Source organism: Mycolicibacterium aichiense, assembly GCF_010726245.1.
In the GTDB taxonomy this organism is placed as follows: domain Bacteria; phylum Actinomycetota; class Actinomycetes; order Mycobacteriales; family Mycobacteriaceae; genus Mycobacterium; species Mycobacterium aichiense.
This window is the reverse complement of the sequence record NZ_AP022561.1, coordinates 1,025,056-1,255,741: the sequence shown is the minus strand read 5'-3', so window position 1 is coordinate 1,255,741 and position 230,686 is coordinate 1,025,056. Positions and strand designations below refer to the sequence as shown.

General features: G+C 67.2%; 213 protein-coding genes, 1 tRNA gene, 2 pseudogenes and 1 riboswitch (2 of these 217 running past the window's edge). Of the genes and pseudogenes, 98 read left to right on the top strand and 118 right to left on the bottom strand.

Annotation, left to right across the window (positions count from 1 at the left end):
* The 3 genes in view from G6N32_RS06095 to G6N32_RS06085 are tightly spaced (at most 1 nt apart) and all read right to left on the bottom strand, a layout consistent with a single transcriptional unit that may run on beyond the window.
* Window positions 1-209, bottom strand: the 5' portion of a protein-coding gene (locus G6N32_RS06095; protein ID WP_232077524.1) for a MaoC family dehydratase. Its footprint begins 289 nt before the window's first position; 209 of the gene's 498 nt are visible here — the first part of the coding sequence; it begins with the start codon at window positions 207-209; its stop codon lies beyond the left edge, outside the window.
* Window positions 206-1,312 carry an acyl-CoA dehydrogenase family protein gene (locus G6N32_RS06090; RefSeq protein ID WP_115316767.1) on the bottom strand — a complete coding sequence of 369 codons (1,107 nt, stop codon included), beginning with the start codon at window positions 1,310-1,312 and terminating at the stop codon, window positions 206-208. The genes G6N32_RS06095 and G6N32_RS06090 overlap by 4 nt, the downstream gene beginning before the upstream one ends.
* A 1-nt stretch (window position 1,313) precedes the next feature.
* The gene (locus G6N32_RS06085; protein WP_115316768.1) at window positions 1,314-2,492 is read right to left on the bottom strand and encodes an acyl-CoA dehydrogenase family protein; all 1,179 of its coding nucleotides are present in this window, start codon (window positions 2,490-2,492) and stop codon (window positions 1,314-1,316) included.
* Between the two features lie 93 nt (window positions 2,493-2,585).
* On the opposite strand from G6N32_RS06085, the gene G6N32_RS06080 reads away from it, so the two are divergent.
* Together G6N32_RS06080 and G6N32_RS06075 are read left to right on the top strand one after the other, a co-directional pair.
* Window positions 2,586-3,182, top strand: coding sequence for a carboxymuconolactone decarboxylase family protein (locus G6N32_RS06080; protein WP_410432549.1), 597 nt, complete (start codon window positions 2,586-2,588; stop codon window positions 3,180-3,182).
* Between the two features lie 117 nt (window positions 3,183-3,299).
* A complete protein-coding gene (locus tag G6N32_RS06075) occupies window positions 3,300-5,039 on the top strand; it encodes an APC family permease (protein ID WP_115316770.1) in 1,740 nt (579 codons plus the stop codon).
* On the opposite strand, the gene G6N32_RS06070 is transcribed toward G6N32_RS06075, so the two are convergent.
* The 7 genes from G6N32_RS06070 to G6N32_RS06040 form a co-directional block, all read right to left on the bottom strand.
* The gene (locus G6N32_RS06070) at window positions 5,036-5,716 is read right to left on the bottom strand and encodes a YoaK family protein (RefSeq protein WP_232077521.1); all 681 of its coding nucleotides are present in this window, start codon (window positions 5,714-5,716) and stop codon (window positions 5,036-5,038) included. The two genes, G6N32_RS06075 and G6N32_RS06070, sit on opposite strands and share 4 nt — an antisense overlap.
* A complete protein-coding gene (locus G6N32_RS06065; protein WP_232077519.1) occupies window positions 5,713-7,275 on the bottom strand; it encodes a gamma-glutamyltransferase family protein in 1,563 nt (520 codons plus the stop codon). The genes G6N32_RS06070 and G6N32_RS06065 overlap by 4 nt, the downstream gene beginning before the upstream one ends.
* Before the next feature lie 16 nt (window positions 7,276-7,291).
* On the bottom strand, window positions 7,292-8,059 hold the full coding sequence (locus G6N32_RS06060; RefSeq protein WP_410432551.1) for an amino acid ABC transporter ATP-binding protein: 768 nt from the start codon (window positions 8,057-8,059) through the stop codon (window positions 7,292-7,294).
* 17 nt (window positions 8,060-8,076) lie between these two features.
* Window positions 8,077-8,859 carry an amino acid ABC transporter permease gene (locus G6N32_RS06055; RefSeq protein ID WP_115316773.1) on the bottom strand — a complete coding sequence of 261 codons (783 nt, stop codon included), beginning with the start codon at window positions 8,857-8,859 and terminating at the stop codon, window positions 8,077-8,079.
* Window positions 8,860-8,874: 15 nt separating this feature from the next.
* Window positions 8,875-9,735, bottom strand: a complete 861-nt coding sequence (locus G6N32_RS06050; protein WP_115316774.1) for an ABC transporter substrate-binding protein — start codon at window positions 9,733-9,735, stop codon at window positions 8,875-8,877.
* A gap of 130 nt (window positions 9,736-9,865) precedes the next feature.
* Window positions 9,866-10,540, bottom strand: coding sequence for a TetR/AcrR family transcriptional regulator (locus G6N32_RS06045; protein WP_115316775.1), 675 nt, complete (start codon window positions 10,538-10,540; stop codon window positions 9,866-9,868).
* A 44-nt stretch (window positions 10,541-10,584) separates the two neighbouring features.
* Entirely contained in the window at window positions 10,585-12,087 is a 1,503-nt protein-coding gene (locus G6N32_RS06040; protein WP_115316776.1) for a gamma-aminobutyraldehyde dehydrogenase, read from the bottom strand.
* A gap of 167 nt (window positions 12,088-12,254) precedes the next feature.
* Here G6N32_RS06040 and G6N32_RS06035 point away from each other — a divergent pair, with 167 nt between their 5' ends.
* From G6N32_RS06035 to G6N32_RS06010, 6 genes are all read left to right on the top strand, one after another.
* Window positions 12,255-12,725 carry an Lrp/AsnC family transcriptional regulator gene (locus tag G6N32_RS06035; RefSeq protein ID WP_458574296.1) on the top strand — a complete coding sequence of 157 codons (471 nt, stop codon included), beginning with the start codon at window positions 12,255-12,257 and terminating at the stop codon, window positions 12,723-12,725.
* Window positions 12,722-14,101 (top strand): aspartate aminotransferase family protein, encoded by a 1,380-nt coding sequence (locus G6N32_RS06030; protein ID WP_083121588.1) that lies wholly within the window; start codon window positions 12,722-12,724, stop codon window positions 14,099-14,101. Before G6N32_RS06035 ends, G6N32_RS06030 begins: the two co-directional genes overlap by 4 nt.
* Window positions 14,098-15,090, top strand: coding sequence for an SMP-30/gluconolactonase/LRE family protein (locus G6N32_RS06025; protein WP_115316777.1), 993 nt, complete (start codon window positions 14,098-14,100; stop codon window positions 15,088-15,090). Before G6N32_RS06030 ends, G6N32_RS06025 begins: the two co-directional genes overlap by 4 nt.
* Window positions 15,091-15,157: 67 nt before the next feature.
* On the top strand, window positions 15,158-16,393 hold the full coding sequence (locus G6N32_RS06020) for a D-alanyl-D-alanine carboxypeptidase family protein (protein WP_163789152.1): 1,236 nt from the start codon (window positions 15,158-15,160) through the stop codon (window positions 16,391-16,393).
* A 493-nt stretch (window positions 16,394-16,886) separates the two neighbouring features.
* Window positions 16,887-17,387 carry a hypothetical protein gene (locus G6N32_RS06015; protein ID WP_115316778.1) on the top strand — a complete coding sequence of 167 codons (501 nt, stop codon included), beginning with the start codon at window positions 16,887-16,889 and terminating at the stop codon, window positions 17,385-17,387.
* Between the two features lie 240 nt (window positions 17,388-17,627).
* Window positions 17,628-17,951 carry a phage terminase small subunit gene (locus tag G6N32_RS06010; RefSeq protein ID WP_115316779.1) on the top strand — a complete coding sequence of 108 codons (324 nt, stop codon included), beginning with the start codon at window positions 17,628-17,630 and terminating at the stop codon, window positions 17,949-17,951.
* Window positions 17,952-18,027: 76 nt separating this feature from the next.
* Here the strand turns inward: G6N32_RS06010 and G6N32_RS06005 are convergent, their stop codons facing one another.
* The 6 genes from G6N32_RS06005 to trpS all read right to left on the bottom strand — a co-directional run bounded on the left by G6N32_RS06005 (window position 18,028) and on the right by trpS (window position 22,115).
* Window positions 18,028-18,594 (bottom strand): hypothetical protein, encoded by a 567-nt coding sequence (locus G6N32_RS06005; protein ID WP_147291945.1) that lies wholly within the window; start codon window positions 18,592-18,594, stop codon window positions 18,028-18,030.
* A 96-nt stretch (window positions 18,595-18,690) separates the two neighbouring features.
* Window positions 18,691-18,924, bottom strand: coding sequence for a hypothetical protein (locus tag G6N32_RS06000; RefSeq protein ID WP_115316780.1), 234 nt, complete (start codon window positions 18,922-18,924; stop codon window positions 18,691-18,693).
* 81 nt (window positions 18,925-19,005) lie between these two features.
* Window positions 19,006-19,215 carry a hypothetical protein gene (locus G6N32_RS05995; protein WP_115316781.1) on the bottom strand — a complete coding sequence of 70 codons (210 nt, stop codon included), beginning with the start codon at window positions 19,213-19,215 and terminating at the stop codon, window positions 19,006-19,008.
* 32 nt (window positions 19,216-19,247) lie between these two features.
* Entirely contained in the window at window positions 19,248-19,733 is a 486-nt protein-coding gene (locus G6N32_RS05990) for a hypothetical protein (RefSeq protein WP_147291946.1), read from the bottom strand.
* Window positions 19,734-20,047: 314 nt separating this feature from the next.
* Window positions 20,048-21,079: an inner membrane protein YhjD gene (gene yhjD / locus G6N32_RS05985; protein WP_115316783.1), complete on the bottom strand. Its 1,032-nt coding sequence runs from the start codon at window positions 21,077-21,079 to the stop codon at window positions 20,048-20,050.
* 19 nt (window positions 21,080-21,098) lie between these two features.
* Window positions 21,099-22,115, bottom strand: coding sequence for a tryptophan--tRNA ligase (gene trpS / locus G6N32_RS05980; RefSeq protein ID WP_115316784.1), 1,017 nt, complete (start codon window positions 22,113-22,115; stop codon window positions 21,099-21,101).
* Between the two features lie 62 nt (window positions 22,116-22,177).
* Here trpS and G6N32_RS05975 point away from each other — a divergent pair, with 62 nt between their 5' ends.
* Window positions 22,178-23,239 carry an alpha/beta hydrolase gene (locus G6N32_RS05975; RefSeq protein WP_308213153.1) on the top strand — a complete coding sequence of 354 codons (1,062 nt, stop codon included), beginning with the start codon at window positions 22,178-22,180 and terminating at the stop codon, window positions 23,237-23,239.
* A gap of 96 nt (window positions 23,240-23,335) precedes the next feature.
* Window positions 23,336-23,566: a hypothetical protein gene (locus tag G6N32_RS05970; RefSeq protein ID WP_115316786.1), complete on the top strand. Its 231-nt coding sequence runs from the start codon at window positions 23,336-23,338 to the stop codon at window positions 23,564-23,566.
* A 27-nt stretch (window positions 23,567-23,593) separates the two neighbouring features.
* Here G6N32_RS05970 and G6N32_RS05965 read toward each other — a convergent pair whose 3' ends face one another.
* Together G6N32_RS05965 and G6N32_RS05960 are read right to left on the bottom strand one after the other, a co-directional pair.
* Window positions 23,594-26,962 carry a right-handed parallel beta-helix repeat-containing protein gene (locus G6N32_RS05965; protein ID WP_163789150.1) on the bottom strand — a complete coding sequence of 1,123 codons (3,369 nt, stop codon included), beginning with the start codon at window positions 26,960-26,962 and terminating at the stop codon, window positions 23,594-23,596.
* Between the two features lie 395 nt (window positions 26,963-27,357).
* Complete coding sequence (locus tag G6N32_RS05960) at window positions 27,358-32,211, bottom strand: beta strand repeat-containing protein (protein WP_163789148.1); 4,854 nt, start codon at window positions 32,209-32,211, stop codon at window positions 27,358-27,360.
* Between the two features lie 650 nt (window positions 32,212-32,861).
* Between G6N32_RS05960 and G6N32_RS05955 the strand changes: the two genes are divergently transcribed.
* Complete coding sequence (locus tag G6N32_RS05955; protein ID WP_115316789.1) at window positions 32,862-33,083, top strand: hypothetical protein; 222 nt, start codon at window positions 32,862-32,864, stop codon at window positions 33,081-33,083.
* A gap of 62 nt (window positions 33,084-33,145) precedes the next feature.
* Here G6N32_RS05955 and G6N32_RS05950 read toward each other — a convergent pair whose 3' ends face one another.
* Window positions 33,146-33,949 carry an exodeoxyribonuclease III gene (locus tag G6N32_RS05950; RefSeq protein WP_115316790.1) on the bottom strand — a complete coding sequence of 268 codons (804 nt, stop codon included), beginning with the start codon at window positions 33,947-33,949 and terminating at the stop codon, window positions 33,146-33,148.
* A gap of 51 nt (window positions 33,950-34,000) precedes the next feature.
* Between G6N32_RS05950 and G6N32_RS05945 the strand changes: the two genes are divergently transcribed.
* Window positions 34,001-34,855, top strand: a complete 855-nt coding sequence (locus G6N32_RS05945; protein ID WP_115318797.1) for an epoxide hydrolase EphH — start codon at window positions 34,001-34,003, stop codon at window positions 34,853-34,855.
* On the opposite strand, the gene G6N32_RS05940 is transcribed toward G6N32_RS05945, so the two are convergent.
* Window positions 34,848-37,082 (bottom strand): NADP-dependent isocitrate dehydrogenase, encoded by a 2,235-nt coding sequence (locus tag G6N32_RS05940; protein WP_115316791.1) that lies wholly within the window; start codon window positions 37,080-37,082, stop codon window positions 34,848-34,850. The two genes, G6N32_RS05945 and G6N32_RS05940, sit on opposite strands and share 8 nt — an antisense overlap.
* Window positions 37,083-37,260: 178 nt before the next feature.
* A riboswitch (SAM riboswitch) is annotated at window positions 37,261-37,380 on the top strand.
* A 45-nt stretch (window positions 37,381-37,425) separates the two neighbouring features.
* Between G6N32_RS05940 and G6N32_RS05935 the strand changes: the two genes are divergently transcribed.
* Genes G6N32_RS05935 through G6N32_RS05915 form a run of 5 tightly spaced genes read left to right on the top strand, consistent with a single transcriptional unit; the run spans window position 37,426 to window position 43,053 of the window.
* Window positions 37,426-38,778 carry a bifunctional o-acetylhomoserine/o-acetylserine sulfhydrylase gene (locus G6N32_RS05935; RefSeq protein WP_115316792.1) on the top strand — a complete coding sequence of 451 codons (1,353 nt, stop codon included), beginning with the start codon at window positions 37,426-37,428 and terminating at the stop codon, window positions 38,776-38,778.
* 11 nt (window positions 38,779-38,789) lie between these two features.
* The gene (gene metX / locus G6N32_RS05930; RefSeq protein WP_115316793.1) at window positions 38,790-39,929 is read left to right on the top strand and encodes a homoserine O-acetyltransferase MetX; all 1,140 of its coding nucleotides are present in this window, start codon (window positions 38,790-38,792) and stop codon (window positions 39,927-39,929) included.
* Window positions 39,926-40,660, top strand: coding sequence for a class I SAM-dependent methyltransferase (locus G6N32_RS05925; RefSeq protein WP_115316794.1), 735 nt, complete (start codon window positions 39,926-39,928; stop codon window positions 40,658-40,660). The genes metX and G6N32_RS05925 overlap by 4 nt, the downstream gene beginning before the upstream one ends.
* Before the next feature lie 9 nt (window positions 40,661-40,669).
* Window positions 40,670-41,857, top strand: coding sequence for a sensor domain-containing diguanylate cyclase (locus G6N32_RS05920; protein ID WP_163789146.1), 1,188 nt, complete (start codon window positions 40,670-40,672; stop codon window positions 41,855-41,857).
* 11 nt (window positions 41,858-41,868) lie between these two features.
* Window positions 41,869-43,053, top strand: coding sequence for a sensor domain-containing diguanylate cyclase (locus G6N32_RS05915; RefSeq protein ID WP_115316796.1), 1,185 nt, complete (start codon window positions 41,869-41,871; stop codon window positions 43,051-43,053).
* A 4-nt stretch (window positions 43,054-43,057) separates the two neighbouring features.
* Here G6N32_RS05915 and G6N32_RS05910 read toward each other — a convergent pair whose 3' ends face one another.
* Genes G6N32_RS05910 through G6N32_RS05895 form a run of 4 tightly spaced genes read right to left on the bottom strand, consistent with a single transcriptional unit; the run spans window position 43,058 to window position 46,412 of the window.
* Entirely contained in the window at window positions 43,058-44,572 is a 1,515-nt protein-coding gene (locus G6N32_RS05910) for an FAD-dependent monooxygenase (protein WP_115316797.1), read from the bottom strand.
* A complete protein-coding gene (locus G6N32_RS05905; protein ID WP_115316798.1) occupies window positions 44,569-45,177 on the bottom strand; it encodes a TetR/AcrR family transcriptional regulator in 609 nt (202 codons plus the stop codon). Before G6N32_RS05905 ends, G6N32_RS05910 begins: the two co-directional genes overlap by 4 nt.
* Window positions 45,178-45,237: 60 nt before the next feature.
* Window positions 45,238-45,543: a DUF3017 domain-containing protein gene (locus G6N32_RS05900; protein WP_276047872.1), complete on the bottom strand. Its 306-nt coding sequence runs from the start codon at window positions 45,541-45,543 to the stop codon at window positions 45,238-45,240.
* A gap of 20 nt (window positions 45,544-45,563) precedes the next feature.
* Window positions 45,564-46,412: a bifunctional methylenetetrahydrofolate dehydrogenase/methenyltetrahydrofolate cyclohydrolase gene (locus tag G6N32_RS05895; protein WP_115318798.1), complete on the bottom strand. Its 849-nt coding sequence runs from the start codon at window positions 46,410-46,412 to the stop codon at window positions 45,564-45,566.
* A gap of 70 nt (window positions 46,413-46,482) precedes the next feature.
* Between G6N32_RS05895 and G6N32_RS05890 the strand changes: the two genes are divergently transcribed.
* From G6N32_RS05890 to G6N32_RS05880, 3 genes are all read left to right on the top strand, one after another.
* Window positions 46,483-47,682, top strand: a complete 1,200-nt coding sequence (locus G6N32_RS05890; RefSeq protein WP_115316800.1) for an NADH:flavin oxidoreductase — start codon at window positions 46,483-46,485, stop codon at window positions 47,680-47,682.
* A 37-nt stretch (window positions 47,683-47,719) separates the two neighbouring features.
* On the top strand, window positions 47,720-50,296 hold the full coding sequence (locus G6N32_RS05885) for an ATP-binding cassette domain-containing protein (protein WP_115316801.1): 2,577 nt from the start codon (window positions 47,720-47,722) through the stop codon (window positions 50,294-50,296).
* Between the two features lie 93 nt (window positions 50,297-50,389).
* Complete coding sequence (locus tag G6N32_RS05880; RefSeq protein ID WP_115316802.1) at window positions 50,390-50,845, top strand: MPT63 family protein; 456 nt, start codon at window positions 50,390-50,392, stop codon at window positions 50,843-50,845.
* Window positions 50,846-50,873: 28 nt separating this feature from the next.
* Here G6N32_RS05880 and G6N32_RS05875 read toward each other — a convergent pair whose 3' ends face one another.
* Genes G6N32_RS05875 through G6N32_RS05860 form a run of 4 tightly spaced genes read right to left on the bottom strand, consistent with a single transcriptional unit; the run spans window position 50,874 to window position 55,031 of the window.
* The gene (locus tag G6N32_RS05875) at window positions 50,874-51,323 is read right to left on the bottom strand and encodes a DUF5078 domain-containing protein (RefSeq protein WP_232077707.1); all 450 of its coding nucleotides are present in this window, start codon (window positions 51,321-51,323) and stop codon (window positions 50,874-50,876) included.
* Between the two features lie 32 nt (window positions 51,324-51,355).
* Window positions 51,356-51,712, bottom strand: coding sequence for a DUF732 domain-containing protein (locus G6N32_RS05870; protein ID WP_115316804.1), 357 nt, complete (start codon window positions 51,710-51,712; stop codon window positions 51,356-51,358).
* Complete coding sequence (locus G6N32_RS05865; RefSeq protein WP_115316805.1) at window positions 51,709-54,609, bottom strand: MMPL/RND family transporter; 2,901 nt, start codon at window positions 54,607-54,609, stop codon at window positions 51,709-51,711. The genes G6N32_RS05870 and G6N32_RS05865 overlap by 4 nt, the downstream gene beginning before the upstream one ends.
* Window positions 54,606-55,031, bottom strand: a complete 426-nt coding sequence (locus tag G6N32_RS05860; RefSeq protein WP_115316806.1) for an MmpS family transport accessory protein — start codon at window positions 55,029-55,031, stop codon at window positions 54,606-54,608. Before G6N32_RS05860 ends, G6N32_RS05865 begins: the two co-directional genes overlap by 4 nt.
* A gap of 194 nt (window positions 55,032-55,225) precedes the next feature.
* Here G6N32_RS05860 and G6N32_RS05855 point away from each other — a divergent pair, with 194 nt between their 5' ends.
* The gene (locus G6N32_RS05855; protein ID WP_410432639.1) at window positions 55,226-55,930 is read left to right on the top strand and encodes a TetR/AcrR family transcriptional regulator; all 705 of its coding nucleotides are present in this window, start codon (window positions 55,226-55,228) and stop codon (window positions 55,928-55,930) included.
* Here the strand turns inward: G6N32_RS05855 and G6N32_RS05850 are convergent.
* The 6 genes from G6N32_RS05850 to G6N32_RS05825 all read right to left on the bottom strand — a co-directional run bounded on the left by G6N32_RS05850 (window position 55,917) and on the right by G6N32_RS05825 (window position 61,192).
* A complete protein-coding gene (locus G6N32_RS05850) occupies window positions 55,917-56,477 on the bottom strand; it encodes a pentapeptide repeat-containing protein (RefSeq protein ID WP_115316808.1) in 561 nt (186 codons plus the stop codon). The two genes, G6N32_RS05855 and G6N32_RS05850, sit on opposite strands and share 14 nt — an antisense overlap.
* Window positions 56,477-57,052, bottom strand: coding sequence for a GTP-binding protein (locus tag G6N32_RS05845; RefSeq protein ID WP_115316809.1), 576 nt, complete (start codon window positions 57,050-57,052; stop codon window positions 56,477-56,479). Before G6N32_RS05845 ends, G6N32_RS05850 begins: the two co-directional genes overlap by 1 nt.
* Complete coding sequence (locus G6N32_RS05840; RefSeq protein WP_115316810.1) at window positions 57,033-57,389, bottom strand: DUF742 domain-containing protein; 357 nt, start codon at window positions 57,387-57,389, stop codon at window positions 57,033-57,035. Before G6N32_RS05840 ends, G6N32_RS05845 begins: the two co-directional genes overlap by 20 nt.
* Window positions 57,386-57,799, bottom strand: a complete 414-nt coding sequence (locus G6N32_RS05835; protein ID WP_115316811.1) for a roadblock/LC7 domain-containing protein — start codon at window positions 57,797-57,799, stop codon at window positions 57,386-57,388. The genes G6N32_RS05840 and G6N32_RS05835 overlap by 4 nt, the downstream gene beginning before the upstream one ends.
* Window positions 57,796-60,375, bottom strand: coding sequence for a sensor histidine kinase (locus G6N32_RS05830; RefSeq protein ID WP_115316812.1), 2,580 nt, complete (start codon window positions 60,373-60,375; stop codon window positions 57,796-57,798). The genes G6N32_RS05835 and G6N32_RS05830 overlap by 4 nt, the downstream gene beginning before the upstream one ends.
* A 211-nt stretch (window positions 60,376-60,586) precedes the next feature.
* Window positions 60,587-61,192, bottom strand: a complete 606-nt coding sequence (locus G6N32_RS05825; RefSeq protein ID WP_115316813.1) for a class I SAM-dependent methyltransferase — start codon at window positions 61,190-61,192, stop codon at window positions 60,587-60,589.
* A 120-nt stretch (window positions 61,193-61,312) separates the two neighbouring features.
* Between G6N32_RS05825 and G6N32_RS05820 the strand changes: the two genes are divergently transcribed.
* Together G6N32_RS05820 and G6N32_RS05815 are read left to right on the top strand one after the other, a co-directional pair.
* Window positions 61,313-61,765, top strand: coding sequence for a nitroreductase/quinone reductase family protein (locus G6N32_RS05820; RefSeq protein WP_115316814.1), 453 nt, complete (start codon window positions 61,313-61,315; stop codon window positions 61,763-61,765).
* A 7-nt stretch (window positions 61,766-61,772) separates the two neighbouring features.
* Window positions 61,773-62,237 carry a tRNA (cytidine(34)-2'-O)-methyltransferase gene (locus G6N32_RS05815; protein ID WP_115316815.1) on the top strand — a complete coding sequence of 155 codons (465 nt, stop codon included), beginning with the start codon at window positions 61,773-61,775 and terminating at the stop codon, window positions 62,235-62,237.
* A gap of 46 nt (window positions 62,238-62,283) precedes the next feature.
* Here G6N32_RS05815 and G6N32_RS05810 read toward each other — a convergent pair whose 3' ends face one another.
* Window positions 62,284-62,925, bottom strand: a complete 642-nt coding sequence (locus G6N32_RS05810) for a nitroreductase family protein (RefSeq protein WP_115316816.1) — start codon at window positions 62,923-62,925, stop codon at window positions 62,284-62,286.
* A gap of 23 nt (window positions 62,926-62,948) precedes the next feature.
* Between G6N32_RS05810 and G6N32_RS05805 the strand changes: the two genes are divergently transcribed.
* Both G6N32_RS05805 and G6N32_RS05800 read left to right on the top strand, forming a co-directional pair.
* Window positions 62,949-63,359: a TIGR03667 family PPOX class F420-dependent oxidoreductase gene (locus G6N32_RS05805; RefSeq protein ID WP_115316817.1), complete on the top strand. Its 411-nt coding sequence runs from the start codon at window positions 62,949-62,951 to the stop codon at window positions 63,357-63,359.
* A 103-nt stretch (window positions 63,360-63,462) separates the two neighbouring features.
* Window positions 63,463-64,416: pseudogene (locus G6N32_RS05800) on the top strand (13E12 repeat family protein); the annotation flags it as partial.
* A gap of 357 nt (window positions 64,417-64,773) precedes the next feature.
* On the opposite strand, the gene G6N32_RS05795 reads toward G6N32_RS05800, so the two are convergent.
* The gene (locus G6N32_RS05795) at window positions 64,774-68,067 is read right to left on the bottom strand and encodes an error-prone DNA polymerase (protein WP_115316818.1); all 3,294 of its coding nucleotides are present in this window, start codon (window positions 68,065-68,067) and stop codon (window positions 64,774-64,776) included.
* Window positions 68,068-68,155: 88 nt separating this feature from the next.
* Here G6N32_RS05795 and helR point away from each other — a divergent pair, with 88 nt between their 5' ends.
* The 5 genes from helR (at window position 68,156) to G6N32_RS05770 (ending at window position 73,843) form a co-directional block, all read left to right on the top strand.
* A complete protein-coding gene (helR, locus tag G6N32_RS05790) occupies window positions 68,156-70,351 on the top strand; it encodes an RNA polymerase recycling motor ATPase HelR (protein WP_163789144.1) in 2,196 nt (731 codons plus the stop codon).
* A 177-nt stretch (window positions 70,352-70,528) separates the two neighbouring features.
* Window positions 70,529-71,362, top strand: a complete 834-nt coding sequence (locus G6N32_RS05785) for a hypothetical protein (protein WP_115316819.1) — start codon at window positions 70,529-70,531, stop codon at window positions 71,360-71,362.
* A 186-nt stretch (window positions 71,363-71,548) separates the two neighbouring features.
* A complete protein-coding gene (locus G6N32_RS05780) occupies window positions 71,549-72,367 on the top strand; it encodes a hypothetical protein (RefSeq protein WP_115316820.1) in 819 nt (272 codons plus the stop codon).
* A gap of 70 nt (window positions 72,368-72,437) precedes the next feature.
* A complete protein-coding gene (locus tag G6N32_RS05775; protein WP_115316821.1) occupies window positions 72,438-73,130 on the top strand; it encodes a DUF899 domain-containing protein in 693 nt (230 codons plus the stop codon).
* Window positions 73,127-73,843: a VIT1/CCC1 transporter family protein gene (locus tag G6N32_RS05770; protein WP_115316822.1), complete on the top strand. Its 717-nt coding sequence runs from the start codon at window positions 73,127-73,129 to the stop codon at window positions 73,841-73,843. The genes G6N32_RS05775 and G6N32_RS05770 overlap by 4 nt, the downstream gene beginning before the upstream one ends.
* 26 nt (window positions 73,844-73,869) lie before the next feature.
* Here the strand turns inward: G6N32_RS05770 and G6N32_RS05765 are convergent, their stop codons facing one another.
* On the bottom strand, window positions 73,870-74,739 hold the full coding sequence (locus G6N32_RS05765; RefSeq protein WP_115316823.1) for a MaoC family dehydratase: 870 nt from the start codon (window positions 74,737-74,739) through the stop codon (window positions 73,870-73,872).
* Window positions 74,740-74,831: 92 nt separating this feature from the next.
* On the opposite strand from G6N32_RS05765, the gene G6N32_RS05760 reads away from it, so the two are divergent.
* The 5 genes from G6N32_RS05760 to G6N32_RS05740 are packed head-to-tail and all read left to right on the top strand — an operon-like array spanning window position 74,832 to window position 81,566.
* Window positions 74,832-75,539, top strand: coding sequence for a histidine phosphatase family protein (locus G6N32_RS05760; protein ID WP_115316824.1), 708 nt, complete (start codon window positions 74,832-74,834; stop codon window positions 75,537-75,539).
* Complete coding sequence (locus tag G6N32_RS05755) at window positions 75,539-75,946, top strand: acyl-CoA thioesterase (protein ID WP_115316825.1); 408 nt, start codon at window positions 75,539-75,541, stop codon at window positions 75,944-75,946. Before G6N32_RS05760 ends, G6N32_RS05755 begins: the two co-directional genes overlap by 1 nt.
* A 31-nt stretch (window positions 75,947-75,977) precedes the next feature.
* The gene (locus G6N32_RS05750) at window positions 75,978-77,795 is read left to right on the top strand and encodes an SDR family oxidoreductase (protein ID WP_115316826.1); all 1,818 of its coding nucleotides are present in this window, start codon (window positions 75,978-75,980) and stop codon (window positions 77,793-77,795) included.
* A 59-nt stretch (window positions 77,796-77,854) separates the two neighbouring features.
* Window positions 77,855-80,467 (top strand): LuxR C-terminal-related transcriptional regulator, encoded by a 2,613-nt coding sequence (locus G6N32_RS05745; protein ID WP_115316827.1) that lies wholly within the window; start codon window positions 77,855-77,857, stop codon window positions 80,465-80,467.
* A gap of 55 nt (window positions 80,468-80,522) precedes the next feature.
* Window positions 80,523-81,566: a nucleoside hydrolase gene (locus G6N32_RS05740; RefSeq protein WP_276047869.1), complete on the top strand. Its 1,044-nt coding sequence runs from the start codon at window positions 80,523-80,525 to the stop codon at window positions 81,564-81,566.
* Here G6N32_RS05740 and G6N32_RS05735 read toward each other — a convergent pair.
* Both G6N32_RS05735 and G6N32_RS05730 read right to left on the bottom strand, forming a co-directional pair.
* On the bottom strand, window positions 81,557-83,134 hold the full coding sequence (locus G6N32_RS05735) for a DNA polymerase Y family protein (RefSeq protein ID WP_115316828.1): 1,578 nt from the start codon (window positions 83,132-83,134) through the stop codon (window positions 81,557-81,559). The genes G6N32_RS05740 and G6N32_RS05735 overlap by 10 nt on opposite strands.
* A 1-nt stretch (window position 83,135) precedes the next feature.
* Window positions 83,136-83,822, bottom strand: a complete 687-nt coding sequence (locus tag G6N32_RS05730) for a DnaE2-dependent mutagenesis accessory factor ImuA' (protein WP_115316829.1) — start codon at window positions 83,820-83,822, stop codon at window positions 83,136-83,138.
* Between the two features lie 155 nt (window positions 83,823-83,977).
* Here G6N32_RS05730 and G6N32_RS05725 point away from each other — a divergent pair, with 155 nt between their 5' ends.
* A complete protein-coding gene (locus G6N32_RS05725; protein ID WP_276047861.1) occupies window positions 83,978-84,877 on the top strand; it encodes a fructose bisphosphate aldolase in 900 nt (299 codons plus the stop codon).
* Window positions 84,878-84,887: 10 nt separating this feature from the next.
* On the opposite strand, the gene G6N32_RS05720 is transcribed toward G6N32_RS05725, so the two are convergent.
* Window positions 84,888-85,754, bottom strand: a complete 867-nt coding sequence (locus G6N32_RS05720) for a PPE family protein (protein ID WP_147291947.1) — start codon at window positions 85,752-85,754, stop codon at window positions 84,888-84,890.
* 32 nt (window positions 85,755-85,786) lie between these two features.
* On the bottom strand, window positions 85,787-87,355 hold the full coding sequence (gene guaA / locus G6N32_RS05715; protein ID WP_115316831.1) for a glutamine-hydrolyzing GMP synthase: 1,569 nt from the start codon (window positions 87,353-87,355) through the stop codon (window positions 85,787-85,789).
* Between the two features lie 244 nt (window positions 87,356-87,599).
* On the opposite strand from guaA, the gene G6N32_RS05710 reads away from it, so the two are divergent.
* Window positions 87,600-88,400: a beta-phosphoglucomutase family hydrolase gene (locus G6N32_RS05710; protein WP_115316832.1), complete on the top strand. Its 801-nt coding sequence runs from the start codon at window positions 87,600-87,602 to the stop codon at window positions 88,398-88,400.
* Window positions 88,397-90,751, top strand: coding sequence for a glycoside hydrolase family 65 protein (locus tag G6N32_RS05705; RefSeq protein WP_115316833.1), 2,355 nt, complete (start codon window positions 88,397-88,399; stop codon window positions 90,749-90,751). The genes G6N32_RS05710 and G6N32_RS05705 overlap by 4 nt, the downstream gene beginning before the upstream one ends.
* 4 nt (window positions 90,752-90,755) lie before the next feature.
* Here G6N32_RS05705 and G6N32_RS05700 read toward each other — a convergent pair whose 3' ends face one another.
* The 3 genes from G6N32_RS05700 to guaB all read right to left on the bottom strand — a co-directional run bounded on the left by G6N32_RS05700 (window position 90,756) and on the right by guaB (window position 95,354).
* On the bottom strand, window positions 90,756-92,492 hold the full coding sequence (locus G6N32_RS05700) for a GMC family oxidoreductase (RefSeq protein WP_115316834.1): 1,737 nt from the start codon (window positions 92,490-92,492) through the stop codon (window positions 90,756-90,758).
* Between the two features lie 125 nt (window positions 92,493-92,617).
* Complete coding sequence (locus G6N32_RS05695; protein WP_115318802.1) at window positions 92,618-93,745, bottom strand: GuaB3 family IMP dehydrogenase-related protein; 1,128 nt, start codon at window positions 93,743-93,745, stop codon at window positions 92,618-92,620.
* Between the two features lie 19 nt (window positions 93,746-93,764).
* The gene (gene guaB, locus G6N32_RS05690) at window positions 93,765-95,354 is read right to left on the bottom strand and encodes an IMP dehydrogenase (RefSeq protein ID WP_272871143.1); all 1,590 of its coding nucleotides are present in this window, start codon (window positions 95,352-95,354) and stop codon (window positions 93,765-93,767) included.
* Between the two features lie 99 nt (window positions 95,355-95,453).
* Between guaB and G6N32_RS05685 the strand changes: the two genes are divergently transcribed.
* Complete coding sequence (locus tag G6N32_RS05685; RefSeq protein ID WP_036340680.1) at window positions 95,454-95,858, top strand: DUF5319 domain-containing protein; 405 nt, start codon at window positions 95,454-95,456, stop codon at window positions 95,856-95,858.
* 38 nt (window positions 95,859-95,896) lie between these two features.
* Here G6N32_RS05685 and G6N32_RS05680 read toward each other — a convergent pair whose 3' ends face one another.
* From G6N32_RS05680 to G6N32_RS05670, 3 genes are all read right to left on the bottom strand, one after another.
* Entirely contained in the window at window positions 95,897-97,195 is a 1,299-nt protein-coding gene (locus G6N32_RS05680; protein WP_115316835.1) for an anti-sigma-D factor RsdA, read from the bottom strand.
* On the bottom strand, window positions 97,188-97,766 hold the full coding sequence (locus tag G6N32_RS05675; protein ID WP_115316836.1) for a sigma-70 family RNA polymerase sigma factor: 579 nt from the start codon (window positions 97,764-97,766) through the stop codon (window positions 97,188-97,190). The genes G6N32_RS05680 and G6N32_RS05675 overlap by 8 nt, the downstream gene beginning before the upstream one ends.
* Before the next feature lie 87 nt (window positions 97,767-97,853).
* A complete protein-coding gene (locus G6N32_RS05670; protein ID WP_115316837.1) occupies window positions 97,854-98,663 on the bottom strand; it encodes a hypothetical protein in 810 nt (269 codons plus the stop codon).
* 378 nt (window positions 98,664-99,041) lie between these two features.
* On the opposite strand from G6N32_RS05670, the gene G6N32_RS05665 reads away from it, so the two are divergent.
* Window positions 99,042-99,332: a WhiB family transcriptional regulator gene (locus G6N32_RS05665; protein ID WP_115316838.1), complete on the top strand. Its 291-nt coding sequence runs from the start codon at window positions 99,042-99,044 to the stop codon at window positions 99,330-99,332.
* A gap of 53 nt (window positions 99,333-99,385) precedes the next feature.
* Here the strand turns inward: G6N32_RS05665 and G6N32_RS05660 are convergent, their stop codons facing one another.
* The 7 genes from G6N32_RS05660 to G6N32_RS05630 all read right to left on the bottom strand — a co-directional run bounded on the left by G6N32_RS05660 (window position 99,386) and on the right by G6N32_RS05630 (window position 105,402).
* Window positions 99,386-100,135 carry an SDR family oxidoreductase gene (locus tag G6N32_RS05660; RefSeq protein WP_115316839.1) on the bottom strand — a complete coding sequence of 250 codons (750 nt, stop codon included), beginning with the start codon at window positions 100,133-100,135 and terminating at the stop codon, window positions 99,386-99,388.
* Between the two features lie 61 nt (window positions 100,136-100,196).
* Window positions 100,197-101,861, bottom strand: a complete 1,665-nt coding sequence (locus G6N32_RS05655; RefSeq protein ID WP_237674103.1) for a CocE/NonD family hydrolase — start codon at window positions 101,859-101,861, stop codon at window positions 100,197-100,199.
* On the bottom strand, window positions 101,836-102,615 hold the full coding sequence (locus tag G6N32_RS05650) for a DUF4349 domain-containing protein (RefSeq protein WP_232077705.1): 780 nt from the start codon (window positions 102,613-102,615) through the stop codon (window positions 101,836-101,838). Before G6N32_RS05650 ends, G6N32_RS05655 begins: the two co-directional genes overlap by 26 nt.
* A 151-nt stretch (window positions 102,616-102,766) precedes the next feature.
* A complete protein-coding gene (locus tag G6N32_RS05645; protein ID WP_115316842.1) occupies window positions 102,767-103,438 on the bottom strand; it encodes a VldE C-terminal domain-containing protein in 672 nt (223 codons plus the stop codon).
* Window positions 103,439-103,485: 47 nt separating this feature from the next.
* On the bottom strand, window positions 103,486-104,520 hold the full coding sequence (locus G6N32_RS05640; protein WP_115316843.1) for a zinc-binding dehydrogenase: 1,035 nt from the start codon (window positions 104,518-104,520) through the stop codon (window positions 103,486-103,488).
* Window positions 104,521-104,554: 34 nt separating this feature from the next.
* The gene (locus tag G6N32_RS05635; protein ID WP_115318804.1) at window positions 104,555-105,133 is read right to left on the bottom strand and encodes an HD domain-containing protein; all 579 of its coding nucleotides are present in this window, start codon (window positions 105,131-105,133) and stop codon (window positions 104,555-104,557) included.
* Between the two features lie 62 nt (window positions 105,134-105,195).
* Window positions 105,196-105,402, bottom strand: a complete 207-nt coding sequence (locus G6N32_RS05630) for an excalibur calcium-binding domain-containing protein (protein ID WP_232077517.1) — start codon at window positions 105,400-105,402, stop codon at window positions 105,196-105,198.
* A gap of 155 nt (window positions 105,403-105,557) precedes the next feature.
* On the opposite strand from G6N32_RS05630, the gene G6N32_RS05625 reads away from it, so the two are divergent.
* Window positions 105,558-106,079, top strand: a complete 522-nt coding sequence (locus G6N32_RS05625) for a hypothetical protein (protein ID WP_115316844.1) — start codon at window positions 105,558-105,560, stop codon at window positions 106,077-106,079.
* 42 nt (window positions 106,080-106,121) lie between these two features.
* On the opposite strand, the gene G6N32_RS05620 is transcribed toward G6N32_RS05625, so the two are convergent.
* Window positions 106,122-106,373, bottom strand: a complete 252-nt coding sequence (locus G6N32_RS05620; RefSeq protein ID WP_115316845.1) for a hypothetical protein — start codon at window positions 106,371-106,373, stop codon at window positions 106,122-106,124.
* A gap of 139 nt (window positions 106,374-106,512) precedes the next feature.
* On the opposite strand from G6N32_RS05620, the gene G6N32_RS05615 reads away from it, so the two are divergent.
* Window positions 106,513-106,977: an OsmC family protein gene (locus G6N32_RS05615; RefSeq protein ID WP_115316846.1), complete on the top strand. Its 465-nt coding sequence runs from the start codon at window positions 106,513-106,515 to the stop codon at window positions 106,975-106,977.
* Here G6N32_RS05615 and G6N32_RS05610 read toward each other — a convergent pair.
* From G6N32_RS05610 to alr, 11 genes are all read right to left on the bottom strand, one after another.
* Window positions 106,974-107,336, bottom strand: a complete 363-nt coding sequence (locus tag G6N32_RS05610; RefSeq protein WP_163789138.1) for an Rv1352/Rv1906c domain-containing protein — start codon at window positions 107,334-107,336, stop codon at window positions 106,974-106,976. The two genes, G6N32_RS05615 and G6N32_RS05610, sit on opposite strands and share 4 nt — an antisense overlap.
* Before the next feature lie 39 nt (window positions 107,337-107,375).
* The gene (locus G6N32_RS05605) at window positions 107,376-108,920 is read right to left on the bottom strand and encodes an adenylate/guanylate cyclase domain-containing protein (protein WP_115316848.1); all 1,545 of its coding nucleotides are present in this window, start codon (window positions 108,918-108,920) and stop codon (window positions 107,376-107,378) included.
* A gap of 59 nt (window positions 108,921-108,979) precedes the next feature.
* Window positions 108,980-110,602, bottom strand: coding sequence for a chaperonin GroEL (groL, locus tag G6N32_RS05600; RefSeq protein ID WP_115316849.1), 1,623 nt, complete (start codon window positions 110,600-110,602; stop codon window positions 108,980-108,982).
* 85 nt (window positions 110,603-110,687) lie between these two features.
* Window positions 110,688-110,990, bottom strand: a complete 303-nt coding sequence (gene groES / locus G6N32_RS05595; RefSeq protein WP_036346100.1) for a co-chaperone GroES — start codon at window positions 110,988-110,990, stop codon at window positions 110,688-110,690.
* A gap of 210 nt (window positions 110,991-111,200) precedes the next feature.
* A complete protein-coding gene (locus G6N32_RS05590; RefSeq protein ID WP_115316850.1) occupies window positions 111,201-112,202 on the bottom strand; it encodes an alpha/beta fold hydrolase in 1,002 nt (333 codons plus the stop codon).
* A complete protein-coding gene (gene tsaD / locus G6N32_RS05585; RefSeq protein WP_115316851.1) occupies window positions 112,202-113,242 on the bottom strand; it encodes a tRNA (adenosine(37)-N6)-threonylcarbamoyltransferase complex transferase subunit TsaD in 1,041 nt (346 codons plus the stop codon). The genes G6N32_RS05590 and tsaD overlap by 1 nt, the downstream gene beginning before the upstream one ends.
* A complete protein-coding gene (rimI, locus tag G6N32_RS05580; protein ID WP_115316852.1) occupies window positions 113,239-113,694 on the bottom strand; it encodes a ribosomal protein S18-alanine N-acetyltransferase in 456 nt (151 codons plus the stop codon). The genes tsaD and rimI overlap by 4 nt, the downstream gene beginning before the upstream one ends.
* Entirely contained in the window at window positions 113,691-114,335 is a 645-nt protein-coding gene (gene tsaB / locus G6N32_RS05575) for a tRNA (adenosine(37)-N6)-threonylcarbamoyltransferase complex dimerization subunit type 1 TsaB (RefSeq protein WP_115318806.1), read from the bottom strand. Before tsaB ends, rimI begins: the two co-directional genes overlap by 4 nt.
* Window positions 114,332-114,805, bottom strand: coding sequence for a tRNA (adenosine(37)-N6)-threonylcarbamoyltransferase complex ATPase subunit type 1 TsaE (tsaE, locus tag G6N32_RS05570; protein ID WP_232077514.1), 474 nt, complete (start codon window positions 114,803-114,805; stop codon window positions 114,332-114,334). Before tsaE ends, tsaB begins: the two co-directional genes overlap by 4 nt.
* Window positions 114,798-115,997 (bottom strand): alpha/beta fold hydrolase, encoded by a 1,200-nt coding sequence (locus G6N32_RS05565; RefSeq protein ID WP_115316854.1) that lies wholly within the window; start codon window positions 115,995-115,997, stop codon window positions 114,798-114,800. The genes tsaE and G6N32_RS05565 overlap by 8 nt, the downstream gene beginning before the upstream one ends.
* A complete protein-coding gene (gene alr / locus G6N32_RS05560; RefSeq protein WP_115316855.1) occupies window positions 115,987-117,168 on the bottom strand; it encodes an alanine racemase in 1,182 nt (393 codons plus the stop codon). Before alr ends, G6N32_RS05565 begins: the two co-directional genes overlap by 11 nt.
* Window positions 117,169-117,268: 100 nt before the next feature.
* On the opposite strand from alr, the gene G6N32_RS05555 reads away from it, so the two are divergent.
* On the top strand, window positions 117,269-118,084 hold the full coding sequence (locus G6N32_RS05555) for a GntR family transcriptional regulator (protein ID WP_115316856.1): 816 nt from the start codon (window positions 117,269-117,271) through the stop codon (window positions 118,082-118,084).
* Here the strand turns inward: G6N32_RS05555 and G6N32_RS05550 are convergent.
* On the bottom strand, window positions 118,081-118,830 hold the full coding sequence (locus G6N32_RS05550; protein WP_232077512.1) for an HAD family hydrolase: 750 nt from the start codon (window positions 118,828-118,830) through the stop codon (window positions 118,081-118,083). The two genes, G6N32_RS05555 and G6N32_RS05550, sit on opposite strands and share 4 nt — an antisense overlap.
* A 55-nt stretch (window positions 118,831-118,885) precedes the next feature.
* Between G6N32_RS05550 and G6N32_RS05545 the strand changes: the two genes are divergently transcribed.
* Entirely contained in the window at window positions 118,886-119,806 is a 921-nt protein-coding gene (locus G6N32_RS05545; protein WP_115316857.1) for a choline/ethanolamine kinase family protein, read from the top strand.
* A gap of 16 nt (window positions 119,807-119,822) precedes the next feature.
* Window positions 119,823-122,279, top strand: coding sequence for a GcvT family protein (locus G6N32_RS05540; RefSeq protein ID WP_115316858.1), 2,457 nt, complete (start codon window positions 119,823-119,825; stop codon window positions 122,277-122,279).
* Here G6N32_RS05540 and G6N32_RS05535 read toward each other — a convergent pair.
* Complete coding sequence (locus G6N32_RS05535) at window positions 122,260-122,751, bottom strand: nitroreductase/quinone reductase family protein (protein WP_115316859.1); 492 nt, start codon at window positions 122,749-122,751, stop codon at window positions 122,260-122,262. The two genes, G6N32_RS05540 and G6N32_RS05535, sit on opposite strands and share 20 nt — an antisense overlap.
* Window positions 122,752-122,831: 80 nt before the next feature.
* On the opposite strand from G6N32_RS05535, the gene G6N32_RS05530 reads away from it, so the two are divergent.
* Entirely contained in the window at window positions 122,832-124,232 is a 1,401-nt protein-coding gene (locus G6N32_RS05530; RefSeq protein ID WP_115316860.1) for an FAD-dependent oxidoreductase, read from the top strand.
* Window positions 124,233-124,238: 6 nt separating this feature from the next.
* On the opposite strand, the gene gad is transcribed toward G6N32_RS05530, so the two are convergent.
* Together gad and G6N32_RS05520 are read right to left on the bottom strand one after the other, a co-directional pair.
* Entirely contained in the window at window positions 124,239-125,618 is a 1,380-nt protein-coding gene (gad, locus tag G6N32_RS05525) for a glutamate decarboxylase (protein ID WP_115316861.1), read from the bottom strand.
* A gap of 11 nt (window positions 125,619-125,629) precedes the next feature.
* Window positions 125,630-127,087: a bifunctional ADP-dependent NAD(P)H-hydrate dehydratase/NAD(P)H-hydrate epimerase gene (locus G6N32_RS05520; RefSeq protein ID WP_115316862.1), complete on the bottom strand. Its 1,458-nt coding sequence runs from the start codon at window positions 127,085-127,087 to the stop codon at window positions 125,630-125,632.
* Window positions 127,088-127,149: 62 nt separating this feature from the next.
* Between G6N32_RS05520 and G6N32_RS05515 the strand changes: the two genes are divergently transcribed.
* From G6N32_RS05515 to G6N32_RS05505, 3 genes are all read left to right on the top strand, one after another.
* Window positions 127,150-127,527 (top strand): nuclear transport factor 2 family protein, encoded by a 378-nt coding sequence (locus tag G6N32_RS05515; protein ID WP_115316863.1) that lies wholly within the window; start codon window positions 127,150-127,152, stop codon window positions 127,525-127,527.
* Window positions 127,528-127,545: 18 nt separating this feature from the next.
* On the top strand, window positions 127,546-128,214 hold the full coding sequence (locus G6N32_RS05510; protein WP_232077509.1) for a TetR/AcrR family transcriptional regulator: 669 nt from the start codon (window positions 127,546-127,548) through the stop codon (window positions 128,212-128,214).
* A 65-nt stretch (window positions 128,215-128,279) separates the two neighbouring features.
* Complete coding sequence (locus G6N32_RS05505; RefSeq protein ID WP_197935811.1) at window positions 128,280-128,948, top strand: peroxiredoxin-like family protein; 669 nt, start codon at window positions 128,280-128,282, stop codon at window positions 128,946-128,948.
* A 4-nt stretch (window positions 128,949-128,952) separates the two neighbouring features.
* Here G6N32_RS05505 and glmS read toward each other — a convergent pair whose 3' ends face one another.
* Window positions 128,953-130,821, bottom strand: coding sequence for a glutamine--fructose-6-phosphate transaminase (isomerizing) (gene glmS, locus G6N32_RS05500; protein WP_115316864.1), 1,869 nt, complete (start codon window positions 130,819-130,821; stop codon window positions 128,953-128,955).
* A gap of 54 nt (window positions 130,822-130,875) precedes the next feature.
* On the opposite strand from glmS, the gene G6N32_RS05495 reads away from it, so the two are divergent.
* Both G6N32_RS05495 and G6N32_RS05490 read left to right on the top strand, forming a co-directional pair.
* Window positions 130,876-131,727 (top strand): dienelactone hydrolase family protein, encoded by an 852-nt coding sequence (locus tag G6N32_RS05495; protein WP_115316865.1) that lies wholly within the window; start codon window positions 130,876-130,878, stop codon window positions 131,725-131,727.
* A 42-nt stretch (window positions 131,728-131,769) separates the two neighbouring features.
* Window positions 131,770-132,810 (top strand): LLM class F420-dependent oxidoreductase, encoded by a 1,041-nt coding sequence (locus G6N32_RS05490; protein ID WP_163789137.1) that lies wholly within the window; start codon window positions 131,770-131,772, stop codon window positions 132,808-132,810.
* An 18-nt stretch (window positions 132,811-132,828) separates the two neighbouring features.
* On the opposite strand, the gene G6N32_RS05485 is transcribed toward G6N32_RS05490, so the two are convergent.
* The 7 genes from G6N32_RS05485 to G6N32_RS05455 form a co-directional block, all read right to left on the bottom strand.
* Window positions 132,829-134,097: a hypothetical protein gene (locus tag G6N32_RS05485; protein ID WP_147291948.1), complete on the bottom strand. Its 1,269-nt coding sequence runs from the start codon at window positions 134,095-134,097 to the stop codon at window positions 132,829-132,831.
* Between the two features lie 41 nt (window positions 134,098-134,138).
* Window positions 134,139-134,429: a type VII secretion target gene (locus G6N32_RS05480; RefSeq protein ID WP_115316868.1), complete on the bottom strand. Its 291-nt coding sequence runs from the start codon at window positions 134,427-134,429 to the stop codon at window positions 134,139-134,141.
* A gap of 47 nt (window positions 134,430-134,476) precedes the next feature.
* Window positions 134,477-135,814, bottom strand: a complete 1,338-nt coding sequence (gene glmM, locus G6N32_RS05475; protein WP_115316869.1) for a phosphoglucosamine mutase — start codon at window positions 135,812-135,814, stop codon at window positions 134,477-134,479.
* A gap of 161 nt (window positions 135,815-135,975) precedes the next feature.
* Window positions 135,976-136,437 carry a hypothetical protein gene (locus G6N32_RS05470; RefSeq protein ID WP_115316870.1) on the bottom strand — a complete coding sequence of 154 codons (462 nt, stop codon included), beginning with the start codon at window positions 136,435-136,437 and terminating at the stop codon, window positions 135,976-135,978.
* 317 nt (window positions 136,438-136,754) lie between these two features.
* A complete protein-coding gene (gene rpsI / locus G6N32_RS05465; protein WP_115318810.1) occupies window positions 136,755-137,249 on the bottom strand; it encodes a 30S ribosomal protein S9 in 495 nt (164 codons plus the stop codon).
* Window positions 137,250-137,263: 14 nt separating this feature from the next.
* Complete coding sequence (gene rplM, locus G6N32_RS05460; RefSeq protein WP_036340754.1) at window positions 137,264-137,707, bottom strand: 50S ribosomal protein L13; 444 nt, start codon at window positions 137,705-137,707, stop codon at window positions 137,264-137,266.
* A 189-nt stretch (window positions 137,708-137,896) separates the two neighbouring features.
* Window positions 137,897-138,799: a PaaI family thioesterase gene (locus G6N32_RS05455; protein WP_115316872.1), complete on the bottom strand. Its 903-nt coding sequence runs from the start codon at window positions 138,797-138,799 to the stop codon at window positions 137,897-137,899.
* Between the two features lie 62 nt (window positions 138,800-138,861).
* On the opposite strand from G6N32_RS05455, the gene G6N32_RS05450 reads away from it, so the two are divergent.
* Complete coding sequence (locus G6N32_RS05450) at window positions 138,862-139,506, top strand: GNAT family N-acetyltransferase (RefSeq protein ID WP_115316873.1); 645 nt, start codon at window positions 138,862-138,864, stop codon at window positions 139,504-139,506.
* Here the strand turns inward: G6N32_RS05450 and adhP are convergent.
* The 7 genes from adhP to eccCb all read right to left on the bottom strand — a co-directional run bounded on the left by adhP (window position 139,497) and on the right by eccCb (window position 149,050).
* Window positions 139,497-140,558, bottom strand: a complete 1,062-nt coding sequence (gene adhP, locus G6N32_RS05445; protein ID WP_115316875.1) for an alcohol dehydrogenase AdhP — start codon at window positions 140,556-140,558, stop codon at window positions 139,497-139,499. The genes G6N32_RS05450 and adhP overlap by 10 nt on opposite strands.
* A gap of 45 nt (window positions 140,559-140,603) precedes the next feature.
* Window positions 140,604-142,127 carry an aldehyde dehydrogenase gene (gene adh / locus G6N32_RS05440; protein WP_115316877.1) on the bottom strand — a complete coding sequence of 508 codons (1,524 nt, stop codon included), beginning with the start codon at window positions 142,125-142,127 and terminating at the stop codon, window positions 140,604-140,606.
* 110 nt (window positions 142,128-142,237) lie between these two features.
* Window positions 142,238-143,533, bottom strand: a complete 1,296-nt coding sequence (locus G6N32_RS05435; RefSeq protein ID WP_115316879.1) for a GAF domain-containing protein — start codon at window positions 143,531-143,533, stop codon at window positions 142,238-142,240.
* A gap of 166 nt (window positions 143,534-143,699) precedes the next feature.
* A complete protein-coding gene (locus tag G6N32_RS05430) occupies window positions 143,700-143,993 on the bottom strand; it encodes a WXG100 family type VII secretion target (protein WP_115316881.1) in 294 nt (97 codons plus the stop codon).
* Between the two features lie 15 nt (window positions 143,994-144,008).
* A complete protein-coding gene (locus G6N32_RS05425; RefSeq protein WP_115316882.1) occupies window positions 144,009-144,317 on the bottom strand; it encodes a WXG100 family type VII secretion target in 309 nt (102 codons plus the stop codon).
* Between the two features lie 48 nt (window positions 144,318-144,365).
* Window positions 144,366-145,532 carry a type VII secretion-associated protein gene (locus tag G6N32_RS05420; protein ID WP_147291949.1) on the bottom strand — a complete coding sequence of 389 codons (1,167 nt, stop codon included), beginning with the start codon at window positions 145,530-145,532 and terminating at the stop codon, window positions 144,366-144,368.
* Entirely contained in the window at window positions 145,529-149,050 is a 3,522-nt protein-coding gene (eccCb, locus tag G6N32_RS05415; RefSeq protein WP_115318811.1) for a type VII secretion protein EccCb, read from the bottom strand. The genes G6N32_RS05420 and eccCb overlap by 4 nt, the downstream gene beginning before the upstream one ends.
* 92 nt (window positions 149,051-149,142) lie before the next feature.
* Here eccCb and eccD point away from each other — a divergent pair, with 92 nt between their 5' ends.
* Together eccD and mycP are read left to right on the top strand one after the other, a co-directional pair.
* Window positions 149,143-150,468 carry a type VII secretion integral membrane protein EccD gene (gene eccD, locus G6N32_RS05410; RefSeq protein ID WP_115316886.1) on the top strand — a complete coding sequence of 442 codons (1,326 nt, stop codon included), beginning with the start codon at window positions 149,143-149,145 and terminating at the stop codon, window positions 150,466-150,468.
* 44 nt (window positions 150,469-150,512) lie between these two features.
* Window positions 150,513-151,775 (top strand): type VII secretion-associated serine protease mycosin, encoded by a 1,263-nt coding sequence (gene mycP, locus G6N32_RS05405; protein WP_115318812.1) that lies wholly within the window; start codon window positions 150,513-150,515, stop codon window positions 151,773-151,775.
* Here mycP and eccB read toward each other — a convergent pair.
* Window positions 151,740-153,089 (bottom strand): type VII secretion protein EccB, encoded by a 1,350-nt coding sequence (gene eccB / locus G6N32_RS05400; protein ID WP_115316887.1) that lies wholly within the window; start codon window positions 153,087-153,089, stop codon window positions 151,740-151,742. The two genes, mycP and eccB, sit on opposite strands and share 36 nt — an antisense overlap.
* 36 nt (window positions 153,090-153,125) lie before the next feature.
* Window positions 153,126-153,692, bottom strand: coding sequence for a CGNR zinc finger domain-containing protein (locus G6N32_RS05395; protein WP_115318813.1), 567 nt, complete (start codon window positions 153,690-153,692; stop codon window positions 153,126-153,128).
* Window positions 153,693-153,766: 74 nt separating this feature from the next.
* On the opposite strand from G6N32_RS05395, the gene G6N32_RS05390 reads away from it, so the two are divergent.
* The 5 genes from G6N32_RS05390 (at window position 153,767) to G6N32_RS05370 (ending at window position 157,626) form a co-directional block, all read left to right on the top strand.
* Entirely contained in the window at window positions 153,767-154,762 is a 996-nt protein-coding gene (locus G6N32_RS05390; protein WP_115316889.1) for an EamA family transporter, read from the top strand.
* Window positions 154,763-154,887: 125 nt separating this feature from the next.
* Complete coding sequence (locus G6N32_RS05385) at window positions 154,888-155,481, top strand: cutinase family protein (protein ID WP_115318814.1); 594 nt, start codon at window positions 154,888-154,890, stop codon at window positions 155,479-155,481.
* Between the two features lie 77 nt (window positions 155,482-155,558).
* Window positions 155,559-156,230, top strand: coding sequence for a cutinase family protein (locus tag G6N32_RS05380; protein ID WP_115316891.1), 672 nt, complete (start codon window positions 155,559-155,561; stop codon window positions 156,228-156,230).
* Between the two features lie 46 nt (window positions 156,231-156,276).
* Window positions 156,277-156,939: a cutinase family protein gene (locus G6N32_RS05375; protein ID WP_170310581.1), complete on the top strand. Its 663-nt coding sequence runs from the start codon at window positions 156,277-156,279 to the stop codon at window positions 156,937-156,939.
* A 9-nt stretch (window positions 156,940-156,948) separates the two neighbouring features.
* The gene (locus tag G6N32_RS05370; protein ID WP_232077702.1) at window positions 156,949-157,626 is read left to right on the top strand and encodes a cutinase family protein; all 678 of its coding nucleotides are present in this window, start codon (window positions 156,949-156,951) and stop codon (window positions 157,624-157,626) included.
* Here the strand turns inward: G6N32_RS05370 and truA are convergent.
* The 8 genes from truA to infA all read right to left on the bottom strand — a co-directional run bounded on the left by truA (window position 157,623) and on the right by infA (window position 162,293).
* Window positions 157,623-158,609, bottom strand: a complete 987-nt coding sequence (truA, locus tag G6N32_RS05365) for a tRNA pseudouridine(38-40) synthase TruA (protein WP_172507207.1) — start codon at window positions 158,607-158,609, stop codon at window positions 157,623-157,625. The two genes, G6N32_RS05370 and truA, sit on opposite strands and share 4 nt — an antisense overlap.
* Window positions 158,509-159,117, bottom strand: a complete 609-nt coding sequence (gene rplQ, locus G6N32_RS05360) for a 50S ribosomal protein L17 (protein ID WP_115316896.1) — start codon at window positions 159,115-159,117, stop codon at window positions 158,509-158,511. Before rplQ ends, truA begins: the two co-directional genes overlap by 101 nt.
* Before the next feature lie 60 nt (window positions 159,118-159,177).
* Complete coding sequence (locus G6N32_RS05355; RefSeq protein ID WP_071949501.1) at window positions 159,178-160,230, bottom strand: DNA-directed RNA polymerase subunit alpha; 1,053 nt, start codon at window positions 160,228-160,230, stop codon at window positions 159,178-159,180.
* Window positions 160,231-160,324: 94 nt separating this feature from the next.
* Entirely contained in the window at window positions 160,325-160,930 is a 606-nt protein-coding gene (rpsD, locus tag G6N32_RS05350) for a 30S ribosomal protein S4 (protein ID WP_036340802.1), read from the bottom strand.
* A 15-nt stretch (window positions 160,931-160,945) separates the two neighbouring features.
* Window positions 160,946-161,359: a 30S ribosomal protein S11 gene (gene rpsK / locus G6N32_RS05345; protein WP_036340804.1), complete on the bottom strand. Its 414-nt coding sequence runs from the start codon at window positions 161,357-161,359 to the stop codon at window positions 160,946-160,948.
* A gap of 5 nt (window positions 161,360-161,364) precedes the next feature.
* Complete coding sequence (rpsM, locus tag G6N32_RS05340) at window positions 161,365-161,739, bottom strand: 30S ribosomal protein S13 (RefSeq protein WP_036340806.1); 375 nt, start codon at window positions 161,737-161,739, stop codon at window positions 161,365-161,367.
* 153 nt (window positions 161,740-161,892) lie between these two features.
* Complete coding sequence (gene rpmJ / locus G6N32_RS05335; protein ID WP_003879483.1) at window positions 161,893-162,006, bottom strand: 50S ribosomal protein L36; 114 nt, start codon at window positions 162,004-162,006, stop codon at window positions 161,893-161,895.
* A gap of 65 nt (window positions 162,007-162,071) precedes the next feature.
* Entirely contained in the window at window positions 162,072-162,293 is a 222-nt protein-coding gene (gene infA, locus G6N32_RS05330; RefSeq protein WP_005140011.1) for a translation initiation factor IF-1, read from the bottom strand.
* Between the two features lie 282 nt (window positions 162,294-162,575).
* On the opposite strand from infA, the gene G6N32_RS05325 reads away from it, so the two are divergent.
* The 6 genes from G6N32_RS05325 to rfbB are packed head-to-tail and all read left to right on the top strand — an operon-like array spanning window position 162,576 to window position 169,411.
* A complete protein-coding gene (locus tag G6N32_RS05325) occupies window positions 162,576-164,276 on the top strand; it encodes an NAD(P)/FAD-dependent oxidoreductase (protein ID WP_163789135.1) in 1,701 nt (566 codons plus the stop codon).
* A 15-nt stretch (window positions 164,277-164,291) separates the two neighbouring features.
* Window positions 164,292-165,776, top strand: coding sequence for an ATP-binding protein (locus G6N32_RS05320; RefSeq protein WP_115316900.1), 1,485 nt, complete (start codon window positions 164,292-164,294; stop codon window positions 165,774-165,776).
* A gap of 29 nt (window positions 165,777-165,805) precedes the next feature.
* Entirely contained in the window at window positions 165,806-166,639 is an 834-nt protein-coding gene (locus G6N32_RS05315; protein ID WP_115316902.1) for an LLM class F420-dependent oxidoreductase, read from the top strand.
* A 16-nt stretch (window positions 166,640-166,655) separates the two neighbouring features.
* Window positions 166,656-167,498, top strand: a complete 843-nt coding sequence (locus G6N32_RS05310) for an LLM class F420-dependent oxidoreductase (protein WP_115316904.1) — start codon at window positions 166,656-166,658, stop codon at window positions 167,496-167,498.
* Window positions 167,499-167,528: 30 nt separating this feature from the next.
* Entirely contained in the window at window positions 167,529-168,386 is an 858-nt protein-coding gene (locus G6N32_RS05305; protein WP_115316906.1) for an LLM class F420-dependent oxidoreductase, read from the top strand.
* Between the two features lie 29 nt (window positions 168,387-168,415).
* Complete coding sequence (gene rfbB / locus G6N32_RS05300; RefSeq protein ID WP_115316908.1) at window positions 168,416-169,411, top strand: dTDP-glucose 4,6-dehydratase; 996 nt, start codon at window positions 168,416-168,418, stop codon at window positions 169,409-169,411.
* Window positions 169,412-169,430: 19 nt separating this feature from the next.
* Here rfbB and G6N32_RS05295 read toward each other — a convergent pair whose 3' ends face one another.
* Window positions 169,431-170,135: a type III PLP-dependent enzyme domain-containing protein gene (locus G6N32_RS05295; protein ID WP_163789133.1), complete on the bottom strand. Its 705-nt coding sequence runs from the start codon at window positions 170,133-170,135 to the stop codon at window positions 169,431-169,433.
* A gap of 152 nt (window positions 170,136-170,287) precedes the next feature.
* Between G6N32_RS05295 and G6N32_RS28735 the strand changes: the two genes are divergently transcribed.
* The 8 genes from G6N32_RS28735 (at window position 170,288) to G6N32_RS05255 (ending at window position 179,282) form a co-directional block, all read left to right on the top strand.
* A complete protein-coding gene (locus tag G6N32_RS28735; protein WP_232077503.1) occupies window positions 170,288-170,398 on the top strand; it encodes a potassium-transporting ATPase in 111 nt (36 codons plus the stop codon).
* Entirely contained in the window at window positions 170,395-170,484 is a 90-nt protein-coding gene (locus G6N32_RS28730; RefSeq protein ID WP_115316912.1) for a potassium-transporting ATPase subunit F, read from the top strand. Before G6N32_RS28735 ends, G6N32_RS28730 begins: the two co-directional genes overlap by 4 nt.
* A gap of 14 nt (window positions 170,485-170,498) precedes the next feature.
* A complete protein-coding gene (kdpA, locus tag G6N32_RS05280; RefSeq protein WP_115318816.1) occupies window positions 170,499-172,169 on the top strand; it encodes a potassium-transporting ATPase subunit KdpA in 1,671 nt (556 codons plus the stop codon).
* A gap of 2 nt (window positions 172,170-172,171) precedes the next feature.
* Complete coding sequence (gene kdpB / locus G6N32_RS05275) at window positions 172,172-174,319, top strand: potassium-transporting ATPase subunit KdpB (RefSeq protein WP_115316914.1); 2,148 nt, start codon at window positions 172,172-172,174, stop codon at window positions 174,317-174,319.
* Between the two features lies 1 nt (window position 174,320).
* Window positions 174,321-175,226: a potassium-transporting ATPase subunit C gene (locus G6N32_RS05270; RefSeq protein WP_115316916.1), complete on the top strand. Its 906-nt coding sequence runs from the start codon at window positions 174,321-174,323 to the stop codon at window positions 175,224-175,226.
* Between the two features lie 148 nt (window positions 175,227-175,374).
* Window positions 175,375-177,870: a DUF4118 domain-containing protein gene (locus tag G6N32_RS05265; RefSeq protein WP_115318817.1), complete on the top strand. Its 2,496-nt coding sequence runs from the start codon at window positions 175,375-175,377 to the stop codon at window positions 177,868-177,870.
* Window positions 177,867-178,553, top strand: a complete 687-nt coding sequence (locus tag G6N32_RS05260) for a response regulator (RefSeq protein WP_115316918.1) — start codon at window positions 177,867-177,869, stop codon at window positions 178,551-178,553. The genes G6N32_RS05265 and G6N32_RS05260 overlap by 4 nt, the downstream gene beginning before the upstream one ends.
* 234 nt (window positions 178,554-178,787) lie before the next feature.
* Window positions 178,788-179,282, top strand: a complete 495-nt coding sequence (locus tag G6N32_RS05255; protein ID WP_232077501.1) for a DUF4383 domain-containing protein — start codon at window positions 178,788-178,790, stop codon at window positions 179,280-179,282.
* 7 nt (window positions 179,283-179,289) lie between these two features.
* Here G6N32_RS05255 and G6N32_RS05250 read toward each other — a convergent pair whose 3' ends face one another.
* From G6N32_RS05250 to G6N32_RS05230, 5 genes are all read right to left on the bottom strand, one after another.
* On the bottom strand, window positions 179,290-180,258 hold the full coding sequence (locus G6N32_RS05250) for a Ppx/GppA phosphatase family protein (RefSeq protein WP_272871142.1): 969 nt from the start codon (window positions 180,256-180,258) through the stop codon (window positions 179,290-179,292).
* On the bottom strand, window positions 180,243-180,740 hold the full coding sequence (locus tag G6N32_RS05245; protein ID WP_115316921.1) for a DUF501 domain-containing protein: 498 nt from the start codon (window positions 180,738-180,740) through the stop codon (window positions 180,243-180,245). Before G6N32_RS05245 ends, G6N32_RS05250 begins: the two co-directional genes overlap by 16 nt.
* Complete coding sequence (locus G6N32_RS05240; RefSeq protein ID WP_115316923.1) at window positions 180,733-181,428, bottom strand: FtsB family cell division protein; 696 nt, start codon at window positions 181,426-181,428, stop codon at window positions 180,733-180,735. The genes G6N32_RS05245 and G6N32_RS05240 overlap by 8 nt, the downstream gene beginning before the upstream one ends.
* Window positions 181,429-181,451: 23 nt before the next feature.
* Window positions 181,452-182,738, bottom strand: a complete 1,287-nt coding sequence (eno, locus tag G6N32_RS05235) for a phosphopyruvate hydratase (RefSeq protein WP_115316925.1) — start codon at window positions 182,736-182,738, stop codon at window positions 181,452-181,454.
* A gap of 94 nt (window positions 182,739-182,832) precedes the next feature.
* On the bottom strand, window positions 182,833-183,564 hold the full coding sequence (locus tag G6N32_RS05230; RefSeq protein WP_115316926.1) for a lytic transglycosylase domain-containing protein: 732 nt from the start codon (window positions 183,562-183,564) through the stop codon (window positions 182,833-182,835).
* Window positions 183,565-183,742: 178 nt separating this feature from the next.
* Between G6N32_RS05230 and efeU the strand changes: the two genes are divergently transcribed.
* The 3 genes from efeU to efeB are packed head-to-tail and all read left to right on the top strand — an operon-like array spanning window position 183,743 to window position 187,177.
* Window positions 183,743-184,714, top strand: coding sequence for an iron uptake transporter permease EfeU (efeU, locus tag G6N32_RS05225; protein WP_115316928.1), 972 nt, complete (start codon window positions 183,743-183,745; stop codon window positions 184,712-184,714).
* On the top strand, window positions 184,711-185,877 hold the full coding sequence (gene efeO / locus G6N32_RS05220) for an iron uptake system protein EfeO (protein WP_115316930.1): 1,167 nt from the start codon (window positions 184,711-184,713) through the stop codon (window positions 185,875-185,877). The genes efeU and efeO overlap by 4 nt, the downstream gene beginning before the upstream one ends.
* Window positions 185,858-187,177, top strand: coding sequence for an iron uptake transporter deferrochelatase/peroxidase subunit (gene efeB / locus G6N32_RS05215; protein WP_410432572.1), 1,320 nt, complete (start codon window positions 185,858-185,860; stop codon window positions 187,175-187,177). The genes efeO and efeB overlap by 20 nt, the downstream gene beginning before the upstream one ends.
* On the opposite strand, the gene G6N32_RS05210 is transcribed toward efeB, so the two are convergent.
* From G6N32_RS05210 to G6N32_RS05200, 3 genes are all read right to left on the bottom strand, one after another.
* A complete protein-coding gene (locus G6N32_RS05210; RefSeq protein ID WP_115316934.1) occupies window positions 187,150-188,277 on the bottom strand; it encodes a nucleoside triphosphate pyrophosphohydrolase in 1,128 nt (375 codons plus the stop codon). The genes efeB and G6N32_RS05210 overlap by 28 nt on opposite strands.
* Window positions 188,274-191,936, bottom strand: a complete 3,663-nt coding sequence (gene mfd / locus G6N32_RS05205; protein ID WP_115316936.1) for a transcription-repair coupling factor — start codon at window positions 191,934-191,936, stop codon at window positions 188,274-188,276. Before mfd ends, G6N32_RS05210 begins: the two co-directional genes overlap by 4 nt.
* 82 nt (window positions 191,937-192,018) lie before the next feature.
* Entirely contained in the window at window positions 192,019-192,612 is a 594-nt protein-coding gene (locus G6N32_RS05200) for a TetR/AcrR family transcriptional regulator (protein WP_168215105.1), read from the bottom strand.
* 130 nt (window positions 192,613-192,742) lie between these two features.
* On the opposite strand from G6N32_RS05200, the gene G6N32_RS05195 reads away from it, so the two are divergent.
* The 9 genes and pseudogenes from G6N32_RS05195 to G6N32_RS29275 all read left to right on the top strand — a co-directional run.
* Window positions 192,743-192,814, top strand: a tRNA-Gln gene (locus G6N32_RS05195).
* A gap of 8 nt (window positions 192,815-192,822) precedes the next feature.
* Window positions 192,823-194,280: a bifunctional UDP-N-acetylglucosamine diphosphorylase/glucosamine-1-phosphate N-acetyltransferase GlmU gene (gene glmU, locus G6N32_RS05190; protein WP_115316940.1), complete on the top strand. Its 1,458-nt coding sequence runs from the start codon at window positions 192,823-192,825 to the stop codon at window positions 194,278-194,280.
* 94 nt (window positions 194,281-194,374) lie between these two features.
* Complete coding sequence (locus tag G6N32_RS05185) at window positions 194,375-195,355, top strand: ribose-phosphate diphosphokinase (protein WP_163789131.1); 981 nt, start codon at window positions 194,375-194,377, stop codon at window positions 195,353-195,355.
* Window positions 195,356-195,697 carry an arsenate reductase (glutaredoxin) gene (gene arsC, locus G6N32_RS05180; RefSeq protein ID WP_115316942.1) on the top strand — a complete coding sequence of 114 codons (342 nt, stop codon included), beginning with the start codon at window positions 195,356-195,358 and terminating at the stop codon, window positions 195,695-195,697.
* Window positions 195,694-196,353 carry an LpqN/LpqT family lipoprotein gene (locus G6N32_RS05175; RefSeq protein WP_115316944.1) on the top strand — a complete coding sequence of 220 codons (660 nt, stop codon included), beginning with the start codon at window positions 195,694-195,696 and terminating at the stop codon, window positions 196,351-196,353. The genes arsC and G6N32_RS05175 overlap by 4 nt, the downstream gene beginning before the upstream one ends.
* A 46-nt stretch (window positions 196,354-196,399) precedes the next feature.
* Window positions 196,400-197,266 (top strand): oxidoreductase, encoded by an 867-nt coding sequence (locus G6N32_RS05170; protein ID WP_115316946.1) that lies wholly within the window; start codon window positions 196,400-196,402, stop codon window positions 197,264-197,266.
* 133 nt (window positions 197,267-197,399) lie between these two features.
* Window positions 197,400-198,059, top strand: a complete 660-nt coding sequence (locus G6N32_RS05165; RefSeq protein WP_115316948.1) for a 50S ribosomal protein L25/general stress protein Ctc — start codon at window positions 197,400-197,402, stop codon at window positions 198,057-198,059.
* 9 nt (window positions 198,060-198,068) lie between these two features.
* On the top strand, window positions 198,069-198,644 hold the full coding sequence (pth, locus tag G6N32_RS05160; RefSeq protein ID WP_115316950.1) for an aminoacyl-tRNA hydrolase: 576 nt from the start codon (window positions 198,069-198,071) through the stop codon (window positions 198,642-198,644).
* An 82-nt stretch (window positions 198,645-198,726) separates the two neighbouring features.
* Window positions 198,727-199,128: pseudogene (locus tag G6N32_RS29275) on the top strand (DUF6611 family protein); the annotation flags it as partial.
* Here G6N32_RS29275 and G6N32_RS05155 read toward each other — a convergent pair.
* Both G6N32_RS05155 and G6N32_RS05150 read right to left on the bottom strand, forming a co-directional pair.
* Window positions 199,082-199,840: a DUF998 domain-containing protein gene (locus tag G6N32_RS05155; protein ID WP_115316952.1), complete on the bottom strand. Its 759-nt coding sequence runs from the start codon at window positions 199,838-199,840 to the stop codon at window positions 199,082-199,084. The pseudogene G6N32_RS29275 and the gene G6N32_RS05155 sit on opposite strands and share 47 nt — an antisense overlap.
* Window positions 199,841-199,849: 9 nt before the next feature.
* Entirely contained in the window at window positions 199,850-200,875 is a 1,026-nt protein-coding gene (locus G6N32_RS05150) for an epoxyqueuosine reductase (RefSeq protein ID WP_115316954.1), read from the bottom strand.
* A 173-nt stretch (window positions 200,876-201,048) separates the two neighbouring features.
* Between G6N32_RS05150 and G6N32_RS05145 the strand changes: the two genes are divergently transcribed.
* On the top strand, window positions 201,049-203,067 hold the full coding sequence (locus G6N32_RS05145) for an MFS transporter (RefSeq protein ID WP_115316956.1): 2,019 nt from the start codon (window positions 201,049-201,051) through the stop codon (window positions 203,065-203,067).
* 41 nt (window positions 203,068-203,108) lie between these two features.
* Window positions 203,109-203,714 carry an O-methyltransferase gene (locus tag G6N32_RS05140; RefSeq protein ID WP_115318819.1) on the top strand — a complete coding sequence of 202 codons (606 nt, stop codon included), beginning with the start codon at window positions 203,109-203,111 and terminating at the stop codon, window positions 203,712-203,714.
* Between the two features lie 8 nt (window positions 203,715-203,722).
* Here G6N32_RS05140 and G6N32_RS05135 read toward each other — a convergent pair whose 3' ends face one another.
* Window positions 203,723-205,357 (bottom strand): fatty acyl-AMP ligase, encoded by a 1,635-nt coding sequence (locus G6N32_RS05135; RefSeq protein WP_115318820.1) that lies wholly within the window; start codon window positions 205,355-205,357, stop codon window positions 203,723-203,725.
* A gap of 420 nt (window positions 205,358-205,777) precedes the next feature.
* Window positions 205,778-206,731, bottom strand: a complete 954-nt coding sequence (locus tag G6N32_RS05130) for a 4-(cytidine 5'-diphospho)-2-C-methyl-D-erythritol kinase (protein ID WP_115316958.1) — start codon at window positions 206,729-206,731, stop codon at window positions 205,778-205,780.
* Between the two features lie 67 nt (window positions 206,732-206,798).
* On the opposite strand from G6N32_RS05130, the gene G6N32_RS05125 reads away from it, so the two are divergent.
* The gene (locus G6N32_RS05125) at window positions 206,799-207,611 is read left to right on the top strand and encodes a serine/threonine-protein kinase (protein ID WP_115316959.1); all 813 of its coding nucleotides are present in this window, start codon (window positions 206,799-206,801) and stop codon (window positions 207,609-207,611) included.
* On the opposite strand, the gene rsmA is transcribed toward G6N32_RS05125, so the two are convergent.
* The 3 genes from rsmA to G6N32_RS05110 all read right to left on the bottom strand — a co-directional run bounded on the left by rsmA (window position 207,599) and on the right by G6N32_RS05110 (window position 210,593).
* Window positions 207,599-208,513 carry a 16S rRNA (adenine(1518)-N(6)/adenine(1519)-N(6))-dimethyltransferase RsmA gene (gene rsmA / locus G6N32_RS05120; protein WP_115316961.1) on the bottom strand — a complete coding sequence of 305 codons (915 nt, stop codon included), beginning with the start codon at window positions 208,511-208,513 and terminating at the stop codon, window positions 207,599-207,601. The two genes, G6N32_RS05125 and rsmA, sit on opposite strands and share 13 nt — an antisense overlap.
* Window positions 208,510-209,631 (bottom strand): resuscitation-promoting factor, encoded by a 1,122-nt coding sequence (locus tag G6N32_RS05115; RefSeq protein ID WP_115316963.1) that lies wholly within the window; start codon window positions 209,629-209,631, stop codon window positions 208,510-208,512. Before G6N32_RS05115 ends, rsmA begins: the two co-directional genes overlap by 4 nt.
* A gap of 125 nt (window positions 209,632-209,756) precedes the next feature.
* Window positions 209,757-210,593 carry a TatD family hydrolase gene (locus tag G6N32_RS05110; RefSeq protein ID WP_115316965.1) on the bottom strand — a complete coding sequence of 279 codons (837 nt, stop codon included), beginning with the start codon at window positions 210,591-210,593 and terminating at the stop codon, window positions 209,757-209,759.
* A 26-nt stretch (window positions 210,594-210,619) separates the two neighbouring features.
* Between G6N32_RS05110 and metG the strand changes: the two genes are divergently transcribed.
* From metG to G6N32_RS05090, 4 genes are all read left to right on the top strand, one after another.
* A complete protein-coding gene (gene metG / locus G6N32_RS05105; protein ID WP_115316966.1) occupies window positions 210,620-212,173 on the top strand; it encodes a methionine--tRNA ligase in 1,554 nt (517 codons plus the stop codon).
* An 82-nt stretch (window positions 212,174-212,255) separates the two neighbouring features.
* The gene (locus G6N32_RS05100) at window positions 212,256-213,428 is read left to right on the top strand and encodes an NAD(P)/FAD-dependent oxidoreductase (RefSeq protein ID WP_115316968.1); all 1,173 of its coding nucleotides are present in this window, start codon (window positions 212,256-212,258) and stop codon (window positions 213,426-213,428) included.
* Window positions 213,425-214,318, top strand: coding sequence for an RNA polymerase sigma-70 factor (locus G6N32_RS05095; RefSeq protein ID WP_115316970.1), 894 nt, complete (start codon window positions 213,425-213,427; stop codon window positions 214,316-214,318). Before G6N32_RS05100 ends, G6N32_RS05095 begins: the two co-directional genes overlap by 4 nt.
* 39 nt (window positions 214,319-214,357) lie before the next feature.
* The gene (locus G6N32_RS05090) at window positions 214,358-215,656 is read left to right on the top strand and encodes an aminodeoxychorismate synthase component I (RefSeq protein WP_115318821.1); all 1,299 of its coding nucleotides are present in this window, start codon (window positions 214,358-214,360) and stop codon (window positions 215,654-215,656) included.
* Here the strand turns inward: G6N32_RS05090 and rsmI are convergent.
* Complete coding sequence (gene rsmI / locus G6N32_RS05085; RefSeq protein ID WP_115316972.1) at window positions 215,560-216,462, bottom strand: 16S rRNA (cytidine(1402)-2'-O)-methyltransferase; 903 nt, start codon at window positions 216,460-216,462, stop codon at window positions 215,560-215,562. The two genes, G6N32_RS05090 and rsmI, sit on opposite strands and share 97 nt — an antisense overlap.
* Window positions 216,463-216,521: 59 nt before the next feature.
* Between rsmI and G6N32_RS05080 the strand changes: the two genes are divergently transcribed.
* A complete protein-coding gene (locus G6N32_RS05080) occupies window positions 216,522-218,072 on the top strand; it encodes a dolichyl-phosphate-mannose--protein mannosyltransferase (RefSeq protein ID WP_115316974.1) in 1,551 nt (516 codons plus the stop codon).
* A 120-nt stretch (window positions 218,073-218,192) separates the two neighbouring features.
* On the top strand, window positions 218,193-219,044 hold the full coding sequence (locus tag G6N32_RS05075; RefSeq protein WP_115316976.1) for a type IV toxin-antitoxin system AbiEi family antitoxin: 852 nt from the start codon (window positions 218,193-218,195) through the stop codon (window positions 219,042-219,044).
* Between the two features lie 51 nt (window positions 219,045-219,095).
* Here the strand turns inward: G6N32_RS05075 and G6N32_RS05070 are convergent, their stop codons facing one another.
* The gene (locus tag G6N32_RS05070) at window positions 219,096-220,022 is read right to left on the bottom strand and encodes an LLM class F420-dependent oxidoreductase (protein ID WP_115316978.1); all 927 of its coding nucleotides are present in this window, start codon (window positions 220,020-220,022) and stop codon (window positions 219,096-219,098) included.
* A gap of 90 nt (window positions 220,023-220,112) precedes the next feature.
* Between G6N32_RS05070 and G6N32_RS05065 the strand changes: the two genes are divergently transcribed.
* Window positions 220,113-221,252: a Zn-dependent alcohol dehydrogenase gene (locus G6N32_RS05065; RefSeq protein WP_115316980.1), complete on the top strand. Its 1,140-nt coding sequence runs from the start codon at window positions 220,113-220,115 to the stop codon at window positions 221,250-221,252.
* Window positions 221,253-221,260: 8 nt separating this feature from the next.
* The gene (locus tag G6N32_RS05060) at window positions 221,261-223,549 is read left to right on the top strand and encodes a CaiB/BaiF CoA-transferase family protein (RefSeq protein WP_115316982.1); all 2,289 of its coding nucleotides are present in this window, start codon (window positions 221,261-221,263) and stop codon (window positions 223,547-223,549) included.
* Window position 223,550: 1 nt separating this feature from the next.
* Here G6N32_RS05060 and G6N32_RS05055 read toward each other — a convergent pair whose 3' ends face one another.
* Genes G6N32_RS05055 through arcA form a run of 4 tightly spaced genes read right to left on the bottom strand, consistent with a single transcriptional unit; the run spans window position 223,551 to window position 229,445 of the window.
* A complete protein-coding gene (locus G6N32_RS05055) occupies window positions 223,551-225,050 on the bottom strand; it encodes a flavin-containing monooxygenase (protein ID WP_115316984.1) in 1,500 nt (499 codons plus the stop codon).
* On the bottom strand, window positions 225,050-226,792 hold the full coding sequence (locus tag G6N32_RS05050) for a flavin-containing monooxygenase (RefSeq protein ID WP_115316985.1): 1,743 nt from the start codon (window positions 226,790-226,792) through the stop codon (window positions 225,050-225,052). The genes G6N32_RS05055 and G6N32_RS05050 overlap by 1 nt, the downstream gene beginning before the upstream one ends.
* Window positions 226,789-228,276, bottom strand: a complete 1,488-nt coding sequence (locus tag G6N32_RS05045) for an aldehyde dehydrogenase (protein WP_410432578.1) — start codon at window positions 228,274-228,276, stop codon at window positions 226,789-226,791. The genes G6N32_RS05050 and G6N32_RS05045 overlap by 4 nt, the downstream gene beginning before the upstream one ends.
* Window positions 228,240-229,445 (bottom strand): arginine deiminase, encoded by a 1,206-nt coding sequence (arcA, locus tag G6N32_RS05040; RefSeq protein WP_115318822.1) that lies wholly within the window; start codon window positions 229,443-229,445, stop codon window positions 228,240-228,242. The genes G6N32_RS05045 and arcA overlap by 37 nt, the downstream gene beginning before the upstream one ends.
* A gap of 47 nt (window positions 229,446-229,492) precedes the next feature.
* Here arcA and soxR point away from each other — a divergent pair, with 47 nt between their 5' ends.
* Both soxR and G6N32_RS05030 read left to right on the top strand, forming a co-directional pair.
* The gene (gene soxR / locus G6N32_RS05035; protein ID WP_115316989.1) at window positions 229,493-229,924 is read left to right on the top strand and encodes a redox-sensitive transcriptional activator SoxR; all 432 of its coding nucleotides are present in this window, start codon (window positions 229,493-229,495) and stop codon (window positions 229,922-229,924) included.
* A 45-nt stretch (window positions 229,925-229,969) separates the two neighbouring features.
* Window positions 229,970-230,566 (top strand): alpha-ketoglutarate-dependent dioxygenase AlkB, encoded by a 597-nt coding sequence (locus G6N32_RS05030; protein ID WP_178059242.1) that lies wholly within the window; start codon window positions 229,970-229,972, stop codon window positions 230,564-230,566.
* A gap of 2 nt (window positions 230,567-230,568) precedes the next feature.
* Here the strand turns inward: G6N32_RS05030 and G6N32_RS05025 are convergent, their stop codons facing one another.
* On the bottom strand, window positions 230,569-230,686 hold the 3' portion of the coding sequence (locus G6N32_RS05025) for a DUF5642 family protein (RefSeq protein WP_115316993.1). 542 nt of this gene lie beyond the right edge of the window; the window shows 118 of its 660 coding nt (coding positions 543-660); its start codon lies beyond the right edge, outside the window; it ends in the stop codon at window positions 230,569-230,571.

The following is a 230,686-nucleotide window of genomic DNA, read 5'->3' as shown; positions in this document are numbered from 1 at the left end:
AGGATGGCGTATTGCAGGTACAGCGGGGGGCAGATCACGTCGCGGTAGCCGTTGGCACGGGCGTGATCGGGGTCGAACCACAGCGGGTTGTCGTCACCGACTGCGGCGGCCCAGCGTTGCCAATCCCGCCGGATCACCTCGCCGGTGGCGGTGGCCGCGACGGTGCCGACACGCGCCGCCGTCTCCGGGTCGATCAAACTCTTGGTCACCGGCCGTCCTTGCGCCGCAACCGGTCACCGACGGCCGCGCGGCTGACCTCGTCCTCATCCAGCCAACCTGCCGCGATGTCGGCGCCACCGCCCAGCGTCGAGAGCACCCGGGCCCGTTCCGACCACAGGTAGAGGTCGGTCTCCACGACGTACCCCATCCCGCCGTGCAACTGGTGGGCGTCGAGGGTGGCCCACTTGGCCGCCGTGGCGGACTGGATGCGGGCGATCGCGGTTTCCCGAACGGCGCTGCGGCCGTGGCTGATCGCGGCTATCGCGGACTGTGCCGCCAGCCGGGCCGCCGCCAGCCCGATGTGCATGTCGGCCACGATGTGCTGGGCGGCCTGGAAGGAGGCGATCGGCCGGCCGAACTGGTGGCGCACGGTCGTGTAGCGCACGGTGCGTTCGAGCACCGCCTCGCCGACGCCGACGAGATCGAGCGCCGTCAACGCCATCGCCGCGTTGGCGGTACGACGGAGGTCGTCGCGGCCCAGCGCCGCGCCGTCATTGAGGACATCGTCGACGGGCACATCGTCGAAGCGCAGCACCGAGGCGCGGTGACCGCCCATCAACGCCAGCGGCCGCAGCGTCACGCCGTCGTTGTGCAGCCGGACGACGAACCCGACGGTGTTGCCGGACCGGTCGAATCCGGACACGACGACGATGTCGGCGGTGTCCGCGTCGTTCACGAAATCGGCTGTGCCGGTGAGGCGCCACGTGCCGTCACGGTCCTGATCGGCGCGCATGGTGGCGGTCACATCGGCTGCGTCATTCGGATTCCACAGCGCTGTGGTGGCGGCGATCCGCCCGGCGGTCAGGTCGGGCAGCCACGTGACGCAGGACTTCTCACCGCCGAGGATGTGCAGGGCGTGTGCGGCGATGGCGGTGCTGTGCACGCGCATCGGGCACAGAGCCCGGCCCGCCTCGCGGGCGAAGATCCCGAGATCCGAGAGGGATCCACCGGACCCGCCGTACGCTTCGGGCAGTCCCAGCCCCATCACTCCGGCCGTGGCGAGGTCGCCCCACAGATCGGCGCGGCCGGCGGCCAGCAGACCGCGCAGACTGGCTTCCAGATCGCGATCATCTTGCGAGGGAACGAGTTTCATCTCACCGTCCGTAGGAGGGCATGCTGTTGCCACGCTGGGCGATGACGTCGCGGAGCACCTCGTTGGTACCGCCGCCGAAGCGCATGAGAGGCGCGAACCGGTAGAGCTTCTCGAACCGCCCGCCGGCCGGCGCCTCCGAATTACGGTGCGCGAGGAGACCTTCGGCACCAAGCAGATCGATACCCAGGTCGGCGATGCGCTGCCGCAACTCGCTGCTGAAGACCTTCTCTACGCTGACCTCCACGGTCGGAATCACCCCGCCCGCCAACAACGACGACGCCTCGTAGCCCATCAGCCCGGCGACCTCGACATCGGCCTCGGCCTGGGCCAGCCGGCGACGGAAGCCGGGATTGTCGATCGGAACGGTGCCGTCACGGCGCGGCATCCGTGCCAGCACCTGCAACTCGTCGAGTGCACGCCGCAGGTCCCCGGCATTGGTCAGCGCGCCGCGCTCCAGATCGAGGGCGCCGGTGATGTAGGACCAGCCGCGGTTCTCCTCCCCGATCAGGTTGGTCACCGGGACCCGCACGTCGTCGAAGAAGACCTCGTTGGTCCGGTAGCCGGACCACGCGATCAACGGGCGGATCCGGACACCGGGGCTGTCCACCGGAACGACGATCACCGAGATTCCCCGGTGGCGCTGGGCTTGGGGATCGGTGCGCACGCAGAGCCACTCGTGAGTGGATCGCTGCGCGCCGCTGTTCCAGATCTTCGATCCGTTGATCACCCATTCGTCGCCGTCACGGACCGCCTTGGTGCGCAGCGACGCGAGGTCGGTGCCGGCGTCCGGCTCGGAATACCCCAGCGCGCAGGTCATCTCGCCGCGCGCGATGAGCGGCAGGAACTCGCGTTTGTTCTGCTCGGTGCCGTGCCGCATGATCATCGGCGCGATCGAGGTGACCGTCAGATCCGGGCCCGGCGCACCCCAATACTCGAACTCGGTCATCAGCAGGTGCAGGTGCACCGGCCCCAACCCGAGGCCGCCGTACTCCGCAGGCCAATTCAGGCCGAACCAGCCCTTGGCGCCGAGTTTGCGGCGAAACGCCGCAACCTCGCCGCCCGGATGCTCCAGATTGTGTTCGGCGATCTCGGCACGAAGGGCGTCAGTGACGTTCTCCCGCAGGAATTCCCGCACCTCCGCCAACCACGCGCGCTGTTCGGCGTCGAGGTCGAAATCCACAAGTCAGCACCCTAGCCGAATAGTTAGTCCGTCAACTCAATATTGACCGGTATCGGGGTGTCACATTTCCGGTCCCGAAAGCATCTCGAGTACATGAGCACACCTGAGCACATGAGCAACCAGGCACGACTGGAACCCCTCACCCCGGACAAGGCCCCGTTGCTGACCCGGCTGATGTACCGCTGGGCCAAGCGACGCTTCGGCGAGGTCCCCGAACCGTTCGCCGTCTACGCCCATCACACCCGCCTGATGGTGGCCAACGCGGTCCACGAAGGGCTGCTGCAGAACGCCTCGAAGGCGCTGCCCGCCGACGTCCGCGAACTCGCGGTGTTCTGGACAGCCCGAACCGTCGGCTGTTCATGGTGCGTGGACTTCGGACAGATGCTGATGCGCCTCGAAGGACTCGACCTCGAGCGGCTCTCGCATATCGACGACTACGCCACCTCACCGCTGTACACCGACGACGAGCGGGCAGCGATCGCCTACGCCGACGCCATGACGACGGACCCGCACACGGTCACCGATGAGCAGGTCGACGACCTGCGTCGGCGTTTCGGCGCCGGCGGGGTGATCGAGCTGACCTATCAGGTGGGGATCGAGAACATGCGCGCCCGGATGAACTCGGCGCTGGGCATCACCGAACAGGGCTTCGGGTCCGGCGACAGCTGCCGGGTGCCCTGGGCCACCTGACCACCGATTCCATTGCCCTGTTACCACCAGGAAAACAATTCCGCAGATTCTCCGCACGCTGGCGACTGAAACCGTAGTCTCGTCTCGTTTCATTCAGGCGTTTAAGCAGGAGATGCCATGAGTAAAGGTGAGCTCACCCTCGAGCCCGGAGGCTCGGCCCCGTCGACCGTCGAGAGCAAAGGCCTCAAGGGCGGTGCACTGGGGTTGCTGTCCAGCATCGTCGTCGGCATGGCCTCGACCGCGCCGGCCTATTCGCTGGCGGCGACGCTCGGGCTGATCGTGGCCAGCGGCGGAGCGCTGCTGGCCGGGGTGAAAGCCCCGGCGATCGTACTGATCGCGTTCATCCCGATGTACATGATCGCCGTCGCCTACCAGGAATTGAACAAGGCCGAACCGGACTGCGGGACCACGTTCACCTGGGCATCACGGGCCTTCGGGCCGCTGATCGGCTGGCTCGGCGGCTGGGGCATCATTGCCGCCGACGTCATCGTCATGGCCAACCTCGCCCAGATCGCCGGCGCCTACTCGTTCACCTTCGTCGGCGACCTCGGCTGGCACTCGGTGGCCGATCTGGCCAACAGCACCCTGTGGTCGACGGTGGCCGGAGTCATCTGGATCATCGTGATGACCTACATCTGTTACCGCGGCATCGAGGTGTCGGCGCGCATCCAGTACGGCCTGCTGGGCATCGAGCTCGTGGTGCTGGTGGTGTTCTCGATCGTGGCGTTGATCAAGGTGTACGCGGGCAAGGCGGAGACCTATTCACTGCACCCGTCGCTGTCCTGGTTCTGGCCCGGCGGCCTGGACTTCGGAACCGTGATAGCCCCCGCCATCCTCACCGCGATCTTCATCTACTGGGGCTGGGATACCGCGGTGGCGTGCAACGAGGAATCCGAGGACCCCGGCACCACGCCGGGACGCGCCGCGGTCATCTCGACTTTCCTGCTGCTGGCGACGTACGCGCTCGTCAGCGTCTCGGCCATCGCGTTCGCCGGCACCGGAACCGACGGCATCGGCCTGGGCAACCCGGACAACGCCGCGGACGCGTTCGCCGCGATCGGTCCGGACCTGTTCGGCGACAGCGTGCTCGGACACATCGGCCTGCTGCTGCTGTCCGCATCGATCCTGACCTCGGCGTCGGCGTCCACCCAGACGACGATCCTGCCGACTGCCCGGACCACCCTGTCGATGGGCGTCTACCGGGCGCTGCCGCAGTCGTTCGCCAAGATCCACCGCACGTACCTGACCCCCACCACCTCGACCATCGTCATGGGCGCGGTCTCCATCGGGTTCTACGTGTTGTTCACGTTGATCAGCTCGAACCTGCTCTCTGCGCTGATCGGCTCGGTCGGCCTGATGATCGCCTTCTACTACGGCCTCACCGGTTTCGCCTGTGTGTGGTTTTACCGCAAGGACCTCACCGCCTCGACGCGCGACTTCGTCATGCGCGGGGTGGTGCCACTGCTCGGCGGCCTGATCCTGCTGGTGGTGTTCGCCTACGGCCTGATCCAGTACGCCAAGCCGGACTGGCTGACCGACGCCGACGGCAACAACGTCACGATCTTCGGGTTCGGCGCGGTGGCCGTCGTCGGCATCGGCGCGCTGGTGCTGGGCGTGATCCTGATGGGGGTCTGGTGGCTGATGTCGCCCGACTTCTTCCGCGGCCGCACCCTGTCACGGCGCTCGAGCGCCGACCTGGTGCTGACCCCGGCCACCGCTGTCGAAGCGCACTTCGGCCTGCCGGACTCCGGGGACATGCCGACGGTCATCTCCCCCGATTTGTCGAATCTCCCGCCGGGCGAGACCGCCCTCAACCCGGAGACCGGCGAGGAGTTCACTCGGGGGCCGCAGGCCTAGGGCAGCTCAGCGCGGGGCCACATCCGGTGACCGGCGACGGCCACCGCGGCGGTGATGACCGCCGCCAGGTACACCGGGGATCCGGGGTGCAGGCGTAACAACGAGGCGCCGCAGAATGCGCCGGCGATGATCACCACGACAGCCCACAACCGGCGGTGCTTCAACCACGTCATCCCGGGGCCGAACAGCGTCTCGCTGGCATAGGCGGTGAGCGTGGACGTGACCACGACGGTGGTCACGTCGGCGACGGCCAGCATCCGTGCCGTGGCCGCCTGAGCGCCCATCAGCGTCGCCAGGGTGGCGGCGATGCCGACGCCGACCGCCGACTCGCCGTCGACGCGGGCGAGCGTGAGCACGGTGGCCGCGGCGGCGAGCACCACGGCACTGGTGGCGAACACGGCCGTGACGATCGGCCGCCAGCCGCCGGGATGGCGTTGCAGCAGACGGCCCACCGCCGCGGCGCCCATCACGTAGGCGGCCAGTGCCACCAGCGGTCCGGCGACGGGGAGTTCGTCCTCACCGGCCATGCCCATCCCGAGGATCACCACATTGCCGGTCATGTTCCCGGTGAACACCCGGTCCAGCGCGAGATATCCGACCGCGTCCAGCAACCCGGTGACGAAGGTGAGCGCGAGCATCAGCCACAACTGCAGATGCGTGCGCACGAAGGCGGTCACGGCTGCGGGCGGGGGTAGTGCGCCACCACCGCGGCGCCGTCCGACCGGGGATCCGACGCCGCGGTCATGGAGCCGCCGGAATCGACGAAGACCACATTGGCCTGGCCGAGAGCTTCGGTACGCGGCGGCACCTCCGTCGCGGTGAAGCCCGCCGCACGGATCGCGGCCGCAGCGGCCGGATCCAGGTCGGCCTCGACGGTCACGCTGTCCGGGCCGCCGCCGCACTGGGAGCCGACGATGGCGCGGGGCGCGGCAACCGCTTCGACCGCCGTGGCGCCGCCCAGTGCCCGCAGCAGGATCTGGCCGAGGATCTGCGGCTGACCCTGTCCGCCCATGGTCGACAACACGTGGCCGATCCGGCCCTGCCGCAGCGTCATCGCCGGCATCAGCGTGTGCGCCGGGCGCTTTCGCGGCGCGATCACATTCGGCGACGCCGGGTCCAGGCTGAACCCGCAGCCGCGATTGTGGAACAGCACACCGGTGACCGGATCGATCAGTCCGGACCCGAACGCGTGATAGACGCTCTGGATGAGCGACACCGCGTATCCCTCGCCGTCGACGACGGCGATACCCACGGTGTCCCCGCGAGGCACGCCCGGCGGGCGGCTGACCGGCCCGGAATGGTCGCCCATCGCGGCGACGTCGACGGCGGCGTACCGCGGGTCGGCAAGTTGGCTGTCGCGAATCCCGTTGCTGCGGTGGAAGGCCCGCAGCAACTCACCCATGCCGTCGCCGACCGGGTCGTTCAGCCCGCCGGCATGCACCGCACCGAGCGCATGCAGCAGCAGAAAGCCTTGGCTGTTGGGCGGGCTCGTCAGCACGGTCAGGTCGCCGAATTCGGACCGCAACGGCTCGACGACCTCGACCTGGAAGTCGGCGAAATCGGCTTCGGTGACCCACGACTGGTGGGTTCGCAGGTAGCCGACGGTGCGTTGGGCGAGCTCCCCGCTGTAGAACTCGTCGGGTCCCTCGGAGCGCAGCGTCGCCAACGTATCGGCCAGCGCCGGCTGCCGGAACGGCTCGCCGACCCGCATCGGTGCGCCGTGCGGGCGGAACACCCGGTCGAAGTCGGCGGTTCCGATCAGATCGCGATTCTCGGGATCCTCGAGGTGGGTGGCGAGCGACGCGGGCACCGGCACACCGTCGCGGGCCGCTGTCTCGGCGGCGCACAGTGTTGCACTCCACGAGACCCGGGAACCCAAGCGGCGCATGGCCTCCCACCCTCGTACCCCGCCCGGCACCGTCACCGCAGCCGCACCGCGCGCAGGCAGCCAGTCGCCGTGCTCGGCTCGCAGGGCAGCGGCATCCACCGCGGCACCGGCCCAGCCGGAGGCGTTGATACAGCTGACCGCGCCGTCCGGGGTTCGGATCAGGGCGAACAGATCGCCGCCGAGGGCGACGTTGTGCGGGTAGACCACCGTCAGCACACCGGCGGCGGCGATCGCGGCGTCGATGGCGGTGCCACCGCTGCGCAGGATCGCGGTCCCGGCATCGGTGGCCAGGGCGTGCGGGGTAGCCAGTGCTGCCACTACTGGCTGCCCGCCGAGGGCGGCAGACACGAGAAGATTCACTCCTTCAGCGGATGGTGGAAAGGAACGCCTTGGTGCGGTCATGCTGCGGGTCGGCGAACAGTCGCTCCGGTGGCGCGTCTTCGATGACTCGGCCGCCGTCCATGACGACGATACGGTCGGCGGCGTCCCTGGCGAACCTAATCTCGTGTGTGACGACCACCATGGTCATGTGCTCGTCGGCCAGCTCACGCATCACCGCCAGGACCTCGCCGACCATCTCGACGTCCAAGGCACTGGTGGGTTCGTCGAACAGCATGACCTTGGGCCGCATGGCCAGCGCGCGGGCGATGGCCACCCGTTGTTGCTGTCCCCCGGAGAGCTGGCTGGGACGGGCATCGGCCTTGTCGGCCAGGCCCACCCGGCCCAGCAGCGCGATGGCGTCGCGACGCGCCTCGTCCTTGGCCACGCCGAGCACGCGGACCGGCCCGTTCCAGACGTTCTCCGCGGCGGTCATGTGCGGGAACAGGTTGAAGTGCTGGAAGACGAAGCCGATCTCGCGACGGCGGCGCGCCAACTCGCTGATGCTCACCTTCTTGGTGCCGTCGGAGTCGCGGTGGCCGATCGGTATCCCGCCGATCAGGATTCGGCCGGCGTCGACGGTCTCCAGCTGATTGAGCGATCGCAGCAGGGTGGTCTTTCCCGCTCCGGAGGGACCGATGAGGACGACGACTTCGCCGCGCATGATGTCCAGTGAGACGTTGTCGAGCACCGTGCGACCACCGAGGGTACGTGAGACATTCTGCACCGAGACGATCGGAAGTTGTTCTCCCACTTGGCTCACCGTGGACCTCACACCTGGGCTTCGACGGGCGCGGCGGCGCGACGGGCCCCCAGCAGCCGCGCAGTGATACGGACACGCTGGTTGATGCCGAGCTGGCGTGCCAGCCTGTTCTCGATCTCGGCCTGGATCACGGTCCATATCGTGGTCAGGGCAAGGTAGTACAGGGCGGCGACGATGAAGATCTCGAAGGTGTGGAAGGTCGCGGAGCTGATCGACTGCGTCACCAGGAACATCTCGCTGACACCGATCACCGACAGCACCGAGGTGGTCTTCATCATGCCGTTGAACGAATTGCCCATCGGCGGGACCATGACACGCAGTGACTGCGGGACGATGATCCAGCGCATCACCTTGGCCGGCTTCATCCCTAGGGACTCGGCGGCCTCGAATTGGCCTCTGGGTACCGAATCCAAACCAGCGCGGATGATTTCGGCGATATAGGCGCTCTCGTTGATCGTCAGTCCCACGATCGCGGCCTGGATCGCCGCCTTGACCGACAACCCGAACAGCGACACGTCGTGGAACTGGTACAGGCCAACCGCCGCCAGACCGGTGTAGATGATGACCAACTGCACCAGTAGCGGAGTTCCGCGGACTGCCCAGATGTAAATGCTTGCGCACCAACGCAGAACCGCGAATCGAGAACGGCGTAACAGCGCTACGACCAGGCCCACGATGGTGGCCAACACCATCGCCACCGCGGAGATGACGATGGTGAGAACCAGGCCGTCGAGGAAACGCTCACTGGGAGTGAACAGCGACTTCCAGAAGAACTGCCAATCGAAGTGCACGCCGGGAATCTCCCGTCACTTCTGGATGTCGAGATCGGTCTGGCCCCAGTCACCGAGGATCTTGGCATAGGTGCCGTTGGCCTCGAGTTCGCCGAGCGCCTTGGCGATCGCGTCGTGCAGCGCGGTGTCGCCTTTCAGCGTGGCGGCGCCGATCTTGATGGTTCCGAAGGGTTTTCCGGCGAGCTGGATCTGCGCACCGGTCTTGGTGGCGTAGTAACCAAGTGTCTCGGCGGTATCGAGATAGGCGTCGACCTGCCCGTTCTGAACTTGTTGCAGGGCAACGTCGGCGTGACTGTTGCGGGTGATGTCGATCTCGGGCTTGCCTGCCGCCGTGCACTTTCCGGACTGTTCGACCGCCAGCTCCTCGGCGGTGGTGGCGACCGCGACGATCACCTTCTTGCCACACAGGCTGTCGTCCATGCCGGTGATAGCGGCGGGATGCTCCTTGGACACCGCAATCCCGGTGCCGGAGTACACATATGGCACGAAGTCGACGACCTTCTCCCGCTCCGGTTTGATGTAGAGCTGGGCCATGATCACGTCACACTGCTTGGCCTGCAGAGTGGGGATCACCGACGAGAACGCCGTTTCGACGAATTCGGGCTTGAGTCCCATTTGGGCGGCAAGGGCTTTGGCCAGGTCGACTTCGCTACCGACCAGGGCTCCGCTCTCGTCGTGGTAGACACTCGGCGGGGTGCCGTCGTTGGGTGCGCAGACCTTGAGCGTGCCGGCCTGCAGGATCGCCGGCGGCGCGACTGCGGCCGGGCCGGTCGGCGCGGCGTCGGTGGAATCCGACGAACAACCGGTCAGCGCCGCGGCAAGAGCAGTACCGACGGCGATAGCGGCGCGGGTGCGGGTCGAAAAGGGTGCAGGCATCGGGGCCTTCCGAAATCTGGTGGGACCTGAAAGTTCGACCAGCCGTTGTCGATAGTCCGCTCGGAGCGGGTCTATCGAACGATAGGTGACTATCGATTGATAGGCAACAGATAGCGAAGGGCCGGTGGCGCTAGCCCCGCCCGCGGGGAATGGCGGCCAGCCGCGCCGTGGTGGCGGCCTGCACATCGGCAAGATCGCCGTGGTCGACCAGCAAGGCACGCAGCACGAAATCGGCGGCTTCAAGGGGGCGACGCCCACGCACCTGGCCGCCGGGTCCACCTTGTTCGCGCAGCGTCTCGAACAGCACGCCGTTCATCGCGCGCTGGACGAACCCTGGTTCGAAGGCGACGAACTCCCCCGCCTCGCAGCCCGCGGTGACGACCCGCTCCACCAACTCGTGGAACACCGCGATACCGGCGCGCTCGTCGGCGAGCTCGGCGAGTCCCAGCACGGCATCCTGGTAGAGCCCGCGCGAATCGAACGGCTGATCCAGCGCCTGGCGCACGTCGCAGGCGATGGCCAGGTGCAGCTTCGCCGCCCAGCTGATGTCCTCGGCCAGGTACTGGCGGATGCGAGCCACCGACGGTCCGAGGTCCAGTTCCACCAGGGACTGGTAGATGGCGTGCTTGGCCTCGAAGTGGTGGAACAGCGAGGGCTGGCGGATCTGCACGGCGTCGGCGATATCGCGGGTCGACGTACCGAAGAACCCACGCTGGGCGAAAAGACTGGCCGCGGCCAGCAGGATGCGACCCCTGGTCGACGTCCAGTCCACCTCGGGAGGCTGCCAGTCAGGCCCGTACTTCACCGCCAGATTGTGTCACCACCGCGGCAGGGACCCGAATCGGACACTTACCGCTTCTTGAAAATTGTTCGGTGCCAATCCTTTTCGGCAACACCGGTGATATCACTCATCACGTGCTTGATGGTCAGGTACTCCTCGAAGGAGTAGTCGCTCATGTCCTTGCCGAAGCCGGACGCGCCGACCCCGCCGTGCGGCATCTCGCTGATGATCGGGATGTGGTCGTTGATCCACACGCAGCCGGCGTTGATCTCGCGCGAGGCGCGCTGGGCGCGATAGACGTCGCGGGTCCACGCCGAGGCGGCCAGTCCGTAGTCGGTGTCGTTGGCCTGGCGCAGCGCGTCGTCGTCGCCGTCATGGGTGCGCACGGTCAGCACCGGGCCGAAGATCTCGTCGCGATAGACCTCGGAGGTCTCGGCGACGTCGGCGATCAGCGTCGGCAGGTAGAACGACCCGGGCCGGTCCGGGACCGCACCGCCGGTGACGACGCGTCCGCCCTCGCCGGGCGCCCGGGCCACCATCGCCGCGACCTTGTCGCGGTGGGCCGCCGAGATCAGCGGCCCCAGGTCGGTGTCGGGGTCCTGTGGGTCGCCGACGACCATCTTGCCCATCAGTTCGGCCACCCCGGCGACGAAGTCGTCGTAGAGATCGCGGGCGACGATCGCGCGGGTGGCCGCCGTGCAGTCCTGCCCGGAGTTGATCAGCGACCCGGCGACCGCTCCGTTGATCGCGGCGTCCAGATCGGCGTCGTCGAACACCACGAACGGCGCCTTGCCCCCGAGCTCCAGTTGGGTGCGGTGACCATGGACAGCCGCTGCGGCCATCACCCTCCTGCCGACGGCTGTCGAACCGGTGAACGTCACGACGTCGACATCGCGGTGGCCGGCCAGGGCCGAGCCGGCGTCCGCGCCGGCTCCGGTGATGACGTTGAGCACGCCGTCGGGCAGGCCGGCCTCGGTGGCCAGCCGGGCCAGCGTGAGGGTGGTCAGCGGGGTCAGCTCGGCTGGCTTGATGACCACCGAACAGCCGGCAGCCAACGCAGGCAGCACCTTCCACACCGCCATCTGCAGCGGATAGTTCCATGGCGTGATCGTCGCGACCACCCCCACCGCTTCGCGCCGGATGGATGACGTGTGGTCACCGCTGTACTCCCCGGTGGCCTTGCCTTCGAGGTGGCGGGCGGCCCCGGCGAAAAAGGCGATGTTGTCGATGCTGCCGGGCACGTCGAACTCGGTGGCCAGCCGCACCGGCTTGCCGGTCTGGCTGACCTCTTCGGCGGCGATCTCCTGCGCGTGGGCGTCGACGAGTTCGGCCAGCTTGGCCAATACCGTGGCCCGCTCGACGGGGGTGGCCCGCGACCAGCCGCCGAGTGCGGCGCGGGCGGCGGCCACCGCGGTGTCGACGTCGGCGGGCTGGGCGAGCGCCAGCTCCGCGACGACGCTACCGTCGGCGGGGTTGATGACCTGGTGGAGGCTGCCGCCGGTCACCAGCGGGGCACCATCGATCCAGCTACCGGGCACAATTCGGGTCTTGTCAGAGGTGAGTGCGGTCACCGCCCCACGGTAACCGACTCTCTCAGCGACTGCTACGCATTCCCGCAGTATGGGTGGGTTATCGCCACCAATTTCATCGATCTTGTTGCCTTAAACAACTGATTCCGTGCACAATCATGGGCATGCGTGACTCGGGTGTACCGGCCACTCGGTTTCCCGTCCGCGCCATTGGGGCGGGTGGAAACGGGCCCGTCCAGTTGGACGAGATGTCCAAGGCCATTATCGAGAAACTGCAGCAGGACGGCAGGCGTTCCTACGCCGCGATCGGCAAGGCCGTCGGGCTGTCGGAGGCGGCGGTGCGCCAGCGGGTGCAGCGCCTGGTCGACTCCGGGGTGATGCAGATCGTGGCGGTCACCGATCCTCTCCAGCTGGGATTCAGCAGGCAGGCGATGATTGGCATCCGCTGTACCGGGGACACCACCAAGGTGGCCGAGAAGCTGGCACAGATCGACGCCGTCGACTACGTGGTGCTCACCGCGGGCACGTTCGACGCGATCGCGGAGGTCGTGTGCGAGGACGACGCCGAGCTGCTCGACTTGCTCAACACCGAGATCCGCGCTGTACCCGGGGTGACCTCGACCGAAACCTTGGTCTATCTCAAACTCGTTAAACAACAATACAATTGGGGAACACGATGAGTACCACCACGCTCGATCTCACAGCGGAGCTGTCGGCCAAGGCCGACCGCCACCTGTGGGGCCACTTCGCCCGGCACGGTGCGGGGCTGACCCCGCCGATCATCAGCCGCGGCGAAGGCGTGTACATCTACGACAGCCACGGCAAGCGCTACTTCGACGGCCTCTCAGGTCTTTTCGTGGTCCAGGCCGGACACGGCCGCAAGGAGCTGGCCGAGGCCGCCGCCAAGCAGGCCGAGACCCTCGAGTTCTTCCCGCTGTGGTCCTACGCCACCCCGCCGGCGATCGAACTGGCCGACCGGCTGGCGAATTACGCTCCCGGTGACCTGAATCGGGTGTTCTTCACCACCGGCGGCGGCGAAGCGGTCGAGAGCGCATGGAAACTGGCCAAGCAGTACTTCAAGCTGACCGGCAAGCCGGGCAAGTACAAGGTCATCTCGCGGGCCATCGCCTACCACGGCACCCCGCAGGGTGCGCTGGCCATCACCGGCCTGCCCGACTTCAAGAAGCCGTTCGAACCGTTGACCCCCGGTGGTTTCCGGGTGCCCAACACCAACTTCTACCGTGCGCCCGCGCCGTACGACACCGACATCAAGGCGTGGGGACAGTACTGCGCCGACCGCATCGCCGAGGCCATCGAGTTCGAGGGTCCGGAAACGGTGTGCGCAGTCTTCTTGGAGCCGGTGCAGAACGCCGGCGGTTGCTTCCCACCGCCGCCGGGATACTTCGAGCGGGTCCGCGAGATCTGCGACGAGTACGACGTGCTGCTGGTGTCCGACGAGGTGATCTGCGCGTTCGGCCGGATCGGTTCGATGTTCGCCTGCGAGGACATCGGCTATCAGCCCGACATGATCACCTGCGCCAAGGGCATGACGTCGGGCTACTCGCCGATCGGCGCGATGATCGCCAGCGACCGGCTGTTCGAGCCCTTCAGCGACGGCAAGACCGTCTTCGGCCACGGCTACACCTTCGGCGGGCACCCGGTGTCCTCGGCGGTGGCGCTGGCCAACCTCGACATCTTTGAGCGCGAGGGCATCAACGATCACGTCAAGACCAACGCCCCGATCTTCCGGGCCACTCTGGAGAAGCTCCTCGAACTGCCGATCGTCGGTGACGTGCGCGGTGAAGGATTCTTCTACGGCATCGAACTGGTCAAGGACAAGACCACCCGGGAGACCTTCAACGACGACGAGAGCGAGCGGCTGCTGCGCGGCTTCCTGTCCTCGGCGCTGTTCGAAGCCGGCCTGTACTGCCGCGCCGACGACCGTGGCGACCCAGTCGTGCAGCTGGCGCCGCCGCTGATCAGCGGGCCGAAGGAATTCGACGAGATCTACGACATCTTGCACCGGGTGCTCAGCGAGGCCAGCCGCCTGCTGTGACCGGGGCCGCCAAACCCCCGATCGATCCCGTGCGGTGGCAGCCGCCTCCCCTTCGGCGCCTGCCACCGCCGGATCTCTCCGGGTCGCTGCGGGTGATCGGCGTTCCAGGTCATGCTCCCGAGGACGTCGTCGTCGACGCCGACGGCACGCTCTGGACCGGAACCGACAACGGGGCGATCGTGCGGATCCGGACAGGACGCGCCCCCGAGGTGGTGGCCAACACCGGCGGCCGACCACTCGGGCTGGCAGTGGCCCGCGACGGCCGGCTGCTGATCTGCGACAGCCACCGTGGGCTGCTGCGCCTCGATCCGGCCACCGGCTCATTCGAGACCCTGGTGGGCGAGGTAGCCGGACGGCCGTTGACGTTCTGCAGCAATGTCGTCGAATCATCGGATGGCACAATCTTTTTCACCGAGTCGACGTCGCGCTTCCATTACGAGTACTACAAGGGCGCCGTGCTCGAGGCCCGGCCCAGCGGGTCACTGTTCCGCCGGGACGTCGACGGCACCGTGACGACGCTGGCCAGTGGGCTGCGCTTCGCCAACGGGGTGACGCTGACCGCCGACGAGTCGGCCTTGGTGGTCGCCGAGACGACGGCCTGCCGGGTGTCGAAGTACCCGTTGACGGGCTCGGGGATCGGTGAGCCGGTGCCGCTGATCGAGCACCTGCCCGGCTATCCGGACAACATCTCCACGGCCCCCGACGGACGCATCTGGGTGGCGCTGGTCAGCGAACGCAACGCGGTCGGCGAATGGCTGGCTCCACGAGCTCCGGTGGCGCGGCGGCTGATGTGGCGACTGCCCTATGGCTGGCTGCCCAGCCCCAAGCCGGTGGTGTGGGCGATATCCATCGATCTGGACGGCACGGTGCGCTCGCAGGTGCGGACCGCCGATCCGCGGTTCGCGCTGGCCACCGGGCTCGTCGAGCATGACGGCACACTGTGGCTGGGGTGCATCGGGTCGTCGGCAGTCGCGTGTCTCGATTTGTAACACCAACCACTCCTGTCACAGCGCGGCTCCCCGGTTTCGGGGCTCCGATCCCCTACTCTGCGAGTCGATGGCGAGCTCGAAGATCTTCACGCGGGGTGCTGCCGCGGTGGCCGCGGCGCTGTGCGTCGTCGGCACATCGGCGACCGCGTGGGCCGACCCGGACCCCAACACCTGCCCCTACCGGGTGACCACCCCGCCGGCCGTCGACTCCTCGGAGGTACCGCAGGCGGGCGACCCGCCGCAGCCATTGCCGGTCCCGGCCAAGCCGGTCGGTGGCGACGCCCTGGCGCGCTGCGGAGTGATCGTCGCGGCGGGAACACCGCCGGTCCCCGACGACATCTCGGCCGAGTCCTGGCTGGTGGCCGACCTCGACACCGGCGACATCATCGCCGCGCGTGATCCGCATGCCCGGCACCGCCCCGCCTCGATCATCAAGGTCCTGATCGCGATGCAGTCGATGAACGAGCTGCCGCTGAACAAGATGGTCAATGGCACTCAGGACGACGCCAACGCCGAGGGCACCCGGGTCGGCGTGGACGAGGGCGGCAAGTACACCGTCAACGATCTTCTGCACGGCCTGCTGATGCACTCGGGCAACGACGCCGCACACGCGCTGGCCATGCAGGTCGGTGGCTGGGACACCGCGCTGCAGAAGATCAACACGCTGGCCCGCAAGCTCGGCGGGCAGGACACCCGTGCGGCCACCCCGTCCGGGCTGGACGGCCCGGGCATGAGCACGTCGGCCTACGACATCGGCCTGTTCTACCGCTACGCCTGGGAGAACCCGACGTTCGCGAAGATCGTCTCGACCCAGAAGTACGACTTCCCCGGTCATCCGGCCAAGCCGGGCGAGGACGGCGACCATCCGGGTTATGAGCTGGAGAACGACAACCAGCTGCTCTACAACTACCCCGGCGCGCTCGGCGGCAAGACCGGCTACACCGACGACGCCGGGCAGACGTTCGTCGGCGCCGCCAACCGCGACGGCCGCAGGCTGGTGGCGGTGCTGATGCGCGGCACCCGCCAGCCGATCCCGCCGTGGCAACAGGCCGCGCACCTGCTCGACTACGGCTTCGCCACCCCGCCCGGAACCCGGATCGGGAACCTGATCGACCCGGATCCCTCCCTGCTGCCGCCCAAGCCGGATGCCGCCGCCGCCGTCAAAGCCAGTGGCACCCAGCTGCTTCCCGAGGCCGACGCGGTGCCGGTGCGGGTGGGCGTCGGGGTGGTCGGCACGCTGGTGGTGTTCAGCCTGATCATGATGGCGCGGGCCATCAATCGCCGCCCGGTGCGCGGGCGTTAGCTAGTCGCGTCCCAAACCTTTAGGTGGCTCTGTCGCTTGCGCCGCGCGCCGGAGTGACACGATAAGTGCCCGCCTCCGAGCGACTCAGGCATCACCCGCCCAGGTGCGGGATGTCAGCTAGCGAGTACGCGGTGATTCCGCATTGCACCCCTCGATCGGCCGCCTAAGCGTTTGCTAAGAATGCTTCTCTCGGCGTGTTGTGAGATGCGACACGCCAGCTTTATCACGGGCAAAGGTCTTACGACCTGGGAATTTCAAAATTGTTATTCGGAACATGTTGTATCTCTTCTCGCTGTCGGCCACTAGGGCTAGTGTTGACTGCGAGGACCGAACGACGAAGCCCCCGACAACGGGTAATTCGCTGCCGAGGGCCACGCCTGCATTGGGAAGATGCTGAGGGCGACGGTACACGAGGCAAGTTCCGCACCGAAGACGGATCGCGGAATGCGGACTACGTGTTTCCGGTAGTCGGCCTTAGAGAGCAGTACCAGTCATGAATGCACGCAACGATCCGCTGGACGATCTGATTCCCCGGTTCATCGCCGAGGCTGTCGAGTTTCTGGCGATGAAGGCTGACGTCGACCCGCCGCCGAAGATCGACACCGGGAATCCGGTACTCGATTTCATGCAGAACTGGGAAGAAGTCAAGAGGCACATCCACCGGTGCGGTCAGGCTCTGGCCGGCCGTCAGCCTGAGGTAGCGCAGCGTCTCGACAACATCATCTCGCTCGGCAACGCCATCAAGAAGTTGACGGATGATCCGAACATCCTGAACCCGGTTGATGGGGTGGTCATGCGGATGATCGATGAGCGCGCCGAGTACGGGAAGATCATCCCGCAGATGGCCAACGCTACTTCGATTTCGACGGTCATCTCGCTGATTGGCGAGCTGCTGGGATTCGGCAACCGGACGATCGCCCGCCGCAAGGAGATCGCCGAGATGCTGGAGGCCATGCGTATGTACAACGGTCGCTCCCCTCGCCGGTCCGCCTAACCGCTCGACGTCAAAGGCGGCATTCCCTTCGGGGGATGTCGTCTTTTTCGTTATCGCTCAATAAGTTCCGCGTCTAGCGCCCGCGAGATGTACCGAGCAGCTTGTCGGCGCGACACGTCGAACTCCTCCAGCACAGCCGCGTGGCTGCGCTGGCGTGCGCTGAGGCGACCCGGGCGAGGAAGTCGGGCGTGTACTGCGACGTCGTGCGATCAGCCCCGGTGTGGACCGTGAAATCACCGCATGCGAGCTACCAAGGGATTCACTGACCACGACTGGTCCTACTTGCTGGACGCCGCAGTGCTTCACGCGCAGTTGCGGCCTCGGCTGGGCAGCATCACCAAGATCGCGGGCGAGCTTCGACAGCGTCTCTCGAAGTTCGGCGTCACTCCTGCGGACCGTGCCCGACTACGGATCATGTTCGTCACCGCCGACGAGGCCGAGGAAGCCAAGCGCCGCGCCGACGAACTGAATGGCCGTGTGGTCGCGACCGGCAACCCGCGACGCCTCACCGCGCTGTCGTTCGAACACACCCCAGCAGGATTAGGGGCATCCTCGGACGCGTGAGCGCTACTCATGAGAGATGACCGCGCACATACGAAGTGGGCAGCACCGTGCGAACCAGGCGCCGGCAGCGGATCACTTATGGGACCGTGTCCGCGGGGTCGTTCGGGACCCCTAATTCGCTGCGAATAAGACCGAGCGCCGATTCCAGTCTTTTCTCGAAGCCTTCAATCTCGCGGGCAAGTCTTCCTGCGGCACCCCCTGCGTGCGGTTCCTGGCGAGCAATCCGCCATGCCAAACGCAGCGCTATAGCCGACGTGTAAACCGTTGTGGCCGCGTGCTGAACCTTCGGCGAGCCATAGATGGCCATCAGGTTTCGAGCCTTCCTCAAGTCATCTCGCGATGGAGTTAGAGGAAGCGGAGTGTCAGTTCCAAGAAGTCTTCCGTACGCTTCGAGTTGCTCTTTATACTCGTACGCCGCCTGATAGAAGGTGACGTACGCGTCTCTGCGCTGTTCGTACGTCCTAGCCTCATCCTCGCGCTTCCACCTCGCACTCTCCCTCTCCAGTTCACGCCGCCAAGCCACAGATTCACGTTTGTCAGCACGGTGCTGAGTGACCCATACGCCCCCAAGTCCCGCAACAGCCGTACCGCAAAGGCCTATCGCGGCGACAATCAGTGGAACCCACAGCGGCGTTGAGCTCATCACAAGATCATCCTGCGTTCGCGTGGGCTCGTCGCGATAAACACGCCGCCTTCGCGCTTCGCACACTCGGGCGGCCGTTGTGACGGTGCGGGGTCGTCATGACGCTTCGGCCACTTCATTCTTTGCCTTCGCGGCTGCACGTTCGGCGACCCATGCCACGTAGGCCTTCTTGATCTTGGGCACGTCGACCCTCGCGAAGACGTACGCCTTGCCGTCACGGCTGAACATGCCGTCGGCTTTGCCTGAGCGGAGAAATACGCGCAACGCCTTCGGGTCGGTGTCGTGGGCGGTCACGATCGCCTTGGTGTCGAGCGTTGTGGGTGTGGTCACGGTCGGTCCTTTCGTTGGTGTGTGCAACAGCAACGTAAGAGACATCGAGGGCGAACCTAACCCCTACCGGCAGTTAGACTTTCAGGATCCCTTGAGCACGTACGTGAAGTGATACGTGGCAACGGGACCGTCGATATGCGGCGATCCCCCCATGTCCAAGCTCCTCCGGTCGACAGATTCACCCTCATCGAGACTGGCTTGGATGTTCTCCCAGGCTCGACGTTCCGCCTCCTGGTACGAGTCGCGGTCGTTCTTCACGGTCACAGTGCCTTTGCACTGGGTTGCGGTCATGCCCGATATTCTGCCCGGAGGTGGTGACCCAGTCACGAAGGCGGTGCATCCTCGAAGTTCGCCGGGTCCGACAGCGCGGCCATGAAGTCCGCAAGCGGCCCGAACGCCCGGTCGCCGTCGAGGTCCATTTCGAGTTCGCCAACTCGCTCGAACCAGTCGACGACGACTCGGCCCTGCTCGTGGCTGTGCGAGGACCACTCGTAGCGAAAGCCCGACTGACGCAGCCAGATGTTCTCGGCCTCGTCGTCCTGGTCGTTCCACCAGTCGGAGAACAATTCCCCCGTGGGCTCGAAGCGCCACCCAGCCGGTTGCGAAGGGACAGAGGATAGTTCGGCTTGGCGAGCACTCAGCGCTGCGATACGTTGATCCAGCTTGGTGCGTTGGGGAGTGCCCTGCTTGAAGACGCCCACACCCAGCTGATCGGTCAAGTCCTCCAGCACGCTGTTGACCTCGCTCAGCTCGTCGGTGTGGTCATTGCCCGCGAACCAGACTCGGCGCCGTCGTTCGAGTGGTCCCATGTTCTTTAGGGTCTGGCGCTCGACCTCGGCGTCGGCGTAGTCAAGCGGAATCGTTTTGGTTCCCGCACGGTCCCTCGGCTGTCTGCGCTGACGAACAGCGATAGCGAGGCTTTCGGCCAACGCCACCCTTGAGCCGGTATGCGGCCAGATCGAACAGGCGGCGCACGATGCGATCCGCACGGAAAAGACGATTACGTCGAACTCACCGCGTCGTGTGGTCAGCCACTTGCCAAGGTGCGGTCGGTCGAACGGCGTCGTCTTGCCGGCGGGCACGTCCAGGTCTTCAGCGATCCCTACCTGCACCGGTAGCGGCGCTAGTCGCGCCGCCCGCCGCGCCACAGCCGCGAAACACCCAGTGCACCAACAGCACCCACCGCCATCGCGGCGACCGCCTGCCGGGTGCTCAGACCGTCATCCGGCCCCACCCGCGGCGAAATGACGGCCGGGCCGGGCGCCGGAACCGGGTCGGGGCGCAGGTTGTCCTTCGACGTCGCAGCCCACGCGGTGGCGAACAACACCAGCCGAGCGGTGATGTAGGCGAACACCATCAGCCCCAACACCGGCCCGAACGTCGCACCGGCCGGACCGTGCACCACCGACCGCAGATAGATCGACCCGACCAGCTTGAAGATCTCGAACGCCACCGCGGCCATCAGCCCGGCGCGCACGCTGCTGCGGAAGCTGACCGACTCACGCGGCAACCTGGCGATCATCCAGCTGAACAACAGCCACGACACTGCCCAGGACATCACCAGCGAGGCGATGCGCAGCACGGTGCCCAGCCCGAACAAGTGCGGCACGCCCAGCCAGTCGAGCACGTTAGTCATCAGTTCCGGATTGGCCAGTGCGGACAGCGCGATCGTGAGGATGAGCGCGACGAAGACCGACAGCAGCACCACCAGATCCGACAGCTTGGTGCGCAGAAAGCTCTGCTCCTCGACGCGCTGATCCCACATCTGGCTCAGCGCCTCCCGCAGATTCGCGATCCAGCCCAGCCCCGCCCACGCCGCGGTGGCCAGACCGATCACACCCACCGAGGTGCGGGAGTCGATCGCCGAATCGATGAGCCCGATCAGCTGCTGACCGAAGTCCCCGGAAACGGTTGTCCTGATCCGGTTTTCGACATCGTCGAGCAGGTCCGGCCGGCTGGCCAGGACGAACCCGCCGGCCGCGAAGCCCACCATCAGCAACGGGAACAGCGCGAAGATCGTGAAGTAGGTGATGCCCGCCGCGTAGAAGTCGCCCTTGACCTTCTGATAGCGCATCCCCGCCCGGATCGTATGGTCGATCCAGTGATAGCGGGCCCGCAGCCGGTCGAGGCGACCCGGTTCGGCCGGTTCTGACATGCCCAGCCCCTCGCAGTGTCTACGAACTCGTCGGCAGAAACCCTAACCGGTCGTATACCCGTCCGATGGTCTTCGCAGACACCTCGCGGGCCCGGTCGGCGCCCTTGGCCAGAATCGCCTGCAGTTCGCCCGGATCCGCGAGCAGCTCGTCGACGCGCTGCTGCAGCGGAGTCACGTATTCGACGACGGCGTCGGCGGTGTCTTTTTTCAAGTCGCCGTAGCCGCGGCCGGAATAACCGGCCACCAACGTGTCGATGTCGGTGCCGGTCACCGCCGACTGGATCGACAGCAGGTTGGACACCCCGGGCTTGGCGTCGACGTCGAAGCGGATCTCCCGCTCGCTGTCGGTGACCGCCGAGCGGATTTTCTTCGCCGTCACCTTCGGGTCGTCGAGCAGGCTGATCAGGCCGGCCTCGGTGGCCGCGGACTTGCTCATCTTGGCCGTCGGCTCCTGCAGGTCGTAGATCTTGGCCGTCGCTTTGGGGATCATCGGCTCCGGGATCACGAAGGTGTCGGGGAAGCGGACGTTGAACCGCTGCGCGACGTCGCGGGCCAGCTCCAGATGCTGACGCTGATCCTCACCGACCGGCACCAGATCGGTGTCGTAGAGCAGCACGTCGGCGGCCATCAGCACCGGATAGGTGAACAGGCCCACGGTCGTCGCCTCCGCGCCCTGCTTCTGCGACTTGTCCTTGAACTGTGTCATCCGCGAGGCCTGGCCGAACCCGGTGAAACAGCCCAGCGCCCAGGCCAGCTCGGTGTGCGCGGGCACGTGGCTCTGCACGAAGATCGTCGCGCGGTCGGGGTCGATACCCAGCGCCAGGTACTGGGCGGCGGTCACCAAGGTGCGGTGGCGCAGGGTGGCGGGGTCCTGCGGCACGGTGATCGCATGCAGGTCCACCACGCAGAAGAACGCGTCGTAATCGTCCTGCAGCCCGACCCACTGCCTGATCGCGCCGAGGGCATTGCCCAGGTGCAGCGAATCTGACGTCGGCTGGACGCCGGAGAAAACGACACGACGAGATGAGCTGTTCATGGTGCGTCAATCCTGTCACGAGTCCCATCCAGGACCGTCGAGTGGCATTAGCATCCTGCTTCGTGCGAGGAAGACTGGCGCTGGCCGCCGCTATGACGATGATCTGCGCGCTGGCCGGGTGCGGCAGCAACTCCGGTGACGAGAAGCGCCCGGCGTCGACGGCGGTGGTGATCGTGTCCGGCGGGGATGCGACGTCACCGTTCACCAGTCCGGACCAGGCCTGCAAGACCGGGCTGGCCGCCGGCAACACCGATACCGCGCTGCGCGAGTATCTGCTCGGCAAGGGCTACACGGTCTACACCTCCCCAGCGATGGCCGGCCGCGGCCAGGTGGTGGACCAGACCGGTTTCGGACCGTTCGGCGTCTGCCCGATCACCTTGCCGGAGAACATGACCGTCGACTCGACGGGCAGCATCGACACCGCGGGCGAACACCTGGCCCGGTTCCTCAACTGGTTGCACACCGACAAGGGAGTCACCGAAGTCGACTTCGTCGGCCACTCCATGGGCGGGCTGTATTCGCGTGCGGCCATCCGGGTGCTGGCGTCGACGAACTCGCCGCTGAAGGTGCGGTCGCTGACCACCATCGGAACGCCGTGGCAGGGCTCCTACCTGTCAGACTTCGCGAACGGGTTGCTCCCGCTGAGCGACTGCAAGGGCGACACCTTCTGCGAGACCTCGATGAAGGGCATGGCCGACGAGGTCAAGCGGCTGATGGCGGGCTCGGGCCGTGAGGTCAATCAGGCGTTCCTGATGGGCAAGAACGGCTGGAACGAATACCAGTCCGGGGTGCTCGACAAGATCCCGGTGGTGTTGATCGGCGGCAAGAGGTTCAACGCCCCGAAAACCAGCAGCGACGGCCCGGTCAATCCGGCGGTGTGGCCCAATGACGGCATCGTGGCGTTGCAGAGTGCGTTGGCCCGAAACCTCGGCGACCCGGTGCTGCCGCACCGCCGGTGTTTCACCTTCGACGACACCCACAGCATTTTCGTCTCCAATCTCGTTGGGCTGGAACAGAAGACCGCGCTGACGTGGGATCCGCAGGTGCTCGAGGTCGTACACAAGGCCATCGACGACGCGCCCAAAGCGCTCGCCGGTCCCAACCGGGACGGCTGCCCGACCTAGCGCCGAGTCCTGGCGCCGTGTCCCCCGATCGGTGGACACGAAAACAGGCTGGTCAGCGGATCGACTGACGTGTGGTGAGCACGAATGATATGAGTCATGACCACGAACCGCCTCAAGGCCCTCATCGCAGCCCCCGCCCTCGCCGCCGCCGTCATCGGTGGCGCCGCCCTCGCGTTCGCCGGACCGGCCGGCGCGACGACCACCCTGAACGACTACTCCCCGTACGCCGACAGCTCCTCGACCGGCAACTTCTACGCCCCGACCACCTACGCCACCCCGGCCATCACCTACGTGCCGTGGGGCGCCTGGATCAACGGAAGCTACTGACCCAACCGATAGACGGACACCAGAGCGTTACGGCGCGACGGTGATCACAACGGGCACCGAGAACTCCGAGGTGTTGTCGCCGACGGTGGCGGTGACCGTGACGAAGGAACCCTGCCACAGCGAGCCGCCCGGCACGTCGACCGTAAAGGAATCGGTCTTCTCGACGCTGTCGCTGAGGAGCTGCAGCCCTTGGACCGGCGGCGCCTCCGCGTTGACCGGTGGGGGTGAGTAGAACACCTGCAGGCGGTAATCACCTGAGCGGTCGGTCAGGCTTCCGGTGACGATCAGGCGCCCGTTCGTGATGGCTGCACTGGCGACCGTCGGCGCGGCCTGGTTGGCGTTGCCGCCGTTCTGAAGGCTGATTCCGTCAATGACGTTCACGGAGATCGCGTTCGACAGGATCGTGTTTGCGGTGCCTTTGTCGACGGTCACACCGTGCTCGCCGTTCCCGCTGATCGTGTTGGTCTCGATCGCGGCATTGTCGGTGTTCAGCGACAGCACGCCGTTGGCGGTATTCGTGGTGATGGTGTTGCCGCTGATCTCGACGTCATCGGCGTCCTTCAGGTCGATCCCGTCGCCGGTGTTGTTGGTGACGGCATTGCCTTTGAGCGTGATGTGCTGGGAATCGACGATCACCGGATTCGCATAGCTGAACACGGCGATCCCGTCGCCGTTGTTGCCGATGACGCTATTGCCGGTGATGTGCACGTCGATGCCACCGGCGATGTCGATTCCGTCGCCGCCGTTCGGCGCACCATTGCCTATCACCGCGTTATCGGCAAGCGTCAAACGCTCGACGTCCGTCGCCACGATGCCACCGGTGGCATTGTTGCTGACAATGAACTCCTGGAGCGTCGAATCATCGCTCTGGTCAAGGACGATGCCGGTTTTGGTGAAGTTCTGAACAAGGCCGCCGTGGCTGAAGTCCACCGTCACCGAGGGCCCTATCGCCAGACCGTTCTGGTTGGCGAAGCCGAGACTGCCGTCCAGGTTGATCACACCGTCCGCGGTGACCGTGGTCGCACCGGCGCCGGCCGTGCTGGCAAGGACGAGTCCGCCCAACGGATTCTGCGCGCCGACCGCTGCACCCAGGTGGACGCCACCGCCGGCGGTGGTCAGCTTGAGCGTGAGGCCGCGCCCAGGCTGGGCATCGACAGTTCCGGTGAGCGTGATCGTCCCGGGGCCGCCCGTCTGGATCGACGCCGGGCCGGCCAGTTCAGCATTGCCACCCACCAGGAAGTTGCCGGTCGTGGTTCGATACGGCCCACTGAGGCTGACGCTACTGTCGTTGTAGGTCTGATCCTTCGTGGTGGTGACCGCCGCCATCGCGGCCGACCCGCCGGCGTCGGTGACAAGTGATTTCAGAGCAAAGTTCGAGCCGACTTGCCGGACGAATGCGGTTGCGCCGCTGGAGTTCACTGTCAGAGACTGCTGGCCGTTCGCGGTGCCGTCGACGGTGCCGGAGAAGGTGACGTCACCGTTGCCGGCGTTGATCACCGTGTCGCCGACGAGTGTCGCCACACCGGCGACGGAGAAGTCGCCGGAATCGGTCGAGTAGCTGCCGCCGAGAATGGCCTTCTGTTGGTAGGTCTGGTTGCCGGTGGTGGTCACGGAGTTGAGGCTCACGGTGGACTCACCGCCGTTGGGCCGTAACCAGATCACCTGGTCTTGCACATCGAACATGACGTCGTAGTAGTTGTACAGGGTCAAACCGGTGTTGACGTTCTGGGTGTTCGTCGCCACCGAACCGTCCTCGTACTGAACCAGATCCACCGATCCGGTATCACCGGCGGTGAACTTCCACTCAAGTGGCGTCCGGCCCTGGGTAGTGGGAAATTCGGCGATGAAGCTCACGCCGGGTTTCAGTTGGCCGTTGACGTTGTAGGGGTCCCCGCCGGGAATGTCTTTGAGCCGGATACCGGTCGTCGGCGCGCCGCTGTCGATCAGAGTGGGCAGACACTGGCTGGCACATTGCGGGAACTGCTCCGTGCCGATCGGCAGCTTGGCCCCAGTCCCGTCTTGTGCGAAATATTGTGGGAAGAAGCCGAATTGCTGCAGGATCGGGTAACCCGACACCGGATAGTTGCCGCTGCCGATCAGTTGGGCAACCGGAATCGCATAGGTGAACTGATCACGAAGGGCATCGGTGACACCCATACTCAGCTGCGGGTCGGTGCCGATCGGACCGAGCTGGACGAGGAAGCCGCTGGAGAGGTTGCCGGGCAACTGGAACAGCGGACTGGTCATCGGGATGGAAAGGCCGGTGACCGGCAGAACGGCGAACGACGCACCGAAGTCCCCGAAGAAGTTGCTTTCGACCGGCGGAGCCAGCGGATTGGTGAAGTCGAAGACCGCACCGCTGTTGGAGTTGCCTCCGGAGAGGATCGCGCCGATCTGTATGGGTTGGGTGGTCACGGTCTGCGAGCCGGTGCCGAGCGTGATGGGTGTGGTGGAGACGACGGAGTTGTAGAAGTTGCCGGAACTGTAGTCGACAGACAGGCCGGTAGTACTGAGCGGGACGTTCTGCCAGAACGACGGGTTGTAGCCGGCGAAGAAAGCAGTTCCCCCGGTGTCGAATTCGTAGATCTGGGACGCGTTGTTGCCGATTGCGACGTCGATGCCGTACTTCACCTGTGGCTGACCATTGGCGTTGTAGGTCGGAAGGTAGTGCAGGGGGATGGTTTTGGTGTCGGTGGACTCGGTGATGCTCAACGGGGCGATACCCCGGGTCAGCAGAGCAGCCAACGCCGCACGCCCACCCACCGCCGCCTCAAACCTCGTGGTCGTCAACGCCGTCACCGTCAACGACTGCCAACCAGCCCGCGCCGCATCAACCGTGCCTACAAACGTCGCCTCCTTCTGCCCCGCATCGACCTCCACATCACTGTCGAGCACCACCGCCGCATCCAGACGCACCCCACCCAAACCCCGCACCGCATCACGCACATGCAACGCCCCACCACCGAGCACCGCATCCACCCGACCCGAAAACGCCGCCCCATCAGCGAACCGCAACGCATCAATCCCACTGGTCGACAACGCCCCATTGACCGTCCCCGACGTCACCACCACACCAGCACACCCAGCATTGCCCGCATTACTCACCGACACCGACACCGCACTGGCATCACTGACCGTATACGCCCGGAAAAACCCCGGATCCCCCGAAATCTGCACAGACGACCCCACCTGACGGATATAGGCCACACTGCCCGAATTCACCGACACCACCAACGACGAATTCGTCTGCGCGACACTGACTCCCTCCGGCACAAAAAACAACGACCGCCGAACCAACACCAACGCCCCACCCAGCACATCCGACAACGGACCGCCCGGCAAACCCCCCACCACATCAAACGCCGAATTGAACACATGATTGACCACCGTGCCCACCGCAGCAGTCAACGACGGCGCACCAACCCCCCAACACGCCGCACACCCACCATTACCCACCGCCGCCACCGCAACCGGCACACGACGCGACACCCCAACCCCCGACACCGGTTTCACGACACCAGAAGGCGCCGCTGCTGCCGACCTCGGCGCCACCGGCTTCCGGGCGCCTGTCACTTTCGGCCGCTGCGCCGTCCGCGACCGCGCGGCCCCAGCCGTCGGTTTATGTGCCGCTGCTGAATCCGTTGCGGAGGTGCGCGGCGCCCCGGGATTGGCATTGCCGGTATCTGCAGCCGCCAGGCCTGCCGGCCCGGCCACCGACAGACCCAGGACGAATGCTGCGGCACCGACCCGGAGACCGGCTGTGAGTTCGGACATCGGAGACCTCCGGTTAGTCAGGGTGCGGTGAGCAGAACGGCCACGGAGAACTCCGAGGTGTTGTCGGTGTTGGGTGCACTGTCTGGCGTCGCGGTCAGCGTGATCCAGTCGCCGGCTTGCGCGCCCATCGAATCGACCTGCCCGGTAAAGGATCCCGATTGCCCAGGCAGGGTGCCGAGGTATTGCCGGCCCTCGACGTCACCGGTGTCGCCAGGCAGCGACCGGAACACCTCAATGGTGTAGGTACCACCGTATCCGGGCACCGGCGGCATCGTGGCGGCGACAGTTACGGTCTGGGTGCCGAGTTGCGCTGTGACACCGGTAGGCGCAGGTTGTTCACCGTTGCCGCCATTGGAGAGTGCGATGCCGGCTCCGGTGTTGGAGTGGATGGAATTGGCCAGGATCGCGTTCCCGGTCGATCCGCCACCGTTCACCGAGATACCGGCACCTCCGTTGTCCGAGATCGTGTTTCCGGAGATGACGAGGTTGCTGACGCCGACGGGGGCGTTCGGGTTCGGGTAGTACTGCTTGTCGAGGACGCCGTCGGCCAGGGTGAAGGCCTTCTGGGCGTCGGTGTTGTCGGGAACGGAAAGGCCGAGGAAGCCGCCCGCCGCGTCGTAGAGGTAGTTGAATCCGGCGAAGGCTTGCCGCCCGGTGTTGAAGAACTGCTGGCTGAGCGGCACCACGTTCTGCGAGTAGGCGCCGGCCAACGGGTTGAACAGGTTGACGCTGTTCGGGTTCATGACGTTGGAGCGGGTGTATTGCCCGTCCTGCTGGGTGATCGTGTACCGAACGCTGCCGCCGGAATTGAGCAGATTGACGGTGATGTTGTCGGCGAAGGTCGCCGGCGGAGTGAATCCGGGCAGGGTGAGAATGCCTTCGTTGAAGCCCATGTCCAGGACGATCGGCCCGGTGCCGTAGGTCGTGCCGTCGATCGTCACGGTGCCGGTCGCGGGTTGCCAGTCCGGCGCGGTCTGATCACCCTGAGGCAGACCGCTCGGGGTGAGATGGGTGTACGCGTACCCCGACACGCTGCTGTCCAGACCCAGGATCACATTGGTCGTTGTCATCACGTAGCCGGGACGCATTGCGCCGTCTTGCATCTCGGTCAGATTCAGAAATGCGTTGTAGGCCTGGTTGAGCCCGGCGCCGACGGGTGCGGTGCCTTCGCCGGTGCGGTCGAACCCGACACCGAAGTTGGCCACTGGAGCCAGTTTGCTCGTCGACACTCCGTTGTCATCGTAGAAGTTGTTCGGATCCAGATAGCTTGCCCAGTAGCCGCCCGGGATCGTGACGGTCCCGGTCGCCAGCGGTTGACCCTGACTGTCGAGCGTCGGCGTGATCGGCGACGTTGTCGTGTGGGTACCGTCGGTGATCGTGATGGTGCCGCTGTTGATCGTGGTGGTGAACGTGGTGTTCGCCTGGGTGGCACCGGGCATCGGCGTGGTGGATGCGCCGATCGCGTCTACCGCGAGCACGGGGACGGTGGCCACCGCGTGCGAGTTCGCGTCCTGCAAGCCCGCGGCGGTTTCGTAGTACGACTGGGTGAAGGTGACCGGCACCTCCACCCAGGTGCCGAAGTAGAGCCGGTTGGAGCTGTTGAGGTAGATGTGGCCGGGGCCGAGGACCGTTCCGCTGCCCGCGAAGTCCTGACCCAGTTGCAGCGCATCGACATAGAGCCCGCGTGAACCGGTGTCGAGATTGATGGTGAGCCCGCCGACGTTGCCGATCTGCATCAGGATGGTGGGGATGACGGGCTGGGTGGCCGACGGCGAGTAGAAGTCGGGCTGGTTGAAGTAGGGCAGAACATAGTGGCCGTCGCCGCTGTAGCCGTTCAGCGGGTTCTCACCCGTCCGATCACCCTGACCGATGCCGGCGCCGAGTGATATTCCGTCGGTCGCGTTGGCGGCGATGGTGTTGCCGGTGATCGAGGTACCGCTGAAGTCGCCGGTGGCAAACTCGATCCCGTGAGACCCGTTGTTGCTCAGTATGTTTCCGGAGATGCTGACGCCTTTGACACCGCCGGCTGCGTAGATGCCGCTGCGCAGGTTGTCCGAGATGTGATTCTCGGAAATCGACGTGCCGGAGTACTCCCCCGGTGACAGCACGATGCCGTGGGTGTTGGGCCCGTCGCTGCGGTAGTTCCACGGATTGCTCGTACCGGCCAGCCCGATGGTGTTGTGGCTGATGGTGAGGCCGGACACCGGGGACACGGTCTCGATACCGAACGCGGCGTTGCCGTAGATGAGGTTGTCGCTGATCGTGGTTCCGGTGTAGTCGTAGCTGGCCAGAGTTCCCTGCGCGGCGATCTGGATTCCGTCGTAGACGTTGTCGGCGATGTGGAACTTGCTGATCGTCGACCCGCTCGAGGAACCCTCGAAGACGACGCCGTTGGCCGTGAAGTTCCGGATCGATCCGCCGTTGGCGAAGTCAACGGTCACGTTGTCACCGATGAAGATGCCGGTCGAACCCGAGTTACCCAGGCTGCCATCGACATTGACGCTGCCATCGGCAGTGACGGTCGTCTTCTTGCTGCCGGTGGTGACCAGACCGATACCGCCCAGCGGGTGAGTACCGCCCACGTCGCCGTGCAGGGACGTGTCTCCGCCGTTGGTCTGCAGCCTCAAGTTGAACCCTTGACCCTGTTGCGAGTCGATCTTGCCGGCGAAGCTGATATCGCCGGAATTCGCAGTCACCGCAACGCTGCTCGCCAGCGTGGTCGCGCCACCCACGGTGACCGCGCTGCCGGTGTAGTCGCTGGCCAAGGTCACGTCATCGCCGTACTGCTGGGTGCCGGTCGTGGTGGCTCCAGCGGCGGTGGTTGTTCCGCCGGAATCGGTTGTCAGCTGCCTCAGCGTCTTCTGGCTGCCCACGGCACGAACGAAGGTGGTTGCGGCGCTGGAGTTCACCGCAAGGGACTGTTGACCCGAAGCCACGCCGTCGACGGTGCCGGCGAACGTGACGTCCCCGCTGCCGGCGTTGATCACGGTGTCGGCGGTCAGCGAGGTGACCCCGGCCACGGAGAAGCCGCCGGCGCCGGCTGAGTAGGTCCCCCCGAGAGTGGCGTTCTGCAGGTAGGTCTGACTGCCGGTCGTGGTGACCGAGCCGGCGATCAGCTGCGACTGACCGCCGTTGGGGCGCAGCCAGATCACCTGGTTCTGCAGATCGAACATCACGTCGAAGTCGTTGTAGATGTTCAATCCGGTGTTCACGTTTTGGGTGGTGGTCGCCGCGCCACTGCCCGACGAATAGTTGGCCAGGTCGACCGAGCCGATGTTGCCCGCGTCGAAGCTCCATATCAGCGGCGGCCGGCCTTGGGCGGTCGGGAACTCCGCGATGAGCGTGCTGCCGGGTGTGAGCTGACCGCTGCTGTCGAACGGGTACGGCTGCGGTGCGCCCGGCAACCGGATGTTGGTCGAGGGCGCTCCACTGTCGATCAGCGTGGGCAGGCACTGCTGGGTGCACCCGGAGAACGTTTGCGACCCGATCGGCAGTATGGTGTCGCCCTGCTTGGCGAAGTATTGGCCGTTGAATCCGAACTGCTGCAAGACCTGATAGCCCGAAACGGGGTAGGTACCACCGCCGGCCAGGGCATTGATCGGTATGGCGTAAGGGAATTGGGCGCGCAGCGCATCGGTGACTCCGACACTCAATTGTGGGTCGGTGCCGATGGGACCGAGTTGCACCAGGTAACCGCTGGAGAGGTTGCCGGGCAGTTGGAACAGCACGCTGGTCAGGTTGTCCTGAACGCCGAACGCTGCGCCGAAATCACCGGCAAAGCTACCGGCGACGGTCGGGGCGAAGGGATTGGTCGGGGCGGTGGTCAACGCGCCGACCTTTCCGGAGGAGATGATGGCGCCGACGTTGACCGGCACAGTGGTGGACACCCGGGTTCCGCCCACCGGGCCAAGGGTGACGATCGCGGGTGTCACCAGCGCCTGGTACTGCTCGCCGTTGGTGTATGTGATGCTGGCCGGTTGATCACCGAGGGGAATTCCGGTCCAGTACACCGGGTTGTAGTCGGCCCAGAAGCCGTTGCCCCCGGTGTCGAATACGAAACTGCGTGGCGCGTTGGCGCCGAGAGCGACGTCGATCCCGTATTTGACGATCATCGAGCCATCGGACTGATACTGCGGAACATACTGCAGGGGGATGGTTTTGGTGTCGGTGGACTCGGTGATGCTCAACGGGGCGATACCCCGGGTCAGCAGAGCAGCCAACGCCGCACGCCCACCCACCGCCGCCTCAAACCTCGTGGTCGTCAACGCCGTCACCGTCAACGACTGCCAACCAGCCCGCGCCGCATCAACCGTGCCTACAAACGTCGCCTCCTTCTGCCCCGCATCGACCTCCACATCACTGTCGAGCACCACCGCCGCATCCAGACGCACCCCACCCAAACCCCGCACCGCATCACGCACATGCAACGCCGCAGCACCGAGCACCGCATCCACCCGACCCGAAAACGCCGCCCCATCAGCGAACCGCAACGCATCAATCCCACTGGTCGACAACGCCCCATTGACCGTCCCCGACGTCACCACCACACCAGCACACCCAGCATTGCCCGCATTACTCACCGACACCGACACCGCACTGGCATCACTGACCGTATACGCCCGGAAAAACCCCGGATCCCCCGAAATCTGCACCGACGACCCCACCTGACGGATATAGGCCACACTGCCCGAATTCACCGACACCACCAACGACGAATTCGTCTGCGCGACACTGACTCCCTCCGGCACAAAAAACAACGACCGCCGAACCAACACCAACGCCCCACCCAGCACATCCGACAACGGACCGCCCGGCAAACCCCCCACCACATCAAACGCCGAATTGAACACATGATTGACCACCGTGCCCACCGCAGCAGTCAACGACGGCGCACCAACCCCCCAACACGCCGCACACCCACCATTACCCACCGCCGCCACCGCAACCGGCACACGACGCGACACCCCAACCCCCGACACCGGTTTCACGACAGCAGAAGGCCCCGACACCGGCCGCGCCGACCGCGGCACTGTCGACACCTTGGACTTCACGCCACTCCCCGACACCGCACTGACGGGCGGTGCCGGGCGAGCTGATCTCGCGGTGCGCGTGTGGCGCGGTTGGGTGTTCTTCGCGGCTACCGACGGCGAATCCGTCTCCGGCGCATCGGCATTGGCAACGCCGACGGCTTGCGGACCGGCCAACCACATCCCGATCGCAAAGGCGGCTGCACCCAATCGTCGTTTGCGTTGTGCCACTGTGCGCCCCCCGGCTTGTGCAGTACAGACTCCCGTCGGGCTCACAGCGTATCCATAGACTGCCGCCGCCCGGGTGGAATTTATCGCACGCGTCAGAGACATGGCGGTGCGTTCAGAGCAAAAGACCGTGCACAGCTGTCCCCCGATCGGTGGACACGAAAACCGGCTGAGCGGCCGATCGACGAGTTGGGTGCCGGCAGCGAATGATTTGTCTCAGACCACAACGGATCGACAAAGACCGACGGACACCGAAAGGCACGACAATGACCAACCGCCTCGCAGCCCTGATCGCCGCCCCCGCCATCGCCGGTGCCGTCATCGGTGGCGCCGCCCTCGGATTCGCCGGGCCGGCCAGCGCTCAGAACACCTACTCGTGGGACGACGACCAGGGCACCAGCTCCGGCAACTTCAACGCCCCGAGCACCTACGCCTCCCCGGCCACGACTTACGTCCCGTGGGGCGCCTGGATCAACGGAAGCTACTAGACCACCACGACAATGGGCCGGTTGCCTCATCCCCCCGAGGCGACCGGCCCATTCGTGTCGGCTCAGCCGAATTCGACGGTCACCGGAGCGTGATCGGACCAGCGCAACGCATACAGGGCCGGCTTCTCGACACGGGCGGCCACCGTGCGTGCCGCCAGGCTCTCGCTGGCCAGGTGGTAGTCGATGCGCCAGCCGGCGTCGTTGTCGAACGCCTTACCGCGCCACGACCACCAGCTGTAAGGGCCGGCGACATCGGGGTGGAGCTGCCGCATGACGTCCACCCAGCCGGAGTCCAACAGGTCGGTGAGCCACTGTCGCTCGCTGGGCAGGAAGCCGGCCTTCTTGACGTTGGCCTTCCAGGCCTTGATGTCATTTTCGGTGTGGGCGATGTTCCAGTCGCCGCAGATCACCGCGTCGCGCCCGTCGGCGGTCAGCTCCGTCATCCGCTTGGCCAGCGCGGCCATGAACCGTTCCTTCTCCAGCTGGCGGTCGGTGCCGGCTTCGCCGGTGTGGACGTACACACTGGCGACCGTCTCACCGCCGGCCAGATCGGCCTCGACGTAGCGGCCGTGTAGCTCGAATTCGGTTGCCGCCAAGCCGATCCGGACCGCCGCGAACGGGGTGCGGGACAGGATCGCCACCCCGCTGCGGCCCTTGAGATGCGGGCTGGCCGAGGCCAGGTGCCAGCCGTCGGCAACCGCCGGGGCCAGCGCCTCGGCGATCTGCTCGTCGTCGGAGCGGGTTTCTTGCAGGCACACCACGTCGGACGTGGTCTGCGACAGCCAGGCCAGCAGGCCGAGGTTCTCGGCCGAACGCTGGCGGACAGCGGCGCGGACGCCGTTGACATTGATGGTGGTCACGATCACGGGAGAAAACCTATCTTGCGGTACCGGCGGTATCACCTTTACGGTCTGGTTGTGGCGACCCGCGAATCAATCCATCTAGGTGCCGGCGAACCGATCCTGCTGCTGCACCCGTTCATGATGTCCTCCTACGTCTGGTCCGACGTTGCGCCCCGGCTTGCCGACACCGGCCGCTTCGAGGTGTTCGCACCGTCGATGGCCGGGCACAACGGTGGCCCGCGCAGCCGGTCGTTGATCCTGGATTCCTCGACCCTGGCCGACCACGTCGAGCGCCAGCTCGACGAGATGGGCTGGGACACCGCCCACGTCGTCGGCAACTCGCTGGGCGGCTGGGTGGCCTTCGAGCTCGAGCGACGCGGCCGGGCCAGGACACTGACCGGGATCGCGCCGGCCGGTGGCTGGCACCGCTGGTCACCGGTGAAATACGAGATCGTCGGCAAGTTCGTCGCCGGCCTGCCGGTGTGGCTGACCGCCCGGCTACTGGGCGAGCGTGCGCTGCGCCTGCCCGGGGTCAAAGCCGCGGCCACGGTGCCGATCAGCGCCACGCCGCGGGGCGTGACCGAGGTGCAGCTGCAGGAGATCCTCGATGATGTCACTCACTGTCCGGCCTACTACCAGCTGCTGATCAAGGCGTTGCTGATGCCGGGACTGATGGAGCTGACCGAGTTGTCGGTCCCGACGCACCTCGTGGTGTGTGAACGTGACCGGGTGCTGCCGCATCCGCGGTTCACCAAGCACTTCCACAAGAACATCCCGGAGATCACCAAGGTGACCCATCTCGACGGCGTCGGGCACATCCCGATGTTCGAGGCCCCCGATCGCGTCACGGACCTGATCACCGAATGGGTCGACGCCCACGTGCCGCCGGTGCGGCAGCCCAGCCCAGTCAGTGAGGCCGGAGCTAGCTGAGCACGGAGTTGAAGGTCTTGGAAGGCCGCATCACCGCGGTGGTCTTCTCCCGGTCCGGGTAGTAGTACCCACCGATATCGACGGCCTGACCCTGCACCTCGGCCAGTTCGGTGATGATGGCGTCCTCGTTCTCGGCGAGGGTCTTGGCCAGCGGCGCGAAGTGCTCGGCTAGTTCCTTGTCCTCGGTCTGCTCGGCAAGGGCCTGAGCCCAATACAGCGCGAGGTAGAACTGGCTACCGCGGTTATCCAGCTCGCCTGCCTTGCGCGACGGATTCTTGTTGGCGTTCAACAACTCTCCGACCGCGGTGTCCAGCGTGGTCGCCAGCACCTTGGCTTTCGCGTTGTCGGTTTTGTTGCCCAGATCCTCGAGGCTGGCGCCGATCGCGAGGAACTCGCCGAGCGAATCCCAGCGCAGGTGGTTCTCCTCCACCAGCTGATGGACGTGCTTGGGCGCCGACCCACCGGCCCCGGTCTCGTACAGGCCACCGCCGGCCATCAGCGGCACGATCGACAGCATCTTGGCGCTGGTGCCCAGCTCCAGGATCGGGAACAGGTCGGTGAGGTAGTCGCGCAGGATGTTGCCGGTCGCGGCAATGGTGTCCTGGCCGCGGATCACGCGCTCGAGGGTGTACCGCATCGCCCACACCTGCGGCAGGATCGTGATGTCGAGGCCCTCGGTGTCCTCTTCGGCGAGGTAGGCCTTCACCTTCTTGCGCAGCTCGTTCTCGTGCGGACGTTCGTCGTCGAGCCAGAACACCGTCGTCATGCCGGACAGCCGGGCCCGGTTGACGGCCAGCTTCACCCAGTCGCGGATCGGGGCGTCCTTGACGATCGGCATGCGCCAGATGTCGCCCTCCTCGACGTCCCACGACAGCAGCACCTCGCCGGTGTCGACGTCGACGATGTCGGCGACGCCGTCGACCGGGATCTCGAAGGTCTTGTCGTGGCTGCCGTACTCCTCGGCCTTCTGCGCCATCAGGCCGACGTTGGGAACGGTGCCCATCGTGGTCGGATCGAACTGGCCGTGGGTCTTACAGAAGTTGATCATCTCCTGGTACATCCGGGAGAACGTCGACTCCGGGTTGACGGCCTTGGTGTCCTTGGTGCGGCCGTCGGCGCCGTACATCTTGCCGCCGAGCCGGATCATCGCGGGCATCGAGGCGTCGACGATCACGTCGGACGGCGAATGGAAGTTCGAGATGCCCTTGGCCGAGTCCACCATCGCCAGCTCCGGCCGGTGCTCGTGGCACTTGTGCAGGTCTTCGATGATCTCTTCACGCTGCGAGGCCGGCAGCGACTCGATCTTGTCGTAGAGGTCGGAGAGGCCGTTGTTGACGTTGACGCCGAGCTCGTCGAACAACTTGCCGTGCTTGGCGAAGGCGTCCTTGTAGAAGACCTTCACCGCGTGACCGAACACGATCGGGTGCGACACCTTCATCATGGTGGCCTTGACGTGCAGCGAGAACATCACGCCCGTCTTGTAGGCGTCCTCGATCTCCTTCTCGTAGAAGTCGATCAGTGCCTTCTTGCTCATGAACATGGAATCGATGACGTCGCCGTTGTCGAGCTTGACCTCGGGCTTTAAGACAATGGCCTCGCCCGCCCCCTTTCCGGCGGGGGTCAGAACCATCTTTACGGTGCGGTCTTTGTCCAGCGTCATCGACTTCTCGCCGTGGTAGAAGTCGCCGGTCTTCATCGTCGCCACGTGGGTGCGCGACGCCTGCGACCACTGCCCCATGCTGTGCGGGTGCTTCTTGGCGTACTCCTTGACCGCCTTGGGAGCGCGACGGTCTGAGTTACCTTCGCGCAGAACCGGATTCACCGCACTGCCGAGAATCTTGCCGTAGCGCTGGCGGATCTCTTTTTCCTCGTCGGTCTTCGGGTCGCCCGGAAAGTCCGGAAGGTCGTAGCCCTTGGACTTGAGTTCCTTGATGGCGGCGACCAGCTGCGGCACCGAGGCGCTGATGTTCGGCAGCTTGATGATGTTGGCGCTCGGGTCCTGGGTCAGCGCGCCGAGTTCGGCCAGGTTGTCCGGCACTTTCTGCTCGTCGGTGAGCCGGTCGCTGAACTCGGCGAGGATGCGCGCGGCCACCGAGATGTCGCTGGTCTTGACGTCGATGCCGGCCGCCTCGACGAATGTGCGCAACACCGGCAGGAACGCATACGTCGCCAGCAGCGGCGCCTCATCGGTGAGCGTGTAGATGATGGTCGGGTTCTCGGCGCTCATGTGCTGTTGTCTCCCGGGCGGTCAGTCAGGTGCTTTGGCGGCTATCAGTATCGCGTCGCTTCTGAACCTACGTGATCGCCGTCGTCGTATCTGTTGAGAGGTCTGCGTCACAGTCGGCGGCGAAAGATGCCGATATCCCGCTGGCCTCCCGTTACGAAGGTCCGCTATGCTTCAAGGCGGTCATGAGCGCCAGCGTCAAGCCCCGGCTCGCTGGCCGGCAACCCTCCAACCGCGGTGGGGTGCTCCGGGTGAAGACCAGGTTGAGCAGCTGCACCTAGCTGCACGGCAAGCGCGGGTCCGCTCAGAAACGGACCCCCAGAACAGATGGAGGTTCGTTTTTCATATGAGCACGTCAGATACCGACGATCCGACCGCGAACTGGTCCTTCGAGACCAAGCAGATCCACGCCGGACAGACTCCGGACGCCGCGACGCACGCCCGGGCGCTGCCGATCTATGCCACCACGTCGTACACCTTCGACAACACCGACCACGCCGCCGCGCTGTTCGGGCTGGCCGAGCCGGGCAACATCTACACCCGCATCATGAATCCGACCCAGGACACCGTCGAGCAGCGCATCGCCGCCCTCGAAGGTGGCGTGGCCGCACTGTTCCTGTCCTCCGGGCAGGCGGCGGAGACGTTCGCGATCCTGAATATCGCCGAAGCCGGCGATCACATCGTGTCCAGCCCGCGGCTCTACGGCGGCACCTACAACCTGCTGCACTACACGCTGCCGAAGCTGGGCATCGAGACCACGTTCGTGACCGACCCCGACGACCCGGCGTCCTGGCAGGCCGCGGTGCGGCCGAACACGAAGGCGTTCTTCGGTGAGACGATCTCCAACCCGCAAATCGATGTGCTCGACATTCCGGCGGTGTCGAAGGTGGCGCACGACAACGGCGTTCCGCTGATCGTCGACAACACCATCGCGACGCCCTACCTGATTCAGCCGATCGCGCACGGCGCCGACATCGTCGTGCACTCGGCGACCAAGTACCTCGGCGGCCATGGCACGGCCATCGCCGGGGTGATCGTCGACAGCGGCAAGTTCGACTGGACTGCAAGCGGACGCTTCCCTGGTTTTACAACACCGGACCCGAGCTATCACGGCGTGGTGTTCGCCGAACTCGGCCCGCCCGCCTACGCACTCAAGGCGCGCGTACAGCTGTTGCGCGACCTCGGCTCGGCGGGGTCGCCGTTCAATGCCTTCCTGATCGCGCAAGGCCTGGAAACGCTCAGCCTGCGGATCGAACGCCACGTGTCCAACGCGCTGAAGGTGGCCGAGTACCTGGCCGGGCACTCCGACGTGGTGTCGGTCAACTACGCCGGCCTGCCGACCTCACCGTGGTACGAGCGTGCAAAGAAGCTGGCGCCCAAGGGGACCGGTGCGGTGCTGGCCTTCGAGCTGGCCGGCGGAGTCGAGGCCGGAAAAGCGTTCGTCAACGCACTCACGCTGCACAGCCACGTCGCCAACATCGGCGATGTGCGTTCCCTGGTGATCCACCCGGCGTCGACCACTCACCAGCAGCTGTCCGCCGAAGAGCAGCTGGCCACCGGCGTCACTCCGGGTCTGGTCCGACTTGCCGTCGGCCTCGAGGGCATCGACGACATCCTGGCCGACCTGGAGCGCGGCTTCGCCGCCGCCAAGTCCGTGTCGGCGGATGCCTCGGACCCGCGGGCCGTGGCGGCCCTTTGAGTGAGCCTGACATGACCATCAGCGACGAGCGCATCGTGACCCTGCCCGCCGAAGGTGAGATCGGCGTGGTCGACATCGGCCCGCTGACGCTGGAAAGCGGCGAGGTGCTCGACCATGTGTCGATCGCCGTGCAGCGCTGGGGCGAGCTCTCCCCCGACCGCGACAATGTCGTCGTCGCGCTGCATGCGTTGACCGGCGACTCGCATCTGACCGGGCCTGCCGGGCCGGGGCACCCCACCCCCGGCTGGTGGGACGGTGTCGCCGGGCCCGGCGCCCCGATCGACACCACCCGCTGGTGCGCGGTGGCCACCAATGTCCTGGGTGGCTGCCGCGGCTCGACCGGGCCCAGTTCGCTGGCTCGCGACGGCAAACCCTGGGGTTCGCGATTCCCGATCATCACCGTGCGCGACCAGGTCAACGCCGACGTGGCCGCGTTGGAAGCGCTCGGCATCACCGAAGTCGCGGCGCTGGTCGGCGGCTCGATGGGCGGTGCCAGGGCGCTCGAGTGGATGGTCGAGTATCCCGACCGGGTGCGGGCGGCGCTGGTGCTGGCCGTCGGAGCCCGGGCGACCGCCGATCAGATCGGCACGCAGAGCACTCAGATCGCAGCGATCAAGGCCGATCCGAACTGGCAGGGCGGCGACTACCACGGCACCGGCCGCCACCCCGACGTCGGGCTTCAGCTGGCCCGCCGGTTCGCCCACCTGACCTACCGCGGTGAAGTGGAGTTGGACAACCGCTTCGGCAATGCCGCCCAGGACGACGAGGACACCTTGGCCGGCGGCCGGTACGCCGTGCAGAGCTACCTGGAGTACCAGGGCGCCAAGCTGGTCGACCGATTCGACGCGGGCAGCTACGTGACGCTGACCGAGACGCTGTCGAACCACGACGTCGGGCGCGGACGCGGTGGCGTGGCCGCGGCGCTGGGCTCGTGCCCGGTGCCGACCGTGGTCGGCGGGATCACCTCGGACCGGCTCTACCCGCTGCGCCTGCAGCAGGAGCTGGCCGCACTGCTGCCGAACTGTTCCGGGCTCAACGTCGTCGAATCGATCTACGGCCACGACGGCTTCCTCGTCGAGACCGACGCGGTGGGCGAACTCATCCGCCAGACCCTCGACCTGGCCGACGGCAAAAGTCTCCGCACGCCGTGACGGAGTCGCAGCGCGAACGCTCACTGTCCTTCGGGTCCGAGGCCGCCGCCTACGAGCGCGGCCGCCCGTCGTATCCGCCGGAGGCCATCGACTGGCTGCTGCCGCCCGGCGCTCGCGACGTACTGGACCTGGGTGCCGGTACCGGCAAGCTGACCACCCGCCTTGTCGAACGCGGCCTCGACGTGGTGGCCGTCGATCCGCTGGCGGAGATGCTGGAATTGCTCAGCTCGGCGCTGCCCGACACCCCGGCGCTGCTGGGTACCGCCGAGCAGATCCCGTTGCCCGACAACAGTGTTGACGCGGTACTGGTTGCGCAGGCCTGGCATTGGTTCGACCCGGAGCAGGCCGTCGCCGAGGTGGCGCGGGTGCTGCGGCCGGGCGGGCGGCTCGGGTTGGTGTGGAACGCTCGCGATGAACGGTTGGGCTGGGTCAAGGACCTCGGCCGCATCATCGGCCACGAGAACGCCCAGTTCAACGACGCCGTCACCGTGCCCGAGCCGTTCATCGACGTCGAGCATCACCGGGTCGAATGGACGAGTTACCTGACGCCGCAGGCACTGATCGACCTGGTGGCGTCGCGCAGCTACTGCATCACCTCACCGGCGGACGTCCGCACCCAGACCCTCGACGAGGTTCGCGAGTTACTGACAACGCATCCGGCACTGGCGAATTCGACCGGGCTGGCGCTGCCCTACATCACTGTGGGCATGCGGGCGACGCTGTCGTCCTGAGCGTGCATGATGTCGCCGAATCGTTGGCTGGCCGCCCTGGCCGCCGCCCGGGTGCCGGCCTTCCACTGTCGCCGGGTCGTCGGCGAGGTCACGATCGTCTCTCGCACACCGGAATTCGTCGGCGTCATGCAGGCTCTCGCCGGCCGGCTCGACGAGTGCTCGTTGCTGTCACGGCTCGACGATCAGTGGCCGGAGACCGGCACTGACGGGTCGTTCACGATCGCGGCGGCGCACGACCCGGCCTGGCAGTGCGCGCTGCAGCCGCTCGACGATGACGCCGATGACCATCTGGCGATCCTGAGCCTGCCTGCGGGGTGGCAGCAGCCGAACGACGCGTTCTTCTCGATCGTGGAGAACCTGCCCGACGTGGTCACCCGCTTCGACCGCGAATTCCGCTACCGGTACGCCAACCCGCCGATGGCCAGGCTGACTGGTATACCTCACGAAACGCGGCTCGGCCGAACACAATTCGAGGTCGGCACGTCGAACGAGCTCGCCGGAACATTCCAGGCGACCTACCGACAAGTCTTCGACACCGGCGAGCCGGTGGAGCTCGAATTCGACTATCCCGGGACGACGGGCCTGCGCCATTACCTCGGCCGCGCCACACCGGAGTTCGACCACGAGGGCCGGGTCGCGACCGTCCTGTCGGTGGTCCGCGACATCACCGAGCTCAAGCGGCTTCAGCACCAGCTGGAACAACTTGCCGGCACCGACCCACTCACATCACTGCTCAATCGGCGCAGCTTCATCGCACGGCTCGGCACCGAGCTCGACCGAGTCCGGCGTGAGCAGGGCGAGCTCAGCCTACTTGTGCTCGACCTGAACAATTTCAAGCACATCAACGACCGGTTCGGGCACGCCGGCGGAGATCAGGTGCTCGAGGCGGTGGGGAGAATTCTATTGTCCGAGACTACTTCTCATCACATCGCCGCGCGGCTCGGCGGTGACGAGTTCTGCGTCGCGCTGATCGACACCGACGAGGCCGCCGCGCGGCGGGTGGCTCAGCGCATCGGTGAGCGCGTCGGCAACATCGCAGTGGACAGCGCTGAGCCGATCGGGGTGGGTGTGAGCGTCGGCGTCGCCAGGGCGGATACGCAGGACACCACCGCGCTCGACCTGCTGGCCCGGGTCGACAAGCTGATGTATCAGGTGAAGTTCGGTGGCGCGGATGAGACGGGCAGCAACTGCCGCTAAGGTCCGTACCCATGGGTTCCGGGGAGCAATGGCTCAATTGGCTTGCCGGGGGCAATGTTGCGGGCTTCCTGTGCCGGCGCGACGGCGCAGACGTCGTGATCGTCGATCGGACGCCGATGTTCGAGGCGATGACGGATCCGGGCGCCGGCTGGCCGGGTGAGGTAGCCCTGCTTGCCGGTCTTGCGGCGGCATGGCCGGCCGCCGACGGCTCACCGTCGGTGCTGCACGTCGACGACGCACCCGACTGGACGTGCGTTCTGCAGCCTCTCGACCGGGAGCCCGGGCGTTGCGTTGGCATAGTGCGCGGGACATCGGAGCGTCAGCGCTACAACGACGGGTTCCATTCGATCGTGGAGGCCCTGCCCGACATCGTCGCGCGTCTCGATCGCAACCACCGCCACCTTTACATCAACCCTGCCATCGAGCAGATGACCGGGCTGTCGCCGCAGGCGTTCATCGGCAAGAGCAAGCGGGAGATCGGCCTGCCGCCGGAGCTGGTGGCACAGTGGGAATCCCTTGTCGACCGCGTCCTGGACAGCCGGGCGCCGGCTGAGGAGGTGCATGAGCTGCCCACCGTGGGCGGCTCACGACAATTCCTGACGCGAGTGGTGCCCGAGTTCCGCAGCGACGGTGAACTACTGACCGTCCTGAGCACGTCCCACGACATCACCGAACTCACATCCCTGCAGCGGCAGCTCGCCGTCCTGGCCAGTACCGATCCGCTGACTTCGCTGCTGAACCGGCGCGGCTTTTCCGAACGCCTGGAGTCCGAGCTATCCCGCGCTCGACTCGGCGGAGACCACGGCGGCCGGCATGTGAACCTGTTGATGCTGGACGTCAACAACTTCAAAGCGATCAACGACAAGCACGGCCACATGGCGGGCGATCGGGTGTTGGTGGCCATCGCCGAGGTGTTGCGTCACGCCGCCGGAGCCGACGACTTCGCCGCACGTATCGGTGGCGACGAGTTCTGCGTCGGTCTGGTCGACTCCGACGGTGACTCGGTCCGTGCGGTCGCCGAACGAATTCGGCGACGCATCGGAGATCTCGGAGCCGACGACGGCTGTCCGTGCGCGGTCAGCGTCAGCGTCGGACTCACCGCGGACATCGAAGCCGGCCGGAGCGTGTCCGACCTCATGGCGGCCGCCGATCAGTCGATGTACGCAGAGAAGTCGGCCCGCCGGGATCAGCGTTGAAGGCTCAATTTTCGCGGTGTCCGAACCAGCGGGACAGCGCGATCCGCAGATTCTGGGCATCGACAGGACCGAAATCGTCTGCGGCCCAAGCAACATAGCCGTCGGGGCGGATGAGAAGGGCGGTGGGGCCCTCGGTCAGGTGTCCCTGCACGATGTCCACGCGGTCCGCCCAGTCGCCCGCCTGCGCCGCGGCGGCACCACCGCACATGTCCAGCAGCACCGGGCGGGCGTCGTGCAGCAGGCCCGCCACCGGCCGCCCGTCGTCGAGCGTCAGGTCCGGCACGAGGTAGCCGGACAGCGGGTGGTCGTCGCCGACGTCGTAACGCACGTCCGCGCCGGCGAGCAGCCGCCCCAGGTGCTGGGTGACCTCGGGGATGGCGATCAGCTCGGTGAAAAGGGCACGGAGTTCGGCCACTTCGGGGCCCGAAGCCATCAGCGCGCTCTGCGCCATCGAATGCATCATGACGCGGCGGCCCACCGGATGGCGCTCGGTTTCATAGCTGTCGAGCAGTCCGGACGGCGCCCAGCCGTTGACAGCGGCGGCCAGTTTCCAGCCGAGGTTCACCGCGTCCTGCAGGCCCAGGTTCAGCCCGGGGCCGCCCATCGCCGAGTGCACGTGGGCGGCGTCGCCCAGCAGCAGGACACGTCCGGCCCGGTAATGCTCTGCCTGCCTGGTGTTCTGGCCGTCGATGCGGCGCTTCGCGTGCGGACCGGGACCTCGTGGCTCCTCCAGCGGCACATCGACACCCAAGATCCGCTGGAGACTGGCGCGCAGTTCCGCCAGTGTCAGCGGACCATCCTCGTCGGCGCGGCCTTCCTCCCGGGTACCGACCAGCAGCACGCCCGGCTGAAGGCTGCCGGCCAGCACCATACCTCTGTCGAATCTGTTGTGCCCGAACGCGATGTGCCCGACCCCGGGGATGTTCAGGCCACCGTCGGGGGCACGGAGTTCGTCGGGCACCTCCACCTGGGCCAGCCGCGCGACGGTCTCCGACGTGGTGCCGGGGAAGTCGATGCCGACGCTCTTGCGCACCAGACTTCGGCCACCGTCGGCCCCCACGAGGTACCCGGCGGTCAGGGAGTAGACGCCGTCGGGGGTGGCGACGCTGAGCGCGACACCGTCCTCGCCACGCTGGAGCGACGTCAGTTCGTGACCCCACCGCAGATCGACGCCGAGGTCGCGGGCACGCTGCTCCAGCAGGCGGACCAGCCGGGGCTGCGGCATCGTCATCGCGTACATGGGGCTGGTGGACTGGTCGGGATAGGCCAGTTGCATCCCGGAGAACATCCATCCCGGCAAGGCCTGCGGCCTGTCCTCACCGGTGAACGCGGAGTACAGCCCGCGCATATCGAGCATCCGAACCACCTGTCCGACAAGACCGTTGGCTTTGGGCTCGTCGCTGGCAGCAGGCAGCGCGTCGAGGACGACCGGGGTGATCCCGGCCAGGGCCAGTTCGCAGGCCAGCATCAGGCCGTTGGGTCCGGCGCCGGAGATGACGACTTCGTGGTTCTCGGTCATGACGATTTCCTCTTTGGTTCGGGAAGTCCCGCAACGACATCGGCGAAGCCGCGGCGCATCAAGCCGACGATCGGAACGGGCGGGTCGGCGGCGATGTAGGTGTCCATGGCGGCTTCGGCGACGGCACGGATGCTGGCGGCCACGAGGCGGGGGTACATGTCGCGCACCGGGTCGGTCCCGGTCCGCTCGGCGATCGCCTCGATCCATTCCGCCATCAGATTGTTGGCCAACGCATTACGCACCTCGATGGCCATGCTCAGCTCCAGGAGCTGGTCGAGCTGCTGGCGTGTCGGCGCGTAGTCTTCGCCCATCTCGGCCAGCAGCGGCTCGAGCACCGACCCGGTGATGGCCGTCCACAACGACTCGCCCGCGGGCCACGACCGAAAGGCGCTCAGGCTGCGCCGCATTCGTTCGATCTGGCGGTAGGCGATCGCCTCGTACTTGCCCGCGAAATAGTTGTTGAACGTGCGCAGCGATACCCCGGCACGCTCGGCGATCGCCTCGCGGGTGACGTTGTCCAGCCCGCGCTCGAAGACCAAGTGCAACGCGGCGTCACTGAGCGCCCTGCGGGTATCGGCCTTCTTGCGTTCGCGCAATCCGTCCATGCCGACAGCGTACGCACAAAGTTTCACACCGTGCAATATTGCCCGTTAGGCAATTTTTGGCTACGACGTCCCCAGCGGATCGATCGTGGAGGCGACGTACACCATGATCACGCAGACCGTCGTCATCGTTGCGAAGTCGACACCCCGCGAGCGCACCACCAACAGGCCCGCACGGTCCTCGGTCAGCACCAGCCGCAGCGCGGCGGCCGCCCCCACCGCGATGCCGATCAGTAATGAGCCCCGGCGCCAGAATCCGGCCGCCACCAGGACGAAGGCGACCACGAAGATCAGCCCGACACCGAGAATCGGCCATTGCGAACGCACTACGCGCCTGGTGAAGTCGACCGCCTCCGCACCGGTCGGCAGTCGGCGCTTCGCGCGACCCGTCACCGGGCGGCTTCGGCCAGTTCGACGACGTTGGTCAGCAGGAACGCCCGGGTCAGCGGGCCCACTCCGCCGGGATTGGGCGATACCTGGCCGGCCACCTCCCAGACGTCAGGATGCACATCGCCGGTGAGCTTGCCGTCCACCCGGCTCACCCCCACGTCGACGACGGCCGCGCCCGGCTTCACCATCTCCGCTTTCAGCATGTGCGGCACCCCGACCGCGGCGATGATGATGTCGGCCTGCCGGGTCAGCTCAGGAAGATCACGAGTTCCGGTGTGGCACAGCGTCACTGTCGCATTCTCGCTACGACGGGTGAGCAGCAGGCCCAGCGGGCGACCGACCGTCACACCACGGCCGATGACCACCACGTGCGCACCGGCGATCGGCACATCGAAGCGGCGCAACAGGTGCACGATGCCGCGCGGCGTGCAGGGCAGCGGGGCTGCCTTGCCGAGCACCAGGCGGCCCAGGTTGGTGGGGTGCAGCCCGTCGGCGTCCTTGCCCGGGTCGACCCGTTCGAGCGCGGCGTTCTCGTCGAGATGGCGCGGCAACGGAAGCTGCACGATGTAGCCGGTGCACTCGGGGTTGGCGTTGAGCTCGTCGAGGGTGTCGTCGAGCTGCGCCTGGCTCACATCGGCGGGCAGGTCCCGGCGGATCGAGGTGATCCCGACCTTCGCGCAGTCGGAGTGCTTGCCCTTCACATAGGCGTGCGAACCGGGGTCGTCGCCGACCAGGACAGTGCCCAGTCCCGGGGTATGTCCCGCGGCGGTCAGCGCCGCCACACGGTCTTTAAGATCGACGAAGATCTCGTCGCGGGTGAGCTTGCCGTCGAGGGTGATAGCGACCACGCGCAACATTCTTCCATCGCAGCGGGAGCTGTCGTTGACAGCATCTCCTACCGCGTGGTCAGCTGCGGTTATGAACAGTGCGCCAGATGTGTTCAGCCCGGCCAAACTCGGCCCCATCACCCTGCGCAACCGCACCATCAAGTCGGCCACTTTCGAAGCCCGAACCCCCGACGACGTGGTCTCCGATGACCTGATCGCCTTCCACCGGGCGATCGCCGCGGGCGGCATCGGCATGACGACCGTCGCCTACACCGCGGTGAGTCAGGGCGGGCGCACCAATGGCGGGCAGATCTGGATGCGCCCGGAGGCGGTGCCCGGCCTGCGCCGGCTGGCCGACGCGGTGCACGCCGAGGGCGCGGCGATCAGCGCCCAGATCGGTCATGCCGGCCCGGTAGCCAATGCCCGCTCGAACAAGGCGGCCGCGTTGGCCCCGGTGCGGTTCTTCAACCCGCTGTCGATGAAGTTCGCCAAGCACGCCACCCGCGACGACATCAACAACGTGATCGCCGCGCACGCCTCGGCGGCCCGGTTCGCGATCGACTCCGGCTTCGACGCCGTCGAGATCCACCTCGGTCATAACTATCTGGCCAGCTCATTCCTCTCCCCGATGATCAACCGGCGCACCGACGAGTTCGGCGGGTCGCTGGCGAACCGGGCCAAGGTGGCCCGCGGCATCGTGATGGCCGTACGCCGCGAGGTCGAGCGCCTCGGCCCCGCCCCGATCGCGGTGACCGCCAAACTCAACATGGCCGACGGAGTGCGTGGCTCGATCCAGATCGAGGAGTCGCTGCAGACCGCCAAATGGCTGGAGGAAGACGGCGGCCTGGACGCGATCGAACTCACCGCGGGCAGTTCGCTGCTCAACCCGATGTACCTGTTCCGCGGCGACGCCCCGGTCAAGGAGTTTGCCGCGGCGCAGAACTGGCCGCTGAACTGGGGCATGCGGATGACCGGTAAGAAATTCATGCGCGAATACCCCTACCGGGAGACCTACCTGCTGCGCGACGCCGAGCAGTTCCGCAAGGAGCTGACCATGCCGCTGATCCTGCTCGGCGGCATCACCAACCGCGAGAGCATGGACCGCGCGATGGCCGAGGGTTTCGAGTTCGTGGCGATGGGTCGCGCGCTGCTGGCCGAGCCGGACCTGCTCAATCGCATTCAGGCCGACGGCGACGCGCACTCGGTGAAGTCGCTGTGCACGCACTGCAACAAATGCATGCCGACCATCTACTCGCGGACCCTCTGCGTGGTGACGGGCGGTCCTGCCTGACAGGCCGACGGGGCCGTTACCGATAGAGTTGGTCTCGATGACTCGACCAGCCGCGCCCGATCTGACAGTTCGGTACGACGGGTCGGAGCGTACTTTCGCCGCAGGGCACGACGTCGTGGTCGGCCGCGACCTCCGTGCCGACGTGCGTATCGCCCACCCCTTGATCTCCCGCGCCCATCTGGTGCTCCGTTTCGACCACGGCCGATGGATGGCCATCGACAACGGCTCACTGAACGGCATGTTCGTCAACGGCCGCCGGGTGCCGTCCGTCGACATCAATGACGGTCTGACCGTCAACGTCGGCAATCCCGACGGGCCCCCGATGAGCTTCGGCCTGGGCCGCCATCAGGGCTCGGTGGGACGCCCGCCGCAGACCTCGTCGGTGCGCATGTCGGTCCCGCCGTCGTCGCCGTCGTGGCCGGCCAACCCGAGCCGGGGTGTGCCGACCGCCGGGCAGTGGCCGCCTCCGCCATCGCAAGCCCAGCCGACCCACCAGCCGCCGGTGTATCCGACCAGCGGCTCGCGGGCACAGCCGACCTATCACCCGCCCGCCGCGACGGGGCCGGTGGGCCACCAGCAGGCGGCGGCACCCACCCAGATGCGTCCCGCCGTCGGCAAGCCCGCGCAGTCGTCGTCGAATCTCGCGACGTCGATGATGAAGATCCTGCGCCCGGGCGCACCCGGCGACGTGCCGCCGGGCGGGATCAAGATCGGCCGGGCGACCGACAACGACATCGTCATCCCCGATGTGCTGGCCTCGCGCCATCACGCCACGCTGATCCCGACGCCGGGCGGCACGGAGATCGTCGACAACCGCAGCATCAACGGCACGTTCGTCAACGGCAGCCGGGTCGACACCGCGATGCTGAACGAGGGCGACACCGTCACGATCGGCAACATCGACCTCGTGTTCGCCGGCGGCACCCTGGTCCGGCGCACCGAGACGTCGGCGGCCACCGCCACCGGTGGTCTGGACGTGCGCGCCGTGACGTGGACGATCGAGCACAACAAGACGCTGCTGGACAACATCTCGCTGACCGCGCGCCCCGGCACGCTGACCGCGGTGATCGGCCCGTCCGGTGCAGGCAAGTCGACGTTCGCGCGGCTGGTCGCCGGCTACACCCATCCGACAAGTGGCACAGTCACTTTCGAGGGCCACAACATTCACGCCGAGTACGCCTCGCTGCGATCCAGGATCGGCATGGTCCCGCAGGACGATGTGGTGCACGGCCAGCTGACCGTGAATCAGGCGCTGATGTACGCCGCGGAGCTGCGGTTGCCGCCGGACACCACCAAGGAAGACCGCCAGCAGGTGGTGGCCCAGGTGCTCGCCGAGCTGGAGATGACCCAGCACCAGAACACCCGGGTGGACAAGCTCTCCGGCGGTCAGCGCAAGCGCGCCTCGGTGGCCCTCGAGCTGCTGACCGGCCCGTCGCTGCTGATCCTCGATGAGCCGACCTCCGGCCTGGACCCCGCGCTCGATCGCCAGGTCATGACGATGCTGCGCCAGCTGGCCGACGCCGGCCGTGTGGTGCTGGTGGTGACGCACTCGCTGACCTACCTCGACGTATGCGACCAGGTGCTGCTGTTGGCGCCCGGCGGCAAGACGGCGTTCTGCGGTCCGCCGAGCCAGATCGGGCCTGCGATGGGCACCACCAACTGGGCCGACATCTTCAGCTCGGTCGCCGGTGATCCCGACGGCGCCTATCAGCGCTACCTGCAGCAGACCGGACCCGCTCCCCCGCCGCCGCCGGTGGAGACGCCGTCGAACATGGGCGAGCCGACGCACACCAGCTTGCTGCGCCAGTTCTCCACGATCGCGCGGCGCCAGATGCGGCTGATCATCTCCGACCGCGGATACTTCGCGTTCCTGGCGCTGCTGCCGTTCATCATGGGTGTGCTGTCGCTGTCGGTGCCCGGCACCGTGGGCTTCGGCGTACCCAACCCGATGGGCGATGCGCCCAACGAGCCGGGCCAGATCCTGGTGTTGCTCAACGTCGGCGCGATCTTCATGGGTACCGCGCTGACCGTGCGCGATCTGATCGGGGAACGGCCGATCTTCCGCAGAGAACAAGCCGTCGGGTTGTCGACGACGGCGTACCTGCTGGCGAAGGTCTGTATCTACGCGGTGTTCGCGATCGTGCAGTCGACGATCGTCACCGCGATCACGATCGCCGGCAAGGGCGGGCCGACGCAGGGCTCGCTGACGTTCCTGAGCCCCACGCTGGAGCTGTTCGTGGTGATGGCGGCGACGACCGTGACTGCGGCGATGGTGGGTCTGGCGCTCTCGGCGCTGGCCAAGTCCAACGAGCAGATCATGCCGCTGTTGGTGGTCGCCGTCATGAGCCAGCTGGTGTTCTCCGGCGGCATGATTCCGGTGACCGGGCGCCTGGTGCTCGATCAGCTGTCCTGGTTCACCCCAGCGCGCTGGGGCTTCGCAGCGTCGGCCTCGACGATCGATCTGATCAAGCTGGTGCCGGGTCCGCTGACGCCGAAGGACCGGCACTGGGAGCACAGTGCGGGCCGGTGGTGGTTCGACATGGGCATGCTCGGGCTGCTGTGCATCGGATACCTGTCGCTGGTGCGCTGGAAGATCCGGCTGAAGGGCGCCTGACGTCCGGTAGGCCAGCTTCCGTTGAGGTGCAGCGCAACCGGTGTTCGTGTCGCGGTTGACTGCTGTTCATCCGGCGTCCATAGCGTGCCGCGCATGAGGATGAAAGCGGCGGCGCTGGCCGCAGCAGTGAGCCTGTCGGTCGTGCTGGCCCCCGTCGCGGCAGCAGAGCCGAGCGTGGACAAGTTCGGCGGCTGGAACCACCTCGTCGACAACGGCGGCCAGGTGATCACGATCTGGAAGATCACCGACCTCAAGCCCAGCACCGACACGATCCCCGGTTACCCGCTGGCCGGCAAGCTGTGGGAGGCGACGGCCAAGGTGCGCGCCGCCAAGGGCACCGTCACGCCGATCATCCCGGACTTCAACGCACGCGCCAACGGGGCCAGCTACCCCGTGCTGTGGCAGGCGGCGACGCCGCAGGGCATCAGCGGCGCGACTCTGCAGCAGGGCGACACATCCTGGGGCAAGCTGTATTTCGACGTCACCGGACCCGCGCCGACCTCGGTGGTCTACAACAACGGGGTCGAGGACCTGCTGGTCTGGAAGTAGTCAGCTCAGGGCCAACAACTTCCGACGGTCAGCGCTGATTGGGACCCCAGTTCCACACCGTCGGATCGCTCTGCGGGTATTGCTGACATACGTCGGTGGCTTTGGCGACGACACCTTTGTTGTTGAAGAACAACTTCGCCCAGTTGCCCCAGTGGGTGGCCATCTGTTCGTAGTAGACGTTGGTCGCGGTGTCTTCGGAATACTGTCGGCGGCCGGCCGCATCCAGCGAGAAGAACCAGTAGATGCGGTCGCGGGCCGCATCTTCCACGTCGAGTGGCCGGTTGTTGTAGTCGATCATGTACCGCTGGTAGTAGATCGGCGAGGTATCCCGCGCCGCGGCCATGTATTGATCGACCGTGCACGCGGTGTCGATCATGCGCTTGGGGATCGGATAGTCATCGCTGGCGTCGGCCGCGGCCTTTGCCGGCAGGGCAACCACGCCGGCGATCATGGCCGTCACGATCAGACCCGTCCACATCGGACCGCGAAGTCGTTCTCGCATCGTGTGCCTCACCCTCCACTGGTCTCGGCGACCTGCCGCAACAGGACCTCTTTGTCCGGGCAGTAGACCGGATAGGCCATACCGAGGAACTGCCAGGCCTGCGCTGTCGTGGCATCTTTGGGCAGTTGTCGCGAGATGAACCGGGCGGAGTCGGCAGCATTGTGGTCGACACCGCGATCGAGGCGCTCACAGGCGATCTTGGCGATCCAGGCGTTGTAGTCCTTGGGCCCGTAGACGCCCACGGTATGAAGTTGATTCGCGAAATCGGTGTCCGGGTCGGCGTGTGCCGTGGCCGGCGCCGCGATCGTCAGCGCGGCGCAGGCAGCCGTGACGATCCTGATCGCCGGCCAACCCGAAGCGGTCATGCCAGCGCCTCCTCACGGACGGGGTTGGCCTGCTGCGCCGGCCACGGCTGGGGGCGGGGGCGGGGGCGGACCCGTTGCGGCCACCAGAACCAGCGGCCGAGCAGTGTCGCGATGGACGGCGTCAACAGGGATCGCACGACCAGGGTGTCGAACAGCAGACCCAGTCCGATGGTCGTACCGACCTGCCCGATGACGACCATCTTGCTGACCGCCATCGAGGCCATCGTGAAGGCGAAGACCAGACCCGCGGCGGTGACAACGGAGCCGGTCCCCACCATCGCCCTGATGATCCCGGTCTTCACGCCGGCGTGGATCTCTTCCTTCATGCGCGACACCAGAAGCAGGTTGTAGTCCGCTCCGACGGCCAGCAGGACGATCACCGACATCGGCATCACCATCCAGTGCAACGGCAGCCCGATGAGGTGTTGCCAGAGCAGAACGGACAGGCCGAACGACGCGGCGAGGCTGAGCACCACGGTGCCCACGATGACCGCCGCGGCCGCTAGGGCTCTGGTGAGGATCACCATGATGACGAAGATCAGAATCAGCGCTGCGATCGCGGCGATGATCAGATCCCAGTTGGCCCCCTGTTGCATGTCGGCGTACATGGCCGCACTGCCGCCGAGGTAGATGCTGGACCCCTCCAACGGGGTTCCCTTGATCGCGTCCGCGGCGGCGATCTTGAGCGGTTCGACCCGTGCGGTGCCTTCCTCGGTCAGCGGATCGCCCTGGTGAATGATGGTGAAGCGGACGGCGTGTCCGTCGGGTGAGAGGAACAGCTTGATGCCGCGTTTGAAATCGTCGTTGTCGAAGGCTTCCGGCGGCAGGTAGAACGAGTCGTCGTTCTTGGCCGCGTCGAAGGCCTGGCCCATCGCGGTGTTGTCCTTGAGCTGGGCCATGTTCTGGTCCTGCTGAGCCTTCTGCGCCTGATACTGGTTGAGCATCAGCTGCTTTTGACTCTTCATCGACGCGATCATCGACGGCATGATCGTGACCATCTGTCCGGTCAGGTCGGACATCCGGTGAAGATCGGGCACGATGTCTTGGAAGTCGTCCGACATCGTCGAGATGCCGTCGAGCGAGTCGAACACCGAGCGCAGCGACCAGCACATCGGAATGTCGAAACAGTGCGGCTCCCAATAGAAATAGTTGCGGATCGGCCGGAACTGATCGTCGAAGTCGGCAAGGTGATCACGCACGGTCGCGATGTCGGCGGAGGTGACGTCCATCTTGGCGGCCATACTCCGGGTGACATCGGACAGCTGCTGGGTGATGCCCTGCATCTTGGTCATCGAGTCGATACTGACCTGCATGTCGTCAGCTTGTTTGAGCGTGTTGGCGATGATGGTCTGCTGGTAGTCGTTGTTCATGATCTGACCAGTACCGTTCTGGCTCAACGAATACGGAATGGTCGAGTGCTCGATCGGCTTACCCTCAGGTCGGGTGATGGTCTGCACCTGGGCGATCCCGTGCACTCGGGCCAGCGCCTTGGCGATCTTATCGATGACGAGGAAGTCGGCCGGATTGCGCAGATCGTGGTCGGACTCGACCATCAGCAGATCGGGGTTCATCTTCGCCCGGGAGAAGTGCCGCTCCGCGGCGGTGTAACCGACATTGGCAGAGGCGCTGTCGGGCAGATAGATGCGGTCGTTGTAGGTCGTGTGATAGCCGGGCAGCGCCACCAGACCGACCAGCGAAACGGCTACGGCGCAGACCAGGATGGCACCTGGCCAGCGGACGGTGGCAGTGCCCACTCGATGCCACAGTTTCTGTCTCCCGGCGCCTTTGGGCTCCAGGATGCGGCCGAACCGACTCGCCAACGAGATGAGCGCCGGACCCAAGGTCAGCGCCATGGCGACCACGATCACCATGCCGCAGGCCAGCGGGATACCCATGGTCTGGAAGTAGGGCAGCCGGGTGAAGTGCAGACACAGCGTCGCGCCGGCGATCGTCAGGCCCGACGCGAGCACGACATGGGCGGTGCCGTGGAACATGGTGTAGTAGGCCGATTCCCGGTCTTCACCTGCTCGGCGCGCCTCCTGATATCTGCCGATCAGGAAGATCGCGTAGTCCGTTGCCGCAGCGATGGCCAATGTCACAACCATATTGGTCGCGAATGTCGTCAACCCGAAAACGTTGTGGTAGCCCAGGAAAGCAACCACGCCCCGGGCGCCGGACAGTCCGAGGCCCATCATCACCATCACAATCAGCGTGGTGATGACCGACCGGTAGACGATCAGCAGCATGATCGCAATGACGCCGAACGTGACGAGTTCGATCGTCTGCATGCTCTTGTCGCCGATGATGTTCTGGTCGGTGGTGGTGGCAGCCGGCCCGGTGACGTAACCCTTCACCCCCGGCGGGGCGGGCGTGTCCGCAATGACCTTGCGGACAGCCTCGACCGATTCATTGGCGAGCGTCTCACCCTGGTCACCGCCGATGTACACCTGGACGTACGCGGCTTTGTTATCGGCGCTCTGTGCAGCCGCCGCGGTGAACGAGTCGCCCCAGAAGTCCTGCACATGCTGGACATGCTTGGTGTCGGCGCGCAGTTCGGCAACGATCTTGTCGTAGTAGGCGTGCGCTTCGGCACCCAGCGGCTGATCGCCTTCGAGGACCACCATCACCGAGCTGCTGGTGTCGTATTCCTTGAACACCTGGCCGACCCGTTTGGTGGCGATCAGTGAGGGCGCGTCGTTGGGGCTCATCGAAACCGCGCGGAGCTTTCCGACATCCTCGAGTGTCGGCACCACGGTGCTGAGCACCACGATCAGTGCGATCCAGCCCAGAAGGATCGGCACCGCCAACGTTCGGATCAGCCGGGGAATTCGCGGGCGGGCCCGGTGACGGGCGGCCGGGATGGCGTCGGTGGGTGTGTCGTCGACGTCGAGGCTCATGCGGATTTCACCAAGCAGAAAGTGGCGGCATTCATTCCCGTAGCGGTCCTTTCCTCCTTGACCACGTCATCGACGGTGATCCGGCATCCGATTTCGCTCCCGTCGCCCTGGGCGACGATGTTCGGCGAGGCTGACGGATTCGTCGTTCGCAGCGTCAAAGTCCATGGCAGCGAGACACTTCCGGTCCGCTGGGGCGTGCCGTCGAGATCCACATAGTTGACCTCGGCGGTGCCACCCGAACCGAACACCTCGTAGGTCACCACTTTGGGATTGAAGTCCTCCGCACCGTCGGACGTAATCGGTGTCACGACCACCGGGTTCGAACCGAAGATCTCGCGGGCGTTCTTCACCGCGGCGACTCCCGCGGCGGCGACGACAACCACGAGGACCGGGATCCACAACCTGCCGAGCACCCGGGTCATCGAAGCGCTTCCGCGCACCTTGTGGCGGGCGATTGACTTTGGCGCACAACGGCTGTCGCGAGCGGAGGGTCGCCAGCAGTTCTCATGGCCCCGGCCTTTCAGCGTGGACGACCGCGGCACGAGCGGCCGGGAGTACTGATCAGTACCGAGAGATAAGCTAACTATAAAAACGGATAGAGTCAATCCACTTATTTGTGGCGGTCGTTACACTCGGTCACGTGAGACCCGACTCGGCCAACGAGCGTCCGCTGCGCAAGGACGCGCAGCGCAACCGGCAGCGCATCATCGACGCAGCACGCGACCTTTTCGCGCAGAAGGGCATCGAACCCAGCCTCAACGACGTCGCTCACCACGCCCGAGTGGGAGTCGGCACCGTGTACCGGCGCTTTGCCACCAAGGAAGAACTACTGGAAGCGATCTTCTCGGACGGGATCAACCAGCTGAGCACCTTTGCCGAATTGGCTGCGCAACAGGAGGATTCGTGGCAGGGCTTCGCGTGGTTCGTAGAGCAGATGTGTCAGCTGACCGCAACAGACCGAGGTTTGCGGGAAATCGCCTTCAGCAAGAGCTGTGCCGGCGACCGGGTAAGCGCCGCCCAGGAGCGGCTGGTCCCCGCACTGAACAAGCTGGTCGAGCGAGCACAGGCGGACGGTCACCTGCGGCCGGAGATCGCCGCTCCGGACATGCCCGTCCTTGGGTTGCTCGCCGGAACCGTCAGTGAGTTCGCCGGCCCGGTCAACACCGAGTTGTGGCGCCGTTACGTCGCATTGTTCATCGACGGACTGCGCTGCCGGACCGGCCAGACCCGACTGCCGGTGGAGGCACTCAGCGAAACCGAACTCGACGTCGCCATGCACACCTGGGAGCCGGCGGGCGCGCCCGCGGTCATTCCCCGCTGACGTCGAGACCGTGCGCAGCGGAGAACGCCAGTGCCTGCGCGACGTCGATGCGGGCGCCCCGGCACGCGGCGGTGGTCCACAGCGTGGGGTCGATGCGTGCACCCCGCAGGTCGGCCTGCTCGAGCCGCAAGCCGTTGGTGCGCGCACCGGTCAGATCGGCACCGCGCAACACGGCCTTTCGCAGATCGGTCTGCACCAGGCTCGCTTCCCGCAGCCGGCACCCGGACAGGTCCACTCCGCGAAGGTCGGCGCCGCCGAGCACGGCGAGGGTGAAATCGACCTCCTCGCAGACGATCGGGCGCAGCCGGCAGTTCTCGAATATCGATCCGAGCATGCTGCAGTTTCGGAACGCGCTGTGCCACAGGGTAGTCCGCAAGAACCGGCAGTTCCGGAATGCCGACCCCTGGTGCACCGATTCGGACAGGTTGGCCCCGCCGAAGTCACATTCGGTGAACACCACCTGTTCGGTATGCAAGCCGGAGAGGTCCTCGTCGCGAAAGTCGTGGCCGACGAATTCGCGGTCGGTCCAGTGGTGCTCTGCCTCCACTAGTTAGACGCCAGGCTCGCCAGTGCGTACTCGCTGATCGCGATCAGCGCGTCGGTGGCCGACTTGCGGTCCCTGGCATCGACGGTGAGCACCGGAGTGGTGTCGGGTAACGTGAGCGCTCGCCGTACCTCCTCGGTGGGATACTGTGGCGCACCGTCGAATTCGTTGACCGCGATCAGGAACGGCATCTTGCGGTGCTCGAAGAAGTCGACGGCGGCGAAGCTGTCCTGCAGACGGCGTACATCGACCAGGATGATCGCCCCGATCGCGCCGCGCACCAGGTCGTCCCACATGAACCAGAACCGGCGCTGCCCGGGCGTGCCGAACAGGTAGAGCACCAGATCCTGGTCCAAGGTGATGCGCCCGAAGTCCATCGCCACCGTCGTCGTCGACTTTCCCGGTGTGGCGTCGAGCACATCCACCGCGGTGGACGCGTCGGTCACCATCGCCTCGGTGCGCAACGGCATGATCTCCGACACCGCCCCCACGAAAGTGGTCTTGCCCGCGCCGAACCCACCCGCGACGACGATCTTCGTCGAGGCGGATGGTCGCCCCTCAGAGGGCTCGTAGGCCACGGAGGGTCCTTCCTATCAGGTCGCGGCGCTCGTCCGATGTCGAGCGGTCGGTCAGAGAAGTCCGTACCCGAAGATAACCCGCCGTCACGAGGTCGCCGACCAAGACGCGCGCGACGCCGAGCGGAAGATCCAGTGAGGCCGAGATTTCGGCCACCGACGGGCTGTCGACGCACAGGTCACAGATGCGCCCGCGGACATCGCCCGACGGCCAGTGATGCTGCTTCGCCGACGGCACCGCCTGGATCGGCGCCTCGATCGGGAGCTCGACGGAGGTGTCGGTGCGCCCCGCGGTCAGCGTGTAGGGGCGTACCAAATTCGCCTCGGCGTCGCCGGTCACGACGGTTGGGTTGCCCGTCGTGATGACGAGACGACGTTGCCCACACGTTCGACCAAAACTGCCATCTCGTAACCGATCTGGCCGATGTCGCAGCTGGGAGCGGCCAAGGTGGCCAGGTGCGATCCGTCACCCACCCGCATCACCAGCAGGTAACCGCCGGCCATCTCGACGACTGATTGAAGCACCTGGCCGGCCTCGAAGAGCTGCGCGGCCCCCGCGGCCAGGCTGGCCAGCCCGGAGGTCACCGCGGCCAGCTGCTCGGCGCGATCACGCGGCAACTGCTCGCTCGCCGCGATCAGTAGGCCGTCGACCGAGACGAGCACCGCGTGCGAGACGCCGGGTACGTCGCGGGCGAAGTTGGACACCAGCCAGTCCAGTGAATTGGTCTGTGGACGTTGCGGCAAGGTCATGAGTGGTCTTTTCCGTTCTCTGCGGAACCGGCCTGCAGGTCCGAACGCGCCGCGCGCACGCCGCCGAAGTGGCTGCTGAACGAGGCGCGGACCGCATCAGGATCGCGTTGCGGGAGCGCAGGGGCCGGCGACTCGGCGGCGCCGGGCACCAACCGGGCGCCGGGATCGCGGACCGGCAGACCGTGTTCGGTGTGGTCCTGCACGGGCACGTTGTCCACCTCGGCCGCGGTCTCCCAGCCGTTGTCCCACACCGACTTCCAGTCCTGGGGCACGGCAATGGAGTGCGGGTCGACCATCAGCTCGTTGAGCATCTTCTGGTAGATGAAATCGGTGTCGGTGTCCTCGAATTCGGGCGCCGACAGGCCGGCCGCCAGCACATCCATATCGCTGATGTCGAGGTGCTCGTCGCGCGTCTCCTCGGCGCGGGCACGGGCTGCGAAGAACCCTGAGGTGTCCGATGCGTGCACGTTCTCGGCTGCAGGCTGCTCCGCCCCGGCGAACCACGGCGACGGCTGCGGCTCGGGTTCGGGCTCGGGTTCAGGCTCCGGCGGGGGTGCTGCGGTGATTCCGCTGGAACCCGGGGATCGTCGCGGCAACCCACTCGGATCGATCGGGCCAGGCGCGGCCGTAGCGACAACAGGTTCGTCGTGAACGTCTTGCCCGGCAGGCCTTTCGGAGGGTGCGTCATACCGCTGCGCGTCGTTGCCGACCGGCTCGCCGTGCTCCAGCAGCTTGGCCGGGATGTAGAGCTCGGCCGTCGTCCCCGACGACGGCTCCCCCTCGACGGCGTTACGCAGCCGCACCTGCATGCCGTGCATGTGCGCCAGCCGCCCGACCACGAACAACCCCATGTGCCGGGTGTTGTCCGGGTTGACCTCGCCGCCGGCGTGCAGGCGCATGTTGGCAATCCGCAGGTCGCTGTCGGTCATGCCGATGCCGTCGTCGTGCACCTCGATCAGCACTCCGGCGTTGCCGGTGTGCACAGCGCTGACCCGCACCGGCGAGATCGGCGGCGAGTACCGCAGCGCGTTGTCGATCAACTCGGCGAGCATGTGTACCGCATCGGCGGAGACGCGCCCGATCAGGGCCGAGTCGCACACCTCGGCGATCTCCACCCGCTTGTAGTCCTCGACCTCGGAGACCGCGCCGTTGACGGCGCTGGCCAACGGCAACGACTCGCGGTGGTCGCGCGACACCTGCGCTCCGGCGAGCACCAACAGGTTGGAGCCGATACGACGCATCCTGGTCGCCAGATGGTCGAGCCGGAAGAGGTTGTCGAGCCGTTCGGGATCTTTCTCGTTGCGTTCCAGCTGGTCGATGAGCGAGAGCTGCTGATCGACGAGCGATCGGTTGCGCCGCGACATCGTCTCGAACATCTCGTTGATCACCAGCCGCAGCCGCGCCTCGTCACCGGCCAGAAGCAGCGCCTGGGTGTGCAATTCGTCGACCGCGTGGGCGACCTGGCCGATCTCCTCGGTGGTGTAGACCGGCAGGGGTTCGGGTTCGCGTTCGTCGCCGGCCCGAACGCGGGCGATGCCCTGCTCCAGATCGGTATGGGCGACGCGCAGGGCTCCGTCGCGCAGGATGCGCAGCGGCCGGACCAGCGACCGCGCGACCAGGAACACCACGACCAGCGCCGCGATGAAGGCGGCCAACACCAGCAACGCGTCGCGGACGACGGCGTGGCGGCGGTCGGCAGCCAGCTGCTGCACCGAGGTGGTGACCTCGCCGGTGGTGCTCGTGACGACCTTCTCCGCGACCGCGTCGGTGGCTTGCAGCGATTGACGCAGGTCGGCATTGCCGGCCAGCGTCGCGTCCGGACTCGACATGATGCCCATCCGCCGGACCATCTCGCTCTGCAGCGTCTTGGCCTCGGGCGAGCCGACACCGAGGACCTGGCTCATGCCGAACAACGTCGACGGCTCGGTACCGGCCAGCGTGATCATCGACGTGCGCAGTTCAGGCTCGGGCAGGTCGCCGCCCTGCTCGACGAGCAGCTCCTGCATCAGCATCTGGCCGCGGGCGCCGATCGCGCGACTCAGGCCCTGGGTCTGGACGCGCAGTTTCTCGTCGTCGAGGCGCACCGAGCCGTTGATCGCGTCCTCGGCGGTCAGCAGGATCGGCGCGTAGGCGGTGATGCGATCGCGCAGCCCCATCGTGTTCGCCGACACCGCCGCCACCAGTTGCTGGCCACCGGTGAGCAGGTTGGTCACGCCGGTGCGGACGTCGGGAGCGACGTCGGTCGAATTGAGCTTGTTCTGCAGGGTGGCTTTGCTCTTGTCGAATGTGCTGACGCTCGCCTGGGTGTCGCCGTTCGACGAGTACGCCAGCAGCACACCCTGGAGGGCGCCGACGTAGTTTTCGATGACCGGAATCATCTGGACCCGATCGGCGGCGACCTGCAGATCCTGTGCCGATTCGACGCCGTCCCAGATGCGGGCGCCGGCGAAGGCGAGCGCGAGCGCCAGCGGAACGGCCACGATCGCAAACACCTTGCCTCGCACCGGCCAGTTGCGCAGCGACCATCGCGACGGCCGCTTCGGCGGCACGGCTGTCGGCTGCTGAATCTGATTCATCCGGAGACTTCCTGGTCATCGCTGCCCGTGTTGACCACAACGGAGCTGCGCATAACCCCTGGCAATTCGTCGAGTATGACAGCGATTGCCCAGCACTTCCAGAGTCGTTACTGAACAGAGAGATACCGGTGATGCCCGCCCATTTCCCGTATAGGGGTGTCGAGCAAATTGCGCTGCGGCACAACTGAGATCATCAACTCACACGAAATACCTACGCCGGTTTGAGCAGCGCCACGAGAAAGTCGGAGTCATCGGAAAAGGGCCGCACATCCCAGGTGGACAGCAGCAGATCGGGCGTGAGTCCGGCGTGAGCGGCGTCGTCGAAGAACTGGCTGTATTCGTAATCACGTCCGGCCCCGAAGCCGATCACCGCGCGACCGTCTGCTTTGAGGTGGGCACGCAGCCGGGTCAACACCTGCACGCGGGTGGTGGGCGCGACGAATGTCATGACGTTGCCTGCCGAGACGATGATGTCGAACGGTTCGGTGATACCGCGCGCCGGCAGGTCGAGTTCGGCGAGGTCGCCGACAAGCCAGCGCGGGCCGGGATGGTCTTCTTCGGCGGCCTCGATCAGTGCCGGGTCGACGTCGACACCGACCACGTGGTGGCCGACCGACGCCAGATATCCGCCCACCCGGCCGGGACCGCAGCCGGCGTCGAGAATGTGGGAGCCGCGCGCCGCCATCGCATCCACGAAGCGGGCCTCGCCGACCAGGTCGTCACCGGCGCGGGCCATCGCACGGAACCGCTCGATGTACCACCGCGAATGCCCGGGATCGGCCGCGACTTTCTGCATCCAGAGGCTGGTCTCGACCATGCCGCCATTATCCCCGTGACTGGAGCGTGGCTGTGTTCAGGCCTGAGATGAGAGGCATCCCGCTCTCTGCCCAACATCAGGATCAGGGTCTGCCGAAATCGCCTACTAGGCTCTGAGACCATGCGCTATTCCGGCGCCGGCGGATCGCTCGGTGCGAGCCAACCCGCGGTGTGGGCCATCAGGAATGTGGTCGCACCCGTGCACCGGTGGATTTATCGCTGCTCGCGCGGACGAGTGTTGGCGCGCAACATTCTCTTGTTATCCACCGAGGGCTGCAGGACGGGAAAAGTCCACACCAACCCGGTTTTCTTCCTTCGGGATTCCGATCAGTTCGTCATATGCAACGTGCGGCCGCGTAATGAACGAACGAATCCCTGGGTTCTGAACCTGCGCGCCCACCCGACCGCAACGGTTCAAATCGGTGCCGACCGCATCACCTGTGATGCGCATGAACTCGAGGATGCACAGGTTGATCGGTACTGGCCACGACTCGTCGCGCTCTGGCCCGCCTACCGAGAGCATTACGAACGGAGCGGGGACCGGACAGTCTTCGTCCTCGAGCCGCGCGTCTGAGATCCGCGTGTTCAGAATCCTCTTCTACTCACCACGGATCGCGCCGAACACCGGTAATGCCATCCGGATGGTGGCCGCGACCGGATGCGAATTGCATCTGGTGGAGCCGCTGGGCTTCGACCTGTCCGAACCGAAGCTCCGCCGCGCCGGATTGGACTATCACGACCTGGCGTCGGTGACGGTGCACGCCAGCCTGGATCAGGCCTGGGCGGCGATGGCCGGCGCGCGGGTGTTCGCGTTCACGGCGCACGCCACGCGATCGTCGTTCGATATCGCCTACCAACCAGGCGACGTGATGCTGTTCGGGCCCGAACCGACGGGTCTGGACGCCGCCACGCTGGCCGACCCGCATATCACCGAGCAGGTGCGGATCCCGATGCTGTCCGGGCGGCGGTCACTGAATCTGTCCAACGCTGCCGCGGTGGTGGCCTATGAGGCGTGGCGGCAGCACGGCTTCGAAGGCGGGGTCTAGCTCGGCGGGCAGGAGCGTAGCGACCCGGGGAATCATCTCGGCCGGGTCACCAGGTGTCCCAGTGGGTCAGCTGTTCGGCGGGCAGCCGCTTGGCGGGCTTGAAGTCCGTGCCCTTGGTGTATGCGATCGGCCAAAGGCCGCCCTGGGTGTACCGGTCGAACGGGATGCCGAGCAGATCGGCGGCCTGCTTTTCGCCGTCCCCGATCAGGTGCAGAGTCGTGTACGCCGAGCCCAGCCCGCGCGACCGCAGGGCCAGCATGAAACTCCAGACGGCGGGGATGAGGGAACCCCAGTACGACGCCTGCATGCCGGCGGGGGCGCCGTCCGGGCGGCCCTCCAGGCACGGGATCAGGAACACCGGGGCCTTCTCGAGGTTCTCGTTGAGGTACTTGGCCGAGCTGAGCACCGAGTCCATCTGCGCATCGCGCATGTCGCCGCGAACCGGGGCGGGCATGTCGAGGTAGGGCGTGCCGGTGGCCCGGTAGATATCGGCCAGCGCCTTCTTCTTGGCGGGGTCCTCGACGAACAGGAACTGCCAGCCTTGGGCATTGGAGCCTGTCGGCGCCTGCAGGGCCAGATCCAGACACTCCATCAGGACCTCACGCGGCACCGGCCGGTCGAAGTCGAGCCGCTTACGCACCGATCGGGTGGAAGTAAGGAGTTCATCAACGGTCAGATCGAGTGTCATGAGCTGAGACTACATTCGGCCCCATGGCAACTGAACTGAGTCAAGAGGTGCGCGATCGGCTTGTCGGCGACAACTTCGGCTGGTTGACCACAGTCGCCAAATCCGGCCAGCCGGTGCCCAAGTTGGTGTGGTTTTACTTCGACGGCACCGACGTCATCATCTACACGGCGCCCGGCTCGGCCAAGGTGCGCCACATCGGCTCCCATCCGCGGGTCAGCCTGAATCTGGACTCCAGCGGCGATGGCGGAGGCATCATCGTTGTGGGCGGCCCCGCCACCATCGACAACGAGGATGCCGACCCGCGTGACGACGCGGCGTTCTGGGCGAAATACGGTGCGCTGTCAGACCAAGCCGGGTTGACCGACTCGATGGGTGACTACAACCTGCGGCTTCGGATCAGCATCGACAAGGTGTGGACGACGCCGACGGAGTGATGCTGGAAGCGTAGCGGCGCAACGTTTTCCACAGATCCGAAACCATCCACAGGCCCGGTTGGGGCCGCGGAACCTGTCGGTGAGGTGCCATAGAATTTCGAACATGAGTTCGATCTCGGTGGCGCTGGATGCGCTTGACGCGGCGGTCGAGCTCGTGGGTGCCGCCGATATCGAGGAACTGCCCGCGCCGGAGCGCTTCGCGGCTATCGAGCGGCTAGAAAGCGCGGTGCGTCGCCAGGTCGCGGTCTCGCACGAGCAGATCACCCATCTGGAGCGTTACGAGGGTTGTCCGCCGATCTCGATCGTGTTGGCCGACGTGTTGCGGATCAGTCGAGCCGCCGGCAAGCGTCGGGTCCGTGATGCCGAACAGTTGACGCCGCGGACCACGCTGACCGGTGAGGCGCTGGCGCCGCTCTTGCCTGCGACGGGGAAGGCCTGGGAGGCCGGCTATCTCGACGGTGAGCACGTGCGGGTGATTCAGAAGTTCCTCCGCGAGCTACCCGAACATGTCGGGCCGGTCGAGATCGAGAAGGCTGAACGCACCCTGGCCGAGCACGCCCAGACCATGCGACCCGATCAGCTGGAGAAGGTGGCCGACCGGTTGGCCACCCACCTCAATCCCGACGGCAGGTTCTCCGAGGAGGACCGGGCACGCAAGCGTGGCTTCGTGTGGTGCGGCGGGCAGCGCGCCGACGGCATGAGTGCCGGGAAGTTGGTGGCCGATCCGCAGCTGCGGGCGATGCTGGATGCGTGGATGGCGAAGTTCGCCGCACCCAAACCCGACGGTGACGAGCCCGACCTACGTAGCCATGCGCAACGCCAGCACGATGCGTTGGCGGAATTGGTTCGCGGGCGGCTGGGAGACCCCAAACTCGGCCGGCACAATGGCCTTCCGGTCACCGTGATCGTGTCGACGACACTGCAGGACCTGCAGGCCGGCGCGGGGCACGCCGTGACCGCGGGCGGCACCCTGCTCCCGATCAGCGACCTGATCCGGATGGCCACCCCCGCCCACCACTACCTGGCGGTGTTCGACGGCGTCACCGGGCAGTCACTGTGGCTCGGTCGCAGCAAGCGACTGGCGTCGGCAGACCAGCGAATCATGTTGCTGGCCAAATACCGTGGCTGCACCGCACCCGGCTGCACCGTCAACGGCTACAACAGCCACGTCCACCACGCGGCCAAAGATTGGAAACACGGCGGCAGCACCGACATCGACGATCTCACCCTGGCCTGCAAATGCGACAACCTCTTGGTCGAAAACGACGGCTGGACCACCCGTCAACTCGCCGACGGTCACACCGAATGGGCACCGCCGCAGGATGTTCCGCTGATCGGCGGCACGAACACCTACCACCACCCAGAACGCCTGCTCCCCAGACGACGAAAAGGACTAGCTCGAGTTCCGCTTCGCTCAGCGGAAGTCCCGGGACCGCGAACTCACTTTCAACGTGATGCGGCCCATCCGTTCGGCCATCACGGTCACCGCCCCGGTGGCGTTCTGCACCTGCCCGCGGATCAACAGCGCCGACGCGGTCTGCGCCAGTTTCCGATGCCGGTTCCACACCCCCGGCGTACACAGCACATTGACCATGCCGGTCTCGTCCTCGATGTTCATGAACGTCACGCCCTGCGCGGTGGCCGGCCGCTGCCGGTGTGTCACCGCGCCCGCGATCAGCACCCGGCTGCCGTCGGGTACGTCCAACAGCCGGTCGGCAGTGACCACACCCATCGCGTCGAGATCTTCGCGCAGAAACTGGGTGGGATAGCTGTCCGGCGAGATGCCGGTGGCCCACACGTCGGAAGCGGCCAACTCCACCTCGGTCATGCCGGGCAACGCCGGCACGTGTGATGACGAGCCGACACCGGGCAGTCGGTCTGGGCGCTGGGACGCCGCCGCCCCGGCCGCCCACAGCCCCTCCCGTCGGGTGATCGCGAAACAGCCCAGCGCTCCCGCGGTGGCCAGCGCCTCGGTTTGCGGAACCGAAAGCTGCACCCGCCCAGTCAGATCCAGTAGTGAAGCGTAGGGGCCACCGGCGTCACGCTCCTCGACGATCCGCTGAGCCAGGTCGTCACCGATGTTGCGCACGGCGCCCAATCCCAGCCGTACCTCCATCCCGGAGTTCTCCAGCGTGGGATGCGCCAAGCTGGCATTGACGTCGGGCCCGTGCACCGTCACCCCGTGCCTGCGGGCGTCGGCGACCAGCGACTGCGGCGAATAGAAACCCATCGGCTGGGCACGCAGCAGCGCGGCGCAGAACGCCGCCGGGTGGTGCAGTTTGAACCACGAGGAGTAGTACACCAGCGAGGCGAAGCTCAGCGAATGGCTCTCCGGGAAGCCGAAATTGGCGAAGGCTTCCAGCTTGTCGTAGATCCGTTCGGCGATCTCGCCGGTGATGCCGTGGCGCTGCGCCATCCCGGCATAGAAGCGATCCCGCAGCCGTCGCATCTTCTCGGTGGAGCGCTTGGACCCCATGGCCCGGCGCAATTGGTCGGCCTCGGCTGCCGAGAATCCCGCGCAATCCACCGCCAGCTGCATGAGCTGCTCCTGGAACAGCGGCACCCCCAACGTCTTTCGCAACGCAGGTTCCATCGACGGGTGGTCGTAGGTGACCTCCTCGAGACCATTGCGCCGTTTGATGTAGGGATGCACCGAGCCGCCCTGGATCGGTCCGGGACGGATCAGTGCCACCTCCACCACCAGGTCGTAGAACACCCGCGGCTTCAACCGCGGGAGAGTGGCCATCTGGGCGCGCGACTCCACCTGGAACACCCCGACCGAGTCCGCCTTCTGCAGCATCTCGTACACCGCGGGTTCGGACAGATCCAGGCGTGCCAGGTCGACCTCGATGCCTTTGTGTTCGGCCACCAGATCGATGCAGTAGTGCAACGCCGAGAGCATGCCGAGGCCCAGCATGTCGAATTTCACCAATCCGATTGCCGCACAGTCGTCTTTGTCCCACTGCAACACGCTCCGGTTCTCCATGCGCGCCCACTCCACCGGGCAGACGTCGGCAATCGGGCGATCGCAGATCACCATGCCGCCGGAGTGGATGCCCATGTGCCGGGGCAGGTTCTTGATCTGGACCGCCAGGTCGACGACCGGCTCGGGGATACCCTCGAGGTCAGCCGAGTCGGCCCCGGAGTGCCAGTGGCTGATCTGCTTACTCCAGGCATCCTGTTGCCCCTGCGAAAAGCCGAGCGCACGTGCCATGTCACGCACCGCACTCTTGCCCCGATAGGTGATGACATTGGCGACCTGCGCGGCATAGTCACGGCCGTAGCGGTCGTAGACGTACTGGATGGCCTTCTCCCGAAGGTCCGACTCGATGTCGATGTCGATGTCGGGTGGGCCGTCGCGGGCCGGGGACAGGAACCGCTCGAAGAGCAGTTCGTTGGCGATCGGGTCGACTGCAGTGACACCCAGTGCGTAACACACCGCGGAGTTGGCGGCCGATCCCCTTCCCTGACAGAGGATGTCGTTCTCCCGGCAGAACCGGGTGATGTCGTGGACCACCAGGAAGTACCCCGGGAACTTCAACGCGGCGATGACCTCGAGTTCGCGCTCGAGCTGGGCGTAGGCCTCCGGCGCACCGGCGCGCGGCCCATAGCGCCGGGCGGCGCCGACCATCACCAGCTCGCGCAACCAGCTGTCCTCGGTGTGCCCGTCGGGCACATCAAACGGGGGCAGCTGCGGTGCGATCAGCGCCAGCCCGAAAGCGCACTGCTCACCGAGATCTGCTGCAGCGCTGACGACTTCAGGATACTGCGCGAACAGGTGCGCCATCTCGTCGCCGGACCGCAGATGCGCACCGCCCAGCGGGGCCAGCCAGCCGGCCGCCTCGTCCAGCGACTGGCGCGCCCGGATCGCTCCCATCGCCATCGCCAGCCTGCCGCGGCTCGGCTCGGCGAAGTGCGCCCCGGTGGTGGCGACGACCCCCACTCCGAACCGGGGAGCCAGCGCGGCAAGCGCGGCATTGCGCTCATCGTCGAACGGATCACCGTGATGACTGAGTTCGATGCTGACCCGGTCGCTACCGAAGCGGTCCACCAGATCGGCCAGCGCTGCGGCCGCCGCGTCTGGCCCACCGCGCGAAAGCGCCTGCCGGACATGACCTTTGCGGCAGCCGGTAAGAATGTGCCAATGCCCGCCTGCCGCCTCGGTGAGGGAGTCGTAATCGTAGCGCGGTTTGCCCTTCTCACCGCCGGCCAAATGCGCGGCGGACAACTGACGAGACAGCCGACGGTAGCCTTCCGGCCCGCGGGCCAGCACCAGCAGATGCGGGCCGGGCGGGTCGGGCACTTCGGTGCGGGCGGTATTGCCCAGCGACAGTTCGGCACCGAAGACGGTGCGCATGTCCAGTTCTTTGGCGGCCTCGGCGAATCGCACCACGCCATAGAGCCCGTCGTGGTCGGTCAGCGCGATGGCCCGCAGGTCCAGCCGCGACGCCTCCTCCACGAGTTCCTCGGGGGTACTCGCTCCGTCGAGGAAGCTGTAGGCCGAGTGCGCATGCAGCTCGGCGTAGGGCACCGTCGAACGCAACGGTCGGTCGCCGATCGGTTCGTAGGGTTCCCGCCGACGTGACCACGCCGGACTGTCTCCACCGTCGGCGTGCGGTTCGCCCAGTGACAGGCCGGGGCGGCGGGGCTTGCCGTTGAGCACCCGCTCCATCTCGCCCCAGCTCGGCGGCCCATTGAACCAGCGCACCCACCCAGCTTAATCGAACATGTGTTCTATGTCCGAGTTGCCGGGGAAAGTAGACGAGGATGGTGTGCGATCGAAAGAAATGAGGGGCATGACGACGCAGGCACACGACCACGAGCTGGAGTCCGAGCGCGATTACCTGGCCGATCTCTACGACCGGCTCGACGCCAGGCGCAGGCAGATGAAGGCCCACTACCGCGCCGCACTCGGCGGGCCGATCGACATCCAGGACGGCGGAACCCTGGTGGCCCGCGATGCCGAGGTGCGGGCACTGGCCCAATCGATGGCCCGCCTGGACGTGGCAGATCACGGTCTGTGTTTCGGGCGGCTGGACGCCATTTCCGGGGAACGGCTCTACGTCGGCCGCATCGGCATCTTCGACGAGGACAACGAGATACTCCTGCTCGACTGGCGGGCGCCGGCCGCGCGCGCGTTCTACATCGCCACCGCCGCCAACCCCGAGGGCATGCGGCGGCGCCGGCAGTTCCACTCCCTCGGGCGCAGGCTGGTCGACTTCACCGACGAGGTGTTCGGCCGTCCCGACCCGAACGCCGGCGACGACAGCCCGTTCAGCAGTGACGCGGCGCTGCTCGCGGCCGTCAACGCTCCCCGCGGGGAGGGCATGCGCGACATCGTGGCCACGATCCAGGCCGAGCAGGACGAGATCATCCGCCTCGACCACCCGGGCGTGCTGGTGATCGAGGGCGGCCCAGGTACCGGCAAAACCGTGGTGGCACTGCACCGGGTGGCGTACCTGCTCTACACCCAACGCAAGCGGATCGAACGCCACGGCGTGCTTGTCGTCGGACCCAACCAGGCGTTCATGAACCACATCGGCCGGGTGCTGCCCTCGCTGGGCGAATCGGAGGTGGTGTTCTCGACGGTCGGCGATCTGGTTCCCGGTCTGCACGTCACCGCCGAGGACACCCCGGATATCGCCCGCATCAAGGGTTCTCGCGCGATCCTGTCAGTACTTGCGGCGGCGATCGCCGACCGCCAGCGTGTGCCCGAGCACCCATTGGATATCCCGCTGGGCGATGTCACGATGCAGATCGCCGCCGACACCGCGCAATGGGCGATCGACGAGGCACGCGCAAGCGGACTGCCGCACAACGCCGCTCGGGCGGTGTTCCGCGACATCGTCACCTACGTACTGACCGAGCGTGGGATCGCCCGGATCGGCCGCGGCTGGTTGACCCGTGACGATCGCGACGCCTGGGAGAAGGTGCGCGCGGACCTGCTCGCCGACCTCGAAGACAACGAGCGGTTCCTCGCCGCCCTCGACCAACTCTGGCCAGTCCTCGAGCCGGACGAACTGCTGGCCGAGTTGTATACCTCGCCCGACCGGTTACGCGCCGCCGGCGCCGACCCGGCGCTACTGCGAGAAGTCGGCGACGCCTGGACGACCTCCGATATCCCGCTGCTCGACGAGTTGGTCGACCTGCTGGGCCGAGACAAGGCGGCCGACGACGCCGCCGCACAGGCGCTCAAGGTGGAAACCGACTACGCCCGAGGCGTTTTGGAGAATATGGTCGCGCACGAGGATCTGATGGACGATGAGGACCATCTGCTCGCGCAGGACCTGATCGACGCCGAGGGCCTGGCCGAACGCTTCACCGAGCGCGACTACCGAGATCTCGCCGAACGCGCGGCCGCCGACCGGGACTGGACCTATCGGCACGTCGTCGTCGACGAGGCCCAGGAGCTCTCCGAGATGGACTGGCGGGTGCTGATGCGCCGCTGCCCGAGCCGGTCGTTCACGGTCGTCGGCGATCTCGCACAGCGCCGCTCGATGGCCGGTGCGACGTCGTGGGCGCAGATGCTGGACCCGTACGTGCCCGGCCGGTGGGTGTACCGGTCGCTGTCGGTGAACTACCGTACCCCCGCCGAGATCATGACCGTCGCCGCTGCGGTGTTGGCCGATTTCGCGCCCGACGTCCGGCCGCCGGAGTCGGTGCGCGCGTGCGGTGTGCGCCCCTGGTCCCGGCGGGTCACCGCGGAGCAGATGCCGGGCGCCATCGAAGAATTCGTCGCCGCCGAGGCCGGTCACGACGGGACCAGCATCGTGATCGGACCGCCGGGCATGCCGAGTGTGGTCGCGCCGTCGGAAACCAAGGGTCTCGAGTTCGACGCGGTGCTGGTCGTCGAGCCGGAACTCATCCTCGCCGACGGTCCGCGCGGCGCGGCCGAGCTCTACGTCGCGCTCACCCGCGCCACCCAGCGGTTGGGTGTGTTGCATACGGGCCCGCTGCCGCCGGCGCTGGCCGGGCTTGCCGAAGCTCCGTAAACCATACGCAGAGACACCGGTACGGCAATTGTCTCCGGCGGCCGGCGCGTGGATTACCGCAAATTATCGTGCGGTAGTCCGAACCGGCTGCGAAGCTGTTCCACGGCGGATTCCCAGCCGCGGAAGTGAAGCCGGCGAGCCTCGTCGGCACCGCCCGAACGAGGGAGACACTCTCTGATGGAATTCGCCGCCCCGAGCCGTTCACTGCGCACCGTCGCCACCCTCACCACAGTCGGCGCACTGGCCCTGACGCCCGTCGCGGTCGCACCAGTCGAACTGCACAGTCCAGGCGTCCCGGCCCTCCCCGTCTCCAGCCAGGTGGTCCGGCTCACCGACGCCTGGTCGGATCTGCTGACCAACACGGTCAGTAACACCGTCCAGCTCGCCGGGCTGTTCCTCGGCCTGAACAGCGGCTCTACCCTGCCGAATCCGACGATTCCACTCGCGCCGGTCGCCACCCAGTTGGTGCTCAACCAACTGATCTACACCGTTCAACTGTTCACCGGCAACGGCGCCGACATCCCGGGTGAGATCGCCACCCATCTCGACAAGCTTGGCAACGTCGCGCAGGCTCTCGCCAACGACCTGCCGGGGATCGTCGTCGATCAGCTTCGGACACCGATCAAGGCGTTCGAGCTGACTGTCGATTCCGTGACCACCAGCGGCAACGTGCTCCTTGCGCTGCTGGAGGCGCCCGCAGTGTTCCTGGACGTCGCCCTCAACAGCCAATACGGCCTGCTCGGCCTCGCCGGCCCGATCGCGGTACCGATCATCGTCCGAAACCTCGTGGCCACGGCGCTCGAGACTCCGCTGCCCACGATCGTGCTGCCGTTCAAGAAACCGGCCGCCGCGGTGGCGCCCAAGCCCGCCGCGGCCACGGTGTCCGATCCGGCGGATACCGCCTCCTCGGCCCGGCCGAAGAGGAAGTCGCCGGCGGCCAACAGCAAGCGTAAGGCGACGCCGGCCAAGGCGGGTGCCAGGCCATCCGGCGTCGGACACGGCAAGCGGTAGAGACCGTCTGGCCGACAGACGTCCCCCCGTTCCAGCAATGAATTCATAATGCGGATAAAAGCCGATCCGCAAATAATGGTGTCGAGACTGAACCCGGCTGCGACACTATTCCACAGCGGATTCCCAGTCAGGGAAGAGAAGCCGGCGAGGCCTCGTCGACACCGCTTCACAAGGGAGAACTCTCCGATGGAATATGCCGTCCGTCGCTGCGCACTCGCCGCCACCACTCTCGCCACTGCCGGTGCGCTCACGTTGACACCCGTCACGGTCGCGCCACCACAGCTGACCGCGACTCATATCTCCGCGCCCGCGGTTCAGCTGACCAATGTGTGGTCCGACCTGGCCGCTCACACCGTCACCAACGTGACCCAGCTCGCCGAACTGTTCCTGGGAACGGGCAATGCCGCTCCCCTGCCCTCACCGACACTTCCGCTCGCGCCGGTCGCCACCCAACTGGTGCTGAACCAATTGATTTATGTGGCGCAGGTATTCACCGGCCAAGGCGGGAAGATTCCGGGCGAAATCAGCACGCATCTCACCGAGGTCGGCACGCTGGCCGGCCAGGTATTCAATGCGGTGCCCGCGATCGTCGTCCAGCAGCTTTTGGTGCCGCTCTACGCCGCCCAAAAGACGGTCGAGTACGTCGCAGGCAGCGCGAACCCGGTCGGCGCGTTATTCGAAGCCCCGGCATTGTTTCTCGACCTCGCCCTGAACAGTGACGCCGGACTGCTCGGCTCCTACGGGCCGATCGGGCTACCCCTGTACATCCGAAACCTGTTGGCCGAGGCGATCTACACACCGCCACCCACGATCGTGCTGCCGTTCAAGAAGCCCGCCGCGGCCTCGACCCCGAAAGCCGCAGCCACCAGGACGCCCGCACCGAAGGCGCCGTCGGGAACCGCGTCCTCGGCCCGGTCGAAGCCGAAGGCGGCGGCCGGCAGCAACCGCACGGCCGGTGCCGCGAAATCGAGCGGCACGAGCGGCGCGCACAGCAAGCGGGGCTGACACAACCGATGACTTTCGGGGGCGGGGCGAGTCCATCCGTGTGACGGAACCCGACAGCAAGGAGTCCCCAATGTCCGCCCTGCCTCCGGTGGTCGATCAGCAGACCTGGCGCGCCGCACTCGACGAACTGCGCGCCCGGGAGAAGGCCGCCACCCGTGAACTCGACGCGATCGCCGCGCAGCGGCGACGGCTGCCGATGGTCGAGATGCCGAAGTATGTCCTGACCGGACCAGCCGGCCCGGTCGCGCTGGCCGAGGTGTTCGACGGGCGATCACAGCTGATCGTCTACAACCACATGTGGACCGACGGCGCGGACTGGCAGTGCCCGGGCTGCACCGGGTTCACCTCACAGTTCACCCGGCTGGATTTCCTGGACAACTACGACGCGCGGTTCGTCATCGTCACCAATGGGCCGATCAGCGAAGCCTTGGCTTACAAGGCCAAGGTGGGCAACAAGATGGACTGGTACTCGTCGGCAGGCAGTACGTTCGGCGCCGACGTCGACGCCGCCCCCGGCGAAGGGTTCGGAGTCAATGTCTTTCTGCGCGAGGGCGATACGGTGTACCGCACCTGGCACACCAACGGCCGCGGCACCGAGCAACTGAGCCACTCGTTCGCCCTCATCGACCTGCTGCCCTGGGGGCGCCAGGAGGAGTGGCAGGACTCCCCGCCCGGCTGGCCGCAGCGCCCGACATATTCCGGTTGGGCGGGCTCGGAGGACATCGCGCGTGCCTACGGCGAAAGTCCTACGCTGCACAGGTGACATCACCTCAGCTCCACCCGTCCGAACCGCACCACGACGCGTTCGGCAGTCGGCTCAACTGGCTGCGAGCGGGAGTCCTGGGCGCCAACGACGGGATTGTGTCGACGGCCGGCATCGTCGTGGGCGTCGCCGCGGCAACCGTCGAGCGCGGTCCCATCTTCACCGCGGGCATTGCGGCGCTGGCGGCCGGCGCCCTGTCGATGGCGGTCGGTGAGTATGTCTCGGTCAGTACTCAGCGCGATTCCGAGAAGGCGATGCTGAAAAAGGAGCGGCTCGAACTCGACACCGAACCCGCCGCCGAGCTCGACGAGCTTGCCGCTCTCTACGAAGCCAAGGGCCTGTCCCCCGCCACCGCCCGCACGGTGGCCGAGGAGCTCACCGATCACGACGCGTTCGCCGCCCACGTCGACATCGAACTGCGTATCGACCCCGATGAACTGACCAACCCGTGGCAGGCCGCGTTCTCCTCGGCGGTGTCGTTCACGGTCGGCGCGATACTGCCGCTGCTGGCAATCCTGTTGCCACCGGCGTCTATTCGCGTGCCGATCACCTTCGTCGCCGTGCTGATCGCGCTGGGGGTGACCGGCTGGGTCAGCGCCCGCCTCGGCGGCGCCAATCCGCGGCGGGCAATCTACCGGGTGGTCATCGGAGGCGCGCTGGCCATGGCCGTCACGTTCGGCATAGGCCACCTCGTCGGCGGCGCGGTCGGTTGACCCATCGGCGCGGCGGCGCCGTGAAATCAGTCGACGTATTCGGCTGAGCCGTCGTCGAGCACGACCCGCGCGTTGGAACCGTCCGGCCCGCTGGCCTCGGTGCGGTACACCGCCCGGCCTGCCTCGGTACGCCAGATCGACGTCGTCAACGTCTCACCCGGGAAGACCGGCGAGGTGAACCGCGCGCTGACCGCAGTCAGCTTCGCCGCGTCGTTGCCTGCGAGCTCGGCCAGCAGCGCCCGGCCTGCGAACCCATACGTGCACAGCCCGTGCAGGATCGGCCTGTCGAAGCCGGCCATCTCGCGGGCGAACCAGGGATCGCTGTGCAACGGATTGCGGTCGCCCGACAGCCGGTAGATCAACGCCTGATCGCCGCGGGTCGGCATGGCGATGCGGGCATCCGGTTCGCGGTCGGGGTACTCGGGAGCCTGCGGACGCTGCCCGGGCTGCCCGCCGAAGCCGCCTTCGCCGCGGATGACCGCGGTCGACAGGGTCTCGGCGATCAGCTCGCCGGTAGCCGGATCGGTGCCCTTGCCCCGCATCACGATGATGGCGTTCTTGCCCTCGCCCTTGTCCTGGATGTCGGCCACCTCGGAGACCACCGACAGCTGACCGGACGCGGGCAGCGGTGCGTGCAAGCGGATCTCCTGCGAGCCGTGCAGCAGCATGCCCCAGTTGAACGACCCGACCTTGGTGGCGGCCCCGAACGCCGGGCAGCAGATGACCGCGAACGTCGGCAAGACCTGCTGCGTGATGTCGTGGCTGTTGTCGGTGGTGAAGGCCAAATCGTCGGTTCCCGCACCGACACCGAGGGCATAGAGCATCGTGTCGCGATCGGTCCACTGGTAGGGCTGGGGGTCGGTGACCGCTCCGATTGCCGTGGGGTCGATGGCCATTGCCGCACTCCTGAGGTCGTGGATAACGAAACTCCATAGTCGCACTGGCGCAATCGCGCCCACCACAGCGGTGGACAAGGCACGCTAGGAGGATGCATCTTCTGCGCGCCCGGACCCTCGTCTCGCTGATCGCCGTTTTCCTGGCGGCCGTGCTCCTCGCCAGCTGCAGTGCCGAAACCCCGCACGATCGCACGATCACCCTGACGTTCATCCGGCACGCCGAGTCCGAAGCCAATGCGGCCGGGGTGATCGACACGTCGGTGCCCGGGCCGTCGCTGACCGAGACCGGCGAGCAGCAGGCCACCGCGACGGCCAACCGGCTGAAGAGCAATGGGTACGACGGTGTCTACGCCTCGGACATGGTGCGCACCCAGCAGACCGCGGCGCCGATGGCCAAGGCCCTCGGCAAGCAGGTCACCGTGCTGCCGGGCCTCAACGAGATCTCGGCGGGCTGGTTCGACGGCCGCAGCGTGAAGAACGCCGCCGCGACCTACATGGTCGCCCCGGCCGACTGGCTGCGCGGCGACACCGACTTCAGCATCCCCGGCTCGGTCAGCGGCGCCGAGTTCAATGGCCAGTTCACCGGCGCGGTCCAGCGCATCTACGCCAGCGGCAACAACAAGCCCGTCGCGTTCTCCAGTGCCGCGTCAATCATGTTGTGGACGTTGATGAATGCGCGGAACGCCAAGGACAGCCTGGCAACGGATCATCCGCTGCCCAACACCGGCCGGGTGGTGGTGACCGGCAATCCGGTGATCGGCTGGACGCTGGTGGACTGGGACGGCATCACTTCGTTCTGATGACGCCGGACCGGTTCGGCATGCCGCTGCGCGTGCGGTACGTCGAGTGCGACATGCAGGGCCGGGTTTTCAACGGCCACTATCTGACCTGGTTCGACATGGCCATCAACGAGGCCATCCGCGACATCTTCGGTGACTACCAGGTGTTGCTCGACGGGGGCATCGACTTCGTGGTGGCCGCTGCGGAGCTGCAGTTCCGCCAGCCGGCCCGGTTCGACGACGAGCTGGTGGTCGGCGTCGGCTTCGAACCCGTCGGCCGGACCTCGTTGAGCAGCCGCTTCGCTATTCGCCGCGGTGCGGACCTGATCGCCGAGGCGACGATGATCCATGTCTGCGTCGACGCGGTGACGTTCGAGAAGCGGCCGTGGCCGGACTGGTTCCGGGAGCGAATGTCGTCAGCGTGTTGACCGCGACATCATCTGCGATCAATGATGGCCCATGCGCTATGTCGTTACCGGCGGTACCGGGTTCATCGGGCGGCAGGTCGTAGCCCGGCTGCTCGACCGTTACGACGACGCCGAGGTATGGGCGTCGGCACACGACCTGCCGGAGCGAGCCGACCATGTGATCAACTGCCGGACGGCCGACACCGAGTCGGCCGTGGCGCTCGCTCGGGAACTCGGTGCGACGCTGCACCAGCTGTCGTCGGTCGCGGTGGCCGGCGACTTCAGGGGCGAGTTCACCGAAGACGATGTCGACGTCGGCCAACAGCTGCCCACTCGCCGCCATCGGACTGTGTTCGAGGCCGAGCAGCTGGTGCGATCGTCGGAGACGCGGTTCCGCATCTACCGGGCGGGGGTGGTCGTCGGCGACTCGCGCACCGGCGAGATCGACCGGATCACCGGCCCGTACCACCTCTTCGGGCTGCTGGCCCGGCTGGCAGCTTTGCCGCCGTTCACGCCGATACTGCTACCGAACCTGGGTCAGATCAACATCGTGCCGGTCGACTACGTCGCCGCGGCGATGGTGGAACTCGTCCATGCCGACGGCCGCGACGGGCAGACGTTCCACCTGACCGCGCAGGAGTCGGTCAGCCTGCGCCAGATCTATCGGAGCGTGGCCCGCTGCGCCGGACTGCCGCCACTGCGCGGCGGACTGCCCCGCCAGTTGGCCGAACCGCTGCTCGCGGTCCACGGCCGGGCGAAAGTGTTGCGGGATATGGCCGTAACGCAACTCGGTGTGCCACCAGAGGCCATCGACACTCTGCAGACCACCGCCGTTTTCGCATCCGATGCGACCCGAAAGGCGTTGCTCCCCAGCGGGATCGAGCCGCCGGCATTCTCGGAGTACGCCCCGGTGTTGTGGCGGTACTGGGCTGAGCACCTCGACCCCGACCGGACCGCTTCCGACTCGGAGGGACCGCTGGCCGGCAGGCACGTGATCATCACCGGCGCGTCCAGTGGCATCGGCCGCGCCTCGGCGGTGGCGGTGGCAGCCCGCGGCGCCACCGTGTTCGCGTTGGCGCGCAACGGTGAAGCACTTCACGAGTTGGTCGCCGACATCACCGCCGACGGCGGCCGGGCGTTCGCCTTCAGCTGCGATGTCACCGACACCGACTCCGTCGACACGACGATCGCGGAGATACTCGGCCGTTTCGGCCACGTCGACTATCTGGTGAACAATGCGGGCCGTTCGATTCGCCGGTCGGTGACCGCCTCGACCGACCGGCTGCACGACTACGAGCGGGTGATGGCGGTCAATTACTTCGGCGCGGTGCGGATGGTTCTCGCACTGCTCCCGCACTGGCGGGCACGCCGGTTCGGTCACGTGGTCAACGTGTCCAGCGCCGGTGTGCAGGCCCGCAACCCCAAGTACAGCTCGTACCTGCCGACCAAGGCGGCACTCGACGCTTTCACCGACGTGGTGGCCTCGGAGACGTTGTCGGACAACATCACCTTCACCACGATCCACATGCCGCTGGTCAAGACGCCGATGATCGCGCCGTCGGGTCGGCTGAACCCGGTGCCGCCGATCAGCGTCGAGCACGCGGCGGCGATGGTGGTGCGAGCACTGGTCGACAAGCCGGTCCGGATCGACACCCCGCTCGGCACGCTGGCCGACGCCGGTCAGTACTTCACCCCGAAGCTGGCCCGCCGGGTGCTGCATCAGCTCTATCTCGGCTATCCGGACTCGCCCGCCGCCCGTGGTGAGGGTCGGCGCCCGTCGTCCCCCGGTCCGCGCCTTCCGGTGATCCGGCTTCGCGCTCCGCGCCCGGTCAAACAAGTGGTACGCCTGGTACCCGGCGTGCACTGGTGAACTCAGCCAGTTCATAGCGACATCCAGCGTCCGGCCCGGTCGGCACTTAGGCTGACCGCATGGGGACGGGCTGGCAGCTACTGGAGCGGCCCGCCAAGCACGAGGTCATCAGGGCCGCGCTGTCTGACAGCGAAGCGTCCGGCGTGGTGATCACCGGTGCCGCAGGCGTCGGGAAGACGACGCTGGCCCGGTCGGTCACCTCCGCACTTCCGGGCCGCGCCCGTTGGGCCGCCTGCACGACATCGTCGAGCAGCATCCCGCTGGGCGCGTTCGCGCAGTGGGTGACACCCACCGAAGCACGGGATCCGATCGAGCTGCTGGTCTCGGCCCGGCAGTCCTTGCTGGCCGACGGGCCCGCGGTGATCGGAGTCGACGACGCGCACCTGCTCGATCAGCTGTCGGCCACCCTGCTGCACCAGATCGCCGTCGAGCGCACCGGGTCGATCGTCGCGACCGTCCGCAGCGGAGAACCCGTCCCCGATTCGGTGCTGACACTGTGGAAGGACGGCTACCTGCATCGTGTCGATCTGGAACCGTTCTCCAGGGAGGAATGCATCGCCCTGGTCGAGTCGGTGCTCGGCGGTACCCTCGAGGAGCTCAGTGCCAATGTGATCTGGTCACAGTCGGGCGGCAACCCGCTGTTCCTGCGGCACATGGTGGAGGCGGCGCTGGAGGCCGGCACCCTGGGCGAGGTCAAAGGCGTCTGGCAGTTGCGCGGGGCGACGACGGTGTCGTCCGGTCTTGCGACACTGCTGGAAAGCCGCTTCGACCACGCCGACCCCGACGCGGTGACCGCGCTGCGACTGCTGTCGCTGTGCGAGCCGCTGGACCTCGACGCCCTGGTGGAACTCGCCGGCGAGCAGGCGATCGACGCGGCCGAAAAGGCGCAGCTGATCCGGATCGACCGGGACGGCCCGACGTTGGCCGCACGGATCAGCCATCCGCTCTACGGCGACGTCATACGGCGACAGATCGGAACGGCGTCGGCCCGGAAGCTGCGCGGCCAGATCGTCACGGTGCTGAACCGGCGCAAGCCGACATCGGTGGCGGGGCGGATCAGGCTCGCGGAGCTGTATCTGGACAGCGACCGGACCGCCGACACCGGGCTGTTGGTCGCCGCAGCCAAGGACGCGGTATCGCTGGCCAACGCCCCGCTGGGAGAACGCTTGGCGCGCACCGCATTCGAACGCGAGGTCGGCATGCGATCCGCGCACCTGCTGTCACGGGCGTTGATGTGGCAGGGTAGGCCAGCCGAGGCCGACGAGATCCTGGCCCGGTTCGACCCCGACGTTCTCGACGAGGGTCAGCTGCTGCTGTGGGGGGTTCCGCGGGCCTCGATCGTGTTCTGGTCACTCGGTGAGGTGGAGCGTGCCTACGAGGTGATGGAGCTGCTGCGGCGCCGGGTCACCCATCCCGTCCTACGGCCGATGGTCGACGCGGCCGACGCCGCGTTCACGATCTTCGAGAACAAGCTGTCCGAAGGTCTGGCCAAAGCGGAGGCGGTGTTGTCCGATCCCGCGGCTCCCGAACAAGCGGTCGAGACCGCCGCCTTCGCGGCCGGGATGGCGATGCCGCTGGCCGGCCGCGGCGATGAGTTCACCGCGATCGTGGCGCGCTGCTTCGACACCCAGAAGTCGACCGATGGTCTGATCCGCATGCTCGCCAGGTATGGCGAGGTGCTCGCGCTCGTGCATACCGGCGAGCTCGACAAAGCCGAGACCCACGCCGTGAACTACGCCGAGTTCTCGTCGTCAGGAGAGTTCCTCGGGTGGGCGATCGCCAAGACGATGTCGGGTTTGGTGGCGACCTACCGGGGCCGGTTCGCCGACGCGATTCCGACGCTCGAGCAGGCGATGGCGGCGTTCAACGCGGAGAACTCGCTGCCGTGGCGGTTGCCCGGGCGGCTGTTGCTCGCACGTGCCTATGCCGGCCTGGGCAGAGCCGATGACGCTGAGCGGGTGCTGGCCGAGGCCGCCGAGCACGTCGGCCCGTCGGTGGCGCTGTTCGACCCGCAGGTGTTGGTCACCAAGGCGTGGATTGCCGCGGCTCGCGGCGGGGGGCGCCGCGCCGTCGAGCTGTCCCGCGCGGCTGCTGACGCTGCGCACCGCAGCGGGCAGCTGGCGGTGGAGGCCGAGGCATTGCACGACGCGGCCCGCTTCGGCGACCGCAGGTTGGCCAATCGGCTGCAGTCACTGGTGGCCGGTGTCGATGGTCCGCTGCCGCAGCTATACGCCCGCCACGCCGCAGCGGTGGCGGACTCCGACGGCGACGCGCTGGACGCGGTCAGCGTCGAGTTCGAGCGGGCGGGGCTGCTACTGTCGGCCGCCGACGCCGCCGCGCAGGCGGCCGCGATCCACCAGCAGCGCCATGACCGCCGCAAGGAGATTGAATCCGTAACGCGGGCAATGCGTTTGGCCTCCTTGTGCGGTGGCGCCTCCTCCCCCGCGATCCGGGCCGCGGCGCGGCCGCTGCCGGTGACGGCGCGTGAACTCGAAGTCGCCGAGCTGGTTGCAGCCGGGCTGTCGAACCGCGAGATCGCCCAGCAGCTGTCAGTTTCGGTGCGCACCGTGGAGGGCCACGTGTATCGAGCATGCCTCAAACTCGGTGTGTCCGATCGCGATGGGCTCGCCGCCATCATTCGCCCACGCGGTGCGCGCGATCCGCAGAGTTGATGCCCGGGCAGGTATCGTGACCGCGGTGAACCCCGGGGATGACCAGCCTACGGCCCTGCCAGTTTTCGCCGATGTCGATACCGGCGTCGACGACGCGATGGCACTGGTGTACCTGCTGGCAAGCGCCGATGCGAATCTCGTCGGCATCGCCTCCACGGGTGGCAATGTCGACGTGGATCAGGTGTGCCACAACAACCTCGGGTTACTCGAGCTGTGCGGAGCGCCCGCGATACCGGTGTCCCGGGGCGCCGACCACCCGCTGAGTACCGCGATGCGCACCGCCGAAGACACCCATGGTCCGGCCGGGTTGGGCTACGCCGAATTACCCCAGCATCACCGCGAACTCACCAGCTATGACTCGGCCGAAGCCTGGGTGCGCGCCGCCCACGCCCTACCCGGCGAGCTCATCGGTCTGGTCACCGGACCGATGACCAACCTCGCACTGGCTGTGCGCGATGAACCTAACCTGCCGTCGCTGTTGCGCCGGCTGGTGATCATGGGCGGGGCGTTCGACTATCGCGGCAATACCACTCCGGTTGCCGAATGGAACATCAGCGTCGACCCGGAGGCAGCAGCCGAGGTGTTCGATGCCTGGGGGCGGGCCGCGGATGCCGATACGATTGCCCCGCACCAGCTTCCGATCGTGTGCGGGCTGAACCTGACCGAGAATATCGCGCTGACACCGAAGATCCTGAGCCGCCTGGCCGCCGCGGCGGACACCGCCACCACCGCGATGAGCGTGCTCGACGCGCGGGGCACCCGGTCGACGGCCGACAACCACGTGTTCCGCGCACTCGAGGATGCGATGCGGTTCTATTTCGAGTTCCATTTCGACCAGAGCGAGGGCTATCTGGCGCATCTGCACGACCCGCTGGCGGCGGCGGTGGCACTCGATCCCGGGCTGATCCAGACACGCGCGACGACCGTGGATGTCGAGCTCACCGGAACACTGACCCGCGGCATGACGATCGCCGACTGGAGCCGCCGATGGGGCAGAGAACCCAACGCACACGTCGGCGTCGGGGTCGATCCCGAGGCGTTCTTCGACCGGTTCATCGACCGGGTGGGTCCGTTCGTGCAGCGGCTGGCTCATTCGTAGATGCCTTCCAGATACCACCGGCGCTGCCGATAACACAGCAGCAGCGCGGCACCGGGTTGGCCGTCCACCAGGACCTGAGCGCGTGCCGTGCGGCCGGTTCTGGACTGTTGGCCCTGATCCCACCACCGTTCGTCCACCGACCACGGCCCGGCCCACCAGCTCAGCGGACCCTGGTAGTGGTGGCCAGCACCGTCCAATCGCGCCGGCTCGGCAGTGAACATTCCGCGACCGGTGACTCGGACCGGATTGCCCTGAGCGTCAAGCAATTCCACCGGGTCATCCAGGATCACCACCGGAGCGGGCTCAGGGAGCCGGCCAGGCCACGGCCGGTCGGGGTCGGCTCTGGGCACCAGCTCGTCGCCGAGCGGGGTCAATGTGATGCGCTCGGCGGGACCACGACCACCGGACAACACCGGCAGCTGGACCGCCTCCTGCCCCAGTAGGCCCTGCACCCGAACCAGCGCCCGGCGCGCCCGCAACCGGTCCTCTTCTCCGACGCCGCCCCACAGGGGTAGCTGAAGTGCTTCTGCGGAAACAACTTCCACCGGATGCAGTCGAAGCATCGTCACCGGTGAGTTCGGGCGATCCTCAGGCCGGCGCCTGTTGAGCCAGCCGTCGAGCTGCCAGCGCACCCGATCGGCGGTGGCATCCTCGGTCAGCGGTTCGGCGCAGCGCCACACCCGGGTCAGCTCACCGCCGTTCGCGGTGACGGCGTGGATGGCCAGCCTGGTGCATCCCACACCGGCCGCCTCCAGGCTGCGATGCAGGGCGCCGGCCAGCGTCCGGCCGGCGAATGCCGCTGCGTCGACCCGGTCGACCGGCGGGTCACAGTTCAGCACCGCATCCAGGTCGGCCGCCGGCTCACGGCCGGACGGCCCGCGTACCGGTTCCCCGCGGGCGAAGCGGTGCGCGGCCACCGCATCGGCCCCGAACCGGGACGCGACATCGCTGCGCGACAATGCCGCGAACTGACCGAGGTTGCGAATACCCATGCGCCACAACAGGTCGGCAAGTTCCTCCCGGCCAGGACCCGACAGGCTGGGCTCACCGGACAGCTGGCGGATGGACAGCGCCGAGAGGAATCTGGCGTCCCCACCGGGCTCGAGTAGCCGGCCGGCGCGGGCCGCGAAGACAGCCGTCGGCAGCTGGTCGGCGATGCCCACCTGACATTCGGCACCGGCCGCGGCGACGGCGTCCACCAAACGCTCGGCAGCGGCGGGCTCGGAGCCGAAGTAGCGGGCAGCGCCGCGAACTCCCAACACCAGCAGCCCCGGCCGCAGCACCTCGGCGCGGGGTACCACCTCGTCGACCGCAGCCGTCACCCCCTCGAAGTAGCGGGCGTCGCGAGCCGGGTCGGCGGTGACCACGTGCAGCTGCGGGCAGCGGGCTTGCGCCTCGCGCCGGCGCAGCGTGCGTCGCACCCCGGCGGCGCGGGCGGCGGCCGAGCAGGCGATGACCCGGTTGGCCAGGGTGACCGCGACCGGGGCCGTCGCCGGCAGTCCGGCGGCCGCGGCTGCCGCGACCGCCGGCCAATCCATGCACCAGATCGCCAGCACCCGGCCGGTCATGTCAGCTCACCCTGGACCGCGCCGCGCGACCGTGCGCCCTGACCGACAGCCGCACTCTGCTGATACGGCCACAACCCGATACCGGGGCATCGCCACGACTCCCGGTGATCTCATAACCGTGCACCCGAGCGTCAAGGCGCATCGTCGCGCCGTGCCAGTCCCCCCGGGCAACCAGCAGGGTGCAACCCTTCTGCCGGGCCCGGGCCACCACCGCCCGTGCCCGGGTGGCGGTCACCGTCCGCCCGGCCAGCCCGAGAACAACCAGATCCATCCCGTCCATCAACACCGCGGCCACCTCGACGGGGTCGGTGCCGGGGTCCGGGATCATCGCCAGCCGACTCAGGTCCGCGCCCATCTCCACCGCGGCCAGCAGACCGAAATCCGGCAGTCCGACCACGGCCACATGTCCGCCGCCTGCCGTGACCGCCGCCGCCATACTCACCGGAAGGGAGAGCGCTCCCGACGCCACTGCGACAGCGCCGCGCGGCAACCCCGCCGGCAGCTGTTCGGCCAGCGTTTCAGGGACCGGCAGCAAACTTTCAGAGGCAGGAATCACCTCATCCGCCACATCCGTAACAGGCCGGGTGACGCCCACCTTCCCGGATACCGCCGCCATCTTGCGCCGCAGCTGTTCTAGCTGCTCAGCACGGTCAGGCTGACGTTTATCCAGGGCAATTGCCGCCGTCATCGGCCACCTCCAACCGCGATCCCGATTCACCGTGTTCGAATGTATGTTCGATAGTCCGAGTAAACACCCACCCACCGACAGCGTCAAGCGCGGAAATCTCCCGGCTGCGTACCCAAGCCGACGTTGGTGACGGGGGCGAAATCGCACCTGGCACGATGCAGGGCATGACGATCAACCGCGAACAAGCTGACAAGGTGGCCAACGGAGCCGGCTTCATCGCCGCGCTCGATCAGAGCGGCGGCAGCACCCCCAAGGCGCTCAAGCTCTACGGCATCGCCGAGGACGCCTACTCCGGTGACGAGCAGATGTTCGACCTCGTGCACGAGATGCGCACCCGGATCATCACCAGCCCGAGCTTCAACGGCGATCGGATCATCGCGGCCATCCTGTTCGAGATGACGATGGACCGCGAGGTCGACGGCCGCCCGACCGCCGACTACCTGTGGAACGTCAAGAACGTCGTGCCGATCCTCAAGGTCGACAAGGGTCTGGCCGCCGAAGAAGACGGCGCCCAGGTGATGAAACCCATCGACGGCCTGGACGCGCTGCTGTCCCGCGCGAGGGAGAAGGGCATCTTCGGCACCAAGATGCGCTCCGTGATCAAACTGCCCGGCGGTGGCCTGGACGCGGTGGTCGAGCAGCAGTTCGCGATCGCCCGCCAGATCCTCGACGCCGGACTCGTACCGATCATCGAACCCGAGGTCGACATCCACAGCCCGGAGAAGGCTGCGGCCGAAAAGCAGCTCAAGTCCGCGATCATCGGCCACCTCGGTGCCCTCGGTGACGACCAGCAGGTGATGCTCAAACTCACCCTTCCCGACACCGACGACCTCTACCACGAGCTGGTCGAGCACCCCAAGGTGATGCGGGTTGTCGCACTCTCCGGCGGCTACAACCGGACCGATGCCTGCGAGCGCCTGGCCCGCAACCACGGTGTCATCGCGAGCTTCTCCCGGGCGCTGACCGAGGGACTGACCGCCCAGCAGAGCGACGACGAATTCGACAAGACCCTGGATGAGGCGATCGCCGAAATCGCCGCTGCCTCAGCGACTTAAGAGGACGGGCTCAGGGCTTCGCGGCGGGGTGATAATTCAGCATCCCGCCCACGTCCTGAGCCCACATCCCCGCGTACATGGCTTCGGTCGCCACGATCCCGGGCAGATTGCCCGTGAACACGTTGATGGTGGCCAGCTGCGCCAACTGCGCGCGGTTGGCGCCCACCACTGATGGGGGCACACCCGCGAGGAACGCCGATTCGTAGGCCGCCGCCCCCGCCGCCGCCTGGGTGGCCGCGCTCTCGGCCTGTCCGGCCCGTGCGCTCAACCATCCGGCGTAGCTGCTCGCGGCATTCGACATCGCCGCCGATACCGGCCCAGCCCACGTTGCCGAGCTCAATCCTCGGGACGCTCGATCGAAGCCCTGCGCCGACTCGTTGAGTCCATTGGCGAGGTTGTTCCACCCCGAAGCGGCATCCAACAACGCAGCTGAATCCGAACCGCTGTACATCCGGTTGGAGTTGACCTCAGGAGGCAGCGCGTTGAAGTTGAACACGGCGATCCGCGCGTTGGTGTTGAACGCCTTTTCTTGCGCGTCGATCGCTTTGTCCTGCTCGGCGATCGCCTTGTCCTGCTCGGTCAAGGGATTGTCGGCCACGGCTTTCGTGCGTACCCCGGCGACAGTGGTGCGGTTCTTCGGCTTCGTGGCCTGCGACGGCGTGGACTGCTTCGTGGACTGCAACGATGCGCGCTTCTGGTGATGAGCCGCCCCTGAGTGACCCGTCCCGGTGCTGTCCGCGTGCGCGGTGCCCGACCCGCCGGCTATCACGACGCCAACGCCCAGGGCAAAGATTCCCGCACCCATCCAGATGTAGGTCCGAACCGGTCCGTTCACCGTGAAAACCTCCCCGACCTGCACCGCGAATCGACGCAGCAAACACCCACGTTAACGCAGGTAAGGACGGTTGGTTACTCCCATTCGATGGTGCCGGGGGGCTTGCTCGTCACGTCGAGCACCACCCGGTTCACCTCGGGCACCTCGTTGGTGATGCGCGTCGAGATGCGCTCCAGCACCTCGTAGGGCACCCGGGTCCAGTCCGCGGTCATCGCGTCCTCGCTGGACACCGGCCGCAGCACGATCGGATGACCGTAGGTACGTCCGTCGCCCTGCACGCCGACCGAGTGGACATCGGCCAGCAGCACCACCGGGCACTGCCAGATCTGGCCGTCCAGACCGGCCGACGTCAGCTCCTCGCGGGCGATCAGGTCGGCCCGGCGCAAGGTGTCCAGCCGGGACGCCGTCACCTCACCGACGATCCGGATACCCAGCCCGGGACCCGGGAAGGGTTGGCGGCCGACGATGTCCTCAGGCAGGCCGAGCTCGCGGCCCACCGCTCGCACCTCGTCCTTGAACAGCAGCCGCAACGGCTCGACGAGCTTGAACTTCAGGTCGGCGGGCAGACCGCCAACATTGTGGTGGCTCTTGATGTTTGCCGTTCCTGTTCCGCCGCCGGACTCGACGACGTCGGGATACAACGTGCCCTGCACCAGGAATTCCACCGGATGACCGTCGGAGTCGTTCTCGGCGAGCAGGTCTCGCACCGAACCCTCGAACGCGCGGATGAACTCCCGGCCGATGATCTTGCGCTTGCCTTCCGGGTCGTGCACACCCGACAACGCCTGCAGGAAGCGCCCTTCGGCGTCCACGGTCACCAGCCGGGCGCCGGTGGCGGCCACGAAATCCCTTTGCACCTGCTCCCGTTCACCGGAACGAAGCAATCCGTGGTCGACGAACACACACGTCAGCCGGTCTCCGATGGCACGCTGCACCAGCGCGGCGGCCACTGCGGAATCCACCCCGCCGGACAGACCGCAGATGGCCTTGCCGTCGCCGATCTGCTCCCGAACCTGCTCGATCAGGCTCTCGGCGATGTTGGCCGGGGTCCAGCTCGCACCGATGCCGGCGAAGTCGTGCAGGAAGCGGCTGAGCACCTGCTGGCCGTGAGGGGTGTGCATGACTTCCGGGTGGTACTGCACCCCGGCCAGCCGACGGGCCCGATCCTCGAACGCTGCGACCGGCGCACCGGAGCTGACGGCCACCACCTCAAACCCCTGCGGCGCCGAGGTGACCGCGTCGCCATGGCTCATCCACACCGGCTGCGAACCGGGCAGGCCCGAATGCAGTTCCCCACCAAGCACTTCCATTTCGGTACGGCCGTACTCACTGGTGCCGGTGTGGGCGACGGTCCCGCCGAGCGCCTGGGCCATGGCCTGGAATCCGTAGCAGATCCCGAATACCGGCACATCGAGATCGAAGACAGCCGGATCGAGTTGCGGGGCGCCGTCGGCATACACGCTGGCCGGTCCGCCGGAGAGCACGATTGCCTGCGGATCCTTGGCCTTGATCTCCTCGACAGTCGTGGTGTGCGGGATGACCTCGGAGAAGACCCGGGCTTCCCGGACCCGACGGGCGATCAGCTGGGCGTACTGGGCGCCGAAATCGATCACCAACACAGGACGAGGCGAGGGGGATGTCACGCATAGAGTCTAGTGCGCGCAGATCGCCCGACCCGTTCGGCAGGCGCAGGTAGCGTTCGGTTGATGAAAGCCCTGCCGGCGGCGCTGGCCGTCGCTGCGTGGGAGCCGGTCCGTGGCGACCTCGCCAGGCTCGGCGCGCGTGTCACCCTTCCCCCAGGTCACGGGGCCACTCGGGCCAACCGCCAGGTCGACGGGCGGCGGGTACTCGTCGTGACCCCACCCAACCGTGGCGGTAGGCCCAGGAATGTTCTCGGGTAAGAACGGGAATGGACAGCGGGGGGATCGACAAAGGAGACCGCGAGTGCTGGGACTGCCAGACGAGGTACATGCTTGCTTGTTCGACCTCGACGGCGTCTTGACCGACACAGCCCGGGTGCACACCCGCGCCTGGAAGTCGATGTTCGACAGTTACCTCGAGCGACGGGCGCAACGCGCTCACACCGCCTTCGTGCCGTTCGACCCGGTGCAGGACTACCGGACCTACATCGACGGCAAGAAGCGCCAGGACGGCGTGCGCTCCTTCCTGGCGAGTCGCAACATCGATCTGCCCGACGGCGACGAGTCCGACCCCTCCACCGCCGAGACGATCAACGGGCTCGGTAACCGCAAGAACGCGCTGTTCCAACAGATCCTGCAGAAGCAGGGTGTGGAGGTGTTCGAGGGTTCACGTCGCTACCTCGAGGCCGTCCACGACGCGGGAATTCCGGCGGCGGTGGTGTCGTCGAGCGCCAACACCGAACAGGTTCTCCAGATCACCGGCCTGGACCGCCTTGTCCAGCAGCGGGTCGACGGCGTGACGATCCGTGACGAAAACCTGCGCGGCAAGCCTGCGCCCGATTCGTTCCTGCGCGGAGCGCAGCTCCTCGACGTCAAACCGGCGAACGCCGCGGTATTCGAAGACGCACAAGCCGGTGTCGCGGCCGGACGGGCGGGAAACTTCGGCTTCGTCGTCGGCGTGGATCGGCTCGGGCAGGCTGATGCGCTGCGGAGCAATGGTGCCGACATCGTCGTCACCGACCTCGCACAGTTGCTCGACGCGAAATGATCAGCGGCGAAGCGTTTCCGATCGAGCCCTGGCAGGTCCGGGAGACCCATCTGGATCTCGACCAACTGGCGCAATCGGAGTCACTGTTCGCTCTGTCGAACGGACACATCGGCTTTCGCGGCAATCTCGACGAGGGCGAACCGTTCGGGATCCCGGGGACATATCTGAACTCCTTCTACGAGACCCGGCCGCTGCCGTACGCCGAATCCGGCTTCGGCTACCCCGAGGACGGTCAGACCGTCGTCGACGTCACCAATGGCAAGATCCTGCGGCTCCTGGTCGACGACGAGCCCCTCGACGTGCGATACGGCGACCTCGACGAGCATGAGCGGATCCTCGACCTGCGCGCAGGAACGCTCACCCGTCGCGTGCTCTGGCGTTCACCGGCGGGCAAGCAGATCCGAATCGTCTCGACGCGGCTGGTGTCCCTGGTCCAGCGCTCGGTGGCGGCGATCGAGTACGTGGTCGAAGCCGTCGACGAATTCACCCGTGTCACTGTGCAATCCGAGCTGGTGGCCAACGAGGATCAACCGGAACAATCGGACGATCCGCGGGTGTCGGCGGTGTTGAAGCATCCGCTGGAGGCGATCCAGCACGAGGTCACCGAAGAGGGTTCGCTGCTGGTGCACCGCACCAAAGCGAGCAAGTTGATGATGGCTGCGGCGATGGATCATCTGGTCGAAGTCCCCGGCCGGGTGGAGATCGACTCCATCGCGCACCAGGACATCGCGCGCACCACGGTCATCTGCGGGCTCCGCCCCGGCCAGAAGCTGCGGATCGTGAAGTTCCTGGCCTACGGCTGGTCGAGTCTGCGCTCACGCCCCGCGCTGCGAGACCAGGTGGCCGGCGCACTGGCCGGGGCCCGCTACACCGGCTGGGAGGGTCTGGTTAAGACGCAGCGGGACTACCTCGACGAGTTCTGGGACTGCGCCGACGTCGAAGTCGAGGGCGACCCCGACGTTCAGCAGGCGGTGCGATTCGGTCTGTTCCATGTGATCCAGGCCAGCGCCCGCGCCGAACGCCGGGCGATCCCCGGCAAGGGTCTGACCGGGCCGGGCTACGACGGCCACGCATTCTGGGACACAGAGGGTTTCGTGCTACCGGTGCTGACCTACACCAAACCCGAGGCTGCCGCCGATGTGCTGCGCTGGCGCTCCTCGATCCTCGGCCTGGCCAAGAAACGTGCCGAGCAGCTCGAACTCCAGGGCGCGGCGTTCCCCTGGCGGACAATCCGCGGGGAGGAGTGTTCGGCCTACTGGCCCGCGGGCACCGCGGCGTGGCATGTCAACGCCGACATCGCCATGGCGTTCGAACGGTATCGGACGGTCACCGGAGACCACTCACTGGAAAACGATTGTGGACTAGCGGTTCTCGTCGAGACCGCCCGGTTGTGGATGTCGCTGGGACATCACGACCGCGACGGCGTCTGGCACCTCGACGGTGTCACCGGTCCCGACGAGTACACCGCCGTGGTGCGCGACAACGTGTTCACCAATCTGATGGCCGCGCACAACCTTCGGACTGCCGCCGACGCCTGCAACCGCAATGCCGAAACGGCATACGAGATGGGTGTCAGCACCGAAGAGACCGCGGCATGGCGAAATGCCGCCGACAGCGCCCACATTCCGTACGACGAGCATCTGGGCGTACACCAGCAATGTGAAGGCTTCACCCGGCTGAGGGAATGGAACTTCACCGACGACACCGTCTACCCGCTGCTGCTGCATCAACCGTACGTGCGGCTGTACCCCTCCCAGGTGATCAAGCAGGCCGACCTGGTGCTGGCGATGCAGTGGCAGAGCCATGCGTTCACCGATGAGCAAAAGGCCCGCAACGTCGACTATTACGAGCGCCGAACGGTGCGCGACTCGTCGCTGTCGGCCTGTACCCAGGCCGTCATGTGCGCCGACGTCGGGCATCTGGAGCTGGCCCACGACTACACCCAGGAAGCGGCGCTGATCGATCTTCGGGATCTGCACCACAACACCCGCGACGGTCTGCACATGGCGTCGCTGGCCGGAACCTGGACCGCACTGGTCGCCGGCTTCGGTGGCCTTCGCGACGACGAGCACATCTTGTCATTGGATCCTGCTCTGCCGGAAGAGATCTCCAGGTTGAAGTTCGGGCTGCACTGGCGCAAGTACCGGCTCACCGCCGATGTCAGCCACGACGAGGTCACCTACACGCTGCGCGACGGGCCCGACGGACGGCTCACGATTCGGCACGCCGGTGACGAGCTGACCTTGACCACCCGCAACACCACGACGGTGCCGCTGAGGATTCGGCGCGCCCTGCTCCCCACCCCCGAGCAGCCACCGGGCCGGGCGCCGCGCAGGCATATCACGCAGTGAGTCGCTACGCCCCGGTGTTGATCGGCTCGATCGGCAGGTTGCGCAGGCCGCCGGGCGCGTGGGTCGGCACCACCGGATTCTTCGGCGCGATCGGCGCGAGGCGGCGGTAGGGCTGTCCCTGCTCGGGACGCTGGTCCTCTTCACCCTTGTTGGGCCACAACGACGTTGCCCTCTCGGCCTGAGCGGTGATGGACAGCGACGGGTTGACGCCGAGGTTGGCCGACACCGAGGCGCCGTCCATGACATGCAGCGTCGGGTAGTTGTACACCCGCTGATAGGGGTCGATGACCCCGTTCTCCGGGCTTTCGCCGATGGCCGCACCGCCGAGGAAGTGTGCAGTCAGCGGGATGTTGAACAACTCGCCCCAGGTACCGCCGGCCACCCCGTCGATCTTCTCGGCGACACGACGAGTCACCTTGTTGCCCACCGGAATCCAGGTGGGGTTCGGCTCGCCGTGACCCTGCTTGCTGGTCATCCGCCGTCTGCCGAACGCACCGCGCTTGGTGTAGGTGGTGATCGAGTTGTCCAGATGCTGCATGACCAGCGAGATCATCGTGCGCTCGCTCCAGCGGCGCGGGCTGAGCATCCGGATCATGCCCTTGGGATCTTCGCCGGCGTTGTCGAGCAACTGCTTCCAGCGCGGTACGTCGCTGCCCTCGGGTCCCGGTCCGTCGGTCATCAAGGTCTGCAATAGACCCATCGCGTTGGAACCCTTGCCGTACCGGCACGGCTCGACGTGGGTATCCGGACTGGGATGGATCGAGGACGTGATCGCCACCCCGTGGGTGAGGTCGAGATCGGGCCGGGCCTCCAACCGTCCTGCGCCGACGATCGATTCGGAGTTGGTCCGCGTCAGCACCCCGAGCTTGTCCGAGAGTTTGGGCAGCGTGCCGGTGTCGCGCATCTTGAACAGCAGTTTCTGGGTGCCCCAGGTGCCTGCCGCCAGGATGACCTGGTTGGCGGTGAACGTGCGGCGGTCCTTGCGGGCCACCCGCCCGGTGCGCACGGTCTTGATCTCCCAGACACCGTCGGGGCGCTGCGCGAACCCGGTGACGGTGGTCATCGGGAAGACTTGGGCGCCAGCCCTTTCCGCCAAGCCGAGGTAATTCTTCACCAGGGTGTTCTTGGCGCCGTGGCGGCAGCCGGTCATGCATTCACCGCATTCGATGCACCCGGTGCGGGCCGGGCCGACGCCACCGAAGTACGGGTCGGGCACGGTCTTGCCGGGGGTCTTCTCGCCGTCGACCCCGAAGAACACTCCGACCGGGGTGGGGGTGAACGTGTCACCGACTCCCATCTCGTCGGCCACTTCCTTCATGATGCGGTCGGCGTCGGTGAAGGTCGGGTTCTTGACGACGCCCAGCATCCGCTGGGCCTGGTCGTAGTGCGGCATCAGCTCGGCGCGCCAGTCGGTGATGTTCTTCCACTGCGGGTCGTTGAAGAACGGGTCCGGCGGCACGTAGAGGGTGTTGGCGTAGTTCAGCGATCCGCCGCCGACGCCCGCCCCGGCCAGGATCATCACATTGCGCAGCAGGTGGATGCGCTGGATGCCGTAGCAGCCCAGCCTCGGCGCCCACAGGAATTCCCGCAGTCGCCAGGAGGTCTTGGCGAACTCGTGGTCGGCGTAGCGGCGGCCCGCTTCCAGAACGCCGACCTTGTAGCCCTTCTCGGTGAGGCGCAGCGCGCTGACGCTGCCGCCAAAACCCGAGCCGATGATGAGAATGTCGAAATCCGGCGCCATACAACCCAGTATGAACTTACCGGCGGGTAACAAGCTAGCGAGGTGCGCCTAAATCTTCGAGCGTCACCCTCGCGTCACGTTCGGCGCCGAGCGCTTCGCTGATGTGACGCGCGGCGCAGTCAAGCTCAGCGGCCGACGGTCAAACCGACCTTCTGGAACTCCTTGAGGTCGCAATACCCGGCCTTGGCCATCGACCGGCGCAGGCCGCCGACCAGGTTGAGCGAACCGAACGGGTCGTCGGAGGGCCCGTTGAGCACCCGGTCCAGCGACGGCCGCTCCCCCGCGGCGATCTGCAGCAGGGCGCCGCGCGGCAGCGACGGGTGCGCCGCGGCCACCGGCCAGAACCAGCCGTCGCCAAGGGCCTCGGCGGATTCGGCGAGCGGGGTGCCGAGCACGACGGCGTCGGCGCCGCAGGCGATGGCCTTGGCGAGGTCGCCGGAGGTGTGGATGTCACCGTCGGCAAGCACGTGGACGTAGCGGCCGCCGGTCTCATCGAGGTACTCCCGCCGAGCCGCGGCAGCGTCGGCGATGGCCGTCGCCATCGGCACGCTGATGCCCAGCACCTCGTCGCTGGTGGTCACCCCGAACGTCGAGCCGTAGCCCACGATGACGCCTGCGGCGCCGGTGCGCATCAGGTGCAGCGCGGTGCGGTGATCCAACACACCGCCGGCGACCACCGGGACGTCGAGCTCGGAGATGAAGGTCTTCAGGTTCAGCGGTTCGCCATCGGAGGCCACCCGCTCGGCGGAGATGATCGTCCCCTGGATGACCAGCAGATCGATGCCCGCCTGCACCAGTGCGGGCGTCAGCGCCTGCGCGTTCTGCGGGCTCACCCGGACGGCGGTGGTGACGCCGGCGTCGCGGATGCGGGACACCGCCGCACCGAGGAGCTCGGGGTCCAGCGGCGCGGCGTGCAGCTGTTGGAGCAGGCGGATCGCCGCGGACGGTTCGGGCTCCTTGTCGGCAGCCTCGATGATCTCTCTGATCTTGGACTCGACGTCGGCGTGGCGGCCGATCAGTCCTTCACCGTTGAGCACACCCAGGCCGCCGAGGCGGCCGAGTTCGATGGCGAATTCCACCGACACCAGAGCGTCGGTCGGATGAGCGACGACGGGGATCTCGAAGCGGTAGGCATCGAGCTGCCACGCCGTGGAGACATCCTTCGACGACCGGGTCCGCCGGGACGGAACGATGGTGACCTCGTCGAGTTCGTACGTGCGGCGGGCAGTTCTGCCCATGCCGATTTCAACCATGTCGCGCACAGCGTGACCCCTAGCGGGCGTAGTAGTTGGGGGCTTCGACCGTCATGGTGACGTCGTGCGGGTGGCTCTCCTTGAGGCCCGCGGCGGTGATCCGGACGAACTGCGCATGCTGCAGTCCCTCGATGCCGGACGCGCCTGTGTAGCCCATGGCGGCGCGCAGGCCGCCGGTGAGCTGGTGGATCACGGTGGCCAGCGGTCCGCGGAACGGCACGCGTCCCTCGATGCCCTCGGGCACCAGCTTGTCCTCACTGAGCACGTCGTCCTGGAAGTAGCGGTCCTTGGAGTAGCTCCGCCCGGTGGATCCGGCAGCGCCCCGGCCCTGCATCGCGCCCAGCGAGCCCATGCCGCGGTAGCTCTTGAACTGCTTGCCGTTGACGAAGATCAGATCGCCGGGGGCCTCGGCGGTGCCGGCCAGCAGGGAGCCGAGCATCGCCGTCGACGCACCCGCCGCCAGCGCTTTGGCGATGTCACCCGAATACTGCAGGCCACCGTCGGCGATCACCGGCACACCGGCAGGCCTGCACACCGCGGTGGCCTCGAGAATCGCCGTGATTTGTGGTGCTCCGACGCCGGCCACCACCCGGGTGGTGCAGATCGATCCCGGGCCCACACCGACCTTGACCGCGTCGGCACCGGCCTCGACCAGAGCCGCGGCGCCGCTGCGGGTGGCGACGTTGCCGCCGACGATCTCGACCCGATGGCCCACCTCGGCCTTGAGCTTGCCGACGGTGTCGAGCACCCGGCGGTTGTGGGCGTGCGCGGTGTCGACGATCAGCACGTCCACGCCGGCGTCGACCAAGGCCATCGCCCGGTCCCACGCGTCGTCACCGACGCCGACGGCCGCACCGACCAGCAGTCGGCCATCGCTGTCCTTGGTGGCCAGCGGGTGCTGCTCGGTCTTGACGAAGTCCTTGACGGTGATCAGTCCGGTGAGCCTGCCGTGCCCGTCGACGATCGGCAGCTTCTCAATCTTGTTGCGCCGCAACAGACCCAGTGCGGCGTCGGCGGTAACGCCCTCCTGGGCGGTGATCAGCGGCGCCTTGGTCATCACTTCGGCGACCGGCTTGTTCATGTCGACTTCGAAGCGCATGTCGCGGTTGGTGATGATGCCGACAAGTGAGCCCTTCGAGTCGACGACCGGCAGACCCGAGATCCGAAACCGGGCGCACATCGCGTCGACTTCGGCCAGCGTGTTCTCCGGCGAGCAGGTCACCGGGTCGGTCACCATGCCGGCCTCGGACCGCTTGACCATCTCCACCTGTCCGGCCTGCTCGGTGATGGACAGGTTGCGGTGCAGCACACCCATGCCACCCTGGCGCGCCATCGCGATCGCCATCCGGGCCTCGGTCACGGTGTCCATCGCGGAGCTGACCAGCGGCACCTTGAGCCGGATCTTCTTCGTCAGCTGGCTCGACGTGTCGGCGGTGGCAGGCACCACGTCGGAGGCGGCGGGCAGCAGCAGCACATCGTCGAATGTCAGACCCAGCATCGCGATCTTGTTGGGGTCGTCGCCGCCGGTGGGAACCGATTCCCCCAGCAGGGCATTCAGATGCGCGGTCAAGCCGTCGATGCGGCCGGTGCTGCCTTCGGCAATGGTCATCGGTGAGGCCCCCATCAGTGGCGGAATGAGGACACCATCCTATCGGCTCACGGTCACGTTCCCTGGCGCGATACCCGCCGCGTTACGTAGTGTGGAGCCGTGCGCGACCACCTCCCACCAGGCCTGCCACCAGATCCGTTCGCCGACGACCCGGCCGACCCGTCGGCAGCGTTGGATGCGCTGGAACCGGGTCAACCCCTGGATCCCCAGGAGCGCGCCGCGGTCGAGGCCGATCTGGCAGATCTGGCTGTGTACGAGGCCCTGCTGGCGCACCGCGGCATCCGCGGCCTGGTCGTCTGCTGCGACGAATGCCAGCAAGACCACTACCACGACTGGGATATGTTGCGCGCCAACCTACTTCAGTTGCTGGTCGACGGAACCGTCCGCCCGCACGAGCCCGCATACGATCCCGAGCCCGACGCCTACGTCACGTGGGATTACTGCCGCGGATATGCCGACGCCTCACTCAACGAAGCGACGTCGGACTACGACGGCTTCCGCTGAACGCGGCGTCCACTTCCGCCGAGCGCGAAACCTCTGATCTACCCGCCGAAGCTGGGCAGCTTGGGCAATTGCGGTAGCGCAGGCGCCTGCGGCATCGGGAACATCATCGTGGTGGTCATCACACCACCCGGTGACTGCATCCGCGGGGTCTGGATGACCGTCGACGGAATCGACGCGATGGTTTGAGGCACCGTCGCGGTCGCAGTCGCCGTTGCGGTCGCCGCTACCGACGGCGCCGCTGACGCCGACGATTGCTCCACGACGGCCGACGACGTCGCCGCCGCGGCCGGGGACTGCGGGGCCGTCGTCGTCGCCGCGGCCGGCGACTGGGCCGCCGAACTGGGGCTGGACGTACCGGCCAACGTGGTGGTGGTTGTGGTCGTCGTCGGCAATCTGGTCGTGGTCGTCGTCGCGCTCGTCGGCGTGGTGGGCTCCGTCGTCGACTGTTGCGTCGTCGTCGGCTGTGTCGTCGTGGTCGGCGCGACGGTCGTCGTCGACGGGGCCGTCGTGGTGGTCGACGGATCGGTCTGGTCCACCGACGAGGTCGGCGTCTCCGACGTCGACGGGCCGAGGGTGCCGGTCCCGTCGGGCGTCGTCGAGATCGTGATCGACGGCAGGCCTGGGACGCTGGTCGGTGGCACCTCGGGGCCGTCGGTCGGGGTGATCACCGCCGGGACGAGCTCAGGGGCTGATGCCGGAACCGTATAGGTGATGCCGGGTGGCACGGTGGCCTCCGGATCCTTCTGCACGACCTTCGCCGACAGCTGGTTCCACTGGTCGAGGACCTGCTGCTTCTCCGGCTGGTCGGCCACTGCGCTCACCTGGCTGTTGACCTCGACCAGCTTGGCCTGCGCCTGCTGCCAGTCACCCTGGGCGACCAACTGCTGCACCTGCTGGAGCTGCTCCTTGGCCGACGCAAGGGCAACCTGGTCGTCGCGGACCTGGGTGGGGGCACCGAACAGCCACGAACGCAGTCCGAACAGCGCGTCGCCCGGTCCGGCACCGGCCACAACCGCGCCGAAACCGCCGAGGGCCAGTACGCCGGCGGCTGCCGCACCCACGATGCTCAAACCACGCCGGCTGCGTCCGCTGCTCTGCTTCTCCGCCAGCCCGGCGCGCAGTGCGGTGACCGCGTCACGCTCGGTGATCAGACCGGTCGCCGGCGGCCAGCGCATCTCGTCACGCCACCCGCCCAGCAGGTCGGCCAACTCGGCGTCGGCCCGGTCCTGGGGGGCCACCGGGTGACCGGTGGCCAGGGCCTCGATGAAGCGCTCACTGGCCAGGATGGCGTCCAGCGACGGATCGTCGTTGCGGGAATTGCGTCCGAAGTCAGGCATAGCCGTTACCCGCCGCCGTGATCTCGGTCTTCAGCTTGGCCAGCGCGCGGTGCTGGGCGACCCGCACCGCCCCGGGAGTGCTGCCGACTGCGTCGGCGGTCTCTTCGGCGGACAACCCGACCACGATGCGCAGCATGAGGATTTCGCGCTGCTTCTCGGGCAGGATCTCCAGCAACTTGGTCATCCGCGCGGCGGAATCCGACTGCATCGCCATCTGCTCGGGCCCTGCGTCGAGCGAGAACCGCTCCGGCACCACATCGGTGGGATCGGATCGGTTACGGGCCGCGGCGCGATGCGCGTCGGCGACCTTATGGGCAGCGATGCCGTACACGAAGGCCAGGAAGGGGCGACCCTGATCCTGGTAGCGCGGCAGCGCCTGGATGGCGGCCAAGCAAACCTCCTGAGCGACGTCGTCGGCGGAGAGACCGACCCGCTCCGTGGCCCCGAGGCGAGCCCGGACATAACGGACCACGATGGGGCGGATGGTCTCCACAACTTCCCGGAGGGCATCCCGGCTGCCGGCCACTGCTTCAGCAACGGCGGCGTCGAGACGTTCTCCTGGAATTGTCATCGACGGCGATATCTCCAACGTTACGTACGGGACGCTTCCCGGCAGCCATTCAGCTAGACAATATCGGCCCAAACTGCCGATCGGGCGTTAGCGGCCGCTCCATCGGCCGCCGCGCCGTGTGATAAGGCCAGCACAATCGTCTCGGATGGCCGAGACCTGCTGTGACGTAAGAGATGCAGAACCGATATCGGCCAGCAGACACGCCAGCGCCCACCGCAGCGGGACCAGACCATGGGCTTCGGTGTCGCGCAACGCGGCATCGGCGACCGCACGAGCGGACTCGAGCGCCCCGGCACAACAGAGCGCCGCGGCGAGCACCACGTCGCTTTTGACCCGATGCCGTCGCAAGGCGGGCGACGCCTCCTCGGCAATCTCGATCCCACGCCGCGCGTGCGTCACGGCCTCCTCGCCTCGGCCACCGGCCATCGCCAGTTCGGCGCGCACCCATTGCAGGCGGATAGCCAGCCGCGGCACGCCGGACCCCCGCGTCAACTCACCGGCCCGCTCGAGCAGTCGCGCCGAGGCCGCGAGCCGGCCCACTCCCAGAGCGTCGGCGGCCAAGCCGACGACCGCATCAGCACGGGCCTGCACGACCGTCGGGTGATCGCCGGAGGTCTGCGCCAGCGCCAGCGCGCGGCCGTCCCAGCCGGCTGCCAGCCGGTGCCCTCCGAGCTGGCGCAGCAACGACGCCTCGGTACTCAGCGACAGCGATGCGAACGCCCCGGCGGGGTCCCGGCGGCGCAGCGCCGCGAGGTCTGCCCGCGCGCTGCTGTATCGGCCCTGCCCGGCGGCGGCGACCGCCCGATGCCAGAGCTGTTCGGCTGTGTGCGCGGCGGGCAGTGGCCAGCTGCCGGGGTGGTCGCCGAAGGCGGCGGCGGTCAGTGCGGAGACGTCCATCTGACCCGGCACGCTATCAACCGAGGACGGAAAAGATCTCAGTTAACAGTTCATGGTCGCTGTGTTACGGCTGTGTTTACTACCTATTGAGCACCAGGAATTCAGGTGCCCACGCGGAGGGCGCCGTACTGCGCAAATCACGAAACCATCACGATCGACGCGCATTGGATAGCACGCCGCCCGGCGGCGGTGGGTCGCAATGATGAACGTGATGTAAATTCTCGAGCTGCGATTATGTGATTGCGCACATGGCACGGCTATTGACGCGCTTTGCGAAGCGCCCCTAACTTGTGAGCACGAGTAGTCACCGGCGACAGTGCTCAGATCGGTTCCACAACTCACGCATATTGAAAGATGTGCGGAGAGAGGGGTTTTCCAATGCCACAGCCGCAGCAGCTACCTGGCCCGAACGCAGACATCTGGGATTGGCAGATGCAAGGCGTCTGCCGAGGTGTCGATTCGTCGATGTTCTTCCACCCCGACGGCGAGCGCGGCCGCGCGCGGGCTCAGCGTGAGATGCGCGCCAAGGAAATGTGCCGCAGTTGCCCGGTGATTGCCCAATGCCGTTCCCACGCACTGGCTGTCGCCGAGCCGTACGGGATCTGGGGCGGATTGAGCGAAGCGGAGCGCGAGTTGTTGCTCAAGCGCGGAATTCGCCGGTCCGCCTGATTATCTAGCAAACTTGAGAAGAGGCCCATCCTGATCCAGGGTGGGCCTCTTCCTCACTGAGCGCCCGCTGCCAGCCACTGTTCGAACGTCGTCGGGGCTATCCGCGCACCGTCGCCGGGAAGCAGGACATTGCCGGCGAACTCGACTCCCTGCGGCCCCTCCCAGGTCGGCACCAACGTCACCGACGTGCCGCGCACGGCGTGGGTCCGGCGCGCCATATCCACCAAATCCTGAGTCTCCGGACCAGCCACGTCGACGTATCTGCCCTGCGGTGCGCCGACCGCAATCTCGGCGAGCACCGCGGCGATATCGTCCGGCGCGATCGGTTGGACGAGCAGCGGTGGAATGAGTGCGACACCGTCCTGCTCGGTCCACCCGGCAACCATCGCCGCATAGTCGTGGAATTGAGTCGCCGGGACGATCGTCCACGGTATCGGGCCGGCCTCGATGAGGTGTTCCTGCGCCACTTTGCCCAGATGGTGGGCGGTCCTGGCTTCCTGCCGGTGGATCCCCACGATCGAGAGAAGCACGTGGTGGCCCACTCCGGCCCGTTGCTCGGCTGCGAGCAAGTTTGTCGTCGTCGTTGCGAAATACTCACGGGTCTCGTCCGCGCCCATGGGCGGCGCGCTGATGGCGTCGACCACCGCGTCCACCCCGCTCAGCGCCGCATCCAGGCCTTCGCCGGTGATCAGGTCGACACCGTCGGAACGGCTGATCCGCACGACGTCATGCCCGCCGCGCCCCAGGGCCGCGACGGTGCGAGCACCGATGTTGCCGGTTGCGCCTGCTACCGCGATACGCATGGAAGACCTCCAGTGTCGAGAACGGATACCTGTTGGCTCGAACGCCGCCGTGTTCGCATTCTCATCCCGGTATCACCGGAACAGTGAGCGCCGAGGCGCCCGGCCCCCAGTGCACGACCGCACTCCCCCGCCGGCTCGGTGTGTACCGCGCGGGCAGATGGCCGAAGAGCAGGTTGAACGGTTCGAGGTAGCGCCCGGCGATCAGAAGCCGAAGTTCGTCGCCGGCCCGAAACAGGGTCGAGGAGGCGCTCAATGCGATGTCGGTATCGACAACCTCTCCCGCGCATAGCGGCTTGAGCGCGTCCAGTGAGTCCCGCAGCGCCAGCCGAAGCCGACCATCGGCGATCCGGTCCCGGCCGTAGCCGTAAGACCCCTCGAATGGCACGTACTGCCCGTCGCTCCATTTTTCGACGCCGACGAACAGGTGCGCGTCATCGATGCCGTCCAGCGAGACCCGCAGCCGCAGGCTCATCGGGCCGGTGAGCTCGACATCGCGGTCGAAACGGTGCGAGAACGCGATGGCTTGTCGGCGCAATCGGAACGTCGCGGTACCGGCGGCCACGGGCGCCGACTCGACCAGCGTTCCGTGGTCGCCGAGATGCAGTGCGGTCCAGCGTGTCCGGCCAAGTGGCCACTCGTTCTCGGCGCGCACTGCGACCACGGCGTCGCGGCGTTCACGGACTTCCAGGCGAACGCGCGGGGGCGCGGGTACGTCGAGATTGCGCAGATGACGGTCGAAGAACGCCGTCTGCGCACGCTGGGCGTCCTCGCTGTAGAAGACAGCCCATTTGCCGCCGCGGTGCGTGTACGCGCTGCGCTCGGCTGAGCCCGCCTGTTCGATCAGCCGCCACGAGCCCTGACTGTGCAGATTGTGGTCGGAGAAGCTGGCACAGGCCAAGATTGGCACCTCGATGCGGGCGAGGTCGGGGGTGATGGATTGCCACCACGAGTCCCGCAGTGGATGCCGACGCCGCTGCTCGCCGATGTCGACCGACAGTCGGGCGACGCGGCGCGTCAGGGTCTGCCAGATCACCGAGAAGCCGCGCTCGGGTACTCCGCCCGGTGTCATGAAGTCGCGGTAGGCGTCGGTGAACCCCTCCCAGGGACAGATCGCCGCGAGATGCGGCGGATGCAGGGCGGCCGACTTATATTGCGAGAGAGCCAGATACGACACGCCCAGCATTCCCACCCGACCGTTGGACCACGGCTGCGTCCCGGCCCATTCGATCAGGTCGTAGGTGTCGCGGGCCTCGTCGTCCGACAGCAGCGAGCCGGTCCCGTCGGAGGTGCCCGCACCCCGCGCATCGGCGTTGATCACCGCGTAGCCCCGCGCGACCCATGCCACCGGGTCCGGCGCCTCCCATCCGGTTTCACTCGAAATCTGAAAGGGCGCAGGCTGGTTCATGATCCGGAATTGAAAGTTGAGCCGCCACCCCCGGCGAGTTCGGCGCGGCAGGGCATCCTTGCCGTAGGGGTGCACCGAGACGATGACCGGGAAGGGGCCCTGCCCGGGTGGGCGATAAAGGTTGACGCGCAACGTGACTCCGTCGCGCATCCGGACAGCGACGTCGTGATCCTTGAGCAGGTCGTCCGGTGCGGGCACGACGATCACCGGAGGACGCAGAAAGGTCCGGATCCGACGGCGGGCGTAGGCCACTGCGCCGGGGCGTCGCCATGGCCGGTCGTATCGGGGCGCCATGTCAGCGGGGCGGGGCCTCGTCCTCATCGGGAGCACCGACCGTGGCGGGTTGCGGAGGTTGCACGGGTTGCGGCGCCGGCTGTCGGGCCTTCGTGAGTCGCACGATGAGGTAGACAATCACACCGGCGACCGCCAGCACCGCGAGCCAGGGCAGCAGCAGACCGAACAGCAGCACCAGATTGCCGGCCACGGAAACCAGCGTGTCCCAACCACGTTCGACCTGACCGAAGAATCCGCGGTACTCGGTGGGCGCCGGGCCGCCGATCTCCTGGGCGATGAAGGTGACGTCGACGGTGCTGTAGTCGATCTGGTCGCCGAGCGCTTGTCGCTGGGCCCGCAAGCTGTCGAGGTCGGCCTGTCGTTCCGACAGTGCGCTTTCGGCTTTGATCAGTGCATCAGGGTCCTTCGCGTCGCGCATGATGCCGAGCAACCGGTCGACCGAGGTCTGCAATGCCGTGATCCGGGCGTCGAGGTCGACGCGCTGGGCGGTGACGTCGTCGGCGCTCACCTGGACATGCTCGACAGTGCCCAGCGTCTTGAGTTCCCGAAGCGTCTCGTCGAGCTTGGCGGCCGGGACCCGCAAGACGACGGTCGAGCGAGCTCGTCCGGTACCGGATCCCGCGTCCTCGGAGCGGCTGTCGACGCGGCCCTTCGCGGTCTCGACGATGACCGCCGCCTTGTCGGCGGCCTCTGCCGGGTGGGCCACCGAGATCGACATGGACGCTGTTTTGACCACATCCCGTTTGGCCGTTGGGGGTTGACCCGGTGCGTCCTGCGGCATCGGCGCGCCGGCACCCTCGACCGAACTGACCGACGGCGCGGGCGCGGTCGGCGGGCGCGGACTGGATCCGGCGCACGCCGTCAGCGGACTCAGTACCGTCACGCCCGCGATGGCCAGCACCGCCACCCGAACACTCGCGGTACGCACCTGCTTAGGCCGGCTCTGCTTGCATGGAGCCGAGGAAGTACGTCTCGCGCCCGGTCGGGTAGCCGCCGCCATCGGTGGCGATGTGAACGTGGTCGAAGTGGTTGGCGGTTTCGTTGCCATAGTCGGCGGTCCAGCTGGGCGCGCCGATCCCCGGGTAGAAGCCTTGGCGCCAGATCACGTGCAGCACGCCCCAGCGCTTGGCGTTCGCCAAGGCGAAACCGGCGATCTGGTTGCCGAGCTCGATCCCCTCCGGGGTGTGGTAGTTCGGGATCATCACGTCAATGGCCAGGCCATTGGGGTGCCACTTCAACGGATCCTGCCGGTAACCGCCGATGGTCTTGATCTCCAGGAACATCACGCTGATGGCGCGCGCCACCCAGACGGTGTGGATCTGCAGGCCCTGCTCGGGTGCGATACCCCGGGGCAACGCCAATTGGAAATTGCCGCCGGCGACGGGCGCGCTGGCGGCCAGCAATTCCGCTTCGGTGGGCGCAGCGATGGGCGGAATGTCGGCCGCGGCTACCGTCTGGGCGGCCGGCGAAATCGTCGGCGCCGCAACACAACACTTTGTTTCGGTGCTCTGGGCGTAGAACATCGCCCCGGCAACGGTCACCGAGGCCACCACGGCCAGCCAGCGACCTCGAGCGCCGGCGAACACGTTGACCACGAGCAGCACTTTACTGCGGCGGGCGTTGCCATGGGCAACCTTCGCCCATCCGCATGTCAGGGCTTGATCAGCACCTTGAGCGCTTCGCGGTCGGCCATCGAGCGGTAACCGCCGGGCGTCTCGTCCAGCCCGATCACGCGGTCGAAGACCCGGCCGGGCTCGATGACGCCCTCGAGGATGTCGGGCATGAGTTCTTCGATGTAGGCGCGCGCGGGTGCGGCACCACCGGTGAGGGTGATGTTGCGCATCATCGTGTCGAATCCCAATGGGACGTTGCGATATTGGGAGACACCGAGTCTACTGACCGCACCACCGGCGCGCACGGCCCCGAGCGCGGTGACGAGCGACTGCTCGGTGCCGACGCACTCGATGACGGCGTGGGTGCCGTCGCCACCGGTCAGTTCCCGAATCTTCTCGACGGCTTCGTCACCGCGTTCGGCCAAGACATCGGTGGCACCGAAATCGCGGCCCAGATCGGTCCTGTTGGTGTGGCGGCCGTTGAGGATGATCTGCTCGGCGCCGAGGCGTTTGGCCGCCAGCACCGCGCACAGCCCGACCGCACCGTCGCCGATGACGGTCACCGACGATCCCTTGCGCACCCGGGCGGTGACCGCGCCGTGGTGGCCGGTGCAGAACACATCGGACAACGTCAGCAGCGAGGGCATCAGCGCAGAGTCTTCGGCGACGGGAAGCTTCACCAGCGTGCCTTGCGCCTGAGGAACGCGCACCGCCTCGCCCTGTCCGCCGTCCACCCCGCGAGCGCCCCAGCCGCCACCGTGGCGACACGACGTCTGCAGGCCCTCGCGACAGAAGTCGCAGGTGTTGTCCGCCCAGACGAACGGCGCGACGACCAGATCACCGCGCGCAAGTCCCCCGACGTCGGCGCCGACGTCCTCGACGATGCCGATGAATTCATGGCCCATCCGGCGGCCGCCGTCCTTGTGCGGCATGGATTGGTACGGCCACAGGTCGCTGCCACAGATGCACGAGCGGGTGACCCGCACGATGGCGTCGGTGGGATCTTTCAGGACAGGATCCGGTACATCCTCGACGCGGACGTCGCCGGCCTCGTACATCAGGGTTGCGCGCATGTTTCGACACTATGCGCCGCGAGATTTCGCTCGCCTAGTGATCGAGCGGATTGGCCCTGATCCGCGCTGCCCCATCACTCGCGAGGGACGCCGCCGCGGCCCCATCCGGTTTGCGCCGGGCCTGATCGTCGAAGCAGGCCAGAAACTCTTCGCCGAATGCGAGCCGGGGATATTGCTCGAGCACCTCCGCGCGGGCCTGGGCACCGAACTCCTCGGGCCGCCGTCCCGCGACATCCCAAGCCGTCGCGACCTGCAAAAGGTGGGACTCGGGATCAGCGTTCGCGGGGACGTCATCGCGCATGTGCAAGACGATGATCTCCTCGGCCCGGGCTGCCCGATCGGCGGGCCAGCCGGCCGCCACCCCGAACACCCATGCGAGGTCGCCGCCGGCCTCCTCGAACGCCACGCGGTGACTGTCGAAGGGGTCGGTGAGTGCCAGGTCGTGCAGCATCGCCGAGACGAAGTAGAGTTCGTCGTCGAAGCTGATGTCGTGTGCGGCGGCGTATTTCACGCCCCAGACGTATGACCGCGCGCAGTGGTTGAACAGCGCCGGCGGGTAGAACCGGGTCGCCACAGAAGCTGCGGCCGTGGCCGCTGTCGTGGTGGGGAACATGAACTCAGATTGTCCCCCGCTCCAGGCCTGCTTCGGAAGGTTGTAGGCGAAAGGCTGATCGATCAGCACTCACACGCGAGGCCGTCGCTGTCACGGTCTTGGCTCGGCGTGTAGAGCGGGCTGTCGGTAGGGATATCGCAGTACCCGGCGGCTTTCGCGGCTGTGCAGTTCTTGAACGGTGCGGTGGGTTGCGCGTGGGCGGGTGCAGCGACCCCCACGGCGACGACACCGAACACCGACGCCGCGAGCAGCGCCACGGGCTTGATCACAATGAGTCCCTTCCAGTCGACTAACGAACGGCAGAATATTCAGAACAGCTGGTTCATTTACCGAAACGTCAGAATCGTGACCTCGACTTTTGCCGGTTCATGTAATTCCGGTGCCACAGGGACCGATCACATTCAGTGACGCAAGGAGGATTTATATGACAGCGGAGTGCCGGCGCGCGGCAATCACCATCGGTGCAGCCGTCGCCGCCTTGGCGTTGTCGTCTGCCGTCCCCGCGCTCGCCGATCCGCTGCCGGCCATCTGCGTCCCGGCCAACGTCGTCGACAACGTGTGCACCGCGCGGCTGACGTCAGTCACGGCCGACGCCGTCAACGGCACCATCACCGGCGCACCTGTCGGTGGCGGTGCGGCCATAACGCTCGCGGGACAAGGCGACGCGTATCTGAAGTCGGCGGGATTCGGTGATTCCGCACCTGAATCCGTTCAGCGCTGGGATTCCACCATCGACAACGTCAGCCGGCTCAGCGTCGACCAGTTCGATCCCAGTTGGTACGCCAATGCAAAGACCAGAGTGTTCATGCCCAGGACGCTGAATGACCTTGCCACGCAGTTCCCGCCGGATGTGCTGGTGGTCCGATTCACGACTGACGACGCCTCGCCGGGTGTGTTCCGCCTGGTGTCGATTCAGCCGACACCGCCGGGCAGCCCGATCAATTGAGCATGGCACCGGGCGTCGCGCGCCTCCGCCACTCGCGACCGGTCACTGGGAGAGTTGAACCCTGAAGTAGCCCCACAATGCCGCGACGAGTGCGCCAGCGAGAACTCCGATGCCGCCGGCCATGATCCCCAAGGCCAGAGAGACGGCCAACGGCAGGAACAGGTCGGCAACGTTCCTGAAGTAGATCGCAAGCCCGATACCGCCGAAGATGAAACCGACGATGCACGCGACACCGGCGTCTTTTCCCTTGGCCGATGGCATATTCCGCATCGCCTTCTCAACAGCATCAATCATTTCGTTCTCCCCGGGACCATCGACGGAAGTGCTGACGAGGTAAGCGTGAGCGACGCGCCTCGCGCGGACACGAGTAGCGACATACCTGATTTCTTGGACAAACAGGCCCGGGCCTGCTCAGTAGTGTTCGATTGCAGCCATGACGGCACAGAACATCAATAGCGACGCGACGTCGTCCGAGGGAACCGTGACGGTGGCAGAAACGGGCACCGGCACCTACACACAGACGATCACCGCCGGTAGGCATCAGCTGTTCGCGGACGAACCGCTGCCCATCGGCGACGATGCGGGGCCGACACCCTATGACTTGCTACTGGCGGGCCTGGGAGCGTGCACGTCGATGACGGTGCGGATGTACGCCAACAAGAAGGGCTGGCCGCTCGAGCGAGTAGAGGTATCCCTGCGACACAAGCGGATTCACGCCGAAGACTGTGCCGAGTGCGAGACCAAGAAAGGCTGGGTCAGCCACATCGATCGGACGATCACCCTCGTCGGCGCCCTCGATGACGCACAGCGCGAGCGTCTGCTGATGATCGCCGAGCGTTGCCCCGTGCACCAGACGCTGACGTCCGAGGTGGACATCGCGACATCGCTCGCCGTCTAGCCGACCCGAGTCCATGGCTGACAGTTGTGCGACTCGAACGCCCTCACCGTCGAATTGATCGCCGCGTTCATCGGGCCCACGGACATATTCGTGGCGACTACACGATCCTTGTTCGTGTCCGGCGTGCTGTAGGTGAACCACACGCACATCGAGTCCTGTGTCGGAACGTCGTTGATGTACAACACGAACGGAGATGCCGACCCGGTTGTGTTGTACAGCCCCGGCGTGATGTCAGCGCCGACGAGGAAGAAGCCCTCTCCGGGAATCGGGTCCAGCGGATCAGCACTCGCTGGTGCGGCACCCGCGATGGCGGCGGCAGCAGCGAGAATCAAAGCCCAAGGCTGGGCCGTTCGGCTCATCGTTCCTCCTTCGACTGAGATCTGCCGCGAAGCGCCCCATCAGTGCACTGGCTCGGTGCCGCTACCGATCTCAACAATTCCGCTCTCCGCCGGGTCGAGGCCGAACACTCGCGTTGGCGCCGATTTGCCCTTCAGTGCGTGGACGCCTCGGTCGGCCAGTCCCGCGGGGCGGGTCAGGAAGGCCTCGACGGTCTGCTGCGTAAGAAGGATGGCGTCACCGGTGGTCTTGGTGAGCTGCTCGACACGAGCCGCGACGTTCGTGGTGTCGCCGATCAATGTGAACTCGAGATGACTTCCCGCACCGATGGTTCCGGCGATCACCTTGCCCGTATTGATGCCGATCCCGATCCGGAGTTCACCGCCGAAGCGCTCGGCGACGAGTCGGTGAATCCGCACCGCCGCAGCCGCCGCGGCGTCCGCATGATCGGCAAGATCATTGGGCGCGCCGAACACGACCATGGCGCCATCACCGAGGAATTTGTTGATGTGCCCGCTGGCGTCGACCACGGCAGGAACCACTATCTCGAAGAGTGCATTGAGGCGAGCGACGGTGTCCTCCGCGGTATTGGCCTCGGCGAACGGGGTGAAGTCACGGACGTCGATGAACATCACCGTCACCTCACGGCGCTCACCGGTGAAGATGTCGTCACCCTGTTCGAGCAGTCGCGCCGCCAAGACGGGATCGACATACGTCCCGAACGCTGCCTGAAGTCGTTGCCGCTCAGTCAAACCCGCCTGCATCCGGTTGAACGATGCCGCCAGCGCGCCAAGATCGTCGTCTTGTACCACCGGCAGGCGTCGGCTGAAATCACCGGCGGCAACTCGCAATGTTGCTGCGGTGAGGTCGTGAATGGGTTGTAGGAGTGGAGAATACGCGGCCCAAAGCGACGGGCCGACGACGAGAACCAGCACACCACCGATCAGCATTGCCAGAAGTGGGCCATGCCTGGCCACGTCCAACACTGCTCCCAGAATCGCGCCCACGACGGCAAATGCGAAGCCCACCCCCAGCATGGCCGCAGTGGTCCAGGTGGCGAAGGCCGGACGGGAGCGTGGAAGGTAATCGCCGATCTCGGTGTCCGAGACCATCGCAGCCCTGGCGGGTCTCAGGGTCGATTCGACGTAACTGTGGTTCACGATCAGTTGGCCTGCGGTGCCGGCGATGGCGCCGACAACCGCATAGTGGACGAGCCGTGACACGCTGGCGCCGGCGATCATCCCGACCGCGACGAACTGCGCAGCAACCCAGGGGAAGGTGAACAACATTCCCCTGACGATGAGTTTGCGGCCATAGTCGTAGGTGGCGCGCAGTGCGGTCTCCCGGTCAACGCCCTCTCCGGCGGCCCATCGCTCGATGATGCGGGGATCCTTCCCGCCCGGAATCACGACAGTGAACAGGTACCCGAGCACCACGACCGCGGTCACCGCGGCAGCCTCGACGTAGCGGTCGGACCGTTCGAAGGCGACGATGGCCAACGACCAGGCGACATACACCGGGTACGCCAGAAGGAAGGTGAGCAACCACGCGGCCCACGAGTACCGGGACTTGAACCGGTCCCAGGCCGCCTGCCAGATGCGTTCCATGCCGATAACGAAAACACCCCCGGCCTGGTGACCGGGGGTGTTTCGTAGCTACGAATTACTTAGTGCGCGTGGCCGTGATGACCGTGGCCGGCGTGCTCATCGGCGTCGACCGGCTTGTCCACGATTGCGGTCTCGGTCGTGAGCACCATGCGCGCCACCGACGCGGCGTTGAGCACCGCGGAGCGGGTCACCTTCACCGGGTCGATCACACCGTCGGCGATCAGGTCGCCGTAGGTCAGTGTGGCGGCGTTGAAGCCGTGGCCGTCCGGCAGTTCGCTGACCTTGTTGACCACGACGGCCCCGTCGAAACCGGCGTTGGCGGCGATCCAGAACAGCGGAGCCGACAACGAGGAGGCGAACACCTCGACACCCAGCGCCTCGTCACCGGACACCTGCCCGCGCAGCGCATCGAGCGCCTTGTTGGCCTGAACCAAGGCACTGCCACCACCGGCGACGATGCCCTCCTCGACCGCGGCCTTGGCCGCCGAGACGGCGTCCTCGACCCGGTGCTTGCGCTCCTTGAGGGAGGTCTCGGTAGCCGCGCCGACCTTGATCACCGCGACGCCGCCGGCCAGCTTCGCCAGCCGCTCCTGCAGCTTCTCGCGGTCCCAGTCGGATTCGCTGGCCTCGATCTCGCTCTTGAGCTGCTTGACGCGGCCCGCGATCGCATCGGCGGAACCGCCGCCGTCGACGATCACGGTGTCGTCCTTGCTGACCACCACGCGGCGCGCGGTGCCCAGCACGTCGAGGCCGGCCTCACGCAACAGAAGACCGACGTCGGGGTTGACCACCTGGCCACCGGTCACGACCGCCAGGTCGTCGAGGAAAGCCTTGCGGCGATCACCGAAGAACGGGGCCTTGACCGCCACGGCCTTGAGCGTCTTGCGAATGGCGTTGACGACCAACGTCGACAGCGCCTCACCCTCGACGTCCTCGGCGACGATCAGCAGCGGCTTACCGGCCTGCGCGACCTTCTCCAGCAGCGGCAGCAGGTCAGGCAGGGAGCTGATCTTGTCGCGGTGCAGCAGCACCAGCGCGTCCTCGAGAACGGCTTCCTGCGAGTCGAAATCGGTGACGAAGTAGGCCGAGATGAAGCCCTTGTCGAAACCGACGCCGTCGGTGATCTCCAGCTCGGTGTTCATGGTCGAGGATTCCTCGACGCTGACCACGCCGTCGGCACCGACCTTCGTCATCGCCTCGCCGACCATCTCGCCGACCTCTGCGTCACGCGAGGAGACGGTGGCAATCTGGCCGATGCCGGTCTTGCCGGCCACCGGCTTGGCCGAAGCCAGCAGCGCCTCGGACACGGCGTCGGCCGCCCGGCCGATGCCCGAACCCAGTGCGATCGGGTTCGCGCCCGCGGCGACGTTGCGCAGACCGTTCTTGATGATGGCCTGGGCCAGCACGGTGGCCGTGGTGGTGCCGTCGCCGGCCACGTCGTTGGTCTTGGTGGCCACCGACTTCACCAGCTGCGCGCCGAGGTTCTCGAAGGGATCCTCGAGCTCGATCTCGCGGGCGATGGTCACTCCGTCGTTGGTGACCGTCGGGCCGCCGAACGACTTGGCGAGCACCACATGTCGTCCACGCGGACCCAGCGTCACCTTCACGGCGTCAGCGAGCTTGTCGACGCCGACCTCCATCGCCCGCCGTGCGGTTTCGTCGAACTCAATCAATTTGCTCATATGTCAGTCCTGATTTCGCTTAAGCGCGTTCCGCCCCGGAAACCACCCGCATGACAACGGGGATCTCCGGGGCGGTTCACGGTTGCTACTTGTTGACGACCGCCAGCACGTCGCGGGCCGACAGGATCAAGTACTCCTCGCCGTTGTACTTGATCTCGGTGCCGCCGTACTTGCTGTAGATGACGGTGTCGCCCTCGGCGACGTCCAGCGGAATCCGCTTCTCGCCGTCCTCGTCCCAGCGGCCGGGGCCGACGGCAACGACGGTGCCTTCCTGCGGCTTCTCCTTGGCGGTGTCCGGGATGACCAGACCCGACGCGGTGGTCGTCTCGGCCTCATTGGCCTGTACGAGGATCTTGTCCTCGAGTGGCTTGATGTTCACGGCCACGATGGAGTCCTCCACTTAGTTAACTTGTTGCCGGGGCGAGTGCGCCCGGACCAGTCGGAATTACCAGGTGTTCGGCATACGTCCGTGTCCTCGCGTCGTCGTCGCGGGTGCCGACGCAGGGTGTTGTCCGTAAGCCACCTAGCACTCTATACATGCGAGTGCTAGCACTCAAGGGTGGCCTGCTGCCTATTCGCCCAGAGCGGACGCCGCAGGTCAGTCAGAAAGCTCGTGACGGACGCGTAAGTCGCCAAAAAACGCGCTGACCAGTGCATTGAACAGATCGGCGCGCTCCCATTGCAGGAAGTGCCCGGCGCCGGGCAGTACGACTGGTCCGGTCCGGTTGGTGAACGCGACCTCGCAGAAGTGCACGAACTCCGGACCGACGACGTGGTCGTCCATTCCGTAGAGGATCAGGGTTGGCACATCGACTTTGCGGTCCATGATCGGCGTCTCGCTGACCGGGCGGCCATGCGCCAACTGGTAGACGGCCCACCCGGCCCGCAGCCGCTCCTCGCTGTCGAAGGGCTCGGTCATGAAGTCGACGTCGGGCGAGCTGAACGTGCCCGGCGAGGCCCACAACCGGTGGCCGTACATCTCCCCGATGTAGCGCCGCCGCTTGTCCGGGGTGTCGAGCTCGGCGGCCAGCTCGTCCGGGGTGGCGCCTTGGCGCTGACGGTAGTCGCCGGTCGGACCGTCACTCAGGATGCTCATCGGGTCCAGCCCCGCCGCGACATAGTCGTCGAACACCAGCGGCGGCACGGTGTCGAAGAACACCAGCTTGTCGACGAACCCGGGATAGCGGTGCAACAGATCCACTGCGACCACCCCACCGACGTCGCCGCCGACGACTCCGCACCGGTCGTGACCCAGGACGTCGTGCACCAGCAGGTAGACGTCTCGGCTGTAGGCCGCGATGTCGTACACGTCGTCGGCCGACACGTCGGAGTCACCGTGCCCGCGCAGGTCCGGGGCGATCACCTCGTAGCCGGCTTCGGCGAGCGCGGCGATATTGCGCCACCAGATTCGCTTGGTCTCCGGATAGCCGTGCAATAACAGCAATGGATACCCGGCCCCACCTTGAGCGCCTTCGCGAACGTAGCCCAGCGTCAGGCCGTCCCGGCCCGGGGTGGGCGGCACCGCGTCGCGGTGGACGGTGAAGGCACCGGGCTCCGGAGTGGGCGGTTGCGCGGGCCGAAGCCGAAGGTCGTAGTGCATCACCGACCGGCCCGGCCGGCGGTGACCTGGCCCGCGACGACCGGCAGACCCGGGTCGCTGCGCGCATCCAACGGCGACGGAGCCGCGCCGGCGGCGATCAGGTGGGCGGCAAATGAGGCGATCATCGCCCCGTTGTCGGTGCACAACCGCGGTCGGGGCACTCGGAGCGTCAAACCGGCTTCGGCGCAACGTTCTTCGGCCAGCTCGCGCAGCCGCGAGTTGGCTGCCACTCCGCCGGCGATGAGCAGTGTCGACACCCCGAGCTCGGTAGCGGCTCGTACCGCCTTGGCGGTGAGCACATCGGCGACGGCTTCCTGGAACCCGGCGGCGACGTCGGCGGTCGGCGCGTCGGGATGGCGTTCGACGTGGCGAGCCACGGCGGTCTTGAGCCCGGAGAACGAGAACGCGAACGGTTCGTCACGTGGGCCGGTCATGCCGCGCGGGAAGACAATCGCGGTCCGATCACCGGTGCGCGCCAACTCGTCCAGCGGCCGCCCGCCCGGATAGCCAAGACCGAGGAGCCTGGCCACCTTGTCGTAGGCCTCCCCCGCCGCATCGTCGACGGTGCTGCCCAGCTCGACGATCGGCTCGCCCAGTGAGCGCACGTGCAGTAGATGGGTGTGCCCACCGGACACCAGCAACCCAACACATTCCGGCAGTGGGCCGTGGTCGTATACGTCGGCTGCGAGGTGCCCGCCGAGGTGGTTGACGGCGTAGAAGGGCACACCCCACGCGGCGGCATACGCCTTGGCGGCGGCCACCCCGACCAGCAGGGCACCGGCCAGTCCGGGCCCGATCGTGGCCGCGACCACGTCGGGCTTGTCGATGCCGGCGGTCCGCATCGCCCGGCGCATGGTGGGTCCGAGCGCTTCGAGGTGGGCGCGGGATGCGATCTCGGGGACCACTCCGCCGAACCGGGCGTGTTCGTCGACACTGGAGGCCACCTCGTCGGCCAGCAGTGTGACGGTGCCGTCATCGTCGAGTCGCGCGATACCGACTCCTGTCTCGTCGCAGGAGCTTTCGATGGCCAAGATTTTCATTGCGGATCCCGTCGCATGGTGTAGGCATCGGCGCCGCTGGCCTGGTAATACCGCTTGCGCACACCCATCTTCGTGAACCCGAGGCTGGTGTACAGCGCGATCGCCGGCTCGTTGTCGGTGCGGACCTCCAGGAACACCGTCGACTTCGGGCCGACCTCGCCGAGCAGCTCGACCATCATCTGACGGCCGATCCCCTGGCCCTGGTAAGCGGGATCGACGCCCACAGTGTGGATCTCGTATTCGAACGGCGGGATGCGGCCCAACCGGGAGATACCGGCGTAGCCGACCAGCTTGTCGTCGACCCGGGCAGCGATGTACCGGTTGTGCGGCGCGGCGAGTTCACGCACAAATGCGAAATCCGGCCATGGATCGTCGCCGTCGAAGAGCAGGCTCTCCAACTCGGCGCAGCGGGCGGCGTCGGTCTTGTGCAACGGGCCGTAACGAATGGTCATCGCAGAACTCCGCGTTCGGCGAGGGTCTTCGCGTCCGGGCGGCGCAGGTACAGCGGAACCAGCGGCGCCGGGGCCCTATCCCAATCTGTAACGGCGGCAACCAGTCCCGCCGCTGCCGGGTAGGCGGGACCGATTACCGGCAGGCCGAACAGCGCGGCGTGATCCGGCGATCCCGCCACGCACTCGGCTTCGCCGACCGGTACGTCGGCGGCAGCGGCGACATCAGGACCCCCGACTCGAATCCCATCTGCGTATTGCGCCCAGTACACCTCACGACGACGGGCATCGGTGACCACCAGGACCGCGCCGGAAGTCTGTGTGCCGATGCCGTCCAGGCTGCACACCCCGAACACCGGCCGATCCAACGCGTGACCGTAGGCGGCCGCGGTGGCCATCCCGACCCGAAGGCCGGTGAAAGGACCTGGGCCGCAACCCACTACGACGGCATCGAGATCGGGCATGGTCAAACCGGCTTCCGACACTGCCGCGACCACATTGGGGGTCAGCGTCTCGGCATGAGCGCGGGCGTCGAGGGTGATCCGCTCCGCGGCCACTGTCGGGCTGCCGGAGCCGTCGCGAACCACCACCGCGGCAGTGACCGCCGGCGTGGCGGTGTCGATGACAAGGACGGTGCGGATCATCGGTAGTTCCATCGCCATGTCGCCGTGCGCACTTCGTTCTCGGAGCTACGCTCCAACCTGACGTCGAGATGATTCTCCGAGAGTCGCTCGGCCAGGCCCTCGCCCCATTCGACCACCACGACGGCGTCCTCGAGGTCGGCGTCGAGATCCAGCGAATCGAGTTCGGCCAGCAGATCGGCACCGGTGTGTTCGAGGAGCCGGTAGACGTCGACGTGCACGAGTTCCGGGGCTCCCGGCCGACGCGCCCGATGCACGCGCGCCAGCACGAACGTCGGTGAGGTCACCGGACCCTCCACATCCATGCCGGCCGCAATCCCCTTGGTGAAAGCGGTCTTCCCGGCACCCAGCGGCCCGGACAGCACAACGACGTCACCGGCCCGCAGTTGCCTGCCGAACTGTTCGCCGAGCGCAATCGTGTCCTCCACAGTGGGCAGCTGGCGGGTGCCGTCCTGCACCTTCGTGCTATCCACGGTTGCGGTCCTTGAGTCGTCGGGCGAAGGCCACCAGCTTCGACGGGGTCGCACGCTCGACCAGGGCCACCAGCGCATCGTTGATCAGCTCGGGCTGCTCCAGCTGCACGAGATGCCCGGCTCCCGGCACGATCAGCAATTCACTGTTGGGCAGCACCGCCGCCATCTCCTCGGAGTGCACCATCGGCGTGAGCACATCGTGGTCACCGCAGGCGATCAAAGTCGGGATTCGGGCCAGAACGGGCAGCGCCGCACTCTCGTCGTGGACCTCCAAAGCGTGCAGGAACTCCACCAGGGTTGCGATCGGCGTGTCGTGAATCATCTTCTCGGAGAACGCGACAACACTCGGGCTCATATGGTCGTCGCCATACGAGGCGGCTCGCAGGATGGGGCGAATCACCGAGCGCGCCGCACCGCGGGTGCGGTGAACCAGTTTGGGCGCATACCGGGCGGCGAAGCGCACCGCCTCCAGCGCCGGGTTCTGCAGAATCTCGCCCAGCGGTGAGCGGGACAGCCCTTCAGCGGCTGACGAGATCAGCGCCGCACCGACGATCCGGCTGCCGTAATGCTCGGGGAACTGGCGGGCGTGCGAGAGCACGGTCATACCGCCCATCGAGTGCCCTACGAGTACGACCGGGCCGCGCGGAACCATCACTTGCAGAACGGTTTCCAGGTCCTTGCCCAGTTGATCCACCGTGTAGGTGTCGACGGGTGCGGCGCTGGACTGACCGTGGCCGCGCTGGTCGTAGAACACCATCCGGACCTGATCGCCCCACCGGGACGCCAATGCCGCACGCTGGAAATGGAACGATCCCATCTGCAGGCAGAATCCGTGCGCGAACACCACGGTCAACGGAGCGGTGGTGGGTCCGACCTCGCGAACGACCAGCGGGATGCCGTCCGGGGTGGTCACCACGCAACCGCGGTCAGCGTCGAGCAGCCCGAAATCCTCGCGCTGATAGACGTCTTCGACGCCGGAACGCTGTCCGAACGAACGAGCCGCCGACACGCCGGCAACCGTACCGACCGCGCCAAGACCGGCGACGCCGGCCAGCAGACCGGCGCGCTTGCCGACGCCGAGACCTGGATGGTCTGCCTTGCGCGCCAACCGCTCTGCGCTCTTCTCGGCGCGGCGGGCCAGCCGCTGATCGATACCGCGCGGCTTGGGATTCCTCTCCTCGTCACTGCCCATCGGCGCCGGGCTCCCGATACGTACGCACCACGCGTCCACGCGGACTGGTGACCACCTCGTAGTGGATGGTGCCGAGCAGGTCGGCCCAATCCTGGGCGGTCTGTTCGCCGGATGTGCCCGGGCCGAACAGGATCGCCTCGTCCCCGGCCGCGACACCGGGTTCGCCCGGACCGAGATCGACGACGAACTGGTCCATGCAGACCCGTCCGACGCTGCGGCGCAGCCGACCGTTGATCAGGATCTCGATGCGGCCGCCGAGTGTGCGATAGAGCCCGTCGGCGTACCCGATGGGCAGCAACGCCAGATTGGTGTCCTGTTCCGCGATCCAGGTGTGGCCGTACGACACACCGTCGCCGGCCTTGACCGGCTTGACCATCGCAACAGTGCATCGGAGCGTCATGGCCGGGCGCAAGCCCATGTCGCCGCGGTCCGGAATGGGGCTCAGCCCGTAGACCGCGATGCCGGGGCGGACCATGTCGAATGCCAGATCCGGGCGGGTCATCGCCGACGGCGAGTTGGACAGGTGTGCGACGTCGAATTCGATTCCCCGCGAACGCGCTTCGGCGATCATCGCGGTAAAGCGCTGCGCCTGAAGGTCGTTGAGCGGGTCGTCCGGGACATCGCCGTTGGCGAGATGCGACATGATGCCCCGCAGCCGGATCGCGTCGGCTGCCACGGCGCGCTGGAGTTCGGTCAACAGCGCGGGGTAGTCGGCGGCGCTGACCCCGTTGCGGTTGAGTCCGGTGTCGACCTTGACAGTGACCTCCGCGGTGTTCCCGGTGCGTTCCACGGCGTCGAGCACCGCACCGACCTGATGCACCGATGACACGGCGACTCCGACGTCGGCGGTCACCGCCGGGGCGAAGTCGGTACCCGGCGGGTGCAGCCACGCCAGTACCGGCGCCGTGATGCCACCCTGGCGCAGCGTCAGCGCCTCGTCGATCGTGGCCACTCCCAGCTCGGCGGCACCGGCGTCGATCGCCGCGCGGCCGGCCGCAACGGCACCGTGGCCATAAGCGTCGGCTTTGACCACCGCCATCACCTGGGCGGAGCCCGCGTGCTCACGCAGAACGCGCACATTGTGGGCGATCGCCCCCAGATCGACGATCGCTTCGGCGCCGGGGCGCCAAACCTGGGTGTGCGTCGACGGGGTCAACGAAGTCGTGTGCATGGTCTCCTCACCGTCGCCAATTGTCCCAGAAACCGACACGGGAGCCCGCATAGGGCGCTGACCTGTCATTTCGTGCCGACAGGGGCGGTAGAGTCGGCCCATGCGGGTGCTGTCGATGGACGACGCCGTCCTGGCCGAACGTCCCGACCTGAGCGGGCCGTCCGAGCAGCCGGCCCATGCCCGAATCGCCATCTGGCTGGAGAAACTGATCGTGTCCGGTGCGTTGGCGCCCGGCGACAAGTTGCCTGCCGAGGTCGAGATCGCCGGTGCGCTCGGCGTGAGCCGGATGACGCTGCGCCAGGCGCTGGCAGCCATCGAAGCCAAGGGACTGATCCGGCGCAGCCGGGGACGATTCGGGGGCAACTTCGTCGAGACACCGAGGCTGGAGTTCGATCACATCGGCCTACCCGGGTTCACCGAGCAGTTGCGCAGGCTGGATATGGCCGCAGGCGCCCGGGTGATCGGCGCGGTGACCCGCCCAGCGACCGCCGTGGTGCGCCAGGCCCTGCGGCTCAAGCGGGGCGCCCAGGTGCACAAGATCGTTCGGATGCGCTCGGCCAACAACACGCCGGTGCTGATCGAGGAGACGTACCTTCCGGCCGCCCGGTTTCCCGGCTTGCTGTCCGCCGACCTGACCGGCTCGATCTACGCGCTGATGGCCGACGAATTCGACACCCCGCTGCGTTCGGCGGACGAGCACATCGAGGCGGTGCCGGCCAGCGAGTCGTCCGCCGCGCTGCTGGGCGTGGCGATCGGCGACCCACTGCTTCTGGTGACCCGAACCGCCTACGACCGCAACGATGTTCCGGTCGAATTCTCCTACGACTATTTCCGGTCCGACCGCACCCGGATCCGGGTCAAGTCCGGCGTCGACCGCGGACCCGACGCCGCAGTGGAGACCTCGCCCGCGTCCTAACGTCGCAGCGACGGCAGCACGTGCTCGACGATGTCGACGGACAGCCGCGGGACCATCGCCGGCGCCACCGCGGCGAGCTCGTCACTGGGCTCGACGGCAACCGCGATGCATCCCATCCCCGCGGCGAGCGCACCGCGCACTCCCGGGACCGAATCTTCGAAGACGATGACTTGTTCTGGTGCACAACCGATGTGGGCAGCACCGGAAAGAAACCCTTCCGGGTCCGGCTTGCCGCGGGTGACGTCCTCCTCGGCGACGACCACCCGGATCAGCGCACCGACCGGGCTGGTCGACAACACGGCCGCGACGTCATCGCGCTGCGCCCCGGTGACGATGGCCATCGGCACGTCGTGTTCGGCCAGCAGCTGGACCAGCCGCACCGTGTCGGGCCGGATCGGGTTGTCACCGGCAACGAGGTCGCGGTAACGGTGCTTGCGCAGTTCGAGTAGCGCGTCGACGTCGTGGCCGCCCGCGCCGGTGATCTCCAGGGCCTTCTCAACGATCTCGCGGTCGCTGTGGCCCAGCAGGTGCTTGTCGTAGTCCTGCTGCGTCATCGCCCAGTCGAGGTGCTCATCGAACAGCTCGCTGAAGATACGGAACAGGATCGGCTCGTCATCGGACAACGTCCCGTTGAAGTCGAAGATCACCGCGGGCTGCGGAACAGCTGCCCAGCCGGTGATTACCTCGCGAGCCAGACGGGCATCCGGATAGATCGGCACGGCCGAGTGAATCACTGGCACCGCCACAAGTCAATAGTCTAGTCTTTTACGCGCGACACACTTCCAGCGCAAGGATGTCCTCATGCCGTTCATTTCCGACCCGGAACTGGATGCGCTGCTGGATCAACTGCCGGCGCTGGCCGGACAACCGCGCCGGCTCGAGGAGCTCCACGGCGGTCTCACCAACCGCAACATCAAAATCACCACGCCTTCTGCGACATACGTCGCACGCTGCAGCGTCAACTCCACCGACCTGCTCGGCATCGACCGGGACAACGAGTACTACAACAGCGCCGCGGCGGAAAGGGCCGGCGTCGGGGCGCCGGTGATCGACTATCGACCCGACCTGGGCATCCTGCTGGTCGGCTTCCTCGAGGGCGTGACGCTCACCAACGCAGACTTTCAGCGTCCCGATGTCCTGGCCAGGGTTGCCGAGGGCTGCCGCACTCTGCACGCCGGGCCGCGCTTCCGCGACCGCTTCGACATGTTCGAACTGCAACCCGGCTATCTGAAGGTCGTCCTGGAGCGCGGGTTCCGGATACCGACCGACTACCTGTACTTCACCCGCGAGTTCCAGGCGATGAAGCGCATCCTCGATATGGGCGAACACGCGACCGTTCCGTGCAACAACGATCTTCTCGCCGGAAATTTCGTCGACAACGGTGACAAGGTGTGGCTGATCGACTACGAGTACTCCGGCAACAACGACCCCTGCTTCGAACTCGGCAACATCTGGGCCGAGTGCGGGCTGTCCACCGACCAGCTCGACGAACTGGTCAGCGCCTATTACGGCCGTCGGCTGCGACACAAGACAGCGCGATCCCGCCTGCAGGGAATCGTCGGCAAGTACGGCTGGACGTTGTGGGGATGTATTCAGAACGCCACCAGCACACTAGATTTCGACTTCTGGGAATGGGCGATGGAACGCTATGAGTCGGCGGTCGCCGAGTTCCGCGGGCCCGATTTCCCGCGCCTGCTCGCTGATGCCCAGGCACCCGACTGACGACCGATAGGAACACATGTCGACTCCCTCATTGCCCGACCGTGCCCACATCGTCATCATCGGCGGCGGCGTCATCGGCACCAGCGTCGCCTACCACCTGACCAAACTGGGTCACACCGATGTGGTGCTGCTCGAACAGGGCCAGCTGTCGTGCGGAACCACCTGGCACGCAGCCGGTTTGGTCGGACAGCTGCGCGCATCGGAGAGTGGCACCAGGTTGGTCCAGTACTCCACCCAGTTGTACGCCGAACTGGAAGCGGAGACCGGGCTGAGCGCCGGCTACAAGCAGTGCGGCGGAGTGACGGTGGCCCGCAGCGAAGACCGGATGATCCAGCTGCGCCGAACGGCTGCCAATGCGGCCGCATATCAACTCGAGTGTGAACTACTCAGTCCGGAAGAAGCTTTCGAACGCTATCCGGTGATGCGGGTCGACGACCTGGTGGGCGCGATCTGGTTGCCCGCCGACGGCAAGGCCAATCCGACCGACTTGACGATGGCCTTGGCCAAGGGCGCCCGCCAGCGCGGCGGCAAAGTGTTCGAACACGTTCGCGTGCTCGACGTGCTCACCGCCGACGGCCGGGTGACCGGAGTCCGCACCGACGCCGGCGACATCGAAGCCGAGATCGTGGTCAACTGCGCCGGACAGTGGGCCAAAGCAATCGGCGCGCTGGCGGGGGTCAACGTGCCGCTGTATTCCGCCGAACATTTCTATGTAGTCACCGAAACCATCGCCGGTGTCCACCCTGATCTGCCGATCCTGCGTGACCCCGACGGCTACACCTACTTCAAGGAGGAGGTCGGCGGGCTGGTCATCGGCGGGTTCGAGCCGGAGGCCAAGCCCTGGGTCGCCCCCGACAAGATCCCGTACCCCTTCGAGTTCCAGCTACTCGACGAGGATTGGGAGCACTTCGAAATCCTGATGGACAACGCGCTGCTGCGCATTCCCGCACTCGAGCACACCGGCCTGAAGAAGCTCTACAACGGTCCGGAGAGTTTCACCCCGGACAACCAGTTCATCCTCGGCGAGGCCCCCGAGTGCGCCAATTTCTTCGTCGGCGCGGGATTCAACTCGGTAGGTATCGCCTCGGCCGGCGGCGCCGGACGCGCTTTGGCGGAGTGGATCGTCAACGGGTCGGCCACCACCGACCTCACCGGCGTCGACATCCGCCGCTTCGCACCGTTCAACGGCAACGTGGCCTGGCTCCATGACCGAGTGGCCGAAATCCTCGGTGTGCATTACGAAATTCCATGGCCGAACCGGGAACTGGCAACCGCACGGCCGTTCCGCCGTTCCCCGGTGCATCACCTACTCGCGGCGGCAGGCGCCAACTTCGGCAGCCGGATGGGCTGGGAACGGGCGAACTTCTTCGCGCCCGCGGGCAGCGAGCCGGTCATCGACTACTCCTGGGGTAAGCAGAACTGGCTGCCGTGGTCGGCAGCCGAACAGGTCAGCACCCGCACCGGTGTCACAGTTTTCGACCAGACGTCGTTCTCGAAGTACGTGCTCACCGGCCCGGGAGCCGAGGCGGGCCTTCAATGGCTGTGCACCGCCGATGTGGCTGTGCCGGTGGGCAAGTCGGTATACACCGGGATGCTCAACGAACGCGGCACCTACGAGTCCGACGTCACCGTCACCCGCACCGCGCCGCAGGAATTTCTGATCGTCAGCAGCGCGGCGACCACCGAACGGGACAAGGACCACATCCGCAAGAACCTGCCGGCCGGGGCGCACGCCGAACTCGTCGACGTCACGTCGTCCATGGCGGTCTTCGGCGTGATGGGCCCGAAGTCACGCGAGCTATTGAGCGAGCTCACCGACGCCGACCTGTCCGACGCCGCATTCCCGTTCGCCACCAGCCAGATCATCTCGCTGGGCTACGCCACCGTGCGCGCCACCCGGATCACCTATGTCGGCGAATTGGGTTGGGAATTGTACGTTCCCGCCGAGTTCGCGGTCGGCGTCTACGAAGACCTGCTGGCGGCCGGCGAGAAGTTCGGTATCGCCCGCGGCGGCTACTACGCGATCGAGTCCCTGCGCTTGGAGAAGGGCTATCGGGCATTCGGCCGGGAACTGACGCCGAACGACAACCCGGTGGAGGCCGGGCTGCTGTTCGCCTGCAAGTTGTCCTCCGATGTCGACTTCCTCGGCCGGGCAGCCGTGGAGAAGGCCAAGGCCGAAGGCGCCCGCCGGCGGGTGGTCAGCTTTTCCGTCGACTCGCCCGAGCCGATGCTCTGGGGCGGCGAACTGATCTTGCGCGACGGCGCCGTCGCCGGCCAGGTCAGCTCGGCGGCATGGGGTGCCACGACCGGTGCGTGCGTGGGGTTGGGTTACGTTCGCTCGACCGATGACACGGTTGTCACGCCAGACTGGGTGCGCTCAGGTTCCTACGCCGTCAACGTCGGCGGTCAGATCTATCCGATCACCGTGTCACTCAAGGCCATCTACGACCCGGCTAATGAGCGGGTGCGCTGAAGGGCTCGGTTGGCCGCAGCAGACTCAACATGACGAGTGGAATGCGCCGACTCGTCGACTGCTGATAGGCGATGTACGGCGGATACAGGTGGCACATGTACTCCCACACCTGATGCCGCTCATCGCCCTCCGGTTCGCGCCAGGTGGCTTCGAACGCCTCGGTGGCGACCTGCACCTCGAGTGTTGCCCTCGACTCGATGTTCAGGTACCACTCGGGATGATTGTCGGCGCCACCCTTGGACGCGACGACAACGATCTCACCGCCGACGTTCCCGTAGATCAGCGGCTTGATGTACGACCGACCCGACTTGCGCCCGGTGTAGCGAATCAAGCAGTGGGTGGTGAACGACCGGCCCCCGACGTCACTCAGGTCGAGGACGTGCCCCTGGGCGCCACCGCTTTCCAGGTACGTCGCAAGGTGTTGCGCGGTCCAGTCGGCACGGTCAGCGCGCAGTGCGTCGGCATCAGCCATCGGACCTCTTTCGGTCGGTAATCGCTCACGGCATTCCGACGCTAGCATTCGTCGCAGTAGCCGCGCGGATGGAGTGATAGATGCCGTTGAACGTCGAACACATCGAGGCCGACCTCGCGGTCATCGGTTTCGGCAAAGGCGGTAAGACGCTGGCCGCCGCGCTGGGCCGCCAGGGCCGGCGGGTGGTGATGATCGAGCAGTCGGCGCTGATGTACGGCGGCACGTGCATCAACATCGGCTGCGTGCCGACGAAGTCGATGGTCTACCGGGCCGAACATCTCACGCCAGGCGGTGTCTACGAAGACGCCTACCGCTCGGCGGTGGCAGCGACGGCCGACCTCACCGCCGACCTGCGCGCGGTGAACTTCGCGATGCTCGACAACCTCGACACCGTGACTGTTCTCACCGGGCACGCGCGCTTCACCGACCCGCACACACTGCAGGTCGAGACCGTCGGCGGTGCGACGGTCACCGTGGTCGCCCAGTCGATCGTCATCGGCACCGGATCACGACCGGTGCTGCCCGACATCCCCGGGCTGTCCACCACACCCCAGGTCATGACCAGCACCGAATTGCTCAGCCTGCCTGAGCTTCCGGGGTTGTTGACGGTACTCGGCGGCGGCTATGTCGGTCTCGAATTCGCGGCGATGTTCGCCCGATACGGATCCGAGGTGACCGTGCTGGAACACGGTCCGCGGATCCTCGGTCGCGAGGATGCCGACGTGGCGGCCTGCCTGCACGACATTCTTAGCAGCAGGGGCGTCGAGATCGTCACTGCCGCTGAGGTCACCTCGGTGACCGAAGCCCGCCAGGCGGCGTGGGTAACCTTTCAGGCCGACCGGATGCAGCACGCGGTCGAGGCCGACGCCGTGCTGGTGGCGCTGGGCCGGGAACCCGTCACCGACGACCTCGGTCTGGCCGAGGCCGGTGTCGAAACCACCGGTGCGCGTGCGATTGTCGTCGACGAGTATCTGCGCACCAGCCAACCGCACATCTTCGCCGTCGGTGACGTCAACGGCGGTCCGCAGTTCACCTACATCTCGCTCGACGATTACCGCGTGGTGCTCTCTCAGCTCGCCGGTGACGGATCCCGAAGCACTGCCAGCCGCACCGCCGTCCCGTACGTGCTGTTCACCTCGCCGCCGCTGGCGCGGGTGGGCCTCACCGAGGCCGCGGCGGTGGCAGCCGGGATGGACATCCTGGTCGCCACGCTGCCGGTTGCCGCCATGGCGACGGTGCCACGGGCCCGCATCGTCGACGAGACGGCAGGACTCATGAAGGTCGTCGTGGATGCGGGCACCGACAAGATCCTGGGCGCAGCGCTTCTCAGCTACGACTCCCATGAAGTCATCAACACCGTCGCACTCGCCATGCGCCACGGCATCACCGCCACCGAGTTGCGCGACACCATCTACACCCACCCGTCGATGACGGAGGCCTTCAATCAGCTGCTCGGCGCATTGGCGGCACCGAGCAGCTGATCGGGCCTAGTGCGCGAAGTGCTCCTGAGTGAAGTGGCCGTCGGGCTGGATCGCGTCGAGGTGGCCCAGCACGGCGTTGAGGTCCGCCCACAGTGAGCGGGCCAGGTCAGCCGAGAACCCTTCTCGCACAACCACCCGCAGCACCGAGATGTTCTCCGCGCCGTCGGGCATCGTGTACGCCGGCACCTGCCAGCCGTAGGAACGCAGCGCCGCCGACACGTCGAACTCGGTGTAGCCCAAGTCGCCCTTGAGCCGGAACGCCACCACCGGTATCGCCGAGCCGTCGGAGATCACCTCGAAGTGCTGGCAGGCCTCCAGTTGGTCGGAGAACCAGCGGGCCGTCGCCGACAGGCACTGCATCACGTGGGTGTAGCCGGCCCGGCCCAACCGCAGGAAGTTGTAGTACTGGCCGACCACCTGATTGCCCGGCCGGGAGAAGTTCAGGGTGAACGTCGGCATGTCCCCGCCGAGGTAGTTCACCCGGAACACCAGCTCCTCGGGGAGGCAATCGGCGTTGCGCCACACCACGAATCCGATACCCGGATAGGTCAGCCCGTACTTGTGGCCGCTGACGTTGATCGACGCCACGCGCGGCAACCGGAAATCCCACTTGAGGTCGGTGTGCAGGAACGGCACCACGAATCCGCCGCTGGCCGCATCGACATGCACGGGGATGTCGAGTCCCTTGTCCGCCTGCAACGTGTCCAGTGCCGCACAGATCTCGGCGATCGGCTCCAGTTCACCGGTGTAGGTGGTGCCCAGGATGCCCACCACGCCGATGGTGTCCTCGTCGACGGCGTCCAGCACCTGCTCGGGAGTGATGACGTAGCGGTCCTCGGCCATCGGGAGGTAGCGCGGCTCGACTTCGAAGTAACGGCAGAACTTTTCCCACACCACCTGCACGTTGGCACCCATCACCAGGTTGGGGGTGCGGGTCTTCCACTTGTCCCCGACGCGGGCCTTCCAGCGCCACTTCAGTGCCAGACCGCCGAGCATCACGGCCTCCGACGACCCGATCGTGGACACCCCGACCGCGGTGGAGGCGTCGTCGTCGCGCAGGTTCTCGGCATGGAAGAGATCGGCAACCATTGCCACACAACGGGATTCGATGGCAGCCGTCGCCGGGTACTCGTCCTTGTCGATCATGTTCTTGTCGAACGTCTCCGACATCAGCTTCTCGGCCTCGGGGTCCATCCAGGTGGTGACGAACGTGGCGAGGTTGAGCCGCGAGCTGCCGTCGAGCATCAGCTCGTCGTGGATGAACCGGTATGCCGCAGTGGGTTCCATCGCCTCGTCGGGCAGCCGCAGTGACGGGATGGGGTCGGTCGACAGGCGTCCGGTGTAGGCCGGTGCGATCGACGGGGAACGATATTTGACGTGGGGCACGGGTGTCCTTTCTACAGTTCTGCGATGGCTTGACGAATGTGGGCGAGGATGCGCGAGGCCGATGTCGGCGCGGGGGCCGGGCCGGGATCGGCGGCCGAGGCATTGGCGGCCCGCGCGTGCACGAATGCCGCCGCCGCGGCTGCCTCGGCCGGCGGCAGACCCGAGGCCAGCAGCGCACCGATCATCCCCGACAGCACGTCACCGGATCCGGCGGTCGCCGCCCAGGAACCACCGGCCGGGTTGAGGTAGACGCAGCCCTCTGCTGATCCGCCGGTCGCTCCGCTCCTGCCCGCCGAAGGCTCGGCGATCACGGTGACGTTGCCCTTGAGCAGCACGGTCGCGCCGAAGGCCTCGGCCAGCCGGCGGGTGGCGGCCACCCGGTCCTCCCCCGGCGGCCCACCGGCAAGTCGGGCGAACTCACCGGCGTGCGGGGTCAGCACCGTCGGCGCCGCCCGGCCCGCCACCAGGTCCGGCTGGGTGGACAGGATGGTCAGGGCGTCCGCGTCGACCACCACCGGAAGATCTGAACTGAGCGCGAAATGTAATGCAGCGAAGCCCTTTTCGTCAGTACCCAGGCCCGGGCCGACCACCCAGGACTGCACCCGCCCGGCGGCGTGCGGGTTGGGCGCGGCCACCACCTCAGGCCAATGCGACACGACCTCGGCTGCAGCCGACCCGGCGTAGCGCTTCATCCCCGATGTCGTCGCCACCGCCGCCCCGGTGCACAGGATCGCCGCGCCGGGATACGTCGACGAGCCGGCCAGGATGCCGGTGACACCCTGGCTGTACTTGTCGTCGCGCACTCCGGGCAGCGGCCAACGGGCCTTGACGTCAGCGGCTTCCATGCCCAGCACATCGGTGGGCGGAAGGTCCAGGCCGATGTCGATGAGTTCGACCCTGCCGCAGTCGGCGAGAGCGTGAACGGGTTTGAGACCACCGAAGGTGACGGTGAGTGCCGCGCGCACGGCCGGCCCGGTGATCGCGCCGGTCTGGACGTCGATGCCACTGGGGATGTCGACGGCAACGACCGGGATCCCGGCGTCGTCGGCAGCGGCGAACACCTCGGCGGCCGCCGGCCGCAGGGGGCCACTGCCGGAGATGCCGACCACCCCGTCGATCACGAGATCGGTCGACGGCGGCACGGCCGGCACCACCCGGCCACCGGCAGATCGAAACGCGGCCAGCGCCTTGGCGTGAGTCCGGTCGGGGTTGAGCAGCACCGCGGTCGCGGCAGCCCCGCGGCGACGCAGGAGGGTGGCCGCCCACAGCGCATCGCCGCCGTTGTCGCCCGAGCCGACCACCGCGCAGAGCAGGCGCCCGGCCACTCCGCCGGTGCGCGTTCGCAGCTCGCGGGCGATTGCGGCGGCCAACCCGTAGGCGGCGCGACGCATCAGCACACCATCGGGCAGGCTGGCCAGCAGGGGCGCCTCGGCGGCGCGAATCGCGTCGGCGGTGTAGTAGTGCCGCATCGGCACCAAGGTTACGTGCTGATCGGCTAATAACAGCCAACTCCGAACGGGTATCCGCTGTTATGACCGATCAGCAATTACTCGACGAACTCCTGGAGATCGAACGCGCGGGGTGGCAATCGCTGTGTGAGTCCTCCGGTGACCGCTTCTACGGCGACCTGATGACCGAGGACGCTGTGATGGTGTTGGCCAACGGTTCCATGATGGGCCGGTCCGCTGTGATCTCGGCGCTCGGCCAAGCACCACCGTGGAAGAGCTTCACGCTATCCGACGAGCACATCATTTCCGCCGGTGCCGACGCGGCTGCGCTGGTGTACCTCGGCACCGCCGAACGCGACGGCGCTGACGAGCCGTTCGTAGGAGCCATGTCGTCGGTGTATCACCGCGTCGACGGCAGATGGCGGTTGGTGTTGTACCAGCAGACCGCCGTCGCTGGGTGACACCGGTACCATTTTGGAGTGACTGATCCAGGCCGGGATGCGAAGGCTGCGTCGACGAATGGGCGCCGGCTCACGGCAAAGGGCGTGCAGACCCGCGACCGGATCGTTGGGGTGGCCGCCAGCCTGATGCAGGAACGCGGCGTGGCGCGGACGACGATAGAAGACATTCAGGCGGCTGCCGGCATCAGCTCGTCCCAGTTGTACCACTACTTCACCGACAAGAGCACTCTGGTGGCGGCGGTCATCGAACTTCAGGGCCAACGGGTTCTCGATGTCCAGCATCTCGGTCTTGACCGGGTGACATGCGTCGACGATCTATGGCGTTGGCGTGATCTCGTCATCGGCATACGCACAGCTCAGAACTGTGTCGGCGGGTGCCCATTGGGGTCGCTCGCAGCCGATCTGTCCGAGACCGACGCCGTGGCGCGCGCTCAGCTGGCGCGGTGGTTCGCCGAGTGGGAGCGCATCTTGCGCACGGGACTGGCATCGATGGCCTCCGCCGGCCAGTTCATCGAGGGCACCGACACCGACCGGCTCGCCCTCGCTCTGCTGGCCGCCACCCAGGGCGGACTCCTGCTCAGCCAGGTAAACCGGGACACCGCGGCATTGGCGGCCGCGATGGACACGGTGATTGCCCACATCGGTACGCATCTGACACAGGCTGGCAACACCGTTCAACACCGCTAGTTTTGGCATTGACACTCCATTTTTGACTCGGGACGATCGACAGAGGTCAATCAGAAGGAGTCAACGTGTCCACCACCGAACCGACCACGATCGCCGCGCAGGTCGCACAACTGCAGGAGGGCATGGCAGGTCATCTTCCCGCCGAGGCGGTCGAGGTGTTCACCGCCGACCAGAAACGCATGGTCGCCGACGGCATTCCGTCCGGGGCCGCACAGCCGGGCACTGCACTACCGGACCCGGAACTCATTGACCCACAAGGCAAACCGACCAGGATCGGCACCCTGCGCGCAAATCGCCCAGCTGTCGTGGTTTTCTATCGCGGGGCGTGGTGCCCGTACTGCAATCTCGCGCTGAAGACCTACCAGGACCAGTTGGTCCCGGCGCTGGCCGCGCGGGGAATTCCATTGATTGCCATCAGCCCGCAGAAGCCCGACGGCTCACTGTCGGCAACGCAAGCCAATGGATTGACCTTCGATGTGGTCTCCGACCCCGGCAACCAGATCGCCAAGGCGCTCGGCATCGTCGTCACACCATCGGAGGCGTCGCAGGCGGTGACGCAGAAGCTCGGCATCGATCTGCGCGAGGCGAACGCGGACGGCGGCTATGAGCTACCGATGCCCACCGTCCTGGTTCTCGACAGCCGGGGCGTGATCGCGTGGAGCGACGTGCACCCCGACTACACAACCCGTACTGAAGTTGCCGACATCGTGGACGCCGTCGCCCGGCTGGGCTGACCCGCTACTCGACCGTGACGGACTTGGCCAGGTTGCGCGGCTTGTCGACGTCATAGCCACGAGCCCTGGCCACCGCCGCGGCGAACACCTGCAGCGGGACCGTCGACAGCAGCGGCTGGAAAAGCGTTGAGACCGCCGGTATTTCGAAGATGTGGTCGGCGTAGGGACGCACCGTGTCGTCACCTTCCTCGGCGATCACGATCGTGACGGCCCCGCGGGCCTGGATCTCGCGGATATTGCTCAGCAGCTTGGCATGCAAGGTCGCCGCGTTCTTCGGCGACGGCATCACCACGATGACGGGCAAGCCTTCTTCGATGAGCGCGATCGGGCCGTGCTTGAGCTCGCCGGCGGCGAAGCCCTCGGCATGCATGTAGGCCAGTTCCTTCAGCTTGAGCGCACCCTCGAGCGCCACCGGGTAACCGACGTGGCGGCCAAGGAACAGCACCGTCGGCGACGACGCGAATTGCTGCGCCAGCTCGGTGATGGGTCCCATGTGGTCGAGCGTCCTGGCCACCAGGTCGGGCATCGACTCCAACTCGTGGTACTCGCGCTCGACTTCGTCGGGATACTTGGTACCCCGGGCCTGGGCCAGGGCGAGGCCGACGAGGTAGTTGGCGGCGATCTGGGCCAGGAACGTCTTGGTGGCCGCCACCCCGATCTCGGGTCCGGCGCGGGTGTAGAGCACCGCGTCGGCTTCCCGCGGGATCTGACTGCCGTTGGTGTTGCAGATCGCCAGCACCTTGGCCTTCTGGCTCTTGGCGTGCCGGACGGCTTCCAGCGTGTCGGCGGTCTCACCGGACTGGGAGATCGCGATCACCAGCGTGCCGCGGTCCAATACCGGGTCTCGGTAACGGAACTCGCTGGCCAGCTCGACCTCGACCGGCAGGCGCGTCCAGTGCTCGATCGCGTACTTGGCCAGCAGTCCGGAATGGAATGCGGTGCCACAAGCCACGATGAAGACCTTGTCGATCTCGCGCAGCTCCTGGTCGCTCAGCCGTTGTTCGTCGAGCACGATGCGGCCGTCGACGAAGTGGCCGAGCAGGGTGTCGGAAACCGCCGCAGGCTGCTCGGCGATCTCCTTGAGCATGAAGTAGTCGTAGCCGCCCTTTTCAGCGGCGGACAGGTCCCAGTCGATATGAAAAACACGCGCACTCGCGGCATCGTCATTGCCGTCGAAATCGGTGATCGAGTAACCTTCCGCGGTGATCACCACCGCCTGGTCCTGACCCAACTCGACGGCGTCCCTGGTGAACTCGATGAACGCAGCGACGTCGGAGCCGATGAACATTTCGCCGTCGCCGATGCCGACGACCAGGGGTGTGGAGCGGCGGGCGGCGATGATCGTGCCGGGGTCGTCGGCGTGGGCGAAGACCAGCGTGAAGTGCCCTTCCAACCGGCGCAGCACCGACAGCACCGATGCTTCGAAGTCGCCGGCCGTCGAGCCCTGGCGGTAGGCCTGTGCGACCAGATGTACGGCGACCTCGCTGTCGGTGTCGCTGGCGAACTCGACGCCGTCGGCTTCCAGTTCCAGGCGCAGGGTGGCGAAGTTCTCGATGATCCCGTTGTGCACGACGGCGAACCTGCCGGTCGCGTCGCGGTGCGGGTGGGCGTTGCGGTCGGTGGGGCGGCCGTGGGTGGCCCACCGGGTGTGGCCCATTCCCGCGGTGCCGGCGAGCGCGTCGGAGTCGGTTTCGGCCAGCGCCTCCTCGAGATTGGCCAGCCGGCCGGCACGTCGACGCACGGTCAGGCCGCCGTCGCCGTCGAGCAGAGCGACCCCGGACGAGTCGTAGCCGCGATACTCCATCCGCCGCAGCGCGTCGACCACGACACCCCGGGCAGGACGATGCCCGACGTAAGCCACGATTCCGCACATGTTTACCCAGGGTAGTGCAGCACGCTGATTACACCCGTCCGCTAGGTTCATGGGGTGGCCCGGACACGCAAGCTCTTCGCGGCGCTGACGCGCCGCGGTCCACATCACGTTCTACGCGGTGACCTGGCCTTTGCCGGATTACCCGGCATCGTCTTCACCCCGGCGTCGGGCTTCAACCTGCCCGGTGTGGCGTTCGGCCACGATTGGCTCACAGATGTCGATCACTACGTGAAAACGCTGGAGCACCTCGCGTCCTGGGGCATCGTGGCGGCCGCCCCCGCCACCGAGCGTGGGCTCGCCCCGTCTGTGCTCAACCTGTCGGTCGACCTGGGCACGACCCTCGACATCATCACAAGCGTGCGGTTGGGCCCCGGGGAGATCAGCGTGCATCCGACCAAACTGGGCCTGGCCGGACACGGCTTCGGCGGCTCGGCGGCGGTGTTCGCCGCGGCGGGCCTGGCCGGTGCGGCGTCGGGCGCACCCAAGGCGGTCGCGGCGCTGTTTCCGTCGGTGACCCGTCCCCCGGCCCAGGAAGCGGCGGCAGCGCTGAAGGTGCCCGGTTTGGTGCTCAGCGCACCCGATGATCCGCAATCCCTGCGCACCGACGCCCTGCACCTGGCCGAGGCCTGGAAGGGATCGGTGCTACACATCGTCAGCAAGGCCGAGTCGTCCGGGCTGGCCGAGAAACGCCGGTTCGCCAAGGTCCTGGGCATGCCGGGGTCCGACAAGCGCACCCAGAAGACGGTGCGGGCCCTGCTGACCGGCTTCCTGCTGTTTCACCTGACCGGCGACAAGGCGTACCGCGAGTTCGCCGACCCGGAAGCGGTGCTGCCGAAGACCGAGGTGCCCGATCCCGAGGCGCCGCCGGTGACGACCGAGGGCCAGATCGCCGCGCTGCTGAAGTAACCCCGCGTCGCCCAACCAACTGGTTGGTGATTTACTTTCCTGATGCGTACCGGGATCTTTCTGGACTATTCGGGCGGCTTTCGTGAGGCCGTCGAGCACATCGTGGTGTTGGAGAAGGCCGGCGTGGACATCGCGCTCGTCGCCGAGGCCTACTCCTATGACGCTGTCAGCCAGCTCGGCTACCTGGCCGCCAAAACCTCGACGATCGAGCTGGGCTCGGGCGTCTTTCCCATCTACACCCGGACGCCGTCGCTGCTGGCGATGACCGCCGCCGGCCTGGACTTCGTGTCCGACGGCCGCTTCCGGCTCGGAATCGGCACGTCCGGCCCGCAGGTGGTCGAAGGCTTTCACGGCGTACCGTTCGACGCCCCGCTCGGCCGCACCCGCGAGGTCGTCGACATCTGCCGGCAGGTGTGGCGGCGCGAGCGGGTCCAGCATCAGGGCCGCAGCTATCAGATCCCGTTGCCCGCCGACCAGGGCACCGGATTGGGCAAGCCACTGCAGCTCATCAATCACCCTGTCCGCGAACAGATTCCGATCACCATCGCCGCGCTGGGCCCGAAGAACGTCGAGTTGACCGCTGAGATCGCCGAGGGCTGGCAGCCGGTGTTCTTCTACCCGGAGAAGGCCGACGACGTGTGGGGAGATGCGTTGCGCGCCGGAAAAGCCAAGCGCGACAGCTCGCTTGGCGACCTCGACGTGATGGTCGGAGTGTCACTGGCCATCGGCGACGACGTCGAGGAACGGCTGAACTGGGCCAAGCCGCACCTCGCGCTCTACATCGGCGGCATGGGCGCCAAGGGACAGAATTTCTACCACAAGCTGGCGACCCGGTACGGCTACGGTGAGGTCGCCGATCACATCCAGGAACTGTTCTTGTCCGGCCGCAAGGCCGAGGCGATCGCCGCTGTGCCCGACGAGCTCGTTCGCAATGTGAACCTGATCGGCCCGCGCGGCTTCGTCAAAGAACGCATCGCCGCGTTCGCCGAAGCCGGAGTCACGACGCTGTTGGCCACGCCCACCACCACTGACGCGGGCGAATACATCCGCTGGGTCGAGGAGCTGCAGCAGCTGCTGCCCTGACCGCAGGGCAGCATTCCGTCACTGGCCGACCTGCGGTAGCTCGTCGGCGGCGATCTCACACGGTGTCTGGCCTTCAGATTCCTCGACGACCGGTGGCGGCGCCGGTGGCGTAGAGGCGGGTAGTGGCGGCGGCGGCTCGGCTTCGACGGCGTCCGCCTCCGGTGTCGGTGGCCGCGGCTCGGCCGGTTGGCCCACGGGCTCAGACTCCTCGACGATTGGATCATCCTCGGGCACAGCAACTTCCGGTTTGACGACGCCTTCGGGCTCGCCCTCGTCGGCGGGGTGGTCCAGGCCCGGAGACTCGCCGTCCACCGCACTGCCCGGCATGTTGTCGAACATCCCCGCGAGCGCGTCGGCGAGCTGTCCGACCAGCCCGGACAAGCCGCCGCCGACATCGGGCAAGGTCGGCATCGCGGCCGACGGAGATGTGCCGACAGGGGGCGGCACCGGCGCATCGCCGACTGGCGGCAGAAGTGGTTGAGCTGCTGGGGTATCCGCGGGAGGCGAGAACGCGGGCGAGTCGACCGGCCCGGGTGCGGCGACGGACGGCGGCGGGGTCGGCGCAGCCGATGGCGATATCACCGGGGCTGCGCCGGCCGGCGCGGTATGCGCTGCCCCAGGCGCCGCCGTTACGGGTGACGGCCCGCCGAATGCGCCTGGAACCTCGAAATACGGTGCGGGACAGGAATCCAACTGTCGTAATGCGTCCTCGTAGGCAGCTGTCGCCGACGACGCCGCCGCGCGCATGGCGGAGAGCCAATCGGTGCGGATGTCGGTGTTGACGTACGGGGTGATCTGGTGGGTGACGACATCGATCGCCTGATCGCGCGCTGCTCCCCCACCCAGCACCGTGGCCGCCGCGGCCAACCATGCCGGTCGTTCGCCGCCGCGTCGGTCGTCGATCGACACGGCCGATCCGACCTTCTCATCGACCGCCCGCCACAGCCCGTCGCGCAGCGCCTCACAACTGCGCACCGCAGCCCGCAACGACTCGGCAATCGCCGCACCGGCCGCGCAGTGCCGCTGGATGAATTCGTCAGCCGCCGAACCGGACTCACCGGCCCACGCCACCGCGGCGGCGGCCAAGCCGTCGCGCGAAGCCTGCACCGCCTGGTCTGCGGCGGCGGATGCGGCCCTCAGCGCCGCGCAGTCGCCGTCGAGCACGGCCAGGTCCAGGCCGTCGTCACCGCCGTACCACTCGAAGATCTGCGCCGCGTGCGCAGTCAGGTCCGGATGCCGATAGCCGACGGCGTGGCAGGCTGTCACGTAGGTCGCGGTAGTGGTCACCGAGGGCCGCCCGGCCGCGAGCCGGGATGCCACGTCCGGTGTCACAGCGCTGCCGCGCGCAGTTCGGCCTCGGCGTAGCGGTCGGCGGTGATTCGCAGCGCGACAGCGGTTTCGGCAGCCGCTCGCGACCATTGGGTCACTGCCGCCGTCAGCCGCTCCAGCGCCGCCCACACCGCGTCCCCGTGCGCGACGTGCGCGCGGCCTGCCATAGCGCCATCGAAGCGCAGCCCGCTCAGCTGCCCACGCAGTGCCCCGTCGAGCACCTCGGCGGTGGAGTCGAAATGCTGTGCGGCAGCGCTCAACCCGGCACAGTCCACGCGCGTGTTACCCATATCCTTCTAAGACGCGCGACGGGCCGGACCGGTTCCCAGAATTTGTGTCAGCCTTCGGCGCTGACCGATTCGGCGACACGGATCGCCAGCAGCCGGGCGGTGTCTTCGTCGGCGGCTTCTACCATGACCCGCACCATTTGTTCAGTTCCCGATGGGCGCAACAGAATTCGCCCGGTATCCCCGAGCTCGGCCTCGGCTTCGCGCACCGCGCTCCGCACGGCAGGCGCCTCGGCTACCGTCGCTTTGTCCGCCACCGTGACATTGATGAGCACCTGCGGCAGCGTTTGCATCGGCGCGGCCAGCTCGGCAAGCGACAAGCCGGTCTGCGCCATCCGCGCCATCAACCGCAAGCCGGTGGCGACGCCGTCACCGGTCGTTCCCAACGCGGGCATCACGATGTGGCCGGACTGTTCCCCGCCGAGCGAGTACTCCCCCGCGCGCAGTTCCTCCAGGACGTACCGATCACCAACACCGGTGGTGCGCACCGCGATACCGGCCTCGCGCATGGCGATATGCAACCCGAGGTTGCTCATCACGGTGGCCACCAGCGTCTCGGAAGCGAGCTCACCGGCCTCGCGCATGGCAAGGGCGAGGATCACCATGATGGCGTCGCCGTCGACGACCCGACCGTCGGCGTCCACTGCCAGACAGCGATCGGCATCGCCGTCGTGCGCCAAACCCAGATCGGCGCCATGGGACAGCACCGCGGCCTGCACCTGCTCCAGATGCGTCGAGCCGCAGCCTTCGTTGATGTTCAGGCCGTCCGGTTCGGCGTTGATCGCGATCACTGTTGCGCCCGCAGCGTGGTAGGCGCGCGGCGCGGCTTGAAACGCCGCGCCGTTGGCGCAGTCGACGACAACCGTCAGCCCGTCCAACCGCACCGGTGCCGCACCGCGGATGTGGTGCAGGTAGCGCTCCAGCGCGTCGCGGGCATCGAGCACTCGCCCGATGTCCGCACCGACCGGACGCAAACCGGGGCCTTGAGCGACGAGCTCTTCGATGCGATCCTCGGCGTCGTCGTCGAGCTTGTGTCCGCCGGGACCGAAGATCTTGATGCCGTTGTCCGGCATGGCGTTGTGCGACGCCGAGATCATCACGCCGAAGTCGGCACCGTAGGCCGCGGTCAGAAAGGCCACCGCCGGTGTGGGCAACACCCCGACCCGCAGCGCGTCCACACCCTCGCTGGTCACGCCGGCGATGACCGCCGCCTCGAGCATCTCGCCGCTGGCGCGCGGATCACGTCCGACCACTGCGAGGCGTCGGCCGGAGCTTCTGGTTGCCGCGAGCCGGCGTGCCGCCGCCGCTCCCAACGCCAGGCCCAGCTCGGCTGTCAGTTCTCGGTTGGCGACGCCGCGGACACCATCGGTCCCGAACAGTCGACCCATGGGGACAAATTTCTCACAACTAGCCGCTCAGAACACAACCAACCAGGTTAACGGCCGTGTCGCCGCCAAACCGACACGGCAACGAGACACCCGACAACGAACACTGCCCGCACCCGGTGCGGGTGCGGGCAGTGCGCTGCTGGTATCCAGCTGACAGACGATTACCGGCTGCCGGTCATCGGCGCCTCGGCAGGCTCCGGAGCGGCGGGCACGGCGGTCGCGCCGATACCCGCGTCGGCGTGGCCGCTCTGGCCGGGAGCCAGTTCGGAGTTACCCGGTCCGGCCTGGGTGAACGTGTAGCTCACGCCGGTGGCGCTGCTGGCGCACACCGGAACGGTCGAGATTTCCTTGCTGGCGAGCTGCGGCAGCTTCGACGACAGGTCGTCGCCCGGGCACACGCTGGTGGCCAGGGTCTGCGCGCTGCTGACCGACACATTCTGAATCGTGCCGAGTTGCTCACCGTTGACGGTCAGGCCCACATTGAGCTGATCGCCGGCCGCCTGCGGCGCCTGGGGCTGCGGCGCCGGGGCCTCGGGAGACGCGTTCGCGAGTCCGAAACCACTCGCGACGAGCAGCGAGCCGCCAAGAACCGCACCAGCGGCCGTCTTCGTGAACGTGTTCATGTTCGCTCCTTTTCTTCTGCGTGATTGGCAGGGAATCAGAGCTGCGGGAGCATTTCGCTTCACCTCACAGCCCCGAAGGAGAGCACCGACCCCCCGAAGGGTCCCGCCTCCTACCTCGGGCAGCCAGACGTTGCCGCCGGCCTCTAGGAGGCTTGCCGAAGCGCGGTTGGCTCAAACCAAAATTTAATAATCCATCGCGACATGCGCGCTGAGCAGGCACCACGACGTGTGGGCCAGGCCACAAACGACGCACCGGGCGCCTCCAGCCGAAAGACTGGCGACGCCCGGTGGGCCGTTGCGTAGGTATACGCGGCAGATCAGCGCTTGCTGTACTGCGGCGCCTTGCGGGCCTTCTTGAGGCCGTACTTCTTGCGCTCGATGGCGCGCGGGTCACGCGTGAGGAAGCCGGCCTTCTTCAGGGCCGGACGATCCTCGGGCTGGACCAGGATCAGCGCACGGGCGATCGCGAGGCGCAGCGCGCCGGCCTGCCCGGACGGGCCGCCACCGTCGAGGTGGGCGTAGATGTCGAAGCTGTCCACCCGGTCGACGGTCACCAGCGGGGCCTTGATCAGCTGCTGGTGCACCTTGTTCGGGAAGTACGCCTCCAGGCTGCGGCCGTCGAGGTTGAACTGGCCGGTGCCCGGAACCAGCCGAACCCGCACCACAGCCTCCTTGCGGCGGCCGACGGTCTGGATGGGACGGTCGATGATCACCGGTGCACGCGGCGTGCTCTCGGCAGCGGCCTCGGGAGCCTCAGGGGTCTCGGGCGCCTCCAGGGCCTCGGTCACTTCGGTCTCCACGACCTCGGTCACGTCTGTCGTTTCGCTCACTGGGCCACCTGCTTGATCTCGAACGGAATCGGCTGCTGGGCGGCGTGCGGATGATCCGGGCCCGCGTAGACCTTGAGCTTCTTCTGGATCTGCCGGCTCAGCTTGTTGTGCGGCAGCATCCCGACGATGGCCTTCTCGACCACGCGATCGGCATGCTTTTCCATCTCGTCGCCGAGGGTGCGCGCCCGCAGACCACCGGGGTAACCCGAGTGACGGTAGGCCATCTTGGACTGGAGCTTGTCGCCGCTGACGGCGATCTTGTCGGCGTTGATGACGATGACGAAATCGCCACCGTCCACATTCGGCGTGAATGTCGGCTTGTGCTTGCCGCGCAACAGGTTTGCTGCCGCGACGGCGAGCCGGCCGAGCACCACGTCGGTGGCGTCGATGACGTACCACGAACGTGTGGTGTCACCCGCCTTCGGCGTGTACGTAGGCACAGCGCTACCTTCTTTTCTTCTCGGGTTGGTCCCGGTATGACCCGGGTGTCGGTCGGGACGTGACGGTGCGGGTTGCTTCTCGGCGACCAACACTGACCCGAGAACCCGGCTTACCCCGCGGTGCGAACCGCGGCGTACCGCACGCCAACGTGGCAGCTTACCTGCGACGATCCGGGCAGGTCAAAACGCTCATCCCCGCTCGTAGGCGATGTTGGCGACGGCCCGGACGTAGTGGGTGCCCGCGGCGTCGGTCATGGTGGCCGAGACGGTCCCCATCCGGCGTCCGACCCGTTCGGTAGCGGTGGCCAGCGTGAGGGACCGACCGTCTACCGGGGGCGACCGGAAATAGTAAACAGACAGGTCAGCCAGGGTGTGACGATCGCCCGCGCCGGTGTGCGCCTGGCCGGCCAGCGAGCAGGCGTGGCCGACGATCGAGGCGATGACCCCGCCCTGGATGGCGCCGAGGGGGTTGGCCATCCACGATTGCGGATCGATGGTCAGGACCGGTTCGTCTGCGCTCTCGACCCTCATGGCCAGCAGTTCGCTCAAGGGGCCGCGGGCGATCTCCCCGCGACTGATCGCGGTCAGGATGCGCCGGCCGTCCCAGTCCGGGTCGATGGCCGAGACCGTTGCGTCGATGTCGGGCGGGGTCGGCAACGCCTCGACGGGTTCGGCCATCGTGTCCTTGTCCAGGGCGCGCAACGCCTCGGTGCTGCGACCGACCCGGACGGCACGGGCCACCCCTGAGCAGACGACCTTCTGTGCGCCGTTGGTGATGGTCATCGTCGCGGTGCCGTGGGCGTCGTCGCGGTGGGCCATCGCCGACACCGCATGCAGCCGATCCCCCACCTCGGGTCGGGCGCCGGCGGTCAGCGCCAACCAGGACTGCACGGTGGCGACCGGTTCGGCGAAGGTGTACCAGTAGGCGCCGCTGGTGACGGATTCGGCCATCACCGCGTAGGCAGGCATTTCCAGCAGACCGCGGTGGTCGACGAGCGTGTGATTCACCTGCTGATCCAGCGAGATACCGGCCTCGCTGACCCTGGTGTTGCCGACGCAGAAGGCCGACTGCGGTCCGTTAGGTGTGCTCATCACCTGGCATCTTGCCGTAATTCGGTTTCGGACCCGGCACCGCCTGTGGTCGGATCGACGGCATGGCGCAGATGTGGCCGCTGTTCGATCTTCAGGTGGTGACACCACGGCTCGTGCTGCGCTATGTCAGCGACGAGCTGGGCGCGGAGCTGGCAACGTTGGCGGCCAAGGGTATTCACGATCCGGCGACCATGCCGTTCACCGAGCCGTGGACCGATGTGCCCTCGCCGGACCTGGAGCGCAACAGCCTGCAGTACTACTGGCGCAACCGCGCCGAGACGTCCGTCCAACGCTGGAACCTGGACCTGGCGGTGTTGGCCGACGGGTCGGTGGTCGGCATGTGTTCGGTTCACGCCGAGGACTTTCCGCGCAACCGGAGCTTGACCACCGGCTCGTGGCTCGGCCTGGCGCAGCAGGGCCGCGGCTTCGGCAAGGAGCTGCGTCAGGCCGCGCTGCACTTGATCTTCGCGGGCTTCGACGCCGACGTCGCGATCACCAGAGCGTGGCATGACAACGCCGCCTCGCTGGGCGTGACGCGCTCACTGCCCTACACCGAGACGGTCAGGACGGTCGAGGACCGACGCGGCCGCCCCGACACCATGGTGGGTTTCGCCATGACGCCGGGGCGGTGGGCGACGATCCGACGCGACGACATCCGTCTGGTCGGCATCGACGCCGTTCGCGAGCAGCTGGGGACTCAGCGGTAGTCGATGACGACGCGGCCGTCGATCTGGCCGCGCTCCATCCGGCCGAACACCTCGTTGATGTCGTCGAGCTTGGCGGCCTCGACGGTGGGATGGATCAACCCGCGGGCGTAGAAGTCGAGCGCCTCGGCCATGTCCTGGCGAGTGCCGACGATCGAGCCGCGAATCGTCAAGCCCTTCAACACGATGTCGAAGATCGGCGCGGGGAAATCACCCGGCGGCAGGCCGTTGAAGACGATGGTTCCACCGCGGCGGGTCAAGCCGATCGCCTGGCCGAACGCCTGCGGGTGCACCGCGGTGACGAGCACGCCGTGCACACCACCGGTGGCCTTCTGGACCTCCTCGACAACGTCGGAGGTTCTGGCGTTGACGGTGACCTCGGCCCCGAGCCGTTCGGCCAGTGCGAGTTTCGCATCGTCGATGTCCACGGCGACCACGCGCAGACCCATCGCACGGGCGTACTGCACCGCGATGTGCCCCAGGCCGCCGATACCGGAGATCGCAACCCATTGGCCGGGCCGGGTGTCGGTGACCTTCAGGCCCTTGTACACCGTGACGCCTGCGCACAGGATCGGTGCCACCTCGAGCGGGTCGATGCCATCCGGAATCCGGGCGGCGTACGCCGCATTCACCAGCATGTAGGTACCGAAGCTGCCGTTGACGCTGTAGCCGCCGTTGCGCTGGCTCTCGCACAACGTTTCCCAACCGGTGCGGCAGTATTCGCAACTGCCGCAGGCCGACCACAGCCACGCATTGCCGACCTTGTCACCGAGTTTCAGGTCGGTGACACCCTCGCCGAGCGCGACGACAGTGCCGTAACCCTCGTGACCCGGGATGAAGGGCGGTGCTGGTTTGACCGGCCAATCACCATGGGCGGCATGCAAATCGGTGTGGCAGACCCCGGAGGTCTCCAGTTTGACGAGCGCTTCCCCGGGGCCGGGCGTGGGCAGGTCGAGGTCGGTGACGTGCAGTGGTGCACCGAATTCGGTGACGACTGCGGCGCGCATGGTGTTGGTGTCGGTTGATGTGGCGGGTGCGCCAAGTGTCTGTGTCATGATTGTTTTCCTTCGTGAAAGTAGTTGTGGTGGAGGTCTTTAAGCTCAGAAGAAGCCTTGGGCTTTGTTGGAGTAGGAGACGAGGAGGTTTTTGGTCTGCTGGTAGTGGTCGAGCATCATCTTGTGGTTCTCGCGGCCGATGCCGGATTGCTTGTAGCCGCCGAACGCCGCGTGCGCGGGGTAGGCGTGGTAGCAGTTGGTCCAGACCCGGCCGGCTTTGATGTCACGCCCGGCGCGGTAGGCGGTGTTGCCGTCCCGGCTCCACACTCCGGCACCCAGGCCGTAGAGGGTGTCGTTGGCGATGCGGATCGCGTCGTCGTAATCGGTGAACGACGTCACCGACACCACCGGGCCGAAGATCTCTTCCTGGAAGATCCGCATCGCGTTGTCGCCGGTGAAGATCGTCGGCTGCACGTAGTAACCGCCGTTGAGGTCTCCGCCGAGGTCGGCGCGCTCCCCGCCGGTGAGGATCTGGGCGCCTTCACTTTTGCCGATCTCGATGTAGGACAGGATCTTCTCCAGCTGATCGTTGGAGGCCTGCGCCCCGATCATCGTCTCGGTGTCGAGTGGATCGCCTTGGCGCACCGCCTTGGTACGGATCGCCGCCATGGCCAGGAACTCGTCGTAGATATCGGCCTGGATCAGGCTGCGCGACGGACACGTGCAGACCTCGCCCTGGTTGAGGGCGAACATCGTGAACCCCTCCAACGCCTTGTCCTGGTAGTCGTCGTTGGCGGCCATCACATCGGAGAAGAAAATGTTCGGGCTCTTGCCACCGAGCTCCAGGGTGACCGGGATCAGGTTCTGGGACGCGTACTGCATGATCAACCGGCCCGTGGTGGTCTCCCCGGTGAACGCGATCTTGGCGATCCGATTCGACGACGCCAACGGCTTGCCTGCCTCGACCCCAAACCCGTTGACCACGTTCAACACTCCGGCGGGCAGCAGATCGGCGATCAACGACATCAGATACAGCACCGAGGCCGGGGTCTGCTCGGCAGGCTTGAGCACAATCGCATTACCGGCGGCCAGTGCCGGCGCCAGCTTCCACACCGCCATCAGGATCGGGAAGTTCCACGGAATGATCTGTCCCACCACACCCAGCGGCTCGTGGAAGTGGTAGGCGACAGTGTCCTCATCGATCTGGGACAAGGCGCCTTCCTGAGCGCGGATCGCGGCGGCGAAATACCGAAAATGGTCCACCGCCAACGGGATATCGGCATTCAGGGTTTCCCGGATCGGCTTACCGTTATCCCACGACTCGGCCAACGCGATCGACTCCAGGTTCGCCTCGATACGATCGGCGACCTTGTTCAGGACCACCGCCCGCTCCCCCGCCGACGTCTTACCCCACCCCGGCGCGGCAGCATGCGCGGCATCCAACGCCTTCTCGATATCAGCCTCCGTCGACCGCGCCACCTCACAGAACACCTCACCCGTCACCGGCGTGCGGTTCTCGAAATACTGACCGCCCACCGGCGCAGTCCACTCACCACCGATGAAGTTCTCGTAGCGGGCCGCAAAGGACATCAGCGCGCCCTCCGTACCGGGCCTCGCGTATACGGTCATGGTGTTCTCCTACCTGGTCAAGACGACGAAATGTGTCGGTCGTCACTGAAGGTAGGCAGTGCGGGGTTGCAGCACGGTTGCACTGGTTCGCGCACCGTTGCATGCGCTGCTCAGGCCAGGTCGAAGTCCAGGCCGGCCAGCTTGCCGCGGGCCTGCGCCTGCTGCACCGAGCCCGGCAGGGTGCCGTCGTGCAGCGCGCGCCAGCCGTCGCGGTCGTCGCGGCCGTCCGGGCTGTCCAGCCAACGGCGGAGCACCGCGGGGTCGCCGGTGGATAACACCGCGCCCCGCAACGTCATCGCCAGCTCTGTGCGCAACCGCCCCACCGCCGGCGAGATCGACTGCGGGAGAAGCGGTCCCGGATACCGATCGAGGGCCGCCGTCACATTTCCGGCATCGAGCGCCTCGTACACCTCGCCGATGTCGGTGGTGATCGGCACCGTCAGCCGATACGGCCGTGACTCGATGGCGTCGGCGCCGACGACCTTGCGCAGCCGCGACATCTCGGCGCGCACGGTCACGACGTCGAGGTCCTTGTCGTCGAGCAGCATCGCCAGGTGGTCGGCGCTCAGCCCCTCGGGGTGGCGGCTCAAGAGCACCAGGATGTCGGCGTGCCTGCCGGTCAGCGTGGCGGCACGAAGATGCCCGAACTCGTCGGTGACGAGCCAGCGCGGACGTTCGGAACCGAGCACGGCCAGCCGCGGTCGTGGCGGCGCTGCCTCGACCGGTCCACCGGTCAGGCGGAGCAGGGCCAGGTGTGTTTCGACGGCGACGACGGTGGCGCGCACCAGCGCCAGCGCCTGCGGCGTGGCGACCCGTGATCCGCCGGTCAGGTCCAGCGCTCCGAGCAGGGCACCGGTGGCGGGGTCATGCACGGGGACCGCCGTGCAGCTCCACGGTTGCACGACGCGGGAAAAGTGCTCGGAACCGTGAATTTGCAGCTCAGCGTCGACGGCCAGAGCGGTGCCCGGCGCGTTGGTCCCGGCGCCGCGCTCACTCCAGTCCGCGCCGGGCACAAAGTTCATCGCCTCCGCGCGCCGGCACGCGTTGGGGTCGCCCTCCACCCACAGCAGCGTGCCGTCAGCACCGCTGACGGCGACAACCACCCCGGACCCGGCGGCATCGTCGACGAGCAGCCGGCGGATCACGGGCAGTGCGGGTGCCAGCGGATGCGCCTCACGCAGCCGCGCCAATTTCTCGCCGACCGGGGAGGGCTGGGCCGCACCGTCCGGGTCGACGCCTTTGGCCAGGCTGCGTTGCCAGCTCTTGGCGACGATCGGTCGCAGCGAGCTCGATTCCAGGTAGCTGGCGTCGACCTCACCGGCGACGAACAGCTCATGGACCGCGCGCAGCAGCGCCGACGGCCGGGCGCCACCGGCACCGGTTCGCGTCGTTCTGGATATAGCCATCGGCGATCACACTCCTGCGTGCGGTCACCGGAGACCGGCGCGCGTGCGGCCACGATACGCCAGATCTCGACCGACATGTAGGGCATCTGATGCGATCGGACCGGGATGACTGTGCGGCCCCGTTGGCTCTCCTCCGCGGGGGCCGCACAGAGATCGAGGGAGGCCGTCAGCCCCACATCCGGGCGGCGCGGCGGTCGGCATCGGCCACGTCGGCTGCCCCGTCACGCACGGCAACGCCCAGCCGCACCAGGATGTCGCGCAGTGCCGACGCTGATTGGTGCCACTGTGCCTGTTCGGCCTGATATGCCGCTGCGGCGTCACGGGTCCACACCTGCTGCAGCGGAGCGATCTGCCGACTGAGGTCGTCCAAGGCCGCGCCGAGTCGCGCCGACGTGCCCTGGATGTCGGCGAGTACCGCCGCGTCGATCTCGGCGAAATCGTAAGAGAGGACGGGGTCCACGGAGGTGCTCCTTACCTAAAGGTGTGCGGTCACGGCGGCGATGCGCTGAGCGTGCAGGTGCGCGGCTTCGCGCAGTTGGTGTTCGTTGTTCCTGATCGTGTCGGCAATCCCGGCCAGTGCCTGCGACAGCTTTGTGGACTCGGTGTTCCAGTGCGCGACGACAGTCTGGAATCGCGCGGCGGCCAATCCGCCCCACACGGTGGGCGGCACAGCCTCCATGCGGGTGATGAAGCCCTGCAACAGAGCACGAATCTCGTCATTGCGGGTGTCGGCAGCCGCAGCGACCGAACGCATCAGGTCGAAGTCGGTGCTCAGAGTCGTCACGTGTGGTCCTTCCGGTCGAGTTGTGCACGCTTACAATGATTTCGACGCTCACGGGCCGCTTCCGGTTCCACTGAATTCGCGGGCTGATTCAATGGCTTCCTCGCAGGGCCCGGCGATCGCGTCAAGCCGGCCTTGCGCAGACTGGCAGCCGATGCTGATGCGCGTGGACCCGTCGAGGACCACCGCCCAGCGGATCTCCCGGGCAATGCGGACTTCTCGGTACGTCACCGCCGGTCGCCCGCCACGCCGGTCCGCGGGGTTGAAGTCGACGAACACACCGCCCGGCTGCTCGTCGATCGCCCGGCTCAGCGTTGCGGCCGTCTGATCCAATGTCTCTTCAGGTGAATAGGATTGGGTGATGTGCAGGGCCGCTGCCGAATTGGTCGGCGAGCCGACCTGAATGCGGCGCGAACCAGGGCCCGCCGTAACGCGGGTGATCAGCCAATCGGCTGGGATCCGCAGTGTGACACGACCTTCGACGATGTAGACGCCGCCGGGAGTCGGTGCCGGCGGGCGGGTGCGGACCGCGGCCACCCCAACCACGCACAGCGTCAAGGCCATCCCGGCCGCCACGGCCGCGGACCCTCGCCACCGCCGTCGTGAGGCGCGGACAGGTACTGCCGTCGACTCCGGCTCGGACGGATCCGGGGTGGCGGGCACCCGTACCATCCGCGCATCCGTGCCGCGCCGACGCAGTGCGGCACACAGACCGTCGGCGTACTCGACCGCGCCGGGCACGCCGGGCGGGGCGTCGATGAGAACGGAGGTGGGAGTGGTTGTCTCGATCATCCCGGCGAGGTCCATTGGATGGTGCGGGCGGCTGCGCGTCGTCGGTGATCGGCCATCGCAGATGACGGCAACCAATTCCTCGGCGATCTCGATGACGGTAGCTGCCTCGCCGGCGGCCAGTACCGCGGACCTGGGCTGCGCATGAACTTCGGTCGCGACTGCTGCCGCGGCATCGACGAGCCGCGAGACCCGGTGATGTGCCCACCACGACGGGTGGACGACAGTCAGTGTCTCGCAGCGTTCCTCGACACAGTCGGCGAAGACTCTCTGCCACAGATCGACGACGGCGACTGGCCGTTCGCGGAACAGCACCACCGTGTCGTCGATGGCGGCGAGTGCGGCCGCGACCATCTCCTGCTCCCCCGTTCGCTGCGGGTGGGGCGTCAGCCGGGTGACCACTGCGGGACCGACTTCCAGCACTGTCACGTTGGGCTCCAACCGACCTGCACCAGCTCGGCGCCGGCCCGGGTCACCAGTAGTCCGCGTCCCGGCGGGTGCTCGGTCGCGCGGTGGTGGCCGATCAGCGGACCCTCGTCGGAGCTGCCGCTCATCAGCAGCGCACCGCACCCGCTGTCCCGGACGTGCGCCAGAAGGGGATCGAACATCGCCCGCGCAGATCCGGCGCAGCGTCGCGCGATGACCATGTGCAGCCCGATGTCTGCGGCGTGCGGCAGCAGGGCGACCAGCGGACTCAGCGCATCCGGTGAGGTGGCCGCGACCACGTCGTAGTCGTCGACCACGACGTAGATTTCGGGTCCGCTCCACCACGATCTCGCCCGGAGCTGCTCGATCGTCGTGTCGGCGCTCGGCAATCTGCTCTGCAGCACTGATATCAGGCCGGGAAGTCGTTGCGCGATAAGGTGTTCGGAGAACATATAGTCGAGCACATGGTGCGCATCGGCGACGTCGAGCAGGCCACGCCGGTAGTCGACGACGAACAGCGACGCGGGTTGCGTCGTTGCAACGCGCAGTATCTCGCGGCACAGCGTTCGCAGCGCCGAGGTCTTCCCGCATTCCCGGTCACCGAGGACCAGCAGGTGCGCCAGGTGACGAAAGCTCACAACCACCGGGGCGAACTGGTCTTCACCCAGACCGAGCAGAACGCCATCTGTGTCACCGGGTGCCATCTCGACGACCGCGGAGTGGTCGATGTGTCCGGGCAGCAGTCGCACGCGCGGCGCCTGCCACGACCGGTCACACACGATATCGCCGCCGTCCGGCATCGCGATCAGGAAGTGGTTGCCGTCACCGGTGATGCCGCGCCCCGGCATGCCGATCGGAACGAGCGCCGCCTGCTTGCGATCCATCTCCGAGTCGATCGGGTCTCCAAGGCGCAGTTCGATTCTGGTGCCGATCTGGTCCTTGAGCGCGGGCCGGATGTCGGCCCACCGACCGGCGGTGAGGATCAGGTGGATGCCGAACGACAGACCGCGGGAGGCGATGCCTGCGATCGCCGTCTCGAGATCGGGATGCTCCTCCCGCAGGCTCGACCAACCGTCCACGACGAGGAAGACCTCACCGTACGGATCGACGTCGGCGCGGGCCTCGCGAGCGGACAGTAGGGCGCCGACGTGGCTGACCGTCCGGCGCACCAATTCGGTCTCCCCCCGGCCTGCGACCGATCCCACGTGGGGTAACCGCCGCAGCGAATCGAGGGTGCCGCCGCCGAAGTCGATGCAGTAGAACTGAACCCGCCGCGCATCGCGACGAGTGGACGTCGCGGTGATCAGCGACCGCACGGTGGTGGACTTTCCGCTTTGTGACGTTCCGACCACCGCGACATTGCCGAGGGCGCCGGTGAGGTCGACGGTCATGGGCGCCTGTCGCTGCTCGAACGGCAGGTCGACGACGCCGATCGGCACTGCGCGATCTGGCCCCACACCGTGCGGAAGGTCAGCGAGGTTCACCGAGCCGGTGAGCGGTGGTAGCCACATCTGATGCGCCGGCGTTCCTCGCCCGCCGAACCGGTCGACGATCACATCGAGCACGGTTCGAGGCGATCCGACGGCTCCGTCGGTCGGTGTCGGCGCAGCCGATTCCCGGGTGAACAGTGCCACGCCGGCGCCTTCCGCTGTTGTGGCGCTGCCCGGCGCCGGCCCACCGAGGTACGTCGCCTGAAATCGCACCAACCGCCCGTCGCCGGTGCGCAGCAGCGCGGCGCCCGGGGTGGCCGCCAGCTCGGCAGCGTCCGCGACGCCGAGTACCGCGCGCGACTCCGCGGCCGTCGCGGTCTTGAGGCAGATGCGATACGACAGATGCGATTCGAGGCCGCGCAGGCGACCCTCGTCCAGGCGCTGACTCGCCAGCAACAGATGCATGCCCAGCGAGCGTCCGACCCGTCCGATCATCGCGAACAGGTCGGCGAAATCAGGCTGGTGAGCCAGCAGTTCGGCGAACTCGTCGACGATGACGAACAATGTCGGCAGCGCAGGCAGACTGGGATCTGCGAGTCGATGTCGCCGGTAGGCGGCGAGGTTGACCGCATTGCCCGCCCGCCGCAGGAGCTCCTGACGACGGCGAACCTCGCCGCCGAGCGCATCCTTTGCGCGGTCCACCATCGGCGCGGCGTCGGCGAGGTTGGTGATGACGGCGGCGATATGGTGCAGGCGCTCCAGGCCGAGAAACGTCGCGCCGCCCTTGAAGTCGATGAGGACGAGGTTGACGTCGTCCGGCGAATGGCGGGCAATGATGCCAGCCGCGATCGTGCGCAGCAATTCGGATTTCCCCGAGCCCGTCGCACCGACGCACAAACCGTGCGGACCGTGGCCACCGTCGGCGGGCTCCTTGATGTCGAGAGCGACCGGTTCGCCGTCCACCGTCGCGCCGAGCTCAACCCGGAGCTGCTCGCACGGAGGCAATACCGGCCAGAGAGCTCCCTTCTCAGGGCAACTCACGCCGAATCCGCTGTCCCGGTGGCGGTACCGCGCCAAGCGTCGTGCACACGTCCGCGCCTGCATGATCGTCATGGCATCGGCGGTGGCGAACTCCTCGATGCCCGCACCCGTGCGCACCGCGAGGTTGTCCCCGTCGACCCGCAGGGACCGTGGCTGTGAGTCAGGTTCCACGTGTCCGACGGCGATCACGGTGGTGCCGGGTACGGCATGCGCTCGGTGATCCGCTCCGTCGACGATGACGACCCGATACCCGCCGCGATGGTCGCGACTATCGTTGTGCGGCAGCCACTTCAACCAGTCCCACTGCTGCCGGTGCTCGGCTCGTACATCTGCGGTGATCGTCAGGTTCGTCGGGCTGTGCAGCACGGCCAGCTGGCAGAGCATCGCACGAACCAGGGCACGCGCACTCGACGGATCGCCGTCGACGACCAGCACGCCGACCTTGGGCAGCGCGATCGTGACCGGTAGATCGTCGACCGTCGCGTGGTGGTGCACGAAGCGCCGCAACGCATCGGCGGTCACCGGGTCCAGTTCGTCCGTGGGACCGACGGGCGGCACGACTATCCGGCGCGCCAGCCGGTGCCGGCCTACGCCGACACGGACGTGGCAGAAGTCCGGATCGCGATCGTTGCGCGCCCACATCCCAGGGCCGCCGACCAGCGTCCACAACGCGGCCGGATCCGGGTGTCCCTCCCGCAGCGTTGATCGCTGACTCAGCACCGTTTCCCGCACGTGCTCGGCGAGCCGATCGAGATGATTCAGATAGCGCCTGCGTTGACGGTCCATCCCGCGGCCCGGCCGCCGGGCACCGGCCTGCAGCGCCATGCCGAGCGCCGACACCACCATCATGACCGGCAACATCACCGCCGTCGAGCCGTCGGAACCGACCCCTGACCCCCACATCACCACACCGACGCCCACCACCGCGCCGACCGCTATCAGCGGCACGAATCGCGACATTCCCGACTTCGGCTCGGTGCGGGGCAACGGACCGATGACCAGATCGTCGTTCGGCGGGAAATCGATCGCCGACCGGGTAACCCGATTCATGCACGGACGGTAGACACCGTCGGCCCGGACCGGCAATTCACCTGTGGACAGCGGAGTTCGACACCACCGTGGGATCACTACCGTCCGGTCTCATGACTGCCGCCGACCAGACCTGCCAGGTGTCGATCCGCACCGGCGACCGGGAGACCGACATCAGCCTGCCATCCGGCATACCGATCGCCGAGCTGATGCCCGCCGTCGTCGATCTGATCGGTGCGGCGCAATTCCACGGCACCGATCCGCATCTCACCCGGGTCTGCGGGCAACGGCTCGACGCGCAGACGACCCTCGCGCAAGCCGCCATCCATGACGGTGACCTGCTCATCCTGAGCACGGCGGCGGCGACCGCGCCGCTGCCCCGGTTCGACATTAGTGGCGCCGTTGCCGATGTGGTTGCGGCGCTGCCGGAACCGAGGTGGCGATTCCTCCGGCGCAGCGGTGGTCTCTGCCTGCTGGCATGGGCGGCCGCGGCGGTGCTGGCGTTACTGGGCCGCGCGATTGCGGACCCGACGGCAAGCCCTCATCCCGTAGTCGCCACGGCAGCAGCACTTCTGGCGATGACCGGCGCGGTCACCGTGCACCGGGTAGCCGCCGATCGGGTGACCGTGGTGAGCCTCGGCGTGCTGGGCATTGCCTTCGCCGGCCTGAGCGCCGCCCTGCTTCCCATGGGCCCACCGGCGATGCCCACGTTTCTCGTCGCGATGGCCGCGATCGGGTCGGTCTCGCTGCTGGCCTGGCCCCTGTTGGGCTGTGCCACTGAGGTATTCCTTCCGATGGCCGCTGTGGCGATGGCGGGGGTGATGGCGACCATGGGCGCGGTGGCAGGGTGCTGGCCGGCCGAAGCCAGTGGGCCGATGCTGGTAATCGGATCACTGGGTGTGCTGGTGGTGTCCGCGCGGCTCTCGGTCCACAGCTCCGGACTGGCGGCGGCCGGCCTCGCCGACGCAGACGTCCAAGCCAGGTCGCGACTGGCTCATCACCGGCTGAACCTGATCGTGGCGACGGCGGCCGCGGCGGCGGCTGTCGGAGCTGCGGTCACGGCGACGACCACTTCACATTCGCTTCTCGCGGCGATCTTCCTCGCGATCATCGCAATGTTGCTGCTTCTCCGGTCCGTTCGGGAGAGAGTAGCGTGTCGGGTTGTCGCGCAGAGTATTTCGTCCGCAGTCACGGCGACTCTGCTCGTGGGCTTGTGCGCCGTCACCACACCGCAGAGCACTCCGTGGCTGTGCGGGGCGCTCGCACTCGTCGCCGCCTGCGCGATGTGGGTGGCGCACCGCGGGCCGGTGTGCACCTCCCCGGTGGTGCGCCGCGCGGTTTCGGTAGTGGAGCTGATGCTCGGCGCGGCGGTCGTACCCGGCGGCTGCGCAGCAGCGGGCATGTTCGGCGGGCTTGCTCAGATCGGTGCGGCCTGGTGAGGCTCACCGTGCGGATCGCGTGCACCTTCTCGGTGGCGTTGCTCATGATGATGAACTGTGCGCCAACCGCATTCGCCGTCATTCCGCCTCCGATCGACAACTCATTGCTGCCACCGCCTGCTCCGCCCGCTCCACCCCGGCCGACCGAACAACGCCAGCCGTGCACGGTGCCACTTCCCGCCGGTGCCGGCGCGCAGGCACCGCAATTGGCCGGATTCGACGTGCCGGCGATGTGGCGGCTGACCCGTGGAGCAGGTCAGCGCGTCGCGGTGATCGACACCGGGATCGCAACGCATCGCCGGTTGCCCGATATCGTCGCGGGCGGTGACTATGTCTCTACCGGCGACGGCAGACAGGACTGTGACGGACACGGTACCGTCGTCGCGGGCATCATCGGGGCCGCGCCGGATCAGACAGATGGGACGGGATTCACCGGGATCGCTCCGGAGGTCACCCTGATCGGGATTCGGCAGTCCAGCAACAAGTTCGGCCCGTTGGCCGATTCCGGTGAGCGCGGCTTCGGGGATGTGAGCACTCTGGCCATGGCCGTTCGAACGGCCGCGGACATGGGTTCGTCGGTGATCAGCATCTCGTCAGTGGCCTGTGCCGAATCGAGCGTGGACGACCGTGCGCTCGGCGCGGCGCTGTCGTATGCAGTCGATGTCAAGGATTCCGTGGTGGTCGCCGCCGCGGGAAATGTCGGCGGCGACGGCCAGTGCCCCGGCCAGAACACGACGGCACAGCCCACTGTGATCGCGAGCCCGGCCTGGTACGACGACTACGTCCTGACGGTCGCCTCGGTGGGCTCCGACGGCGCTCCATCGGAATTCAGCCTCAACGGCCCGTGGGTCGACGTCGCGGCGCCCGGCGAGAACGTCGTGTCGCTGGACCCGGACGGTGATGGCGTCATCAACGCCCTGCCGACAGCGGCGGGGCAGGCCTCGATGTCGGGTACGAGCTACGCCGCACCAGTGGTCGCCGGTGTAGTGGCGCTGGTGCGGTCCCGCTTCCCGAGACTCTCCGCCCGCCAGGTGATGACGCGCATCGAGGCCACCGCACATCACCCAGCGCGAGGCTGGAACGCCGCGGTGGGCAGCGGAGTCATCGACCCCGTGGCAGCACTCAGCGATCACACCAGTGCACCACCGCCGCACCAGGCGGCGCGAGCGGCGGCTCCGCTGCCGACCCGGCCCGAGGACAAGCACCGCTACGCGGTGCTGGGAAGTGCGGCGGCGCTGTGCGTGGCCGGTGTCGCCGCGGCGTCGGTGCTGCTACGGCGCCGCGCCGGGCACGTCCCGGCCGACTAGGGCGGCGTCCCGGTCCAATTGGGAACCCGCAGGGAGTGCTCTGAGGATCGACCACGGTGCTGCGGCAGGAGCACCACCGAGCCCGAGCGCAGCGGTAGCCGAATCAGGCACGGGGAAGCGAACTCCCGCACTGGTGACGAGGTGGCGTCCCGTTCCCGGTCCGCCGGTGACATCCAGGCTGACGCCGGAGATCATCCGCACGCCGTCGACGGCGGGCCCGTCCCCGTCGGATCCGGCCAGGGTGACGGTGCCGGGACGGTCGACAGGCTGCGGTCCGACGGCAACACCACTGTGTCCGGACATCCACGTCGCACAGATGTCGTCGCCGTCGCCGAGGAGTGCGGGCGGATCATCGGGGTAGGCGCCGACCGGCAGGGTGTCGACCAGCGGGGTGCGCGCGATCAGTTCTGGTGGCACCTCGGTGGTCTCGGCCTGCGCGGCCGGGTCGCTGAACCGGATGAGTTCGGCGGCCAGCCGACCGATGCGCTGGAGGCCGCCACGCAACGCGACGTAAAACTGGGGTGACCCGGTCCCGACAACGCGCAGGACGGTTCCGACCGCGACACCGCTCAATCCGGATGGTTGTCCCATTCCGGCGATCCGGGGTGGACCGATCGCAGGCACTTCGGGGATCGTGTTGAGCAGGGTCGGGGACACCGTGCGCATTGTCGCGTCGGTGATCCGCAAGGCGCGCGCGGTGGCCGGGTCACCCGGATCGAGCATGGCTCGCGTGCCGGCGTACAGCAGGTAGGCCGATCCGTCACCGTGCGCCACCGTGGCGACGACGGCGCTGCGCGGGTCCAGGTCTGGCGGTATGGAGTCGTCGCCGGCGGCGACAGTGGTGTTCCCGTCGGCGTCGTCGCACACCGCCCATCTCACCTCGCGGGGCGCCATCACGCGTCCGAATGATGCAGGCGCGCCGGGGATCCCCAGAATCGGGCCGGTAGCCGTATCGCCGAGCGCGGCCTCGTCGACCAGTCGCGGTGTGACCGGCGAACCCAGGATCAAACGGGCCGACGTCAGGTTCGCCACCGGGCGCAGGCCGTCGTCGATCCTGACGAACAGGGCGCCGGACTGCCGAGTCATCACCACCGTCGCATCGCCGGGAATGACGTGACGGGCCGTCGATCCCAGGATCGTGTCGAGGACCACGGCAACCCCTGCCACACCGCAGCCGACGAGGAGTGCGAGCTTTCGGGCCCGAACGGGGTCGTCAAGGGCCGGCAGCTGCCGCGCCAGGACCGCATACTCCAAGCGGCGCACAAGAAATCGCCGCGCACTCAACTGAGCGCGAAGGGGTGGGCGGCCCGCCATCTGGGTGACGCTAGAACACCTGCTTAGGCGCTGATGTCACTCATCAACAGGCCCCTCTTTCGAGCGGCGCTCCCGGTAGGCGGCGACGTGCTGACGATTACCGCAGTTGCCGGTGTCGCAGAACATCCGGGAGCGGTTGCGGGACAGGTCGATCAACACCGCTTCGCAGTCCGGGGCCGCACAGATCTTGAGCCGGCGCAGTTCACCGGCGCGCACCAAATCGGCCAGCGACATCGCCATCTCGGCACCCATCCGCTGGGCCAGCGGATCGTGAATGGACGCCAGGTGCAGGTGCCACTCCGGCATCTCCGGATGCCGCGTCAGCCACGGGGAGGCGCGGGTGTCCGACAGCAGTGCGTTGATCTGACCGACGGCACGCTCCTCGTCGGAGGCGGCCGCCCAGATCCGGCCCAGCCGGCCGCGCAGCGTGTGCACCGCCGACACCTCGGCGTCGTCGCGATCGCGCCGGCCGGTCCAGCCCCAGCTGCTCAGGTAGTCGTCCAGCGCTCGCTGGTCGCCGAGCAGCTCACCGTCGACGCGGTCGCTGTTGATCAGCGCACAGGCAGCCCGCAACGTGAGCTCTGTGTCATGACTGAAAAGCATTTGACTCATGACTTCCTCCGGACGTAGTGTCATGACCAACATCGATTTTACTCATTACATCCGGGGAGTGCCTCATGTCGACGCTGGTCCGCACCCACGACCACTTCCGGCTTGGGCTGATGTTCGCCATCGGATCGGCGTTCACGTTCGGCATGTCCGGCCCATTCGCCAAATCGCTGATGGGCGCCGGCTGGTCGCCGACCGCCGCCGTCACCGCCCGGCTCGCCGGCGGCGCGCTGGTGATGGCCATCTTCGCCACCATCGTCAAGCCCGGCTGGGTCCGCGAGGCCCGCGCGCACGCCCGCGTCGTGGTGGCCTACGGGCTCGTCCCGATCGCCGGGGCCCAGCTCTGCTACTACAACGCCGTCTCTCATCTGTCGGTCGGCGTGGCACTGCTGCTCGAATACACCGCACCCATCCTCGTCGTCGGCTGGATCTGGGGTACCACCCGGCGTCGCCCACGCGCCATGACACTGGCCGGAGTTGCGCTCGCTGTCGCCGGAATCATGTTGGTGCTCAACGTTTTCGAGGGCGCACACATCAACACGGCCGGCGTTCTGTGGGGTTTGGGTGCGGCGATCTGTGCGGCTTGCTACTTCATGATGTCCGATGAGGTCAGCGCCGACGGCACTGGCCTGAGCTCGATCACCCTGGCCGCGGGCGGCCTCGTGGTCGGCACGGTCGCCGTGCTGTTGCTGGGACTGACCGGCGTCATGCCGCTGGTCTTCACCGCCAACGACGCGGTCGTCGCCGGATTGACCGTGCCCTGGTGGGTTCCGGTGGTGATGCTTGCCGTGGTGGCCACCGCGATCGCCTACACGCTGGGCATCAGCGGTGTGGCGCGGTTGCGCCCGAGCTTCGCCTCTCTGGTCGGCCTCGGCGAGGTGCTGTTCGCCGTGTTGTCGGCGTGGGTGCTGCTGGGTGAAGCGGTTACCCCGGTCCAAGCGGTCGGCGGTGTGGTGGTCCTCCTGGGCCTGGCCCTGGCCCGCCAGGGTGACCGCAGCACGGCGGTCACCGCAGCGACGTGGCCCGATGCCGGACCGATCGAGGAAGTCGCCGCGCGAAGCTGATTTCCGCGGCGCGCAAGCAAACGTCGGGAATGAAACTCCGCTCTCATCTGTAACATCCAGATGTGACATCAACCGCTGCGCCGAAGCGTTTCCTGCTGGCCGCCTCCGCTGCCGTCCTCACCGCAATGTTCGCGCTGGTCAGCCCGGCCGCACTGCCAACCGCGGCGGCGGCCTGCAATGACGTGCAGGTGGTGTTCGCCCGCGGCACCGACGAACCGCCGGGCATCGGGCGGGTCGGGCAGGCTTTCGTCAACTCGCTGCGCGGCAAGATCGGCAACCGCTCGATGGGTGTCTACGCGGTGGACTACCCCGCCAGCTACGACTTCCTGGCCGCCGCCAACGGCGCCAACGACGCGAGCGCGTTCATCCAGGGTGTGGTGAACGACTGCCCGAACACCCGATTGGTGCTCGGCGGGTACTCGCAGGGGGCGGCGATCATCGACATCATCACCTCGGTCCCCTTCCCGGCGGTGGGTTTCACCAACCCGTTGCCGCCGAACGTGCCGGACCACGTCGCCGCTCTGGCCGTCTTCGGCAACCCCACCACCAAGGTCGGCCTGCCCCTGACCAGCAGCGCGGTCTACGGCAGCCGGGCCATCGACCTGTGCAACGCCGGGGATCCGATTTGCAGCAGCGGTGACGACGTCCAGGCTCACCGCATCTACAACAGCGACGGGTCGGCGGTTCAGGCGGCCTCCTTCGTCGCCGGGCTGCTCTAGATCACCGGCGGTTTGGGCCTCCCAGCCACGTGTGTGACTATTAGCCGAATGCTCGCGACCAAGGGGGTCTCATCAGCATGGCCAGGCCGACCATGACATCACTCCGCAAACTCGGTGTTGCCTCGTTCGCAGCGACGGCGATCCTGTCGCCGATCACCATCGCCCCGGTAGCCCAGGCCGAGCCGTGCCCCGACGTCGAGGTGGTCTTCGCGCGCGGGACCAGCGAGCCGGCCGGCATCGGCCGCGTCGGGCAAGCTCTCGTCGACAATCTGCAGGGCCAACTGGGTGGACGCTCGGTGAGCGCCTATGCGGTGAACTACCCCGCGACCTACGACTTCCTGGGTGCCGCTGACGGCGCCACGGACGCGACCAATCACATCGCCACGATGGCCGCGGCCTGCCCGGCGACCAAATTCGTTCTGGGCGGCTACTCCCAAGGCGCCGCGGTGGTGGACATGTTGGTCGGCATTCCCCCGCTGGGCAATAAGGTCGGTGACATCGGCTCGGCGCCCCCACTGCCGGGCAACCTGGCCAACCGTGTCGCCGGGCTGGCGGTCTTCGGCAATCCGTCCACCAAATTCAGCATCCCGATCACGTCGGCCGGCGGGGCGTTCGCGGGTAAGGGCGTCGACCTCTGCAACGACGGCGACCCGATCTGCTCGCGCGGTCGCAATCCGTTCGCGCACACCGATTACGAGCAGGGCCCGGCGCCCGCGCAGGCGGCCGGCTTCCTCGCCGGGCTGCTGTAGCCGCGCAATTTTATTTGCTGCCAGCATTCTCCCAGGCTCGTCTACCATGGCTGGAGTGCGGGCGAAAACGGTTCTGAGCGCGGCGGCGGCGGTGATGTCCGTGGCCGCATCACTGTTGCCGACCGCCGTGGCGTCCGCAGCCGACTGCCCCGACGCGGAGGTCATCTTCGCGCGCGGACGCTTCGAGCCGCCCGGCATCGGCCGCATCGGCCAGGCGTTCGTCGATTCGCTGCGGGCCAAAACCCCGAAGAGCGTCGGGGTGTACGGGGTCAACTACATCGCCGACTGGGACATCGTGCCGGGCGCCAATGACCTGAGCCGGCACATGCAATACATGGCGACCAACTGCCCCAACACCCGCCAGGTGCCGGGCGGCTACTCGCTGGGTGCCGCGGTGGTCGACGTCGTGGTCGGCTCCAACAAGGCGCAATTCGGCTTCAACTCCCCGCTGCCCGCCTCGGTCGCCGATCACGTTGCGGCGGTGGTGTTGTTCGGCAACGGCACCCGCAGCATCTTCGGACCGGTGTCGGCGGCCAACAGTCCGGTCTACGGTCCCAAGACCATCGACCAGTGCAACGTGGACGACCCGATCTGCAACGGGATCGATCCGAGCACCCTTGCCGACAACTGGAACTCGCATCTGCAGGACGCGTACATCGGCTCGGGTCTGGTTGACCAGGCCGCCCAATTCACCGCAGACAGGCTCTGATTCATGCGTATTCGGGGGACGCTGACCCGTGCGGTCACGGTGGTCGCCGCAGCAGCGGCGATGGTGCTCGGCCCGACTCCACTGCCCGGCGGTGGCGTGGTGTCTGCGCCGCAGGCTTCCGCTGCGGGCTGCCCCGACGTGGAGGTGATCTTTGCGCGGGGCCGCCTCGAATCCCCCGGCGCGGGAATCATCGGCAACCAGTTCGTCAGCGCACTACGCTCGCGCGTTCACCGCAACATCGGCCTCTACGCGGTGAAGTACCCCGCCGACAACCAGGTCGACGTCGGCGCCAACGACATCAGCCAGCGCGTCATCTACAACATCAACAATTGCCCGAATACCCGGTTGGTCCTCGGCGGGTACTCGCTCGGCGCGGCGGCCACCGACATGGCACTGGCAGTTCCCATCCCGATTCTGGGCTTCAAGACCCTCCTCCCGCCGGACGCCGGTAGCCACATCGCGGCAGTCGCGTTGTTCGGCAACGGAACCCAGTGGTTGGGGCCGATCACGAATTTCAGTCCGGAGTACCGGGACCGAACCATCGAGCTGTGCCACGGCGCAGACCCGATCTGCAATCCCGCCGACCCGGACACCTGGGAAGCCAACTGGCCCGACCACCTCGCCGCCGCCTATCAGAAGGCCGGGATGATCGACCAGGCCGCCGATTTCGTGGCGGGCAAGCTCTAAGGCCTGTCCAGCGTCCGCAGATCGCGGGTGACGGTGATGCGTGCGGCGAGCTCGTCATCCGGCGGGTAGTCCACGCCGGTCAGCGTCAGGCCCCGAGCCGGTGCCGCGGCGAAGTCACTGGAGCGGGCGTGTGCGGTCAACAGCGTTGCGCACCAAGACGGTTCGCGACGACCCTGCCCGACCGCGAGGAGCGCACCGACGAGTGAGCGCACCATCGACCAGCAGAACGCGTCGGCGGTGACGTAGGCCGTCACCGCGTCACCGTCGCGCACCCAGTCCAGGCGCTGCAGGTCGCGGATGGTCGTCGCACCGGGCCGGTGGCGACAGAAGGCGGCGAAATCGTGCAATCCCACCAGATGCCGGGACGCCGAACTCATGGCGTCAACGTCCAACGGCTTCGACCAGGGTGTCACGTATCGCGCGGACTGCGGCTCCACACCGAACGGCGCAAGCGACAGCCGGTATTCGTAGTGCCGACGCAAAGCCGAGAAACGGGCATCGAATCCGGCCGGGGCGCGGGTGATCTCGCGAACCCGGACGTCCTGCGGCAGGAACCGGGCCAATCGGCGAACCAGCGGCAGGAACTCGGGGTCGCCGGGCCGAGCGTGACGCGGGTACGCGTGGGCCAGGGCGTTGGCCGGTACGTCAAGATGGGCCACCTGCCCGGTGGCATGCACTCCGGTGTCGGTGCGACCGGCGCCGAAGACCCGGACCGGCTCCCGGAAGACCGTCGACAGGGCCTCCTCGAGGACACCGGTGACCGTGCGGTGGCCTTCCTGCGCCGCCCAACCGGTGAAATCGGTTCCGTCGTACGCGATGTCGAGCCGCAGACGAACGAGCCCGCCACCGCTATCGGTGACGGGCTCGTTCGTACTCACAGCGTCAGGACTTGTCAGCGTCCGAATCCTCGGCGGATTCTTCAGCCTTCTCCTCGGCGACCTCGTCGGCAGCCTCGGCGGTCTGCGCATCGGCGATGCCGGCATCCTCGGCCTCGACGGCTTCGATCGACTCTTCAGCCTCCGGGCCGACGGCCTCTTCCGGCTCCACCGCGGCCTGCGGCGCGGCAGCGGCTGCCACCGGTGCCGCCTTGGCGGCCGAGCTCTTGCGAGCCCGGTTTGCCTCCGAGGTCACCGTCTTCTCCCGCACCAGTTCGATGACCGCCATCGGGGCGTTGTCGCCCTTGCGCGGCTCGACCTTGATGATGCGGGTGTAGCCGCCGTTGCGGTCGGCGAAGAACGGCGCGATCTCGGCGAACAGAGCGTGCACGACGTCCTTGTCGCGAATCTTCTTCATCACCTCACGCCGGTTGTGCAGCGCACCCTTCTTGGCGTGGGTGATGAGCTTCTCCGCGTACGGACGCAACGCCCGCGCCTTCGGCTCGGTGGTCTTGATCCGGCCGTGCTCGAACAGCGATGTGGCCAGGTTGGCCAGAATCGCCTTCTGGTGCGAGGACGACCCGCCGAGGCGAGGACCCTTGGTGGGCTTGGGCATTGCGACTTCTCCTAAATGGGGCCGGTCCCCGTATCAGGTAGGACCGGGACTGTTGTGTAGTTAGAGCTCTTCGGTTTCGGTGTAGTCCTGCTCGGCGTCCAGGTCGTAACCCGCATCGCTGTTCCAGGTACCGGTGGCGACGTCGTAGCCGGCGACCTCCGACGGATCGAAGCTGGCCGGGCTGTCCTTGAGCGACAGACCCAGCTGGTGCAGCTTGATCTTGACCTCGTCGATGGACTTCTGGCCGAAGTTACGGATGTCCAGCAGATCGGACTCCGTGCGCGCGACCAGCTCGCCGACGGTGTGCACGCCTTCGCGCTTGAGGCAGTTGTACGAACGGACCGTCAGGTCCAGATCGTCGATCGGCAGCGCGAACGCCGCGATGTGATCGGCCTCGGCAGGCGACGGGCCGATCTCGATGCCCTCGGCCTCGACGTTGAGTTCCCGTGCCAGACCGAACAATTCGACCAGTGTCTTGCCAGCTGAGGCCAGGGCGTCACGCGGGCTGATCGAGTTCTTGGTCTCGACGTCCAGGATCAGCTTGTCGAAGTCGGTGCGCTGCTCGACGCGGGTGGCCTCCACCTTGTAGGTGACCTTCAGCACCGGCGAGTAGATGGAATCGACCGGGATGCGGCCGATTTCGGCACCCGAGGCCTTGTTCTGCACGGCAGGCACGTAACCGCGGCCGCGCTCGACAACCAGCTCGACCTCGAGCTTGCCCTTGTCGTTGAGGGTCGCGATGTGCATGTCCGGGTTGTGCACCGTCACGCCGGCGGGCGGGACGATGTCACCGGCAGTGACCTCACCCGGGCCCTGCTTGCGCAGGTACATGGTGACCGGCTCGTCCTCCTCGGAGGACACGACGAGTCCCTTGAGGTTCAGGATGATGTCGGTGACGTCTTCCTTCACACCGGGCACGGTGGTGAACTCATGCAGCACACCGTCGATGCGGATGCTCGTGACGGCCGCGCCGGGGATCGACGACAGCAGCGTACGCCGCAGCGAATTGCCAAGGGTGTAACCGAATCCCGGCTCCAGCGGTTCGATGACGAACTGCGACCGGTTTTCGGCGATGACCTCTTCGCTCAGTGTGGGGCGCTGAGAAATCAGCATGGTTTTTTCTATCTCCTTCTCGGCAACCGCTATTTGATGCCGTTAAGTGATCCACAGGGACCGGTTGGCCCCGCAGAGGACTGCGTCGTCTTCTTTACTTCGAGTAGAACTCGACGATCAGCTGCTCGGCGAGCGGGACCTGGATCTGCTCGCGAGTGGGCAACTGGTGGACGAGGATTCGCTGACGCTCCCCCACGACCTGCAGCCAGGACGGGATCGGGCGCTCGCCGGCGGTCTGCCGGGACAGCTCGAACGGGAAGGTGTTCAGCGACTTGTCCTTGATGTCGATGATGTCGTACTGCGACACCCGGTAGCTCGGGATGTTGACCTTGACGCCATTGACGGTGAAGTGGCCGTGGCTGACCAGCTGGCGAGCCATCCGGCGGGTACGCGCCAGGCCGGCGCGGTACACGACGTTGTCCAGCCGGGTCTCCAGGATCTGGAGCAGGTTCTCACCGGTCTTGCCGGTGGACCGGTTGGCCTCTTCGTAGTACTTGCGGAACTGCTTCTCCATCACGCCGTAGGTGAAGCGAGCCTTCTGCTTCTCCTGCAGCTGCTGACGGTATTCGCTCTCCTTGATCCGCGCGCGACCGTGCTGGCCGGGCGGGTAGGGGCGCTTCTCGAACGACTGATCTCCACCGACCAGGTCGACGCCGAGGCGGCGCGACTTGCGGGTAGCGGGTCCGGTATAACGAGCCATTTTTCTTTATCCTCCCTAGACCCGGCGCCGCTTGGGCGGACGGCAACCGTTGTGCGGCTGCGGAGTGACATCGGAGATGGCGCCGACCTCGAGACCGGCGGCCTGCAGCGAGCGGATCGCTGTTTCGCGGCCCGAACCCGGGCCCTTCACGAACACGTCGACCTTCTTCACACCGTGCTCCTGCGCCTTGCGGGCAGCGTTCTCGGCGGCGAGCTGCGCGGCGAACGGAGTCGACTTACGCGACCCCTTGAAGCCGACGTGACCCGACGAAGCCCAGGCGATGACGTTGCCCTGGGGATCGGTGATCGAGACGATCGTGTTGTTGAACGTGCTCTTGATGTGAGCGGCGCCGTGCGGGATGTTCTTCTTTTCCCTGCGACGGGTCTTCTGACCCTTCTTGGCGCCGGTGCCCTTCTTTGCCTGTGCCATCCGGGTTACCTGGCCTTCTTCTTGCCGGCGATGGTGCGCTTGGGGCCCTTGCGGGTACGCGCATTGGTCTTGGTTCGCTGGCCGCGCACCGGCAGACCGCGGCGGTGCCGCAGGCCCTGGTAGCAGCCGATCTCGATCTTGCGGCGAATGTCGGCCTGAACCTCGCGGCGCAGGTCACCCTCGACCTTGAGGTTGCCTTCGATGTAGTCGCGCAGCTGGGTCACCTGATCGTCGGTGAGGTCCTTGGTGCGCAGGTCCCGGTCGATGCCGGTGCCGTCCAGGATTTCCTGGCTGCGGGTACGGCCGATGCCGTAGATATAGGTCAGCGCGATCTCCATGCGCTTATCGCGCGGGAGATCAACGCCCATGAGACGTGCCATCAGGCAGTGATTCCTTCTCTTTGCGGAGGTCTGTTCCCAGTCCGTTCCCCGTCTGTCGGGGTCCGGCCTCCGTGCCGGACGTGGATGAGAGCCCGTGCTCTCAGTGGTACTGGGAGGTCTGCATTCAGTTGTGGGTAGTGCTCGCGCCGGGTGTTAGCCCTGCCGCTGCTTGTGGCGCGGATCAGAGCAGATCACCATGACCCGCCCATGCCGGCGGATCACCCTGCACTTGTCGCAGATCGGCTTGACGCTCGGGTTCACCTTCACGGCTGTTCGATCCTTCTAGTTCGGTCGGTTTGTATTCGTGCGTGCTGGTTCGGGTCGGTGGGGGCTTACTTGTACCGGTACACAATGCGCCCGCGGGTCAGGTCGTAGGGAGACAACTCCACCACCACCCGGTCCTCGGGAAGGATGCGGATGTAGTGCTGCCGCATCTTGCCGCTGATGTGAGCGAGTACCTTGTGTCCGTTCTCCAGCTCAATGCGAAACATCGCATTGGGCAGGGGCTCGACCACGCGGCCCTCGACCTCGATGGCACCGTCTTTCTTGGCCATGTCCTCTTCGATCCTGCTTTCTAGGTTTGGGGCAGCATTCGCCCCGACTGCAAAACGTGAGCCGGGAGCGGGAAATTCCAGGATTTCCTCAGACAGGGCACGCAAGAGTCGGCGCGGAATCCGCACCGTTGGTCAACGATACCCGCTCGGGCGCGCTACTCCAAAACGCGCCGAAGGCACGCTGACCTCGCTTCATCTGCGGGCGAACACGATGTGGCGGGAACCGCCGGCCCGCAAAGCCACCCTAATAAGCACTGGACAACGAGCGCATACTTGACGGTGATGACTGGACCCGCCCCCCAGCCCCGCAAACCCGTGATTCTCACTGTGGACGACGACCCCGCCGTCTCGCGTGCCGTGGCACGTGACCTCCGCCGTCACTACGGCGAGCGGTATCGGATCGTCCGCGCCGAATCCGGGCTCGACGCGCTGGAAACGATCAACGAACTGAAACTGCGCGGCGAGACCGTCGCGGTGTTCGTCGCCGACTACCGGATGCCGCAGATGAGCGGCATCCAGTTCCTCGAAGAGGCGATGGACGTCTACCCGATGGCCCGTCGCGTTCTCCTGACGGCCTACGCCGACACCCACGCCGCGATCGACGCGATCAACGTCGTCGACCTCGACCACTACCTGCTCAAGCCATGGGATCCGCCGGAGGAAAAGCTCTACCCGGTGATCGACGCGCTGCTGGAGGCCTGGCACGCCACCGGCGACCGGGCCATCCCGCACACCAAGGTGATCGGGCACCGGTGGAGCGAACGGTCGTGGGAGGTCCGCCAGTTCCTGGCCCGTAACCTGCATTCGTTCCGGGCGTTCAACGCCGACGAGCCCAAGGGCAAGCAGCTGCTGGATGCGGGCGGCCTGGACGAGTTCCAGTTGCCGGTGGTGATCAGCGAGCAGGGCCAGATCCTGGTCGACCCGACCGATGCCGAACTGGCCGCGATGCTCGGCTTGTCGACCAGCCCGTCGCTGGAGATGTACGACCTGGCGGTCATCGGCGGCGGCCCGGCCGGGCTGGCGGCGGCGGTCTACGGCGCCTCCGAAGGGCTCAAGACGGTGCTGATCGAGGAGCAGACCACGGGCGGTCAGGCCGGCCGCAGCTCCCGGATCGAGAACTATCTCGGCTTCCCCACCGGCGTCTCCGGTGCCGAACTCACCACGTCGGCCCGCAGGCAGGCGGAGCGCTTCGGCGCCGAGGTGATCACCACCCGCAAGGCGATCAAGCTTTCCGCCGGCGAGGCGGGCACCGCACGCACCATCGAGTTCGAGGACGGCAGCACGATCGCTGCCCGCGCCGTCATCCTGGCCACCGGTGTGGCCTACCGCCAGCTGCAGGTCACCGGCTGCTGGGACAACCCCGACGATCCGGCATGCAACTACGTCGGTCGCGGCGTCTACTACGGCGCCTCGGTGTCCGACGCCTCGGAGTGCAAGGGTGAGGACGTCTACATCGTGGGCGGCGCCAATTCGGCCGGGCAGGCGGCGATGTTCATGTCCCGCGAGGCCCGCTCGGTCACCATGCTGGTGCGCGGACCGTCGCTCGAGGCGTCGATGTCGCACTACCTGATCCAGCAGATCGAGAAGAACCCGACGATCACGGTCCGCACCTGCACCGAGGTGGTGGACACCCTCGGCGAGGACGACCACCTGACCGGCCTGATCCTGGAGAACCGGCAGACCGGCCAGCGCGACACCGTCGAGGCCAGCCGGATGTGCTGTTTCATCGGCGCCGAGCCCCGCACCGACTGGCTCAAGGAGGTCGTCGCGGTCGACGACCACGGATTCGTACTCGCCGGACCCGACCTGCTGAACGTGGCCGGGTGGACGCTGGACCGCCCACCGCACCACCTGGAAACAAGTGTGCCTGGTGTGTTTGTTGCAGGAGACGTGCGCTCCGAGTCCGCAAAACGGGTGGCGGCCGCCGTCGGCGAAGGGTCGATGGCGGTGATGCTGGTGCACCGGTATTTGGCGGAGGCCTAGAAAGGGCGTAGCGAGATGGGCCAGAACTGCATGCCCGACGAACTGAGGACGCTGTTCCTGTTCGAAAAGCTGTCGACCGAACAGCTACAGACGTTGTGCGACAACGGGCACATCGCGACGTTCGAAGCCGGCCCGGTGGTCGTCGAAGGTGAACCGGCCACCTGTTTCTACGTCCTGCTCGACGGCGAGCTGGTGATGTCGAAACGCTCCGGCGGCGTGGACGTCGAGACCACCCGCACCTCGCAGCGCGGCGTGTACTGCGGAGCGTGGTCGGCCTACATCCCCAACGAGGAGCAGGTCTACCAGGCCTCGGTCCGGGTCACGAAGCCGTCGCGGTTCTTCGTCCTCGACGCCGAAGCCTTCGCGGAGTTCATGAAGACGGAATTCCCGATGGCCGTGCATCTGCTCGAAGGTCACATGGTCGGCGGGCGGCGACAGAGCCAGATCCTCGGCCAGCGCCAGAAGCTGCTGGCGCTGGGCACCATCACGGCGGGGTTGACCCATCAGCTGAACAATCCGGCGGCTGCGACCGCGCGCGCCGTGGCCGACCTCCGCGAAGGCGTCGGCAAGATGCGTCACAAGCTCTCCATGCTCGCCGACGGCAAGTTCAGCCCCGAGGCGCTGCGCACGCTGGTCCGGATCCAGGACGAGGTGGCCGAGCAGGTCGCCAAGTCCAAGGTTCAAGAACTGTCCGCGCTCGAGACCTCCGACCGCGAAGACCAGGTCGGCGATTGGCTCGAAGACCACGGCATCGCCAGCGCATGGGATTACGCCCCGACGTTCGTCGAAGCCGGTCTCGACGTGGACTGGCTGGAACGCATCGAGGCCTCGATCGACTCGGTGGACTGCTCGGCGACACTGCAGAGCGCGATCGGCTGGCTGAAGTACACGATCGACACCGAGCTGCGGATGAACGAGATCGCCGACGCCAGCGAGCGCATCTCGGGTCTGCTCGCCGGGGCCAAGAAGTACTCCCAGATGGACCGGGCCGAATACCAGGTCGCCAACGTCCACGAGCTGCTGCACAGCACGCTCAAGACACTGTTCGGCGACAAGGTCGGCGCCGACAAGCCCATCAAACTGGTCAAGGAGTGGGACAAGTCGATTCCCGAAATCGCTTGTTACCCAGGCGGTTTGAATGAGGTATGGGACGTCATCATCAACAATGCCATCCAGGCGATGAAGGGCCGCGGCACCCTGACGATCCGGACCGCGCGCCAGGGTGACGACCGGATCCGGGTGGAGATCTGTGACGACGGACCGGGCATCCCGGAAGAGATCATCGACCGGATCTTCACCGCGTTTTTCACCACCAAGCCCTTCGGTGAGGGCGACGGCCTCGGCCTCGATCTGGCGCGACGGATCATCGTCGAGAAGCATCAGGGTGATATCCGGGTCGAATCCGAACCCGGCAACACCCGCTTCATCATCCTGCTGCCGCTGGTGGCATCCGCGCCCGTCGCGGTAACTCCGGGTGAACTTTCCGCCGCGGCGGAATAGCTCACACTCGGGGCCGGGTTGTAGCGGCCATGAGCGCCAAACCCGATCTCGGTAGGTTCGCCTCCTTCGGCATGGGCATCACTCCCGACGATGCCTCGGCGATCGAGGCGCTCGGTTACGGCGCGGTGTGGGTGGCGGGCTCGCCGCCCGCCGAGCTCGATTGGGTGGACCCCGCACTCGCCGCGACCAGAACGCTGAAGCTGGCCACCGGCATCGTCAATATCTGGACCGCCAAACCGGAGGCGGTCGCCGCCTCGTTCCATCGCATCGAGAACGCCCACCCCGGCCGCTTCCTACTGGGCCTCGGTGTCGGCCATCCCGAGGCGGACGCCGAGTTCACCAAGCCGATCACCGCGCTCAACGCCTACCTCGACGTGCTGGACGAACACGGCGTACCGCCAGAGCGCCGCGCGTTGGCCGCGCTCGGACCGCAGGTCCTGAAGCTGTCGGCCCGCCGCAGCGCCGGAGCCCACCCCGTCCTCGTCACCCCCGAACACACCGCGCAAGCCCGGGAACTGATCGGACCCGACGCCTTCCTGGCGCCCGCAGTGCCCGTCGTCCCGACCACCGACGTCGAGCACGCCCGAGCCGTCGGCCGCAAGACCCTCGAGCTTTATCTCGGGCTGAGCAATTACCTCAACAACTGGAAGCGGTTGGGCTTCACCGATGACGACATCACCCGCCCCGGCAGCGACCGGCTCGTGGATGCCCTGATCGTCTACGGAACCCCCGACACGATTGCGGCTCGGCTCACCGAGCATCTCGAGGCCGGGGCCGACCACGTCCCGATCCAGCTGCTCACCTCGCAGGCCAAGGTCATACCCGCTTTGGCCGACCTCGCCGGCCCGCTCGGGCTGAGCTGACGCAAAGGACGGATCGATGACAGACAGCAAGCCGGATCTGGGCAAGTTCGGGTCGTTCGGTCGCGGGGTCACCCCGCAACAGGCCAAAGAAATCGAGTCGCTCGGTTATGGCGCGGTGTGGGTCGGCGGTTCGCCGCCTGCCGAATTGGATTGGGTGGAGCCGATTCTGGCGAATACCACCACGCTCAAGGTGGCCACCGGCATCGTCAACATCTGGACCGCGGCCGCCGGCCCGGTGGCCGAGTCGTTCCACCGCATCGAGACGGCGTGCCCCGGGCGGTTCATCCTCGGCATCGGCGTCGGACACCCCGAGGCGCACCAGCAATACCAGAAGCCGATCGACGCGTTGCGCGGCTACCTCGACAAACTCGACGAGTACGGGGTCCCGGAGAGTAGGCGCGTGGTCGCCGCGCTCGGTCCTCAGGTACTCAAGCTGTCGGCGGCGCGCGCGGCCGGTGCGCACCCGTACCTGACCACGCCGGAACACACCGCCCAAGCGCGGCAGCTGATCGGACCCGAAGCCTTCCTGGCGCCCGAGCACAAGGCGGTGCTGACCACCGACGCAGACCAGGCGCGAAAGGTCGGTCGGCAGGCCCTGGACATCTACCTCAACCTGCAGAACTACCTCAACAGCTGGAAACGGTTGGGATTCAACGACGACGACGTGGCCAAGCCCGGCAGCGACCGGCTGGTCGACGCCGTCGTGGCCTACGGCACCCCCGAGGCGATCGCGGCCCGGCTGACCCAGCATCTCGAGGCAGGTGCCGACCACGTGCCCGTCCAGGTGCTCACCTCGTCTGACAAGCTGGTGGATGCACTGGCCGCGCTGGCCGTGCCCCTGGGTCTCACACAACCGTAGGGACTCAACCAACCGTAACGAGGGAGACTCGTGACCAATCCGTCGCTGCTCAAACCAGATCTCGGCCGCTACGGGGTGTGGACCGGAGGCCCGGTCACACCGGAGCAGGCCGCCGAGATCGAGAGGCTGGGCTACGGCGCGGTGTGGGTCGGCGGGTCACCGGCCGCCGACCTGTCGTTCGTCGAGCCCATCCTCGAACAGACCGAGAACCTGTCGGTGGCCACCGGGATCGTCAACATCTGGAGCGCACCCGCCGACGAGGTCGCCGAGTCCTACCACCGCATCGAAAACGCTTACCCCGGGCGGTTTCTGCTCGGGGTGGGCGTCGGACACCCCGAGCACACCCAGGAGTACACCAAGCCCTACGCGGCGCTGGTGAACTATCTCGACTCACTCGACGACAAGCATGTGCCGACCAGCCGCCGGGTGATCGCCGCGCTCGGCCCGAAGGTGCTGCATCTGGCCGCACAACGCAGTGCCGGTGCGCATCCCTACCTGACCACTCCCGAGCACACCGGGCAGGCACGCAATCTGGTCGGTCCGACGGTGTTCCTGGCGCCCGAACACAAGGTGGTGTTGAGCACCGACCCCGACGAGGCCCGCGAGCTCGGCCGTGACAGCGTCGGCTTCTATCTGGGGCTGAGCAACTACGTCAACAACTGGAAGCGGCTGGGATTCACCGACGCCGATGTCGCGCCGCCGGCCAGCGACAAGCTGATCGACGCCGTGGTCGCTCACGGAACGGCCGACGCCATCGCCGCGCGGCTGGCCGAACACCTCGACAACGGCGCCGACCACGTGACCATCCAGGTGCTCGGCGGCTGGGACAAGCTGCTGCCGACATTGACCGAGCTGGCCGGACCGCTCGGGCTGACCGCGAAGGGGTGAGGGTTCCGCCCGCCCGTTAGGGTGGCGTCATGCGGCTGTTGGTGACCGGCGGCGCCGGTTTCATCGGCGCGAACTTCGTCCACAGCACCGTGCAGGAGCGGCCCGCGGTGGCCGTGACCGTCCTGGACGTCCTCACCTATGCAGGCAGCCGCGAGTCGCTGCGCTCCGTCGACGATCAGATCCGGTTGATCGAAGGCGACCTGGTCGACGAGTCGCTGGTGGACACGCTGGTCGCCGAGTGCGACGCCGTCGTGCATTTCGCCGCCGAAACACACGTCGACAACGCGCTGGCCGGTCCCGCGCCGTTCGTCCGGAGCAACGTCGTCGGCACGTTCTCGGTGTTGGAAGCCGTTCGCAGGCACGGGGTGCGGCTGCACCACGTCTCCACCGACGAGGTGTACGGCGATCTGCCCCTGCACGGCGACGAGCGATTCACCGCGCAGACTCCGTTCAACCCGTCGAGCCCGTATTCGGCGACCAAGGCCTCGGCCGACCTACTGGTGCGCGCCTGGGTCCGGTCGTACGGCGTGCGCGCGACAATCTCCAACTGCTCCAACAACTATGGGCCGTACCAACACATCGAGAAGTTCATCCCGCGCCAGATCACCAATGTCCTGACCGGCCGCCGCCCCAAGCTCTACGGCACGGGCGCCAACGTGCGCGACTGGATCCACGTCGAGGACCACAACAGCGCGGTGTGGCACATTCTCGAGGGCGGAGTATGCGGGTCGACGTACCTGATCGGCGCTGACGGCGAGCGGGACAACCTGTCGGTGTTACAGCTCATCCTGGCGCTGATGGGCCGTGACGCCGACGATTTCGACCATGTCCCCGATCGCGTCGGCCACGACCTTCGCTATGCGATCGACGCCAGTGCCCTGCGGGCCGAACTCGGCTGGACCCCGAAGCACACCGACCTGACCGAGGGACTGACGAGCACGATCGCGTGGTACCGCGACAACGAGTGGTGGTGGGGTCCACTCAAAGAACAGGTTGAGGCCGGGTACACCGAACGCGGCCAGTGACAACGGTTTTCACCTCCGATCACGCTGCCATGACGACGACGGGCCGTGGGAAACGCAACGCTGCGCACGCGTCGTCGACAGACTCACCTATTTCCTCGGCAAGGTCCCGGCGAACCACCGAACTGCCGGCGGCCGGGAGGGCCTCGCCGAGTCCGACGACGAGTCGGGTCAGCACGACATTGTGCCGACGGCGGATGTGATCCATCTCGGCGAGCGTGTCGCCGACCGCGGCCGAACATCCGCCGGGCGCACCGACCTCGCACAGCAATCCGACCAAAACCGTTGATCGGCAACCGATCACCGCCTCTGCCGCGTTGTGGGAGACGCGCATCGTGGCGTCGGACATGCGCAACAGGACATGGTGAGTGTGGTTGGCCCGTAACGTCGCGACCTGCTCGCGACGGCTGAGCACCAGCCCGCCCACACCGGCGGCACTTGCCCGGCGGATCCCACCGCTACCCAACTGGTCGGCATGCACGGTCATCCGCACCGGATGGATGCCGACCGAGATGGCCGAATGCAACTCCGCGACAGTGCGGACATCGACGGCCCACTTGTGCTCCCGCACCCAGCGCGCCACCAGCGCATCGCGTAAGGCCCCGGCCGGAAACGACACCTCCGCCGGCGCGCACGCGTCCCGACAGCCGAGCATCCGGCGTATCTCCGGATGCTCGGCGGACGGACAAGCCCGGACCCAGGACCGAAAACTCCTCGACAGTGTCACCGCAGCACCTCTTTCCTTCCCCATCGACGGTGCGCCCCCAAACCTCGGGACCGCTCGGATGCCGCTGTGGGCTGGCTGAATCACCGAACGGCGGACTTTCGTCAAGACGGCCCGTTGCGGCGTAAAGAAACCGTCAACGCCGGTGCTCGCGGGTGTTTTCGGGCTCTAGCGTCGCCGACATGAGTGTCCTCATATTCGTGCTGCTGACAGTGGCGATCTTCGCCCTGCTCGGCCTGGTTCAGAAGCTGGTCGAGCGACTGTGAGCTACGTGAACGTCGTCGGCTTGATCTTGTCCGTGCTGCTGGCGCTATTCGTCGCCGCGGCCTTGTTGTTCCCGGAGAGGTTCTAGTGACCACACCAGCTTTGACTTCCGGGCTCGCGGGGATCGTCTTCCTCGCCCTGCTGATCCTCGCGCTGGCCGCCGTGCACGTCCCGCTGGGCGACTACATGTACCGGGTCTATTCGTCGGACCGGGACAACCGGGTCGAGCGCGGCATCTACCGGCTGATCGGCGCCGACCCGAAAGCCGAGCAGACCTGGGGCGCCTACGCCCGCAGTGTGCTGGCGTTCTCGGCGGTCAGCATCCTGTTCCTGTTCGCCTTCCAGCTGGTGCAGGGCAAGCTGCCGCTGCACCTCAACAACCCCGGCACCCCGATGACGCCCGCGCTGGCGTGGAACACCGCAGTCAGCTTCGTCACCAACACCAACTGGCAGGCGTACTCCGGTGAATCCACCCAGGGTCACCTGGTTCAGATGGCCGGCCTTGCGGTGCAGAACTTCACCTCCGCCGCGGTCGGTATGGCCGTCGCGGTCGCGCTGGTGCGGGGGTTCGCTCGCCGCAACGCCACCGAACTGGGCAACTTCTGGGTGGACCTCGTTCGCGGCGCACTGCGGATCCTGCTGCCGATCTCGGTGCTGGCCGCGATCATCCTGATCGCCGGCGGCGCGATCCAGAACTTCCATCTGCACGACCAAGTGGTCGACACCCTGGCCGGCGCGCAGCAGACCATCACCGGCGGCCCGGTGGCCAGCCAGGAGGCCATCAAAGAGTTGGGCACCAATGGCGGCGGGTTCTTCAACGCCAACTCGGCGCATCCGTTCGAAAACCCCACCACGTGGACCAACTGGGTGGAGATTTTCCTGCTGCTGGTGATCAGCTTCTCGCTGCCGCGCACCTTCGGCCGCATGGTCGACAGCCGCAAGCAGGGCTACGCCATCGCCGCGGTGATGGGTGTGCTCGCGCTCATCAGTGTCACGCTGATGCTCCAGTTCCAGCTGCAGGGCCACGGCACCGTCCCCACCGCCGTCGGATCGGCGATGGAAGGCGTTGAGCAACGGTTCGGCGTAGCCGACTCGGCGGTCTTCGCCGACGCCACCACGCTGACCTCGACCGGCGCGGTGGACTCGTTCCACGACTCCTACACCAGCCTGGGCGGCATGATGACGATGTTCAACATGCAGCTCGGCGAGGTCGCGCCCGGCGGCACCGGATCGGGCCTCTACGGCATGCTGATCCTGGCTGTCATCACGGTCTTCGTCGCAGGCCTGATGGTCGGACGCACACCGGAGTACCTGGGCAAGAAGATCACTCCCCGCGAAATCAAGCTGGCCGCAAGCTATTTCCTCGTGACGCCGCTGATCGTGCTGACCGGTACCGCGATCGCCATGGCCATGCCCGGCCAGCGAGCGGGCATGCTCAACACCGGGCCGCACGGATTGTCGGAAGTGTTGTACGCCTTCACTTCTGCGGCCAACAACAACGGCTCGGCGTTCGCCGGAATCAGCGTCAACACCGAGTGGTACAACACTGCGCTCGGGCTGGCGATGGTGTTCGGCCGGTTCCTGCCGATCATCCTGGTGCTCGCCCTCGCCGGGGCCCTGGCCAAACAGGGCCATACCCCCGAGTCGATCGGCACACTGCCGACGCATCGGCCCCAGTTCGTCGGCATGGTGGCCGGCGTGACACTCATCCTGGTGGCCTTGACCTTCCTGCCCGTGCTCGCGCTCGGGCCCCTTGCCGAAGGAATTCACTGACCATGACCGTGACCGCAGTTGAACCCCGTCTCGAGACGGGTGCCACGAAGAAACAGGTGCAGGGCGGACTGCTGGACCCCAGGATGCTCCTGACGTCGCTGCCCAACGCACTGCGCAAGCTCGACCCGCGCACGCTGTGGCGCAACCCGGTGATGCTGATCGTCGAGATCGGCGCTGTCTGGAGCACCATCCTCGCCATTGTCGACCCGAACTGGTTCGGCTGGCTGATCGTCTTCTGGCTGTGGCTGACCGTGGTGTTCGCGAACCTGGCCGAGGCGGTGGCCGAGGGACGCGGCAAGGCACAGGCCGAGTCGCTGCGAAAGACCAAGGCCGACACCATGGCTCGCCGACTCGTGGAATGGGAGCCGGGCAAGCAATGGCGCGAGGACGTGGAAGAATCCGTCGCCGCACCGCTGCTTCGCCAGGGCGACACCGTCGTCGTCGAAGCCGGACAGGTGATACCCGGCGACGGCGATGTGCTCGAAGGCATTGCCTCGGTGGACGAGTCGGCCATCACCGGCGAATCGGCCCCGGTCATCCGGGAGTCCGGCGGCGACCGGTCGGCGGTCACCGGCGGGACCACTGTGCTGAGTGATCGCATCGTGGTCCGGATCACCCAGAAGCCGGGAGAGAGCTTCATCGACCGGATGATCGCCCTTGTCGAGGGCGCCAATCGGCAGAAGACACCCAACGAGATCGCGCTGAACATCCTGCTCGCCGCTCTGACGATGATCTTCATCTTCGCGGTGGCGACACTGCAGCCGCTGGCGATCTTCTCCAAGGCCAACAATCCCGGTGTGCCCGATTCGCTGTCACTGACGGCCGACGGGGTCTCCGGCATCGTCATGGTCTCACTGCTGGTCTGCCTGATCCCGACGACCATCGGCGCGCTGCTGTCGGCAATCGGTATCGCAGGCATGGACCGGTTGGTGCAGCGCAACGTCCTGGCGATGTCCGGCCGCGCGGTCGAAGCCGCCGGCGATGTCAACACCCTGCTGCTGGACAAGACCGGCACGATCACGCTGGGCAACCGGCAGGCGGCGGACTTCGTTCCGCTGGACGGAGTCACCCCGGAGCAGCTCGCCGACGCGGCGCAGTTGTCCAGCCTGGCCGACGAGACACCCGAAGGCCGGTCCATCGTGGTGTTCGCAAAATCGAACTTCGGCCTGCGGGCCCGCACCCCCGGCGAGCTAGTCAATGCGAACTGGGTCGAATTCTCCGCCGCCACAAGGATGTCCGGTGTCGACCTGGAGAACGGGCACCTGCTGCGCAAAGGCGCGGCCAGCACCGTCGCGCAGTGGGTGCGCGACCAGGGCGGTGCCGTGCCTGCGCAGCTCGGCGACATCGTCGACGGCATCTCCGCGGCCGGCGGTACACCGCTGGTGGTCGGACAGGTGGTGGACAAACAAGCGGAGGTCCTGGGCGTCATCCATCTCAAGGACGTCGTCAAGCAGGGTATGCGGGAGCGCTTCGACGAGATGCGCAAGATGGGCATCCGCACGGTGATGATCACCGGCGACAATCCGTTGACCGCCAAGGCGATCGCCGACGAGGCCGGGGTTGACGACTTTCTGGCCGAGGCCACCCCGGAGGACAAGCTCGCGCTGATCAAGCAGGAGCAGGAGGGCGGCAAGCTCGTCGCGATGACCGGCGACGGTACCAACGACGCGCCGGCGCTGGCCCAAGCCGACGTCGGCGTGGCGATGAACACCGGCACCTCGGCGGCCAAAGAGGCGGGCAACATGGTCGATCTGGACTCCGACCCGACCAAGCTCATCGAGATCGTCGAGATCGGCAAGCAGCTGTTGATCACCCGCGGCGCGCTGACCACCTTCTCGATCGCCAACGACATCGCCAAGTACTTCGCGATCATTCCGGCGATGTTCGTCGCGTTGTTCCCCGGCCTGGACCTGCTGAACATCATGCGGCTGCACAGCCCGCAGTCGGCCATCCTGTCCGCGGTCATCTTCAACGCACTCGTCATCATCGCGCTGATCCCGTTGTCGCTGCGGGGCGTCCAATACACGCCGAGCAGCGCATCGAAGCTGTTGAGCCGCAACCTCTACATCTACGGCCTCGGCGGGATCATCGCCCCCTTCGTCGGGATCAAACTGATCGACCTCGTCGTCCAATTCTTGCCAGGGATGTGACATGAACTTCTCCAGTCTCGTTCGTCAACACTGGGCGGCGCTGCGGGCGCTGCTGGTGCTCACCGTCATCGTCGGAGTCGGCTATCCGCTGTTCATCTGGCTGGTGGCTCAGATCCCCGGCCTCAAGGACAAGGCCGACGGTTCGATCATCGAGGTGAACGGAAAGCCGGTGGGCTCCAGCCTGATCGGCCAATCGTTCACCGACGCGATGGGCAACCCGCTGCCGCAGTACTTCCAGAGCCGCCCGTCGGCGGCCGGCAACGGATACGACCCGCTGGCCACCGGCGCGTCGAACCTCGGCCCAGAGAGCATCGTGGACACCCTCGGTGATCCCGCCGCCCCCGCGGATGCCAACGGTTACAAGCCGAGTCTGCTGACCCAGGTGTGTACGCGCAGCAAGGCGATCGGCGACCTCGACAGCGTCGACGGCACGCGGCCGTTCTGTACCGGTGACGGTGTCGGCGCGGTGTTGTCGGTGATCGGGCCGCGCGACGCCCGCGGCAACGTCACAGCCCCCACCAAGGTCGTCAGCGTCAACGAGCCGTGCCAGAGCACGACTACGCCGTTCCTCGCGACGTATGAGGGTGTGCGGGTGGACTGCGCCACGTTCGGCGAGGACTACTCGGCCGGGCAGATCGTCCCGATCAAGGGTGCGGCCGGGGTGCCCGCGGTACCCGCCGATGCGGTGACCGCCAGCGGCAGCGGCCTCGACCCGAACATCTCCCCCGCCTACGCCGCTCTGCAGATCGCGCGGGTCGCCAAGGCCCGCGGTGTCAGCGCCGATCAGATTCGGGGTCTGGTCGCCGACCACACCGACGGCCGCACTCTCGGCGTCTTCGGTGAACCACGGGTCAACGTCCTCGAGCTCAACATTGCGCTGGACCAGAAGTTCGGTATGAAGAGCTGACCTCGCAGTGGATCGATCTGCGAATAATAGGGACGTGGACACCGTGCAACCGCCACGCGTGACGTCCGGCGGCGACCCACCGCCGGACACGTCGTCCGAGAGCGACTCGCAACCCGCCTCGGCCGGCCCCCGGCCGAAGCGAGGCGAGCTGCGCATCTACCTCGGCGCCGCGCCGGGCGTGGGCAAGACGTTCGCGATGCTCGGCGAGGCACATCGACGACTGGAGCGCGGCACCGATCTGGTGGCCGCCGTAGTCGAGACACACGGCCGGAAGAAGACGGCCGACCTGCTGAGCGGCATCGAAGTCATCGCGCCCCGCTACATCGACTATCGCGGCACCAGCTTCCCCGAACTCGATGTGCCCGCCGTGCTGGCCCGCAAGCCTCAGGTCGTGCTCGTCGACGAACTGGCCCACACCAACACACCCGGCAGCAAGAACCCCAAACGCTGGCAGGACGTCGAGGAGCTGCTCGAGGCCGGCATCGCGGTGATCTCCACCGTCAACGTCCAACACCTGGAGAGCCTCAACGACGTCGTCGCACAGATCACCGGCATCGAGCAGCAGGAGACGGTCCCCGACGAGATCGTTCGGGGCGCCGCACAGATCGAATTGGTCGACATCACCCCAGAGGCGCTGCGGCGCAGGCTTTCTCATGGCAATGTCTATGCCCCGGAGAAGGTCGACGCGGCGCTGTCGAATTACTTCCGCCGGGGTAACCTGACCGCGCTTCGGGAGCTCGCGCTGCTGTGGCTGGCCGACCAGGTGGACGCCGCACTGGCCAAATATCGCGCCGACAACAAGATCACCGCGACGTGGGAGGCCCGCGAACGCGTCGTCGTCGCCGTCACCGGCGGCTCGGAGTCAGAGACCCTGGTGCGCAGGGCATCTCGAATCGCATCGAAGGCCAGCGCAGAACTGATGGTCGTGCACGTGGCCCGCGGTGACGGGCTGTCCGGGGTCTCGGCTCCGCAGATGGGCAAGGTGCGCGAGCTGGCGACCAGCGTGGGCGCGACCGTGCACACCGTCGTCGGTGACGACGTAGGCAAGGCGCTCCTGGACTTCGCCCGCGAGATGAACGCCACCCAGCTGGTGATCGGCACGTCGCGGCGGTCCCGGTGGGCCCGCGTGTTCGACGAGGGCATCGGCGCGGCGATCGTTCAGGACTCCGGCAAGATCGACGTGCACATGGTGACCCATGAGGAGGCCAGGCGGGGTTTCTCGGTGCGCGCGGCGTCGGCACGCGAACGCCGGGTCATCTCCTGGCTGGCCGCCGTCATCGTGCCGTCGGTCATCTGCGCGCTGACCGCCCTGGCCCTCGACAAGTACCTGACCATCGGCGGCGAGAGTGCGCTGTTCGTGGTCGGCGTGCTGATCGTCGCGCTGCTCGGCGGGGTGGCGCCTGCGGTGCTGTCGGCCATGCTGTCCGGTCTGCTGCTCAACTACTTCCTGACCGAACCGCGGTACACGTTCACGATCGCCGAACCCGATGCCGCGATCACCGAACTCGTGCTGTTGATGCTGGCGGTCGCCGTTGCCGTCCTGGTCGACCGTGCTGCCAGCCGTCAACGTGAGGCCAGGCACGCCTCCCAGGAAGCCGAGCTGCTGACCCTGTTCGCCGGCTCGGTGCTGCGCGGCGCGGATCTGGCGACGCTGCTCGAACGGGTCCGGGAAACCTACTCGCAGCGGGCCGTGAGCATACTGCGGGTTCGCGGTGAGGACGAACAGATCGTCGCGTGCGTCGGCAAGGATCCGTGCGTGACAGTCGATTCCGCCGACACCGCCATCGAGGTCGGCGACGACGAGTTCTGGATGCTGATGTCCGGACGCAGCCTGCCCGCCCGCGACCGGCGGGTACTCACCGCTGTCGCCAAGCAGGCCGCCGGGCTGGTCCGGCAGCGCGAACTCACCGAGGAAGCCAGCAAGGCCGAGGCGATCGAGAAGGCCGACGAACTCCGCCGCTCACTGCTGTCGGCGGTCAGCCATGACCTGCGCACCCCGCTGGCCGGGGCCAAGGCCGCCGTGTCGAGCCTGCGCTCCGACGACATCGGCTTCTCCAAAGAGGACACCGCCGAACTGCTTGCCACCGTGGAGGAATCGGTGGACCAGCTGACCGCACTGGTGGACAACCTGCTCGATTCCTCGCGGCTTGCCGCCGGGGTGGTCCACCCCGAACTCAAGCGGGTGTATCTCGAAGAGGTGGTCCAGCGGGCATTGCTGAGCATCGGCCGCGGGTCCACCGGATTCGCCGCCTCGGGGTTGGACCGGGTGAAGGTCGACGTCGGAGATGCGGTGGCGCTGGCCGATGCCGGCCTGCTGGAGCGGGTGCTGGCGAACCTGGCCGACAACGCTCTGCGGTATGCCCCGGAATCGATCGTGCGGATCAACGCGGGCCGCGTCGGCGATCGAATGCTCATCAACGTCGTCGACGAAGGGCCCGGCGTACCGCGCGGCACCGAGGAGCAGCTGTTCGAACCGTTTCAGCGCCTCGGCGACCGGAACAACAAATACGGTGTCGGACTGGGCCTTTCGGTGGCCCGAGGATTCGTCGAGGCGATGGGCGGAACGATATCGGCCACCGACACCCCGGGCGGTGGCCTCACCGTGATCGTCGATCTGGCCGCACCGCCGGGAGGGCGGATATGAGCAAGATCAAGGTGCTGGTGATCGACGACGAGCCGCAGATCCTGCGGGCGTTGCGGATCAATCTGAGCGTGCGCGGCTACGAGGTGATCACTGCCGCCACCGGCGCGGCGGCGCTGAAGGCCGCCGCCGAGCAGCGGCCAGATGTGATCGTGCTGGACCTCGGACTGCCCGACATGGACGGCATCGAGGTGCTCGGCGGGCTGCGCGGCTGGCTGACCGCACCGGTGATCGTCCTGTCGGCCCGCACCGACTCCGCGGAAAAGGTGGACGCTCTCGACGCCGGGGCCGACGACTACGTGACCAAGCCGTTCGGGATGGACGAGTTCCTGGCCCGGCTCCGCGCGGCGGTGCGCCGGGGCGCGGCGGCATCGGAGACCGACGAGCCGGTGATCGAAACCGATTCGTTCACAGTCGATCTGGCCGCCAAGAAGGTGATCAGGAACGGCGCCGAGGTGCACCTGACCCCCACCGAGTGGGGCATGCTCGAGATGCTGGTGCGCAACCGCGGCAAGCTGGTGGGCCGTGAGGAGTTACTCAAAGAGGTGTGGGGCCAGGCGTACGCCAAGGAGACCCATTATCTGCGGGTGTACCTGGCGCAGCTGCGCCGCAAGCTGGAGGACGACCCGTCGCATCCGCGGCACCTGCTGACCGAAGCGGGCATGGGCTACCGGTTCGAGCAGTGACCGAGAATCGCTGACGGACATCTCGGCCGCGAACTAGGGTGAGACCCATCCGGGCGAAGGAGATGATCTGTCATGAACGAGCCCAAACACACTGGTGGCTGCACCTGCCGCTGTAATGCGTGCGACGGCGGACACCACTGTCACAACATCGGCAGCGGCTGCAAGGTGAAGCTCTAACCGACCGGCCTCGCGCCTGCGGGTTGACCGCCCGTATTGACGGGTATGCAGACCCCCATGGAGACGGCCCGTTCTGGCAGGCTCCAGCGGGCTCGGGTCGGCCTGCTGGCGGTACAGGGAGCCGCGGTGCTGGTCGCCGCGGCATTCCTCGCCGTCGCGATCGCGGGCTTCATCCCTGGGCTGACCACCCATCTGGACCAGTTGCACTGGGCGCACGGGTCACGGTCCGAGCTGTTCGGTGTTTTCGGGGTGTCGGTGGTGCACAACCTGGTGCACCTGGCCTTCGGGGTGGCGGGCCTGGTGCTCGCCCGCACGTTCGCCCGAGCGCGGGCGTACCTGATCGGCGGCGGGCTGATCTTCCTGGGCCTGTGGATCTACGGTCTGCTCATCGACTTGTCCGGTCCGCGAAACGTCCTGCCGCTCAACGAGGCTGACAACTGGCTCCACCTGACTATCGGGGTGGTCATGGTCGTCCTGGGGCTCACGCTCGCCGGCACCAAGACACCGACCGGCGCCGACGGCGAACCGTTGGTGCTGCCTGAAGACGAGTGAGGGTCGCTCAGGCGAGCGAGAGCGCGATGCCGTCGAGGATGTCGTGCTCGCTGACCACCAGTTCGTCGATCCCGGCCCGCTGCCCCAGCGCATGGGCGAGTTCCTCGACGACGATCGAACCGCCGCCGATGACGTCGACGCGACCCTCGTGCATCGGGCCGAGCGCGGCGCGCTGCTTGCGGGTCATCCCGACGAGCTGGTCGCACACCGCCAGCAAGTCCGGAAAGCCCACCCGCGACAGGTGGATCGCCGCCGGATCGTAGGTGGTCATGCGGTGGGCCAGCGCGGCGATCGTGGTGAAGGTCCCCGCCACCCCCACCCAGGTCGCGGCCTGCTCCACCGGCACCACCCGCAGCGCCTCGCCGAGACGTTCCCGCACCACCTCGCGGGCGGCGGCGATCTCGGCCGCGGTCGGCGGATCGGAGTGCAGGCAGCGTTCGGTGAGCCGCACGCATCCGATGTCGGCGGAGAAGCTGGCCTGCACGCCGCCGGCCCGGACCCCGTTGCCCAGCACCACCTCGGTCGATCCGCCGCCGAGGTCGACCACCACGAACGGCGCTGCGGCGCTGTCGAGTTCGCCGACCGCACCATTGAACGACAGCTCGGCTTCCTCCTGCCCGGTGATCACCTCGGCCACCGCACCGGGCACCGCCGGGTCCAGCACCTCGGCGGTCATCGCGAAGAACTCGTCGCGGTTGGCGGCATCCCGAGTCGCCGACGTCGCCACCATCCGCACCTTGCCGACGCCGAATTGCTTGAGCAGCGCGGCGTAGTCGGCCAGCGCCGCCTGCGTGCGGGCCAGTGCGTCAGGGGCGAATTGCCCGGTAGCGTCCACACCTTGACCCAGCCGAACGATGCGCATCTCCCGGTGCACATCGCGCAGGCGGTCCCCGGCGAGGTCGGCGATCAGCAGCCGGATCGAGTTGGTGCCGCAGTCGATGGCCGCAACCCGGTTCGTCTCTACGATGATGTCCACTCCTCGTTGTCCAGGATTCCCGCCATCCCCGGCTCGGCGGCCAGCAGCGCCAGCGCTTCATCGCCAAATGGGTTGACACCCTTGCCCTTTGCCAGTGAATGCGCGATCACGACGTGCAGACACTTGACGCGGTCGGGCATGCCACCCCCGGTGAACGTGGTTCCCAGCGGCTCGATCGCGTCGCGCTCGGCCAAGTAGGACTCGTGAGCCCGCCGGTAGGCGGCGGCCAGCTCCGGGTCCTGGGCCAACCGCTCACTCATGTCGCGCATCAGCCCGTCGGATTCCAGCCGGCTCGCCGCGGCGGTCAGCACCGGATGGGTCAGGTAGTACAGCGTCGGGAACGGAGTCCCGTCCGGCAGCCGGGGCGCGGTCTTCACCACGGCCGGTTCACCGTTCGGGCAGCGATAGGCGATCTCCAGTACGCCGCGCGGCTCGCGCCCGAGCTGCCGCGCCACCGCGTCGAGATCGGCGGGATCAACCACCGGGCGCCGGGGGTGGTGGTGGACCGGGTTCCGGTGCCGGCGCGGGATCGGCCGCCGGAACCGGTGGCGGCCCGTGTGGGGTGTCGGCGATGGTGTGCCACAACGAGGTGTACCAGGGGTCGTTGCTGCGCACCGGTGTGGCCTCCGGGCCGGTATCGGGTGTGACGACGGCCCCCTGCGGCAGCTGCACCTGGTAGGGAATGTCGCCGGGCATCACGAAACCGAGCCGCTCGCGGGCCTGCGCCGCGATGTACACCGGATCACCCAGCTTGGCCTTCTGCGATTCCAGATCGGCGATCTGCTTGCGTAGCGCGGCCTCGGACGCGGCGAGCTGCTTCATCTCGGTGCGCTGCGCGAAGTACGTGCGTACCGGCCCGGCGATGGTCAGGGTGAGCACGCAGACCACCGCCGCCAGGATGGCCGCACGACGCGCGGTGAAGCCCAGCCGCTGTTCGCTCTGACGCTCCGCCGACGCCGCGATGGCACGGCGGACAGGTTCGGTGACCGTGTGCCCGGTCTCGGACGCCGCGGGCCCGGCAACTCCGACCGCTTCCGGTTTGGCTCTGGTCTCGGTGGGACGGGGGTCTTTCTTGGCCGACGGCGACGTACGCGAGCGGACACGACCCGAGCCCCCCGGCCGGGAGGCCGGTGAGCGTCGTCTCGAGTCGGGCCGCTTGCTTTCCGCCACAGTCTCTTTCGGATCTCTGGAGGCTATTCGCCGACCACGAACCGCGGGAACGCCAGATCGCCGGCGTAGCGCGCGGCGTCGCCGAGTGCTTCCTCGATGCGCAGCAACTGGTTGTACTTGGCAACCCGTTCGCTGCGGGCCGGCGCACCGGTCTTGATCTGACCGCTGCTGACGGCGACGGCCAGGTCGGCGATGGTGGTGTCCTCGGTCTCGCCGCTGCGGTGGCTCATCATCGTGCGGTAGCCGCTGTTGTGTGCCAGCGCGACGGCGTCGAGAGTCTCGGTGAGCGTGCCGATCTGGTTGACCTTCACCAACAATGCGTTGGCCGCGCCCCGCTCGATACCGTCCTCGAGCCGTTCGGGGTTGGTGACAAACAGGTCGTCACCGACCAGCTGCACCCGGTCGCCGATGGCGGTGGTGAGCTCGACCCAGCCGTCCCAGTCGTCCTCGGACAGCGGATCCTCGATCGACACCAGCGCGTAGGAATCGAGCAGGTCGGCGTAGAAGTGGCCCATCTGCTCGGCGGTGCGCACCTCTTTCTCGAAGGCGTAACCCTTACCGGCGGTGAAGAATTCCGTCGCCGCCACATCGAGTGCCAGCGCGACGTCGGTGCCGAGCGTGAAGCCGGCCGCCTCGATCGCCGTGCCGATCAGGTCGAGCGCGGCCTTGGTGCCCGCGACGTCCGGCGCGAAACCGCCCTCGTCACCGAGCCCGGTGGACAGACCCTGCTTCTTGAGCACCGACTTCAGCGAGTGGTAGACCTCGGCGCCCCAGCGCAGCGCCTCCTTGAAACTCGGCGCGCCGATCGGGGCGACCATGAACTCCTGGACGTCGACGCCGGTGTCGGCGTGCGCGCCGCCGTTGAGGATGTTCATCATCGGCACCGGAAGGATGTGGGCATTGGGTCCGCCCAGGTAACGAAACAGGGGTAGACCCGCACTGTCGGCGGCGGCCTTGGCCACCGCCAGCGAGACGCCGAGGATGGCGTTGGCACCCAGCCGCGACTTGTCGGGGGTGCCGTCCAGGTCCAGCAGGGCCTGGTCGACCAGCCGCTGATCGTCGGCCGAGAGGCCGATGACCGCCGGCGCGATCTCGTCGAGCACGGCCTCCACGGCCTTCTCGACACCCTTGCCGCCGTACCGGGCCGCACCGTCGCGCAGCTCGACGGCCTCGTGCTCGCCGGTCGACGCGCCGGATGGGACGGCGGCACGGGCGAAGGTGCCGTCGATCAGGGCCACCTCGACCTCGACGGTCGGGTTGCCGCGGGAGTCGAGGATCTCGCGGGCCGCGACCTGCTCGATGATGGGCACTGGCTCTCTCCTTGCGTCGTGGTCTGCGACGAACAGCCTAGATGGTCCCAAGCGCGGCAGCGCCCCAAGAATTGGGTGAGTGTCGACAGCGCGCTCAGAGCGCGTGCCCTTGCGCATATGCCGTCGCCCAGTCGCGCACCGTGCGGGCGTACTGGTCGGAGTGGTTGTAGGCGTGCAGTGCGTTCATCCACCCGCGCGGCGAGGCCAGGTCCTTGCCCCGAAAGCACAGATACCCGGCCGCCGACAGCGCCGCGTCGTCGATGTTGTCCGGACTGATCACCCCGTCATTGTTGGCATCGACGCCATAGAGGCGCCAGGTCTCCGGGATGAACTGCATCGGTCCCATCGCCCGGACGTAGATCGGCTCGTCATTGCTCAGCGTCTTCTCGTCGTCGATGATCTCGAGGTTGCCGTTGGTGCCGTCGAGGTGGACGCCGCGGATCGGCGGGCTGACGTCCCCGTTCGGCGCGACGACGGCGTCGCGGTAGGTGCCGTGGTGGCTCTCGACCATGCCGATGCCGGCCAGCGTGGTCCAGGCCAGGTGACAGTTGGGGTTCTCCACCTCGGCCACCCGAGCGGCGTACGCGTACGCCTCCAGCGCGGTGATCGGGATACCGAGTGCCGGCGCCCGCTGGGCCGCCCAGTCGTGCAGCTGATCGGCCGGCCGGCCCTTGGCGTGGGTGTCGACGGCGGGCACCGGATCGCCGGGCGGCGGTGGCACCCCGTCCGGAATCGGCGTGCCCAGCTGCCAGGAACAACTGGCCGCCAGCAACATCGCCGCCGCCGCAATGACGGCGAAAGCACGCAGCCAACGCGTTGACAACACAGCACTCCTCGGGCCCAACCAAACATGTTCATCGTCCCACGGCTCCCGGGTCGTTAGCCCCTACCGGTGAGGCCGAACGGCCGGTAACTTCGTTACCTACCGTCTGTTAAGGTGAGCCGATCCTTCATTTGGTAAGCCTTGCTTGACCAGCATTCTCGGCAGTGAGTTAGGACGCGCGATGACCCACCTGGCGGACATCCCGAGCGGCATCCACACGACATTCAGCGCGGCCGCCCCCAATGTCGGCGCGCAGCTGTTCGGCAGCGGGCTGATCGGCGTCCGCGAGGGCCTGGAGGCCGGGATCATCGTCATGGTCCTGGTCGCATTCCTGGTGAAATCCGACCGCCGCGACGCCCTGAAGTGGGTCTGGCTGGGCGTGGGCGCGGCAGTGCTGATGACCGTCGCCGTGTTCTTGACGATCCAATACGGCGCCTACACGATCACCGGCCTGGCGGCCGAAGCCATCGCCGGAGTGGCCTCGCTGGTGGCCGTCGTGATCGTCACCTCGATGGTGCTGTGGATGCGCAAAGCCTCCGCCGGCCTGTCCGGTGAGCTGCGGGCCGGGATGTCGAAGGCACTCGAGACCGGCGCATTCGCCATCTTCGCGCTGGCGTTTCTGGCCGTGGGCCGGGAAGGCGTCGAGACTGCGCTGTTCATGGTCGGCTTCGCCGAAGCCGAGACCGCCTGGCCCCTGCTCGGATTGCTGATCGGCGTGCTGGTCGCCGCCGTCATCGCCTGCGGCATGTACGCCGGCGCGGTACGGATCAACCTGGCAAAGTTCTTCTCCTACACCGGCGTGTTCCTGATCCTGGTGGCCGCGGGCGTCCTGTCCTACGGCATCGGGGCCCTGCAGACCGTGGGCTGGCTGCCCGGCCTGGGCGCCAAGGCCTTCGACATCAGCTCCGAACACTGGTCGGCCTGGTACGGCGAGATCGTCCAGGGCGTCTTCAACATCACCCCGACCCCGACGGTGCTGCAGCTCGTCCTCTGGCTGGCCTACATCGTCATCGTGCTCGCCCTGTTCCTTCGGCCCACCAAGGCGGCCCCGAAGCCCGCACCGGCCGCCGAGATCTCCACCGACACCGCCTCCGAAGACACCGCCTCCGAAGACTCGGAGCGTTCTCCCCTCACCGAAAGGTCCCATAAGTGACGCTGCCCTACGGCATCAAGACTTCTACCGCCGCCGTCGCCGCGATTCTCGCCGGAGTTTCACTGGCCGGATGCACCGCCAAGGAAACGAAGTCGGCGGACTCGAGCAGCAAGGCACCGTCCGAGATCACCGTGAACGCCACCGACACCGACTGCAAGCTGTCGGGCACCCAGGCCGCCACCGGGCCGAGCACGTTCGTGATCACCAACAACGGGACCAAGGTGACCGAGTTCTACGTCTACGGCGAGGGCGAGCGGGTGATGGGTGAGGTCGAGAACATCTCCCCCGGCCTGCAGCGCAAGCTCGTCGTGCAGCTCGCCGAGCCGGGTAAGTACCAGACCGCATGCAAGCCGGGGATGATCGGCGACGGCATTCGTAGCGACTTCACCGTGACCGGCAACTCCGTCGCGGTCGACGAGAAGGGCGAATTCAAGGAAGCCGCCGACAGCTACAAGCGCTACGTCAACAGCCAGACCGACGCCCTGATCCCGGCCACCCAGCTGTTCGTCGACGCGATCAAGAAGGGCGACGTCGCGGCCGCCAAGGCGCAGTACCCGGTCGCGCGTACCTATTACGAGCGCATCGAGCCGGTGGCCGAGTCGTTCCCCAACGACCTCGACCCGCGCATCGACCTTCGCGAGGCCGACCTCGAACCCGGCCAGAAGTGGACCGGCTTCCACGCGCTGGAGAAGCAGCTCTGGGTGACCGGTCTGCAGCCTGACGCCGGCGCGCTGGCCGACCAGCTCATGGCGGACGTCAAGGAGCTCAACGACGGCGTGAAGGCACCCGGCTGGACCATTGACTCCACCCAGATCGCCGGTGGCGCACAGGGTCTGCTCGATGAGATCGCGGCCAGCAAGATCAGCGGTGAAGAGGACATCTTCAGCCACACCGACCTGTGGGACTTCAACGCCAACGTCCAGGGCAGCCAGACCGCGGTGGCCTCGGTTCGGCCGATCCTCGACAGCCGCGACCCCGAGTTGGGCAAGCGGGTCGACAAGGGCTTCGCCGACGTCGAGGCGCTGCTGGCCAAGTACCGCAAGGGTGACGGCTTCGTGCTCTACGACACCGTGACCGAGCCTGCGCGGCAGGAACTCTCGCGTGCGATCGACGCGCTGAGCAAAGAGGTAAGCCAGGTGCAGGGTGTCATCGCTCCCCAGTAACGACGGCGCACCGGCGGCGGCATCTTCCCAGCAGCCGGCACCGTCGGGAATGTCACGGCGCAAGCTGTTCGGCGCGGCAGGCGTCACCGCCGCGGTAGTGGGCGCCGCGGGCGCCGGGGCACTCGCGGGCCGGGCGTCCGCGGCCAGCTCGCTCGATCACGGACTGGACAAGCCGGTGCCGTTCCGCGGCGAGCACCAGGCCGGGATCGTCACGCCGGCCCAGGATCGGATGCACTTCGCCACGTTCGACGTGACAACCGAGTCCAAAGCCGACCTCGTCGCGATGCTCAAGGAGTGGACCGGCATGGCCGAGCGGATGACCGCCGGCCAGGAAGCCGTCCACGACGGCGCAGTCGGCCTCAATCCCTATGCCCCACCGTCGGATACGGGTGAGGCGCTGGGGTTGACGCCGTCGCAGCTGACGTTGACGATCGGGTTCGGTCCCTCGCTGTTCCTCAAGGACGGCAAGGACCGCTTCGGTCTGGCCGGCCAGAAGCCGGCGCTGCTGGAGAACCTGCCCAAGTTCCCCAACGAGACCATGGATCCGGCCCGCTGCGGGGGCGACATCGTCGTGCAGGCCTGCGCGAACGACCCCCAGGTCGCGGTCCACGCGATCCGCAATCTGGCCAGGGTCGGCTTCGGCACCGTCGCGGTGCGGTATTCCCAGCTGGGGTTCGGCCGCACCTCCTCGACCACCCGGGAACAGTCGACACCGCGAAATCTGTTCGGGTTCAAGGATGGAACCGCGAACATCAAGGCCGAGGACACCGACACGCTGAACCAGCAGGTGTGGGTGGCCAAGGGCGACGGCCCGGACTGGATGACCGGCGGCAGCTACATGATCAGCCGTCGCATCCGGATGCGGATCGAATCATGGGACCGCACAACGCTTCTCGAGCAGGAGCGAGTGATCGGCAGGCAGAAGGGCAGCGGGGCGCCCAACGGACTCAAGCAGGAGTTCGAGGAGCTGAACTTCGACATCGTCGACAACAAGAACGAGCCGTTGATCGACCGCGACGCCCACGTGCGGCTGGCATCCCAGCAGCACCTGAACGGCATCCAGATCCTGCGGCGCGGTTACAACTTCACCGACGGCTCCGACGGCTTCGGGCACCTGGACGCCGGGCTGTTCTTCATCGCGTTCGTGCGCAACCCGGCGACCCAGTTCATCCCCATGCAGATGGAGCTGGCCCGCCGCGATCTGCTCAACGAGTACATCACCCACACCGGCAGCGGGATCTTCGCCGTGCCGCCGGGGCTGCGCGACGGTGACTACTGGGGTTCAACGCTGCTGGGCTGATCGGCGTCGACATCCACATCGACGTCGACCAGTTCACCGACCGCGAGGTCGTCGGCGAGCTCGGGTAGGTCCAGATCGTCGTCCACCCGCAGGATGTCGACGTCGTCGAGCACGTCGTCGTCGGTGACCACCTCGGGGACCAGCGGGAGCTCCACCGGCTCGGCGTCCGGCGCCGGCCAATGCCTGCGCCACTCGTCGGGGCTCACGGCACCCAACGCCGTGGCGGCATCGAGCTCGGTCGGGGCGTCGGTGTCGCGCCGGTTAGCCGCGATCGCGCGCTCGACGGCCCGTACGGTGTCCATGAACTCCAGCACGTCGGTGCGCAGCTCGTTCTCGGCATCGCGCTCCGCCGCGACCGTCACGGTGACAATCGATGCCGGGATCAGCTCCGGCGGCAGCCCGGCGGTCGTCACCCGGGCAATCACCTTCTGCGCCAACGCCAGCGCGGGCTGAGCCGTGGGCACGTCGTCGACACAGGACAGCCGCGTACTGGTCTCCAGTGACTTTCGCTGCTCCCACTGCGCCAGCTGATCCTCCAGCGAGATCGATTCCCCGGCCAGCACCGCGGGCACCCGGTTGCCCAGCTTGCGCACCAGCGCGTCAGCCACGTCGTCGATGGTGAAACCATCGAGTGCTTCGGAGGCGATCCGAGCGTGGAAGAGCACCTGCAGCAGCACATCTCCGAGTTCGTCACGCAACTCTTCGAGGTTGCCGCCGCGGACCGCATCGAACAACTCGTAGGTTTCCTCCAGGAGGTAGCGCCGCAGCGAGTCGTGGGTCTGTTCGCTCTCCCACGGCCCGGCGGTGCGCAGCTTGTCCATGATCGCCACCGCGTCGACCAGCCGCTCGCCGGAGTGCGGGGCGGGCGCGGCGATCAGCCGCTCACCGGCGGACAACCGGGCTCGCACTTCGGGATGCTGCCGATCGGACGAGAGCAGCACCGGCGCATCAGAACCGGTGAACACCGGCCGTCCCGACGGCAGCGACCACGGCACCTTGACCGGCAGTTCCTCGGTGTACTGCACGTCGCCGCCGAGCAGTTCAACCGCCTCGACGGGCACGAGTGACGGACGGCGCGGATCGACCAGGATGACGGTCACCGCTCTCCCCTCGTCGTGCCTGCCGGTAGATGCGTCGTTATATCAAGCTCGCCGTGGGGTTGTCCGTCAAGTGCGCGAAGCAGATCGGCCACCATCTGCACCAGCTCCAGGTCGCGGATCCGGGGGGCGCCGACACCGCTGCCCGACCGCGGAATCGGCACCGTCACCGTGGAGGTCGTCGCACGATAGTTCGCACCGGGATATACCCGTTTCAGTCGGAGCTGCGCGGAGTCGGGCAGCGTCAACGGCGAAACGCGAATCGTTGTGGCCGAACCACTTCCGGTGGCAGCAACCTCTGTCACCCCGTACCCGCGGCACACCAGGCGCAGCCGGGCCATCGCGACAAGCCGCTGCGCGGGTTCGGGCAGCGGTCCGTAGCGGTCGGTGAGTTCTTCGACCACCGAGACGATGCCCGCATCGTCGCCGGCCCCGGCCAGCCGGCGATAGGCTTCCAGCCGCAGCCGGTCACTGCCGATGTAGTCCGGCGGCAGATTGGCGTCGACCGGCAGATCGATGCGCACATCCTTGGGTTCCTCGGAAGTGGTGACCGTCTGGCCGTCGGCCGCGGCCCGGTAGGCCTCGACGGCCTCGCCCACCAGCCGGACGTACAGGTCGAATCCCACGCCGGCGACATGGCCGGACTGTTCGGCACCGAGCACATTGCCCGCGCCACGAATCTCCAAGTCCTTCATGGCAACTGCCATGCCCGCACCGAGTTCGTTGTTCTGGGCGATGGTCGCCAGCCGGTCGTAGGCGGTCTCGGTGAGCGGCATCTCCTTCGGGTACAGGAAGTAGGCGTAGCCACGCTCGCGGCTGCGGCCGACCCGGCCACGAAGCTGATGCAGCTGGGACAGGCCGAAGGTATCGGCGCGCTCGACGATCAGGGTGTTGGCGTTCGAAATGTCCAGACCCGTCTCGACGATCGTGGTGCAGACCAGGATGTCGTACTCGCGGTTCCAGAAGCCCTCGACGGTGCGCTCCAACAGCTCTTCGGGCATCTGGCCGTGCGCGACCACGACCCGCGCCTCAGGTACGAGCTGGCGGACTCGTGCGGCCGCGGCGTCGATGCTGCTGACCCGGTTGTGGATGTAGAAAACCTGCCCGTCTCGCAGCAATTCGCGCCGCAGCGCCGCGGCGACCTGCTTGTCGTCGTGGGCACCGACATAGGTCAGCACCGGGTAGCGCTCCTCCGGTGGGGTGAGGATGGTCGACATCTCCCGGATGCCGGCCAGGCTCATCTCCAGCGTTCGCGGAATCGGGGTGGCGCTCATGGTCAGCACATCGACGTGGGTGCGCAACGCCTTGATGTGCTCTTTGTGCTCGACGCCGAAACGCTGCTCCTCGTCGACGATCACCAGGCCGAGGTCCTTCCAGCGGATCGCGGTCTGCAGCAGCCGGTGCGTGCCGATGACGATGTCGACGCTGCCGTCGGCCATTCCCTCGATCACCGCACGCGACTCGGCCGGGTCGGTGAACCGCGACAGGCCCTTCACCGTCACCGGGAAACCGGCCATCCGCGCACTGAACGTCTGCAGGTGCTGATCGGCCAGCAGCGTGGTCGGCACCAGCACCGCGACCTGCTTGCCGTCCTGCACCGCCTTGAACGCCGCGCGCACCGCGATCTCGGTCTTGCCGTAACCGACGTCGCCGCAGATGACCCGGTCCATCGGGACCGGCTTCTCCATGTCGGACTTGACCTCCTGGATGGCGGTCAGCTGGTCGATCGTCTCGGTGAAACCGAACGCGTCCTCCATCTCGGCCTGCCACGGGGTGTCCGGGCCGAACGCGTGGCCCGGCGCGGCCTGCCGCTTGGCGTAGAGCGCCACCAGCTCGCTGGCGATCTCGCGAACAGCCTTGCGCGCCTTGGTCTTTGTGTTGGTCCAGTCGCTCCCGCCCAGACGGCTCAGGCTGGGCTCCTGGCCACCGACGTAGCGGGACAGCTGATCAAGGGAGTCCATCGGCACGAACAGTTTGTCGGCCGACTGCCCCCGCTTGCTGGACGCGTACTCCAGCACCAGGTACTCGCGCCGCGCGCCGCCGACGGTCCGCTCGACCATCTCGACGAATCGCCCGATACCGTGCTGGTCGTGCACCACCAGGTCGCCCGCGGTCAGCGCCAGCGGGTCAACGGTGTTGCGGCGCTTTGCCGCCAGCCGCTTGCCCTCGGTGCCGGTCACCCGATTGCCGGTCAGGTCGGTTTCGGTGATCACCACCAGGTTGGCGCCGGGCACGATGATGCCGTCGTGCAGCGGGCCTTTGAGCACGCCGACCACACCGGCCTTCGGCGCCTGGCCGGCTTCCAGCATCGCGGCCGGGGTGTCTCGCTCGCCGAGTTGCTCGACGACCCGGTGTGCGGTGCCGGTACCCGGGGCCACGACGGCGGCGAACCCGCCGGTCATCACATGGGCGCGCAGCATCGCGAAAATCTCGTCGACATTGCTCTGCTGGCCGCGGGCCGACGGGGCGGCCCGCACGTCGAGTTCGATGGCGTCCTCGGCGGCCAGCTGGCTCACCGTCCACCACGGGTGACCGGTCGCGCGGGCCGCGGCCCGGACCTCGTCGAGTTCGCGGAACCCGGACCCACCGAGTTCTTCGATGTCGATCGGGGCGTCACCGCCCAGAGCGGCCACCGACCAGGACGCTTCGAGGAACTCCCGGCCGGTCTTGATCAGGTCGGCCGCGCGGGTGCGCACCTTCTCCGGATCGCACACCAGAATCGGGGTGCCATCGGGCAGGTGGTCGACGAGCAGGGTCAGGTCGTCGGGTCGCAGCACCGGCTGCAGCGCTTCCATCCCGTCCACCGGGATGCCCTCGGCCAGCTTGGCCAGCATGTCGGCGACGCTGCCGCTGACCTGGTTGTTATCGCCGTGCGGGCGGCCGGCCAGCAACTCGGCGGCATGCGCGCGAACCTCGTCGGTGAGCAACAGCTCGCGGCACGGGACCGCGACCACGCTGTCCACGTCGATCTCAGGGATGGATCGCTGATCGGCCACCGAGAACATCCGCATCTCGCTGATCTCGTCGCCCCAGAACTCCACCCGGACCGGATGCTCGGCCGTCGGCGGGAAGAGATCCAAAATGCCGCCGCGGACCGCGAATTCGCCGCGCTTGCCGACCATGTCGACGCGGGTGTACGCCAGCTCGACCAAGCGTGCGATCAAGGCGTCGAAATCGAACTCAGCGCCGGACGTGAGCGTCACCGGTTCGACGGTGCCGACGTCGGGGCCCATCGGCTGCAGCAGCGAGCGCACCGTGGTGACCACCACGCACAGCGGCGGCCCAAGGCGCTCGTCGTCGGGGCGGGCCAACCGGCGCAGCAGCATCAGCCGCGCACCCACAGTGTCGACCCCGGGCGAGAGCCGCTCGTGCGGCAGGGTCTCCCAGGACGGGAACATCGCCGCCGAGTCGCCGAACACACCCCGCAGTTCGGCGGTGAGGTCGTCGGCGTCGCGGCCCGTCGCGGCAACCACCAGCAGCGGACCCTTACGGGCGACCGCGCAGGCGGCATACAGCTGAGAACTTGCCGGTCCGACCAGCGCGAGTTCTTCGGGACGCTCGGCGGCCCGCTGCGCGAGTTCGACAAATTCCGGCGCGGTCAGCGCCAAGTCCACCAGCCCCGCGATCGGGGTGTGAACATACTCCTGCCCCGGTGCGGTCATGATGCATCCATCCTAGGCGGCGGGACCGAAGACGTTGCGGCGGGCCGCGATTCGCTCGCGCGCTGTGACGCAGGTCGCCTGGTCACTCACCTTCCAACTGCGGATCGGCTTCCAGATGCGTCAGCCCGTTCCACATCAGGTTCACCAGGTGGGCGGCGACCACTTCTTTCTTCGGTTCGCGGGTGTCGAGCCACCACTGCGCGGTCATCGACACCGAACCGACCAGGGCCTGCGCATACAGCGGGGCCAGCACGGGGTCCAGGCCGCGGCGGGCGAAATCGCCGGCCAGGATCGAGGACACCTGGCTGACGGCGTCGTTGAGCAGGCTGGAGTAGGTGCCGGTGCTGATCGCTGCGGGTGAGTCACGGATCAGGATGCGGAAACCGTCGGTGCGCTCCTCGACGTAGGTCAGCAGGGCCAGCGCCACCCGCTCCACCCGCACCCGGGACCGGTTGTTGGTCAGCGACGACGAGATCCCGTCGAGCAGGGCCGACATCTCGCGGTCGACGACCACCGCGTACAGGCCTTCCTTGCCGCCGAAGTGCTCGTAGACGACGGGCTTGGAGACGTTCGCGCGTTGAGCGATCTCCTCGATGGAGGTGCCCTCGTAGCCGCGCTCGGCGAACAGGCTCCGCGCGACGTCGATCAGCTGACGCCGGCGTTCGGTTCCGGTCATCCGGGCGCGCGGTGCCCGCGGCTCCTTCTCCGGTGCTGCCACGCTGTCAGCCTTCCCGAGTCGCTGCGCTCCTGCCCTCCGGAGGAGCGTAGCTGTTTGCACTAGAGTCTCAGGCGGATATTTCGGCCAGTCCGTCGTGGTGTAATCGGCAGCACCTCTGATTTTGGTTCAGATAGTTCAGGTTCGAGTCCTGGCGACGGAGCTTTAGTGATGGAGGTCCAGGTGACCACACAAACCGATGCCGCCGTCCTGGTCCTGGCGGCCGGGGCCGGAACCCGGATGCGCTCCGATACCCCCAAGGTCCTGCACACCCTCGGCGGGCGCAGCATGCTCGCGCACACTCTGCATGCGATAGCGAATCTGAAGCCCAGCCACATCGTGGTCGTGGTCGGACATGGCCGTGACCAGGTTGGCGCCGAGGTGTCCCGGGTCAACAGCGAGGCCGTCACGGTCGTGCAGGAAGAGCAGCTGGGCACCGGGCATGCGGTCAGCGTCGGACTGTCCGGGCTGCCTGACGACTTCGCCGGCACCGTGATCGTCACCACCGCCGACGTGCCGCTGCTCGACAGTGACACCCTGATGTCGCTGACCGACACCCACGGCGGGGCCGGGGTCACGGTCGTGACCACGACAGTGGCCGATCCCACCGGCTATGGCCGCATCATGCGCGATGCCGACGGCGCGGTCACCGCGATCGTGGAGCATGCCGACGCCGACGACGATCAGCGCGCCGTAGCCGAGATCAATTCGGGCATCTACGCCTTCGAGGCGGCCGCGCTGCGATCGGCGCTGACCCGGCTGCGCACCGACAACGCCCAGGGGGAGCTCTACCTCACCGACGTGATCGCGTTGATCCGCGCCGACGGACATGTGGTCCGGGCGCAACACATCGCGGACCACGCGCTGGTGTCCGGCATCAACGACCGCGTGCAACTGGCGGCGCTGGGAGCGGAATTGAACCGGCGGATCGTCGAACGCCACCAGCGGGCCGGAGTCACCATCACCGATCCGGCCACCACCTGGATCGACGTCGACGTCGAGATCGGACCCGACACGGTCATCGCCCCGGGCACCCAACTCCTCGGCGCTACCTCGATCGGGTCTGGCTGCACCATCGGACCCGACACCACGCTCACCTCGATGGAGGTCGGCGACGACGCCACGGTCATTCGCACGCACGCAGAGTTGTCGGTGATCGGCGCACGGGCCACCGTCGGCCCGTTCACCTATCTGCGGCCCGGCACCTACCTGGGCGCGGGGGGCAAGCTCGGCACCTTCGTCGAGACCAAGAACGCCGTCATCGGCGCGGGCACCAAGGTTCCACACCTGACCTACGTGGGCGACGCCGACATCGGCGAGCACAGCAATATCGGGGCGTCCAGTGTGTTCGTGAACTATGACGGCGAGAACAAGAGCCGCACCACCATCGGTTCGCACGTGCGCACCGGCTCCGACACCATGTTCGTCGCGCCCGTCACCGTCGGCGACGGCGCCTACACCGGAGCGGGCACCGTGCTGCGCGACGACGTGCCCCCGGGCGCGCTGGCGGTGTCGGCTGGGCCACAGCGCAACATCGAGGACTGGGTACTGCACAAGCGACCCGGCAGTGCATCGGCGCAGGCCGCGGCCAAGGCGAAAGAGTCCGAGTCGGGCGACGCGACCGGGTGATCGTTGTCGCCAGATGTTGCCTTTTTGGTAACCCGGGGTCGTAGCACCGTACGATTGGCCCGTATCGATCCCCGACCGGCAAGGGCAGCACACAGTGGGCACGGACTGGACCGACAACCGCAAAAATCTGATGCTCTTCTCGGGCCGCGCGCACCCGGAGCTGGCGGATCAGGTCGCCAAAGAGCTCGACGTCCAGGTCACCGCGCAGACCGCACGAGATTTCGCCAACGGTGAGATCTTCGTCCGCTTCGACGAATCAGTCCGTGGCTGCGACGCTTTCGTCCTGCAGTCTCATCCCGCGCCGCTGAACAAGTGGCTGATGGAACAGCTGATCATGATCGACGCGCTCAAGCGCGGCAGCGCCAAGCGGATCACCGCGATCCTGCCGTTCTATCCCTACGCCCGCCAGGACAAGAAGCACCGCGGCCGCGAGCCCATCTCCGCCCGTCTGGTCGCCGACCTCTACAAGACGGCGGGCGCCGACCGCATCGTCACCGTGGACCTGCACACCGATCAGATCCAGGGCTTCTTCGACGGGCCGGTCGACCACATGCGGGCCCAGCCGCTGCTGACCGGGTACATCCGGGACAACTACAACTGCGAGAACGTCGTGGTGGTCTCGCCGGACTCCGGTCGCGTGCGGGTGGCCGAGAAGTGGGCCGACGCCCTCGGCGGCACACCGCTGGCGTTCATCCACAAGACCCGCGACCCGAAGGTGCCCAACCAGGTGAAGTCCAACCGGGTGGTCGGTGATGTGGCCGGCAAGACCTGCGTGCTCACCGACGACATGATCGACACCGGCGGCACCATCGCGGGCGCGGTCAAGCTGCTGCACGACGACGGCGCCAAGGACGTCATCATCGCCGCCACCCACGGCGTGCTGTCCGACCCGGCCCGTGAGCGACTGGCCGACAGCGGTGCCCGCGAAGTGATCGTCACCAACACCCTGCCGATCGACGAATCCAAGCGATTCCCGCAATTGACCGTGCTCTCGATCGCCCCGCTGCTGGCGAGCACCATCCGCGCGGTTTTCGAAAATAGTTCGGTGACAGGCCTTTTCGACGGGGACGCATAGTTGTCAGGCACCATCTATCACAATCCCCGCTGCAGCACCTCCCGCAAGACCCTGGACCTGCTGCGCGACAACGGGATTGCGCCAGAGATCGTCGAATATCTGAAGACGCCGCCGTCGCGCGCCGAGATCGCCAAGCTGATCGCCGACGCCGGTATCGAGGTACGAACCGCGGTGCGCAAGCGTGAATCCCTGTACAGCGAACTGAATCTCGCCGACGCCAGCGATGACGAGCTGCTGGATGCCATGGCGGCCAACCCGATCCTCATCGAGCGCCCGTTCGTGGTGACCGACAAGGGCACCCGGTTGGCCCGACCGATCGAATCGGTGCACGACATTCTGTGAGGGCAGGTAGCGCAGTCCTGTGCATCGCGCTGGCCACGACAGTGGCGGCGTGCGGGTCGACGCCGCCGGACTACTCCTCGATCTGGAGCACACCGGCGACCACCACCACGGCCGCCCCGACCACCTCGGGCAAGCCGCAGCCGATCGCCGAGTATCTCTACGGCGTCGGCGTGATCGGCGAGCAGATTCCTCTGGACAAGCTCACCGACATCACCGTCACACTGCCGCGGCCGAAGGGCTGGACCAAGTACGACAACTCGAACTTCTCGCCGGGCACCGAAGTCATCGCGAAGAACAACACCTACCCGACGGCGATGGTGATCGTGTTCAAGCTGACCGGCAACTTCGACGTGGGCGAGGCGCTCAAGCACGCCAGCGCCGACGCCGAGATGAGTCAGAACTTCACCAAACTCAACGCCTCCAGCGCTGACTTCAAGGGTTTCCCGTCGTCGATGATCGAGGGCAGCTACGACCTCAACGGCAAGCGACTGCACTCCTACAACCGGGTGGTGATCCCGGTGACCCCGGCACCGGCGTTCCAGCGCTACCTGGTGCAGCTGACGGTCACCACGCTGGCCGATCAGGCCGCGGCGGCGTCCACCGACGTCGAGGCGATCATCGCCGGGTTCAACGTCGCCCTGAAAAAGCAGCCCTGAAGAAGTAGCGTCTCCCCCGCCGCACCGTCCCCCTAGAGTGACTGCCATGAGTTGGACCGCCGCAGATCTGCCGTCGTTCGCCGGACGGACCGTCATCGTCACCGGAGCCAACAGCGGGTTGGGGCTGATCACCGCGCGCGAGCTGGCGCGCGTCGGCGCACACACCATTCTGGCGTGCCGCAACGCGACCAAGGGCGCAGAAGCCGCCGCCGCCATGACCGGCGATGTCGAGGTGCGCAGCCTCGATCTGCAGGACCTGAGTTCGATCAGCGACTTCGCCGCAGGCGTGCGCAGCGTCGATGTCCTGATCAACAACGCCGGGATCATGGCGGTCCCCTATGCCGTCACCAAGGACGGATTCGAGAGCCAAATCGGCACCAACCATCTCGGCCACTTCGCACTGACCAACCTGCTGCTACCCAAGATCACCGACCGGGTGGTCACGGTCTCGTCGTTCATGCACCTGCTGGGCAAGATCAGCCTCAAGGACCTGAACTGGAAGGCCCGGCCGTATTCCGCGTGGCTGGCCTACGGCCAGTCCAAGCTGGCGAACCTGTTGTTCACCAGTGAGCTGCAGAAGCGCCTCGACGCCGCCGGATCACCGCTGAAGTCGCACGCCGCCCACCCCGGTTACTCGGCGACGAACCTGCAGGGCCACACCGGCAACAGGATGGGCACCCGGATCTGGGACGCCGGCAATGCCGTGTTCGCCACCAGCGCCGACTTCGGCGCCCGCCAGACCCTGTACGCGGCCGCCGAGGATCTGCCCGGCAACAGCTTCATCGGCCCCAAGTTCGCCATGCGCGGACCGACCGGCCAGTCACCGCGCAGCCCGCTGGCCCGCAATCAGACCACCGCCGCCGGGCTATGGCGGCTGTCCGAGCAGCTCACCGGCATCGAATTTCCGCTCTGAACCCCTGATCGGCTACCCTGGTGGCCGCGTCACGGCGAGGGTGGTCCAGCCACCGTTATCGACGAGGCTTCCTCTCATTGGTGCCTGCCTCAGCCGTGCGGATGACCCACGACAGGCAACAGGAGCACCCATCATGGCCAAGAACGCCACCAACAACCTCACCGCCGCCGTGCGCGGCAAGACCGGCAAGGGCGCCTCGCGCCAGGCCCGCCGCGAGGGCAAGGTTCCCGTCGTTCTCTACGGCCACGGCACCGACCCCCAGCACCTCGAGCTCGACGCCCACGACTTCGCCGCCGTCCTGCGCAAGGCCGGCACCAACGCGGTGCTGACCCTCGACGTCGATGGCACCGAGCAGCTGGCGCTGACCAAGGCCCTCTCGGTGCATCCGATCCGGCGCAGCATCCAGCACGCCGACCTGATCGTGGTCCGCCGCGGCGAGAAGGTGACCGTCGAGGTCAACGTCACCCTCGAGGGTGACGCCGCACCGGGCGCCCTGGTCACCCAGGACGCCAGCACCATCGAGATCGAGGCCGACGCCATGTCGATCCCCCAGCAGCTCGTCGTGTCGATCGAGGGCGCCGAGGAAGGCACCCAGATCACCGCGAGCCAGGTCGAACTGCCCGCCGGCGTGACGCTGATCAGCGATCCCGAACTGCTGGTCGTCAACATCGTGACCGCCCCGTCGGCCGAGGAGCTCGAGGCCGAGGGCGGCGGCGAGTCGATCGAGGAGCAGGCCGCCGACGCTGCCGAGGCAGCCGAAGCCCCCGAGGGCGAGTCGGCCGAGGCCGAGTAAGACTGCTTCGTGGCCGATCCCCTGCTGGTTGTCGGCCTGGGCAATCCGGGCCCGCAGTACGCCAAGACCCGGCACAATCTGGGTTTCATGGTGGCCGACGTGCTGGCCGGTCGCATCGGCGCACAGTTCAAGGTGCACAAGCGCTCCGGCGCGGAGATCGTGACCGGCCGGCTCGCGCATCGTCCCGTGGTGCTGGCCAAACCGCGCACCTACATGAACGAGTCGGGCCGCCAGGTCGGTCCATTGGCGAAGTTCTACTCGGTCATGCCGACCGACATCATCGTCATCCACGACGAGCTCGACATCGACTTCGGCCGAATCCGCTTGAAACTGGGCGGCGGCGAGGGCGGCCACAACGGCTTGCGGTCTGTGGCCAACGCGTTGGGGACCAAGAACTTTCAGCGGGTCCGCATCGGGGTCGGCCGGCCGCCGGGACGCAAGGATCCGGCGGCGTACGTCCTGGAGCCGTTCACCGCGGCCGAGCGCACGGAGGTCCCGGCGATCTGCGAGCAGGCCGCCGACGCCACCGAACTGCTGATCGAGGCCGGCCTGGAGACAGCCCAGAATCAGGTGCACGCCTGGTGAACCCGTAAGGGTTGGGCCGCCGGGCGTCAGGATTCCGTATAGACCGACGACGGAGATCTGGGCCGGGCGTAGACCTGAGTGCGTGACCACTTCTGTCTGGGGTTCCTTCGACGCTTACCCGGCGCGCTATGGCGTCGCCCGCTATCGCCTGGTGGTGTTCCCGCCGGGTATCACCGCATGGGACCGACGCGTGGTGCGAGCGTGGCGGAGCTGGCCGCTCTGGGGAGCCGCGCTGTGGCTGGTCCTGCAGATCGGCGGCGAGGCTGCCGGCATGTCCGCAACCGCGTTGATCGCTGGGACGATGCTCTACATCGCCGCCGGGGCAATCACATTCGCGATGGCCGGTGAGACGCGGATGCGGGTGCGCACCCTGTGGGCGATCACGATCGCGGGCGCTCGCCATGACGAGACAGAGCGACGCTACTCACAGCTGCGCGTCATGGCGCGGACGCTGGATCATGCGGATCTGGATCTTGCGGAGGGCCGGATCTCCCCGCTGGAACACGAGGCTCGCTGGTGGCAGGTATATGACGTTCTCGACGCGATGACGCCTTCCGCTCGTGAGCAGGATCGGCGCGCCCACCACGTACCAGCCACAGCCCCAGCGCAATCAGCGCAGCCACCTCGAACCCGGCGATCCCTCGTTCCACCACGCCGAGCGGGATCAGTCTCCACCACGATCGATCAGTCGCCACGCCGACCGCGATCGCCCCGAACAGCACTGCCAGCCAACCGATTCCGATTGCCGTAAGCCATCTGGCCGCTCGAACGGCGATGTCGCTGCCACGGGCGATCAGCAATACCGCCATCGGCAATGCAACGAACGCGAGGAGTGTGGCGACCCGGTGCACGGTGCCCGAGGCGCTCGGACCGGTGACCCAGTTGTGCTTGGGAAACGCGACGACGCCCAGCAGGCCCACCACCCACAGCATCATCAACACCGAACCGGCCGAGCGCAGCCGCACCCGTCCGGCGCGGATCAGACCGTGCAGCAGTGCCACTGACGCGACCGCCAGCACCAGCACGGCCACGACGAAAGCCATACTGCCCGACGTGTACACGTATTCGGAGATGGTGGCCGAACGCAATTGCCTGCCGCGGGTGTGCTGACCGCCGAGCGTGGCGTCGAGAGCGAGCACCGCGACGATCGCCAGACCCGCACCGAACACACCCATCCAGCCGAGCGCCCGCTCCATCGGACCAGCCTACGCGCGCCCCCGCACCCCGGAGTCGACGACTTTGACCGGCTTGTGCGGGTAACGCCGCTCGGCATGTGCCTTTGCCGCTGAATTGGGCAGCACGTAAAGGGTTTCCACTTTCTCCTGCAACGGCCGCAACACCAGGTCCATGAAAGCCTTGCGGTCGTCCAGATAGGGCTCGATGACGTCCTCGCCGGCGGGGCAGACCGCGAGGCAGTAGGCCGCTTTGTAGTTCGCCTTGAACGACAGGCTCTGCCACATCGAGGCGTTTTCCGAATCGGTTACCCGTGAACGAAAGTCGGCTGCATCTTCGCTGTCGGCGATGGTCTGCGCCCAGTCGGTGAACCCACCCATGAACTCACGGTAGTTGTGCACCGAGCAGGCCAGGAAGTCGAACTCGCCGTCTTTCTTGATCGCACCCACCGGGCAGGCCGCCACACAGAGCTTGCATTCCAGGCACGGTGAATAGTCCAGTGGTGCACCGTAACTGCTGACCGGCGCGTCAACGAGAATCGTGGCCAACAAGACGAAGTTGCCGAACTTGGGATGGATGACGTTGCGGTGGATGCCCATCACACCCAGTCCGGCGGCCACCGCGACGGGTTTGTGGGCGACCACCCAGATCCGGCCGGGGTAGCGGTCCATCTCCATCGGGAAAGTGGCCGAGGGGTTCAATGCCCGGTGGCCGGCGTCCTCGAGGGCCCGGGTGATCCGGTGCGCGGCCTCGTTGATGATCTCCCCGCTGCGGTGGAACTCCTGATTGGCCACACTTCGGGCCACCGAGCGGACGTTGTCCCGATTCATCCGCACCACCAGCGAGATGTAGCTCCGGGTGCCGGGCAGTGCGGCCTCGACATGCTCGCGTTCGCTTTCCAGGTCCGGGTTGTCGACGGCGGCGAATGCCACGTCGTCGGCCCCGGCGGCCAGACAGATCTCACGGAGCCAGTCGGCGTCGATCACCGGTGCCGGCGTGGCGCGCCGCCTGGCTCGTACCGCCTGCACGGTCGGATGGTCGGAAAGTTGTGGACGCATAGCTAGGTATAGTAGCCCATACTCAGATGGACGGTGACCTGGCACACGCCGTCGCGCGGAATATTCATTACCTAAGTAAAGTTGTTTCACGCCATGCTCTGTCTTCCCGCGTCCCCACATCCCGTGCCGGCCACGCATCGCACGAACACAGCTGCGACCGGAGGACTGAGCTGATGCGCCAGGGCCCGCTCGCGGGGCGCTATCCGGCCGTGGCCGCCATGGTCACCCTCGCCCTGATCCCCTATCTGGCGCTGTCGGCCGCGCTGGATCCGCTCGTCCCGATCATCTCCGAGCAGTTGCACATGACGACTCAGACGATGGCGCTGAGTTCAGGTCTGGGCAACGCCGCCTACGCCGTGGGCACGGTGCTCGCCGTGCAGTTCGCGCAGCATCTTCCGCAGCGCCGGATGCTGCTCGCCTACGCCGTTGTCCTCGTCATCGGATCGGTCGTCGCCGCTGCCGCGCCGAATGCCACCGCGTTCATCGCCGGCCACGTCCTGCAGGGCCTGGCGACCAGCATGCTGCTGATCGCCGCCGCCCCGCCGCTGACGATCGGATTTCCGCGGGACAAGCTCCGCAACACCGCGGTCATCATGAACATGTGCGTGTTCGGAGCCGTCGCGCTCGGACCGTTCCTCGGCGGCGTGCAGGCCGAGGCGCACGCCTGGCGACCGCTGTTCTGGATCGTTGCCGCCGTCGCACTGCTGGCTCTCGTCCTGGCGGCGCTGACGTTCGACGACGCACCGCCTGCAGACCCGGAGGCGCCGCGCGATCTGAAGGCGATCGGGCTGGCGACCGTCGGATGCACTGCCGCGTTCGTCGGCGCGGCGCAGCTGAGCAGCCACGAGCTCTCCGACTTCGCCGTCACCGCACCGATGTTCGGCGGCCTGGCGCTCATCGTGGCGCTGATCGTCTACCAGTTCCGCGCGCACCGGCCGCTGCTGACCATCCGGACGATGTTGACCAGTGCGATCCCGGTGGCCGGCGTCGGCGTCGCACTGTTCGCCGCGGCCGCCTCGATCGCGGCGACCACACTGACCGCGTCGGTGTTCATGCAGTACTTCAGTCCCGTCCAGGTGGGTCTGATCTACCTGCCGGAACTGGGCGGCGCGATCGTCATGGCCGTGGTGTTCGGTGTCGTCATCACTCGCCGTGCCATGCACTTCCTGCCGCTCGTCGGGATGGGCCTGCTAGCTGCCGGCATCGCGGTGTTCCGGGCGTCGCTGCCGGCGAATGCGCCACTGGCACTTGTCGGTTCGGCGCTGACAGGGTTGGCATTGGGTGCCACCGTCGCACCGGCACTGTTCGTCGCCGGGTTCTCCCTGCGGTCCAACAGCCTGCAGCGGGTGTTCGCGATCATCGAATTGCTGCGTGCCGTCGCGGCATTCATGGTGGCGCCGATCTTCGCGCACCTCGCGACGCGCTACTCCGGTGACCTGCTAGAAGGCACCAACGTCGCGCTGTGGGTGGGTTTCGCACTCGCGATCGGCGGCGCGGCGTTCGGCGTCGCCGTCTACGCACTCAGCGGCGCCCGCCCACAGACACCCGATCTCGACGAGTTCCTCGACGGCGACTCCCCCGCGTGGTATTCACCGCCGCTGCTGGCCCGGTTGCGAGGGCTGCCGCCCGCACCGCCGGCCATCGCCACGCAACCGGCGGCATCGCCCGTCGCCCATCGTCACCCCTCGCACGCAGGCGGTCCGGTGCTGTTCGCCTATGACGGTTCGGATCTGGCGCGCTATGCGATCACCCAAGCAGCGCAACAGCTTTCACCCTATCGTGATGCTGTGGTGGTCTGCGTCTGGCAGCCGGTCGACGTCGGCTTCACGCCGAGCGACAATCGGCCATTCGACGCCGACTGCGCCGGCGAGGTACGCCGGGCCGCCGAACAGACCGCCGCGCACGGCGCCACCCTTGCGCGCGCGGCCGGTTTCGAGGCGTGCAGCCTCGCGATCGAGGCGGCACCGACCTGGAAGGGGATCGTCGACGCCGCCGATCGCCACGACGCCGGCCTGATCGTGCTCGGTCCACACCGTCGCAGCGGTCTGCTCGGACACCTGCAGGGCAGCGTCGCGGCGGCGGTGCTGTCCCACACCACCATTCCGGTCCTGCTGGTCCCTCAGCCGTCGGCCGACCGGGGGCCGGAGCGGCCACCGATTCGTCAGGAAGCGGGAGTAGCCTCGGCGCGGTGAACACCCTGCGCGATCCCAAGGTGGCAGCGGCCATCGACCGTATGTATGCCGAAGCGAGCGGGCAGATGGCCCAGCTCCACGAGCGCGGCGCCCAGTTACGCGCGGCGAAGACCGCACAGGAACGTGCCGACGCATTCAGCGACTTCTATCTTCCGGTGACCCCTGAGTCGGGCCTGCTGCTCTACACCCTGGTCCGCGCAACCCGGCCGGCACTCGTGGTGGAGTTCGGAACCTCGTTGGGGCTCTCCACAATTCATCTGGCCAGCGCGGTCCGGGACAACGGCACCGGGCGGGTGGTGACCACCGAGCTCAGCGCCGCCAAGGTCGCCGCCGCCACGTCGACCTTCGCCGAGGTCGGCCTGGACGATCTGATCACCGTGCTGGCCGGCGATGCCACGCAGACCCTCGCCGACATCGACGAGCCGGTGGGGTTCGTGCTGCTGGACGGCTGGAAGGACCTGTACGTGCCGGTCGTTCAGGTGCTGGAGCCTCGGCTGAGCGACGGAGCGCTGGTGGTCGCCGACAACACCGGGCTCGCCGATGCGCAGCCGTATGTGGAATACATCCGTGACCCCGCCAATGGTTTTGTCGGCGTGAGCTTTCCGGTGCGCGACTCCGATGCGATGGAGATCAGCTGCCGGGCCTGAAGCCGCCGCTAGGTGACCAGCGCGACCGAGTTGGCGCGACGCAGCTTGCCCGACGGCGTCTTCGGAATGGTGCCGGGCCCGAGGACGACGACATTGCGCGGGCGCACGTCCACCTCGGCGACCACCTCGTGTGCCACCTCGTGCTCGATGCGCCGCACCGCGACGGGATCCTGCCAGGCGTTCGATTCGACGGCCACCGCGAAGGTCTCGCGGGAGTGGCCGGCATCCAGGCGGACCGCGACCGCACAGCCGGGGCGCACCCCTTCCACCCGTCCGGCGGCCCGCTCGATGTCGGTCGGGTAGATGTTGCGGCCAGCCATGATGATGACGTCCTTGACCCGCCCGCACACCACGACGTGACCGTTCTCCAGCAGGTAGCCGAGGTCACCGGTGTCGTACCAGCCGCACTCGTCCTGCGCGGGCACGAAGCCGCCCATGGTGATGTAGCCGGGGGTCAGTGACTCACCGCGCAGCTCGATGATGCCCACACCGCGGGCCGGCAACACGTTGCCGTCTTCGTCGACGATGCGCGCCTCGAGATCCTTGAGCAGCGGACCGAGCGTGGCAAGCCGGCGGGTGTTGCCCTTGGCGGCGGGAACGGCGCGGCGCAGCGCGGCCAGCAGATCGGCGTCGACCTCGTCGACGACCAGCCCGGCGCCGCACTCGGAGAACGAGACCGCCAGCGTGGTCTCGGCCATGCCGTAGGCCGGCAGGATCGCCTCGGGTTGGAGGCCGAACGGCTTACCGGCGTCCAGCAGGTCCTCGACGTCGGCGGGGTCGACGGGCTCGGCGCCGGACAGCGCGAAGCGCAGCGTGGACAGGTCGAACTCGCCCGGCTTGGCCTGGCGGCGCAGGCGCTTGGCGAACAGCGCATACGCGAAGTTCGGCGCCGCTGTCATGGTGCCCTTGTACTTGTCGATCAGCTTGGCCCACAGCAGGGTGTCGCGCAGGAAGTCCATCGGCGTGACCTTGACCAGCTCGGCGCCGAAGTACATCGGAATGGTCAGGAACCCGACCATGCCCATGTCGTGGAAGCAGGGTAGCCAGCTGACCATGACATCGTTCTCGATGTCGTACTTGGCCCCGATGAACATCGCCTCGGCGTTGGAGTGGATGTTGCGGTGCGTGATAATGACGGCCTTGGGAGACCCGGTCGACCCGGAGGTCAGCTGCATCAGCGCGACGTCGTCTTCGGAGGTCTCGACCGGGTCGACGGGCTCGGCGGCCAGCAGCGCCTCCACCGTGAGCACCTTGACGCCGCGCTCTTCGAGAACCGGCACCGCGACCAGGAACGGGTCGGAGACGATGACGGCCTTGGCCTCGATCATGTCGATGACGGTCGCGGTGTCCTTGGCCCACTGCTCCAGGTCGGTACGCGGCGTGGGCTGGTGCAGCATGGTCAGGCTGGCCCCGCGCATCCACAGCGCCTGGGCGGTCGGTGCGATCTCCACCGGAGCGCCGGCCAGCACCCCTACCGCGTCGCCCAGGCCGATCCCGGCCTCGGCCAGACCGCCCGCGATGCGACGGGCCCGCTCGTGCACCTCACGCCAGGTGTGCCGAACCGGCTCGTGCGGTTCCCCGGTGACCATGCCCTTGCTGCTGGTCAAGGCACTGTGGAACATCTTGTCGGTGAAACGGCTCACGACGACCTCCTCGGCATCCGGAGCTGGCTGATCAGCGACGTTGGGGATGAAGCGAACGCCCTGTATTTCATGCTCCACCGGCCACAACGCCCTGCATAGGAGGCACGCCAGTACGACTGGGGAGCGGTTCGATCTCGAAATGGTGATGATGCGACGACAGTGCCGATACCGCCGGGCCACCGCCCGCCCCGCACCGGGGTGGGCGATTCGTATGGATGCAGTACCAGCCCGCTAGTTGTCACCGTCGATCATCTTAAACTCCCCTTAAGTTACCGCCAAGTTTTACGCCCTAATGAGAAGCGCGTCACAGTTGGCGGAGGGCAGGAGCGCAGCGACCCGGGATGAAAGCGGAGGGCAGGAGCGCAGCGACCCGGGATGAAAGCGGAGCGGGCAGGAGCGCAGCGACCCGGGAGGATCCGACTAGGCGGGATGGCCCGGCACGATCCGGGCACCCTGGACCGGCCCACTGGCCACCCGCACGGTGCGGCACACGTCGGCACCGGCCAGTTCGGTGCCGACATCCACCGCGGCGGACGCCGACTCACACAGGAACGCACATGTCGGCCCGGATCCGGAGACGATGCCGGCCAGAGCACCCGCTTCGGCACCCGCCCGCAGAGTCCGGCGCAATCCGGGGTTCAGGCTCAGTGCCGCGGCCTGCAGGTCGTTGCCCAGCAGGGGGGCCAGCTCGCGTGGGTTGCCGCCGGCCAGTGCCCCCAGCAGGGGCTCGGGATCGGTCAACCGCGGCGGATCGCCCGCTTCGCGGAGCCGGTCGATCTCGCGATAGACCTCCGCTGTGGACAGTCCGTCCTGACCGAACGCCAGCACCCAGTGAAACGTGTTGCGGGCCAACACCGTCGCCAGCTCTTCGCCTCGACCGGTGCCCAGCGCCGTACCGCCGTGCAGCGCGAACGGGACGTCGCTTCCCAGCTGCGCGGCCAGCGCATGCAGGTCGCGGCGCGGCACGCCCAGCTCCCAGAGATTGTTCATCGCGACCAGAACCGCCGCGGCGTCGGCGCTTCCGCCTGCCATCCCACCGGCCACCGGAATCGACTTCTCGATGGTGATCTCCACGTCGGGCGCGCGCCCGATGTGTTCGGCCATCAGCTCGGCGGCCTGCCAGGCGATGTTGGTCTCGTCGACAGGTAGCTGATCGGCGCCCTCCCCGACCACGCGCAGCGACAAGATGTCGGCGTTGCGCACCGTCACCTCGTCGACCAGGGACACGGCGTGAAAGACGGTGGCGAGCTCGTGATAGCCGTCGTCGCGGCGGTCACCGACCTCCAGGTACAGGTTCACCTTGCCCGGCACGCGCACGGTCACCGATCCGGTCGGCACCCATTCGGCAGCGACAGAACCGTTGGACGAGGACACCGAACGAGACTATCGCGCCGCGCGCAATTCGCCCGGCCGTCGCCGACCCGCGCTCTAGGGTCGAACCGTGACGCATCCCGGGCAGTCGTTCGCGGGCTACGTCGTCGAGAACGAGTTGGGCCGCGGCGGCGAGGCGACGGTCTACCTGGCCCGCGGGGCCGGTCGGACACCGGAACTGGTCGCACTGAAGGTGCTCGACGACGACCACCGCAGCCCGGCGAGTGTCGCGCGACTGGCCCGCGAGTACCGCATCGCCGGCCGGCTGAATCACCGCCACATCGTGACCGTTTACGACCACGGCGAACACTGGATGGCCATGCAGTACGTCGACGGCGGCGATGCCACCCGGCTGACCTCGCTGGGGTCCCGGCTGGCTGCGCTCGGCCAGATCGCCGCGGCCCTCGACCACGCCCACCACGACGGCATCGTGCACAGCGACGTCAAGCCTACGAACATTCTTGTGCACCAGGACTTTTCCGAACTCGGCGCGGTTCTCATCGACTTCGGCGTCGCGCACATCCTCGCCGAGGACGTCTGGCACCGGCCTGCCCAGGTGGTGACCTCGCTGCCCTATGCCGCACCCGAACTGCTGCAAGGGCGTCTGCCGCAAGCGGCGACCGACGAGTACGCGCTGGCCTGCACCGCCCTGGAATTGATCACCGGCGCACCGCCGTTCGCGTACGACAATCCGCTGGCGCTGGTGGACGCACACGTGCACAGTCCGCCGCCGGAGGTGTCGGCGCGGATCCCCTGGCTGACGAGGTCGTTCGACGTGGTTCTGGCCAGGGCGATCGCGAAGGATCCAGATCGGCGATACCCGTCATGCACCGAGTTGGTGCATCACCTCGCCGAAGCAGTGCGAAGCGCTCAGAACACCTGAGCCGGCCGCGATGGGCCTTCGGAGGTGTCCGTCGATGGCGTGAAATCACCCGAGCGCTGCAGCAGCCGGACGAAGTCGGCGACGGTCAGCGTCTCCCCGCGCCGGGCGGGATCGATGCTGGCGGCCAGCAGGCGTTCGGCGGACTCGTTGCCGGAGCCGGCCCACTCCAGGAAGGCGTTGCGGGCCGTCTTGCGGCGCTGCGCGAAGGCGATGTCGATCAGATCGAACACGCTCTCGCGGAAGTCGTCCTCGGTCGGCCACGGCGATGTCTCGTGGCGGTCGATGCGCACCAGACCGGAGTAGACGCGCGGGATCGGCCAGAACACCGTCGGCGACACCATGCCGTAGCGGCGGACCTTGCCGAAGAACCGGACCTTGACGCTGGGTACGCCGTAGTCCTTACCGCCGGGCTCGGCGGCCAGGCGCTCGGCGACCTCGGCCTGAACCATCACCATGACGGTCCGGATCGACGGGAATTCGGCCAGCAGATGCAGGAGCGCCGGAACGGCGATGTTGTACGGGAGATTGGCGACCACGGCAGTCGGCGGCTCCATGAGGTCGGAGCGCTCGATGCCGAGGATGTCGCGGTTGAGCACGGTCAGCCGGTGGATCTCGCTGTGCGAGTGCTCAGCAACCGTCTTGGGCAGACGCTGGGCCAGGACCGGATCGATTTCGATCGCGCTCACCGTCGCACCGCGGTCCAGCAATGCCAGTGTCAGGGAGCCGAGACCGGGACCCACTTCCAGGACATGATCGTGCTTGTTTATCCCGGAGGCGGAGACAATACGACGCACGGTATTTGCGTCGTGTACGAAATTCTGTCCCAGAGATTTACGCGGCTTGAAGTCGAGTTCTTTGGCCAGATTTCTGATCTCGGTCCGACCAAGTAGACGAATTGTCACGATGCACCCCTACCACACACGGGCCACGCTCCCCAGCCTTGTCGCGATCTTGTTACTTCAGCAATCGCAATTTGTTCTTCTCTGGTTGCCAAATCGGCTCGCTCAGCATAGCGCAGTCCGCCGTTTCTTTCCCAGGTGTTTTGATCAAATTGCACGCCACCGAAGTAACCGTTACCGGTATTGATCGCCCAGTTTCCGCCCGCTTCACACCTGGCAATGGCATCCCAAATGGGTCCGTTCAGCACCTGAGGCACCTCGGTGCCGGGCTTCGCACCGACCCGCAAAACCGAGTCACGCGCCGGGACAACGACAACGTTGGCAACGGGAAGCCGACCCGTTTCCACCCCGTTGACCTTGGCGACAGCAAAAGTTACGTCTTGCAAGCCGGGCGTCCCGGGATCCTCAACGACCTGGCGGCTCATGTTCAGCGTCGGGTCCTCGATGCGCTGCGCGACCGGCGCCAGCGGCATCTGCTGGGTGACTTTCTCGACGCGGATCCTCGTGACCTGGATCTGCATACCGGCGATCACCGGCGAGGACGGCGCGGGCACCACCGAGTCGGCCTGCTCCAACGGCACGCCTGCGGCGGCGAGCAGGCCCGCCACGTTCGGCGCGGCCAGGTGCACGGTGTTCACCACCCCGCCATCGTTGATCTGGACCGTCTTGGCGCTCACCACAGGAAGCGCCATGCCCTCCAGCGGAAGACGGCTGCCGCGCGAGGCCGCGGCCGGGGCGGTATCGGTCATCCGCAGCTGGGCCAGCGCCTCGTCCACGGTCGAGGCCGTGGTCCACACCTGCTTGGCGTCCTGGCCGTCCAGCGAGATCTGCAGGGGCCGGCTGCGGCGCAGCACGATCGTCTCGGCATTGCTGACGGGCTGGTTGGCCCCGGGGTAGAGATCGTCGCGCTCGCCGACGGAGTAGCCGTTCTCCTGGACGACGTCGATGACTCGCGACTTCATCGTGCTGACCTTCAGCTGGGCACCGTCGATGTTGAGAGTCACGGTCTTGTGGGAGCTCACCGCGAACGCCCCGGCACCGGCCAGCGTCAGCAGCACTGCGGCGACGACGAGACGAAGGATCGGTGACGGCGACTGATGCAGCTTGGTCAACGCATTCAAGAGTTTCGGTCCTGCCTAAGCACTAAAAAGCAACAGGGGCGCCAATGTGGCTCCCCTTTGATCACAAGACGGTAACGAACCATCCCGGCCCGGAGCAACCCGGGCCCGCCGCTCTCAACAGACCCTTAGAGACCGTAAACCCGTCGTGCGGTGTCGGACGACTGCTCGGCCAGCAACTCCGCCGGGCGGCCGACGACCTCGGCCAGGGCGCGCACGGTGTAGGGCAGGCAATACGGCTCGTTGGGAGCCCCGCGGTAGGGGTGCGGGGTCAAAAACGGGGCGTCGGTCTCGACCAGCAGCTGCCCCGGCGGGATCAGCGTGGCCGCTTCGCGCAGGTCACGGGCGTTGCGGAAGCTCACCGTGCCGGACAGGCTCAGCACCCAGCCCGCCTCGACGCAGGTCTTGGCCATCTCGGGCCCGGAGGAGAAACAGTGGAAGATGACCGTCTCGGGGGCGCCCTCGGCGCGCAGTACGTCGAGCACCTCGGCGTCGGCGTCGCGGTTGTGGATCATCAGCGGCTTACCGGTTCGCTTGGCCAGATCGATATGCCAGGCGAACGACTCTCGCTGAGCCGAAGGTTCGGCGCAGCCGTCGAGCTTGCCGGGCCAGTAGAGGTCCATGCCGGTCTCCCCGATCGCCACCACCCGTTCGGTGCACGCCAGCTGCTCCAGCTCGGCGCGGGCGTCGTCGGTCAGGGCGTCGGCGCGCGTCGGATGCAGCGCGACGGCCGCATAGACCCGCGGGTCCCAGGTGGCCGCGTCGGCGGCCCAGCGGGCGGCGTCGAGATCATCGGCGATCGTCACCGCGGCCAGCACCCCGGCGGCGTTCGCGCGGTCCAGGATTGCGCGCACGTCGTCGGCGTCGCGGGCGCCGCACGCGTCCAGATGGGTGTGCGCGTCGATCAGCGGCGTCAGCGGTAGCGGTGGCGGAGGCGGCTCCCTCCTCTTCTCACGGTTCCCCACGCCAACACCTTAGGGTGAACATTCAAATGAGTAAGCCGCCGTATTACCTGACCACCGCCATCGCGTACCCCAACGGTGCCCCGCACATCGGCCACGCCTACGAATACATCGCCACCGACGCGATCGCCCGCTTCAAGCGCCTCGACGGTTTCGACGTGCGCTACCTGACCGGAACCGACGAGCACGGGCTGAAGATGGCGCAGACCGCCGCCGCCGAAGGTATCCCGACCGCCGAGCTGGCCCGCCGCAACTCCGATGCGTTCCAGGCGATGCAGGAAAAGCTCGGGGCGTCGTTCGACCGTTTCATCAGGACCACCGACGCCGACCATGTCGACGCGTCGATCGAGATCTGGAAGCGGATGGATGCCGCGGGCGACATCTACCTCGACTCGTACTCCGGTTGGTACTCGGTTCGTGACGAACGCTTCTATACCGAGGACGAGCTCGAAACCCGTGCCGACGGCAACAAGTACTCGATCGAGACCGGCACACCCGTGACGTGGACCGAGGAGCAGACGTACTTCTTCCGGCTGTCGGCGTATGCCGACCGGCTGCTGGCCCACTACGAGGCGCACCCGGAGTTCATCGGTCCCGATGTCCGCCGCAACGAGGTCGTCAGCTTCGTCTCGGGTGGCCTTCGCGACCTGTCGATCTCGCGGACCACCTTCGACTGGGGTGTTCCCGTGCCGGACCACCCGGACCACGTCATGTACGTATGGGTCGACGCGCTGACCAACTACCTGACCGGCGCCGGCTTCCCCGACACCGACTCGGAGTCGTTCCGCAAGTACTGGCCCGCCGATCTACACATGATCGGCAAGGACATCATCCGGTTCCACACCGTGTACTGGCCCGCGTTCCTGATGTCGGCCGGAATCGAGCTGCCCAGAAGGGTTTTCGTGCACGGCTTCCTGCTCAACAGCGGCGAGAAGATGAGCAAGTCGGTCGGCAACGTCGTCGACCCTTTCGCGCTCGTCGACGCCTTCGGCCTCGACCAGGTGCGTTACTTCCTGCTGCGCGAGGTGCCGTTCGGGCAGGACGGCAGCTACAGCGAGGACGCCATCATCGGCCGGATCAATGCCGACCTCGCCAACGAGTTCGGCAACCTGGCGCAGCGCTCGCTGTCGATGGTCAACAAGAACCTCGATGCGCGAGTGCCGGAACCCGGTGAGTTCAGCGACGCCGACCGGGAGCTGCTCGCGCTCGCCGACGATCTGCTGCCGCGGGTGCGCGGCCACTTCGACGTGCCCGCCATGCACCTTGCGCTCGAGGCCACCTGGGCGATGCTCGGGGCGGCCAACCGGTACTTCTCGGCTCAGGAGCCGTGGGTATTGCGTAAGTCCGAGGCCGCAGCCGATCAGGACCGGTTCCGCACGGTGCTCTACGTGACGCTGGAGGTCGTGCGGATCGCCGCGCTGCTGATGCAGCCCGTCGTCCCGACGTCGGCGGCGACACTGCTGGATCTGCTGGGCCAGTCCGAGGATGCCCGGGATTTCGGCGCCGTCGCCGTCCGCATCGCACCAGGCACCGAGCTCCCCGCACCGGTCGGCGTCTTCCCCCGGTACCAGCCCGCCGAGTGAGCTGCGTCACGTAGCGTCACATTCACCGGCCCCCTGGTGTCTCGAGGTCAGCACGCTCAAGCGACCTCAAAGGAGAGATGTGATGACCGAGCAACGCGCCCGAGTTGTGGTGATCGGTGGCGGCTACGCCGGAGTGATCGCGGCCAACCATCTGCGGCAGCGTCCCGATGTCGAGATCACCCTGGTGAACCCGCGGCCCGATTTCGTCGAGCGGATCCGGCTGCACCAGCTCATCACCGGTTCCGACGACGGAGTCGTCGACTACGCCGAGATCCTCGGGCCCGGGATCGAGCTGGTGCTCGACGCCGCCACCCGCATCGACACCCAGACCCGCCAGGTCGAACTGTTCAGCGGTCCGCCGGTGCCCTATGACTACCTGATCTATGCGGTCGGCAGCGGCTCCGCTGCGCCGGCTGTGCCGGGCGCCGACGAATTCGCCTATCCCATCGCCGATCTCGAGGAAGCGCAGCGGCTCAGCACCGCGCTGGCCGACCTGCACCACGGCGCGCCGGTGTGTGTCGTCGGCGCGGGACCGACCGGCATCGAGACCGCCGCCGAGCTGGCCGAGCAGGGCCGCACGGTGACACTGGTGTGCGGTGCGGTCCTCGGGCCCTACCTGAGCACGCCGGGACGGCGGTCGGTGGCCAAGCAGCTGCGCAAGCTCGGTGTCGAGATCGTCGACGGTCCGCAGGCCGTGGTGACCGCGGTGGCCGCGGATGCGGTCACTCTCGGCGACGGGCGCAGGCTGGCGAGCACGGTGACGATCTGGACCGCCGGGTTCGGCGTCCCCGATCTGGCGGCGCGCTCCGGCCTGCGGACCGACTCGATCGGACGACTGCTCACCGACGAGACCCTGACCAGCGTGGATAGTGACCGTATCGTGGCGGCCGGCGATGCCGCCGCCCCGTCCGGGCAGCCGCTGCGGATGAGCTGCCAGGCCGCGATCCCGCTGGGCGCCCAGGCCGCCAACACCGTGCTGGCCCGGCTCGCCGGGGATCAGCCCGCCGTGATCAGCCAGGCGTTCACCGGTCAGTGCATCAGTCTGGGCCGCGGCGGCGCGACCATTCAGATCGCCCGCACCAACGACGTTCCCCTGCCGCTCTACATCGGGGGCCGCGCCGCGGCGACGATCAAGGAGGCGGTGTGCAAGGGCACAATCAGCTTCCTGCGCCGCGAGGCCCGCAAGCCGGGTTCCTACTTCTGGATCAAGGGCGGCGGCAAGCGCCCCGCTCCCGAGCCGGTGGCGACCCGGTGACCGCGGCCGACGAGCATGCCGACCGGTTCACCGTGCTGCGGCCGCTGCTGTTCACCATCGCCTACGAGATCACCGGCTCGGCCACCGAGGCCGACGACGTGTTGCAGGACAGCTATTTACGTTGGGCGACAGTCGATCTGGATGTGGTTCGGGACACCAAGGCGTATCTGGCCCAGCTGGTCACCCGGCAGGCATTGAACACGCTGCGCTCGCAGTCCCGCCGCCGGGAGGACTATGTCGGTCCGTGGCTGCCCGAACCCCTGCTGCTCGACGAGCACGACGGCGCCGCTGACGTGGTGCTGGCCGAGTCGGTGTCGATGGCGATGCTCGTGGTGCTCGAGACGCTGACTCCCGACGAGCGTGCGGTCTTCGTGCTGCGTGAGGTGTTCGGCTTCAGCCATGACGAAATCGCCGACGCGATAGGCAAATCCACGACGGCGGTGCGCCAGATGGCGCATCGCGCCCGTGAACACGTGCACTCGCGGCGGCGCCGGTTCTCCCCGCTGGACCCGCAACAGTCCGAGCAGATCACCACGCAATTCCTGACGGCCGCCGCGACCGGTGACCTGGACGGGCTGATGAGCCTGCTGGCGCCCGACGTGGTGTTCACCTCCGACAGCGACGGCAAGGTCAGTGCCGCGCGCCGTCCGGTGCTGGGGCCGGCCAAGGTCGCCAGGCTCATCATCGGGCTGTTCCGCCAGGCGACACCGGAGTACCGGATCGAGGGCGCGAACTACAACGGCGCGCCCGCGATCGTCGTCTTCCGCGGCGATCGGGCCGAGTCGGTGATGCTGGTGGAGATCACCGAGGGGACCATCACCAACTTCTACGCGATGCGCAACCCGGACAAGCTCGCCGCCGTCACTGTGCGCAGGGAGATCAGCCGCTGATCCTTTGCGTCTGCCGACCGCAGGCGTCAGGCTATGGCGATGCGCATCGACCGGCTCGGGGACCTTGGCACCGCCGCCGAGGTGCTGCGCGCCGTGGCAGCCGCCGCTCGCCGGCACGGACTGGCGCCGCCGGCCGCTCTGGTCGGTGAATGGTTCGGCGCCGGTGCGGTGATCGCCCCGACCCTCTCGGTGCGGACCGTCGACCCCGGCGCGGTGTTCCCCTGGGCGCCCGGCCACCGCGGTGACGCGGTCGGCGGCGGGTGGATCGGTTACCTCTGCTATCCCGATGCCGCGGCCGACGGCGCGTTGCCGCGAATCCCCGAGGCGGCCGGCGGCTGGACCGATAATGTGCTGCGCTTGGACCGCGACGGCTGCTGGTGGCACGAAAGCCTGTCCGCCGCACCGATCGCGGGATGGGTGGTCGACGCATTGTCGTCCCCCGCCCCGCCGGACGTCTACGAAATCGATTGGGAAGAACCCGATTTCGCGCGCCATCAGGTCGGCGTGCTGGCCTGCTTGGCGGCGATCGAGGCCGGCGAGGTGTACCAGGCCTGCGTGTGCACGCAATTCACCGGCACGCTGCGCGGCTCGTCGCTGGAGTTCTTCGCCGACGCGGTCACCCGGACCACACCCGCGCGCGCCGCCTACCTGGCCGGCGACTGGGGCGCGGTGGCATCGCTGTCACCGGAGCTCTTCCTGCGGCGGACCGGCGATGACGTGGCGTCCAGTCCGATCAAGGGGACGCTGCCGCTGCACCGCTCACCGGACGAACTGCGGGCGTCGGTCAAGGACGTCGCCGAGAACATCATGATCGTGGATCTGGTGCGCAACGACCTCGGCCGGGTCGCCGACACCGGAACCGTCACCGTCGCCGAACTGCTGACGGTCCGGGCCGCACCCGGGGTGTGGCACCTGGTGTCGACGGTGGCTGCAAAGGTCCGCCCCGAGATCACCAACACCACACTGCTGGATGCGACCTTTCCGCCGGCATCGGTGACCGGAACTCCGAAAGCCCGTGCCCGGCAACTGCTTTCACAGTGGGAGCCACGCCGCCGTGGCGTGTACTGCGGAACGCTGGGGATGGCCTCGCCGATTGCGGGCACCGAACTCAACGTGGCGATCCGCACCGTCGAATTCGATGCGAACGGCACGGCGGTACTCGGCGTCGGCGGCGGGATCACGGCCGACTCCGACCCAGTAGCCGAATGGCAGGAATGCCTCGACAAGGCCGCCGCAGTGGTTCACACTCCATTCCCCGGGTCGCTGCGCTCTCCCCCTCGCCTTCGGCTGGGCGGTACCCCCAGCCCGCCGGAACGCGAACGCAGCACCGCGTCATAGAGCTCACGCCGCGACGGTGCGCCCGGATGTGCCTGCACCACCTGCCCGCAGGCGTCCTTGACCCGCATGCCGTCGGCGACCAGCTCCTCGACCTGGGCCACCAGCGTCGGCAGATCGGTGGTCGGAACCGCGGGGGCGAGCACCACGGTGATCTCGCCGAGCACGGTGTCATCTGCCCACTGCGCGAGCTCGGCCAGCGAGCCGCGCAGGATCTCCTCGTGCACCTTGGTCAGCTCTCGGCACACCACGACCCGACGATCCGCACCGAGTTCGTCGACCGCGTCACGCAGGCAGTCGGCCAGCCGCCGGGGTGATTCGAAGAACACGCAGGTGCGCTGCTCGGCGGCCAAGCCGGCCAGCCAGGTCCGTCGCGCGGACTGCTTGCGCGGGGCGAATCCCTCGAAACAGAACCGGTCCGAGGGCAGCCCGGACACTGCCAGTGCGGTGGTGACCGCCGACGGGCCGGGCAGGCAGGTGACATCCACGTCTGCTTCGATGCACGCCGTCACCATCCGATAGCCCGGATCGTTGATCAGCGGCATCCCGGCGTCACTGACCACCAGCACGGTGGCGCCCGCCTTGATGTCGTCGATCAGCGCGGGCACCCGGGCGGCTTCGTTCTGGTCGAACAGGCTGACCACCCGCCCGGCGATCCGCACGTCCAGTGATTGGGCCAGGGAGCGCACCCGCCTGGTGTCCTCGGCCGCCACGACGTCGGCGGTCGCGAGGGCGTCGACCAGTCGTTTCGACGCGTCCCCCGGCTGACCCAGCGGCGTGGCTCCGAGGATCAGCCGTCCGGTCGTCACGGTAGGCAGGAGTGAAGCGACTCGGGGATCGGCACGTGGACAGAATACGATCGCAGGCGATGTCCACGACAGCCGATGACCTCGCCGTGCACGAGCGCCATGTGCCCGTCATCAGCCCGGGACCGTTGGTGCCGGTCGCCGACTTCGGCCCGGTCGATCGCATCGAGGGCTGGGTTGCCACCGCGATCATCACCGCGCTGGCCGCGCTGACCCGGTTGATGAGCCTGGCTTCGCCCACCGACGCGGGCACCCCGATCTTCGATGAGAAGCACTACGCGCCGCAGGCCTGGCAGATGCTGTCGAACTACGGCGTCGAGGACAACCCCGGCTTCGGGCTGGTGGTGCACCCGCCGGTGGGCAAGCAGATGATCGCGCTGGGCGAGGCGATCTTCGGTTACAACGGGGTGGGCTGGCGGTTCACCAGCGCGCTGCTGGGCGTGGTGCTGGTCCTGCTGGTGGTTCGGATCGTGCGGCGGATCAGTCGCTCGACTCTGGTCGGATCGATGGCCGGGCTGCTGCTGATCGCCGACGGGGTGAGCTTCGTCGCGGCGCGCACCGCGCTGCTCGACGGCATCCAGACCTTCTTCGTGGTCGCGGCGTTCGGAGCGCTGATCGTCGACCGGGACCAGGTCCGCGAGCGAATGCACAACGCGCTGCTCGAGGGTCGCATCGCCGAGACGCCGTGGGGTCCCCGCCTCGGGGTGCGATGGTGGCGCTTCGGGGCGGGCGTGCTGCTGGGTCTGGCGACGGCGACGAAGTGGTCGGGCCTGTACTACATCGTGTTCTTCGGCGCGATGACGCTGGCGTTCGACATCGCCGCCCGACGCGCATACCGGGTGCCGCGGCCATGGTTCGGCACGATCCGCCGCGACGTCGGGCCGACCGCCTATGTGTTCCTGGCGATTCCGTTCGCGGTGTACCTCGCGTCGTACGCGTGGTGGTTCTCCTCCGAGACCGCCGTCAACCGGTACGAGGTGGGCGAGTCGATCGGCGAACGGCAGTGGTATCAGCCGCCGGACGCGATCCGGTCGCTGTGGCACTACACGTACAAGGCGTATCACTTCCATTCGACGCTGACGAACGCGAACGGCAACCACCACCCGTGGGAGTCCAAGCCGTGGACGTGGCCGATGTCGTTGCGGCCGGTGCTGTATGCGATCGACAACCAGAACGTCCCGGGTTGCGGCGCCGCCTCCTGCGTGAAGGCTGTGATGCTGGTCGGCACACCCGCGATGTGGTGGCTAGCGGTGCCGGTCCTGTTCTACGCGGTGTGGCGTGCGTTCGTTCGTCGCGACTGGCGCTACGCCGTCGTTCTCACCGGGTACAGCGCAGGCTTCCTGCCCTGGTTCGCCGACATCGACCGCCAGATGTACTTCTTCTACGCGGTACCGATGGCGCCGTTCCTGGTCATGGCGATCGCGCTGATCCTCGGCGACATCCTGCATGCGCCCAATCAGAACGCCGAACGCCGAACGCTCGGGTTGATCGCGGTGAGCTGCTACATCGCGCTGGTGATCACGAACTTCGCCTGGCTGTACCCGGTGCTGACCGGCGTGCCGATCTCGCAGTCGACGTGGAACATGGAGATCTGGCTGCCCAGCTGGCGCTAGAGGGCGTTATCCACAGCTCGAGATCGACATCAGGGTCGTGATTCCCAGAATTCCACAGCCCTGGTGTCGTTTTCGCGATGGTGACTAGTCGGTTCTGATCCCGCGCCGCAGCATGCGGGCATGTCGAGGCCGTTCATCGGGAGCACCGCAGTCGCCAGTGGCCTGCTGACGCGGGGTCAGCTGCGGTGGAACTACACCGCGATTCATCCCGACGTGTACATCCCCAACGGATCCGAACGCACGCTCGACGTCCGCACCCGGGCGGCAGCACTGTGGGTACCGGACGGAATCATCACCGGCCGGGCAGCGGCCGCGCTCCATGGGGCATCGTGGGTCGGACCGGCCACCCCCGTCGAACTCATCGGACACGCCCGCCGACGCCGACCCGGCGTCATCGTGCGCGAGGAACGCATCGGTCCGGATGAATTCGGGCCGCTCGCCGACTTGGCCGTCACCACACCAGTACGCACCGCGCTCGACCTTGCCCGTCACCTACCGAGAGACGAGGCCATCACCAACCTCGACGCACTCGCAGCGGCCACCGGATTCGAACCCGCCGCCGTGCTATCGCTTGCCGATCGCTACCCGGGCGCGAGAGGAATCCAACGGGCTCGAACCGCGGTGCCCCTGATCGACGCCGGCGCACAGTCGCCGCGGGAGTCCTGGCTACGGCTGCTGCTGATCGACGCCGGATACCCCTGCCCCGTCACCCAGATTTCCGTGTCCGACGGCTATACGACGGTGTTCGTCGACCTCGGATGGGATGAGCCGAAGATCGGACTGGAGTACGAGGGTGCGCACCACCAGTCCGATCGCGGCCAACACGTTCGCGACATCAGCCGCTACGACATGCTCGAGGCCATGGGCTGGCTGATCATCCGCGTGGTGAAGGAGCACAGCCGCGCGTACATCCTTCACCGCGTAGACGACGCCTTCACCCGCCGGCGACTCTCACTGCCGAGACCTGCGTGAGGGTCGTCATTCCGGCCGACGAACAGCCATGGTGTCGATCTCGCCGAGGTTCTACAGACCCAGCAGCGGCTTCAGCAGTTCGCCGATAGCGGCGACACCGCCGGGCTGGTACCCGTTGATGGTCGCGGCGGAGAGGATGACGCCGTCGACGCCGGCGTCGAGCACCTTGGTCTTGATCTGGTCGGCGATCTGCTCCGGGCTGCCGAAGACGGCTTGCTGCTTGAACTCGTCCGGGATCATGTCCGCAGTGATGTTCTCGTCGATCAGCGCGATCGCGAGCACACTGGTCTCCAGAGTGGCGGGGTCGCGGCCGATCTTCTCGCACGCCTCGTTGACCACCTGGACCTTGCGGGGCAGTTCGTCGAAGCCCGCGATGATGTTCAGGTGATCGAAGTGCTTGGCGGCCAGCGGGATTGTCTTCTTCTCGCCGCTGCCGCCGATCATCAGCGGGATGTGGTCGCGGAAGCGCGGGTTGGCGAACGCCTCCTTGGTTTGGTAGTACTTGCCGTCCACCGTCACCCGCTCGCCCTTGAGCATCGGCAGGATGATGTCCAACGCCTCGTGGAGCTTGTTGAACCGGTCGGTGAAGGTGCCGAACTCGTAACCCAGCGAGTCGTGCTCGAGCTCGAACCAGCCGGTGCCGATGCCGAGAACGGCCCGGCCCTGGCTCATCACGTCAAGCGTGGTGATCTCCTTGGCCAGCAGGGCCGGGTTGCGGTAGGTGTTGCCGGTGACCAGCGTGCCGAGCTGAACCCGGTTCGTCGCCGTCGCCAGCCCACCCAGCGCGGTGTAGGCCTCCAGCATCGGTTCCTCGGGCGCACCGAGCCCGGGGAGTTGATACAGGTGGTCCATCACGAAGACGGAATCGAACCCGGCCGCTTCGGCCTCTTGGGCCTGCGCGATCACGGTCGGAAACAGCTCGGCGACGCCGGTGCCGTAGGAGAAGTTGGGGATCTGAAGTCCGAGTCTGATTGCCACGTCTGTCAACGTAACCCCGACTAAGCGGAGCGTGCGCCCCGTTTCACTCTCCGCGAACTCGGGAATAGGCCGCGCCGTAAGGTCGGAGCCATGAAAAGCCGTGCCGCGATCGTCCGCGAGGTCGGCGGCTCCTGGTCGGTCGAGGATTTCGAGCTCGATCCCCCGCGCTCCGGCGAGGTGCTGGTGCAGATGGCCGCCGCCGGGCTGTGCCATTCCGACGACCACATCCGCAACGGCTTCATGTCACCGCCTGGCGCCCCGACGTCACGTCCCCCGACCATCGGCGGTCACGAGGGTTCGGGCGTGGTCGTCGAGGTCGGCCCCGGTGTCACCGGGCTGGCTCCCGGCGACCATGTGGTGACCTCCTTCGTCGCGGTATGCGGCCGGTGCCGCTGGTGCGCGTCGGGCATGGAGTACCTGTGCGACACGGGTGCCGGCGTGCTGACACCGGGCATGCCGACCGACGGCACATTTCGCCACCACACCCTCGACGGCCACGACGTCGGCCACACCTCCAAGATCGGCGCCTTCGCCGAACACACTGTCGTCGCGGCGGATTCGCTGGTCAGGATCGACCCGGACATCCCGCTGGTGCCCGCGGCGCTGTTGGCGTGCGCGATCCCAACCGGGTACGGCTCGGCGGCCCGTCGCGGGAATGTGCGCGGCGGTGACACCGTGGTGGTGATCGGCGCCGGCGGCATCGGTACCGCCGCCATCCAGGGCGCCCGGATCAACGGTGCGACGACGATCGTGGCGGTGGATCCCCTTGAGAGCAAACGTAAGTCGGCCGCCGACTTCGGGGCGACCCACACGGCGGTCTGGGCGGCCGATGCGAAAGAACTGGTTCGGGACCTGACGCGCGGGGTGATGGCGGATTGTGTGATCGTCGCACCGTCGGACATCACCGGTGACGACGTGCGCGACGCGCTGGCGCTCACCCGCAAGGGGGGCACCTGTGTGCTCACCGGCATGGCGCCGTCCGGCCCGCTGCCCGTACACCTGGACATCCAGGACCTTGTCCTGATGAACAAGACCCTGTGCGGAACGGTGTTCGGCTCGTGCAACCCGCGTTCCGAAATCCCCTTGCTGGCAGGCATGTACAGCGCGGGTCAGCTGCTGCTCGACGAGATGATCACCACCCGCTACCGTCTCGACGACATCAACGACGCGTTCGACGACCTGATGCAGGGCCGGCTGATTCGCGGCGTCGTCGACTTCGGGATCGTCTGAGCTCGCCCGTGACGTCTCCCCTGTCGGGTATCCGGGTGCTCGAGATCGGCGACCGGATCGCCACCGCCTACTGCGGAAAACTGCTGCGCGACGCCGGCGCCGAGGTGGTGATGGTCGAACCCCCCACCGGTCATCGGCTGCGCCGCTACCGGCCCACGGGTGTCGCGGCGTCCGAGGGTGACAGTCCGTTCTTCTCCTTCCTGGCCGGCGGCAAGCACAGCATCACAACACCGTCGGTCACCCCCGCGCTGCTGAACTCCGCCGACATCGTCATCCTCGGCGCCACCCCGGAGCAGGCCGCCGATATGGGCCTGGGGGCGGACGAGATCGCTTGCTGCACAACACCGGTGGTCACGGTGTCGAACTTCGGCTGGGGTGGCCCATGGGCGGAGTTGCCTGCCACCGAATTCACCATGCAGGCCTGGTGCGGCTCGACGGGCTCGCGGGGCGAGCCGGAACGGCCGCCGATCGCGGTCGGCGGCGACCTGGGTGAGTTCATCGCCGGCAGCTACGCCGCGTTCTTCGCGCTCGCCGCGCACCGAGGTGGCGGCAGCTTCGACATGTCGGTGCTGGAAGCGATGACCACCTCGATGCAGGTGTTCTCCTGGCTGCGCAAGGAATTGATGCTTCTCGAGGTCGTCGGCCGTTCGACTGAGGTCCCGTCGGTGGAGCGCGCCAAGGACGGCTATGTCGGCATCTCGATGGCCACCGGCCAGCAGTGGCAGGACTTCTGCGCGATGGTCGAATGCCCCGACCTGGCCGACGTTCCCGAGTTGCGTTTCCAGGTGGGCCGCTGGGAGCAGCGCGACCTCATCCGGGCCCGCATCGGCGACTGGTTCGCCACCCACACCGTCGCGGAGATCGTGGAACTGGCCGAGCTGTTCCGGATTCCGATGGCGGCCATCGGCAACGGTGAAACCCTATCTGGGATGGATCATTTCGTCGCGCGAAAGTCGTTCGTCGATCATCCCGCCGGGTTCCGGGCGCCTGGGCCGCCGTGGCGGATGAGCCGTACGCCAGCACTGCCGCCGGCGTTGCCTCCCGCTGTCGGTGACACCGCGGGCGACTGGACGCCGCGGAACAAGCCCACCGGCACGGGGCTGCCGCTCGACGGCGTCCGCATCGTGGATCTGACCGCATTCTGGGCCGGCCCGGCCGCCACTCATCTGCTGGCGATGCTCGGTGCGGACGTGGTGAAGATCGAGTCGGTGCAGCGCCCGGACGGGATGCGCTTCGCCGGCGGGTTCCGTCCCGACGTCGAACGGTGGTGGGAGTACAGCTGGGTCTTCCACGGCGTCAACTCCGGCAAGCGCTCGGTGACCTTGGATCTGGAATCCGACGCTGGCAGAGCGCTTTTCGGCAGGATGGTCGCCGATGCGGACGTGGTGATCGAGAATTTCACCCCCCGGGTGATGGAGAACTTCGGGCTGGGTTACGAGGCACTGCGCGAATTCAACGAGCAGATCATCGAGGTCCGCATGCCCGGGTTCGGGCTGGACGGCCCGTGGCGCGACCGAGTGGGCTTCGCGATGACAATGGAACAGCTTGCGGGGCTGGCCTGGATCACCGGCTACCCCGACGGTCTGCCGACCGCCCCGCGCGGCGCGTGCGACCCGCTGGCCGGAGTGCACGCCGCGTTTCTCACGCTCGCAGCCCTGGAGTTTCGCCGGCGCACCGGACAGGGGCAGCTGATCGAGGTGCCGATGATCGACGTGGTGCTCAACGCCAGCGCACTGCAGATCATCGAACACGACGCCGCAGGTGTACTGCTGACCCGCCGGGGCAACCGCGGGCACGAGTGCGCGGTGCAGAACGTCTACGTCTGCGCCGGGTACGACCAGTGGGCGGCGGTCAGCATCCGCGACGACTCCGACTGGGCCGCGCTGACAGCGCTTCTCGGGCAACCGAACTGGGCTCGCGGCGTGAGCTACACGGCCGACGCGGGCGACCTCATCGACGGCCATCTCGCCGAGTGGCTCGCGACCCGGCCCCGCGACGAGGCCGTCGCGGCATTGCTCGCCGCCGGGATCCCCGCGGCACCCGTTCTGCAGCCGCCCGATGTGATCGACAACCCCTCGCTGCAGGCACGGGACTTCTTCCAAACGGTGTCACACCCGTTGTGCGGACCACTGCCCTACCCGCGGCCGCCGGTCGCCGGCCACTTCGTCGCGCACGCGGCGCCGCTGCTGGGTCAGCACAACGCGGACATCTTCGGCGGCGTACTGGGCCTGACCGATCAGGACCTGGCCCGCCTGGAGGCCGACGACGTGATCGGGACCTGGCCGCTGGGACTGTGACTTACCGGTGAATCCAGTCGCTGCGCCTCAATCGCCGTGTGCGGCGGGCGTATTCGATCTCGGTGTAGGGCCATTGCGTGACGATGCGACCATCCGGTGAGCGGAAGTAGCTGCCGCACTGCGTCCACACCGTCTGCTCGAGTTCGGCGGAGATCTCGTCGTTGAATCGCCGCTCGGCGTCCGGGTCCACCTCCAGGGTCCCGCCTTTGCGGCGCAGGCGCGCCACCGCGCCGGCGGCCAGGCGGGCCCCCGCCTCCAGGATGTACACGATCGAATTGCCGCCCTGATTGGTGTTGGGCCCGTACAGCATCAGGAAATTCGGGAAGCCGCTGACCGCGGCACCGAGGTAGGCGCTGGGATCCTCGCCCCAACGGTCGTGTAGTGACTGTCCCCCGACGCCGGTGACCTCGATGCCGGCCAGGTAACGGTTGGTCTGGAATCCGGTGGCCAGCACGATGACGTCGGCCTCGGTCGTCGACGAGGCGGTGCACACCGCGTCCTCGGTGACCTTCTCGATGGGTTCGGCCACCAGCGAGACGTTGTCCTGCTGCAGTGCGGCGTAGTAGTCGCCGCCGAGCAGTACCCGCTTGCAGCGGAACGGGTAGTCCGGGGTGAGCTGCGCGCGGAGCTGGTCGTCGGTGACGCTGCGGCGCAGGAACTCTTCGGCGATGCCCTGCCGACCGCTCACCCGGGGGTCGTCGAGTCGCAGCGCGGTGTTGTCGTGCTGCTCCTTCCACAGCCGCCACCGCTCGCGGCGCCCGGCCCAGGGGATGCGACGGAAGCGGTCGAGCTCGTCGGCGGTGAACGCGCGATCGTCCTTGGGCACCATCCACGGCGGCGTGCGCTGGAAGACCGTCACTGCGCCGGCCTCCCTCGCGAGTTCCGGAACGACCTGCACCGCACTGGCACCCGTGCCGATGACGGCCACCCGGCAGCCGGTGACGTCGGCGCGCGGGTCCCAGCGTGCGGTGTGCATGATCGAGCCGCCGAAGTCCGTCAACCCGTCGATGTCGGGCAGCTTGGGTTCACCGAACAGACCCACCGCGCTGATCACCACGTCAGCCGAGAACCCGAAACCGCTCCCGGTACTGACTGATTCGAGGTCGAGATCCCACTGTTGGGCGTGGTCGCTCCAACTCATGCTCCGCACCGTGGTGCCGGTCAGCAGGTGCCGTTCCAGATCGAACTCTCTGGCCACCGACTCCAGGTAGGCCAAGATCTCCGGCTGCCGGGCGTAGGTGCGGCTCCAGTTCCGGTTGGGGGCGAAGGAGAACGAGTACAGGTGGCTCTGGATGTCGCACGCCGCGCCGGGATAGGTGTTCAGCCGCCAGGTGCCGCCGACTCCGTCACAGCGTTCGATGATCGCGATGTCGTCGACACCGATGCGCCGCAACGCCACCGCGGCGGCCAGCCCGCCGAACCCGGCGCCGATGATCGCCACCCGCGGTGAGCGCCGCCGCACCGCCGCCCGCAGTCTTCCCGTCAGGTACCGAGCTGTCATCAGAGGGCACCTCGAGAGATCTCAAGGCCATCGAGCGTGCCCTCCTCCCGCCATGCGGCCAGGATGTCGGCGTATTCGGTTGGGGTGCCGTAGAAGAAGCTGCCCTGCCGGGTGGTGGCGTTGGCCTGCCCTTCCCGGTTGTAGTACCCGGGGGTGCAGTTCCGGGCACGGTCAGCAGTCCCGGCGGATCTGCTCACCACGATGTCCACCCACCTGTCCTCGGCGGCCGTCGTCGATTCGACGCGGGTGATGTTGCGCGATAAAGCCTCGGCGATGATCCACGCGACATGCGTGGCCTGGACGTCGAGCAGGTAGGGAAAGTTCACCGTGAAGCCCGACTGCGCGATGCTTTCGACGAAGAGGTTGGGAAAGCCGGCCACCATCAGACCGTGCAGCGTCCGGACGCCGTCACGCCACTTGTCGGTCAACGTGATCCCGTCACGGCCGAGCACCTCGAACCCGGTGCGCCGCGCATACTCGGTGCCGACCTCGAAACCCGTTGCGAAGATCAGGCAGTCGAGTTCGTGCTCGATGCCATCGGCCACGACACCGCGTTCGGTGATGCACTCCACGCCGCGGCCATGGGTGTCGACCAGAGTCACGTTGGGCCGGTTGAACGTTGCCAGGTAGTCGTCGTGAAAGCACGGCCGCTTGCAGAAGTAGCCGTACCACGGTTTGAGCGCCTCGGCGGTGTCCGGATCGGTCACGATCGCGTCGACACGGGCGCGGACCTCCTCCATCTTCGCGAAGTCCGCCAGCTCACCATCCTGCATCACCAGCAGCGTCTTGACGATGCTGGTCCAGGCATCGGCCACCAGGTCCTCGTCGGCATCACCGCCGGCCGTGAGCTGCTGGAAGTTCTCGATGCGACGCCGCTGCCAGCCGGGTGTCAGCGTGGCGGCCCACTGAGCGTCGGTGGGCCGGTTGGCCCGGACGTCGACCGATGACGGCGTGCGCTGGAACACCGAGAGATGACCGGCGGCGCGCGCCAGGTGCGGAACGCACTGCACGGCCGTCGCACCGGTGCCGATGATCCCGATCCGCTTGTCGGCCAACAGTTCCAGGTCTTGTCCGGTGTAGTCGTAGTCCCACCGGCTGGTGTGGAAGGTGTGCCCGGCGAACGACGTGATGCCGGGGATCCCCGGGAGTTTCGGCTTCTGCAGGTAACCGTTCGCCATCGATACGAACCGGGCGCGGATCGCATCACCGCGATCGGTCTCCACGATCCACCGCTCGCTGCGCTCATCCCACCGGATCTGCCGCACCTCGGTGTGCAGCAGGGCAGAGCGATAGAGGTCGTAATGCTGGGCGATGCGCCGGCAATGCGCGAAGATCTCCGGACCCTTGGCGTACTTCTCGGTCGGCAGATAGCCAACCTCCTCCAGCAGCGGCATATAGACGTAAGACTCGACATCGCAGGCGATGCCGGGGTATCGGTTCCAGTACCAGGTGCCGCCGACGTCGGCCGCCTTGTCGATCAGCCGGATGTCGGCGACGCCGAGTTCCCGCAGCCGGGCACCGGTAAGCAGACCGCCGAACCCGGCGCCGATGATCGCGACGTCGACCTCGTCGGTGACCGGCTCACGAGGTTCGGGCGCACCCGACCACGGGTCGGACGCGAAACCGGCGAAATCACCGGCCACCTCGACGTACTGACCGATACCGTCAGGGCGCAAACGTATGTCGCGCTCCCGCGCATAACGGGCGCGCAGCGCGTCGGGATCGAACGGCAGTCCGGTCACGCCGTGCCCACCGCGGTGGCGATCACTTTGGTCTCGAGGTACTCGGAGAAGCCGGCTACCCCCATCTCACGGCCGTTGCCCGACTGCTTGTAGCCGCCGAACGGCGTGTCGGCCGAATACCACACTCCCCCATTGACACTGACCGTTCCGGTCCGCAGCCGCCCTGCCACCACGGCCGCCCGCTCCGGGTCGGAACTCCATACCGCCGCGGAGAGCCCGTACGGTGAGTCGTTCGCGATGGCCACCGCGTCGTCGTCACCGTCATGAGCCAGCACCACCAGCACCGGGCCGAAGATCTCCTCGCGCGCCACCCGAGCCGAATTATCAAGGCCACGAATCACTGTGGGAGCGATGAAGTATCCGCGGTCCAGGCCGCCGGGACGGCCGCCGCCGCAGGCAAACGACCCGCCCTCGTCCACTGCCAGGCCCAGATAACCCTGCACGCGGTCCCGCTGCCGCGCCGAGATCAGCGGTCCGCACACCGTCGCGGGATCGGTCGGGTCGCCGACCGCGATACCGCTCATCGCCGCGGCGGCGGCATCCACGGCCTCGTCGTATCGGTTGCGCGGCACCAGTAACCGGGTGGTGAACGCGCAGCCCTGGCCGGCATGCCGGGATACCGCGACGGCCGCCGCACCACATGCTCGGCTCAGGTCGGCGTCGTCGAGCACGATGAACGCCGACTTGCCGCCGAGTTCGAGGAATACCTTGGTGATGTTCTGCGCCGCGGCGGCCATCACCGCGGCGCCGGTGGCCGTCGAACCGGTGAACGACACCACGTCCACCCGGGCGTCGCGAGACAACTGCGCACCCAGAGCGGGATCGGCGGCCGTCACGATGTTGACCACGCCCGGCGGAAAGTCGGTGTGCTCGGCGATGATCCGGCCGATGTGGGCTGCGCACCACGGGGTCTCGGGCGCGGGCTTGAGGACCACGGTGTTGCCTGCCGCCAGCGCCGGACCCAGTTTGGCGAGGTTGATCTGATGCGGGAAGTTGAACGGCGTGATCGCGCCGACGACCCCATACGGCTCGCGTACCAGCCAGCGCCGCGTCGCGATACCCATCGGGGAGACCACCCCGAGATCGGTTTTCCACGAATAGCTTTCGGCGGTGTCGGCGGGGAATGCCAGATCGTCGACCGGGCCTTCCAGGTGTGAGCCGTGCGTGAAGGTCACCGGAGCGCCGACTTCGGCGACCGTGACCGAGCGCAGCTCCTCGATCTCGGCGATCAGAGCCGCGCGCAACTGGCGCAGGCAATGCACCCGTAGCGCCACATCCCGGGCCCAGTCGCCGTGGTCGAACGCGACGCGCGCGGCGGCAATCGCACGGTCCATGTCCGCGCTGTCGGCGTCGGCCGCCAGCCCGATCTGCTCCTCGGTGGCCGGATTGACGGTGCCGAACGTACCCGCCCCGCCGGGCACCAGCTTCCCGTCGACCAGCAGATCGGTCACAGCGGGTCCCGGGCCACCGGACATGACATGCACCGCGGACCGCCACGGCCGGTGCCGAGCTCGGAGGCGGCGATCGGCAGCACTTCGATTCCCGAATCCTGCAGCCGGGCATTGGTTTCGGTGTTTCGTTCGTAGGCGACGACGACGCCGGGGGCCACCGCGAGGGTGTTGTTGCCGTCGTCCCACTGCTCGCGTTCGGCGGTCACCGGGTCCAGCCCGGTGTCGATGACCCGCAACGCCGTGCCCATCGCGTCGGCGGCCGCCTTCACGAACGGCGCCTCGTCGAGGATCTTCACCCCGTCGGGTGTGCGTTTGATGGTGAACGCCGACAGCGAGTCACTGATCGCCGGGTACATCACCACTGCGTCGACGTCGACCATCGTGCAGACGGTGTCCAGGTGCATCTGGGCCCGCTCCTGGGCGATCGGAACGGCCAGCACTGTGTGGGCCAATCCGTCATCGAACAGGCTGCGCGCCAATGCTTCCGCACCTGCCGGGGTGGTGCGCTCCCCGACTCCGACGGCCACCACGCCGGGCGAGAGCAGCAGTACGTCACCGCCTTCCACCGGCGCAGTGTGCGATTCGTAGGCCCGGCGCACACCGAGGAAGCGTGGGTGGTGGGCGTAGATGAGGTCGGTGAGTGAGGTCTCGCGCATCCGCGCGGGCAGGGCCAGCGAGGTGATCGCCACCCGAGGACCGATCCAGAACGACGAGTCGCGGGTGAACAACAGGTTCGGCAGCGGTTCGATGACGAAGTCGCCGCCGTGATGCATCAGCCGGACCAGCGACATGTCCGACGTTGCGCCCGAAGGTAATTCGGTGAAGGTCATCCCCGCCATCAGCACATGCGCCAGCGCCGCCGGCTCCAGGCTGCGCAGATATGCCGAAAGTTCCTGCGCCAGAGGTAATCCCAAGCGGCGCGCATCGACGGCCGCTGAAATGCCCTGCATTCTGGCCGCCCCGCTGTTCAGCGCCTCGGTCAGCAGGTCCGACAGCAGCAGCACCTCCACGCCCCGCGACCGCAGTAGATCGGCGAACGCGTCGTGTTCCTGCTGAGCCCGCGCCACCCACGGCAGACCGTCGAACAGCAGTTTGTCGTTGTTGCGCGGGGTCAACCGCTGCAGTTCGGCGCCGGGTCGGTGCAGAATGACGACCCGCAGCGTCCCGACCTCGGAGTTGGAGCCAAGTACGGCGGCAGTCACGAATAGCACCGTAACAACACCTGCGCCAGCTGATCTATCGTCGAGGAGTGACCGAGCACGAACTGGGGCCCGGCGAACTCGCGGCACGAGCCGGGGTGGCGATCTCGGCACTGCACTTCTACGAGCGCGAGGGCCTGATCAGCAGCCGCCGGACCTCGGGCAACCAGCGGCGTTACCCCCGTGACACGCTGCGGCGAGTCGCATTCATCCGGATGTCCCAGCGCCTGGGCATCCCCCTGGCCAGGGTCCGCGAAGCACTGGCGACGCTGCCGGCCGACCGGGTTCCCACCAGCCGGGACTGGGCACGGCTGTCGGCGGGCTGGCGAGACGACCTCGATGAGCGGATCGTCCACCTGCAGCGGCTGCGCGACAATCTCGCCGACTGCATCGGCTGCGGTTGCCTGAGTCTGCGCAGCTGCGCGCTGTCGAACCCCGAAGACGTCCTCGCCGGACACGGACCCGGGGCGGCCAAACTCTAGTTTCGACGCTTTGGCATCGAACAGATGTGCGATATCCTCGTGCCTGTGTCTGTCCCGGTTCAGGGCGCGCTGTTCGAGCACAGTGAGCGCCGCGAGCTCGGTGCCGGTGCGTGGATCGACATGCGCTCGGCATGGGTCGACGACGCCGATGCGTTGTTCGACGCCCTGCTTGACGATGTCGCCTGGCGCGCCGAACGGCGGCAGATGTACGACCGGGTCCTCGACGTTCCGCGGCTGGTCAGCTTCCACGATCTGCTGACCGAACCGCCGCCGAACCCCGCCATCACCAGGCTGCGCCGTCGCCTCAACGACGTTTACGCCGGCGAATTGGGTGAGCCGTTCACCAGTGCCGGGCTGTGCCTGTACCGCGACGGAGCCGACAGCGTGGCGTGGCACGGCGACACCATCGGCCGCAGCAGCACCGAGGACACCATGGTGGCGATCGTCAGCCTCGGCGCCACCCGGGTGTTCGCACTTAGGCCCCGCGGCGGCGGACAGTCGCTGCGGCTGCCCCAGCACCACGGCGACCTTCTGGTGATGGGCGGTTCATGCCAACGCACCTGGGAGCATGCCGTTCCCAAAACCGCGCTGCCGAGAGGACCGCGGATCAGCATCCAGTTCCGTCCGCGCGACGTGCGCTGAGCTCAGCCCCGGATGGCGTTGACGCCGGCGACCAGCAGATCGCGGGCCCGCCCGGTGTTGACCGGCACGACCGGCTTGTCCGGCACCACCAGCGGGTTGGCGCTCACGATGACCTGATAG

Coding starts and splice junctions, on each gene's coding strand:
- G6N32_RS06090 (WP_115316767.1), bottom strand. CDS start 1,312: ATGAAACTCGTTCCCTCGCAAGATGATCGCGATCTGGAAGCCAGTCTG.
- G6N32_RS06080 (WP_410432549.1), top strand. CDS start 2,586: ATGAGCACACCTGAGCACATGAGCAACCAGGCACGACTGGAACCCCTC.
- G6N32_RS06075 (WP_115316770.1), top strand. CDS start 3,300: ATGAGTAAAGGTGAGCTCACCCTCGAGCCCGGAGGCTCGGCCCCGTCG.
- G6N32_RS06050 (WP_115316774.1), bottom strand. CDS start 9,735: ATGCCTGCACCCTTTTCGACCCGCACCCGCGCCGCTATCGCCGTCGGT.
- G6N32_RS06030 (WP_083121588.1), top strand. CDS start 12,722: ATGAGTACCACCACGCTCGATCTCACAGCGGAGCTGTCGGCCAAGGCC.
- G6N32_RS06020 (WP_163789152.1), top strand. CDS start 15,158: ATGGCGAGCTCGAAGATCTTCACGCGGGGTGCTGCCGCGGTGGCCGCG.
- G6N32_RS06015 (WP_115316778.1), top strand. CDS start 16,887: ATGAATGCACGCAACGATCCGCTGGACGATCTGATTCCCCGGTTCATC.
- G6N32_RS06010 (WP_115316779.1), top strand. CDS start 17,628: ATGCGAGCTACCAAGGGATTCACTGACCACGACTGGTCCTACTTGCTG.
- G6N32_RS06005 (WP_147291945.1), bottom strand. CDS start 18,594: ATGAGCTCAACGCCGCTGTGGGTTCCACTGATTGTCGCCGCGATAGGC.
- G6N32_RS05995 (WP_115316781.1), bottom strand. CDS start 19,215: ATGACCGCAACCCAGTGCAAAGGCACTGTGACCGTGAAGAACGACCGC.
- G6N32_RS05990 (WP_147291946.1), bottom strand. CDS start 19,733: ATGGGACCACTCGAACGACGGCGCCGAGTCTGGTTCGCGGGCAATGAC.
- yhjD (WP_115316783.1), bottom strand. CDS start 21,079: ATGTCAGAACCGGCCGAACCGGGTCGCCTCGACCGGCTGCGGGCCCGC.
- trpS (WP_115316784.1), bottom strand. CDS start 22,115: ATGAACAGCTCATCTCGTCGTGTCGTTTTCTCCGGCGTCCAGCCGACG.
- G6N32_RS05970 (WP_115316786.1), top strand. CDS start 23,336: ATGACCACGAACCGCCTCAAGGCCCTCATCGCAGCCCCCGCCCTCGCC.
- G6N32_RS05955 (WP_115316789.1), top strand. CDS start 32,862: ATGACCAACCGCCTCGCAGCCCTGATCGCCGCCCCCGCCATCGCCGGT.
- G6N32_RS05940 (WP_115316791.1), bottom strand. CDS start 37,082: ATGAGCGCCGAGAACCCGACCATCATCTACACGCTCACCGATGAGGCG.
- G6N32_RS05935 (WP_115316792.1), top strand. CDS start 37,426: ATGAGCACGTCAGATACCGACGATCCGACCGCGAACTGGTCCTTCGAG.
- metX (WP_115316793.1), top strand. CDS start 38,790: ATGACCATCAGCGACGAGCGCATCGTGACCCTGCCCGCCGAAGGTGAG.
- G6N32_RS05920 (WP_163789146.1), top strand. CDS start 40,670: ATGTCGCCGAATCGTTGGCTGGCCGCCCTGGCCGCCGCCCGGGTGCCG.
- G6N32_RS05915 (WP_115316796.1), top strand. CDS start 41,869: ATGGGTTCCGGGGAGCAATGGCTCAATTGGCTTGCCGGGGGCAATGTT.
- G6N32_RS05910 (WP_115316797.1), bottom strand. CDS start 44,572: ATGACCGAGAACCACGAAGTCGTCATCTCCGGCGCCGGACCCAACGGC.
- G6N32_RS05905 (WP_115316798.1), bottom strand. CDS start 45,177: ATGGACGGATTGCGCGAACGCAAGAAGGCCGATACCCGCAGGGCGCTC.
- G6N32_RS05890 (WP_115316800.1), top strand. CDS start 46,483: ATGAACAGTGCGCCAGATGTGTTCAGCCCGGCCAAACTCGGCCCCATC.
- G6N32_RS05885 (WP_115316801.1), top strand. CDS start 47,720: ATGACTCGACCAGCCGCGCCCGATCTGACAGTTCGGTACGACGGGTCG.
- G6N32_RS05880 (WP_115316802.1), top strand. CDS start 50,390: ATGAGGATGAAAGCGGCGGCGCTGGCCGCAGCAGTGAGCCTGTCGGTC.
- G6N32_RS05875 (WP_232077707.1), bottom strand. CDS start 51,323: ATGTGGACGGGTCTGATCGTGACGGCCATGATCGCCGGCGTGGTTGCC.
- G6N32_RS05870 (WP_115316804.1), bottom strand. CDS start 51,712: ATGACCGCTTCGGGTTGGCCGGCGATCAGGATCGTCACGGCTGCCTGC.
- G6N32_RS05865 (WP_115316805.1), bottom strand. CDS start 54,609: ATGAGCCTCGACGTCGACGACACACCCACCGACGCCATCCCGGCCGCC.
- G6N32_RS05860 (WP_115316806.1), bottom strand. CDS start 55,031: ATGACCCGGGTGCTCGGCAGGTTGTGGATCCCGGTCCTCGTGGTTGTC.
- G6N32_RS05835 (WP_115316811.1), bottom strand. CDS start 57,799: ATGACCTTGCCGCAACGTCCACAGACCAATTCACTGGACTGGCTGGTG.
- G6N32_RS05830 (WP_115316812.1), bottom strand. CDS start 60,375: ATGAATCAGATTCAGCAGCCGACAGCCGTGCCGCCGAAGCGGCCGTCG.
- G6N32_RS05825 (WP_115316813.1), bottom strand. CDS start 61,192: ATGGTCGAGACCAGCCTCTGGATGCAGAAAGTCGCGGCCGATCCCGGG.
- G6N32_RS05820 (WP_115316814.1), top strand. CDS start 61,313: ATGCGCTATTCCGGCGCCGGCGGATCGCTCGGTGCGAGCCAACCCGCG.
- G6N32_RS05810 (WP_115316816.1), bottom strand. CDS start 62,925: ATGACACTCGATCTGACCGTTGATGAACTCCTTACTTCCACCCGATCG.
- G6N32_RS05805 (WP_115316817.1), top strand. CDS start 62,949: ATGGCAACTGAACTGAGTCAAGAGGTGCGCGATCGGCTTGTCGGCGAC.
- helR (WP_163789144.1), top strand. CDS start 68,156: ATGACGACGCAGGCACACGACCACGAGCTGGAGTCCGAGCGCGATTAC.
- G6N32_RS05785 (WP_115316819.1), top strand. CDS start 70,529: ATGGAATTCGCCGCCCCGAGCCGTTCACTGCGCACCGTCGCCACCCTC.
- G6N32_RS05780 (WP_115316820.1), top strand. CDS start 71,549: ATGGAATATGCCGTCCGTCGCTGCGCACTCGCCGCCACCACTCTCGCC.
- G6N32_RS05775 (WP_115316821.1), top strand. CDS start 72,438: ATGTCCGCCCTGCCTCCGGTGGTCGATCAGCAGACCTGGCGCGCCGCA.
- G6N32_RS05765 (WP_115316823.1), bottom strand. CDS start 74,739: ATGGCCATCGACCCCACGGCAATCGGAGCGGTCACCGACCCCCAGCCC.
- G6N32_RS05760 (WP_115316824.1), top strand. CDS start 74,832: ATGCATCTTCTGCGCGCCCGGACCCTCGTCTCGCTGATCGCCGTTTTC.
- G6N32_RS05755 (WP_115316825.1), top strand. CDS start 75,539: ATGACGCCGGACCGGTTCGGCATGCCGCTGCGCGTGCGGTACGTCGAG.
- G6N32_RS05750 (WP_115316826.1), top strand. CDS start 75,978: ATGCGCTATGTCGTTACCGGCGGTACCGGGTTCATCGGGCGGCAGGTC.
- G6N32_RS05745 (WP_115316827.1), top strand. CDS start 77,855: ATGGGGACGGGCTGGCAGCTACTGGAGCGGCCCGCCAAGCACGAGGTC.
- G6N32_RS05735 (WP_115316828.1), bottom strand. CDS start 83,134: ATGACCGGCCGGGTGCTGGCGATCTGGTGCATGGATTGGCCGGCGGTC.
- G6N32_RS05730 (WP_115316829.1), bottom strand. CDS start 83,822: ATGACGGCGGCAATTGCCCTGGATAAACGTCAGCCTGACCGTGCTGAG.
- G6N32_RS05725 (WP_276047861.1), top strand. CDS start 83,978: ATGCAGGGCATGACGATCAACCGCGAACAAGCTGACAAGGTGGCCAAC.
- G6N32_RS05710 (WP_115316832.1), top strand. CDS start 87,600: ATGTTCTCGGGTAAGAACGGGAATGGACAGCGGGGGGATCGACAAAGG.
- G6N32_RS05705 (WP_115316833.1), top strand. CDS start 88,397: ATGATCAGCGGCGAAGCGTTTCCGATCGAGCCCTGGCAGGTCCGGGAG.
- G6N32_RS05700 (WP_115316834.1), bottom strand. CDS start 92,492: ATGGCGCCGGATTTCGACATTCTCATCATCGGCTCGGGTTTTGGCGGC.
- G6N32_RS05695 (WP_115318802.1), bottom strand. CDS start 93,745: ATGGTTGAAATCGGCATGGGCAGAACTGCCCGCCGCACGTACGAACTC.
- guaB (WP_272871143.1), bottom strand. CDS start 95,354: ATGACCATTGCCGAAGGCAGCACCGGCCGCATCGACGGCTTGACCGCG.
- G6N32_RS05680 (WP_115316835.1), bottom strand. CDS start 97,195: ATGCCTGACTTCGGACGCAATTCCCGCAACGACGATCCGTCGCTGGAC.
- G6N32_RS05675 (WP_115316836.1), bottom strand. CDS start 97,766: ATGACAATTCCAGGAGAACGTCTCGACGCCGCCGTTGCTGAAGCAGTG.
- G6N32_RS05670 (WP_115316837.1), bottom strand. CDS start 98,663: ATGGACGTCTCCGCACTGACCGCCGCCGCCTTCGGCGACCACCCCGGC.
- G6N32_RS05665 (WP_115316838.1), top strand. CDS start 99,042: ATGCCACAGCCGCAGCAGCTACCTGGCCCGAACGCAGACATCTGGGAT.
- G6N32_RS05660 (WP_115316839.1), bottom strand. CDS start 100,135: ATGCGTATCGCGGTAGCAGGCGCAACCGGCAACATCGGTGCTCGCACC.
- G6N32_RS05655 (WP_237674103.1), bottom strand. CDS start 101,861: ATGAGGACGAGGCCCCGCCCCGCTGACATGGCGCCCCGATACGACCGG.
- G6N32_RS05650 (WP_232077705.1), bottom strand. CDS start 102,615: ATGCCGCAGGACGCACCGGGTCAACCCCCAACGGCCAAACGGGATGTG.
- G6N32_RS05640 (WP_115316843.1), bottom strand. CDS start 104,520: ATGCGCGCAACCCTGATGTACGAGGCCGGCGACGTCCGCGTCGAGGAT.
- G6N32_RS05635 (WP_115318804.1), bottom strand. CDS start 105,133: ATGTTCCCCACCACGACAGCGGCCACGGCCGCAGCTTCTGTGGCGACC.
- G6N32_RS05625 (WP_115316844.1), top strand. CDS start 105,558: ATGACAGCGGAGTGCCGGCGCGCGGCAATCACCATCGGTGCAGCCGTC.
- G6N32_RS05620 (WP_115316845.1), bottom strand. CDS start 106,373: ATGATTGATGCTGTTGAGAAGGCGATGCGGAATATGCCATCGGCCAAG.
- G6N32_RS05615 (WP_115316846.1), top strand. CDS start 106,513: ATGACGGCACAGAACATCAATAGCGACGCGACGTCGTCCGAGGGAACC.
- G6N32_RS05610 (WP_163789138.1), bottom strand. CDS start 107,336: ATGAGCCGAACGGCCCAGCCTTGGGCTTTGATTCTCGCTGCTGCCGCC.
- G6N32_RS05605 (WP_115316848.1), bottom strand. CDS start 108,920: ATGGAACGCATCTGGCAGGCGGCCTGGGACCGGTTCAAGTCCCGGTAC.
- groL (WP_115316849.1), bottom strand. CDS start 110,602: ATGAGCAAATTGATTGAGTTCGACGAAACCGCACGGCGGGCGATGGAG.
- G6N32_RS05590 (WP_115316850.1), bottom strand. CDS start 112,202: ATGCACTACGACCTTCGGCTTCGGCCCGCGCAACCGCCCACTCCGGAG.
- tsaD (WP_115316851.1), bottom strand. CDS start 113,242: ATGAAAATCTTGGCCATCGAAAGCTCCTGCGACGAGACAGGAGTCGGT.
- rimI (WP_115316852.1), bottom strand. CDS start 113,694: ATGACCATTCGTTACGGCCCGTTGCACAAGACCGACGCCGCCCGCTGC.
- tsaB (WP_115318806.1), bottom strand. CDS start 114,335: ATGATCCGCACCGTCCTTGTCATCGACACCGCCACGCCGGCGGTCACT.
- G6N32_RS05565 (WP_115316854.1), bottom strand. CDS start 115,997: ATGGGCAGTGACGAGGAGAGGAATCCCAAGCCGCGCGGTATCGATCAG.
- alr (WP_115316855.1), bottom strand. CDS start 117,168: ATGCACACGACTTCGTTGACCCCGTCGACGCACACCCAGGTTTGGCGC.
- G6N32_RS05555 (WP_115316856.1), top strand. CDS start 117,269: ATGCGGGTGCTGTCGATGGACGACGCCGTCCTGGCCGAACGTCCCGAC.
- G6N32_RS05545 (WP_115316857.1), top strand. CDS start 118,886: ATGCCGTTCATTTCCGACCCGGAACTGGATGCGCTGCTGGATCAACTG.
- G6N32_RS05540 (WP_115316858.1), top strand. CDS start 119,823: ATGTCGACTCCCTCATTGCCCGACCGTGCCCACATCGTCATCATCGGC.
- G6N32_RS05535 (WP_115316859.1), bottom strand. CDS start 122,751: ATGGCTGATGCCGACGCACTGCGCGCTGACCGTGCCGACTGGACCGCG.
- G6N32_RS05530 (WP_115316860.1), top strand. CDS start 122,832: ATGCCGTTGAACGTCGAACACATCGAGGCCGACCTCGCGGTCATCGGT.
- G6N32_RS05520 (WP_115316862.1), bottom strand. CDS start 127,087: ATGCGGCACTACTACACCGCCGACGCGATTCGCGCCGCCGAGGCGCCC.
- G6N32_RS05515 (WP_115316863.1), top strand. CDS start 127,150: ATGACCGATCAGCAATTACTCGACGAACTCCTGGAGATCGAACGCGCG.
- glmS (WP_115316864.1), bottom strand. CDS start 130,821: ATGTGCGGAATCGTGGCTTACGTCGGGCATCGTCCTGCCCGGGGTGTC.
- G6N32_RS05490 (WP_163789137.1), top strand. CDS start 131,770: ATGCGTACCGGGATCTTTCTGGACTATTCGGGCGGCTTTCGTGAGGCC.
- G6N32_RS05480 (WP_115316868.1), bottom strand. CDS start 134,429: ATGGGTAACACGCGCGTGGACTGTGCCGGGTTGAGCGCTGCCGCACAG.
- glmM (WP_115316869.1), bottom strand. CDS start 135,814: ATGGGTCGACTGTTCGGGACCGATGGTGTCCGCGGCGTCGCCAACCGA.
- G6N32_RS05470 (WP_115316870.1), bottom strand. CDS start 136,437: ATGAACACGTTCACGAAGACGGCCGCTGGTGCGGTTCTTGGCGGCTCG.
- G6N32_RS05455 (WP_115316872.1), bottom strand. CDS start 138,799: ATGAGCACACCTAACGGACCGCAGTCGGCCTTCTGCGTCGGCAACACC.
- G6N32_RS05450 (WP_115316873.1), top strand. CDS start 138,862: ATGGCGCAGATGTGGCCGCTGTTCGATCTTCAGGTGGTGACACCACGG.
- adhP (WP_115316875.1), bottom strand. CDS start 140,558: ATGACACAGACACTTGGCGCACCCGCCACATCAACCGACACCAACACC.
- adh (WP_115316877.1), bottom strand. CDS start 142,127: ATGACCGTATACGCGAGGCCCGGTACGGAGGGCGCGCTGATGTCCTTT.
- G6N32_RS05435 (WP_115316879.1), bottom strand. CDS start 143,533: ATGGCTATATCCAGAACGACGCGAACCGGTGCCGGTGGCGCCCGGCCG.
- eccCb (WP_115318811.1), bottom strand. CDS start 149,050: ATGAATCGGGTTACCCGGTCGGCGATCGATTTCCCGCCGAACGACGAT.
- eccD (WP_115316886.1), top strand. CDS start 149,143: ATGACTGCCGCCGACCAGACCTGCCAGGTGTCGATCCGCACCGGCGAC.
- mycP (WP_115318812.1), top strand. CDS start 150,513: ATGATGATGAACTGTGCGCCAACCGCATTCGCCGTCATTCCGCCTCCG.
- eccB (WP_115316887.1), bottom strand. CDS start 153,089: ATGGCGGGCCGCCCACCCCTTCGCGCTCAGTTGAGTGCGCGGCGATTT.
- G6N32_RS05395 (WP_115318813.1), bottom strand. CDS start 153,692: ATGCTTTTCAGTCATGACACAGAGCTCACGTTGCGGGCTGCCTGTGCG.
- G6N32_RS05390 (WP_115316889.1), top strand. CDS start 153,767: ATGTCGACGCTGGTCCGCACCCACGACCACTTCCGGCTTGGGCTGATG.
- G6N32_RS05385 (WP_115318814.1), top strand. CDS start 154,888: ATGTTCGCGCTGGTCAGCCCGGCCGCACTGCCAACCGCGGCGGCGGCC.
- G6N32_RS05380 (WP_115316891.1), top strand. CDS start 155,559: ATGGCCAGGCCGACCATGACATCACTCCGCAAACTCGGTGTTGCCTCG.
- G6N32_RS05375 (WP_170310581.1), top strand. CDS start 156,277: ATGGCTGGAGTGCGGGCGAAAACGGTTCTGAGCGCGGCGGCGGCGGTG.
- truA (WP_172507207.1), bottom strand. CDS start 158,609: ATGCCGGCATCGCCGATGCGCAGACCGCCGAGGCTGCCGACGAGGTCG.
- rplQ (WP_115316896.1), bottom strand. CDS start 159,117: ATGCCCAAGCCCACCAAGGGTCCTCGCCTCGGCGGGTCGTCCTCGCAC.
- G6N32_RS05355 (WP_071949501.1), bottom strand. CDS start 160,230: ATGCTGATTTCTCAGCGCCCCACACTGAGCGAAGAGGTCATCGCCGAA.
- rpsD (WP_036340802.1), bottom strand. CDS start 160,930: ATGGCTCGTTATACCGGACCCGCTACCCGCAAGTCGCGCCGCCTCGGC.
- rpsK (WP_036340804.1), bottom strand. CDS start 161,359: ATGGCACAGGCAAAGAAGGGCACCGGCGCCAAGAAGGGTCAGAAGACC.
- rpsM (WP_036340806.1), bottom strand. CDS start 161,739: ATGGCACGTCTCATGGGCGTTGATCTCCCGCGCGATAAGCGCATGGAG.
- infA (WP_005140011.1), bottom strand. CDS start 162,293: ATGGCCAAGAAAGACGGTGCCATCGAGGTCGAGGGCCGCGTGGTCGAG.
- G6N32_RS05325 (WP_163789135.1), top strand. CDS start 162,576: ATGACTGGACCCGCCCCCCAGCCCCGCAAACCCGTGATTCTCACTGTG.
- G6N32_RS05320 (WP_115316900.1), top strand. CDS start 164,292: ATGGGCCAGAACTGCATGCCCGACGAACTGAGGACGCTGTTCCTGTTC.
- G6N32_RS05315 (WP_115316902.1), top strand. CDS start 165,806: ATGAGCGCCAAACCCGATCTCGGTAGGTTCGCCTCCTTCGGCATGGGC.
- G6N32_RS05310 (WP_115316904.1), top strand. CDS start 166,656: ATGACAGACAGCAAGCCGGATCTGGGCAAGTTCGGGTCGTTCGGTCGC.
- rfbB (WP_115316908.1), top strand. CDS start 168,416: ATGCGGCTGTTGGTGACCGGCGGCGCCGGTTTCATCGGCGCGAACTTC.
- kdpB (WP_115316914.1), top strand. CDS start 172,172: ATGACCGTGACCGCAGTTGAACCCCGTCTCGAGACGGGTGCCACGAAG.
- G6N32_RS05270 (WP_115316916.1), top strand. CDS start 174,321: ATGAACTTCTCCAGTCTCGTTCGTCAACACTGGGCGGCGCTGCGGGCG.
- G6N32_RS05260 (WP_115316918.1), top strand. CDS start 177,867: ATGAGCAAGATCAAGGTGCTGGTGATCGACGACGAGCCGCAGATCCTG.
- G6N32_RS05255 (WP_232077501.1), top strand. CDS start 178,788: ATGGAGACGGCCCGTTCTGGCAGGCTCCAGCGGGCTCGGGTCGGCCTG.
- efeU (WP_115316928.1), top strand. CDS start 183,743: ATGACCCACCTGGCGGACATCCCGAGCGGCATCCACACGACATTCAGC.
- mfd (WP_115316936.1), bottom strand. CDS start 191,936: ATGACCGCACCGGGGCAGGAGTATGTTCACACCCCGATCGCGGGGCTG.
- G6N32_RS05200 (WP_168215105.1), bottom strand. CDS start 192,612: ATGACCGGAACCGAACGCCGGCGTCAGCTGATCGACGTCGCGCGGAGC.
- glmU (WP_115316940.1), top strand. CDS start 192,823: ATGGAGGTCCAGGTGACCACACAAACCGATGCCGCCGTCCTGGTCCTG.
- G6N32_RS05170 (WP_115316946.1), top strand. CDS start 196,400: ATGAGTTGGACCGCCGCAGATCTGCCGTCGTTCGCCGGACGGACCGTC.
- G6N32_RS05165 (WP_115316948.1), top strand. CDS start 197,400: ATGGCCAAGAACGCCACCAACAACCTCACCGCCGCCGTGCGCGGCAAG.
- G6N32_RS05155 (WP_115316952.1), bottom strand. CDS start 199,840: ATGGAGCGGGCGCTCGGCTGGATGGGTGTGTTCGGTGCGGGTCTGGCG.
- G6N32_RS05150 (WP_115316954.1), bottom strand. CDS start 200,875: ATGCGTCCACAACTTTCCGACCATCCGACCGTGCAGGCGGTACGAGCC.
- G6N32_RS05145 (WP_115316956.1), top strand. CDS start 201,049: ATGCGCCAGGGCCCGCTCGCGGGGCGCTATCCGGCCGTGGCCGCCATG.
- G6N32_RS05140 (WP_115318819.1), top strand. CDS start 203,109: ATGTATGCCGAAGCGAGCGGGCAGATGGCCCAGCTCCACGAGCGCGGC.
- metG (WP_115316966.1), top strand. CDS start 210,620: ATGAGTAAGCCGCCGTATTACCTGACCACCGCCATCGCGTACCCCAAC.
- G6N32_RS05100 (WP_115316968.1), top strand. CDS start 212,256: ATGACCGAGCAACGCGCCCGAGTTGTGGTGATCGGTGGCGGCTACGCC.
- G6N32_RS05090 (WP_115318821.1), top strand. CDS start 214,358: ATGCGCATCGACCGGCTCGGGGACCTTGGCACCGCCGCCGAGGTGCTG.
- G6N32_RS05080 (WP_115316974.1), top strand. CDS start 216,522: ATGTCCACGACAGCCGATGACCTCGCCGTGCACGAGCGCCATGTGCCC.
- G6N32_RS05075 (WP_115316976.1), top strand. CDS start 218,193: ATGTCGAGGCCGTTCATCGGGAGCACCGCAGTCGCCAGTGGCCTGCTG.
- G6N32_RS05065 (WP_115316980.1), top strand. CDS start 220,113: ATGAAAAGCCGTGCCGCGATCGTCCGCGAGGTCGGCGGCTCCTGGTCG.
- G6N32_RS05055 (WP_115316984.1), bottom strand. CDS start 225,050: ATGACAGCTCGGTACCTGACGGGAAGACTGCGGGCGGCGGTGCGGCGG.